The following is a 224,505-nucleotide window of genomic DNA, read 5'->3' on the forward strand; positions in this document are numbered from 1 at the left end:
TCTCGGCCTGCGCGAGGGCGGCGCGCAATTCGTGCAGCGTCTGCCCGCCCAGCGTCAGCGCCAGGCAGACCCCGTCAGGCCGCAGCGCGCGGCGGCACTGGATCAGCTGGCCCACCGGGTCATCGACCCAGTGCAGGCAGAGACCGTGAATGACGAGGTCGAGCGCGCCTTCGGTCAGGTCCAGCACTTCAGCCTCGGGGACCATCGTCGCCTCGGGAAAGCGCGGCGCCCAGACCTGCGGGAAAGGCGTGACCACCGCCACATCCGTAAACGTCCTGTTAACCATGGCCAGCCGATCCTGTGCATCGTCGGCGGCGGTTTCGTGCAGGAACAGCGCCTCGGGGCGTGCGCGGGCGCGGCGCAGGTCCAGGGCGTGCCGGTCGGTGAGACGGGGAGGCGTGGTCATATGCTGGCTCATAGGCTCTGGTCGGCGGGGATGCAAACCCTCGTGCAGCTGGTGTATCCGCCGCGCTGCCTGGGCTGCGGCGGCCTGGTCGAGACGGATTTCGGCCTCTGCGGTCCCTGCTGGCGCGAAACGCCGTTCATCTCGGGGCTGGCCTGCGACCTCTGCGGCGTGCCGCTGCCCGGCCAGTCCGACCGCGCCGAACTGTGTGACGACTGCCTGACCATCGCCCGCCCCTGGGCGCATGGCCGCGCCGCGCTGGTCTACCGCGACCGGGGCCGGCGCATGGTGCTGGCGCTGAAACACGGCGACCGGCACGACATCGCCCGCCCGGCGGCGCGCTGGATTGCGCGGGCGGCGCGTGACCTGCGGCGCGACGACCTGCTGCTGGTGCCGGTGCCGCTGCACGTCACCCGCCACCTGAAACGGCGCTACAACCAGGCCGCGCTGCTGGCCGAAGCGCTGGCCGCGGAACTGGACTGCCCCTGGTGCCCCGACGCGCTGGTGCGGCCCACGCCGACCCCACCGCTGGAAGGACACGGCCGCGAGGCGCGGTTTGCCACGCTGTCGGGGCGAATCACGCCGCGCGCGGGGCGGCGCGACCTGATCGCCGGCCGCCCGGTGCTGATCGTCGATGACGTCATGACCACGGGCGCGACGCTTGCGGCGGCAACCGAGGCCTGTCTTGACGCCGGCGCAACAGAGGTTTTCGTCTGCGTGCTGGCGCGCGCGGCCAAAGACACCTAAATCCATGGTCAACCGAAGCCATTCCGGAGGACCGAGGTGAAACCGGTCGAAATCTACACATCCCCGCTGTGCGGGTACTGCCACGCGGCCAAGCGCCTGCTGGACGGCAAGGGCGTCGACTATTCCGAGATCGACGTGATGCGCGAACCGCAGCGCCGGTCCGAGATGATGGACCGCGCGCGCGGCCGCCACACCTTGCCGCAGATCTTCATCGGCGAAACCCATGTCGGCGGCTATGACGATCTATACGCGCTGGAACGGGCGGGCAAGCTGGACGCCTTGCTGGCGGGCTGATGCGGGTCGCCCTCCTCCAGATGACCTCGTCGGACGACCCGGCCGAGAACCTCGCCACGCTGCGCGCCATGCTGGCCGAGGCCAGGGCGGCGGGCGCGGTTTTCGCGCTGTCACCGGAGGTGTGCAACTGCGTGTCGATGGACCGCGATCACCAGCATGCGGTCCTGCGCCCCGAGGCCGAAGACCCGGTGCTGGCCGGCCTGCGCGAGACGGCGCAGGCACTGGACCTCTGGGTGCTGGCGGGGTCGCTGGCGCTGAAGGCCGCGCCGCCGGAGACGCGTTTTGTCAACCGCTCGGTCCTGATCGGCCCGGACGGCGGGATTGCCGCGCGCTACGACAAGATGCACATGTTCGACGTGCAGGTGTCCGAGACCGAGACTTACCGCGAATCCACGGGCTATGCGCCCGGATCGCAGGCGGTGCTGGCGCGCACGCCGCTGGGGGCGATCGGCATGACGGTCTGCTACGATGTGCGCTTTGCCTATCTCTACCGCGCCCTGGCGCAGGCCGGGGCAGAGGTGCTGACCGTCCCGTCGGCCTTTTCGCCCGGTACCGGCCCGGCGCACTGGCAGCCGCTGTTGCAGGCCCGCGCGATCGAGACGGGCTGCTACGTGCTGGCGCCCGCGCAGACCGGCGAACACCGTGCCAGCACGGGCCGTCCGCGCCGCACCTGGGGGCATTCGATGGTGATTTCGCCCTGGGGCGAGGTGCTGCTGGATGCTGGCACCGCGCCGGGCGTCTTCTGCGTCGATCTCGACCTGGGCCAGGTAAGGGAGGCACGGCGCAAGGTGCCCGCGCTATCGCATGACCGCGCCTTCACGGGGCCCGCCGCATGAGCGACGCGCATGCGCTGGCGATCTCGCTGTTCAGCGAGCTTCTGACCGCGGACCAGCTGCTGCGCGCGCGCCTGACACGGGTGCTTCCGAACCGCATGGAGATCTCGCATTTCTCGGTGCTGAACCACCTCGCACGGGGCGGCGAAAAGACACCCGCCCAGCTGGCGCGCGCCTTTCACGTCACACGGGGCGCGATGACCAACACGCTGTCCAAGCTGGAGATCGCCGGCTACGTGCACATCCGCCCCGACTGGGACGATGCCCGCAAGAAGCTGGTTTCGATCTCGCCCGCGGGGATCGCCGCGCGCACTGCGGCGCTGGCGGCGATCACGCCGCTGATCGAGGAAATGATGGGCGACCTGGGCGAGGACCGGGTGAAAGCAGTCCTGCCCGTCCTGCGCGAGTTGCGGCTGCGGCTGGAGGGCCAGTAGGGGGCTCTGCCCCCTCGGCCTGCGGCCTCACCCCCCGTCTTCAGGCCGGTTTCAGCGCGGCGGTGACGTAGTTCACGCTCAGGTCGCGGTCCGACAGGCGCCACGACCAGCTGACCGGGTTGAAGACAAAGCCCTTGCGGTCCACCGGGTTCAGCCCGGCCTGTTGCAGCAGGCCATAGAGCTCATCGGGCGTGATGAACTTGGACCATTCATGCGTGCCCTTGGGCAGCCAGCGCATGACGTATTCCGCCCCGACGATGGCCATGGCAAAGCTTTTCGCATTGCGGTTGATCGTCGAGCAGACGTGCAGCCCGCCCGGCTTCAGCAGCTGGCGGCAGGCGGTCAGGTAGGCCAGCGGGTCGGCCACGTGTTCGACCACCTCCATGTTCAGCACCACGTCGAACTGTTCGCCCGCTTCGGCCATCGCCTCGGCGGTGGTGAAACGGTAGTCGATTTCCAGCCCGGACTGCGCGGCGTGGGTCTGCGCCACGGGGATGTTGCGCGGGGCGGCGTCCACGCCCACCACCTCGGCGCCCAGCCTTGCCATGGGTTCCGACAGCAGCCCGCCGCCGCAGCCGATGTCGAGCAGGCGCAGCCCCTCGAAGGGGCGCGACGCCGTCAGGTCACGGTCGTATTCGGCGGCGATCTGACTCGTGATATAGTCCAGGCGGCAGGGGTTCAGCATGTGCAGGGGCTTGAACTTGCCGTTCGGATCCCACCACTCGGCGGCCATGGCTTCGAACTTGGCGATCTCGGATGCATCGACGGTGATGGTCATGAACTTCCCCATGGTCTTTTGCCCTTTTGGGGCAATATAGGTAGGGCATGGACAAAATCCCGGGCCAAAAGCGCGCAGTGCAGTATCTATACCCCGCGGTTGACCCTTTCGATCAGCGCATGTTGCCGGTCGAGGGCGGCCATACCCTGTATGTCGAGCAGTGCGGCAATCCCAAGGGACAGCCGGTCATCGTGCTGCACGGCGGTCCGGGGGGCGGCTGCAGCCCGGCGATGCGGCGGTATTTCGATCCGCAGGCCTATCGCGTGGTGCTGTTCGATCAGCGTGGCTGCGGGCGGTCGCGGCCGCATGCCAGCGTCACGCACAACACCACCTGGGACCTGGTTGCCGACATCGAGCGGATCCGCGAGGCGCTGGAGATCGACGAGGCGGTGGTCTTTGGCGGCAGCTGGGGCGCGACGCTGGCGCTGGTCTACGCGATTTCCCATCCCGACCGGGTGCGCCAGCTGGTGCTGCGGGGCGTCTTCCTGATGACCCGGGCCGAGCTGAAATGGTTCTACGGCGGCGGCGCGGGGCAGTTCTGGCCGGAGCCCTGGGCGCGTTTTGCCGACATGATCCCCGAGAATGAGCGCGACGACCTGATCGCCGCCTATCACAAGCGGCTGTTCAGCGGCGATTTCGCGACCGAGACCCGCTATGCCCAGGCCTGGTCGGCCTGGGAAAACGCGTTGGCCTCGGTCTATTCGAACGGGCACGGCGGCGAGGCGCCGGGCGACTATGCCCGCGCCTTTGCCCGGCTGGAGAACCATTATTTCATCAACGACGGTTTTCTCGATGAGGACGGCTGGATCCTCAAGAACGTGCATCGCCTGGCCGACACGCCGGGCGTGATCGTGCAGGGGCGCTATGACATGATCTGCCCGCCGCGGCGGGCCTGGGAGCTGGCGCAGAACTGGCCCGGGGCGGATCTGCGCATGATCCGCAACGCCGGGCACGCCCTGTCGGAACCGGGCATCAGCGCCGAACTGGTCCGCGTGATGGACGACCTCGCTGCAACCATTGCGTGAGCCGGGGCCGTTACCGCCCAAACCTTCGCTTTACACACGGAAATCAGGCGTTAACGTGACTGAAAGCCAATAATGGATCGACAGGGATCTTGACGCCAGTTCTCAAAATCATCCTCCAGCGGCTTGCGCTGGGCCTTTTGACGTTGTTCATCGTGTCGATCGTGATCTTCACGGCGGTGAACATGCTGCCGGGGGATTTCGCCGAGGCGATCCTGGGGCAGGGCGCCACGCCCGAAGCGGTGGCGTCGATAAGGCGGGACCTCGGTCTCGATCAGCATCCGGTGACGCGCTACCTGGACTGGCTCGCCGGAGCCTTGCGCGGCGACCTGGGCAATTCCTTTGCCCAGGCCAACTTTGCCAGCTTCGTCGGCAACGACTCGGGGGTGCGGACCTCGGTGGCGCAGCAGATCGCGCCGCGCTTTGCCAACACCATGTTCCTGGCAGGGGTCACGGCGGCGATCGCGGTGCCCTTTGCGGTCACGCTGGGAGTGCTGGCGGCGCTCTACCGCAACTCGGTCTTTGACCGGGTCGCCAACGTGACGACGCTGACCTCGATCTCTTCGCCCGAATTCTTTCTCGCCTACATCCTGATCCTGTTCCTCGCGGTGCTGAACCCGGTTCTGCCCTCGCTGTCGAACATCTACGACGGCATGAGTTTCGGCGAGCGGCTGGAAAAGACGCTGTTGCCGGCACTGACCCTGACGCTGGTCGTGACGGCGCACATGATGCGGATGACGCGCGCCGCGATCATCAACCTGCTGGCCAGCCCCTACATCGAGATGGCGCGGCTGAAGGGGATCAAGCCGATGCGCGTGATCGTGCACCACGCGCTGCCCAACGCGCTGGCGCCGATCATCAACGTGATCGCGCTGAACCTGGCCTACCTGATCACCGGCGTCGTCGTGGTCGAGGTGGTCTTTGTCTACCCGGGGATCGGGCAGCTGTTCGTCGACAGCGTCAAGATCCGTGACATCCCCGTGGTGCAGGCCTGCTGCCTGATCTTTGCGGCCGCCTACATCCTGCTGAACCTGACCGCGGACATCCTGTCCATCCTGTCGAACCCGCGGCTGAGGCATCCCAAATGAACACGCTCTTGTGGATTGTCGCCGGTCTGGCCGCCTGTCTTGCCGCGGGCTGGATCCTGCGTTTCGTCGGGCAGAAGGCGACCGGGAACAAGCCGCAGTTCCGCGACATGCCGCTGGCCGTGGCCTTTGGCTACGTGCTGGGCGCGGCGGTGGTGGTGTTCGGCGTCTGGTTCTATTTCCAGCCGGCGGTGACCGAGCAGGGCATGCCGGTCGCCTCGGTGCAGTTCTTCCGCTGGGCGGTGCAGGGCATCGTCCTGAGCACGGCCGCGGCCTACGCGTTCCGCCTGCTGGGGCGGCACGCCGGAACCGCCGGCAGCCGCAAGCTGTTCCGCCAGATGCCGCTGACCGCCGCCTTTGGTCTGTTGGTGATCCTGGTCTATGCCGTCCTCGCGGTCTTTGCCCCGATCCTGGCGCCTCACGGTCAGGAACAGGTCTTTGCCCAGGCCAACGTGGTGCCGGGTGGCAACCCGGCGCTGGGCGGCAACCCGGATTTCCCGCTGGGCACCGACCAGATCGGACGCGATATCCTGTCGCGCCTGATCTACGGCGCGCAGAACACCGTGGGCATCGCCTTTGCGACCACGCTGATTGCCTTTTTCCTCGGTGGCTCGCTGGGGTTCCTGGCCGCGACGCTGCGCGGCTGGATGGACCAGGTGCTGAGCCGCGCGGTGGACGTGCTGATGGCGATCCCCTCGCTGATCTTCTCGCTGCTGCTGATCACGGTCGCCTCGGCCTGGGTGTCGGGTCTTGGCCTGACGGTGGCCATGGTGCTGATCATCGCGGTGATCGATTCGACCCGCGTGTTCCGCCTGGCGCGTGCCGTCGGCATGAACATCGTGGTGATGGACTACATCGAGGCGGCCAAGCTGCGCGGCGAGGGGCTGCCCTATCTCATCTTCCGCGAGGTCCTGCCCAACGCCACCGCGCCGCTGCTGGCGGAATTCGGGCTGCGCTTCTGTTTTGTCTTCCTCACGATCTCGGCGCTCAGCTTTCTCGGCCTCGGCATCCAGCCGCCGCTGGCGGACTGGGGCACCATGGTCAAGGACCTGTCGGCCTTCATCAACTACGCCAGCTTTGCCCCGCTGGCGGCAAGCGTGCCGCTGCTGGCCGCCGGTGCCATCGCGTTGCTGACCGTGGCGGTGAACTTCGTGGTGGACTGGATGTTGCAGCGGTCGTCGGGGCTGAAGGAGTGAGCCATGTCTGATCTGCTGGTCGAAATGCGCGACGTGCGGATCGAGGGCCGGTCCGACGAAACCTGGATGCCCATCATCAACGGCGTCGACCTGACCCTCAAGCGCGGCGAAGTGCTGGGCCTGATCGGCGAATCGGGGGCGGGCAAGTCGACGCTGGGCCTGGCCGCGATGGGGTTCTGCCGCGATGGCGTGCGGATCTCCGGCGGATCGGTCAAATTTGACGGCATCGACCTGCTGTCCGCCAGCGCCGACCAGAAGCGCCGCCTGCTGGGCAAGCGGATCGCCTACGTGGCGCAGTCCGCCGCCGCCAGTTTCAACCCGGCGCACAAGCTGATCGACCAGCACACCGAGGCGCCGGTTCAGCACGGCGTCGCGGGCAAGGCCGAGTCGGCCAAGGACGGCATGGAACTGTACCGCAAGCTGCGCCTGCCCAACCCCGAAGAGATCGGCTTCCGCTACCCGCACCAGGTTTCCGGCGGGCAGTTGCAGCGCGCGATGACGGCCATGGCCATGGCCTGCCGCCCGGACCTGATCATCTTCGACGAGCCGACCACCGCGCTGGACGTGACCACCCAGATCGAGGTGCTGGCCGCGATCCGCGAGATCGTGGACGAGTTCGACACCGCCGCGATCTACATCACCCACGATCTTGCCGTCGTCGCGCAGATGGCGGACCGGATCAAGGTGCTGCTCAAGGGCGACGAGGTCGAAGAGGCCGACACCCGCACCATGCTGACGCAGCCGAAGGAGGACTATACCAAGAGCCTCTGGGCGGTCCGCGCCTTCGAACGGCCGACCAAGCCGCCGGTGGCAACCGACTCGGTGCCGGTGATCTCGGTGCAGGGGGTGACCGCGGCCTATGGTTCGGTGGACGTGCTGCACGACGTCAGTTTCGACATCCACGAGGGGCGCACCGTTGCCGTGGTGGGTGAATCGGGGTCGGGCAAGTCGACGACGGCGCGGGTCATCACCGGGCTGCTGCCGCCGCGCATCGGCCGGGTCGAGCTGGACGGCCAGGCGTTGCCGCTGGACTACCGCAAGCGGTCCAAGGACCAGCTGCGCCAGGTGCAGATGATCTACCAGATGGCCGACACCGCGCTGAACCCGCGCAAGCGCATCGGCGAGATCATCGGTCGCCCGGTGGAGTTCTACATGGGCCTGACCGGCGCGGCCAGGCGCAAGCGGGTCGAGGAGCTGCTGGACGAGATCGAGATGCCGGCCGATCAATACTACGATCGGCTGCCGTCAGAGCTGTCCGGCGGGCAGAAGCAGCGCATCGGCATCGCTCGCGCGCTGGCGGCCGAGCCCAAGTTCATCATCTGCGACGAGGTCACGTCGGCGCTGGACCAGCTGGTCGCCGAGGGCATCCTCAAGCTGCTGGCCCGCCTCCAGGACCAGCTGAAGCTGAGCTACATGTTCATCACCCACGACCTTGCCACGGTGAAGGCCATCGCCGACGAGGTGGTCGTGATGAAGGACGGCAATGTGGTGGAACAGGGACCCAAGCGCGAGATGTTCAAGCCGCCGCACCACCCCTACACCGACCTGCTGCTGTCCTCGGTCCCGGAAATGGACCCGGATTGGCTGACGACACTCCTGCAGGAACGCGGAGTTGAAAACATAGGCGATGCCGCGGTCGGAAAAATGTCGTAAGACACCGACACAAGGAAAACGACCTGCCGGGCAAGAACGACGCGGCAGACGAACAACAAGGGAGACTGACCATGATGACACGGATTAGCAGACGCGGACTTCTCACCACCGGCGCCGCCGCCGGTGTTCTGGCCGCCAGCGGCCTGCCGCTGCGCGCCCAGGCCAAGCGCGGCGGACGGCTGCGGGCGGCGCTGTCGGGCGCCAACACCTCGGACAGCTGGGATGGCCGGACCCATTCCGACCTGTTCATGATCGCCTCTGCGCAGGGCGCGGTTTTCGACAGCCTGACCGAGGTCACCGCCGGGGGCACGCTGGTCGGCGAACTGGCGACCGACTGGGAAGCCAGCCCCGACGCCAAGGTCTGGACCTTCAACCTGCGCCAGGGCGTGACCTTCCACAACGGCAAGGCCTTCGGCGCGGATGACGTGATCGAATCGCTGCAACTGCACGTCGCGGAAGGCGCGAAATCGGCGGCCAAGCCGATCGTGTCCGCGATCACCGAAATGAAGAAGGTCACCGATCACCAGGTGCAGTTCACTCTCGAGGCCGGCAACGCCGACTTCCCCTACCTGCTGTCGGACTATCACCTGCTGATGTACCCGGCCGGCCAGATCGAGGAAGCCATCGCCAAGGGCATCGGCACCGGCCTCTTCAGCGTGGTCAGCTTCGAGCCGGGCGTGCGCATGGTCGCCAAGCGGGTGGACAGCCACTACAAGGGCGATGCCGCCGGCTACTTCGACGAGATCGAGTACATCGCGGTGAACGACAACACCGCCCGGATGAACGCCCTGCTGACCGGCCAGGTCGACGCGATCAACCGGATCGACTTCAAGACCGAGGCCCTGCTCAAGGCCAACCCGATGGTGCGCATCCAGGAAGTGACGGGCAACCAGCACTACACCTTCCCGATGCTGACCAACGTCCCGCCCTACGACAACGTCAACGTGCGCCGCGCGCTGAAATACGCGATCAACCGCCAGGAGATGGTCGACAAGATCCTGCAAGGGCACGGCATCGCGGGCAACGACACGCCGATCGGCCCCGCCAACCAGTACTACGCCGCCGACCTCGAACAGCTGACCTACGATCCCGACAAGGCCAAGTTCCACCTCAAGGAAGCGGGCATGGACTCGCTGGACATCAACCTGTCGGTATCCAACGCGGCCTTCGAGGGCGCGGTGGACGGTGCACAGCTCTACCAGGCCTCGGCCAAGGTCGCCGGCATCAACATCAACGTGGTCCAGGAGCCGGCGGACGGCTACTGGTCGAACGTCTGGCTGAAGAAACCGTTCTGCGCATCCTACTATTCCGGCCGCGCCACCGAGGACTGGATGTTCTCGATCGCCTACGAGGCCGGCGTGCCGTGGAACGACAGCCAATGGGACAGCGACGACAGCGCGCGCTTCCAGGAACTGCTGCTGACCGCCCGGGCCGAGCTGGACACCGCCAAGCGTCGCGAGATGTACACCGAGATGCAGATGATCCTGCGCGACGATGGCGGCGTCATCATCCCGATGTTCGCCAACTACGTGCAGGCGGTTTCGAACAAGGTGGTCTCGCCCGACAAGGTGGGCAACCTCTGGCAGATGGACAACGCCCGCATGGCCGAGCGGTGGTGGATGGCCTGAGCCATCCCGTCCCGGGCCTGTCCCGGGACCTCGCGAAATCGGAAACGCCCCGCACGATGTGCGGGGCGTTTGTCTTGAGCGACGGAATGAACCCCGCCCCATGCCCGTGTCAATCCGTCGTCTGCCGGCCATGGCCACCATGACACCGGCCCGCATCCCGGTCCGGCAGGGGCGGCGAACCCCTCCCTTCTTTGGTTTTCCAAATACCTCGGGGAGCGCGAGGGGCTGGCCCCTCGCCTGCGCCCGTTGTCAGAGCACGTAGCGGCTGAGATCCGTGGAGCGGGTCAACTCGCCCAGGTGTTTCTCGACGAACTCGGCATCTACCGTGACCTTGGCGCCGGCGCGGTCCGGTGCTTCAAAGCTCAACTCTTCGAACACCCGCTCCATCACCGTGTAGAGACGCCGCGCGCCGATGTTCTCGACGCTGGTGTTCACCTCGGCGGCGATCTTGGCCAGCGCGGCGATGCCGTCCTCGGTAAAGCCGACGGTGACCTCCTCGGTCGCCATCAGCGCGGTGTACTGGCGGGTCAGGGCATTGTCCGTCTCGGTCAGGATGCGGACAAAATCGTCCTCCGTCAGCGCGCGCAGGTTCACCCGGATCGGCAGGCGGCCCTGCAATTCCGGCAGCAGGTCCGACGGCTTGGCGATGTGAAAGGCGCCCGAGGCGATGAACAGGATATGGTCGGTCTTGACCGGCCCGTGCTTGGTGCTGACGGTCGTGCCTTCGATCAGCGGCAGCAGGTCGCGCTGCACGCCTTCGCGGCTGACATCGCCGCCGCGGACGTCCTGGCGGCTTGCCACCTTGTCGATCTCGTCGAGGAAGACGATGCCGTTCTGCTCGACCGCCTCCAGCGCCGCCGCCTTGACCTGCTCGTCATCCAGCAGCTTGTCGGCCTCTTCCTGGATCAGCACCTCGTAGCTTTCCGCGACGGTCAATCGCTTGCGGGTGGTGCGCTGGCCAAAGGCTTTGCCGAAGAGATCGCCGAGGTTCATCATCCCCATGCCGCCACCGGGCTGGCCGGGAATGTCCATCATCGGAAAGGGCGAGGCGGTTTCCGCCACTTCCAGCTCGATCACCGTGTCGTCCAGTTCCCCGGACTTCAGCTTGCGGCGGAACATCTCGCGCGTGGCCTCGCGGGCATCGGTCCCGGCGATGGCGGTCACGACCCGCTCCTCGGCGGCCTTGTGGGCGCGGGCCTTCACGTCCTCGCGCATCTGGTTGCGGGTGTCGAGGATCGCGGTGTCCACCAGGTCGCGGATGATCTGTTCGACATCCCGGCCGACATAGCCGACCTCGGTGAACTTGGTCGCCTCGACCTTGATGAAGGGCGCCTTGGCCAGCTTGGCCAGGCGGCGGCTGATCTCGGTCTTGCCGACGCCGGTGGGGCCGATCATCAGGATGTTCTTCGGGTAGACCTCGTCGCGCAGGTCGTCGGCCAGCTGCTTGCGCCGCCAGCGGTTGCGCAGGGCAACGGCGACGGCGCGCTTGGCGTCCGACTGGCCGATGATGTAGCGGTCAAGCTCCGAGACGATTTCGCGGGGGGTGAGGTCTGTCATGTCGGTTGATCCTGGTGCCCAAAATTCCGGGGGGAATTTTGGTAAGAATTTTCGAAAATTCTTACCCGCCGAGGGTTTCGACGGTCAGATTTCCATTGGTATAGACGCAGATGTCGGCGGCGATGGCCATGGCGCGGCGGGCGATCTCTTCGGCGCTGCGCTCGCTGTCCATCATCGCGCGCGCGGCGGCGAGGGCAAAGTTGCCGCCCGATCCGATGGCCGCCACGTCATGCTCGGGCTCCAGAACGTCGCCCGCGCCGGTGATCACGTAGAGCTCGCGCCCGTCGGTGACGATCAGCATGGCCTCCAGCTTTTGCAGGTATTTGTCGGTGCGCCAGTCCTTGGCCAGCTCGACACTGGCGCGCTGCAACTGACCCGGCGCGGCCTCCAGCTTTTTCTCCAGCCGTTCCAGAAGGGTGAAGGCGTCGGCCGTCGATCCGGCGAAACCGCACAGCACCTCTTGCCCGCCGGGGGACAGGCGGCGCACCTTGCGCGCGGTGCCCTTGATGACCGTCTGACCCAGGCTGACCTGCCCGTCACCGGCGATGACCACCTGTCCGCCCTTGCGGACGCCGATGATCGTGGTGCCGTGCCAGCCGGGAAATTCGTTGGACATGAGCGCGCTCCTTTCCGGTTGTCCCCGGATATGGACCCTGACGGCACAAACGACAAGGGCGCCCGCAGGCGCCCAAGTGCATCGCATCCCGCCAGAGGCGTCAGATCGAATCGTTGATCCAGCTCTGCAGCGCGGCCTTGGGGCGGGCGCCGGCGAGGTTGGACACGGCCTTGCCGTCCTTGAAGATGAACAGCGCCGGGATGCCGCGCACGCCCATCTGGGCCGGGGTGTTCGGGTTGCTGTCCACGTCCACCTTCACGATCTTGACCTTGCCCTTCATCTCTTCGGCGATTTCTTCGAGGGCGGGGCCGATCTGGCGGCAGGGACCGCACCATTCGGCCCAGAAGTCGACGACGACGGGAATGTCGGAATTCTTCACTTCGGCGTCGAAGGTGGCATCGGTGACGGCAACGGTGGCCATGGGATTCTCCTGAGCGTTGGGGCAGCGTGTCAGGGACAGGAACGTATGGGCGCCCCTCGACCCCGTCAAGATGCGGGTGTCAGACCGAGCGCTTGTGTCACAAGATCGTGCGACAGCGGCATGTAGTGGGCGGTTGCCGTCCAGACCAGCGCGGTGTCGATCCTGCGACCCGGGTAGACCTGTGCCAGCGCGGCGGCGTAGGCCCCCATCTGTCGCAACAGCCCCTCGGGGACCTCGTCGGGCGTGGCGGGCACCGTGCGGTTGGACTTGAAGTCGACCGCCGTCACCCTGTCGGGGGTGACGATCAGCCGGTCGATGATGCCGTGAATGCGGCCCAGCCCGGGCAGGTCGGCGGAGACGGGCACCTCGGCCAGCGCATCGGGGGCAAAGACCTGTGGCAGCGCGGTCAGCACGGTCAACGCCTCGTCGCGGATCGTCGGCAGCAGGTCGGTCACGGCGGCAAGATCCGGGTCCTGCGCAAGTTGATCCACCAGCGCACGGGCGGCTTCGGCGCGGCGCGCCTCGGGCAGGGGGGCGAGGTTTTCCAGCAGGTGATGCAGCGCGGTCCCCCGGGCGGTGGCGCGCTCGGTGGTGTCGCCCTCGGCTCCGGGAAGTGCCTTGGCGCCGCCAAGGTCCGAAGGCGTGCGGGGCTTGACCGCAGGCATCGGCTCAGGGGCGGCGCGGGTCAGCGGCTCCGGCAGGACCGGCGACGCCTGCGCAGGGCGCGCGCGGTCCTCGAAGGGCAGCGCGGACCAGTCCGCCTCGCCCAAACGCATCCCGATACCACCGCCCAGATCGCCGAAGTCGTAGGCTTCGCGCTCTGCCCCGGCCCCGGTCATCCCGCGCGCGACCTTGTCGTACCAGGCCTCGCCCGAGGATCCCAGGTCCCCCGCCGCCGTGACGATCAGCCATTTCTCGGCCCGGGTCATGGCGACGTAGAGCAGCCGGTCTTTTTCCTGCGCGGCCTTCGCCTTGGCCGCCTCCAGCGCGTCGCGCTGACGGTGCGGCTGGGCGTCGCCGGGGGCCTTCCAGACCGCGCCGGCCTCGTCGGTCAGCAGGCTGTCGCGGATCTTGGTATCCGGCGCGCCGCAGTCCGGCAGCAGCACGATGGGCGCCTCCAGCCCCTTGGCCCCGTGCACGGTCATCACCCGCAGCGTCTGCCCGGCGCTGTCGGGCGCACGCTTGATCCGCAGGTTGTCCGAGCGTGCCCATTCCAAAAAGCCGGTCAGCGAGGGCACGGCGGTCTGCTCGTAGGCCAGCGCCTGTTGCAAGAGCGCGTTCACGCCGTCCTCGGCCTCCGGTCCCAGCTGTCCGATCAGGCGGCGGCGGCCGTCGTGGCGGGTCAGGATGCGTTCGATCAGGTCGTAGGGGCGCAGGAAATCGGTCTGCCCGCGCAGGTCATCCAGCACCGCCAGCACCTGCGGATGCACCTCGCGCCGGGCGCGCAGCACCTCCCAGAGGTATTTCTTTCCGCGTCCCTGTGCGAGGGTGTAAAGCTCCTGCTCGGTCAGCCCGAACAGCGGTGAACGCAGCGCGGTCGCCAGCGACAGGTCGTCCTCGGGCGTGGCGAGAAAGTTCAGCAGCGCCACGATGTCCCGCACGGCGAGTTCGGCCATGACCTTCAGCACGTCCGCCCCGGCGATGGGCAGGCCCTCCTGTTTGCAGGCGCGGATGATCTCCTTGAACAGGCGCTGGCGTTTCTGCACCAGGATCAGGAAATCGCCGGCCTGCACGGGTCGGGCGCGGTAGGTGCCGCTGTGCCCGATCTCCTCGGGCAGCGGAGTCCGCGCTTGAATCGTCTGGCGGATGAACCGCGCGATGCGGGCGGCAAGGACAACCGTATGATGCCGCGCGCCGGGGCGGTCCACCGGTTCGTCCCAGGGGCTGTCTTCCTCGTCCTTCACCGGCTCGACCACGGGCCAGAGGTCCACGCGCCCCGGCATCCTTTCCTTGAAGGCACGGTGCTTCTGATCGACGAAACCCGACTCCTGCGCGCCGTCAAAGGTGGTGTCCACCAGCCGCAGGATCGGCTCGGCCGAGCGGAAACTGTACTCCAGCCCCATCGACACCAGCGGCGCGTCGGTCCGGGCCAGCCGCGCGGCGAAGTCCTCGCGCATCCGGTCAAACTCGGACGGGTCCGCGCCCTGGAAGGAATAGATCGACTGTTTCTTGTCCCCGACGACAAAGATCGTGCGCCGGGTGTCCGCCCGCGCGCCCTGGCCCGAGGTGAACTCCTGCGCCAGCCGGTCGATCACCTGCCATTGCACCGGCGAGGTGTCCTGCGCCTCGTCCACCAGGATATGGTCGATGCCGCCGTCCAGCCGGTACAGCACCCATTCCGCGACGCCCGCGTCGTTCAGCAGGTCACGGGCGCGGGTGATCAGGTCGTCAAAGTCCAGCCAGCCGCGCCGCTCCTTTTCGCTGTCATAGGCAGCAAGGAAGACCTCGGCAAAGGCGTGCAGGGCGATGTCGCGGCGCACCGCGTCCAGCCGGCGCTGCATCTCGACCGACTCCTCGACCCGCGCGGCCAGCTGGTCGAGCTGGTCGAAAGCGGCGGGCGCGGCTTCGCGGGATTTCTTTGTCCCCAACCGCTTGAGCACCGTGCCGGTCTTGGTCAACACCGCGTCTTGCAGCAGGCCCAGACCGGCAATGTCCGGTCCCGTGACCAGTCCCAGTTTCTCGGCCAGCGAAACGTCGGTCGTGGTGCCCTCTTTCAGCACGGGAACCAGCGCGCCGATCAGCGCCGCCTCGGACCCGAGAAAGACACGTCCCAGCAGGGCGGCCTCATCCTCGCCCGGCGACAGGCCATAGGCGGCGCGAATATCGCCCTCGCTGCGTGGCGGCAGAAAGGCGTCGCGCCGTCGGCAGACCTGCGCGGTCAGCGTCTCGGTGTCCTCGCCCGACACGTAGGGCGCGATGGCCTGCAACAGGCGCGCGTCCGGCCCTTCGGCGATGCGGTCCAGCACCTCGGCGCGCAGCAGTTCGGCGGCGCGCTCTTCCATCTCGGTGAACTGCGGGCTGACCCGCGCCTCCAGCGGGAACCGCCGCAGCAGCGAGGCGCAGAAGGAATGGATGGTCTGGATCCGCAACCCGCCCGGCGTCTCGATCGCGCGGGCGAACAGGGTGCGCGCCTCGCGCAGGAACGCGGGGTCCAGCTGCTTTTCCACGCCCAGCGCCTGCAATTCGTCGTGCAGGACCGATGCGTCTAGCATGGCCCAGCTGCCCAGCCGCCGGAACAGCCGGTTCTGCATCTCGGTCGCGGCGGCCTTGGTGTAGGTCAGGCACAGGATGTGCGAGGGGTCGACCCCGTCCAGCAGCAGCCGCGCCACCCGGTCGGTAAGAACCCGCGTCTTGCCCGATCCGGCGTTGGCCGCCAGCCAGGTGGAATGCCAGGGCGCTGCGGCGTCGACCTGCCGCTGGGTGGCCTCGTCTCTCATGTCAGCTCCTGTTTCACCGGCGGGTCGGTGACCTCCCATTCGCCGTGGCGCGACAGGTGATCATAATCGGCGGTGTCACTGTCCTTTTGCAGGGCGCGGCGGGCGCTGTAACCCGTTTCGGCCTGGGCATAGCGGGCGATCAGGCGGGTGAACTTTTCCCAGACCTCGTCGGGCGTTTCCTCGTCCAGCGGGGCGTCGACCTCGTCGGGTTTGCTGGGCTGCAAGGAGATGAAGACCGCCCGCGCCACGTGTTTCGGCGCCAGCGGGGCAAAGCCGCCGCGCAGCAGCATCGCCGCCTCCAGCAGCAACTGCTTGTCAAAGCTGGTCTGTTCCTTCTTCGACGGCGCGGCGCCGGTCTTGTAGTCGTAGAGATGCGCGTGGCCCTGCGCGTCAAGGTCGATGCGGTCGGCCTTGGCGGTCAGGATGAAACCCAGCCCGGGCAGGTCGGTCTTGCCTTTGATCTCGAAATGGTTTGCGACGGCGAGCGCCTGGCGCGCGTGTTCTGTGTCGACGAACCAGTCGCTTATGCGTGCCATGCGGGCCTGCCACAGCGCGCGGATGGTGGGGAAGGGCACGTTGCCCGCGTCGCCGATGATGTTGCGGGTGATGTCCAGCAGCGCGTCGGGCGTCAGGCGGGCGGGGTCCTCCAGCGTGGCCTTGACGAAGGTCTCCAGCACCTCGTGGGTGAGGATGCCGCGCATCAGCGCGTCCGGCGCCTGCATCAGCGGATCGAGCGGGCGCAGCCCGAGGACGTGTTTGGCGTAGATCGCGTAGGGGTCGCGGATCAGGCGCTTGATCTCGGTCACCGAGAGGCGCCTGGGCCGCACCTCGGTCGGGGGCGCGGGGGAGGGGCGCGGCGCGGGCGGCGCGGCGATCGGCGTCTCGGACACCCCTGCCAGCGCCAGCCAGCGGTCGCCGCGCGCGCGCATCTGGTCCAGCGCCTCTGGCCCCTCGCGGCCGGGCAGGCCCTGCATCAGGTTCGTCAGCCGGTTCAGCCAGCGCGAGGGCACGGTTTCCGCCTCGTCGGATTTCAGCGCGCGGGTGAACCAGACTTCGCGCGCGCCTGCGGCCTGCTGGAAGTCGTGCGCGGACAGGCCGATCCGCCGTTCCGGCAGCAACAGCCCCGCCTTGGCCCTCATCTGCCGGTTCAGCCAGGGGTCCGCGCCGGGCAGTTCCGGCCAGCTGCCTTCGTTCAGGCTGCCCAGGATCAGCAGGTCCGCATCCATCACCCGCGCCTCGAGCGTGCCCCAGATCAGGATGTCGGGATGCGGCGCGTCGCGGTCGCGGACCTCCTCGCGCGACATGAGCGCGCCCAGCAGGTCGGCAAAGTCGCGGGCGGTCATGTCGGCGCCGTGCGCTGCCTCGCGCGCCAGCCCTTGCAGCGTGCCGTTCAACTTGCGCCCGGCCGCCTCCTGCCACAGCCCGCCCGATCCGTCGGCCCCCGGACCGGCGCAGATCGCCTCGGCCAGGTGCAGCAGGTCCGCGACCCAGTCGGCCAGCGGCCGCGTCCCGGCGCGGTTTCGGTCGCAAAGATGCCCGGCCACCCACTCCGCCCAGTCGCCACGTCCGACCGTCGCGGCCCAGGCCTGTAGGGTGCCGGGCTGCGGGTAGGGCATCCCGGTCTTGCGGATGAACAGCTCCAGCTCGCGCGTGGCCAGCAGGTGCGGGCCACGGTCGGCGCCGGAATGGCACAGCGGATGCTTGAGCAGGGTCAACAGCATCTCGGCGCTGAGGGGCGTGGAGAACAGCTCGGCCACATGGCGCAGTAGGCGGCCCGGTGGCGTCAGCTGCGCGGGGGTGCCGGCGCTGTCGTCGGGCAGGATGCCCCAGCGGTCCAGCGCCGAGGTGACGCGCCGTGTCAGCATCCGGTCCGGCGTGATGACGGCGGCGCGTACCCCGTCCTCGACCGCCTGGCGCAGGCGCAGGGCGATGGCCAGCGCCTCGTCGCGCTGGGTGGGGGCCTCCAGCAGGGTGACGTCCTGCATCGCCTGCGGCAGCGGCGGGAGGCCGGGGCCTTCGGACAGCCACTGGTGCGTCACGGGCGCGGGGCGCAGCGCCAGCGACAGGGTGCGGTTGCGCGCCGGGCTGGGCGGCGACGTGTCGGTCCAGGGACGGACATCCTCCGGGCGCAGGTCCAGCGCCCGCAGCAGCCGGGTAAAGCGGAACTGCGGATGATCCTCGCCGGTCAGCGGATCGTCGAGCTGCTCCCAGACCGCCTGTGGTGTGTCGAAATCGAAGCCGGGCAGGATCACCGCCCCCTGCGGCAGCTGCGCGACGGCGGCCATGAAGGCGGCGGTCGTGCCGCGCGATCCGGTGGAGCCGGCGACGAGGATCGGATGCGCGGGCGGGGTCTGCGCCCACAGCGCCAGCCGATGCTCCAGCGCGCGGCGGGCAAAGGCCTGCGGATCGGGCGCGCTGTCCGCCTCGAAGAAGATCTGCACGATCTTGAGAAAGGCCAGCGCACGTTGCCAGTGGCCGGACTGGTCGCTGACATCCAACGTCATGATCCGTTCGGGCGGCACCGCCTCGCCCTGCATTTCCTCCAAGAGCCCGGCCAGGCTGTCGGCCAGGTCAAACAGCGCGGCGCGCGGCGCAAGCTCGGGTGCCTTGTCGAGCAGGCCGGAGACCAGCTGCGTCAGCTCCAGCCGTCGCCGCAGCGGCGGGATCGGCGCGGGCAGGGCGGCGCGGGTCAGCGGATCGGCCAGGTCGGTCACAAGGCGGATCTGCGGCAGCAGGCAGGCCGGCCCCGCGTCGAACACCGCGCGCAGTCGGCGCGCCATGCGGTCGGCGTTGACGTGGATCTCGACCCGGGCGAGCGCCTCGGGCGGGGCGTCACCCATGCGCGCACGCAGGCCCGCCACGACTTCGGCGCCGAAATCGACACCGGGCGGCAGGGCAAAGACGCGCGGTCCGGGGGTGTCAAACATCCAGCATCCTCTCGGCCAGCGCGATCCCCTCGGGGCGGCCCACGTCGCACCATTGTCCGGGGTAGGGCAGGCCGTAGAGGCGGCCCTTGTCGGCCTGCGCGTTCCACAGGCGGTTCAGCGAAAACACCGGGTCGGGGATCTGGGCCAGCCCTTCGGTCCGCAGGATCTGCGCGCCGGAGTAGACGAGGTCGCCGCCCCGGTGCAGGCGTCCTTCGGCATCGAGGCTGAAGTCGCCACCGCCCTGCCGTCCGATGGCGCGCTCCAGCGGCACGCAGAGCAGCAGCGCGTCCATCTGGTCCGGCCGCCAGGCCGCGCGCAGCAGGTCCAGCGGGTTCGGTCCCTTCCAGATCGCATCGGTATTCAGGGTGTATACAGGAACTGTGCCCAGCAACGGCAGGGCGTTGCGCAAGCCGCCGCCGGTATCCAGGATCTCGGGTTGTTCGACCGACACACGCACATCGGTGCCGTGCAGGTGCGCGACGATCTGGTCGGCGTGGTAGTGGGCGTTGACGACACGCGTGGGGATGCCTCGGGTCAGGTCGAGCGCATGGTCCAACAGCGCACGCCCCGCGACCTTGATCAAGGGTTTCGGACGGTCAATGGTCAGCGCCCCCATGCGGGTGCCAAAGCCGGCGGCAAACAGCATCACGGCGTCGGGCATGAGGCTTTCAGTCTTTCCAAGTGGTTGGCGTCAGGGGGCGGCAGGTCCGTCAGAAGGTTCCTGATCGGGGACAACGCGGGATGGGCCAGGTCGGTTTGCAGGTGACCCCAGACGCGGGGGATGAGGTCGATGTAGCGCGGTTTGCCCCGGGTCGCGGCGAGGCGGGCAAAGACGCCGAGAATGCGCAGGTTGCGCTGGGCGCCCAGCACGCAAAGCGAGGCACGGAACGGCGCCTCGGGCAGATCGGTGGCGGCAAGGTAATGGGCGATGCAGGCCTCGCGCGTGTCCGGTGACACGTCGCGCCGCGCGTCCTCCAGCAGGGACACCAGGTCATAGGCGCGGTGGCCTTGCAGAGCGTCCTGGAAATCCAGCAGCCCGGCTTGGGCCGCGCCGCTGCGGTCGGGCAGAAACAGGATGTTCTCGGCGTGGTAGTCGCGCAGCACCATGACATCGGCGGGCAGGGCGTGCGCCATTAGCAGCGGGACAAAGGCTTCGGCGACCCGGGGCAGCAGGTCGGGCGCCCGCGTGTAGTGGATGAAGGCCAGGTCGGTCATCGTGGCCAGCCGCTCGGGGCTGGCCAGCGGCAGGCCCTTGGGCGGCGGAAAGCGGTGCAGCGCGACCAGCGCGTCGGTGGCAAGCTGGTAGAGGTCCGCCTCGGTTGTTGGATCGGTGGCAAGGCGGGCGATCAGCCCGTCGCCAAGATCCTCGATCAGCAACTCACCTGGGGCCTCGGCCAGGATGCGCGGTGCGCTGAGGCCAATCCCGCACAGGTGCCGTGCGAGGCGGGCAAACAGCGCGGTGTCGCCTTCTGGGTCGATCATGTGGATCGCGGTGCCGCCGTCGCGGAACAGGCGCCAGTAGCGGCGGGCCGAGGCATCGCCGGCCAGCGGCTCAACCCGGGCGTTGTCCCAACCGGCCTGATGCAGCAGCGCGCTCACGCGGCGTGTTCCGCCAGAAGCGCGTCCCAGCGCGGCGCGATCCAGTCCAGCGTGAGGTGCCGGGCGTCTTCGTCCGCGCCATCCGCGAAATTGAGATGCAGCGCCTCCGCCGGGGTCAGGTCGGCCAGGCGGTCCGGCCATTCGACCAGGCAGATCGCCGTGTCAAAAGCCTCGGCCAGGCCCAGTTCGACACAGTCGTCCGGGCCGGCCAGGCGGTAGAGATCGGCGTGCCAGAGCTCACCCGCCCGCGTGTCGTAGACCTGGACCAGCGTGAAGGTGGGCGAGGGCACGTCCTCGGGCACGTCCATCAAGGACTGGATCAGGCTGCGGGCGAAATGGGTCTTGCCGGCGCCGATGCCGCCGGACAGCAGCAGCACGTCGCCGGGCCGCAGGCCCGAGCCGATGCGCCGGGCAAAGGCCGCGGTCGCCTCGGGCGAGGGCAGGGGCAGGACGGTGTGGCGGGCTGTCATGGGCGCGAGGATACAAGCGCCGCGCGCCGCTGCAAGCCGGTTCAGTTCACCGCGTGCTTGCGGTCCGGCAGGTCCGTTTCGGAAGCCTGCGAATCCTCGCCCAGCGTGTCGAAGAGGGCGGCCATGGCGCTGAAACGGACCATCGTCGCCCCGGCGGCGACGGGCTGGACCGTGCAACGTATCCGGCCACCGGACTTGAGGGTCAGGTCCGCCGTCCAGGTCTGCCGGTCGCGCAGGGTCAGAACGAATTCGCGCAGATCGGGCCAGATCGGGCTGGGATCGCAGGCCTGTTGCCAGTCCTTCGTCGCGTCGACGATGGTGATCTCGGCAAAGGCGCTGTCCGGATCGCAATTCCACCGCGTCCGGTAGGCGGAATTCGAGAAGGTCAGCACCCCGAGACGCGAGAAGACGGCGACCGAATCGTCGAAACAGTCCAGCACCGACTGCGTGAGTTCCAGCTCCGAGCGGAAGCGGCGGGTGAGCGAGATCTCGGCGCTGATGTCCTCGATCAGGAAGGCGACGGCGCCGTCGGGATGCGGCCGGCCGGTGATCTTGTAGGTCAGGCCGGAGGGCAGGTTCCAGGTCTCGCAGTAGCGGTCCTCGCGCGCGGCGCTGACCACGTCGTACAGCTTGTCGCGCCAGGAGGCATAGTTCTTGGGCTCCGGCATCATGCGGTTTTCCCGCATGTGGTCAAAGAAGGACAGCAGGTTGGGCTTGGCCGACAGGAAATCCACCGGCAGGTGCGTCAGGTCCACCAGCGCCGGGTTGAACAGCACCAGCTGCCGGTCGCGGTCGAACACCGCGAGGCCGATGGGCAGGTGGGCAAAGGTCTTGGTCAGCGTCTGGACAAAGTTGCGCTGCGCCATCTCGGCGTTGACCAGGCTGTCGATGCTGGTGGCGTAGTGCACCCAGCCATTGTCGACCGGACGCGAGACCACCTCGAACCACAGGTTCTTGTCGGCGCTGGTGCGCTGGCTGACGCGGGTGGTCCGCTCGCTCCGCGTGGCGGGTGGAGTGATGTCGAGCGGGGCGGCATCGGGCGCTGTTTTGCCCGACTCTGCGACCAGCCGCTCGGCGGACTCGTTGCACCAGGTCATCTTGCCCGCCGGATCGGTCTGCCAGATCGCGTCGGGGGAATGCCGCGACATCTCGACCAGCCGGTCATAGTCGCGGTTGATCCGGGCGGCGCGGAACAGGCTGGCCGCGCCATCGGGGGCGTAGCGCAACCGCAGGTGCAGGCGGCTGCCCGAGGTTTCAGCCTCCAGTTCGGCCAGCGGCACGCTGACAGAGGTCCACCGCGCAGGACCGTCGGGCAAGACCATGGGAAGATCGGGAAAGGCCGGAACCAGCGCCTCGCGCACTTCTTCCCACCCCATGCCGGTCAGCACCGTGCGGTCGAACAGTGCGCGGGCGTCCGGCGTGTGATCCACCACCTCTCCGCGTCGGAACAGCAGGACGGTGTCCGGCGTACCGGCATGCAGGCCGGCACTGCGGCGCGGCCGCGTGCTGAGAAGGACCAGGAGACCCGCAAGCACCGCTGATCCGACGCCAGCGCCGATCGCCAGAATGAGAAAGTCCTCCACTCCCCGCCTCTTCCTGATTCAGCTGCGTGATGCAGTCATTGCTACATTCATTTTAGTTAATTTGGCGTTAATCAGCGTCAGTTTGTTAAGAACCCGTTTCAGATCTCGATCAAACGGTTCTCTCCCAGCGGGGTTCCCGGCTTGACCGGCTCTGCCACGATCTTGCTGCGGGGCCAGACCACTTCGACGATGGCGCCGCGGCGTTCGGACTGGTCGATCAACGGCGTGTAGGGGTCCGCGCCGTTGGCAAAGCTCAGTTCCGCCCCGGTGCGTTCCAGCAGGGTCTTGGCGATGAACAGGCCCAGGCCCATGCCTTCGTATTCCGGGCGCGCGCGCTTTTCGCTTTCGGTGCGGCGGCGGCGCATGAAGGGGTCGCCGATGCGGCCGATCAGGTGGGCCGGAAAGCCGCGACCATCGTCGAGGATGCGGACCGAGATCACGTCGTCGGTCCACATCGCCTCGACCCAGACCTTGGTGCGGGCAAAATCGACCGCGTTCTGCACGAGGTTGCGCAGCCCGTGGATGATCTCGGGGCGGCGCAGGATCTGCGGCTGGGTGAACTCGCCGCCGGGGCCGGGGCCGTCCTCGATCAGGATCTCCTTGCCACGGTCCTGGTGCGGCTCGGCGGCCTCGCGGATCACCTCGACCAGCGGCGCCTGGCGCATGTGCAGGTCATCCTTGCCGGCGCGGCCCATGCTGCGCAGGATGTCGCGGCAGCGGTCGGCCTGTTCGCGGATCAGCAGGGCGTCTTCCTTCAGCTCGGGGAAATCGTCCAGTTCTTCGGCCAGCTCGGCCGAGGTCAGCTTGATCGTCGCCAGCGGCGTTCCCAGTTCATGCGCCGCCGCCGCCACCACGCCGCCGAGGTCGTTCAGCTTTTGCGCGCGGGCCAGCGCCATCTGCGTCGCGGCCAGCGCGTCGGACATCGAGTTCATCTCGCGCGTGATGCGGCGGGAATAGACCGAGATGAAGACCAGCGCGATGCTGATCGCCACCCATTGGCCGTAGACAAAGATGTCGGGGATGCGCAGGATGAACCCCTGTTCTGTGCGCAGCGGCAGGTGGTAATAGACCATCCCGGTCACCAGCAGAAAGGCCGTCAGCCCCAGGATGAAGGTCGACCGCAGGCTGAGCACCGCCGCCGAGACGGTCACCGGGCCCAGCACCAGCAGCGAAAACGGGTTGTGCAAGCCGCCGGTGAGGTACAGCAGGAAACACAGCTGCAAGAGGTCGAACATCACCATCAGGAAATTCTCGGTCTCGCTCAGGCGCTTGTTCTCGGGAAAGATCGAGATCGCGATGAGGTTGCCGACGATGGACACGCCGACGGCCAGGTAACACAGCCCCAGCTCCAGCTGGAGGTTGTAGAGCCGTTGCGCCAGCGTGATCGCGACCAGCTGGCCGACGATGGCGAACCAGCGCAGCACGATCATGGTGCGCAGCCGGATCCAGTTGCTGCGCTGCTCTTCGCTGATCAGTCCCAGCTCTCCCTGCGCCATCTGCGCCCTTTCGTCTCAATTGCGGCCCCGTCCCCAGAGGTTAGCTAGGAGGAAAGCATTCCTCGGAGGGAAAGTCATGCAACGTGTTGCCGCAATCGCCGGTTTCGCCGCCCTGGTCGGGCTTAGCGCGGGTGTCTGGTACATCACGCAGCGCCCGGCGTCGGATGACGCCTATGCCGCCTGCCGCACGTCCCAGATCGCCGGCGGGCAGGATCAGATCGGCGGACCCTTCACCCTCGTCAACGGTCAGGGCGAGACGGTCACCGACACGGATGTGATCACAGAGCCCAGCCTGGTCTATTTCGGCTACACCTACTGCCCGGATGTCTGCCCATTCGACGTCGCGCGCAACGCCGAGGCCATCGACCTGCTGGACGAACGCGGCATCAGCGCGACGCCGGTCTTCATCTCGATCGACCCGGACCGCGACACCCCCGAGGTGGTGGCCGATTTCGCCTCCAACCTGCACGAAAAGATGGTCGGCCTGACCGGATCGCCCGAGCAGGTCAAGGCCGCCAGCCAGGCCTATCGCACCTACTACCGCAAGCAGGACGGCGACCCGGAGTACTACCTCGTCGATCACTCGACCTTTACCTACCTCGTCCTGCCCGAGGTGGGCTTTGTCGACTTCTTCCGGCGCGAAGTCACACCCGAACAGATGGCCGATCGCGTGGCCTGCTTCATCGGGGCCTCTTGACTCGACCAGATGCGTTTGACCGCGTGTAGTTGGCCCGCTAATACTTGCCTCCACGACATCTTGTGCGTTGGGGAGGACGGCATTTGACGGATCGCGGCTTGGACGAACTCGGGGATGACCGGTCGCTGCTTTTGGTCGACGATGACGAGCCGTTCCTGAGACGCCTGGCCAAGGCGATGGAAAAGCGCGGCTTCGAGGTCGAGATGGCCGGATCGGTCGCCGCCGGGACCGCCATCGCCACCGCGCGCCCGCCGGCCTATGCCGTGGTCGACCTGCGGCTGGAGGACGGCAACGGGCTGGACGTGGTCGAGGTGCTGCGCGAAAAGCGCCCCGACAGCCGCGTGGTCGTGCTGACCGGCTACGGCGCCATCGCGACGGCGGTCGCCGCGGTCAAGATCGGCGCGACGGACTACCTGTCCAAGCCCGCCGACGCCACCGACATCACCAACGCCCTGCTGTCCAAGACCGACGAACTGCCGCCGCCGCCGGAGAACCCGATGAGCGCGGACCGCGTCCGGTGGGAGCATATCCAGCGGGTCTACGAGCTGTGTGATCGCAACGTGTCCGAGACGGCGCGCCGCCTGAACATGCACCGCCGCACCCTGCAACGCATTTTGGCCAAGCGCTCGCCGCGCTGACGTCTTTATTGTCGGAGAACCTCTGTCTGGCGGCCTGCCCCAAACGGGGCAGGGCATGGGTGGCGTTCGCCCGGTGGCATGAGAGGGACTGGAGATGTTGGGAAGGCTTGTCTTCGGCGGTGTCGGGCTGGTGATCGGGGTGATCGTCGCGACCTATGTGGACCTTGACCCGACAGAGGCCGACGCCGCTTTCCCGACGGCCGTCAACAGCCAGATCATAGATTGAGGGCCATCCGGCCCGGTCGCGGTCCGGTGTCTACATCTGCTTCAACAGCGCCGCGTGGCGGGCGGTGAACTCCTTGCGCACCTCGACCGGCGCGCGCAGGTGAATCGCCAGGTCGGCGATCATGTCCAGGTCCGGCGCGCCAAAGAAACGATCCGCCTCTTCCCGTGAAAATCCGGCGATCTGCGTCGCCTCCATCCAGGCGCTGATGCGGTCGGCCTTCTTGATCAGTTTCTTGAGCTTGGGCGGCGTGAGCGCGGGCAGGCCAAAGCGGATGTGGATCGCTGCGGACAGGCGCTTGTCCAGCTCCTCGTAGCCCGGCCCCACGGCGGCCTTCACCGGCGAGATCATGTCGCCGATCACGTATTCCGGCGCGTCGTGCAGCAGCGCGGTCAGGCACTCCCGCGCCGGGGCCTGCGGACAGAGGCGGCCAAAGATCACCTCGACCAGCAGCGAATGCTCGGCCACCGAATAGGCGTAGTCGCCCCGTGTCTGCCCGTTCCACCGCGCGACGAAGGCCAGGCCATGCGCGATGTCCTCGATCTCGATATCGACAGGCGTCGGGTCCAGCAGGTCCAGCCTGCGGCCCGAAAGCATGCGTTGCCAGGCGCGGACCTGCTTGGCCATCGTGTCCCCCGGATGTCTGCGTCCAGACCCTCACCTAGGCCGCAACGCGGCGCATGTAAATCGGCGCGCAACGGGGCACCCGCCGCCGCTGCCCCGGTCTGCCGTGGGCGCCGCGCACTCCGACGTTGCGCGTGGCACCCGCCGATGCTACCTGCACGCGGGAAACGGCCCCGCCTCCGGCGTTTTGGGCAAGGATATGCATTCGTAGGGAATCAAGATGACTCAGGACTACATCGTCAAGGACATCAAGCTGGCCGATTATGGCCGCAAGGAACTCGATATCGCCGAGACCGAGATGCCGGGCCTGATGGCGCTGCGCGCCGAATACGGCGAGGCGCAGCCGCTCAAGGGCGCGCGCATCGCCGGGTCGCTGCACATGACCATCCAGACCGCCGTGCTGATCGAGACGCTGGCGGCGCTGGGCGCCGACGTGCGCTGGGCCTCGTGCAACATCTTCTCGACCCAGGACCACGCGGCCGCGGCCATCGCCGCCGGCGGCACCCCGGTCTTTGCCGTCAAGGGCGAGACGCTGGAGGACTACTGGACCTACACCGACAAGATCTTCCAGTTCTCCGAGGGCACGGCGAACATGATCCTCGACGACGGCGGCGACGCCACGCTGTACATCCTGATGGGTGCGCGTGTCGAAGAGGGTGAAGAAGACCTGATCGCGGTGCCGACCTCGGACGAAGAGGTCTGCCTGTTCAACCAGATCCGCAAGCGGATCAAGGAAACCCCCGGCTGGTTCGTCAAGCAGCGCCATGCGATCAAGGGCGTGTCCGAAGAGACCACCACCGGCGTGCACCGTCTCTACAAGATGATGGAAAAGGGCCACCTGCCGTTCCCCGCCATCAACGTCAACGACTCGGTCACCAAGTCGAAGTTCGACAACAAGTACGGCTGCAAGGAATCGCTGGTCGACGGCATCCGCCGCGCGACGGACACCATGATGGCCGGCAAGGTCGCCGTGGTCTGCGGCTACGGCGACGTGGGCAAGGGCTCGGCCGCCTCGCTCAGCGGCGCCGGCGCGCGCGTGAAAGTGACCGAGATCGACCCGATCTGCGCGTTGCAGGCGGCGATGGACGGCTACGAGGTTGTGCGGCTCGAGGATGCGGTGGAAACCGCCGACATCTTCATCACCACCACCGGCAACAAGGACGTGATCCGCATCGAGCACATGCGCGCGATGAAGGACATGGCCATCGTCGGCAACATCGGCCACTTCGACAACGAAATCCAGGTCGCCGCGCTGAAGAACCACAAGTGGACCAACATCAAGGAACAGGTGGACATGATCGAGATGCCGAACGGCAATCGCATCATCCTGCTGTCCGAAGGCCGTCTGCTGAACCTCGGCAACGCCACCGGCCACCCGTCCTTCGTGATGTCCGCGTCCTTCACCAACCAGGTCCTGGCGCAGATCGAACTGTGGAAGAACGGCGGCCAGTACGAGAACAAGGTCTACATCCTGCCCAAGCACCTGGATGAAAAGGTCGCCCGGCTGCACCTCGACCGGATCGGCGTGCGTCTGAGCGAACTGTCGCCCGAGCAGGCGGACTATATCGGCGTCAAGTCCGAGGGTCCGTTCAAGCCCGAGCACTACCGCTACTGACCGCGTGGCGCGAATGACCATGAGGGGGACCGTCGGCCGCAAGGCTGGCGGTCCGCTTGCTTGACACCGGATCGGCACGGCCCCGGAAAAAAATTCCGCGGCGTCGATGAAACGGTTTGAGTCCGAACCGGTTTGAAGTTTGATGAGGCGGGGTGCTGCGCCCCTCTTGCCATCGTCGGAAAGGGTTCGAATGTTTACCAGACGCCAGTTGATGGCCTCGCTTGCCGCTCTTGCCATGCCGGCCATCGCGCGGCCCGCCCATGCCGCATCGGGGGACTGGGCGTCCTGGGACGCGCAGGTGACGCCGCCCGGTTTCGACCTCGGGACATCGAACCCCTGGGGTCTGCATCCGCGCCTGTTGCCGCGCCGCGTGCAGGCCAATCCCGGGCTGAAGCCGGGCGACATTCACGTCGATGCGGTTGCACGCTACCTCTACCACATCCAGGGCGACGGTACGGCCATGCGCTACGGCGTGGCCATCGGGCGCGACGGCCTCTATTCGCCGGGCATCTACAGGGTCGGGCGCAAGGCAAAGTGGCCGTCCTGGACGCCGACCGCCGCCATGATCAGCCGCGAGCCGGAGAAATACGCCGCCTGGGCGGGCGGTCAGCCGCCCGGTCCCGACAATGCCCTGGGGTCGCGGGCGCTGTACCTCTTCCAGGGCAGCCGTGACACCTACCTGCGCATCCACGGCACGCCCGCGCCGCGGTCCATCGGCACGCGGGCCAGTTCGGGCTGCGTGCGCATGGTGATGCCGCATATCAACCACCTCTACGAGGAAGTCGATACCGGCGTGACGGCCTACCTCTACCCGACCAATGGCGGCCGACTGACATCGTGACACCGCGGGTCCGGGTCCGGGGCTAAGGCTTCAGGATTGGGGCCGGGTGCAGATCGGGTTGCCGGCCGTGGTGCGCAGCGGCAGGTCCGTCGTCTCGACCGGGCCCTTGTGGGTATACCAGTAACACCCGTCATCGGACCGGACACGCGCGCTGCTCAGGTCCTGGAAAGGCGCGGCAATCTCGGCGACGGCTTCGGGCACGGGCGCGGTGGGGCCGCTGCCGCTGCTGCCGGGAACCGGTTCGCAGGCGCCGAGCGCCATCAGGATGAAGGGGCTGGCAATCAGGGCGGGACGTGGTGTCATGGGCTGGCATTCCGGTTCTTGAAACACGCGGACAGTCGCATCCCGCGGGCCGGGCTTCAAGCGCTTTGGATGCGGATGACAGACGAAGGGCCGCCTTGGGCGGTGTGCCCGCTCAGCCGGAGGGGTGGGCCGACGGGCCGCCCATCGGCTCAGGCGGTCAGTGGCGAAACGTAGCCTTCGCGCAGGACCGCCGGATCATAGGCCTTGCGGGCAAAGACCTCGCGCACCATCGGCTCGAAATGTTCCAGCGGCAGGCTGTCGTAGTCGGGATCGAAACTCGACTGGTCCCAGCGTTCGCAGAAGGCGGCGCAGCTGTCATAGCAGGGATGGTCGCGGAAACGGTCGCGCGCGTTGCGGTCCCAGCCGTAGTGGTGGCCGTAATACAGCATCTGGAAGATGCCGTGATGTTCGACCACCCAGGCCACGTCCCAGCGAACAAAGGGGCGGATCACTTCGGCGGAGAACCGGTCATGGTTCTGCGGTGCCAGCCCGTCGCCGACGTCATGCAACAGCGCGCCGACGATCCAGTCGATATCGGCGCCGTCGCGTTCCGCCCGCGTGGCCGATTGCAGCCCGTGGGTCAGCCGGGTGATCCGATACCCTTCGAGCGAAACCTCGCCCTGGCGGCGCAGCTCGTCCAGCACCCGGTCGGGCGTCAGCGACAGGTAGGGCTTTTCCAGCTCCTCGAGCAGCTGGTAATCTTCCTTCGTGCCGTCCTTCATCTGGGTAAAGCTGACTTTGCGTGTCTCGGTCATGCGGTGCCTCCCTTGCCGGCGTACAGGCCAACCTTGCCCATCGCACCCGCCGCGAGCGTGGTGGACTGGTGCGCCAGCACCTCATCGTAAAGCGCCAGGTCGTGCGGGTCAAAGAGCCGGGTCGCCCCGGCCACCGCGATCCACCCGCGCGAGGTGTCGCGGCCGCGCACCGGCATGGCGTAGTCGCGCCCAAGCTCGGACTGCTTCACCTCGGGCGTGACGTAGCGGATGGCGACACCGATGCGCCGGTCGGCGGATCGGTTCGGCCCCGAGGCATGAAAGCAGCGCCCGTGGTGGAACGACATCTGGCCGGGCTTCAACGGGCCATGGACCGCGGCGCCCTCGTCCACGCCGGCGATCTCCTGGCCGCGCGACAGCAGGTTGTCGGCGGCAAAGGTGTCCTGGTGATCGACGATGCGCCCGGCGTGGCTGCCGGGGAGGAACCGCATGCAGCCCGCCTGAACCGAGACATCGGTCAGCGCGATCCAGGCGGTCAGTTCCTCGTCGGTCTCGCCCATGCCCCAGTAGGTCAGGTCCTGGTGCCAGCTGACGACCGCGTTGCTGCCTGGCTCCTTGATGAACAGCTCGACGCTCCAGACCAGCAGATCGGGGCCAAGGATGCACGACACCGCGTCCAGCACCGCCGGGGTGCGGGCGATCTGTGCCAGCAGCGGGATCACCAGCTGCCCGTTGACGCGGAACAGCTGGCCCAGCCGGTGGCCGCCGGCGCCCTCGGCGTGGTCGCGTTCCAGCGTCTCGACCCGGGCGCGCCATTCGGCGGCCTCGTCCGGGGAAAAGGCGGTGAGCCCCGCGACAAAGCCATCGCGGGCATAGGCGGCTTTCTGGTCGTCGGTCAGCATGTCCGGCTCCGCAGGGGTGGGCGATCTGCGGACAGGCTGGGCCGCATCGGCCCCGGCGATCTGTCGCGATACCGACCGCGCGCGGTCGTTTCCGGTGCGGTTGGGGGGAAAGACGCGGTGCATTTCCCTTGCCAAAGTCGCGGGTCTGCGGCCACCATGCTCCCGCCGGACAGACCGGACAAGACAGGCGCCCGAAGGCCGGGCGCAAGACACGAGGGAGTGACCATGGGACGTCGCGACGAGTTGATCGCACAATATGCAGATGATCTGCGCAAGAAATGCGGGATGGAACCCGACATGGACCTGCTGACCAAGGTCACGATCGGCTGCGGCCCCGCGATCTACAACGCGGATTCCTCGACCGTCGCGGCCTCGCAGCCGTCCGAGATCGAGACGGTCAAGGAAAAGTTCCTGATCAAGAAGCTGGGCCTGGCCGACGGGCCGGAGCTGATGGAGGCCATCAACAAGGTCGTCGAGACCTACGGCAAGTCCGAGCGCAACAAGCACCGCGCCGTGGTCTACTACATGCTGACCAAGCATTTCGGCAAGGAAGCCGTCTACGGCTGACCTGCCTGCGACCGGATGCAAAGGCGCCTCGGGGAGCGGGGCGCCTTTTGCATTGCCGGGACGGGGCCTGGACGGGTCCGGCGGTTTTGGCTCAAATGCCTCGGGCAATTCGCTGTCCTTGCCGCGCGATGCGCGGTAATGTCATGACAGAGTGCCAGAATGGCCGAACTCCGAGATTTCGTTTCGCGTGTGGTGTGTAGGGAGCACGCGGGGTGGACGGGGGTTCTGGTCAGTGGCCGGAGCCCCCGTTTTTTATCGGGCAACGGCCGCTAGAACAGGGTCAGAACGACTCCCATCAGCGCGCAGGCCAGCGTCGCATAGCCGCCGTCGATCAGCGTCAGCCGCCAGGGCCGCATTCCGTAGAGATTGTTGATCGCCACCCAGGGCGAGATCAGGAACAGCCCGATCCCGGCCCCGGACACCAGCCCCGCACCCAAAGTCACGATCCCGGCCGCCCCGAAGATGTGCCGCATCATCCCGGCCACGATCAGCTGCATGACGAAGGTCGTGGCAAAGATCGCCGGGCTCTGGCCACCCTCCGGCTTGCCGTCGGCATCCCGGTTGATTCCGGCGGCAACCATCCACGGCTCGGCCAGCACCATGTACCACACCGCCCCGGCGGCGAATCCGACGCCCGCGGCGACGATCACGTTGATGAGTTCCAGCATGGCAGTCCTCCCCTGTCCGGCCGGCACGGCTGCTGCGCCCGGCTCTTGCTGGCGCTCAGTATAGGGGACAGTCTGCGCAGACCCCAAGCCCGCTGAACGCAGCCATTCGCCCGTTCAGGTCTCGATTCCGGCCATGTCGCAGACCAGCCGCCACTCCGCCTCGGTCACCGGCTGCACGGACAGGCGCGAATTGCGCACCAGCACCATGTTCGCCAGTTGCGGCTCGGCCTTGATCTGGTCCAGCGTGACGGGGGTCCGGGCCGGGGTCAGCGCCTTGATGTCGACGCACTCCCAGCGCGGATCGTCGGTGGTGCTGTCGGGATGCGCGGTGGCGATCACCTCGACCGTGCCGACCACCGCCTTGTCCTTTTGCGAATGGTAAAAGAACCCGCGATCACCCACCGCCATGTCGCGCATGAAGTTGCGCGCCTGGTAGTTGCGCACGCCGGTCCATTCCTCGCCCTTGTCGCCCCGGGCGACCTGGTCGTCCCACGACCATTCCGCCGGCTCGGATTTGAACAGCCAGTAGGTCATCCGATCACCCGTTTCCACGCGGTCAGCGTGACGCTGTCGAACAGCCCGGCCTTGGCGTAGGGGTCGTTTGCGGCCCAGTCTTGGGCGGCGGCAATGTCGGTCACGTCGAGGATGATCAGCGATCCCTTCATCTCGCCCGCATCGTCCAGCAGCGGACCGGCCTGTGCGACGACGCCGGTCGCCTTGATGTAGTCGAGATGCGCGTCGCGGGTGTCCTTGCGGATCTGGAGCGCGCCGGGTTTGTCGTGGGCGATCAGGGCAATCAGCATGTCATTCATCCTTGAGGGGGCGGGAAAGAAGGGTGTCCATCGCCTGCCGGACCGTCAGGCGACCCTGGGTCAGGTCGGACACGGCGGTGCAGACCGGCAGCGGCAGGTCCAGGTCGCGCGCGAGCTGCGCTGCGGCGCGGGCGGTGGCGGCGCCCTCGACCGTCACGGCGGGGTCAAAGCCTTCGCCCCGGCCCAGCGCCAGCCCGAAGCGGTAATTGCGCGACAGGTCCGAGGTGCAGGTCAGCGTCAGGTCGCCGAGGCCCGAAAGGCCCATCAGCGTCTCCGGTTTCGCGCCCAGCCGCGCGGCAAGGCGCACCATCTCGGCAAAGCCGCGGGTCATAAGCGCGGCGCGGGCGCTGTCGCCCAGCCCGGCGCCGATGCAGACACCGCAGGCGATGGCGATCACGTTCTTCAGCGCGCCGCCCAGTTCCGCGCCGGCGGTGTCGTCGCTGCGGTAGAGCCGCAGCACCGGGGTGGACAGCTGTTCCTGCAAGGCGCGCCCGGTCGCCTCATCGCCGCAGGCCAGCGTCAGCGCCGTGGGCAGGCCACGCGCGATGTCCGCGGCAAAGCTGGGGCCGGTCAGGATGGCGGGCAGGGCCGCGGGCTTGTGCCGGGCGATCAGGGCACAGGGGCCGACGGTCTCGCTCAGGTCGATGCCCTTGCAGCAGGCGACCAGCGCCTGCCCGGTCAGCGGCGCGTCGATCACGTCCAACAGGGACGAGAGCTGCTGCATCGGCACCGCCAGAAGCAGGGTGTCGTGACGGGCGGCGGTCTCCAGGTCGGCCTCCAGCGACACCGGGTCGGGCAGGGTCACGCCGGGCAGGCGCGGGCTCTGCCGTGTCTCGGCCAGCGCGGAAACATCGCGCGCCCAGAGCGTCACCGGCCCCTTGCGCCCCAGCGCCACCGCCAGCGCGGTGCCAAAGGCGCCGCCGCCCAGGACCGTGACGCTCATGCTTTGGCCCCCTTCTTGCCAGAGCCGATCAGCGGTGCCGCGTCGCGGTCCAGCGGCCAGCGCGGGCGGGCGGACAGGGTCATGTCGTGGGACACGCCCGCCGCCAGAAGCTCACCCCCGGCATAGGCGATCATCGCGGCGTTGTCGGTGCACAACTTCAGCGGCGGCGCGGTAAAGCGCAGGCCGGTCTCAACGCACAGTGTCTCCAGCGCCATACGCAGGGGCGTATTGGCCGCAACGCCGCCCGCCACGGCCAGCGCCGGGGCATCGGGGGATTCGTCGAGGTAGAGGGCAACCGCCCGCCGCGCCTTTTCCGTCAGCACGTCGCGCACCGCCGCCTGGAACCCGGCGCAAAGGTCGGCCACGTCCTGTCGGTGCAGCCCGCCCTGCGCCGCGGCCAGTTGGTCGCGCTGGCGCAACAGCGCGGTCTTGAGGCCGGAAAAGGACAGGTCACAGCCGGGGCGGTCCAGCAGCGGCCGGGGAAAACGGAAGCGGCGTTCATCGCCCTCGCGCGCCGCGGCCTCGACCGAGGGGCCGCCGGGCTGCGGCAGGCCCAGCAGGCGCGCGGTCTTGTCAAAGGCCTCTCCCGGCGCATCGTCGATGGTGCCGCCGAGGCGGGTGAAATCCTGCGGTCCGCGCACCACCAGGAACTGGCAGTGCCCGCCCGAGACCAGCAGCATCAGGTAGGGAAAAGGCAGGTCGTCGGTCAGGCGCGGTGTCAGCGCGTGCCCGGCCAGGTGGTTCACGCCCACCAGCGGCACGCGCAGGCCCGTGGCCAGCCCCTTGGCCAGCATCACGCCCGACAGCACCCCGCCGATCAGCCCCGGACCGGCGGTCACCGCCACGGCATCGACCTCGGACAACGCCACCCCGGCCGTCTCCAACGCCTCTTCGACGCAGAGGGCCAGCACCTCGGCATGGGCGCGCGCGGCGATCTCGGGGACCACCCCGCCAAAGGAATCGTGCAGCGCCGCCTGCCCGCGCACGACAGAGGCCAGCACCTCGCGCCCACGCAGCAGGGCGGCGGCGCTGTCGTCGCAGCTGCTCTCGATACCCAGGATCAGCGGCGCGGTCATCATGCGTTTCCGTTGCGTTGCATGGCGGCAGCAGGTACCACCGCAGCGCGCGCCTCACAATCCCGGAGACCGGATGCCCGACCCGCTGCCCGTGCTCCTTCTGACCCGGCCAAGGGACACCTCGGAGCGGTTCGCGCGGGTGCTGGAGGCGCGGGGCCAGCGGTTTCGCGCCGTTATTTCTCCGCTGTTCTCGATCGCGGTGCAGGGGCCTTTGCCCGATGCCTCGGCGATGCGTGGCCTGATCTTCACCTCCGCCAACGGGGTCGAGTCCTGGCGCGCGCTGGGCGGACGCACGGATCTGCCGGTCTGGTGTGTGGGCGACGCCACCGCCGCCGCCGCCCGGGCCGCCGGGATGACGGCGCAGAGCGCCGGAGGCACCGCCGACGACCTCGTCGCCTGGCTGTCGCGGTCGCGGCCGCCTGCACCGCTGTTGCACCTGCACGGCAGCAATGCGCGCGGCGCCGTCGCCGACCGGCTGACCGAGGCCGGTTTGCCCTGTACCTCGGCGGTGATCTACGACCAGCCCGCGCAGCCGCTGACCGCCGAAGCACACGCCGCGCTGGCCGGGATTGCGCCCGTCGTGGCCCCGGTGTTTTCGCCGCGCACGGGGAAATTGCTGGCAGATCAGCCGGTCAAAGCGCCTCTTCTTGTCGCGGCCATGAGTGAAGCTGTGGTCAAGGCGCTCGCATCCCTGCATAAACGGGAACTGAAAGTGGCCCTGCGGCCCGAGTCGGAGGCCATGACGGATGTCGTGTGCGATCTTCTCGACCGGGCGGCGACGGGCAAATATTGATCCGGTCCACTTGCCGGGACCGTAGAGGCTTGAGGGGGGTGTGACCACGTGGCGAAGTCGAAACAGGATAAGTCCGCAGACAAGGACACGGCCGAGGACAAGGTGCCGGAGGCCGAAACGCTGAACCCGGACACCCCGTCCGACACGCCCGAGACGGTCGCGGACGCGCCCGACACGCTGGCGGCGGAGGCTGATTCGATTGCCCCCGAGGACACGCCAGATGCGGCTGACCCCGCGGACATCCCGCCCGACAATGCGCCGGATGACGGCGCCGACGTGGCTTCGGCCGAGGCGGACGACACCCTGGGGGCCGACACGGTCCCGCCCGGAGCTTCGCCCGAGCCGGAGACCGAGCGCGCCGTATTTGCCGCCGCACCCGAGCCGCAGGTGATCCGCGAAACCGTGGTGCAGCGCAAGGGCGGCTTTGTGCCGATGCTGCTGGGCGGTGTCGTGGCCGCCGGCCTGGGCTATGTCGCAGGGGCCTATCCCGACCTGCCCTTCATGGCGCCCGCCGAGGCGGTCGAAGACCCCTTCGTGGCCGAAACCAACGCCGCGCTACTGGCTCAGGCCGAACAGATCGCGGCGCTGTCCGGGCGCGCCGACGAGACCGCCGCCGCCGTCGCCACCATCGACCTTGCGCCGATCACGGCGTCTGTGACCCAGATCCAGGGCGCGCTGGGCGAGATCGGCGCCACGGTCGATGCTCTGGACGCGTCGGTCGCCGGCCTGTCGGCGCAGTTGACCGCGCTGGATGCACGCCTGACCGAGGTCGAGAAACAGCCGCTCAAGGATGCCGTCGCGCCCGAGGCGATCGCCGCCTACGAACGCGAGATCGACGCGCTCAAGACCGACGTCGCCGCGCAGCAGGCCGCCATCGCCGCCGCGCAAAAGGCGCAGCTGGACACGCTCGAGGCGGCCCGGGCCGAGATCGAGGCCATCGCCGCCCGCGCCCGCCAGGCCGAGGCCAGCGCCAGCGATCGCGCCACGCTGGCCGCCAGCCGCGCCGCGCTGGCGGACCTGACCACGCGCGCCCGCGACGGCCGCCCCTATGCCGAGCCGCTGGCGGTGTTGACGGCGAACGGCGTCGCCGTGCCCGCCCCGCTGGCCGAGGGCGCGGCCGAGGGCCTGCCGACGACCGCGCAGCTGATCTCGACCTTTCCCGACGTTGCCCGCGGCGCCCTGACCGCCGCCCGCGCCGCTGGCGAAGGCGGGGCCGAGCCGGGGTCCGTCACCGGTTTCCTGCAGAGGCAACTGGGCGCTCGGTCGGTCACGCCGCGCGACGGCGACGATCCCGACGCGGTGCTGTCGCGCGCCGAGGCGGCGCTGCGCGGCGGCGACCTGGACACCACGCTGTCCGAGCTCGCCAGCCTGCCGGAGGCGGCACAAACCGTAATGTCCGATTGGGTGGCCCAGGCCCAGCTGCGGCGCGACGCGCTCGCCGCCGCGGCTGAACTCACCCAGGAACTGAACCAGGAATAAGGGTCCGAACCATGCTTTGGTCACTCATCAAGATCTTTGTGTTCGTCGCGCTGGTCGCGGCTCTGACCCTTGGCGCCGGCTACCTGCTCGAAAGCGAGGGTGGCGCGAAGATCACCGTCGCCGGGATGGAATACAACCTGGGGCCGCTGCAATCGGTCATCGCCGCGGTCATCATTGTGCTGCTGGTCTGGGTCTTCTTCAAGCTGTTCGGCCTGATCATCGCGACGCTGAAATTCATCAACGGCGACGACACCGCGCTCAGCCGCTACTTTGACCGCAACCGCGAACGCAAGGGCTACGAGGCGCTGTCCGAAGGCATGATGGCGCTGGCCTCCGGCGAAGGACGCCTGGCCATCGCCAAGGCGACCAAGGCCGAGAAATACCTGCACAAGCCCCAGCTGACCGACCTGATCACCGCCCAGGCGGCCGAGATGGTGGGCGACACCAAGAAGGCCGAGGAAGTCTACAAGCGCCTGCTCAAGGACGACGCCACACGTTTTGTCGGCATCCGCGGCATCATGAAGCAAAAGCTGGCCTCGGGCGACACCACCACCGCGCTGCAACTGGCCGAGCGCGCCTTTGCGATCAAGCCCAAGCACAGCGAGGTGCAGGACACGCTGCTCCAGCTTCAGGCCGAAAAGCACGACTGGGCCGGCGCGCGCAAGACGCTGGCCGCCAAGCTCAAGCACGGCACCCTGCCACGCGACGTCTACAGGCGCCGCGACGCGGTGCTGGCCTTGTCCGCCGCCACCGAGATCGACGACATCGAGGCCAGCGGCAAGGCCGCCGAGAGCGCGATCGAGGCCAACCGCGCCTCGCCCGACCTGGTGCCCGCCGCCGCCATCGCCGCCCGCGCCTTTTCCGAGCAGGGGCGCAAGCGCAACGCGATCAAGGTGCTCAAGAAGGCCTGGGAATCGCATCCGCACCCGGATCTTGCCGCGGCCTTTGCCGCCATCGAGCCGGACGAGACCCCCGAGGCCCGCGTCAACCGCTTCATCCAGCTGACCCGCATCCAGCCCGAGCACCGCGAGACGCGACTGCTGAAGGCCGAGTTGAACCTCGCGGCCGAGAACTTCCCCGAGGCGCGGCGTGCGCTGGGCGACCTTGTGGAAAAGGATCCGGATGCCCGCGTGCTGGCGATCATGGCGGCGATCGAAAAGGGCGAAGGCGCGCCGGACCGGGTGATCCGCGGCTGGCTGGCCAAGGCGCTGACCGCGCCGCGCGGCCCGCAGTGGGTCTGCGACAAGTGCAACACCATCCACGCCGAATGGCGGCCGATCTGCTCGAACTGCTCGGCCTTCGACACGCTCAGCTGGACGACACCGCCGCAGTCCGAGGTCGTTCTGCCCGCCGGGGCCAACATGCTGCCGCTGATCGTCGGCGCGCTGGAGGACAAGGCCTCCGACGCCAAGGAGGAAACCGCCGACATCATCGACATCGGTCCCAAGTCGACGTCCTCCACCGCGGCGGCCGGCGCGAGACCCGGCCGGCCCGAGCCGGAGGACGCCGAAGTCATCAACGTGGACCAACCTGCCCGGGAAGGCGCAAAATAACGCTTTTCCTCGCGCGGGCCGTTTGCTAATAGCCCGCGCACCAGTGCCGGTGTAGCTCAGCTGGTAGAGCACGTCATTCGTAATGATGGGGTCGGGGGTTCGAGTCCCTTCACCGGCACCACTTCTCCCGGAAAGCCCTTGGCGCTTCCCTCTCGGGGGCCCGACACGGCGCTGGTCTCAGCGGACATGGGCGGCCACGTGCCCTTTTTGCCCGCGCGTCGCGGCCCTCTCTCTCCGCCGCCGCCGTCTAAGACCTTAGGACAAGTGTGGCGCCACCTTGCCTTTGCTAGGATCATCTGACACGACTTCAGGCGGTTCAGGGGAGGGGAGCGTTGCCAGAGCCAGACCATCATCGGCGTTTCGCCTCCGCGCTGATCGTCGATGATCATCCGCTGTTCTGCGACGCGCTTGCCATGACGCTCAAGACCGTCGCCGGGATCGAGGAGATCGAGACCGCCAGCCTGCTGTCGGACGCGCTGGACGCGCTGGACGAAGGCGCGCACCCGGATGTCATCGTACTGGACCTCAACCTGCCCGACGTGAACGGGCTGGACGGGCTGATCCGGCTCAAGACCGCCGCCGGGGGCACGCCGGTCGTGGTCGTTTCGTCGATGGCGGACAACCGGATGGTCAGTTCGGTCATGCGGGCGGGCGCGCGCGGCTTTGTCCCCAAGCACAGCCAGCGCGGCATCTTCCGCCAGGCCTTTGACGCGCTGTCGCGCAACGAGGTGTTCCTGCCCGAGGGATTCGTCGACGTGGCCGACGCCGGCTTTCCCGGCGACACGCCGGACGACGCGGTGTCGCGGCTGTCGACGCTGACCAACCAGCAGGCGCGGATCCTGCAACTGATCTGCGAGGGCAAGCTGAACAAGCAGATCGCCTATGACCTGTCGATCGCCGAAACCACGGTCAAGGCGCATGTCACCGCCATCATGCGCAAGCTGGGCGTCCAGAGCCGGACGCAGGCCGTCCTGCTGGCCGGTGAGGCGAGCTTTTCGAACCTCTTGCCAAAACAGGCCGACCCTTCATAATCGCCCTCCAGACATAAGGGAAAATCCCGGGGAGGAGACCCGATGGACGGAAACGGCACTCCGTCCGCGGGCGGCGTCTGGGACGACGCCATACTGCGGACCGCCTGCGTCGATCTCGACGCGCCGGACCCGATCGACACGCTCGTGGATGCGCTGGGAACCGGGCCTTTCGCGCTCGTCGCGCTGTTTTGCAGCCCCACTGCGCGCTTTCCGGACCTGATCGCCCAGGCGCAGGCCCGGCTGGCCGGGGCGCAGGTGATGGCCTGCACCACCGCCGGAGAGATCGCCATGGGCGCCGGCTATTGCGAGGGCACCCTGGTGGCCGTCGCGCTGCCGTGCCTCTGCTTCGAGGCCGAGGTGCTGCTGTTCGATGATCTGGACCACTTCACCAGCGAGGATCTTGTCGAACGGACGATCCGTGTCCGCGCCGGGCTGACCGACCGCGCGCCGGACATGCCGCATGAATTCGCTTTCCTGATGGTCGACGGGCTGTCGATGCAGGAGGACAAGCTGGCCTCGTCTTTGACGGCGGGACTGGGGGCGACCCAGCTGTTCGGCGGGTCGGCCGGGGACGGGGTGCGGTTCGAACACACCTATGTCGGGCTGAACGGGCAGGTGCACGAACGCGCCGCGGTGCTGGCGCTGGTGCGCAGCCGCTGCCGGGTGCGCGTGTTCACGCTCAATCATTTCACCCCCACCGATCTGCGCATGGTGGTGACCAGTGCCGACCCCTCGCGCCGCCTCGTCCACCAGATCAACGCCGAACCGGCCGCGCGCGAACTGGGGCGCCTGCTGGGCAAGGACCCGAACCAGATCGACACCTTCACCTTTGCCGACAATCCGATGGTGGTTCGGCTGGGCGGCAGCCACCATGTCCGCGCCATCAAGCGTGTGACCGAAGACGGCGACCTGGAGTTCTTTTCCGCCATCGACGAAGGGCTGGTGCTGACCCTGGCCGAGGCCGCCCCGATCACCGAACACCTGGACGCCGAACTGTCCAAGCTGTCGGCCAACGGCGCGCCGGCGGCGATCCTTGCCTGCGACTGTGTCCTGCGGCGGATCGAGGCCGAGAAGAAACAGCAGAAACGCGGGCTGGACACGGTGCTGGCGCGGCACCGGGTGACCGGCTTTTCGACCTACGGCGAACAGATCAACGGCATGCATGTCAACCAGACCATGACCGGCGTGGCGATCTACCCCCCGGACGGTGGACCGTGCAAAGAGACATGACGCACTACCTGATCGACCCGGCCGACCCGGTCGAGCGGCAGAACGAAAAGCTGCTGCAGATCTCCGAAGCGCTGATGCGCCGCGTCGAGCAGTACACCGACCAGACCGGCGCCGCCTATGCGCAGTTCGAACGTGCCGCCATGCTCGAGGACCAGGTCCGCACCCGCACGCGGGACCTGGAATACACGCTGGACCTGCTGAACCAGTCGAACGCTGCGCTGGCCAAGGCCAAGCACGAGGCCGAGGACGCGCGCAAGAACCTGGCCAATGCCATCGAGGCGGTGCACGAGGGCTTTGCCCTGTTCGACCAGCGCGACAAACTGGTGATGTGGAACAGCCGCTTCAGCCGGCAGCTGCACGACGTGCAGAAGACCCTGACCGTCGGCCTGCCCTTCGATGTATTCGTCCAGGAGGTCAGCCGCAGCCGCTTTCTGGAACTGCCGGAACACGTCACCGCCGACCAGTGGGCGGAACAGCGGCGGCGGCGGCACAAGGACCAGCACGCGATCTTCAACGTGCGGCTGGTCTGGGACCGCTGGATCCAGGTCAGCGAACATCGCACGCCGGACGGCGGCACCGTGGTGTTGCAGACCGACGTGACCGACATCATGCGGCTGGAGCGGCAGGAGCGCGACAAGCTGCTGGACACCCAGGCGCGGATGCTGCGGGCGACGCTGGACCACCTCAACCAGGGGGTCTGCATCTTTGACCGCGATGCGCGGCTGGTCGGCTGGAACACCAAGACTGCCGAGATGCTGTCGCTGCCGGTGGCGATCCTGCGCATCGGCGTCAGCTTCAGCCGGCTGATCGAGGAACTGGAAGCACGCTTTCGCGCCGACACCATCACCGCGCAGGACCTGCGCGACCTCGCCTACCAGGAGGGCGGGCGCAAGCCGCTGCGCTTCGAGATCCACACCCGCACCGGCGTCACGCTGGACGTCTTTGCCCAGGAGATGCCCGACCGCGGCTTTGTGATCTCGTTCACCGACGTGTCGGCGGAACGGCAGGCGGCGCGGGCGTTGGCCGAGGCCAACGAACTGCTGGAACGGCGGGTGCTGGAACGCACGCTGGAACTGGAAGACGCGCTGGTCACGGCCGAGCGGGCGAATGCGTCCAAGTCGCGCTTTGTCGCGGCGGCCAGCCATGACCTGCTGCAACCGCTGTCGGCGGCCAAGCTCTACATGTCGGCGATCTCGGAAAGCGGCGACAGCGCCGAGACGGTGCAATCCGCCACCAAGGCGCTGAACGCGCTGGGCAGCGTCGAGTCGATCATCGACGCGCTGCTGGACATCTCCAAGCTGGATTCCGGGGCGGCCAGCCTCGATATCACTGCCGTTTCAATCGAACGGCTGTTCTCCGGCCTGCGCGACGAATTCGCGCCGATGGCCGCGCTCAAGGGGCTGGACCTCAAGATCCTGCCCGCCAGCGGCGCGGTGGCCAGCGACCCGGGCTTTCTGCGGCGCATCCTGCAGAACCTGATCGCCAACTCGATCCGCTATACCCAGAGCGGGCGGGTGCTGGTGGGCGTCCGGCGCCAGGGCGGATCGGTGCGTTTCGAAGTGCTGGACACCGGGCCGGGCATCGCCGAGGCCGACCAGGAGCGGATCTTTCGCGAGTTCGAGCGGCTGGACCGCCACGGCAGCGTGAGCGAGGGGCTGGGCCTGGGCCTTGCCATCGTCGAACGGGCCTGCGCGCAGCTGCATCACCCGCTGGGGGTCAGCTCGGTCGTGGGCAAGGGCACGCGCTTTTTCTTCAGCGCGCAGCGGGTGGACGGGCAGAAGCCGGTGACAACGCTGCCCAAGGCGCCGGTGTCGCGGCAGCGGTTGCTGGACAGCGGGCTGATCGTGCTGCTGGTGGAAAACGACGAGGAACTGCGCCGCGCGCTGGGCCTGCTGATCGAACGCTGGGGTGGCAGCGTGCTGGACGCCGGCAGCGTCGAGGAGGCGCAGGCGCTGCTGCACGACATCGGCATCCTGCCGGATGTGCTGCTGGCCGATTACCACCTGGGCAAGGGGCAGACCGGCGTGGACCTGGTGCGGCAGTTGCGCGCCCGCAATGCCGGGCTGCCGGCGCGGGTGATGTCGGCGGACCGCTCATCCGATCTCCAGGCGCTGTGCGAGCAGGTGCAGGTGGGCCTGATGACCAAGCCGATCGACACCGAGGCACTGGAGGTTTTTCTCTACACCGCCGCCATGCGCAGCGGGCTGCCGACGCAGTAGGCGCCCGCTATGGCAGAGCCACCGCCTGCCCCTCGGCCAGGTCGGCGCGCAGGTCGGTGACCAGCAGCCGCCCGTCGCCGCCGGGAATACGGGCAATGGTTTCCCGCGTGCCCAGGTGCAGGATCTCGACCGCGACGGCCTGCAAGGTCATCGCGGATTCGTCGACCAGGTAGACGCGGTCGTCATCGGTCAGCGCCCCGGTGGGGATCTCGTAGGTGTCGTCGCCGGTCTCCAGCAGCGCCTCGACCTCGACCGCCTCGTTCAGGAACAGGTCCGGCGCGCAGGCCGTGTCCACCGCGATGGTCGCCTTGACGAACTGGTTTTCCAGGTCGGCCTCGGTGTCGAAACGGGTGATGGTGCCGCCGCAGGTCTGGCCGTTGACGCGGGTGACCTGCACCGCGGTGCCGCGGGTGATGCCGGTGGGGCCGGTTTCGGCCAGCCGCCGGATCAGGATGAATACCTCGACCGATTTCTCCGAGGGCGCGTAGATCTGTGCCGCGCGCTCGCCTTCCTGCACGCAGTCGCCCACATTGGTGTCAAAGCCCACCAGCACCCCGTCAAAGGGCGCGGTCAGCACCAGCATCTCCAGCGACAGTTGCGCGGTCTGCACGTCCAGCTTGCCGATCTCGTGGGCGATCTCGGCGCGGCGCTTGGCGGCCTCGGCGGTGGCGATGGCCTCCTGCGCCCGATCGGCGGCAAAGCGCGCGTCCATGAAACGGCGCTCGACCCCCTCCATCGTCGTCTCGTTGATCAGGCCGCGGCCCAGCATGGTGCTGTTGCGCTCGTACTCGGCCTTGGTCAGGTCCAGTTCCTGGCGGCGGCGCGTGTCGTCGGCGGTGGCGGACTGGATCGCCAGTTCGCGTTCCAGCACCTGGGCCTCCAGTTCGGCCAGCCGCGCCTCGGCGGTGCGCAGCGCCAGCATCGTGCGCTTGTCGTCCAGCCGCACCAGCACCTGCCCGGCGCTGGCCACCCGCTCGCGCTTGGCCTCTTCCGATACCTCGATGACGCAGCCGCGCGCCTCGTAGGACAGCCCGGCGATGTTGCTGGCCTGCACGGTGCCAAAGAAGGTGTCCGAGGCCATGACCTTTTCGGCCTTCAGGCGCTGTGTCTCGACCGGGACGGCCTGCGCCAGTGCCGCGCTGACCGGCATCGCCAGCGCCAGCGCCAGCAGCGCGCCCAGGCGGCGGGTGCGCGGCCGCGTCGTGCTGAGGGTTTGCGGTGTCATGGTGGTTTCTCTTCTCCCTGTCGCGCGTCGGAAATGCGCCCGTGCCCGACATACCATAGGCCCGGATCAGTGTTTGTCTCGGGTTTCCCGCCGACTCCGCGGTGGATTTCACGGCAGCGTGACGCGCCTTGGCGGTTGTCAAAGCGGCCAATCCGGGGTGCAGTTGTGGACATGGCATCGGCGGGGACACAGGCACATGATGGATATCAAGCAGATGGAGGTGTTCGAGGCAATCATGCGGTCCGGCACCGTGTCGGCCGCCGCGCGCGAACTGGGCATGACGCAATCGGCCGTCAGCCGCATCCTCGCCCGGTTCGAGACGGAGATCGGGTATGAGCTGTTCCAGCGCACCAACGGCCGGCTGGCATCGACCAGCCGCGCCGAAGCGGTGCTGGTGCATGTGCGCGAGGTGCTGGCCTCGGTCGCCGGGCTGCGCGACATGCGGGCCGATGCGGTCACCCGGCGCGAGGACCTGCTGCGCTTTGTCACCGTGCCCAGCCTGGCCCATGCGCTGCTGCCTTCGGTCCTGAGCGCCTACCTGGAGCGGCGGCCCGGCACGCGCTACGCCTTTGACGTGCGCACCACCGAAAACGCCGTGGAGGCGACGGTGCGGCGGCAGGCGGATTTTGCCATTGTGGCGCTGCCGGTCTCGCATCCGACGCTGACGGTCACGCCGCTGTACCGCTCCACCAGCTGCTGCATCCTGCGCCGCGATCACCCGCTGGCCACGCGCGACAGGATCACCGCGCGCGACCTGCGCGACGAACGGCTGATCTTTCTTCACCGCCGCCAGCCGACCCGCAAGCTGATCGAAGAGGCCTTTGCCCGCGCCGGCGTGCTGCCCAACATCGCGATCGAGACGGCCAACGTCATCACCGCCTGCCGCTGCACCGCGCGCGGCCTGGGCATCAGCGTGGTCAACGGGCTGATGGCCAGCTACGCCAGCGACGAGGACCTGGTGATCCTGCCGTTCGAGCCGCGCATTCACCACACGCTGGCCTTTGTCGAACCCACCGGGCGCGACCGGCCCGATCACATCTGGGAGTTCCTCGACTGCCTGGCCGAGGACATCCGCGACACGGCGGCGCGGCGCGGGGTGGTGGCGGTGGACCTGCGGCAGGGGCATTCCGATCCGGAATAGGGTCAGTCCCAAGCCTAATAAGATTGTGCCGCCCCTTGCCAGCGTCGACAGTCGCAGCATCAACAGGGAGCATAATCCATGAAACAGATGTCCACCGCCCTTGCGGCGCTGGTGGCGACGGCCATTTCCGCCCAGCCCCTTGCGGCGCAGTCGCTGACCGCCGGTTTCGCCTCGGAACCCAGCTCGGTCGATCCGCTGTACCACAACCTTGGTCCCAACAACGCCACCCGCAAGCACATGTTCGAATCGCTGGTCGGCGAGGACGAGAACCTGGGCATCGTGGCCGAGCTGGCCGAAAGCTGGGAAACCTCGGACGACGGGCTGACCTGGACCTTCAAGCTGCGGCCGGGGGTCAAGTTCCACGACGGCGGCGATTTCACCGCGCGCGACGTGCTGTATACCGCCTGCCGCATTCCGAACGTGCCGAATTCGCCCTCGTCCATGGCCGGTTTCATCAAGTCGGCCGAGACGATCACCGCGCCGGACGACATGACGATCCAGATCACCACCGCCGCGCCCTACCCGCTGCTGCTGACGGATTTCGCCAGCTTCGGCATCGTCTCGGCTGCGGCCAATGGCCATGACGGTCCGGTGACCTACACCGCCGAGGGCTGCCCGGGCATCGACAGCTACCTCGATTCGAACGCCTACAACGACGGCACAGCGACGATCGGCACCGGGCCGTACAAGTTCGTCAGCTTCACCCCCGGCGAAAGCGTCAAGCTGGCGCGCTTTGACGACTACTGGGGCGACAAACCGCACTGGGAGGACATCACCATCCGCCCGATCACCAACGACGGCGCGCGTGTCGCGGCGCTGCTGGCGGGTGACGTGGACGTGATCGAAAAACCCCCGGTGCAGGATCTCGAGCGGCTGCGCGGCGATCCCAACGTCAACGTCGTGCAGGGCCCATCGAGCCGGGTGATCTACCTGCACTTCGACCACGTTGGCGAACCGTCGCCCGGGATCGACGGCACCGACGGCAAGAATCCCCTGAAGGACGTGCGCGTGCGACAGGCGATTTCGCTGGCGATCAACCGGCCGCTCATCGTCGACCGCATCATGGGCGGCCTCGCCGTGCCGGCGCGCCAGCTGGTGCCCGACTTCATGCGCGGCACCGACCCCGACATCGCGCTGGAAGAGCCGGATGTCGAAAAGGCCAAGGCGCTGCTGGCCGAGGCGGGGTATCCCGACGGCTTTACCCTGGTGATCGGCACGCCGAACGACCGCTACATCAACGACAGCAAGATCGCGCAGGCGGTGGCGCAGATGCTGACCCGCATCGGCATCAAGACGGAGGTCGACGCGATGACGGCCTCGGTCTTCTTCTCGCGGCGCAACGCCTACGAGTTCTCGGTCTACCTGGCGGGCTGGGGCGCGTCGGGGGCGGGCATGGCCTCGCCGCTGCGGGCGCTGGTCGCCTCGCAGGACAAGGACAAGGGCCTGGGTGGCACCAACCGCGGGCGCTATTCCAACCCGGACCTGGATGCGGTGATCGAAGAGGCGCTGGCCACGGTCGAGCCGGGCAAGCACGACGAACTGCTGCGCAAGGCGTCGCGGATCGTGGTCGATGACGTGGCGATCCTGCCGTTGCACTTCGAGGTGACACCCTGGGCGCTGCGGGCCGGTCTGACCATGCTGCCGCGCGCCGACCAGCACACGGTGCTGACCACGGTGCGGCCGATCGAGTGACCGGCGGCGGCGGCCGGGGGTCCCTCACCCGGCTGCCGCGTCCATGATCGACGGGGTTGGGGGCGCTGCCCCCGCCCCGGATCAAGTCCGGGGCTCCCCCGGGGGATTTTTCCAGAGAAGAAACCCGGAAAGGCCGGTTTGCCCCGATGACAGCCTATCTGATCCGCCGTCTTGGCCAGGCGCTTGTCGTCATGGCGGTCATGGCGACCATCGTGTTCTTTGGCCTCTACACCGTGGGCAACCCGGTGGACCTGCTGATCAACCCCGAGGACGACCTGGCCGCGCAGGAGGCGGCGATGGCTCGGCTGGGGCTGGACAAGCCGATCCACGTGCAGTTCGGCTATTTCCTGTCGGGGCTGGTGCAGGGCGACCTGGGCACCTCCTTTGTGCACAACCGTCCGGCGCTGGACCTGATCCTGTCGCGGCTGCCGGCAACGCTGGAGCTGGCCTTCCTGGCGATGATCCTGGCGGTGCTGCTGGGCGTGCCGCTGGGCATGATGGCGGGGCTGCGGCCCAACGCGCCGTCCAGCCGGGTGATCATGGCGGCCTCGGTCGTGGGTTTTTCGACGCCGAATTTCTGGCAGGGGCTGATGCTGATCATGCTGTTTGCCGTATTCTGGGGCGTGCTGCCCGCCGGCGGGCGTGGCGACACGGTGGACGTCTTCGGCATTCCCGTCAGTTTCCTGACCTGGGACGGGCTGAGCCACCTGATCCTGCCGGCGCTGAACCTGGCGATCTACAAGATGTCGCTGGTGATCCGGCTGGCGCGGGCGGGGACTGCCGAAGTCGCCTTGCAGGACTATGTGAAATACGCCCGCGCGCGCGGGCTGTCGCCGACCCGGGTGGTGGGGGTGCATGTGCTCAAGAACATCCTGATCCCGGTGGTGACGGTGCTGGGGCTGGAGACCGGCAACGTGATCGCCTTTGCCGTGGTGACGGAAACGGTCTTTGCCTGGCCCGGCATCGGCAAGCTCTTGATCGATTCCATCGGGCTGCTGGACCGGCCCGTGGTGGTCGCCTACCTGATGCTGACCGTCTTCCTGTTTGTCATGATCAACTTTGCCGTGGACGTGGCCTATTCGCTGCTGGATCCGCGCGTGCGGGTGAAGGGGGGTGGAAAATGAGCGTGGCCGAGGCCAGCCCCGCCGCCCGCTTTGCCGGCGATTTTCTCAAGAGCCCGGTCGCGGTGGCCGCCGCCATCGGCCTGCTGGTCATCGTGCTGTCGGCTGTTTTTGCGGGCTACGTCACGCCGCAGAACCCCTATGACCTGATGCAGATCGACATCCTGGACGGATCGCTTCCACCGGGGACCGAGGGCTTTGCCGGCAACACCTACCTGCTGGGCACCGACGAGCAGGGGCGCGACATGTTCTCGGCCATGATCTACGGGCTGCGCATCTCGCTTTTGGTGAGCTTCATCGCCGTGGGATCGGCCGTGTTGATCGGGCTGACGCTGGGCCTGCTGGCGGCCTGGCGCGGTGGCTGGATCGAGACGGTGATCATGCGGGTGGTGGACATCCAGCTGAGCTTTCCGGCGCTGCTGGTGGCGCTTCTCTTGCTGGCGGCGCTGGGCAAGGGCGTGGACAAGGTGATCCTGGCGCTGATCCTGGTGCAATGGGCCTATTTCGCGCGCACGGTGCGGGGTGCCGCGCTGGTCGAGATCCGCAAGGATTACGTGGTGGCGGCGCGCTCATTGGCCCTGCCGGGATGGCGCATCCTGTTCGGGCACCTGCTGCCCAACGTGCTGCCGCCGGTGATCGTGATCGCCACGGTGCAGGTGGCCAACGCCATCGCCATCGAGGCTTCGCTCTCGTTTCTGGGTGTCGGCGTGCCGATCACCGAACCGTCGCTGGGCCTGCTCATTGCCAACGGCTTCGATTACCTGCTGTCGGGGCGGTACTGGATCAGCTTCTACCCGGGCGTCGCCCTGCTGATCACGCTGGTCTGCATCAATGTCGTCGGCGACCACGTCCGCGACATCCTGAACCCGAGGATGCAGCGATGAGCGCGCCGGTGCTGTCGGTCAAGAACCTGGTGACCGAGTTCGAGACCCGCGCCGGGACGGTGCGGGCGGTGAACGACGTGTCGTTTGACGTCGGCCCCGGCGAGGTGCTGGGGCTGGTGGGCGAGAGCGGCTCGGGCAAGACGATCACCGGGTTTTCCATCCTGGGGCTGATCGACCCGCCGGGGGTGATCCGGTCGGGTCAGGTGCTGCTCAAGGGGCAGGACCTGCGCGGGCTGGGGCCGGAGGCGCTGCGCCGGCTGCGCGGCGACCGCATCGCCATGATCTTTCAGGACCCGATGATGACGCTGAACCCGGTGCTGCGCGTCGACACCCAGCTGATCGAGACGATCCGCGCGCACCGCGACGTGTCCAAGGCGCGTGCCCGCGAGATGGCGCGCGACGCGCTGGCGCAGGTGGGCATCCCCGCCCCGGACGAGAGGCTGCGCGCCTACCCGCACGAGATGTCGGGCGGGATGCGGCAGCGCGTGGTGATCGCCGCTGCGCTGATGCTGGAGCCCGACCTGATCATCGCCGATGAGCCGACGACGGCGCTGGACGTGACGATCCAGAGCCAGATCCTCTACGAGATGCAAAAGCTGATGGCCGAGCGCGACACCGCGCTGATCTGGATCACCCATGACCTGACGGTGGTGGCCGGTCTCGCGCAGCGGGTGGCGGTGATGTATGCTGGACGGATCGTCGAGATCGGGCCGGTGGACGCGCTGCTGGACGCCCCGGCGCATCCCTACACGCGGGGTCTGATCTCCTCGATCCCCTCGGCGACGGCGCGCGGCCAGCGGCTGAACCCGATCAAGGGCATGACGCCCAGCCTGCTGAACCTGCCCACGGGTTGCGCCTTTGCCCCCCGCTGCGCCTATGCGGATGCCGCCTGCGGCACGGTGCCCGGCATGGTGGAGACGGGCGGCGGGCGCGCGCTGCGCTGTCATCACCCGCTGGAGGGCGTGGCATGACGGCGCTCCTGTCGCTGCACGAGATCAGCCAGACCTACGTCAACAGCCCCGATTTCGCCGAGCGGATGGCCGGGCTGATCGGCGCGGGCCGCGCCGAGACCCGCGTGCACGCCGTCGACCGCGTGAGTTTCGACATCGCCCCGGGCGAGGTGCTGGGGCTGGTGGGCGAATCCGGCTGCGGGAAATCCACGCTGGGGCGCATGGTGGCCGGGGTCGAGTCGCCCAGCGGCGGGTCGCTGTCCTACCTGGGCGCGCGGCTGGAGGACATGAGCCCGGCCCAGCGCCGGGCCTGGCAGCTTCAGGTTCAGATGATCTTTCAGGATCCCTTCGCCTCGCTCAATCCGCGGATGCGGGTGGAAAAGATCGTCGGTGAGGCGCCGGTGGCGCACGGACTGATCCGCGCGTCCGAGCGGCGCGATTACGTGGCGGACCTGCTGGGCAAGGTCGGGCTGTCGCCGGACGTGATGACGCGCTATCCGCACCAGTTTTCCGGCGGGCAGCGGCAGCGGGTGGGCATCGCGCGGGCTTTGGCGCTGAAGCCGCGCCTGATCGTCTGCGACGAGGCGATCTCTGCGCTCGACGTGTCGATCCAGGCGCAGGTGCTGAACCTGTTCGAGGACCTGCGGGCCGAGTTCGGCTTTGCCTACCTCTTCATCAGCCATGACCTGGGCGCGGTGGCGCATGTGGCCGACCGGGTGGCGATCATGTACCTGGGCCGGCTGGTCGAGATCGGCACAGCGGACGAGGTGTTTTCCGACCCGCGCCACCCCTACACCCGCGTCCTGCTGGACGAGGCCCCCCGTCTGGACCGCCGCGCGCAGGACTACACCCCGATCAAGGGCGAGATCCCTTCGCCGCTGAACCCACCTTCGGGCTGCGCCTTTCACCCGCGCTGCCCGGTGGCCGCGCCCCTGTGTGCGCAGCGTTTGCCCGCGTTGAAGCCGGGACCTGAAGGACGGCTGGCTGCCTGCCTGCGCGCGACCGGGGAAGTGGCATGAGCGCGCTGCACCGCATCCTGCTGGGCGAGGTTCCGGCGGCAGAGCGCCGCGCCGAGTGGCTGGGGCTGCCTGGCTTCGGGTCTGTCGCTGATGCGTTGGCCGCGGCGCGCCCGGCGGGGCAGGCGCTGCACGCCTCGGGGCCGGGGTTTGCCATTGCCTGCGGGTCGCCCCACGCGGCGCGGATCGGGGCCGACCTGTTGCGCGCGGGTGGCAACGCGGCGGATGCGGCGGCAGGGGCGGCGCTGGCCATGATGGTGGCCGATCCGCCCAATGCCTCGCCCGCAGGACGCGCGCACATCTTGTATGCAGGTTGTGGACAAGAGGCGCGCGCCATTGACGGGGCGACTTTTGCACCTGCGACCCTGCCCGAGGGGGTGCACCACCTGCCCGATGCCCAATCGCTGCCCATTCCCGGCGCGGTGCGGGCGATCCTGCGGCTGAGCGCCGAGGCGGGCAGGCTGCCGCTGCGAGATGTTGTCGGTCCCGCGCGGGACCTTGCGCGGGAGGGGTTTGCCGTGCCGCCGGAGCTGGCGCGGATCTGGGCCTGGCGCGCGCCCGAGCTGCGCGACCCGGACGCACGGCGCTGCTACCTGCCCGGCGGCCGCGCGCCCAAGGCGGGTGAGACCTTTGCCCAGCCGGGGCTGGCCGGGTTCTTCGATCACCTGATCGAGACCGGCCATGACCCCTTTGCCGACCCGGACTATGCCGGGGCCTTTGCCGCGCGCATGGCCGACAAGGGCGCGTTCTGGACCGCCGAGGACCTGCTCTCCGCCGACCCGCCGGAGGGGGAGACGGTGACGCTGGACCGCGATGGCTGGCGGCTGACCAGCATCGGGCGGCAGGGCTGGGGCCATACGCTGCTGCGCATCGCCGGGCTGAGCGCGCAGCGCACCGGCGATCTGCTGGAGGCCGCTCTTGCGCACCTGCTGGCGATCCTGCGCGCCTTCGAGGAGCGACCCGAGCACCTGCGCTCGCTCAGCCCCTTGCCCGATCCGCTGCCCTGGGGGGACCTGGAATCGCGTCTGCGTGACCCGCTGCCCGGCCTGGCCGAGACCCCGCGCGAACTGCACGCGGCGGTGAGCCGCCTCAGTGCGTCCCATGCCGAGGACCGCGACACCACCCACCTGTCGGTGATCGACGGGGACGGGATGCGCGTGGCGCTGACGCAGTCCATCGGCCCGCATTTCGGCGCGCGGGTGGCCGACCCCGACACCGGCATCCTGATCGCCCATTCCTACCGCATGGCCGAGGCTCCCGCCCCCGGCGCGCGCGACGTCACCGAACAGTGCCCCTGCCTGCTGGACATCGGCGCGGCGCGCTACGCGCTGGGCGGCGCGGGCAGCGAGCGGATCCCGGGCGCCGTCACAGCGGTGATCTGCGGGCTGCTGGAGGGGCGGGGCCTGCGTGACGCGATCTGCGCGCCGCGCGTCAACTGGGTCGGCGACACGGTGCGCGCCCATGTCGATGCCCCACGCGGGCTGGAACAGCGGCTGGCCGCAGCAGGCGCGCCGCTCAGCTTTACCGGGCGCGGGCCGGTGGACCACCTCGGGATCGTGCAGGCGGCGGGCCGTCGCGCGGATGGCACCTGTGAGGCCGCCGCCGACCCTGCCTATTCCGGCGCGGCACTCGCCGGCTGAAACAAGGAGAACCCCATGCAGAACGCCAACCCCCTCTGGGAACTCGTCGATGCCCGCAAGGATCGCTTCATCGACCTGGCCGACCGGGTCTTTGACACGCCGGAAACGCTGTACCGCGAATACCGTTCGGTCGCCGAGCACCGGCAGGCGCTGCACGAGATGGGCTTTCGCGTCACCGAGGGACCTGCGGGCATCCCCACGGCGATCCTGGGAGAGGCGGGTGACGAAGGCCCGGTGATCGCCATCCTGGGCGAATACGACGCGCTGCCCGGCCTCAGCCAGGCGCCCGGCGTCGCCGAGCACAGGCCGCTGGAGCAGGGCGGCAACGGCCACGGCTGCGGCCACAACCTGCTGGGCGCGGCGGCCCTGCTGGCGGCGACGGCGGTCAAGGACTGGTTGGAGACGGCGGGCATCAAGGCCCGTGTGCGCTACTACGGCTGCCCCGCCGAAGAGGGCGGCGCGGCCAAGACCTACATGGTGCGCGAGGGGCTGTTCGACGACGTGACCGCCGCGATCAGCTGGCACCCGGCCACGTTTACCGCCGTGAACGAGGCGCGGTCGCTGGCGAACACGCGCATCGACTTTACCTTTCACGGCAAGGCGGCGCATGCGGCGGGTGCGCCGGAACTGGGCCGCAGCGCGCTTGACGCGGTCGAGCTGATGAACGTCGGCGTGAACTACATGCGCGAGCACATGCCCGACGATGCGCGTATACACTATGCATATCTCGATGCCGGCGGCGTCGCGCCCAACGTGGTGCAGGCCCGCGCCACGGTGCGCCAGCTGATCCGCGCGCGCCACCTGCCGGACCTCCAGGGGCTGGTGGCCCGCGTGCGCAAGATCGCCGAAGGGGCGTCGCTGATGACCGAAACGCGCGTCACCTCGCATGTCTATTCCGGCGTGTCGAACCTGCTGGGCAACCGCCCGCTGGAAGAGGCGATGCAGGCGGAACTCGAGCGGCTGGGGCCGGTCCCCTTCGACGAGGACGACCGCGCCTTTGCCCGCGAGATACAGAAGACGCTGACCCCGGAGGAGATCCGCGCCACCTTTCGCCGGATCGGCATGAAGCCGGACCCCTCGCTGGCGCTGTGCGACTTCATCGCGCCGCTGGATCGCACGCACGAGGGCGGCGATGGGTCGACCGACGTGGGCGATGTCAGCTGGGCGGTGCCGACGGTGCAGGCGCGGGTGACGACCTGCGCGGTGGGCACGCCGTTCCATACCTGGCAGACCGTGGCGCAGGGCAAGACGCCCGCCGCGCACAAGGGCATGGTCTACGCGGCCAAGGTCATGGCGGCCACGGCGCGCGCGGTCATGCAGAACCCCGCGCTGGCCGAGGCGGCGGCGCGGACCCACCGCGAGCACCTCAATGAGACGCCCTATGCCTGCCCGATCCCGCCCGAGATCACGCCGCCGGTGATGGTCGAGGACGGCTGAGGACGCCAGAGGACGGCTTTACCGCCGGCTCCGGCCGTTTATGGTGGCGTCGAGCCAGCCCCGCAGGAGATCCCGCATGACCCCGCAGACCGTGCCCGACGCCGTCTTTCACACGAGGGTGCGCAACCCCGAACTGGAAGGCGACAACCCCTTCGAATGGAAGGACGTCACCAGCAACGAGATCTTTGCCGGACGCCGCGTGGTGCTGTTTGCCCTGCCCGGCGCCTATACCCCGGCCTGTTCGGAAAGCCATCTGCCCGGGTATGAGCGCCTGCACGACGATTTCTGGGCACAGGAGGTCGACGAGGTGATCTGCCTGTCGGTCAACGATGCCTTTGTCATGTACCAGTGGGCCAAGGCGCTGGGCATCCAGAAGGTGCGGATGCTGCCCGACGGCAACGGCGAATTCACCCGCAAGATGGGGATGCTGGTGGACCGCTCCGCCACCGGCATGGGGATGCGCAGCTGGCGCTATTCGATGCTGGTCGAGGACCGGCAGATCGTGCAGCTGTTCGCCGAGCCGGGGTTTGGCGACAACCCGCCCGGCGTCCCGGTCAAGGTTTCGGGGGCCGAGACCATGCTGGACTACCTGCGCGCGGCGAAGTGACGCCTAGCGCGCGGCAATCGCCTGCGCGGCCTTGCGCACGGCGGCTTCGGTGAGGTCCAGGTCATCCTCGGTCAGGGCGAGCGAGGGGTAGAGCTTGCCCGGCGACTTGAACACGCCGTTTTCCCGCAGCGTGGCGTTCCAGAGGGCGCTGGCCTGCGGGTCGCGGTGCCGCGCGCTGCGGTAGTCGACCGGATCGGCGTCGGTGAAATACAGATCGAACAGCGTGGGGTCGCCGCAGACGCGGTACGCGATGCCGGCCTCTGTCAGCGCGGCGCTCTGCATGTCCATCAGCCGCTGGCCCAGGGCGCGCAGCCTGTCATACTGGCCGGGGCGGCGCAGCACTTCCATGGTCTTCAGCCCGGCCACGGCGGCCACCGGGTTGCCCGACAGCGTGCCCAGCTGCATCAGCCAGCGGTCGGCCCCCACCAAGGCCTTGTCGAAATGTGCCATGATCTCTGTGGATGCGCCCAGCGCGGCGAGGGGAAAGCCGCCGCCGATGATCTTGCCCAGGGTGACGATGTCCGGCACCACGCCATAGCGTTCCTGCGCGCCGCCATAGGCGAGGCGAAAGCCGGTCACGATCTCGTCGAAGATCAGCAGCACGCCGTGCCGGGTGCAGAGGTCGCGCAGGCCTTGCAGGTAGCCGGGGCGCGGCGGGATGATCCGTTGCAGCGGCTCCACGATGATGGCGGCGATGTCACCGTGTTCGGACAACAGGGAGGCGACGGCGTCGAGATCGTTGAACGGCGCGATCAGCATTTCGTCCGCCACGCCCTGCGGAATGCCGGCGCTGTCGGGGACAGGGGTCGGAAAGTTGACCTCGCGCGCGGGGGCGAGGCTCATCTGCGCCTCGGCGGACATGCCGTGGTAGCCGCCTTCGAACTTCAGGATCTTCGGCTTGCCGGTATAGGCGCGGGCAAGGCGCATCGCGTACATGTCCGCCTCGCCGCCCGAGGCGACAAAGCGCACCTGTTCGCAGCAGGGCACAGCGGCGACAATCGCCTCCGCCAGTTCGATCCCGCGCGCGTTGTTGGCGAAAAAGGTCATGCCAAGGGGCAGCTGTTCCAGCACCGCTTCCATGACCTCGGGGTGGCCGTGGCCCAGCAGCATGGGACCGGAGCCGATCAGGTAGTCGACATACTCGGTGCCGTCCTCATCCCAGACGCGCGATCCCTGGCCGCGTGCGATGACGATGCCGGGATCGAAGTTGCCAAAGCCGCCAGCGGGCAGCACGGCGCGGGCGCGGGCGATCCATTCGGCCTGGCTGTGCAGTCTGTTCATCGTCTCACTCCAGGGTCAGGTCGGGCGCGCCCAGTGCCGCGCGGTCGGGGATGATGCCCAGGCCGGGGCCTTCGGGCGGGGCGATGCGGCCGTTGCGGCGGGTCGGCGCCTCGGGCGCAAGGCGGGGGGCGACATAGCCCGACAGGTCGCAGACGTTCAGCAGGCGGGCCGGGTCGGTCGCGGCCCCCAGGTGCAGGGCGGCGGCGGTGACGATGTCCGACCCCCAGGTGCATTCGATGCACATCTGCGGGCCAAGGTGCAGGCAGAGGTCGCGCGCCCGGCGCAACGGCGACAGCCCGCCGAACTTGGACAGCTTCAACGCCAGCGCGTCCATGATGCCCAGTCGGTGCGCCTCCAGCAGGCTGGCGGTGTCATGCACCAGCTCGTCCAGCTTCATCGGCAGGCCGGTGGCGGCGCGGACACGGGCGCAATCGGCCAGCGTGGCGCAGGGCTGTTCCAGCATGATGTCCAGGTGCGCCACGGCGCGACCCACCCGTGTCGCCGCCAGGCTGGTGGCGCCGCAGTTCCAGTCGCCGTAGACCAGCGGTCCGGGGCCGACTGTTTCGCGCACCCTTGTCAGGCGCTCCACGTCCGTCTGCCAGTCGCCCGAGGCGCCCAGCTTGACCTGGAACTGGGTGATGCCCTCGGCCTGCGCCTCTCGCGCGATGCGCGCCATTTCCTCCGGGGCGACGCAGGTGATGGAGTGGTACAGCGGCATATCCGCCTGCCTGCGTCCGCCAAGAAGCGCATAAAGCGGCAGCCCCGCGACCTGCCCGCAGAGGTCCCACAGGGCAATGTCCAGCGCGGACTTCGCGTAGACATGACCGGGCAGATAGGCGTCGGCGCGGGCCATCAGCGCCTCCGGCCCCACCGGGTCCGCCCCCAGCAGGACCGGGGCCAGGTCGGCCAGTGCGGGGGCGACGCCGCGCGCGTAGGCGGGCAGGTAGTGCGGGATCGGGCAGACCTCGCCCCAGCCGGTCAGGCCGCTGTCGGTGTCCAGCGCGAGGACCACGGTTTCCACCGTGTCGCAGGTCTTGCCTTCGGCCATGTAGTAGGCGGCGTGGCTGGTCAGCGGGACGTGCCACAGGCTGAGGCGGGTGATCTTCATGCGCCATACTCTGCAATCGCGGGGCCAAGGCTGTCGAAATCGGGTGTGACGCCCAGGCCGGGCGTATCGGTGGCGTACAGGCGACCCTCCCGCGCCATGGGACCGCCAAGGCCCGTCGAACGGGTGTTGTAGTTCATCAGGTCGGTGGTGTTCTGAAGGTACTCGGCCGGTGTGGAGGCGGCGAAATGCGCGACGGCGGCCGAGGCGATCTCGCCGCCCCAACTGTCCTCGGAGACCACCGGGATGCGGTTGTCGATGAGAAAGTCGCGCACCCGTCGCGCCTTGGACAGGCCGCCGAGGTTGGAGATCTTGAGACAGCAGATCTCGGCCCCCCGGTCGGCCACGATGCGCTGCGCGGCCAACATGCCGGTCACGCATTCGTCCAGCTTCATCGGCTGTTCGGCCACCCGGCGCACCTGCTGGCACTCCTCGTAGGTGCGGCAGGGCTGTTCCAGGATGTAGTCGAGCGCCCGCGTTGCCCGCGCCACGCGGATCGCGTTGTCCACCCGCCAGCCCTGGTTGGCGTCGGCCATGGCCTTTTCGCCCGGCTCCAGCAGGGCCACCCCGGCATGGATGCGGTCGATGTCGCCAGACCAGTCGGCGCCCACCTTGATCTGGAACTGCCGGTAGCCCTGCGCGCGGTAGCCGCGCATTTCCGCCTCGGTCTCCTTGACCGGCTTTTGCGGCGCGACGCGGTACATCGGTGCGCCATCGGTCAGCTTGCCGCCCATCAGCACCCAGATAGGTTGCCCGCAGGCCTGGCCGAGGATGTCCCAGCAGGCGGCGTCAAACGGTGCCTTGGCATAGCCGTGGCCCTGCACGGTGGCGTCCATGAGACCCTCGATCCAGGCCAGCTGGCGCGGGTCCTCGCCCAGCAGGCGTGGCGCGACCAGCCGGGCCAGAGCGGCGACCCCCTCGGAATGGGCGACCATGTAATTTTCACCGCAGGGCGTGAACTCGCCGCAGCCTTGCAGCCCCGCATCGGTGTCGATCACCACGACGCTGGCCTGCGCCGTCTCGATGACGTTGCCCGCACCCCAGCGGTAGGCGCCGCCGACGTAAGGCAGGCCGGTGCGGTAGAGGCGGATGCGGGTGATTTTCATCGCGCGCCTGTCGGGGTCACGGCAGCACGACGATGTTGCCGGTGTGTCGCTTGGCGACAAAGGCGGTCTGCGCGGCGCGCAACTCTTCCAGCGGGTAGGTCGCGGCCAGCGCGGGCCTGATCTCTCCGTCTTCGATGTAGCGGATCAGGTTGGGCATCACCTCGGGGTCCGATCACGGTGGAGCCGGTGAAGGTCAGGTCGCGCAGGTAGAGCGTGCGCAGGTCCAGCTCGACCATCGGCCCGGCGATGGCGCCGGAACAGGTGTAGCGCCCGCCGCGCTCCAGCACGTCGATCAGGGTCGACCAGTAGGGGCCGCCGACCACATCGGCAACGACGGTGATCCGGTCATCGCCTAGCGCGGCCCGCAGGTTGTCCGGTGCGCGGGGCAGGACGCGGTCGGCCCCCAGAGCCGTCACATCGGCGTGCTTAGGCTCGGAGGCCAGCGCGATCACCCGCGCGCCGCGCCGCTTGGCCAGCTGCACCAGCGCGCCGCCCACCCCGCCCGAGGCGCCGGGCACCAGCACGGTGTCCGAGGTGTCGACATGCGCGCGGGTCAGCATGCCCTCGGCGGTGGAGTAGGAGCAGGAGAAGGTGGCCAGTTCGGCATCCGACAGGGGCGAGTCGATGGCCAGCGCGTTCTGCGACGGCATCGTGGTGTACTCGGCAAAGCCGCCGTCCCGCTCGGAGCCAAAGTAGCCTGCCTTGGACTTGTCCAAGGGAGCCTGCGGGTCGCGCAGCCAGTTGTCGGTGATGACGCGCTGGCCGATGCGCGCGGGGTCCACGCCGTCGCCCACGGCGACGATCTCGCCGCAGGCGTCCGCGCCCTGGATGCGCGGAAAGGCGATGGGCGCGCCGCCCCAGGCGGGGTCCTCCTGACCGACCTTGTCATAGATGCCGCCGGTGGTGGCGCTGGTGACCGTCTTGGAATACCAACCGGTGCGCGTGTTGATGTCGGTGTTGTTCAGCCCGCAGGCGAGGACGCGGACCAGCACCTCGCCCGGGGCGGGGTCGGGGCGCGGCCAGTCGGTGCGGAAGACAAGCTGGTCCATGTCGCCGTGGCCCATCGTGACCATGGCGCGCATCGTGTCGGGCAGGGTCATGGCGTTGTCTCCATCGGGGCGTCGGTCCGGGGTTTCAGGCTGTCGGGATCGTAGGCCGGCGCGCCCAGCACGCGGGCGTCGCGCGGCTGGCCCAGGATCACCACCTGGAGCGCGGTGCCGGGGGCGGCGGCACCGGGTTTCAGGTAGGCAAAGGCCAACCCCGTGCCGACCGTGTGACCGTAGACCACCGAGGAGGTGGAGCCGACCACGCGCCCATCTATCAGCACCGCCTCGCCGCCGTGGCCATCCGCGTCGCCGTCGGGGTCGATCTCGAGGTAGGCGCAGACCCAGGGCAGATCGCTGTTCTGGGTGTGGGCCTTGCCGAGGTAGTCCTTGTCGGGGCGGGCAAAGCGCGTCACGTCCGCTTCGGCCAGCGTGACCTCGTTGGTCAGCTCCGACGCGCCCTTGAAGCCCTTTTCCATCCGCAGAACGTTCATCGCAAAGCTGCCGTAGTCGGCGATGCCGTGCACCGCGCCCGCCGCCATCAGCGCCGAGTAGACGTCGACCATGGCGGCAAAGGGCATGTGCAACTCCCACCCCAGTTCCCCGGCGTAGGACAACCGCAGCGCCCAGACCTTATGCCCCGCCACGGTGATCTCCTGCGCGGACAACCAGCGGAACGCGGCATTGTCCAGCCGGGCATCGGTGACCGCCGCGAGCACGTCGCGTGCGCGCGGTCCGTTCAGCGCAAGCGCCCCCCATGTGTCCGACAGCGGAGTGATGCGGACCAAATCTCTTGCGAAGAGATTTGCAAATTCCTCTCCGAGGAATTTGGCCGCGCGCAGGTTGTCCAGCAGGCGCTGTTCGAAGAAGGCCGCGCAGACCAGGTAATACCGGTCCTCGGCCATCCGGACCACGGTGCATTCCAGCTCGATCCGGCCGCGCCGGTTCAGCATGTGGGTCAGGGTGATCGCCCCCACCCTTTGCGGCATCCGGTTCGCCGTCAGCCCGTCGAGCAAGGCATAGGCCCCCGGCCCCTCGACCAGCACCTTGGCAAAGCCGGTGACATCCATCACGCCCACCCGCTCGCGCACTGCGCGCACCTCGGCGCCGACAAGGTCATGCACTGCCGTGCGGCGAAACCCGTAGTGGTCGCGCTGCTCCACACCCTCGCGGGCAAAGAAGCGCGGCCGCTCAAAGCCGTAGACCTCTTCGTGCACCGCGCCCTTTGCCTTCAGGATCTCGTGCAGCGGCGAGGGTTTGACCGGCCGCCCGGCCAAGCGGTTCAGATGCGGAAAGGGGATCTCGTGCCGCAGGCAGTAATCCTCCTTGGCCTTCACCACCTGCCAGTCCCTGGTGGCATAGCCACCAAAGCGGCGCGGGTCGTAGTCGCGCATGTTGATGTCGGCCGCGCCGTGGACCATCCAGCGCGCCAGTTCGCGGGTCAGGCCCGGCCCCCAGCCGATGCCGATCTGCGTGCCGCAGCAGCACCAGTAGTTGGACACCCCCGGCGCCGGGCCGATCAGCGGGTTGCCGTCCGGCGGGTGGCTGATCGCGCCGTGCACCTCGCGCTGGATGCCGAGGTCGGCAAAGACTGGCATCCGCACCATCGCCTCCTCCAGCCAGGGCATCACGCGGTCATAGTCGGCGTCGAACAGCTCGTTCTCGGCCTCCCAGGGGCAGTGATCCTCCCACACGGTGTTGGGGTTGGTCTTTTCATAGATGCCGATCAGCCCGCGCTTCTGCTCCATCCGGATGTAGCCGGACACCTTGCGGTCATCGCGGATCACCGGCAGTTCGCGGTCGAGGTCCTGGAACTGCGGCACCGGTTCGGTGACAAAGTAGTGGTGCGTCATCGAGGTCATCGGCAGCTGCAGGCCGGACCATTCGCCCATCTGCCGCGCATAGGTGCCGCCAGCGTTCACCACATGCTCGCAGGTGATCGTGCCCTGCTCGGTCTCGACGATCCATGCGCCCGAGGGCGCCTGGGTGATGTTTGTCGCGCGGCAGCGGCGGAAGATTCGCACGCCTTTGGCCCGCGCCCCCGCCGCCAGCGCCATGGTGACGTTGGTCGGGTCGACATGGCCGTCATCCGGCGTGTGCAGCCCGCCCAACACGCCGTCGAGGTTGTAGAAGGGGTGCAGTTGGGCGATGCGGTCCGGGCCGACCAGCTCCATGTTGAATTTCAGCGCGCGGCCCACCGACAGGGTGTGGCGCAGCCAGTCCATCTCGTCCGGGGTATAGGCCAGCCGGAACGACCCGCAGCCGTGCCAAGTGACCGCCTGCCCGGTCTCCCGCTCCAGCCCGCCGGAATAAAGCCCGATGTTGTAGTCGACGCATTTGCCCAGGCTGAAGCTGGAGGTGGAATGGGTGATCTGCCCCGCCGCGTGCCAGGTGCTGCCCGAGGTCAGCTCGGCCTTTTCCAGCAGCACGGTCTCCGGGCCCCAGCCCTCGTGCCCCAGGTGATAGGCCATGCCGACGCCCATGACACCACCGCCGACGATGACCACGCGCGCGTGGTCGGGAAAGGCCTTGCCGGTCATGTACGTTCCTTTGCGAAGCGGGCAGGGGAGAGGATTTCTGCTCGACAGGCTAAGAGGACAGATGTACCACTGTCAATCATGAATGGCACAGATGTTTCATATGCGGTCCTGGGCCGCCTGCGGTCCGAATGGGACGCGCTGACGCCCGAGGCGCAGAAGGCGGCGCGCTACGTGCTGGAAAACCCTCAGGACGTGGGCGTCTCGACCGTGCGCGAGATTGCCGAGGCGGCGAACGTGAAGCCCAACACCTTTGTCCGCATGGCCCGCCAGGTGGGCTTTGACGGCTACGAGGATTTCCGCGCCCCCTTCCGCGAGGCGATAAGGCAAGGCGGCGTCAGCTTTCCCGACCGCGCCCGTTGGTTGCAGGACATCCGCAAATCGGGCGACCTGGGCGGGCTCTATGCCGACATGGCCGAGGCGGCGATGCGCAACCTGGAGGACACTTTTGCCGGGATCGAGGCCGATGCATTGAAGGCGGCGGCCGAGGCGGTCTGGGCCTCGCGCAAGGTCTACGTGCTGGGGGTCGGGGTGAACAGCGCCAACGCGCGCAACTTCACCTACCTCGCCTCCACCGGCATGACGGATTTCCACACGATCCCGGCGCAGGGGTCCACCGCCATCGACGACCTGGCCTGGGCCGATGGTCGCGACGTGCTGATCGCCATGACCTGCCGCCCCTACCGCACCGAGGTGGTCGAGGCGGTGCGCGTCGCGCGTGACCAGGGGCTGACCGTGATCGCCCTGTCCGACAGCCCGGCCAGCCCGATCATCCGCGCCGCACAGCACGGGTTCGTCGTGGCCGCCGACACGCCGCAGTTCTTCCCGTCCTCCGTGGCGACCATCGCCGTCCTGGAAACCCTGCTGAGTTTCGTCATCGCGGTCGCCAGCGAAGAGATCGTTGACCGCGTCGACCGCTTTCACCGCCGCCGCCACCAGTTCGGCCTCTACATGGACGATCCCGAATGACCGTGCATCCCGCTCCCGTCCGCTCACTTGCCGCGCGCTACTACACCGATCCGCAGGTCTTCGAGATCGAGAAGGCGGGTCTGTTGTCCCGGACCTGGCAGTTCGCCGGCCACGCCAGCCAGCTGGAAAACCCCGGCGACTACTTTGCCTTCGATCTCGTCGGCGAAAGCCTGTTCTGCATCAAGGGGCAGGATGGCGTCATCCGCACCTTCTACAACGTCTGCCAGCATCGCGCGCACCAGCTGGTGCAGGGGGCGGGCTCGACGCGGGTGGTGGTCTGCCCCTACCACGCCTGGACCTACGAGCTGACCGGCGCCCTGCGCGCCGGGCCGAACACCAAGGCCGTGCCGGGCTTCGACCGCAAGACGATCTGCCTGACCGAGGTGCGGACCGAGGTCTTTCTGGGCTTTGTCTTCGTCAACCTCGACCGCGATGCCGCGCCGATGGACGACTGGTTCCCCAGGGTGCGCGGCGAACTGGAGCAGTTTGTGCCGCACTGGGCCACGCTGAAGCCGCTGGAATGGGTCGAGATCCCCGAGGCCTGCAACTGGAAGGTCTCGGTCGAGAACTATTCGGAATGTTACCATTGCAGCCTGAACCACCCGACCTTTTCCACCGGCGTGATCCGTCCCGAAACCTACGACATCCAGCCCCAGGGCTACTGCCTGCGCCACACGACCGAGTGCAATGACCTCAGCCGGATGACCTACGACATCGCCAGCGGCTATCCGAACAACGACCGCTATTCGTCATGGTTCCTCTGGCCGATGTTTTCGTTCCAGGTCTACCCGGGCAACCTGCTGAACACCTACCACTGGCGGGCGGTGGATGCGGGGCGCGTGGTGGTCTGGCGCGGCTGGTATTCCGTCGATGGGCAGGACAACGAGACAGTGCGGCGCATGGCGATCCAGGACCGTGCCACCACGGTCGAGGAAGACATACGGCTGGTGGAATCGGTGCAGCGCGGGCTAGGCTCACGCGGCTACGTGCCCGGCCCGCTGGTGATCGACCCGGCTTGCGGCGTGAATTCGGAACATTCGATCCTGCATTTGCAGCGCTGGATGCGCGACGCCGTGGACGGCTGAGCGGCGGCGGTCTTGGCGAAAAGCACACGCCGTACAAGAGCCCGGCGTCGGGACATCCGGACCATAGCCCGGGGTTTCATGCCTTCGGTTGAGAAACGCTCAGGGCATGGTTCGATGGATCACCCCTTCGCCGGTGCCACAGCCCGCTGGTAGAGGTGCCATGTGGCGTGGCCCAGGATCGGCAGGGTGAAGATCAGGCCCAGGAACGCCGGCACCAGCGACACCAGCATGGTGAGTGAGATGACCGCCGCCCAGGTGATCATCACCACCGGGTTTTCCGTGACAACGCGCACCGAGGTAATCATGGCGGTCACGAAATCGACGTCCCGGTCCAGCAGCAACGGCATGGCGACGACGGTGACAGAGAACAGAACCAAGGACAGCAGCGCGCCGACGCAGGTGCCGATGGCCAGAAAGGTCCAGCCCTCCGGCGTAAAGAAGACCGTGTTCAGGAACCCGTCCAGGTCAGAAAAGGACGAATCCTTCAGGACGATCACCAGCACGGTCCGGAACTGGTAAAACCATATCCACAAGACGAACAGGGTGACAAAGGCCATCCAGCCCATCTCGCGCTTGCGTTGATTGGCCATGACGGTGAGGATTTCGGACCAGCCGAAACGCTCTCCGTGCTGCAACCGGCGGGACATTTCGTATAGCCCGGCAGCGGCGAAAGGCGCGACCAGCGGAAAGCCCAAAGCGGCCGGAAAGATCATCCAGATCGCGCCCAGCCAGACCGCGCCCCAAACAAGCAGGAGACCGAACACCGCGTAGAACAGGCCGAAAAAGCCGCTCATGACAGGGCGCGCCATGAAATCGGAGAACCCGGCCTTCAGCGACGCGGTGATATCGTCCGCAGTCACCCTGTTGACCTTGGGCGACGCCCCCTGCGGCGGCGTCAGCTTGTCCGGTGGTTTGGGCCCCGACGCCCTGGATGTCATGACACAGTCCTCCCAAGTCATGGACGCGCGCGGGACCATTTTCCAACGGAGCGAACGGTGAAACGGACATCCCTCCTGCGCCAACCAGCTTGCATCAGGTGGGGCACAAGGACAAGGCGCGAGTACGCCGGCCCAGTCCCGCAACGCCGTCATCCGATCGCTGAAAACGTTGCGCGATGAACAAAGGGCCGACAGGTGCCCCGGTGTGGCTGCCCGGTCCCCGACTTGCCGCAGCCCCGTTTCGGGCCGGTCCGGTAATCCCGGGACCAAGAGACGTCCAGCCGTCCTGGGCCCCGTCGTCAGCCGTCATGGAGGCCCTTGGCATCGTCGCAGAGCGCCTCGAAGGCGCCGATGACGATCTCCCGCAGCCATCTGTTGCCCGGGTCTGCCGTCAGGCGTGCGCTCCAGAAGAAGCGGAACGTGATCGTCGGCAGATCGACGGGTGGAGGGCGCCAGACAAGGCCGTAGGTCGTGATATCGGCGCCGAGAAAGGGTTTCAAGTTCGTCGCCAGCATGTTCGAGCCCGACAGGAGAGGGCCGATGCCCGAGAACTCCGGGATGTGCGCGCCAATGCGACGATTCAGGCCGTCGCGCTTGATGCTGTCCTCGACGGTCTGGCGGGCGGCGTCCGACAGGCCCACGACGACATGCGGCCAATCAAGCCAGGCCTTCTTGCCCCAGTTCCCGAGCGCGGGGTGGCCACGCCGCATGAAGGTGTAGCGCGTCAAGGGCGGCATGACGTGCTCTACCAACCCCTCAGGCAATTGCTTGTCCGCGCCGAGAAACCCCAGGTCGATCCGTTCGTCGGCGACCGCGGCGTAGACATGCGGGCCCAGTCCCACCCATTCGAGAGAGACCCCCGGCGCATCTTCGGAGAGGCGGGCAAACACCGCGTTGATCAGGCTGGGGATTGCCGGCACGGCGATCCGGAACGTGCGTGTGCTGGTCGCCGGGTCGAAAGTTTTCGGCGGCGCCACCACGCGCTGGATGCTGCGCAGGATCGGGCGCACCTCCTCGATCAGGGTGAGGGCAAAGGGACTCGGCTGCATCTTGCCACCGACCTTGACCATCAGCGGATCGCCCACCTGTTCGCGGAGTCGCGCCAGCGCATGACTGACTGCCGAGGGCGTCTTGCCGAGTTTCTCGGCCGCGCGGGCGACGCTGCCCTCGTCCATGAGCACCTCGAACGTGACAAGCAGATTGAGGTCGAGGCGGTGCAGCTGAATTTCACTCATGATGCATGAAATCGTTTCGCTTTGATTGTGGTGAATTCTGTTCACACTCTAACCCATCACGACAACGACGAACAGCAGCACAGGAGAAACGTCATGTCCTTGAAAGTCATCGGATCAGGTTTTGGACGGACCGGCACCATGTCGACGAAGATCGCGCTGGAACAGCTCGGCTTCGGTCCCTGTCATCACATGGTCGAGGTCATGGGGAATCCGGCCCAGCCAGCACATTGGCAGGCCCATGCGGCGGGCGAGGAGGTCGACTGGGCCGAGGTCTTTGCAGGATACCAGGCGCAGGTGGATTTCCCTGGCGCCGCGGTCTGGCACGAACTCTCGATCGCCTTTCCGGAGGCCAAGGTCATTCATACCGAGCGCCCGGTCGAGGACTGGTGGCAAAGCTACTCGGCCACGATCAACAAGTTCTGGCGGCATCGTGGGCAGATCGACCTGCCTCCGCCGATCGCCGCAATCTTCGAAACGATGGACCAGATCCTCGTGCAGGACCTGGTCGGCGGCACCGACCGCGACGCTGCCATCGCCGCCTACCGGCGCAACAACGAAAAGGTGCGCGACACGATCCCGGCAGACAGGTTGCTGGTGTTCACGCCTGCCGATGGCTGGGAGCCGCTGTGCCGGTTCCTTGGCGTGCCCGTCCCGTCGGGCAATTTCCCGCGCAGCAATGCCCGCGCGGAATTCTGGGCCCTGTTCGGGGGCGAACCGGCCACTGCCTGATCACAGGCGACATCCACGGGAATGCAACAAAGGAGCCCGAGCCATGCCGCTTCTGGCCTTTGATCACGTCAACATCCGCACTGTCCACCTGGACAGGATGGTCGCCTGGTACGAACAGGTGCTCGGGCTCAGGTCCGGCGCGCGGCCCGAATTCCCTGTGCCCGGCGCCTGGCTCTACCTGGGTGAGACCTGCGTCCTGCACCTGATCGGGGCCGATCCCCCACCGATGGTTCATTCGGACGGGGAGAGTCTTCGGATGGAGCACATCGCGTTTCGGGCCGAAGCAATGGCGCCCTTCCTCGAGCACCTCGATGGGTGCGGCGTGCCCTACAAGCTTGTTCCATTCGAGGCATTGGACATCATTCTGGTGTTTGTCCGCGATCCGGATGGCAATCGGATTCATGTGGACTTTCCTGCCTCCGGGCAAGGATCAGGGGCGACTTGGTCCGCACGGCCGTCATCCGATCCGTGAAACCGCCGCGCGATGACGGAAAAGCCGGTCTGGGGGTGTCGTCGCGCGGCATGCGCCTCCTCGGCCAGTGATGTTCCTGGGCCGACTCCATCCTTTCCCCCGCGCCGCGATCGCGCACCCACGAAAAAGGGCGCCCCGAAGGGCGCCCTCGCACTCGTCAAGGACAGGCGTCAGTTGAGGCTGGCCAGTTCCTTGGGCAGCTTGAAGGTCCAGAGGGTGCCACCCTGGTTGAGGTAGTTCACCTTGCTGGCCACTTCGCCGCCCCAGAGCGGAACCGCGCCGCCCCAGCCGGAGATGATCGAGACATACTGTTCGCCGTCCATGTCCCAGGTCACCGGCTGGCCGACGATCCCCGAACCGGTCTGGAACGACCACAGGATTTCGCCGGTCTCGTCGTCGAAGGCGATGAACTTGCCTTCCGGGGTCCCGGTGAACACCAGGCCGCCGGCGGTGGTCATAACGCCACCCCACAGCGGGGCGGTGTTCTTGTATTCCCACTTCAGCTCGCCGGTGTCGGGGTCGATCGCCTTGAGCGACCCGATGTGGTCCTCGTAGTTCGGCTTGATGGTAAAGCCGGCGCCCAGGTAGGCGGCGCCCTTCTTGTAGGTGATCGGCTCGTTCCAGATGTCCATGCCCCATTCGTTGGAGGGCACGTAGAAGTTGCCGGTCTTCTGGCTGAACGCCATCGGCATCCAGTTCTTGCCCCCCAGGAAGGACGGCGAGGCAAAGATCACCTCACCCTTCTTGCCGTCCGCGGCGGCGGTCGGGTCGCCGGGGCGGTTGGCCTCGTTGTAGATCGGGCGGCCGTTCTCATCCAGGCCGGTGGCCCAGGTGATGTCCTTGACGAAGGGCACGCCGCGCACGAACTTGCCGTCCTCGGCGTTCAGCACGTAGAAGAAACCGTTCCGGTCAGCAGTGGCAAGACGCATGTTGCCGTCGCGGTCATTGTAGGCGACCACTTCGTTCACGCCGTCATAGTCCCAGCCTTCGCGCGGGGTGGTCTGAAAGTGCCACTTGATCTCGCCGGTTGCCGGGTCGATGCCGATCCGCGAGGCGGCATAGAGGTTGTCGCCCTTGCCGGTGTTGTCCTGACCCGCGTCGCGCAGCCAGCTGTTCCAGGGCGCGGGGTTGCCGGCGCCAAAGATCAGCGTGTCGGTGCGGTCGTCGTAGGATCCGCCCAGCCAGGTCGCGCCGCCGCCGGTCTTCCACATGTCGCCCGGCCAGGTCGCGTTCAGCGTGCCGGTCATGGTGGATTCCTGACCGTTCAGGGTGCCCATGTGGCCTTCGATCACCGGGCGGGTCCAGACCATTTCGCCGTTTTCGGCGTTGCGCGCCTGCACTTCGCCGATGATGCCGAATTCACCGCCCGAGTTGCCGGTGATGACCAGCCCGTTCACGATCAGCGGTGCGGCGGTGTAGGAATAGCCGGCCTTGTAGTCGGCGATCTTGTCGCGCCAGACGACATCGCCGGTCTTGGCGTTCAGCGCCACGATGCGCGCGTCGAGCGTGCCGAAGATCACCAGGTCGCCGTACAGCGCGGCGCCACGGTTGATCACGTCGCAGCAGGGCAGGATGCCTTCGGGCAGGCGGGCGTCGTACTGCCACAGTTCATCGCCGGTCATGACGTCGATGGCATAGATCCGGGAATACGACCCGGTGATGTACATGACGCCGTCCTTGATCAGCGGCTGGGTTTCCTGTCCACGCTGCTTTTCGCCGCCAAGGCTGAAGGCCCAGACCGCCTGCAGGTACTTGACGTTGTCCTTGTTCAGGATGTCCAGCGGGCTGTAGCGCTGAAGATTGCGGCCCATGCCGTTTGTCACGATCTGCGTGGTGATGGTCTGATCGTTCGCCAGGTCGGCTTCGGTCACTTGTGCGGTGGCGGCGGTGCCTGCCAGCAGGATGCTGGCAGTCGCTGCCAGAATGAATCGGTTCATGAGATCCCTCCCTATTTCGCCCAGGCGGCGTGAGTGCACGCGCCCCTCCCGGGCGCAGCCATCAGTATTCCGGGAACACCGGTAAAGAGGTATTGCACCAAGGTCGTACGCAATGGGCATCGGGGGCAATGTCGTGCGTTTCCAGCGCGCTACCCGTCCCTTCGACCAAGGTCGTATGCCTGAGTCGGCGGGTTCGCACCCGGTCTGCGCAATGACTCGCGTTGCCGCCTTCCCGGCGCTTGCCCTGGTGCTGCCCCTCGGGGCGGCCGCGGACCCGCCCGTCGGCGATCGTGCCGCCTGTCTCCTGGACAGCGACGGCACGCGCATCCACATCGCCGACATCCGCTTTGATCCGGACGGCCGCTATGCCGTGACCATGTCCTGTCGCTGCGCCCGTTCCGCGGCATCGAGGGACCCGGATGGTACTGGGGCCTCCTGTCCTATCCCTACGCGCCGGCGCGGCAGGTCGGTGACGACGATCTGACCGCCCTGGAGCATGGCTTTCTCTTCCTGTGGAAAGGCGCCGGGGCCTGCGGCATCAACATGAGGAATGGCGCCGACGACCGCCTCACGCCCGAGGGCGACAGGCTGGTCGGCGGCTGCACGAGATGGACAAGGACATCCTGTCGGCGCCGCCGGCACCGGGTGACCCGTCCGGCGCCCGAGTTCGACCTCGAAGAGGCGGATCCGGACAGCCACTGGCTGCCCGACCCGGTCATCGAGGAGGCCCTATTTCGAGATCGCGGAATTGTCCTGCGTGGTGATGCTGGACAGGTAGGCCAGGATAAAGTCCTGAACCGTGCGGTCCTCGATGCCGACATGGCGCATCTTGGTGCCCGGCATGAAGCCGTCGTTGTCTTCCATCCATGCGCGCAGCGCGGCCGGGGTCCAGACGATGCCCGACGCCTCCAGCGCGATGGAATAGTCGTAGTCCGGATAGCTGCCGGCGGCGCGGCCGACGACGTTTTCCAGCGGCGGGCCATAGGACGGGTCCTTGGCGTCCACGGCGTGGCAGCGGCGGCACTCGGCCTCGTACAGCGCCTTGCCGGCGGATATCTTGACCTCTGCAAACGTGTCGGCATACGCCGGGCCGGCGATCAACGCGGCCGCGAGAAGGGTGGCGATCTTCATTTTGTCTCTCCCGAGGGAAGCGCGAGTCCTGTGTCCTGTGGCGCGATCCTGTCCCCGCGGGCTGCAAAATCCATCCCGTGCTTTGGTCGTACGCGCGCCCTTTGTCGCGGGTGCCGTCCCCAGGGGCTTCTTCTCTGGAAAAATACTCCCGGGGGAGTCGCCCGCAGGGCGGCGGGGGCAGCGCCCCCTCGCGCGCCATCCACCCGCTCCGCCGTTCAGAACAGCGGCGCGTATTTCCAGGTGTCGGCGTCCGGGGTGACCTCGTCGGGGTCGTAGTCCGCGCCCTGCATCCGCTGCGCGATGTCGAGACCCGCCGCGGCGGCCATGTCGACGTAGCGCCGGCCCTCGGTCTCGTCCCGCGCCACGCCGTGGCCGCGGATCAGCGCCAGGCCATAGTTGAACTGACCCACCGGGTCGCCCGCCTCGGCGGCGCGGCGGTCCCAGTCGGCAGCGGCGTCGGGGTCGTATTCGCCGCCCAGGCCGTTGTTGTCCAGCTGCCCCATCCAGGTCATCGCGGCGGTGTAGCCGCCCTTGGTGGCGCAGAGCTCGAAGATGTCACGGGCATCGCCGTGGTCACCCTTCTTGGTGAAGTAGTAGCCGGCGGCGCAGGTCGTCATGTCGGTCTGGCCGCGGCGGATGTTGTCCATCACCCGGTCCATGCCCATCTCGGGCGGGTTGAGCGCACCAAGGTCTTCGTCGGCCAGGGCCGGCAGCGCGATCAGGCCCGCAAGGGCGATGGCAGTTCGAAACATGGTGGTCCTCCCTGAGCCAAGCATAGCACGGATCGTCGCCGAACCCAGCCGCGACTCCTGTCTGCATCACGGCCGCAGCGCCGCGCCCCAGGGGTAGCGGCCGACCTTGATGGTCTTCAGCGGCTTGCGGCTGGCCACGTCGATCACCGTCACGTCTCCCGACACCCCGTTGGTGGTGAACAGCAGCGTCTTGTCGCTGTTGAAGGCCATGTGCCAGACCCGCCGTCCGACCAGGATGTACTCCAGAACCTCGTAGGTCTGCGCGTCGATCACCGCGACGTGGTTGGCGGGGCCCAAGGCGAGAAAGACGGTCTTTTCGTCGCCCGCCACCTCGAACCCCACGGGTTGGATCTTGTCCTGGTGCACACCCTTGATCTCGAAGCTGATTTTTGCCTTCTCGGCCTTGGTCTCGACGTCGAAGACCGACACCGTGCCGCCGATCTCGGCCGAGACCCAGAGCTCGGTCCCGCCATGCACGAACTCGGCGTGACGCGGGCGCGAATCGACCAGCGTGTTGGCGACCAGTTCCTGTGTCGTCGTGTCGATCCAGTGCGCCATGTTGGTCGTCTCGGAGGTGGTGATGACGTATCTGCCATCGGGCGAGACGGCCATGCCCTCGGGTTCGATGCCGACGTCGATCTGCGCCACCACGCGCCGGGTCTCGACGTCGACCACGGTGGTGATCGCGTCGTCCTCGTTAGCGATGTAGAGGTGGCGGTTGCCGGGGTGCAGGATGAACTGCTCGGGGTCCTCGCCCGAGGGCAAGTCATGCAGGATCTTGCCGGTTTCCGGGTCCATGACCTGCACCGTGTCGCTGTCCGAGGCGCAGATGTAGACCACCTTGTGATCGAGCGAAAAGGTGATGCCGCGCGGCCGTTCGCCGGTGGGGATGGTGCGGACGACCTCCAGCGTGGCAACGTCGATCACGCTGACGGTGTCGTCCTTTTCGTTGGTGACCCAGATTTCCTCGGCCTGTGCCGAGGCGCCCGGAAGGCCCAGCGTCACGAGGACGGCCAGGGCGGCAAGTGGGGTATTTTTCCAGAGAAGAAACATGGGGCGTCCTCAGTTGCCGAAGGCGGTGCAGGCGGAATCGGGCCGGTCGAGGCCAAGCGTGTCGAGCTCGTTGACCTGGTGCAGGAAGCCCTCGAGCGGGGCCTGCGCGACCAGCGCGCGTTCGGTCACCAGCGGGATCGGCTGGCGCAGCTGGCCGTTCCAGTCGCGGAACGACAGCGGGCGGCCGAGAAAGGCGGCCAGCTCGAACTCGGGGCCCAGCAGGTAGGCGCGCAGGGTGGCGGTGTCGCCCGAGTTGGTGCGGGTCACCGCCTCGCCGATGACGCGCAGGGCAGCCCAGGCGGCGTAGTCCTCGGGGCGCATGTCGCGCGCCGCGAGATCTGTGAAGCGCGATTGCAGCTGCGCCGCGCCCCACTGTTCCACGACCGGCGCCCAGGCCTGCGGCACCAGTCCCTCGGATCCGGCGACGGGGCGCGGCTGCCAGGTGTTGTAGGCGATGTAGCGGCCGAAATCGTGCAGCTCGTCGGCGATCAGCAGGATGTCGTGGTCCTTGAGGTCCTGGGTGAACAGCGGCACCTCCTGCGCGGCGTTGCGGCGCATGTCGGCGTCGAAGGCCCAGGTCTTTTCCGAGCGCAGCTTCAGCCCGAACTTGGCCAGGCTGGCGCGCAGGCTGTCGGCAAAGACCCTGTCCTGCGGGTGGGTGCCCTGGATCAGCGCCAGCTGGTCCCAGCGGCGCATCACCAGGAACTGCGCCAGCGCGTCGGTGCGCATGGCGTTGCTGGCGGCCGTGTGCAGCAGGTTGGCGCGGCAGTCGGCACTGCGCAGGCGTTCGTCGGGCGCGGTGGCGTTGAACAGCAGCGCGTCTTGCGCCTCGGGCAAGTCGGCGATGGCCAGCAGCGCGTCGGCCGGCGCGTCGATCACCACGAGGTCGGTGGCGCCCAGGGCCGCGCGCGCGGCCTCCAGCAGGTCGCCGCCCACCGGCACCTCGGTCACCTCCAGCGCGTAGCCCTGGCCCAGGAATCGGCCTGTCGTGGTGTTGTCGTTCAGGCCCAGCTGCGCCCCGGCGAGGCCCAGGTCGTCGGGCACGGGGTCGAGGTTCGACAACACGGGGGGCAGGTCCACCAGCTGGCGCAGGTAGTGGACGGTGACCGACACATCGGCCACGGCGGCACCTGCGGCCAGGCCGACAGCCAGCGTTGCGCAGGACAAAAGGCGTGATATCTCTCTCATGACGCCACACTAGGCAGGCGCGGGGGACAGGGAATTAGACCTTGGTCGAAGTTCCCCGCCGATTTGGACTTAGGTCCAATAGCCCAAGGGGCGGTTGCGCTCGTAAGAACGGGCCAACCGCTAGAGGAGGAACTGCAATGACCCGCAAGACGACCCTTTGGACCCTCGCCTTGGTGATGGCCGCCACCTCCGCGCTGTCGCACGGCGATGTCGCGCCGCAGCCCGTCAACACCGATGCCCTGCCCGACGTGGGCGAGGAGTGGCTGACCGAGAACCCCTACCGCGACCAGGGGGTCGAAGTCTGGCAGGCCGCGGTGGAGATCGGCGCCTCGGGCTACAACCAGAACTGCGCGCGCTGCCACGGGCTCGAGGTGATCTCGGGCGGGCTGGCGCCCGACCTGCGCTTTCTCGAGGCGGAGGAATATGGCGACGAATGGTTCATGGAGCGGTTCCGCCACGGCTATACCCAGAACGGCACCACCAAGATGCCGGCCTTTGGTGACCTCTTGGGCCAGAAGGCCGCCTGGGCGATCCGCACCTACGTCGAGGCGCGCCCGGATGATGCCCAGATCGCCGATGCCACGGATGACCTGAAGGTGCTGCGCGACCAGCTGGCCGCCTGGGCCGAGGATCCCTCGGCCGCCGATCCGGACGGCATGAAGGCGCAGCTGGACGAGATTGCCGCAGGGATCGAGACGCTGAGCGGCGCCCCCATCGCCGACAGCGCGCCGTTCCGCGCCTCGGCGCTGATCGACGGCACCGAGGTCGGCTATCGCCATGCCGCCGAGGCGCTGACCATCGGCCTGTCGGCCGCGCATTGATGACGACCGCGGCGCGCCGTCTGCTGACGCTTTGCCTGACGCTCGGCCTCTGGGCCGGGCTGGCGGTCGGGGTGCAGGCGCGCTGCGAGGACTGGAAACCCCAGCCCAAGCCGCAGAACGCCAGCCGCGACATCGTCGGCCAGGAGCTGGACGTGATCATCGAGCGCGGCTGGATCGAATTCGCGGTCTACGAGGATTACCCGCCCTACTCATTCGAGGAGGGCGGGCAGCCGCGTGGTGTCGACATCGAGGTCGGCCGACTGATCGCCGAGGATCTCGGAGTCGAGCCGCGGTTCAAGTTCGTCGCCGCCGGTGAAAACCTGGATGCCGACCTGCGCAATACGATCTGGCAGGGCCCGGTTGTCGGCGGGGCGGTGTCCAACGTGATGCTGCGCGTGCCCTACGACAGCAATTTCACCTGCCGGGTCGAGCAGGTGGTCTTTACCGGGCAATACGCGAAAGAGAGCATCGCCATCGCCTACCGCAAGGACGCCTACCCCGAGGACAAGCCGGTGCCGGCCTATTTCCGCTTTGACACCGTGGCGGTCGAGAACGATTCGATCGCCGATTTCTACCTCACCTCGCTGGCGGGCGGGCAGCTGAACGCCAACATACGCCGGTTTCCGACGATGCAGCAGGCCATGGCCGCGCTGGCGGCGGGCGAGGTCAAGGCCGCCATGGGCCCGCGCGCGCAGCTCGACTTTGGCCTGACGCCGGATCTGGAGGTGCACCAGCCGCCGCTGCCCGGCTTTTCGGTCGGGTCGTGGACCGTGGGGGTGGGCGTGCATTTTGCCTATCGTCCGCTGGGCTACGCGGTGGACGATGCCATTGCGGCGGCACTGGCCGACGGGCGCATCGCCGCTATTTTTGCAGACTACGGGTTGAGTTTCGCGCCGCCAGAGCGTTGAGTGTCCAATTGTGAACGGGCACCGGGCGGCGGGCGACGCCCCCGGGCCTTTTGCAATGGGATGAGGGACTCACATGCAGATGAACGACAGCCGCGAGATCGCGGCCCCGCGCGACGTGGTCTGGGCCGCGATCCTGAACCCGGAGGTGCTCAAGGCCTGCGTGCCGGGCTGCACCGAGATGAGCGGCTCGGCCGAAGAGGGCTTCGAGGCGACCGTCGTTCAGAAGGTCGGCCCGGTGAAGGCCACCTTCAAGGGCCAGGTCACCCTGACCGAGATGGACGCGCCCAACGCCGTGACCCTGACCGGCGAAGGCAAGGGCGGCGCGGCCGGCTTTGCCAAGGGCGATGCCCGCGTCCTGCTGTCGGACGGCGACTCGGGCGGCACCCTGCTGACCTACGAGGTCGAGGCCAAGGTCGGCGGCAAGCTGGCTCAACTGGGCAGCCGGATCATCGACGGCTTTGCCAAGAAGATGGCCGACCAGTTCTTTCAGAACTTCCAGGACGCGGTCGAAGGCCCCGCCGACCCCGCCGAGGCCGAGGCTGTCGCCGATGGGCCGGTCGAAGGCGGCGAGGACGCCCCCAAGAAGGGCTGGTTCAAGCGGATCCTCAAGACCTGAGCCGCCCAACCGGCCCAGGCACACCCCAAGACGGCGAGAGAACACCCATGGTAGACATCACCCTGACCGTGAACGGCCAAACCGTGATCAGATCGGTCAAGCCGAACACGCTGATGACCGATTTCCTGCGCGAGGACCTGCGCCTGACCGGCACCCATGTCGGCTGCGACACCTCGCAGTGTGGCGCGTGCAGCATCCATGTGAACGGCGCGCTGGTGAAGGCCTGCACCCTGTTCGTGGTCGAGGCCGACGGCGCCGAGGTCGCCACCATCGAAGGGCAGGCCAACGCGGATGGCTCGCTCAACGCGATCCAGCAGGCGTTCCAGGATCACCACGGGTTGCAGTGCGGGTTCTGCACGCCGGGCATGATCATGGCGACAGCCGCGCTGCTGAAAGAGACCCCCAAGCCGACCGAGGCCGAAGTGCGCCACTACCTTGAAGGCAACATCTGCCGCTGCACCGGCTACCACAACATCGTCAAGGCGATCCTCGCCGCGTCCGGGCAGGACGTCAGCGCCGTCGCGGCCGAGTGACGGCAGGAGGACAGGCACATGTATTCGTTCGAAATCCTTCGCCCCACCAGCCTTGCCGACGCGGTCGAGGCGCTGGGCCATGAAGAGGCGCAGATCCTCGGCGGCGGGCAGACCCTGATCCCGACGCTGAAACAGCGCCTCGCCAGCCCCGCCGTGCTGGTCAGCCTGACCGGCATCGCCGAGCTGAAAGGCGTCTGCCGCGAGGACAACGGCGACCTGTCGATTGGCGGCGGCACCACCCATGCCGACGTCGCGCGCGAGGCGGCGGCGATCTACCCCGCGCTGGCCGCGCTGGCCGGTGGCATCGGCGATCCGGCGGTGCGCAACCGGGGCACCATCGGCGGCAGCCTCGCCAACAACGACCCCTCCGCCTGCTACCCGGCGGCGGCTCTGGCTTCGGGCGCGACCGTGGTCACCAACACCCGGCAGATCGCGGCGGACGACTATTTCCAGGGCATGTTCGCCACCGCTCTGCACGATGGCGAGATCGTCACCATGGTCCGCTTTCCGGTGCCGCAGGTCGCGGCCTACGCCAAGTTCGACCAGCCCGCCTCGCGCTTTGCCCTCACGGCGGTCTTCGTGGCGAAATACCCAAGCGGCGTGCGCGTCGCGGTGACCGGCGCCTCCGAGGGCGGCGTGTTCCGCTGGACCGAGGCTGAGGCGGCGCTGTCAGCAGATTTCACGCCAGGGGCGCTGGCCGGCCTGTCCGTCCCGGCCGAGGGCATGATCTCGGACGTGCACGGCTCGGGCGCCTACCGCGCGCACCTGGTCGGCGTGATGACCCGCCGGGCCGTCGCCGCCGCCGGCTGACAGGCGCACCCCGTCTACGACCTTAGGCGGGGTGAATCGCCGCCCTCTCCGTGCTAGCCTCCATGCGCCGCGACACGTCTGGGAGGACCCGTCATGCTATTTCGTACCGCGCTTGCCGCCGTCGCCCTGACCGCCGCCACAGCCGCGCTGGCGCTGGACGATCCGCAGACGCCGCTGAGCGATCCGATGCAATCCGGCATGTGGGACTACCACCAGAAGAAATTGCTGGGCGATCCCGCCGACATCCGTTTCGATGACCGGGTGATCCTGCGCGCCCCCGACAGCGCCGAGGACAGCCTGAACGTCCCCGTCCTGGTCGACGCCACCGCCATCCCGGATGTGAAACGAATCGTGGTCAGCGCCGATTACGGCCCGATTCCGCACATCCTGACCTATTACCCCGAACAGGCCGCGGCAAAGCTGGCGCTGCGGTTCAAGATCGACCAGGCGACAGCGGTCCGCGCCAGCGTCGAGACGCACAGCGGCACCTGGCACGTCGGTTCGGTCTACATCGACGCGGCGGGCGGCGGCTGCACCGCGCCGTCGCATGCCTATGCCTCGGACGACTGGGAGGAAAAGCTGGGCGAGATCCACGGCCGCCTCTGGTCGGCCTCGGGGCGCGCGCGGGTGATTGTCGATCACCCGATGGACACCGGCCTCGCCGACGGCATCCCGGTCTTCATCATCCAGGACCTGGCCTTGCAGGCCGAGGACGGCACCGAACTGGCCCGCGTGGAACTGCACGAGCCGGTGAACGAGGACCCGGCCTTCACCTTCTACTTTGCCGAGGGTGCGCTGCCCGGCACGGTGCAGGTGGTCGGACGCGACAACAACGGCAACCGCATCCGCGGCCTGCTGACTGAAGGCGAAACCCACTGATGCTGACCCGCCGCGCGGCGCTGGGCCTGCTGGCCTCCCTCCCACTTGCCCCCAGGGCCTGGGCGCAGGCCCGCCTCAGCTATGACCTCGTGCCGAAACCGCTGGTCGATGGCATCTGGATGATCGAGGGCGCGACCGAGTATTTCTCAATGGAGAACGGCGGCGCCATCGTCAACGTCATCCTTATGCAGGGCGATACCGGGCTGATCCTGATCGACACCGGATCGTCGCGCCGCTACGGCGAGGCGCTGGCCACCGCCGCGCGCCACCTCGACATCCGGGGCATTTCGGCGGTGGTGAACACCCACCACCACCCGGACCATTTCTTTGGCAACCAGGTCTTTGCCGACCGGCCGATTCACGCGCTGGGCGGCACCCTGCAAGCGGTGCAAGAGCAGGGCGATGCGCTGGCCGACAACATGTACCGCCTGCTGGGCGACTGGATGCGCGGCACCGAGGTGATGCCGCCGACGCAAGTGGTCGCAGGCGGGGACCTGACGCTGGACGGCCGCGACTTCACCGCGCTGCCGCTGGGCGGGCACACCGGGGCGGACCTCGCCCTGCTCGACCGCACCGCCGGCACGCTGGTCACCGGCGACCTCGCCTTTCTCAACCGTGCGCCGACAACGCCCAACGCCGACCTGCCGCGCTGGCACGCCTCGCTGGATGCGCTGGCCGCGGAACGCCCGGCCCTGATCATTCCCGGCCACGGCCCCGCCGACCCCACCGGCGAATCGCTGCGCCAGACGCGCGACTACCTCACCTGGCTCGAGGACACGCTGCGCAACGGCGCGCGCCAGGGGCTGGACATGGTCGAGCTGATCGAAACCCCGCTGCCCGAACGTTTCGCCGCCATGGGGGCGCAGCCGCAGGAATACCGCCGGTCGGTCGCGCACCTGTTCCCCGGGATCGAACTTCAGGAACTGCCGCGCGGCAACTGACCCGGCCGTGCGCGTCTTCTCTCGCCAAGGACCTCCGGCATGACGCCCCCTCACTCCACTGCCACAGGCACCGGGTCGACCGGCGCCAAGTCACCGCCGATATCCAGCCAGCCATCCGTGCCCAGCCGGAACCAGTAGACCCGGAGATACCCCATCGCCGCGATCCGCTGCGCGGCGTTCCAGCTCATCCAGCAATCCGCCACGCAGAACACCACCAGCGGGCGCGTCCTGTCGCCGCCGGTCAACCGCTCCAGGTTGTCACCCAGGTAACGCGTCATGTCCTCCGACAGCACCCCGCGCCCGACCTCCGGCAGCCAGACGGCCCCCGGCAGGCTCAGCCGCGCCTCCGACACCAGCCAGGTGCCGTCCAACTCGTCGAACCGGGACTGCTGCGCCGCAAAGACATCCAGCGCCACCGCCCCCGCCGCCAGCAAGTCCCGCGCCTCCAGCGGCGAGACCAGCAGCGCGGGCCCCGGAATGTCGTCCGGCGTCGGCGCGCGTTGCCGGCCGATGCGATAGCCGGTCTGCGGGTCGAACAGGTCCGGCCGCCTTGCCTGATGCTCGGCATAGGGCGCGGCACCCGGCGGGGTGGCGAGCAGCATCAACAACAGGACAAGCGCACGTTTCATGGCCGCAGGATAGGCCTCCGCGCCGCGCGGCGGAAGCCGCTCTTGCCTTCCGGGACGAGACTGGGGAAAAGGGCCGCAGCCCCAGCGGCGCCCGGGCATTCCAGGAACAGGGATTGCAGACATGGCCCCCAAATTCGGCACAAGCGGCCTTCGTGGCCTTGTGGAGGACCTGACCGAAGACCTGGTCAAGGACTATGTCACCGCCTTCCTGCAAGCCTGCCCGCACGGCGGCGCGGTCCATGTCGGGCGCGACCTGCGCCCCTCATCGCCGCAGATCGCCGAATGGGTGATCGAGGCCATTCTGGACAACGGCATTGACGCGGTCGATTGCGGCGTGGTGCCGACCCCGGCGCTGGCGCTGTCCTCGCTTCAGTCCGCTTCCGCGGCGGTCATGGTCACCGGCAGCCACATCCCCGCCGACCGCAACGGGCTGAAGTTCTACGTGCCCACCGGCGAGATTTCCAAGGAGGACGAGATCCGGATCAACGTCCGGCTTGGCGCCGACACGCTGCGCGGCGCGCCCGGCGCCCGGTCGCAGGCCGACGCCCGCGCCGCCTATGTCGCCCGCTACACCGATGCCTTCGGTCCACAGGCGCTGGGCGGCCTGCGCGTCGGCGTCTACCAGCACAGTTCCGTCGCGCGCGACATCATGGTCGAGGTGGTCGAGGCGCTGGGCGCCACCGCGCTGCCCATCGCCCGCTCCGACAGCTTCATCCCCGTTGATACCGAGGCGCTGGACCCCGAGACGCAGACCCTCTTTGCCGGGTGGTTCGCCGAGCACCGGCTGGACGTGCTGATCTCCACAGACGGCGACGCCGACCGCCCGATGCTGGTGGACGACACGATGCGCGTGGTCCCGGGCGACGTGCTGGGCGCGGTCACCGCCCGGGCGCTGGACGCGCGGACCGTCTGCACGCCGGTGTCCTCCAACACCATGATCGAGGCCCAGGGCGGTTTCCCCTTCACCGCGATCCACCGCACGAAGATCGGCTCACCCTTCGTGATTGCCGCCATGGAAGAGGTCCTCAAGGCCGATCCGGTGGCGCGCGTGGTGGGCTACGAGGCCAACGGCGGCTTCCTGCTGGGGTTCGCCGCGGAGGCTCCCGCCGGTCCGCTGGCGCCCCTGATGACCCGCGATTGCCTGCTGCCGATCCTGGCGCCGCTGACGGCAGCCCGCGCGGCCGGCCAACCGCTGTCGCAATTGCTGGACGCGCTGCCGCCGCGCTTTACCGCCGCCGACCGGATCCAGGGCATCGAGACGGATTCCTCCCGGGCCTTCATCGAAAACCTGTCGTCCGATGCGACGGCCCGCGCGGGGTTCTTTGCCGACACCGGCCGCGAAGCCGCTCTGGACGAGACCGACGGCCTGCGCGTCACCTTTGAAAGCGGCGCCGTCGTTCACCTGCGCCCCTCGGGCAATGCACCCGAATTCCGCTGCTACGCCGAGGCGGAGTCGCGTGAGGTCGCGACTGCTCTGCTGACGCACTATTTACAAAAGCTGCGCGTGACGCTGTCTGCCTGAGCGACCCACCCGGACCGACCGCCGCATGAGTATTTTGACCAAGAAGAAGCACAGGTCGCGGCTTCTTCTGGTCTGGAATACTCAACTTCGACGGAAAAACGGGGTTAGCCGTTCGAAAGTCAGCGCCCCTTGGTCAGCCGGTCGATGGCGCGCAGGCCGGTCAGCAGGCGCCCTAGGTCGTCGATCGGCACCATGTTGGGCCCGTCGCTGGGCGCGTTGTCCGGATCGTCATGGGTCTCGATGAAGACGGCGGCGCATCCCACGGCGACGGCGGCGCGGGCCAGCGGCTCGACATATTTTCGCTGGCCGCCCGACGATGTCCCCTGGCCACCCGGCAACTGCACTGAATGGGTCGCGTCGAACACCACCGGGTAGCCGGTTTCAGCCATGATCGGCAGCGCGCGCATGTCCGACACCAGCATGTTGTAGCCGAAGGTCGCGCCGCGCTCGCACAGCAGGATCCGCCGGTTGCCAGTCGAGGCGATCTTGTCGGCGACGTTTGCCATGTCCCAGGGTGCCAGGAACTGCCCTTTTTTGACGTTGATCGCCGCGCCCGTCTCGCCTGCCGCCAGCAGCAAGTCGGTCTGGCGCGACAGGAAGGCGGGGATCTGCAGCACGTCCACCGCCGAGGCCACCGTCGCGCATTGCTCGGGGCCGTGCACGTCGGTCAGCACCGGCACGCCGAACTCCTGGCGGATGGTCGAGAGGACGTGCAGCCCTTCCTCCATGCCGATGCCGCGCTTGCCCGTGAGCGAGGAGCGGTTGGCCTTGTCGTAGCTGCCCTTGAAGATCCAGGCGACGCCGGCGGCCTCGGCCGCCTCGGCAATGCGGGTCGCCAGCATGCGGGCGTGGTCCAGCGATTCGATCTGGCAGGGGCCGGCGATCAGGGTGACGGGGGCGGCGTTGGAGACCGTCAGGTCGCCGATGGGAACGTCGGTCATGTGATGCCTTCCTTTTGCAGAACGGCCTCGATGCGGGCCACGTCGACGGGGTTGTTGAGTTCCCAGAACACCCGGCCCTTTGCCTCGACCGGCACGCAGGTCACCGGCACGCCGTGTTCGAGAAAGCGCAGCTGTTCCAGCCCCTCGGCCCTTTCCAGCGCGCCTTCGGGCCAGCCCATGTAGGCGCTCAGCGCCGTGGGCCGGTAGGCGTAGACGCCGACGTGGTGCCAGACCTCGGGCGGTTGCTCCAGCGAGGCCACAAAAGGCAGCACTTCCTTGGAGAAGTAGAGCGCGGTGCTGTCGGCGCGGCAAACGGCGGTGGTGCCGCCGACGCGGCCGTTCTGGCGGTCGGTGACGAGGTTGGTCAGTGTTTCGGTATCACAGCGCAGGATCGGCGTGGCCATCTGCACCTGCGGGTCCGCCATCCGGGCAATCAGCGCCTCGACGAACCAGGGCGGGGTCAGCGGTGCGTCGCCTTGCAGGTTCACCACGCAATCCGGCGCCTTCGGCAGCTGCGCTACCGCCTCGGCGCAGCGTTCGGTGCCGTTGCGCGCCTGGTCGGAAGTCATCAGAACGTCAGCGCCAAAGCCGCGCGCCGCCTCGGCGATGCGGGCGTCGTCGGTCAGGACATAGACCGCGTCCGCGCCCCGCACCGCCTGCGCCGCCTCCCAGCTGCGCTGGATCAGCGGTTTGGCCACGCCGGTGGCGCCGGTCAGCGGCACCAGCGGCTTGCCCGGGTAGCGGGTCGAGGCGTAGCGCGCGGGGATGAAGATGACGGCGCTCATGCGACACCCGCCCGCAGCGCGTCATGGATGTGCAGCAGGCCCACCAGGGTCTCACCCTCGGTCACCAGCAGCACGGTGCGTTTGGTCTTGTTCATGATGCCCAGGGCCTCGATCAGCAGGGTGTCGGGGGCGGTGACCAGCGGTCCGCGCGTGGCGACCTGGCCGGCGCTGCGGGTCATCAGCCCCTCCATGTTGCGGCGCAGATCGCCGTCGGTGATGATCCCGGCCAGCTTGCCGTCCTCGATCAGCGCGGCCACGCCGAACCCCTTGCGGCTCATCACCAGCAGGCATTCCGACATCGGCGTGTCGGGGGCCACGACGGGCAGTTCCTCGCCCCGGTGCATCACCGCCGAGACCCGCAGCAGCTGCGCGCCCAGCGTGCCGCCGGGATGGAAGGCGGCAAAGCGCGCCCGGTCGAACCCGCGGTGCTGCATCATCGCCACCGCCAGCGCGTCGCCAAGCGCCATGGCCATGGTGGTCGAGGTTGTCGGCGCCATGCCGATGGCGCAAGCCTCCGGCGCGTCGGGCATCAGCAGCACGAAGTCGGCGGCGCGCGCCAGGGTGCTGTCGGCCTTCTTGGTCATCGCGACCAGCGGGATGGAAAACCGCGCGCAATGGGCGATCATGTCGGCCAGTTCGCGCGTCTCGCCCGAGTTCGAGATCAGGATCACCGCGTCGGCGGGGGTGATCATGCCCAGGTCGCCATGGCTCGCCTCGCCCGGGTGGACGGTCTGCGCCGGGGTCCCGGTCGAGGCAAAGGTGGCGGCGATCTTGCTGGCCACGTGCCCAGACTTGCCCATGCCCGACACGATGACGCGCCCCTGCACCTGCAACAGCCGCGCCACCACGGCGTCGAAACTGGCGGGCAGTTCCTCGGCCAGCCGGTTCAGCGCGGCGCTCTCGATGGCAAGGACGCCGCGGGCGACCTCTGTGGGCGTCTGACTCATGGGGTCCACTTGGCTCTTGTCCGTGGCGGGTGCTTTAGCGGCTCTGACAGGGCTTGTCCAACCGCGCAACAGTTTGCCATCGCCGCGCGCCGCCGCGTTGACATTTTCCCGCGTCGCGGCCCAAGACAGGCACGACACAACGCCGTGAAGAGGAGTGCCAGTGTGAAAATCGCCATGATCGGGACGGGCTACGTGGGCCTGGTATCGGGGGTCTGCTTTTCGGATTTCGGGCACGAGGTGGTCTGCGTGGACAAGGACCCGCGCAAGATCGCCATGCTGGAGCGCGGCGAGGTGCCGATCTACGAGCCGGGGCTGGACACGCTGATGGCGCGCAACGTCGAGGCCGGGCGGCTGAGCTTTACCCTCGATCTGGCGGCGGCGATCGACGGCGCCGAGGCGGTGTTCATCGCCGTGGGCACGCCGACCCGGCGCGGCGACGGCCATGCCGACCTCAGCTATGTCATGGCCGCCGCCGAGGAGATCGCCCGCGCCGCGACCGGCTACATGGTGGTGGTGACCAAGTCGACCGTGCCAGTGGGCACCAACCGCGCGGTCAAGGCGGCGATCGCGGCGGCAAAGCCGGAGCTCGACTTTGACGTCGCCTCCAACCCCGAGTTCCTGCGCGAGGGCGCTGCGATCGACGATTTCATGAAGCCCGACCGCGTGGTCGTGGGCGTCGAGACCGAGCGCGCCGCCAAGGTCATGGCCGAGATCTACCGCCCGCTCTACCTGCGCGATTTCCCGATCATCAGCACCGACCTGGAATCGGCCGAGATGATCAAGTACGCCGCCAACGCATTCCTTGCGACCAAGATCACCTTCATCAACGAGATCGCAGCGCTGTGCGAAAAGACCGGCGCCGACGTCAAGCAGGTGAGCCGGGGCATGGGGCTGGACGGCCGCATCGGCAATAAGTTCCTGCACGCGGGCCCGGGCTACGGCGGGTCGTGTTTCCCCAAGGATACCAAGGCGCTGGCCCGCATCGGCCAGGATTTCGCAGCGCCTGTGTCGATCGTCGAGACCGTCATCAAGGTCAACGAGGAGGTCAAGCGGCGGATGATCGACAAGCTGGCCGACCTCTGCGGCGGCAGCTTCAACGGGCGGACGGTGGCGGTGCTGGGGGTGACCTTCAAGCCCAACACAGACGACATGCGCGACGCGCCCGCGCTGACCATCGTGCCGGCGCTGGTGGGCGGCGGGGCAGCGGTGCGCGCGGTCGACCCACAAGGCCGCCGCGAGGGTGAACAGCTGCTGCCCGGCGTGACCTGGATGGAGGACCCCTATGCCGCGGCGCAGGGCGCCGACCTGCTGGTGATCCTGACCGAGTGGAACGAGTTCCGCGCGCTGGACCTGTCGCGCCTGGCCGGGACCATGGCGCGCCCCGCGCTGGCCGACCTGCGCAACATCTACACCGCCGAAACCGCCCGCGCCGCCGGTTTTACCGCCTACGACAGCATCGGCCGCAAGGGCTACACCGAAGGCTGAGCGCCGGCAACGTGACCGCCGCGCCACAGCGGCGCGGGGTTTCTCGGCGGCGCGGGCGGCCGGTGCAGCCGCGCCTTTGCGAAAGCCGGCTTTCGCGCTAGGATTCCGGCAACGATAACAAGAAAGCAGGCAGACAGGCATGGGAACGGGCTTTCGCGGCACGTTCGTCATCTCCTGGGCACAGACACAGATCGACGGGCAGCGCGACGCGCCGCTGCCGGCGCTTCAGGTCGGGGCCAGCTGGTCCTGGGAGGGGCAGCCGGTGCGGGTCGACGGCCCGTCGACAGTGTTGTTGCTGGGGGATCCGGATGGACAGGACGACATCCGCAGCCGCGCGGCGCGGATGGTGCGGCGGCTGGTCGGGTTGCCCCCCGCCCCTGCGGCGCGCGCGGGCGAAGACGCACCCGACTCGATGCAGCGTGGCGATTTCGGCTTTGTGGTGACCGACGGGCGGCGGGGCTACAGCGTGACGGTGATCCCGGCCGGACACCGGGCGCCGCCGCTGCTGATGTTCGTCGACGAGGTGCCGCCCGCCGGCACCGATCTCTGGGTCGTGCACCACGCCCGCGCGCTGGCCGCCACTTCGGCGGGACCCGAGGCGGCCGGCAGCGTGATCTGTTTCACGCCGGGCACCCACATCCTGACGCCGACGGGCGCCATCCCGGTGGAGCAGCTGCGCGAAGGCGACCTGGTGCAGACCAAGGACAACGGCGCCCAGCCGGTCTGCTGGACCGGCAGCCGCAGGATGAGCGGCGCGCGCCTCTTCACCTCACCGGCGCTGCGCCCGATCCGCCTGCGCGCCGGCGCCTTCGGCATCGGCCACCCCGAGCGTGACCTGCTGGTGTCACCCGATCACCGGATGCTGATCAAGGGCCGCGCCGCGCAGGCGCTGTTCAACACGCCCGAGGTGCTGGTCGCAGCCCGCGACCTGATCAATGGTGACAGCGTCGTTCAGGACCTGCGCGTGCCCGAGGTGACCTACATCCACCTGCTGCTGCCGCGCCACGAGGTGCTGTTTGCCGAAGGGCTGGAGACCGAAAGCTTTCACCCCGCCAACACCGCGCTGACCTCGCTGACCGACGATGACCGCGCGCGTCTGGTGCAGGTGCTGCCGGGGGCGCTGGCCGATCCGCAGGGCTACGGCGACTACGCGCGACGCAACCTGTCGCGCTCCGAGGCGGCGATCCTGATGCACGACGCCGCCTGACGAACAGAGCGCCGCGCCGGTCTTTCCTCGGCCGATAATTATCCCGGAGAGCGCGAGGGGCTGGCCCCTCGCATCGCGCCCTCACCGCCGCCGCGTCAGTCGCGGATCTCGTCCGGACGCACGCCCCAGAGGGCGGATTTCTGCGCCCAGCCGCGGTAGCCCGCCACGCTCAGGCGGCACCAGTCCGGATCGCAGTCGCCCAGCCGCGCGATCACGCCCGCCTCCAGCCGCGCGGTCACCGGGCTGTTCAGGTCGGGCCGCTGGTAGAGGCTCAGCATATCGGTCTCGACGATCACGGTGCGCACACCCGACAGCATCGAGTAATGCACCCAGCCGCCCGCGCCGTCACGGTCGCGCACCTGCCGCCAGTGGCCGTATTCGGCGGTGATCTCCAGCGGCATTTCGCGCCGGGTGTAGACCCAGTCGATGCGGTGCGTCATCGACGGCCCGCGGCGCACGTTGCTTTCCGACGCCTTGAGCGAGACGAACCGCGGCAAGGGCAGGGTGGTCACCGATCCGCGCCGCTCTTCGGCGGCGCCGGTCGGCCCGGTCATCACGACAACGGCCATCGCCAGGGCGATCGCTTTCTTGAACATGGGTTGCGTCCTGCTCAGGTTTTTCCGGCGGGGTTCTTGTGCCCCGTCCCTTCCTGACGCAGTCTACGCCCCGAGGGCCCCGGTGGGGAAGTTTGGGAGAGGCTGCATGCCATCAAAACGTCTGAGTGTTGTCGTGACGCGACGCTTGCCAGAGGTGGTCGAGACGCGCCTGACGGAATTGTTCACCGTCCGCCTGCGTGCCGACGACACGCCGATGAGCCGGGGCGAGCTTGTCGACGCGGTCCAGGAGGCCGACGTGCTGGTGCCCACCGTGACCGACCGGATCGACGCCGGGCTGATCGGGCAGGCGGGGGAACGGCTGAAGCTGATCGCCAACTACGGCGCCGGGTTCGACCATATCGACGTGGCGACGGCGCGGTCGCGCGGGATCCTCGTCTCCAACACCCCGGGCGTGGTGACCGAGGACACCGCCGACATGGTCATGGCGCTGATGCTGGGCGTCACCCGCCGCATCCAGGAGGGGCTGGCCGTGATGCAGGACGGCAGCTGGCAGGGCTGGGCGCCGACCGCCTTCCTGGGCGCGCGGATGAGCGGCAAGCGGCTGGGTATCCTGGGCATGGGCCGGATCGGCCAGGCCGTGGCACGCCGCGCCGCCGCCTTTGGCATGCAGGTGCATTACCACAACCGCCACCGCCTGCGCCCCGAGATCGAGGACGCGTTGCAGGCCACCTACTGGGAAAGCCTCGACCAGATGGTCGCGCGGATGGACATGCTCAGCGTGAACTGCCCCTCGACCCCCAGCACCTATCACCTGCTGAACGCGCGCCGGTTGCAGCTGATGAAGCCTTCGGCGGTGATCGTGAACACCTCGCGCGGCGAAGTGATCGACGAGAACGCGCTGACCCGGATGCTCAAGGCGGGGCAGCTGGGCGGTGCGGGGCTGGACGTCTACGAACACGGCTCGCAGGCCAATCCGGACCTGCGCAACATGCCCAACGTGGTGATGCTGCCGCACATGGGATCGGCCACGGTCGAAGGCCGGGTCGAGATGGGCGAAAAGGTCATCATCAACGTCAAGACCTTTGCCGATGGCCACCGGCCGCCGGACCAGGTGCTGCCCGCGATGCTGTGATCGCGGGTCCTTGAACCCTGCGCCGCGGCGGTCCGGTTCCCGGCCGGCGCGTCTGTCCGCCCCTTGAACGCTGCGGCGCAATCAGGCGTTTGACGCTGTGACTGCCGTGGCGGCGGCAGTCCCCGTCAGAAAGAAATGCAGCCGCCCTGGACGGGTCGTTCCGCAATGCGGGCAAAAGAGGCTTGGACACTCGCCGTATGGCTGCAAGACTGTCCAGAGATTCGTGCAATAGGGAGTTGATCAGATGCGTTTCATTCCGAGTCTTGCCCTGGCCCTGGGCCTGGGTCTTGCGGGGGCATCGTTTGCCCAGCAGGCCACCGATGCCGTCGATCCGGAACAGACGGTTGTCAATGACGCCGGTTTTGCCGCGCTGTCGCCCGAGGTTGCCGACGCGCTGGCCGCCAAGGCCGCCGGAACGCCGGTCGCGGCACAGGACTGGATGGTCGTCGCGGCCAATCCGCACGCGGTGCAGGCCGGCGCCGAGGTGCTGCGCGCCGGGGGATCGGCGGCGGATGCCATGGTGGCCGTGCAGACCGTCCTTGGCCTGGTCGAGCCGCAAAGCTCGGGCATCGGCGGCGGGGCCTTCCTCGTCTGGCACGACGGCGCCAGCGGCGAGATCACCACGCTGGACGGGCGCGAGACTGCGCCGCTGGCGGCGACGCCCCGGCTGTTCCAGGACGCGGCGGGTGAGCCGCTGAAGTTCTTCGACGCGGTGGTTGGCGGCCGGTCGGTCGGCGTGCCGGGCACGCCCGCACTGATGCAGGCGGCGCACGACCGCTGGGGCAAATCCGAGTGGGCCGGGCTGTTTGACGCCGCCACGCGGCTGGCGGACGAAGGATTTGCAGTGTCGCCAAGGCTGGCCGGGCTGGTCGAGGGCGACGCCGAGCGGCTGGGCCGTCACCCGGCGACCGCCGCCTATTTCCTGCCCGGCGGTCAGCCGCTGGCAGCGGGCGACCTGCTGAAGAACCCGGATTACGCGCAGGTCATGCGGCGCATGGCGGCCGAGGGCGCCGGGGCGATCTACGAAGGGCAGATCGCGCAGGACATCGTCGACACGGTGACGGGCTTTGACGCCAATCCCGGCGTCCTGAGCCTGCGCGACCTCGCGCAGTATGAGGTCAAGGAGCGCCCGGCGGTCTGCGGCGCGTTTCGCGGCCACGAAGTTTGCGGCATGGGGCCGCCGTCCTCGGGCGCGCTGACCGTGGGGCAGATCCTGGGGATGCTGGACGCCACGGCACCCGGCGCGCCGGACGATGCGGACACATGGCGGCGGATCGGCGATGCCTCGCGGCTCGCCTTTGCGGACCGGGGCCGCTACATGGCGGACAGCGATTTTGTGCCGATGCCGACCAGGGGGCTGCTCGATCCCGCCTACCTGGCGCAGCGCGCGGCGCTGCTGGACGGCGACGACGCCCTGCCCGAGGTCGCGCCCGGCACCCCCGCCTGGGATCACGCGATGCTGCTGGCCGATGACGAGAGCCTGGAGCTGCCGTCGACCTCGCATATCTCCATCGTCGACCAGTACGGCAACGCGCTGTCGATGACGACGACCATCGAGAACGGCTTTGGCTCGCGGTTGATGACCAACGGTTTCCTGCTGAACAACGAGCTGACGGATTTCTCCTTCCGCAGCCATGCCGACGGCGTGCCCATCGCCAATGCCGTGGCGCCGGGCAAGCGGCCGCGGTCCTCGATGGCGCCGACCATCGTGCGCAAGGACGGCGCGCCGGTGCTGGTGGTCGGCTCTCCGGGCGGGTCGCGGATCATCGGCTATGTGACGCAGGCCATCGTGGCGCATCTTGACTGGGGGATGGACGTGCAGGCGGCGGTGGCCATGCCGCATGGCGTGAACCGCTTCGGCACCTTCGACCTGGAGTCCGGCACGGCGATGACCGACCTTCAGGCACCGCTGGAGGCGCTGGGCTACGAGGTCAGCGTGACCGGCCTGACCTCGGGCCTGCACGCCATCGCCATCGGTGCGGAGGGGCTGCAAGGCGGCGCCGATCCCCGCCGCGAGGGGATTGCGCTGGGCGACTGACCCGGCCTGTCACGTCAGCCCGAGCGCCGCGTCGCGGCGTCGGGCGCCGGTTTGTCGGCGTACATGCGCTGATCGGCGCAGGCCAGCAGGGTTTCGACGTCGCTGCCGTCCACGGGTGCGCTGGCCGCGCCGATGGCGGCCTCGACCCGGGGCAGCAGGATGGATGGCCCGCCGTCGACCTGCCACCAGATCGGGCGGGACAGCTGCGCCCGCAGGTGGTGCTTGCGCCGCTCCAGGGTGTCGGTCGTGGCGCCGGGCAGCCAGACGGCGAATTCGTCGCCACCCAGGCGCGCGCAGATGTCCTGATGGCGCAGGGAGTCCGACATGCGTCGTGCGATGGTCCGCAGCAGGTGGTCGCCGGCATGGTGGCCAAAGCGGTCGTTCACCGGCTTGAACCCGTTGAGGTCCATGAAGAGGACACCGACGGATGTTGCCGGATCGGACAGCAGCCGATAACCCGCCTCGCGGAAGCTGCGGGCATTCAGAAGGCCGGTCAGCTGGTCCGTCATCGCTAGGGCCGACAGCCTGCGGGCGTCCTTGCGCAGGCGGTCGCGTTCCCGTTCGGTCTGTGACAGGCGCTGGCGGGTCTGTTCCTGGGCGCGTTCGAGACTGTTCAGGCGCGCCGCGAAATAATTCGACGGGGCGGCCTTCAGCATGACCAGCGGTTCGTCCAGTCCGGGCAGCGGGTCGATCCGCCAGGCCTGGAAGGTCAGCTCATCCTCTCCGATCGACAGCCGCAAAGGCACGTTGCGCGAGGTGGTCAGCGCCTGCTTCAGGCCATGCACGGTCTGCTCTGGCGGGGTCTGAACCAGGGCCGGAAAGGTGGTGCCGAGGCTCAGCCCCGGCAGGTCGCGCGCCAGGCGGTTCGCCACGCGCACCTGCCAGTGCCGGTCCAGCACGACCATGGCGCGCGGCGCCCGCTCCAGCGAGAGCGCGAGCACGTCGAGGGCAAGGTTCTGGGTCAGTTCCTGGGGCATGGGGCCTGCGGGGAGGACGGCATCCCTGTCTTGTGTGGCGTCGCGCGCGGGTCAGCCAAAGAATTCATGCAGTTCGGACCCGGTGCTGCGGGTCAGGTGGACGGTCACGCGACAGCGCGAATGACCCAGCGACAGCGCCTCGTCGATCCGCACGCTGGCATAGCCGGTGGCCTCGGCGGCGATCCGGCCAAAGACGTTGGTCGTCATCATGCACAGCGACGGCCGCCCCTCGACCTGCTTGCCAAAGGGGCAGCGCGAGGCGGTGAACACGATCCGCTCGGGGCTGGCCTCGGTCATTTCGAAATGGCCGCCGATGCGCGCCTTGAGATCGCACAGGATCCGGCCGATCTGTTCGGGCTCATGCGGCAGGGTGCCGTCCGGCTGGCGGTATCGGTCGGCGATGCCGCGGCCCATGTCGTCGCCGACGCGGGCGATGAAGGCGCAGGTGTCCTCGACCCCCACGACCTCCTGCAATGTTCCGGACAGGGAGCCGATCAGCTCGGCAAAGAACGCGTCGGCGGTCAGTGCTGTGGGGTTGGCCTGCGGTCTGGTTTCATTCATCGGCGGCAAGACCTCGTCAGTCATTGTTGACAAAGGGTTAACCGACAAATCCTTAATTTGGGGTAAACAAATATCGCGAGGGCGAAATTCCGTCCGGCCCGGCAGGGGGGACCGGCGCCGAGTGTCCGGCGCCGGTCCCTTGTTCGTCAGTGGACGTCCTTGTAGCTGATTTCCTTGACGTCTTTGCCGGTCTTGTCGCGGCGGACCAGCAGGCGGTTCAGCGCGTTGATGTAGGCCCGGGCCGAGGCGACGACGGTGTCGGTGTCGGCCGACTGCCCGGTGGCGATGATGCCGTCCTCTTCCAGCCGGACGGAAACGGTGGCCTGCGCATCCGTGCCTTCGGTCACCGCGTTGACCTGGTAGAGTTGCAGCCGCGCCTTGTTGGGGTGCAGGTCGCGCACCGCCTTGAAGGTGGCATCGACCGGGCCGTCGCCCTGGCAGGTCGCCGCCTTTTCGACGCCGTCAATCTCCATCTCCAGCTCGGCCGTGGCCGGGCCGCCGGTGCCGCAGATCACCTTGAGGTTCACCAGCTCCAGCCGGTTCTGCGGGCCATCCGTGGTGGCCGTCACAAGCGCGAGGATGTCGTCGTCGTAGACCTCCTTCTTGCGGTCGGCGAGGTCCTTGAACCGGACAAAGATGTCCTTCAGCTGGTTGTCCCCGACCTCGACGCCGAGCTCGCGCAGCTTGGCACGCAGCGCGGCGCGGCCGGAATGCTTGCCCAGCGGCAGCGACGTGCCGGACAGGCCCACGTCCTCGGGGCGCATGATCTCGAAGGTCTCGGCGTTCTTGAGCATCCCGTCCTGGTGGATGCCCGATTCATGGGCAAAGGCGTTCTTGCCGACGATCGCCTTGTTGAACTGCACCGGGAAGCCCGACACCGTCGAGACGCGGCGTGAGATATGCATGATCTTCTTCGTGTCGATCTCGGTGTAGTAGGGCATGATGTCCCCCCGCACCTTGAGCGCCATGACCACCTCTTCGAGCGCGGTGTTGCCGGCGCGTTCGCCCAGCCCGTTGATGGTGCATTCGATCTGCCGCGCGCCACCGGCCACGGCGGCCAGCGCGTTCGCCGTCGCCATGCCCAGGTCATTGTGGCAATGGGTGGCGAACACCACCTCGTCCGCGCCCGGCACCGTTTCGATCAGGCGGCGGATCAGGTCGGCGGATTCGACCGGGGCGGTGTAGCCCACGGTATCGGGGATGTTGATCGTGGTGGCGCCCGCATTGATGGCGATCTCGACCACGCGGCAGAGGTAATCCCACTCGGTCCGGGTCGCGTCCATCGGCGACCACTGCACGTTGTCGCAGAGGTTGCGGGCGTGGGTCACGGTCTGTTCGATCCGCTCGGCCATCTCGTCCATGGTCAGATTCGGAATGGCGCGGTGCAGCGGCGAGGTGCCGATGAAGGTGTGGATGCGTGGGCGGTTGGCGTGCTTGACCGCCTCCCAGCAGCGGTCGATGTCGGGCAGCTGCGCGCGGGCAAGGCCGCAGATCACCGCGTCCTTCGACCGCTTTGCGATCTCGCTCACCGCGCGGAAATCGCCTTCGGAGGCGATGGGAAAGCCCGCCTCGATGATGTCGACGCCCATCTCGTCCAGCAGTTCGGCGATCTCGAGCTTTTCCTCGTGGGTCATGGTCGCGCCGGGGGACTGTTCGCCGTCACGGAGCGTGGTGTCGAAAATGAGGACACGGTCCTTGTCTTGGGTGGTCATCGGTCTTTCCTCAGAAATGGGGCCGGGGGGCAGGGCGGCTCCCGCGGGGACGGAGGCGGCTGGGGGACGTCCCGCAGGGGACGGACCTGTGCCGGTCAATCGGTCCGATCGCTGTCATGAGAGCTTCCTAACTCGTGCGTGAAGTGGGTCGGCGCGTCACACATCTCCTCTGAGCACGCGCGCCGAAGGGGCCACGCTCAGAGGCGAGTTAGCAGTAGAGCCGCGCCAATGGCCATCGGCGCCGGAAAAGGCGCAACAGGGGCGATATGGCGAGCGGTCATCATGGGCGGAACTATACGCCGCAAATCGCAAATGAAAACCCGTCTTTTGCAGGCAGAGCCGCGCCGACTGCGGAGGCGCGGGGGCAAGGCGGGCCGCTCCACGCTTGCCCCGTTGGCCGCATCGGGCATACTTGGACCTGAGGCAGGACAACGAGGCACGACATGAAAGCTTGGCTGGCGGTGCTCTTTGCGCTGTGCACGACCGTCGCGGCGGCGGAGGGGCGCGATGCGTCCCGCGTCTACGTCTTTGGCAATTCTCTGGTGCATCACCTGGGCGAGACGGAGGGGCACACAAACGTCCCGCACTGGCTGAACGAGATGGCCAGGGCGGATGGAAAGACGCTGGCGCTGGACGGCCAGTGGGGATTCCTGCGCAACTTTGCCGACGGGTTGCCGCCGACGGCCAACTGGTCCTTTCCCGGCGTGGCCGGGGCCTGGTCGCCCGGTCAGGGCGGCTTTCGCGATGGCCGCTTTGACGCCGTGGTCATCACGCCCGCCAACTTCATCCAGTACCAGCTGCCCGACGTGCCCTATGACGGCGGCAATCCCACCAAGGAAAGCCCGCTGGGCGCGGTGCAGCGACTGCTGGATTGGGTGAGCGCCAACAGCCCGGACTCGCGCCTGTTCATCTACGAGGGCTGGTCGGCGATGGACGGCCACGCCGCCCGCTTTCCGCCCGATGCGGCCGAGACGGTGGCCTACCACGCCTACAACGCCGGTGAGTATCACCAGTGGTACAAGGACCTGGTGAACGTGCTCGCGGTCACGCGCCCGAACGTGCCGGTGACGCTGATCCCGGTGGCGGCGACCCTGGCCGAGCTGTTCGGTCCCGGCGGGGTGCTGGAGGATGTGCCGGTCGAGGCGCTGTATGTCGACGACGCGCCGCACGGCACGCCCACGCTGTACCTGCTGGCGGCCATGGTGAGCTATGCCTACCTCTACGAGGCGCCGCCGCCCGCGGGCTTTGCCCCGCCTGTGACGCTGCACCCGGACGTGGTGGAGAAATACCCCGAGATTGCCGCCAGGATCTGGGCGACGGTTTCAGGCCAGGCCGCCGCTCCCGCCGGCACGGCCGCACCCGCAGCGGCCGCGCCCGCCCCCGCCGTGGCCGCGCCGACCCCCCTGCCAGAGCGCCAGCCCGTCGCCCTGCCGCCGCCCGGACAGCGGCCCGAAGGGTTGCCCGCGCTGGCGATCGGGCTGAACGGCATTTCCGACTGGTCGACGCAGCATCCCTTTCTGAACCTGATGAAATCCTCGCGCGGCTGGGTCGGCAACATCGGCGACACCTGGGGTGCGGTCCGCACCGAAGAGCTGCGCGCCGGTGGCCACCTCGATGAAAACGACTGGCCGCTGCGGATCCCCGAAGGCGTCGATGCGCTGGAAACCGTGATCCTGACCGAACAGCCCGCCGAGGCAACCTCGCTGCGCGGCGATTACGTCATGACATGGCAGGGCAAGGCAGAGCTGAAGCTGGTCGGGCGGGCCAGGCGCGTACGCACCGAGGAGGGGAGGCTCACCTTTTCCTACGAGCCGGGCGAGGGGCTGGTGGCGATCTCGATCACCGCCATCGACCCGGACGACCCGATCCGCGACATCGTCATCCTGCGCGCCGAGCATGTTCCGCTGTACGAGGCGGGGGCGATCTTCAACCCCGACTGGCTGGCGCGGATCGAGGATGTGCGCGCGGTGCGCTTCATGGACTGGATGGTGACCAACGGCTCTCCGGTGTCCACCTGGGACCAGCGGCCGGTGATGCAGACGGCCAGCTGGGGCGAATGGGGCGTGCCGGTCGAGGTCATGGTGCGGCTGGCCAACCTGATCGGGGCGGACCCCTGGTTCAACATGCCCCACCGCGCCGACGACGATTATGTCCGCCGCTTTGCCGAGGTGGTCAAACGCGACCTGGACCCGCGCCTGAAGGCCTATGTCGAGTTCTCCAACGAGGTCTGGAACGCCGGGTTCCCGCAGGCGGGCTGGGCGCGCGAACAAGCTACCGCCTTGTGGGGCGAGTCCGACCTGGGCTGGGCGCAGTTCTACGGGCTGCGGGCGGCGCAGGTGATGGACATCTGGACCCAAGTCTTTGGCGATGATGCGGAAAACCGGCTGGTGCGGGTGGTGGCGACGCACACCGGCTGGCCCGAGCTGGAGGCGCAGATCCTGCAGGCGCCGCTGGCCTTCCTGCGGCTGGGCAAGATGCCGGTCGAGAGTTTCGACGCCTACGCGGTGACCGGCTACTTCGGCTACGAGATGGGCAGCGAGGAGATGGCGCAGCGGCTGGACGGCTGGCTGGACGCGTCCGAGGCGGCGGCGCGGGTGGCGGGTGAGGCGGAGGGGCTACAGCGGGTGGCGCTGCGGGAATACGTCAAGGAACGGCGATTCGAGGGGGCGATCGTGCCGGTGGCGCGGGCGCTGGAGGCGGGATCGTTGCGGCAGCTAGTGGGGGAGGTCTTTCCCTATCACGCCGGGGCGGCGCGGCGGAATGGGTTGCGGCTGATCATGTACGAGGGCGGCAGTCACCTGGTCGGGCACGGCGCGCGGGTGAACGATGAACGACTGACGCAGTTCTTTGTCGAATTCAGCTATACCCCTGAAATGGCGAAACTTTATGAGGGTCTTCTGGCCGGCTGGGCGGAGGCCGGGGGCAGCCTGTTCAACGCCTTTGTCGACATCGCCCCGGCGACGATGTGGGGCAGTTGGGGGGCGCTGCGGCATGTCGACGACCAGACCGCGCGGTGGGACATGCTGATGGCCTACAACGCCACCGGGCCGAACGGGTGGGAACGCCGCGATGAGGCTGCTTTTGACAATGGAATCAGGGTGTTGGGGGATGAGGACCTGGGGCGGCTGGATGGCACCCCGCAGGAGGATTACCTGGTCGCCGGTCCGGGCGACGAGGTGATCTTTGCGCGCGGCGGGGCGGACGTGATCCACGGCGGGCCGGGACGGGACCGGGTGGTGCTGACCGGGTCGCTTCAAGACTATGAGTTCGTTGAGGAAAACGGGATCGTGTCGGCGCGTTTCGCGGGCGGCGAGGTGCGGATGAGGGCGGTGGAGGAAATCGCCTTTGAGGCCGCGCCGGACAGCGTGACGGCCATCGGCGACCTGCTGCGGTAACGCGGCGCGCGGGGCGTTTACCGGGGCGGATCGGCGCCAAGGCCCGGATTTCGTTCGGCATTCGTGCGTCCTTCGTTCCCGCTCTGATCCCGGCAGGCCGGGGCCGGCGAAGGCCGCGAATCGTACAAAAGGTACGTCTTGTACGTCTTTTATGTCGTTTTGTACAAAACCCGCCCGCCGGGCGCAAAATCGCGCCTCACGCCTGGGTGAGCTGCGGCATTGGGGCGCGGGGCGGTCAGTATTTCCGGTCCATCGGGATCAGGCCGAAGGCTTCGGTGTGAATCGTCGTCTCGTCGACTGTGGGCAGGCGCTGTTTCACCTCGGGCCGCATCGGGCCGAAATCGACCCGGTAGCTGGAGACGGTGAAGGTCTTGTCCTTCTCGGTGACGTGGAACTCGGCCCGGCAATAGAGCAGCGCCGCATTGCTGAACAAGCCGGGGTAATGATAGCCGCCCGTGGTGACGCCGAAGACGGATGTCACGCCCTTGTCGGTGAGCACCTTGAGGTGCAGCAGGTCGTCCTTGCCGTGCTGCTTGTTCAGGGCGTCGACCTCCTGGAGAAGTTCGGAATACTTGTAGCCGTCGCTGACCGAATGCTGGCGGAACCGGGTGACATAGGTGCTGGCGCAGACGCGGCGGACCACGTTGCGCGCTTCGACGTAATCGTTGCGCATGGCAAAACCGTCTTCCGGCCGCCGGGTCGTGTCGATGCCCAGCAACTGAAGTTCGCCCACGGTGTCGATGTAGGTCATCTTGTCGGCGGGGGTCTCCAGCATCACGGCGACGATTTCCGGCGGGATCGACGGCCCCTTGCTGGAAAACGCGGTGTAGGAGCTGTTGACCAGCAGGCGCGAGACCTTGAGCGCGACGTCGAACGCCGCCGCGAGGTTGCCCTGGGCGTCCTTGTCGAGGTTCGGGAACGGCGTGTGAAAGCCCAGCTGCGCGCCCGGTTCCAGTTCGCGGCTGGGATAGGGGCTGTTGGCGCCCCAGCGCTGGCCGAACATGAAGACCAGCGCGCAGGCCGAAACGCAGCTGTCGCCCGACCGCACCCGCGTGCCGAACGAATCCTCGCCGCGCACCAGCTTGAGGAACTGGAAGGCCTCGTTGAGGCTGCCGCCCGGGCTGTGCAGGCAGATGCGGTTCACGCCCTTCAGGTCACCGCTGTTGAAGAAATCGACCAGGTCGCCCTTTTCGATTGTCCCGGTGAACAGGTAGCCGCAGTCGTCGGGATCCTGCGGCCAGAGCCGTTTCCAGGTGCCCGCCTGGGCCTGCCCGGTGAGCGCAATCAGCAGACCGCAAAAAACCAGTGACACTATCCGCATGAAACCCTCCGCAGCACACACAACGGAGGCCAGACTGCCCGCGCGCCGGTCGGTGTGCAAGCCTGTGCGGGTGACTTCGGGCAGAGGGTCGTCAACGCAGGCGCGCGATCTCGGACACCAGCACCTCGGCGCCCAGGGACGAGCGGAAATGTTCGGCCACATGGGCGCGGCCCGCCTCGGACAGGCGCAAGAGCGCGTCGGAGTCGTTCACCAGCGCGCGGATGGTGCGGGTCAGCTGGCCGGGGTTCTTCGGCTCGACCAGGTAGCCGGTGGAGCCGTCGGTGATCAGCTCGGCCACGCCGCCCGCGTTGGTGCCGATGGTCGGCACGCCCATGGCCATGGCCTCCATGTAGGCGACGCCCAGCGGTTCGTGCCAGGAGGCAAGGACGAAGAGATGCGCCTCTTCGAGCTTGGCCTTGACGGCGTTGGCGTCGATCGCGCCCAGCAGTTTCACATGATCCTGGAGGCGCAGCTTTTTCAGCAAGTCCTCCAGCTCGCGCCGGTAGCCGGTGCCGCCGTCGTCATCCTCGCCGGCGATCTCCAGCCGCACGTCGACGCCCTGGTCCAGCAGCTGCCGGGTGGCGGCCATCAGGTCCTGGTGGCCCTTGACGATGTTCAGCCGGCCGCAGGAAAACAGCCGGATCGGCCGGCCATGTTCGGGCGGCTTGTAGGGGGCGGCGCGTTTCAGCGCCTCGGTGTCGACGCCCATGGGGCGGACCAGCACCCGGTCCGGCAGGGAACCGGCGAGGGTTTCCTCGATCTCGGCCAGGATCTTGCGGGTGATGACGGTGGCAAAGCTGGCGTTGCGCCACTTGATCCGCTGGCCGGGGCCGTAGTCGGACAGCGGGCCGTGCAGCGTGAGCGAGTAGGTCGGGCCGCCCATGAGATGCGCGAAACAGGCGATCAGCGCGGCGCGGCCGCAGGAATGGGCGTGGACGTGGTCCAGCCCGCGCTCTGCCGCCTCGCGCCGCAGGCGTTCGGCGGCGGCCAGCGTCAGCAGCGCGTCGCGGGTGAATCCCGGCCCCTCGCGCAGCATCCACCAGGGCAGGCCCTGCGCGGTCAGCCGCGCCCAGGCCATGGCGGCGGGCAGCGGGTCGACATGGCCGAGGTAGGTGGTGCGGGCGATGGCCTCATCCGACCAGTCGTGCGAGATCAGCCGCTTGGGCGGCTTGCGGGTGGAGAATACGTGGACCTCGTGCCCCATCGCTTCCAGGGCCTGAAGTTCGCGCCAGAAGAAAATATGTGTCTGTCCCGGGAATTGTGGGACAATGTACCCGATACGCAAGCCTTGCGTCACCTGAAAGGTCCTTGAGATGGCAGCTGCGCCGCAGAGGCGAATGGTCTTGGTATAAGCTATGCGATTCCATGGTTTGGCCACAGTTCCGGAAGAGTTTTCAGCGCCGGGGCCGGTGGATTTTTCTCATGTGTGGCCCCATGGGTACGGGTAGCGGCTTTTGCAGATGAACCCCAGCACGCAGGCGGGAGGACCGCAGGTTTCGGTCATCGTGCCGGCCAGCAACGAGGCGGCGCTGATCGGCGGCTGCCTTTCGGCGCTGCTGATGTCCGCGGGGCTGGGTGACGGTGCCGTCGAGGTGTTCGTGGTGGCCAACGGCTGCCGCGACGAGACGGCGGCGATTGCGCGGGGGTTTCAGGCCGGGTATGCGGCGCGCGGCTGGAGGCTGGAGGTGATCGAGCGGGCCGAGGGCAGCAAGCCGGGCGCGCTGAACGCCGGGGATGCCGCGGCGCGCGGCGCGGTGCGGGTCTACCTGGACGCGGACGTGACGGTGGCGCCGGCGCTGCTGGGGCAGCTGGTGCAGGCGCTGGACACCGGGGCGCCGCGCTATGCCAGCGGGCGGGTCGAGATCGCAGCGCAAAGCGCCGTCAGCCGGGCCTACGCGCGGGTCTGGCGGCGGGTGCCCTTCATGCGCAAGGTGGTGCCGGGCTGCGGGCTGTTCGCGGTCAACGCGGCGGGGCGCGCGCGCTGGGATACCTTTCCCGAGATCATCTCGGACGACATCTATGTGCGGTTGCAGTTCCGCCCCGGTGAGCGGATGGGCGTGCCGGCGTCCTACCGCTGGCCCATCGCCGAGGGCTGGGGCAACCTGGTCCGGGTGCGGCGGCGGCAGGACGCGGGGGTCGCGGAGGTCGCGGCGCGGTTTCCGGAATTGCGTCCCAACGACGACAAGCCGGCCTTTGCCCTGCGCGACAAGCTGGCGCTGGCGCTGGGCGATCCCCTGGGCTTTGCTGTCTACGCGGGGGTCGCGCTGGCGGTCCGGCTGACCCCGCGCAAGCGCCAGGACTGGAGCCGGGGCCGATGAGCACGCTGACCATGCTGCGCGGCGGGTCGCTGACCGCGCGCGTGATGCGCTCATCGTTGCTGACGGTGGGCAGCTTCGGCTTTGGCCAGATGGTGCGGCTGGCGTCCAACCTGATCCTGACGCGGCTGCTGTTCCCCGAGGCGTTCGGCCTGATGGCGCTGGTCATGGTGTTCCTGATGGGGCTGGGGCAGTTTTCCGACGTCGGCGTGACCCCGGCGATCATGCAGTCACGGCGCGGCGACGACCGCGATTTCCTCAACACCGCCTGGACGATCCAGGTGGTGCGCGGCTTTGGCCTGTGGATCGTCGCCTGCGCGCTGGCCTTTCCCATGGCCTGGGTCTACGGCCAGCCGATCCTGACGCAGATCCTGCCGGTGTCGGCGCTGACGCTGCTGATCACCGGGTTCCGGCCGACGCGGATGGTGACGGCCAACCGGCACCTGATGCTGGGCCGGGTGACGGTGCTGGACATCGGCACGCAGCTGGCCGGGGTGCTGGTGGCGATCGGGCTGGCCTGGTGGTGGGGGTCGGTCTGGGCGCTGGTGGTGTCGGGCGTGATCGGCGCGCTGATCGAGGTCTGGCTCAACTGGCGCTACCTGCCCGGCGAGCCGAACCGCCTGCGCTGGGAATCCGCCGCCGCGCACGAGCTGATCGGCTTCGGCAAATGGGTCTTTCTCGCCACCGTCTGCGGGTTTTTCTTTACCCAGGCCGACAAGATGCTGATCGGCAAGTTCATCGCGCTGGACCACTTCGGCATCTACAACATCGGCTTTTTCTGGGCCTCGTTCCCGCTGATGCTGGGCAACCTGGTCACGCACAAGATCCTGATCCCGGTCTACCGCGAGACACCGCCGACCGAGAGCCGCGCCAATTTCGTCAAGCTGCGCAAGATGCGCTTTGCCGTGTCGGCCCTGCTGATCGGCTTTGTCGGCATCTTCGCGCTGCTGGGCGACTGGCTGGTGCAGATGCTCTACGACGACCGCTATGCCGAGGCGGGCGCGGTGGCGGTGGTGCTGGCCTGCGCGCAGATCCCCATGCTGATCGTGATGACCTATGATCAGGCGGCGCTGGCGGCGGGGGATTCGCGGCGCTACTTTGTGCTGGCGCTGGTGCGCGCCGTGCTGATGGTGGGCTGCGTGATGGCCGGGCTGTCCAGCGACGGGCTGACCGGGGCGCTGACCGGGCAGGCGGCGGCCTACCTGCTGGCCTATCCGGCGGTGGTCTGGCTGGCGCGCCGCATGGGCGCCTGGGACCCGCTGCATGACATGGTGATGGCGGGGATCGGCCTGGCGCTGGCCTCTTGCGCGCTGTGGTTGAACTGGTCCTCGATTCTGACAATCGTGGAGATATAGGCGGATGCTGGCCCTTTTCCTGCCTTTCCAGCACGGTGCGGACGCGGATCGCGGCGCGGTCCGGGACAATCCCGAACAGGTCGGGGCATTGTCGCGGCCAGCCCGGCGCGATGCCGTTTCGAGCGCCCGTTTGGGACCAATTTTGGCGAAACCTCCTAAAAATTGCCGCAATTCACCGCCAAATGTGGCGGCGGGTGGCGGCGCAGACATGCGAGGTCAGGCATGACGGATGACGCAGGCCGCATTGGTGAGAACGACATCGCGATTGTCGGCATGGCGGCGCATCTGCCGGGGGCGGCGGACATCGCCGCCTATTGGCGCAACCTGCGCGACGGTGTGTCGTCGATCCGCCGGCTGAGCGAGGACGAACTGCGCGCGGCAGGCGAAGACCCCGGCCTGATGCGCCACCGCGACTACGTGCCCTTTGCCGCGCCGCTGGAGGATTTTGCCCACTTCGACGCCGAGTTCTTTGGCTTCAGCCCCAAGGAAGCGGCGATCATGGACCCGCAGCACCGGCAGTTCCTGGAATGCGCCTGGGAGGCGCTGGAAAGCGCGGGGCATGTGCCGGAATCCTTCGACGGGCAGGTCGGTGTCTTTGCCGGCTGCGGAATGGGGTCGTATTTCTACTTCAATGTCTGTTCGAACCCGGACCTGGTGGACAGCACCGGCATGTTCCTGTTGCGCCACACCGGCAACGACAAGGATTTCATGACCACGCGGCTGAGCCACGTGTTGGACCTGCACGGGCCGTCGATCAACCTGCAAACCGCGTGCAGCACCTCGCTGGTGGCGACGCATTACGCCTGCCAGGCGCTGCTGACCGGCGAATGCGACATGGCGATTGCCGGCGGCGTGACCATCGAGCTGCCGCAGGGGCGCGGCTATCTCTACAAGGAGAACGAGATCCTGTCGCCGGATGGCGCCTGCCATGCCTTTGACCATCGCGCGCAGGGCACGGTGTTCGGCTCGGGCGCGGGGGTCGTGGTGCTGCGGCGGCTGGCGGATGCGGTGGCGGACGGCGATCACATCTGGGCGGTGATCAAGGGATCGGCGGTCAACAACGACGGCGCGCAGAAGGCCGGGTATCTTGCGCCCTCGGTCGAGGGGCAGGCGGCGGCGGTGGCCGAGGCGCAGGCGGTGGCGGGGGTGACGGCCGACACGGTGGATTACGTCGAATGCCACGGCACGGGCACCTACCTGGGCGATCCCATCGAGGTGGCGGCGCTGACCGAGGCCTTTGCCGAGACGTCGGCCGCGGTAGGGCATTGCCGCATCGGGTCGGTCAAGACCAACATCGGGCATCTGGACACGGCGGCGGGGGTGGCTTCGCTGATCAAGGCGTCCCTGGCGCTGCATCACCGGCAGATGCCGCCGTCGCTGGGGTTTGAGGCGCCGAACCCGGCGATTGATTTCGAAACCTCGCCGTTCCGCGTCAATGACCGGCTGAGCGACTGGCCGCGCGCGGGGCATCCGCGCCGCGCCGGGGTGAATTCGCTGGGCGTGGGCGGGACCAACGCGCATGTGGTGCTGGAAGAGGCGCCGGAGCGCGGGGCGAGCGCGGAGTCGGACTGGCCGTTCCAGATCCTCTGTGTCTCGGGCAAGTCGAAGGCGGCGCTGGACGCCAATGCCGCGCGGCTGGCGGCGCATCTGCGGGCGCATCCCGAGCAGGACCTGGCCGACGTGGCGTACACGCTGAAGGAAGGGCGGCGCGCCTTCGAGAAGCGGCGGGTGGTGGTCGCCGGCGATCACCGCGAGGCGGCGCGTTTGCTGGACGGGGCCGAGGTGCGGCGGGTGTTCACCCATTCCGCGCTGGACCGGCCCGAGGTGGTGTTCATGTTCCCCGGCGGCGGGGCGCAATACGCCGGGATGGCGCGCGATCTGTACGAGACCGAGCCGGTCTTTGCCGAGTGGATGGACCGGGGGCTGGAGCACCTCGAGCGGATCGCGGGCGGCGCTGTTGCGGGGGGTATTTCGCCAGAGAAGAAACCCGGGGTTCGGGAGTTGTGGCTGCCGGAGCGCGGGGCGGAGGCGGCGGCGGATGCCGCGCTGCTGCGGCCGTCGTTGCAGCTGCCGCTGATCATGATCACCGAGTATGCGCTGGCGCAGCTGTGGATGAGCTGGGGTATTCAGCCTGCCGCCCTGACCGGGCATTCGATGGGTGAGAACACCGCCGCCTGCGTGGCGGGGGTGATGTCGTTCGAGGATTGCATCGGGCTGGTGCATCTGCGCGGGCGGCTGTTCGACACGGTGCCGGCGGGCGGGATGCTGTCGGTGGCTTTGCCGGCCGAGGAATTGCGGCCCTTGCTGGGGGACGCGCTGGACCTCGGCGCGGTGAACGCGCCGGGGTTGTCGGTGGCCTCGGGGCCGCAGGCGGCGTTGGACGCCTTGGAGGCGGTGTTGGCGGCGCGCGGGGTGGACTGCCGCCGCATCGGCATCGACATCGCGGCGCACAGTCGGATGCTGGAGCCGATCCTGGAGCAGTTCGGCGGCTACCTGCGGTCGATCGAGTTGAAGGCGCCGGTGTTGCCGCTGACCTCGAACCTGACCGGGACGCTGATGACGCCCGAGCAGGCGGTGGATCCGGAGTATTGGGTGGGGCATCTGCGCGGGACGGTGCTGTTTGCCGAGTGCATCGGCGCGCTGGCGCGGCCGAACCGGGTGTTCCTGGAGGTGGGGCCGGGCAAGGCGCTGGCGTCGCTTGCGCGGCAGCACGGGGAGGTGGACGGCAACCAGGTGTTGTCGTCGCTGCGCCATCCGGACGAGGAGATCGCCGACGACCGGCACATGTTCGAGGTGCTGGGGCGGCTCTGGGCGCTGGGCGTCGATTTCGACTGGGGTCAGGTGTGGGGCGAGGCGGTGCGGCACCGGGTGGTGCTGCCCTCCTATGCCTTTCAGCGCAGTCCTTATTTCATTGCGCCGGGGAAAGGCGTGGCGGAGGGCGCGTCGGCCTGGCTGATGCGCAGTGACGAGATTGCCGCCTGGGGCTGGCAGCCGGTCTGGCGGCCACGCTCGGCTCCGGTGGAGGTGGACGTGGCGGGCGGGCTGGGCGATGCCGCGCCGCAGGTCTGGCTGATGTTCATGGACGAGGCCGGGGTGGCGGCGCGCTGTGCCGCGCGGTTGCGGGCGGCCGGGCATGATGTGGTCGAGGTGCGGCCGGGCGATGCCTTTGCCCGTGTCGGCGAGGGCTATGTGCTGGCGCCGGAGCGGGGCCGCGAGGGTTATGACCTCTTGTTGCAGGACCTGGGCGCGCGGGGGATCGTGCCGTCGCGGATCGGGCATTTCTGGCTGCTGACCGAGGGCGAGGGGCATCGGCCGGGGTCGAGTTTCTTCCACCGGGTGCAGGAGCAGGGGTTTTATGCGCTGATGTTCCTGGCGCAGGCGATCGAGGCCGAGGGGCTTCCGCGGCCGATCCAGATTACGGTTGTCACCAATGGCGCGGCGCAGGTGCGGGGCGAGGGGCTGACCTGCCCGGCCAAGGCGACCGTGGCGGGCCCGGCGCGGGTGATCCCGCGCGAACTGCCGGGGGTCACCGTGGCGACGCTGGACGTGGCCTTGCCGGAGGCCGTGCAGGCGTCCTTCTGGACGAAGGGCAAGGCGGAGGCGGCGCGGGACGCGGCGCTGGAGGCGCTGGCGCTGGAGGTTCTCGAAGAGCTGCTGGCCGAGCAGGGCGACCGGGTGGCCGCGCTGCGGGGCGGGCGGCGCTATGAATGCGCGGTGAAGCCGGTGGCGCTGCCCGAGGCGCCGGAGGTGACGCCGGGCGGGGTGATCCTGATCACCGGCGGCTTTGGCGGCATCGGGCTGACGCTGGCGCAGGATTTCGCGCGGCGCGGGGCGAAACTGGCGCTGCTGGCGCGCAAGCCGCTGCCGGAGCGCGCGACCTGGGAGACCTACCTGCGCCGCCACGCGCCGCAGGACCGCATGGCGCGGCGCATCCGCGCGGTGCTGGCGCTGGAGGAGGCGGGCGCCGAGGTCATGGTGCTGGCAGCGGACGTCTGCAACCTGGGCCAGATGCAGGCGGCGCGGCGTGTCGTCGAGGACCGCTTTGGCCCCGTCACCGGCGTGATCCACGGCGCGGGCGTGATCGCCGATGCGCCGCTGCTGGCCAAGACCCCGGCCAGTGTCGAGGACGTGTTCACCCCCAAGATCCACGGCACCGAGGTACTGGGCCAGGTGTTCCCCGATGGCGTGCTGGACTGGATGGTGCTATTTGCGTCGTCCTCCACCGTGACGGCCCCGGCGGGGCAGGTGGATTACGTCGCGGCCAACGAGTTCCTCAACGCCTATGCGCGGGCGCGCACCGGCAAGACGCGCGTCGTGGCGATCAACTGGGGCATCTGGAACGAGGTCGGCATGGCCGCCGAGGCGGTGGCGCAGCGGCGGGGCGAGGTGCCCCGCGCGCCGGTTGTGCCGGTGCAGCAGGAGATGCTGGCGCAGGCCAGTTTCGACGCCCAGGGCAACCGGGTGTTCAAGGCGCGATATGACACGACCGACTGGTTCATCGACCAGCATCGGACCAAGGCGGGCGATGCGCTGCTGCCGGGGACGGGCCACCTGTCGCTGGCGGCGCAGGCGCTGGCCGGGCACGGCGAGCGCGGCGGGTTCGAGATCCGCGACCTGAGTTTCCTGCGGCCCCTGCGGGTGGCCGAGGGCGGTGCGCGGGACGTGCGCGTGCGGCTGCGGCGCAGCGACGAGGGCTATGGGTTCGACGTGCTGGCGGATGCGACACTGAACGGGCGGCATGGGTTTGCGCTGTGCGCACAGGGCGCGCTGGCGCTGCTGCCGATGGCGCGGCCCGCGCCGCTGGACCTGGCGGCGATCCGGGCGCGCTGCGGCGCGCCGGTCAGGGCCGAGGGCGGCAAGCTGACCGCCGCGCAGGAGGTGCAGCTGAGCTTTGGCCGCAGCTGGAAGGTGCTGGATGCCCGCGCGCTGGGCCGGGGCGAGGGGATCGCCGATCTGTCCCTGCCCGTCGGGGCCGACGCCCCCGACATGCCGCTGCATCCGGCGCTGATGGACATTGCGACCGGCTGGGCGATGGAGCTGATCGAGGGCTGGCAACCGACCCACCTGTGGGTGCCGGTGCGCTATGGCCGGGTGCGGGTGCATGGCCCGCTGCCCGACCGGCTGGTGTCCTGGGTGCGCAATGCCGCCGACAACCGGGCGGACCGCGAGACCGCGAGTTTCGACATCACGCTGTGCGATCCGCGCGGCAAGGTGGTGGTGGAAATCTCGGGCTTTACCATCCGCAAGCTGGACAGCGCCGACATCCTGAAGGCCGCGCCGCGCCTGACCGCCGCCGAACTGGAGCTGGACGAGGGCGGGGCGACGCAGCCCCTGTCGGCGGCCGAAGAGCGGCTGGCGCACAACCTGTCGCAGGGCATCCTGCCGTCCGAGGGGGTGGAGGCGTTTCACCGGGCGCTGGCGCTGGGCGCGACGCAGGTGGTCGTGTCGTCGCTGGACCTGGATGCGCTGACGCGGCAGGCGGCGGCGTCTGTCGTAGAGGCGGCGTCTGGGCAGAGCTTTGACCGGCCGCAGCTGGACAGCGATTTCGTGCCGCCCGAGGGCGAGATCGAGACGCGGCTGGCGGGCTTCTGGGCTGACCTGCTGGGGGTGCAGAACGTGGGCGTCTGCGACAGTTTCTTTGACCTTGGCGGGCATTCGCTGATCGCGGTGCGGCTGTTCGCCATGATCAGGAAGGCGTTCAAGGTGGATTTCCCGATCTCGGTGCTGTTCGAAGCGCCGACGATCCGCGCCTGCGCGGCGCTGATCGAGGCGGAGATCGGGCCGGTGTCCGGTGACGCGCCCGAGCGCAAGGTGCCGGAGCGGCGGTTCACCCACCTGGTGCCGATGCACGATGGCGACGGCGGGCCGCTGCGGCCGTTCTTCCTGATCGCGGGGATGTTCGGCAACGTGCTGAACCTGCGCCACCTGGCGCACCTGCTGGGCGCGGACCGGCCGTTCTATGGCTTGCAGGCGCGCGGGCTGTACGGCGGCGCCGCGCCGCACGACAGCATCGAGGAGGCGGCGCGGGACTACATCGCCGAGATGCGGCAGGTGCAGCCGCAGGGGCCCTACATGGTGGGCGGCTTTTCCGGCGGCGGGATCACCGCCTACGAGGTGGCGCGGCAGCTGGAGATCGCCGGCGAGGAGGTATCGCTGGTGGTCATGCTGGACACGCCCTTGCCGCGGCGCCGTCCACTGTCGCGCAGGGACCGGCTGATCATCCAGTGGCATCAGGCGCGCGAGAAGGGGGTTCTGTATCCCTTGCTGTGGGTCAGGAACCGCATCGCCTGGGAGTTCGCCAGGCGCCGCCAGGTCGCCGGGACGGGGACCGAGCACGCCTTTCACAACGCCGAGATCGAGGCGGCGTTCTACCGCGCCATCGCGGGCTACAGGGTGCGGCCCTGGGACGGGCGCGTGGTGCTGTACCGTCCGCCGCTGTCGGGCAAGTGGACGGTGTCGGGCGGGGCGCTGGTGAACTCGGAACGGACTTACGTGACGCATGACAACGACTGGGGCACCATGGTGCCGGGGGTCGAGGTGCACGAGGTGCCGGGCGATCATGACAGCATGGTGCTGGAGCCGAACGTGCGGGTGCTGGCGGCGCTGATGCGCGCAGCGATCGAAGAGGCGGAGGCAGCATCGGGCGGCAAGGGGCAGGTCGTGGCCTTCCCCTCGCATGCGGCGGAGTAGGGGGTATGGCGCGGATCCTGGTCGTCTCATTGAACTACCGCACGGCGGAGATGACGCTGCGGTCCGTGCGCGCGGCGCTGGCGGCGATGCAGGGGCTGGAGGCGGAACTGGTGATCGTCGACAACGCCAGCGGCGACGGGTCCTGTGAGCGGATCGTTCAGGCGGTGCGGAGCGAGGGCTGGGCGCAGGTGCGCGTGGTGCCGTCCGGGCACAACGGCGGCTTTGGCGCGGGCAACAATGTGGGCATCCGGGCGCGGATGGCGGATGGATCGGCGCCCGATTACGTCTACCTGCTGAACTCCGACGCCTTTCCCGCGCCGGACGCGATCCGGCGGCTGCACGATCATCTGGAGGCGCACCCCGAGGCCGGGTTTGCCGGCAGCTACATCCACGGCGAGGACGGCGCGGCGCACATGACGGCGTTCCGCTTTCCCTCTCTCTGGTCGGAATTCGAGGGGGCGGCGCGGTTTGGCCCGGTTTCGCGTCTGTTGCGCAACCGCAAGGTGCCGATCGGGGTGCCACAGGCGACGCGGCGGGTGGACTGGCTGGCCGGGGCGTCGATCATGATGCGGCAAGGCGTGCTGGACCGGATCGGCCTCTTTGACGAGACGTTCTTTCTGTATTTCGAGGAGACGGACCTGTGCCTGCGCGCCGCCCGCGCCGGGTATCAGACGCATTACGTGCGCGACAGCCACGTGGCGCATATCGGGTCCGTCTCGACGGGGATGAAGACCTGGGCGCGCATTCCCGGCTACTGGCTGGACAGCCGCTGGCACTATTTCAGCAAGAACCACGGGCGCGGCTACGCGGCGCTGGCCACGCTGATGCACGCGCTGGGCGGTGCCTTCTGGCGGCTGCGGATGCGGGTGCAGGGCAAGCGCCCCGCCGATCCGCCGCATTTCCTGCGTGACCTGCTGATCCATGACCTCAAGGCGCTGGTCCGGCCCCTGCCGCGACCGCGCACCACGGCCCGTGTGCGGGCCGCCCCCGAACTCGAAGCGGAGTAACCGAGATGGCATTTTCCTGCATCGTGATGGGCAACGAATCGCTGCTGGTGCACTGCGCCGAGATGGCTTTGGCACGCGGCAATCGCGTCGCCGCGGTGGTGACGGAGAACGCCGATGTCGCGCGCTGGGCCGAGGGGCGCGGTCTGCCGGTCGTGGCGCCGGGGGCGGGGCTGGCGGCGCGGCTGCCGAAGGGGGTGGACTGGCTGCTGTCCATCGCCAACCTGGCGATCCTCCCCGAGGACGTGCTGGCGCTGCCGACCAAGGGCGCGGTCAACTTTCACGATGGCCCCCTGCCGCGCCACGCCGGGCTGAATGCCCCGGTCTGGGCGCTGTTCGAAGGTGAGAGCACGCATGGCATCAGTTGGCACCTGATCGAGGGTGGGGTGGACAAGGGCGATGTGCTGGTCTCGGCTGCGTTCTACATCACGGCGCAGGACACGGCGCTGACGCTGAACACCAGGGCCTACGAGGCGGCGATGGAGTCGTTCCCTGCGCTGCTCGACCAGTTGGAAAGCGGCGTGTTGCAGCGCCAGCCGCAGGACCTGGCGCTGCGCAGCTATCACGGGCGGGTGCAGCGGCCCTCGGGCTTTGGCCTGCTGGATTTCCGCCGCCCGGCGGTGGAGCTGGAACGGCTGGTGCGGGCACTGGATTTTGGCGGCTACTGGAACCCTTTGTGCGCGGCCAAGCTGCGGGCGCGGGAGGCGCTGTGGCTGGTGGGGTCGGCGCGGCTGACCGAAAGCTTTGCCGCGCCGGGGACGGTGCTGGAGGTGGGCAAGGACCGGCTGACGGTGGCCTGCGGCGCGCATGCTCTGGTGCTGGGCGGGTTGCGGCGGATCTGCGGCGCGCCGGTGGATGTGGACGAGATCGCGCGGACGGGCGAGGTGCTGCCGCTGCTGGACGCGTCGGCGCTGGCGCATGTCGATGCCGGGATGGCCGGGGTGGCGCGGCACGAGGGCGCGATGCGCCGGAGGATGGCGGAGCTGGACCCGGTGAGCCTGTCGGGCCTGCGCGAGGGTGTCGCAGACCTGCAAAGGCGGGACGTGTCCTTGCCCGGCGATGGGGCGCAGGCCGTGGCGCGCTGGGCGCGGCAGCTGGCGGGGCGCGACGGGGTGGACCTTGCCTGGGCCGATGGCGCTTGGGCGGAGATGGCGGGGCTGATCCTGCCGTGGTCGCCGCTGCGGGTGAGCGACGTGGGCGCGGTGACGCCGCATCCCGTGGCGAGCGACCTGTTCGCCCGCGCGCCCGAGCTGGACTGGCCGCAGGTGCCGCAGATTGGGCTGGCTGTGGCGGGCGCGGGGCACATTCCCGGCACCGCGATCACCGTGATCCTCGGCGACAAGCCGGTCTTCAGCTTTGATGCCGGGCGGCTGGACCCGGCGCAGGCCGAACTGCTGGCCGCGCGGCTGGAATTTGCCGCGCAGGGGGGCGAGGGCCTGCCCGAGGCAGAGCGCGACATAGTGCTCAGCCGCTGGAACGCCACCGGGACGGAGCATGACCGCGCCCTGACCATGCAGGCGGCGTTTGAGGCGCAGGTGGCGAAAACGCCCGAGGCTGTGGCGCTGATCTTCGAGGACACCCGGCTGAGCTATGCCGAGCTGAACGCGCGCGCCAACCGGGCTGCGCATCTGCTGCGGCAGATGGGGGTCGAACGGGGGCAGGTGGTGGGCCTGTGCTGCCGCCGGTCGGTCGACCTGATGGTCGGCGCTCTGGCGATCCTCAAGGCGGGCGGGGCCTATCTGCCGATGGACCCGACTTATCCGGTGCAGCGGCTGGACCATTTTGCGCAGGACAGCGGCGCGCGGGTGATTGTCACGCAGGCGGGGGTGGAGCCGTCCCTGCCCAGGCATGACGCGCAACTGCTGGTGCTGGACGCGGAGCCGCGCCTGGACGGGATGCCAGTGGAAAACCCCGCGCCGCAAAGCGGACCCGAGGACCTCGCCTATCTCATCTACACCAGCGGATCGACCGGCAAGCCCAAGGGTGTGATGGTCGAGCATCGCAATGTATGCAATTTTTATACAGGGATGGATACGCATATCCCGCAGGAGGGCGGCGTCTGGCTGGCCGTCACGTCGCTGAGTTTCGACATCTCGGTGCTGGAGCTGTTCTGGACCACGGCGCGCGGGCTGACCGTGGTGCTGACCGGCGACGAAGACCGCGCGCTGATCTCCAAGGGGCCGATGCCGCGCGGCGGCGGCATGGAGTTTTCGCTGTACTACTGGGGCAACGATGACGGCGCGGGGCGGGACAAGTACCGCCTGCTGCTGGAGGGCGCGCAATTCGCCGACGAAAACGGCTTTGTCGCCGTCTGGACGCCGGAGCGGCATTTCCACGCCTTCGGTGGCCCCTATCCGAATCCTTCGGTCACGGGGGCGGCCGTGGCGGGCGTGACAAGGAACATCGGCGTGCGGGCCGGATCGGTCGTGGCGCCCTTGCACCACCCGGCGCGGATCGCCGAGGAATGGGCGGTGATCGACAACCTGACGAACGGGCGCGCGGGCATGGCGATCGCAAGCGGCTGGCAGCCGGACGATTTCGTGCTGCGCCCCGAGAACTCCCCGCCCGAGAACAAGCCGGCGATGCTGCGCGACATCGAGACGGTGCGCAAACTGTGGCGCGGCGAGGCGGTGGCGTTCCCGCGCAAGGACGGCTCGCTGCACGAGGTGGTGACGCAACCCCGCCCGGTGTCCAAGGAATTGCCGGTCTGGGTGACCACGGCGGGCAACCCGCAGACCTGGAAGGAGGCGGGGCAGCTGGGCTGCCACGTGCTGACGCACCTGCTGGGCCAGACGGTCGAGGAGGTGGGCGGCAAGATCAGGCTGTACCACCAGGCGCTGCGCGAGGCGGGGCACGATCCCAGGGACTTTACCGTCACGCTGATGCTGCACAGTTTCCTGTCGGACAGCCGCGAGCACGCGCGCGAGATCGCGCGGGAGCCGATGAAGGACTACCTGCGCTCGGCCGCCGGGCTGATCAAGCAATACGCCTGGGCCTTTCCGGCCTTCAAGCGGCCCGAGGGGGTGTCGAACGCCTTTGACCTGCAACTGGACGGGCTGGAGCCGGAAGAGCTGGACGCGATCCTGGACTTTGCCTTTGAGCGGTATTTCAACGACAGCGGCCTGTTCGGCACGGTCGAGGATGCGCTGGCGCGGGTCGAGGAGGTCAAGGCCATCGGCGTGACCGAGATTGCCTGCCTGATCGACTATGGCATCGACCGGCAGACCGTGATGGACGGGCTGAAGCCGCTGGCCGAGGTGGTGGCGCGTGCGGGCGGTGTGCCGGAATTGGAGGCCGACGATTTCAGCATCGCGGCGCAGATCGTGCGGCATGGGGTGACGCACCTGCAATGCACGCCGTCGATGGCGCGGATGATCGCCATGAACGAAGAGGCGCGCTATGCCCTGTCCGGTGTGCAGCATGTATACATCGGCGGCGAACCTTTGCCCGGCGCGCTGGTGGCCGAGTTTGCGCAGATCACCGGGGCCACGGTGACGAACATGTACGGGCCGACGGAGACGACGATCTGGTCGTCCTGTACGCGGGCCGAGGCGGGGGAGACGACCGTCAACATCGGCCTGCCGCTGGCCAACCAGCAGCTCTACGTGCTGGATGCGGAGGGTCAGCCGGTGGGCCTGGGCCAGGAGGGTGAGCTGTGGATCGGCGGCGAGGGCGTGACGCGCGGCTACTGGAACCGGCCGGAGCTGACGGCGGAGCGATTCGTGCCGAACCCGTTCCACGCGGGGCGGATGTACCGCACGGGCGACCTGGTGCGGCGGCGGGTCGATGGGCGGATCGACTTTGTCGGCCGGGTCGACCATCAGGTGAAACTGCGCGGTTTCCGCATCGAGCTGGGTGAGATCGAGGCGCTGTTGGCGGCGCAAGGCGGCGTGACGCAGGCGGTGGTGCTGGCGCGCGAGGATGTGCCGGGCGACGTGCGGCTGGTGGGTTATTACACCGGACGGGCGCAGGACGAGGCGGCGCTGAAGGTCGCGATGGGCCGTGACCTGCCGGGGTTCATGGTGCCGGGGCGGTTTGTCCACCTGGCGGCGTTTCCGCTGACCCCGAACCGGAAGGTGGACCGCGCCGGACTGCCCGCGCCGCAGGCCGCGGTGGCGAAACCCGCCGAGCGGCCGCAGCCCGCGCCGGTGGCTGTGAACGGCAGCGGCGAGGCCGCGCAGGTCGAGGCGGCGATTGCCGCGATCTGGCAGCGCACGCTGGGGGTGGTGCCGTCCGGGCGGGACAGTTTCTTTGACCTCGGGGGGCATTCGCTGCTGGCGGTGCAGGCGCATCGTGCGATCCGCGAGGAACTGGGCGCGGCCAAGCTGTCGATCACCGATATCTTTCGGTTCCCGGTGCTGGCGGATCTCGCGGCGCGGGTGGCGGGGCTGATCGACGGGCCGGTGAAGGTGCCGGACCAGACGGTCGAGCCGGTCCCCGCCTCCTCGCGCGCGCAGTCGCGCAGCGAGGCGATGGCGCGGCGGCGCGAGATGCGCGCCCGGCGCCGTGCCTGACCTGCCCGCCGACGTGGTGCGCGCCATGATTCGGCAGCTGACGCCGCCGCCGGGGCTGGCCTGGGCGGTGGTGGACGTGGGCGGCGCGGATGATCTGTTCCCCGAGGAAAACTTGGCGATGGCGCGGGCCGTGTCGCGGCGCCGCGCCGAATTCGCCGCCGGGCGGCGCGCGGCGCGGCAGGCCATGGCGCAGCTGGGTCTGCCTGCCGCTGCGATCCCCATGGGCGCGGACCGTGCGCCCGCCTGGCCGGGCGGCGTGGTCGGCAGCATCAGCCATGCCGGGGCGCTTGGCGTGGCCGTGGTGGCCCGCGCCGGGACGTTCCGTAGCCTGGGCGTGGACCTCGAACACGACGCCCCGCTGGACGCCGACCTGATCGCCGAGATCTGCCGCCCCGAGGAACTGGCCGCTGTGCCGCCCGAGGCGCGCGGGATGCAGGCCACGCGGCTGTTTTCCGCCAAGGAAGCCGCCTACAAGGCGCATTACCCGCTGGTCCGCCGCATCTATGGCTTTCACGGGCTGTCGGTCGACCTGGCGCAGGGGCGCGCGCGGTTCACCGATCACCCCGAGGTTGCCTCATTTCCGCCCGATTCCCGCGCCGATCTGCTGCTGTGGCAGGCCGTCGGCGGAGGCCATGTGCTGTCGCTGAGCGCCGTTCCGGCGCCTGCCTCTCTCCGCTAGGACACAAAGCTGCCACATTTGCCCGGTGCGCAGCTGTATCTTTCTGAAAATGTGGCGAAAACATGGCGCTGGTTCCCCAGGTGGAGACGCATTGTTTCCGGCATTAACCAAGCAAAGACATGGCAAAATTGGGGCACTTTCGATAGATTGTGGCATGCAGGTGGCGACATTGGGTCGAGGTGGGCCGGTCGACATCTCCGCATTGGGGGCAACTTTGCGGGAGTATCGAGATGAACCAGTTCCAGTCATTCGGTGAAGTGCTGTCCGCGCTGCGGCGGCGCCTTGTCCTGATCCTGACGGTGACCTTTCTCGGCTGCCTGCTGTCGCTCAACTACGCGCTGGGCCAGACACGGATCTACGAGGCGACGGCGGTGGTCCAGATCGAGGACGCCCAGGTGCCCGACCAGATGGCCGGGGCGCTGGCCGCCAACACCGATGCCGCGCGCCGGCTGCGGCTGATCGAACAGCGCCTGATGGCGCGGGACAACCTGCTGCGCGTCATGGACCGCTACGCGCTGTTCACGGCGGACCCGTCGATGACGCAGGGCGAACGCATCGGCCGGATGCGCGATGCGGTGCGGATCACCCCGCTGATCAACGCAGCACAGCAGTTCGCGCCCGGCGGCAACGTGCCTTCGGGGCTGCTGATCTCTGTCCAGCTGGACGACCCGCAGAAGGCGGCGGATGTGGCCAACTGGCTGATGACCTCGGTGATCGACCAGTCGCGCGACCGCAACGCCAGTCGGGCGCGCGACACCTTTGCCTTTTTCGCCGCCGAAGAGGCGCGGGTGCGGGCCGAGATCGAGGCGCTGGAAGGGCGGATCGCGGAATTCAAGCGCGCCAACGCCGATCAGCTGCCCTCGGGGCTGGCCGACCTGCGCAGCCAGCTGTCCAGCCTGCGCGACACCGATCTGGACCTGGATCAACAGCTGCTGGCACTGGAGACCGCGACCGACCGCACCCGCGACGAGGTGCGCCAGCGCCAGGCCGCCGCGCTGACCGAACAGAAGGCGCTGATCGCCACGCGCATCGGCCAGATCGAGACGCTGATTTCCGGCGCACCCGAGGTCGAGCGCGCGCTCAACGGGCTGGAGCGCGAGATGTCCAAGTTGCAGGAGCAGTACGAGGTCATCACCCGCCGCCAGGCCGAGGCCGAGCTGGGCCAGATGCTGGAGGACCGCCAGGCGACCGACCGTTTCGAGGTGCTGGAAACCGCGCTGCCGCCCGAGTACGCAATTTCGCGCAGCCGCAAGAAGCTGGCGCTGATGGGCGCTGTCGTGAGCCTGGTGGCGGGGCTGGGGTTGGCCTTTGCCGTCGAGGTGATGAACCCGGTGATCCGCAGCGCGGCGCAGATGGAGCGTGTCCTGGGGTTGCAGCCGGTGGTGGCGATCCCGGTGATCCGCACGCCGCGTGACCGCTGGACGCGGGGACTGAAGCTGGCGGCCAAGCTGACCGGGGTGCTGGCCCTGCTGGCCGCCGGGCTGCGGCTGACATGGGAGCGGTCGCCGGCGCTGGCCGAGTTTGCCGGGCGGTTCCTGCCGCGCGTGGCGCGGAGCTGACCGGGGGCCGCGCGGTCAGTAGCTGTAGCGTTCCAGCTCGGTGCCTTCGGCCTTGTTCAGCACCAGCCCGAGCAGCGGCGTGCTGTCGCCCAGCCGGCGCTCGACCTCGGCGATTTCCTTTTGCGTGGTCAGCCCGCCGCCGATCACCAGCAGCACGCCGTCGAACAGCGGGCGGAAGGCGATGACATCGTCGTAAAACAGCGCGGGCGGCAGGTCGAACAGCATCACGTCGGGCGCGAGGTGCTGTTCGATCCGTTGCAGCGTCTCCTCTGTCCGCGGGTCCTGCAACAGCTCCGAGGCATAGGCCTCGGTGGTGTCGTTCAGGGCAAAGGCGATGTTGCGGCCGGCGTTGACGGGGTTTTGGCCCATGCGGCGCAGGTGGTCCTCGGGCGCGGTCTGGCCGCGCAGCATGTCGCCGACCGAGCCGGGCCGCTCGATGCCCAGGATCTTGTGCAGGTTGGGGCGGCGCATGTCGAAGTCCATCAGCAGGGTGCGGCAGTTTTCCTGCCGCGACAGGCTGATGGCGAGGTTGGCGGCGGTGAAGGTCTTGCCGCAGTCCTTGCCGGGCGAGGTGATCGCCACGCGTTTCCAGCCGTTGTCGTGCAACCCCTGGAGCAGCCGGGTGCGCAACACGTCGAACACGGTATGGGCCGGGTCGTCGCGGTCTCCGGTGACGATGCGGTTGCGCCGCAGGTGGGCGGCGTCGACGGTGATCTCCTGTAACTGCGCCCAGGTGTCATCGACGGGGGGTGCGTCGGGTGACGGGGAGGGTGACGGCGCCACGGCGTCCTCGCCGGTCAGCCGGTAGGGGGCGGCGGTCGCGGCGGCAGCGGTTTCGGATTTGCGGGCGGCTTCGGCCTTGCGGCGTTCGTCGGCGAGGCGGGCCTCTTGTGCCTTGCGGGCGGCGTCCTCGGCCTTGCGGCGTTCCTCGGCGAGGCGGGCTTCTTGTGCCTTGCGGGCGGCGTCCTCGGCCTTGCGGCGTTCCTCGGCTTGGCGGGCTTCTTGTGCCTTGCGGGCGGCGTCCTCGGCCTTGCGGCGTTCCTCGGCGAGGCGGGCTTCTTCGGCCTTGCGGGCGGCGTCCTCGACCTTGCGACGTTCCTCTGCGAGGCGGGCTTCCTCGGCCTTGCGGGCGGCGTCCTCGGCCTTGCGGCGTTCCTCGGCGAGGCGGGCTTCTTCGGCCTTGCGCGCGGCGTCTTCCGCCTCGGTGCGGGCCTTTTCGGCGGCCTCTGCCTCGGCCTTTTGCCGGGCTTCGGCTTCGCGGCGTGCGCGGGCGGCGGCGACGCGGCGCAGGGCCTCTTCGCGGGCGATGCGTTCGAATTCGGCCTTGCGGCGGGCCTTTTCCTCGGCGCGCGCCTGCGCCTCGGCGGTGCGACGTGCGCCGGCCTCGGGGTCCGGGACAGGCGGTTCGGGTGCCGTTTCGGGGGCAATCTCGGGCAGGTTCTTGGGCACGGATTCGGGCAGGGTTTCGGGCAGGGTTTCGGGCACGGATTCGGGCGCCGGCCGGGGTTTGCCCGCGGCCGATCTGTGTTTGCGCCGGAATTTCGGGCCGTCCATCATGTTCATGCCCCTCGCTCCATGGCTGTGCGCACCGCGATGCCCCCTGTGCGGCGCCCAATGCGCCGCATCGTCCCGGAGGGATCGCCGTGCGGGTCGTTCCGTGCCGGACCGGGCGGCAATCCCCCAGGTCCGCCCCCGTCTTAAACCAGCCAAATCTGGCCAGAATAAGTCCGAAATCGCGGGATTGTTCACCCTTTGCCCGGTATGCGATGCGCACCTCAGTAGGTGAGCGGGCGCAGGCGGGTTTTCAAGTCGCCGGGCAATGGGCGGCCAGGAAGGGGGCCATGGCGGCGGCGACGGCGGCGGGGTCTTCCTCGTGCGCGAGGTGGCCGAGGCCGGTCAGCGGCAACACCCGGGCGTCGGGCATCCGGTCCGCCGCTGCGACGGCCACAGACGGGGCCACCGCGCGATCCCGGTCGCCGGTGATCAGCAGCGTCTGCGCTGTGATCCGGGGCAGGTCGCGCAACAGGTCGTCCAGCGACCAGCGCGCCATCATCTGCAACGCGCCGTTGACGTGCCGCCGGTCGGCCATCAGCCGGGCGTAGAGCGCATAGCCCTGCTCATCGAGGCATGAGCCGGTGCCCTCGACCAGCTTGCGCGCCTGCCCTGTGCCAGAGCGGCCCAGCGTGAACAGGAGCGGCGTCAACGGGTTGGCGGCCAGCATCCGCGCCAGCAGCGGGAACAGCCAGCCGGCCACACCGTCAAACGGCGTCAGCGCGGCGTTGATCCCCACCACGGCGGGCATGGGGTCCAGCCGCCCGGCCAGCCGCAGCGCCAGCGCGCCGCCGGCGGAATGGCCGATCAGGGCGGCGGGGCGCCAGCCCTGCGCGGCGATCAGCAGCGAGAGGTCCTGTGTCATGGCGTCGAGACCGGAGCGCGCGCCGCCGGGAGAGCGGGTGTAGCCGTGGCCGGGCAGGTCGACGGCGATGACGCGGTAGCGGTCCGCCAGAAGGGGGATCAGCCCGCGCCAGCTGTGCAGCGCCCCGCCCGCGCCGTGCAGCAGCACCAGGTCCGGGCCGTCACCCAGGACCTGGACGTGCCAGCGGTGCGGCGACAGCGGGATCTGACGCGAATGGCGGGCATGGGGCCAGGTCGCGGGGTCGGGCGGCCAGTCCATCGGCTCAGCCCAGCGCGCCCCGGAGCGCGTTGCCGATGCCCCTGGCGTCCGCGCGGGGCAGGGGCAGGTACTGCGCGCCCATGGTGGCAGCGAGGGTCTGCAAGGGCGCGTGCGGGCGGCGGCCCACGTCCAGCACGATGCCGGCAAAGCCCGCGCCGCGCAGCCAGCGCGCCTGCCGTTCCGCATCCGCCTGGGCGGTGGCGCGGTCGGCGCGGCCGTCCAGCGCGATGTTGGCCTTGCCATCGGTCAGCAGGGCGATGACCGGGGTCAGCCCGTGCGACAGGGCCGATTGCGCTACCTGCCCGGCGCTGAGCAGCGCGGCGGCAAGGGGCGTGCCGCCGCCGCCGGGCAGCGCGGCGAGCCGGCGTTTCGTCTGCACCAGCGAGCGGGTGGGCGGCAGCAGCAGGTCCGCCCTGTCGCCGCGAAAGGCGATCAGGGCAACGTGGTCGCGGCTGGAGTAGGCCTGCGCCAGCAGCAGTTCGACCGCGCCCTTGGCCTCGGCCAGGCGGGCCAGCGCGGCGGAACCGGAGGCATCGACGGCAAAGACCAGCAGCCGGTCCGAGCGGTCCTCATAGCGTTTGACGTGGATGTCGGAGGGCCAGATGGCGATGCGCCCGGCCTGCGCCTTGCGCAGCTTTTGCCAGGGGGCGGCGGCGCGCAGGGTGGCGACAAGGTCGATCCGCGCGCGCCCGTCCAGCCGGCCGCGCCGGGCGGGCAGGGGGCGGCCGCGCCGGTTGCCCTTGCGCCGCTGTCCGGCCCCCGATCCGGCGCCCGGGCGCCCGGCCTCCGGGGGGCGCAGGCCGGCCAGCAGGCCCGCCGGCAAGAGGGCGCGGACCGCCTCGATCAGCAGGTCCTCGGGCAGGTCGAGGCTGTCGGTGCCGGGGTCGCTGTCCTGCGGGTCGGGGGGCGGGGTGTCCGGGGTCTCTGACGGCGGCTCCTCGGGCTGCGGCATCATCGTGGCACGGTGCGGGTAGACCAGTTCGGCGGCAAGGCGGATGTCGGCAGTGGTCAGCGCGCCGGGGTCGGTGGCCAGGGCGCGCGCGGTGCGCAGCGCGAGGCGCGGGGCGCGCAGCGAGTCGATGCCGAAACGCGCGGCGAGCAGGGTCAGGGCCAGTGCGGGGTCGTCGACACGCTCGGCCTCGGTATCCATGTCGTCGGGCAAGGCGCGGGTGTCGGACAGGCAGAGGCCGGTCAGGTCGGCGTGAAAGGCGAGCCGTTCAGAAAGGCAGGCGGGCACATGTTCGTCACCTTCGGCGCCTTCGTCCAGCAGGACCAGCGGGTGCATCCGGCCCCGGTCCAGCGCCTGCGCCAGCAGGGCAGCGAGGTCGGGCGGGCAGCGTTCGGCCATGGCGAGGACATAGACCCCGGGTCGGTCCACCAGCGCCGGGGTGTCGACGCGGTGGCCGCTCTGCAAGGTGGCGGCCAGGTCCAGCCCGCCCAGCAGGGTTTCGGCGCTCATCGCCGGGTGCAGGCGGATCAGCGGCAGGCCAAGGGCGGTCAGCGCGTCAAGAAAGAGGTCGCGCACCGGGCCGGAGCGGGCGCGCAGCACCAGCCCGCCCAGCCCTGCGGCATCGCGGCCCAAGAGGCGCAGGGCCAGCGTGGCGCGCTGCCAGACCTGCGCGCCCTCGGTCATCCCAGGACCTCGGCCACCGCGCGGTCCACGCGCACGGCGGTCCCGGCCTCGTCCAGCGGGTCACGCCGCAGCCGGTGCGCCAGCGCCAGCGGCGCGACGCGGCGCAGGTGGTTGCGGCCCAGCGCCTGCGCCCCCTCGTAGGCGGCCAGGGCACGGCCCGCGCGCAGCAGCGTCAACTCGCCCCGCAGGCCATCGGCGCCCAGTGCCACGCAGAGCCGCGCGCAGTCGCGCAGGATGTCGTCCGGCGTGTCGATCGTGGCCAGTGCGGCGCGGGCGGTCAGGATGCGGCTGCGCACCTTTGCGTCGGCGGGCGCCCAGTCCGCGAGGAAGCGCTGCGGATCGGTCTCGAAGGCGTCGCGGCGGCGCACCACCTCGATCCGCTCCTCGATATCGGTGGGCGAGCGGACCTCGACCGAGAGGCCGAAGCGGTCCAGCAGTTGCGGCCGCAACTCGCCCTCTTCGGGGTTGCCCGAGCCGACGAGGACAAAGCGCGCGGCATGGCGGATCGACAGCCCGTCACGTTCGACCACGTTTTCGCCCGATTGCGCCACGTCGAGCAGCAGGTCGACGATGTGATCCTCGAGCAGGTTGACCTCGTCGATATAGAGGTAACCCCGGTTGGCCTGCGCCAGAAGTCCGGGCTGGAATGCCTTTTCGCCCTGCACCAGCGCGCGTTCGATATCCAGCGCGCCGGTCACGCGGTCCTCGGTCACGCCCAGCGGCAGGTCGACCACGGGGGTCGGGCGGGTGACGATCACCTCTGTGTCGAGTTCGGCCCAGTCGGGGCTTTCGGCCAGCGAGGGGGCGTTGACCGGGCAGCCGCGCACCGCGCGGATCGGCGGCAGGAGGGCGGCCAGCGCGCGCACGGCGGTGGATTTGCCGGTGCCTCGGTCGCCAAAGACCAGCACGCCGCCCAGCCGCGGCTCGACCGCGGTCAGGATCATCGCCGTCTTCATGCCCTGCTGGCCGACGATGGCGGAGAAGGGAAAGGCCTTGCTGGCGGGGGCGGTGTTGGCGGCTTTGTGGTCTGCCCTTGCGGGCTTGGGACAGGCCTTGTTCATGCGGACGCCCTTTCTGTCTGTCGGTCCTGCGCGGCCAGCGGGCTGGTGCCGCCCCATGTGCCGCGTTCGCCCAGGATGCGGAACCGCGCGTAGAGCTCTTCCCGGAACCAGTTTTCATCGCGCACGGCGCGGATGGCGCGGGCGTGCGGGCCGTCGGCGCGGGCGAAGGCGGCCATGCTGGCGGTGTCGGGCCAGATCGAAAAGGTGACCTGGTGCAGCAGCGGCACTTCGCCCAGTCCGATCTTGAACAGCACGTTGGGATCGTCGCCGATCACGTCCTGGATGTCGGGCACCCGGCCCCAGAAGCGCGGCAGGATGCGCGGCCGCAGGGTGGCGCGGGTCAGCGCGGCCAGCGCGCCGCGCGGCATCTCGCCCTCTGGGGCAAAGGGGGCGACGCCGGACCAGGCCCCGCGCGCCGTGACCGGGGCGAGGAACAGCGTCCAGCTTTCGACCGCGCGGGCGCGGTACAGGGCAAAGAGGCGTTCCTGCGCCAGCCGCGCCTCGGCGGTGGCGCGGTCGGGCCAGGTGCAGAGGATCGCGTAGACGTCCGGGTTCAGCCGGGGGGTAAAGCCGTGCCCGGTGCCGGAGCCGCACAGCTTCCAGAAGCCGAGGTCGCGCACGCGCGGCAGTATCAGCCGCGCCCCGCCCATCATGGCAAAGGCCCAGAGGCGGGCAACAGGCCCGCGAAACCGGAACAGACTGAGCGTCACGCATTGCACCAGGGCGACTCCCCGCAGGATGTGTCAACCTAGTCTGACATTCTGGGTGCAATGTGAAAAGGGGCTATCATACAGATTGTCAACTTTACCTGACATGTGTAGCCTCAAGCCATGATGACACGCGTCGATCCCACCCTCCCGACTCTCGCCGCGCGGATGACCGCGCCTCATGCCGTGGTGATCGGTGCAGGACTCGGCGGGCTGGCCGCGGCGATGCGCCTTGGCGCCAAGGGCTATCGCGTCACGCTGGTGGACCGGCTGGACGTGCCCGGCGGGCGCGGCTCGGCCCTGTGGAGGGACGGCCACCGATTCGACCTCGGTCCCACCATCGTCACCGTGCCGCAGGTGTTCCGCGAACTCTGGCGCGCCTGCGGGCGGGAGTTCGACGCGGAAGTTGACCTGCGCCCGATGGACCCCTTCTACGAGATCCGCTGGCCGGATGGGTCGCGCTTTGAGGCGTCGGGCGATACCGCGCGGATGCGGGCCGAGATCGCCCGCCTGTCGCCGCGCGACGTGGCGGGCTATGACGACTTCCTGCGCGACGCCGAGGCGCGCTACGAATTCGGCTTCGAGGACCTGGGGCGGCGGTCGATGCACCAGCTCTGGGAGCTGATCAAGGTGCTGCCGCGCTTTGGCCTGCTGCGGGCGGACCGGTCCGTCTATGGCCATGCGGCGCGGCGGTTCCGCGACGAACGGCTGCGCATGGCGTTTTCCTTTCACCCGCTGTTCATCGGCGGCGATCCGTTCCGCGTGACCTCGATGTACATCCTGGTCAGCCACCTGGAAAAGGCGTTCGGCGTGCATTACGCCATCGGCGGAGTCGCGGCGATCGCCGAGGCCATGGCCAAGGTGATCCAGTCGCAGGGCGGCGTGCTGCGGATGGAGACCGAGGTCGACGAGATCCTGGTCAGGGACAACCGCTGCCACGGCGTGCGGCTGACCGGCGGCGAGGTGGTCCAGGCCGACCTGGTGGTGTCGAACGCGGACGCGGGCCACACCTACACGCGCCTGCTGCGCAACACGCCCCGGCGGCGCTGGACGCCCGCGCGGCTGGACCGCACGCGCTGGTCGATGGGGCTGTTCGTCTGGTACTTCGGCACGCGGGGCACGCGCGAGATGTGGCGCGACGTGGGCCACCACACCATCCTGAACGGCCCGCGCTACAAGGGGCTGGTCGACGACATTTTCATCAAGGGCAAGCTGTCCGAGGACATGAGCCTCTATGTCCACCGCCCCTCGGTCACCGATCCGGGGGTTGCGCCGCGCGGCGGGGACACCTTCTATGCGCTGTCGCCGGTGCCGCACCTGGGCCATGACAACGGCGTCGACTGGGCGCAGGAGGGCGAACGCTACCGGCAAAAGGTGCAAAAGGTGCTGGAGGAGCGGCTGCTGCCCGGCCTTGGCGGACATCTGACCGCGTCCGAGGTGTTCACGCCGGAGACCTTCCGCGACCGGTATCTGTCGCCGCTGGGCAGCGGATTCTCGATCGAGCCGCGCATCCTGCAAAGCGCCTGGTTCCGGCCGCACAACGTCAGCGAAGAGGCCAGGGGGCTGTACCTGGTCGGTGCGGGCACACATCCCGGCGCGGGGCTGCCCGGCGTGATCTCCAGCGCCGAGGTGCTGGCGCAGCTGGTGCCCGACGCGGCGGTGGTGCGATGATCGCCGCGTCCGACATGGCGCATTGCCGCGAGGCGATCCGGCATGGCTCGCTCAGCTTTCACGCGGCGTCCAGGCTGCTGCCGGCGCGGGTGCGCGATCCGGCGCTGGTGCTGTATGCGTTTTGCCGGGTGGCGGATGACGCGGTGGACCTGACGCAGGAAAAGGCGGCGGCGGTACTGCGGCTGCGCGATCGGCTGGACCTGGTCTATGCCGGGCGGCCGCGCAACACGCCCTGCGACCGCGCCTTTGCCGCCGTGGTCGAGACCTTCGAGATGCCCCGCGCCCTGCCCGAGGCGCTGCTGGAAGGGCTCGCCTGGGATGCCGAGGGGCGGCGCTATCGCACGATGCAGGAGCTGCACGGCTACGCGGCCCGGGTGGCCAGCGCGGTGGGCGCAATGATGTGCGTGCTGATGCGGGTGCGCGATCCGCAGGCGCTGGCGCGGGCCTGCGACCTGGGCGTGGCGATGCAGCTGACCAACATCGCCCGCGACCTGGGCGAGGACGCGCGCGAAGGGCGGCTTTACCTGCCGCTGGACTGGCTGGATTCGCTCGGGATGGAGCCGGAGGCATTTCTCAGCGATCCAAAGCCGGACGCCAGTGTCACGCGCATGGTGCGCGCGCTGATCCGCGAGGCCGAGGTCTTGTATGCAAGGTCCGAGGCGGGGGTGCAGGCGCTGCCCGCCGCCGCCCGGCCCGGCATCTTTGCCGCGCGTTACATCTATGCCGCCATCGGCACGCAGTTGCGGCGGCAGGGCTACGATTCGGTCACCCGGCGGGCGCGGACCAGCCGGGGGCAAAAACTGACGCGCCTGGGCCTGGCATTGGCGCGGACCTCGGCGACGCTGGTGCTGCCGCGCTCGCCGCTCTATTACGCGGCGCCGCTGCCGGAAACCGCCTTTCTGGTGGAGGCCGCCGCCCGGCCCCGGCTCCAGGCCGACTGGTCCGACCGGCTGCTGTCGACCTTTGCGCAACTCGCCGAACGGGACAGGATGCGGCGTGCCGCCTTGATCGACCCGGCGCGGCGGTCTACGTGACCGTCATGTTCTGGCTGTATTTCGCGATCTTTCTGGCCGCCTGCGCGGCCGCGGGCATGACCGGCGGGCTGTTCCCGCCCGGCGCGTGGTATCGCACGCTGTCCAAGCCATCCTGGACGCCGCCCAACTGGCTGTTCCCGGTGGCCTGGAGCACCCTGTACCTGTGCATGGCCGGGGCGGGCGCGCGCGTTGCCATGACGCCCGAGGCCGGTCTGCCGCTGGCGCTCTGGGCCTTGCAGATCGCGCTGAACGGGCTGTGGACGCCGGTGTTCTTTGGCCTGCGGCGGATCAGGACGGGCTTTGTCGTGCTCTGCGGGCTCTGGCTGTCAGTCGCGGCGACCTGCGTGGCGCTGTGGGCGGTCGACTGGATCGCCGGCCTGCTGTTTGTGCCCTACCTGGCCTGGGTCTCGGTTGCGGGCGCGCTGAACCTGTCGGTCTGGCGGCTGAACCCCGAGATCGCGAAGAACCCTCCGCCGGTCGAGAAGTGAGGGGCGGCGGGGTGACCCCCGCCCTACGCCTGTGAATGCGCAGCGCTTTACCCCGGCCGCATGAGTCTGGCCGGGTGCGGATTGAGTATTTAGACCAAGAAGAAGCAACACGCGCGCGCAGGGTTTCTTCTTGGTCAAAATACTCGAAAAAAAAGGCCCGCCACGGGGTGCGGCGGGCCGGATTTGAGCGCTGGTGTCAGACCCGTTCGATCGCCAGCGCAATGCCCTGGCCGCCGCCGATGCACATGGTGATCAGCGCCTTGGAGCCGCCGATCCGCTCGAGCTCGTAGAGCGCCTTGACCACGAGGATCGCGCCGGTGGCGCCGACCGGGTGGCCCAGGGCGATGGCGCCGCCGTTCGGGTTGACCTTGGCCGGGTCGAGGCCGAGCCCCTTGTTCACCGCCAGGGCCTGGGCGGCAAAGGCCTCGTTCGATTCGATCACGTCGAAGTCGGAGGCGGACAGGCCGGTGCGCTTCAGCAGCGCCTCGACCGCGGGGACCGGGCCGATGCCCATGACCTCGGGGCGGACGCCGGCGAGGGCGTAGCCCAGCACCCGGGCGCGGGGTTTCAGCCCGGCCTTTTCGGCGGCACCGGCGCGCGCCAGCACCACGGCGGCCGCGCCGTCGTTGATGCCCGAGGCGTTGCCCGCGGTGACCGTTCCGTCCTTCTTGAACACGGCGCGCAGGCCGCCGAGGGCCTCCATCGTCGTCGCCTTGGGGTGTTCGTCGGTGGCGAAGTCGACCATGTCGCGTTTCACGCGGACCTGGACCGGCACGATCTGTTCGGCAAAGCGGCCTTCGGCGATGGCCTTGGCGGCGCGTTGCTGGCTTTCCAGCGCGAAGGCATCCTGTGCCTCGCGGCTGATGTCATGTTCGGCGGCGACGTTCTCGGCCGTCACGCCCATGTGGCCGGTGCCGAAGGGGCAGCTGAGCGCGCCGACCATCATGTCGAGCGTCTTGATGTCGCCCATCTTGGCGCCCCAGCGCTGATCGGTGATCGCGAAAGGCGAGCGGGACATGCCCTCGGCCCCGCCGGCCAGCGCGAAATCGGCGTCGCCCAGCATCAGCGACTGCACGGCGGAGATGACTGCCTGCGCGCCGGAGCCGCAGAGCCGGTTGACGTTCATCGCCGGCGTGGTGTCCGGGATGCCGGCCTGCATCGCCGCGACGCGGCTGAGGTACATGTCGCGCGGTTCGGTGTTGATGACGTGGCCAAAGACCACCTGGCCGATCTGTGCGCCTTCGACGCCGGCACGTTCCAGCGCGGCCTTGGCGGCGACGGTGCCGAGGTCGATCGGCGGGGTGCCTGCCAGGCTGCCGCCGAAAGTGCCGATGGCGGTGCGTGCGCCGCTCAGGATGACGATATCTTCGCTCATGGTCCCCTCCTATGGTTGCGGCGGACTATGCACGTGCAGCATCACTTTGTCAGCCGCGAAGCTGGGTTTGCAAATTGAGACCAAACGACACCCCGTTTGTGGTAAAGCCGAGTCTCATCAGGGAGGAACCAAGATGTCCGCAAGTCTGCAAGTGCTGTATCCCAACGCCGAGGGCACCCATTTCGACTATGACTATTACGTGAACACCCACCTTGCCATGGTCGGCGAGACCTGGGGCGAGCTGCTGGAGCATACCGTGGTGACCAGGGGGGTGGCCGGGGGGCCGGACACGCCGCCCGGGTTCCATGCCGTCGCGACGCTGGTGTTCCCCGATGCCGACGCGCGCCAGGAGGCGATGGGCAAGGCCGGGCCGCTGCTGGAGGACATCCCCAACTTTACCAACTGCAAGCCGCAGATGCTGATCGGCGATGTGATCGGCTGAGGCTGTGACCGCGCCGGGCGCCGGCCGTGTCAGTCGGCGCCCGGCAGGACCTCTGCCTGTGGCGTGGTTTCGTTCTTGAGCAGGCGCACCTCGCGCTGCGGGAAGGGGATCGAGATGCCGTTTTCCTTGAACGCGTCCCACAGCGCCAGGAACACGTCGCCGCGGATGTTGGTCAGGCCGCCGGTGGGGTCCTTGATCCAGAAGCGCAGCACGTAGTCCACCGATGAATCGCCAAAGCCGGTGATGTGGCAGACCGGCGGCTTGAAGCCGAGCACGCGGTCGACGCCCCGTGCGGCGGCGATGGCGATCCGGCGCACGGTGTGCGGATCGTCGTGGTAGGAGGTGCCAAAGTGGATGTCGAGCCGCACGAATTCGTTGGAATGCGACCAGTTCACCACCTGCCCGGTGATCAGGTCCTCGTTCGGGATCAGGAATTCCTTGCCGTCGCGGGTGACCACGCTGACATAGCGCGCGCCCAGCGCCTCGATCCAGCCGAAGGTGTCGCCCAGGCTGATGACGTCGCCCGGCTTGATCGACTTGTCGAGCAGGATGATGATGCCGGACACCAGGTTCGACACCACCTTTTGCAGGCCGAAGCCGAGGCCGACGCCGATGGCGCCGGACAGCACGGCGAGGCCGGTCAGGTCCACGCCGACCGATTTCAGCGCAAGGAAGAAGGCGGTGCCGAACAGCACCACCTGCAGCACCTTGACCGCCAGCACCTTCATCGAGGGGCTGATGTCCTTGTTGCGCCGGATCGAGGCCGCCGAGGCCCCCGCGGTGAGCCGCGCCAGCGCCAGCATCACCGTCATGATCACCACCGCCTTGATGATCAGCCAGAGCGACAGGCGGGTGTCGCCCATGGTCAGCGCCATCGAGTCGAGCGTGCTTTCGGTCTCGTCGGTCCAGCCGAGGATCGACAGCGTCGCCCAGGTCCAGGCGCCGTAGCGCACCACGACGCCCAGCGCCGGGTTGGCGATCAGCCGCGTGGCGAAGGCGATGAACAGCCAGGCGGCCGAGAGGTTGGCCACCACCCGCAGCAGCAGGCTGCGGTAGGTAAAGGTCATCTCGTTCATCACCAGGTAGACGACCCAGATCATCGCGACAAACAGGATCATCCGCATCCGGCGCAGCACGATCACCCCGAAGCGGAGCCGCCATTTCGGCCAGTTTTCGCGCGTGCGCAGCCATTCGGAATAGCGCGGCCGGATCACGCTGCGCAGGCCCCAGGCCAGCAGGAACAGGCCGATGATGATGCCGATCTGGTAGGTGGTCCAGGGCCGCAGCGCCGCGCGCCACAGAAGCTGGCCTTCGGCGAGCAGGAATTGCCAGATGCCGATCAGCGCCTCGGGGTCCAGCGGCAGCGTCTCCTGTGGGTCCATCGCGCCTTTCCCGGGCTTGCGTCCATCGTGACGGCCCAGTCTATTGCAATGCCGTCGCCGCGCAAGCCTCCGGGATCGTTGCGTTGCGGGGGCCGCTTGACAGCGCGGGGCGGCGGCCGCAGCGTTGCGCCATGATCCTGCCCTCTGCCATCGACGCCATCGGAAACACGCCCCTGATCGACCTGTCCCGCATCACCGCGGCGCTGGGGCTGGAGGGGCGCATCCTGGCCAAGCTGGATTACCTGCTGCCGGGGTTCTCCAAGAAGGACCGCGCCGCGCGCGCCATCGTCGAGGCGGCGCGCGCCGATGGCAGCCTGGCGCCGGGTCAGCCGGTGGTCGAACTGACCTCGGGCAACATGGGCACCGGGCTGGCGATTGTCTGCGGCATTCTGGGCCATCCCTTCATCGCGGTGATGAGCCGGGGCAACTCGGTCGAGCGGGCGCGGATGATGGTGGCGCTGGGCGCGGAGGTGGTGCTGGTGGACCAGGCGCCGGGCGGCGTGCCGGGGCAGGTGTCGGGCGCGGACCTGGCGCTGGTCGAGGCCGAGGCGCAGCGGCTGACCGCCGCACGCGGGGCCTTTCGTGCCGACCAATTCGCCCATCCGGGCAACCCGGCGGCGCATGAGACCGGGACCGGGCCGGAGATCTGGGACCAGTCGGGCGGCAGCGTCGAGGTGTTTGCCGATTTCGTCGGCTCGGGCGGGACGCTGGCCGGGGCGGCGCGGTTCCTTTCGCCCCGCGGCGTGGCCTGCTACGCGGTCGAGCCGGAAGGGGCCGAGGCGCTGGCGGGCGGCGACATGGCCCGCCCGGACCATCCGATCCAGGGCGGCGGCTATGCCATGGCGGCGCTGACCCACCTGCGGGATGTGCCCTTGGCGGGCTACCTTGCGGTCAGCGGCACGGCGGCGCGCGATCACGCGCGGCTGCTGGCGCGGCACGAAGGGCTGTTCGCGGGCTATTCGGCGGGGGCGAACCTGGCGGCGGCGGTGCAGCTGTCGCAGGGGGCGGAGCGGGGCCGGACGGTGGCCATCGTGCTGTGCGATAGCGGGCTGAAGTACCTGTCGACCGACCTCTGGCCGCCGGTCACTGCACCAGTGCGCTGAACGGCTGGAGCGTGCCCGAGGCGTCGACGCGGGCCTGCACGCTGATCGCCGCGGCGATGAGCACCACGATCAGGGCGATGTTGACCACGTTCAGCAGACTGCGCATGACACTTCCTGTTCCGTTTCCCTTGATACGCGGCGGCGGCTGCCCCCGGATCACTTTGCCCCTGCCCGGGGTTCGTCGGGACACCGGGCAGAGGCGTGCAGATGACCCCGCGAGGCCGCCGGGACAAGTGGGCGCGTCAGTTTGTCCGGCCGCGCGGCGGTCTTGCGGGAATCTGCCCGAGGCTGTATCAGCGCGGGTCATGAAACCGCACGTCGACCGGACCGACCGCGCCCGCCTGCGCGAACGTTTCCACGGCGCCACGCACACGGTGCTGGCCCGGCTATAGGCGCGCGCCCTGTTGCCGCGCCTGCCATTCCTTCGCCAAACAAACGGGAGAGGACCGATGTCCCCCAAGACCCTCTATGACAAGATCTGGGATGCCCATGTCGTCCACGAAGACGCCGACGGCACCTGCCTGCTGTATATCGACCGTCACCTGGTGCACGAGGTGACCAGCCCGCAGGCCTTTGAAGGGCTGCGCATGGCCGGCCGCGCCGTGCGCGCGCCGGACAAGACCATCGCCGTGCCGGACCACAACGTGCCCACCACGCCGGGCCGCGAGAACCCCGACCAGATGCCCGAGGAAAGCCGCATCCAGGTGGCCGCGCTGGACAAGAACGCCAAGGATTTCGGCATCCACTATTACCCGGTGTCGGACATCCGCCAGGGCATCGTGCATATCGTCGGGCCCGAGCAGGGCTGGACCCTGCCGGGCATGACGGTGGTCTGCGGTGACAGCCACACCGCGACGCACGGCGCATTCGGCGCGCTGGCGCATGGCATCGGCACCTCGGAGGTCGAGCATGTGCTGGCCACCCAGACGCTGATCCAGAAGAAGTCCAGGAACATGAAGGTCGAGATCACCGGCAAGCTGCGCCCCGGTGTGACCGCCAAGGACATCACCCTGTCCGTCATCGGCGCGACCGGCACGGCGGGCGGCACCGGCTATGTCATCGAGTATTGCGGCGAGGCGATCCGCGAGTTGTCGATGGAAGGCCGCATGACCGTCTGCAACATGGCGATCGAAGGCGGCGCGCGCGCCGGGCTGATCGCGCCGGACGAAAAGACCTATGAATACGTCAAGGGCCGCCCGCACGCGCCCAAGGGCGCCCAGTGGGAAGCCGCGCTGACCTGGTGGAAGACGCTGTTTTCCGACGCCGACGCGCATTGGGACAAGGTCGTCACGCTCAAGGGCGAGGACATCGCCCCTGTCGTGACCTGGGGCACCTCGCCCGAGGACGTGCTGCCGATCACCGGCACCGTGCCCGCGCCCGAGGACTTCAAGGGCGGCAAGGTCGAGGCGGCCCGGCGCTCGCTGGACTACATGGGCCTGACCCCGGGGCAGAAGCTGTCGGACATCGCCATCGACACCGTCTTTATCGGGTCGTGCACCAACGGCCGGATCGAGGACCTGCGCGCCGCGGCCGAGATCCTGAAGGGCCGCAAGGTCAAGGAAGGCATCCGCGCCATGGTGGTGCCGGGCTCCGGCCTGGTCCGCGCGCAGGCCGAGGAAGAGGGGCTGGCCGACATCTTCAAGGCGGCCGGGTTCGAATGGCGGCTTGCGGGTTGCTCGATGTGCCTGGCCATGAACCCCGACCAACTGTCGCCGGGCGAACGCTGCGCCGCCACGTCGAACCGCAACTTCGAGGGCCGACAGGGCCGCGGCGGGCGGACCCACCTGATGTCGCCCGCGATGGCGGCGGCGGCGGCGGTGACCGGGCGTCTGACGGATGTGCGCGAGATGATGAACGAGATGGCCTGAGGGCTGACGCGGGCGCGCGGCGGCGGTTTTCGCCGCGCGCCCATCCACGCGCCCGGCAGCGCGTGGCGGATCAGGCGACGCGTCGGATCAGTTGCTCAGCGTGCCGTCGGTGCTGCCGATGGCGGGCACGGCGATGCTGGTGGCGTTGGGCATTCCGTCGGCCTTCAGGCAGGTCGCCGAGATCATGGTGCCGCCGTCCGCCCCGTATCCCAAGGTGATGTTCGAGCAAGTGTTCTGGAAGGTGCTGGCAGCCATGTGGCCGCCGGCAAATGCAGAGGTGGCAGTCAGGGCAGGAATGGCGGATGCAAATAGGACCTGCATTTTGAATTCCCAAAAAAGCCGGTTGGCCGCCGCATTGGCGGCTCTGGCGACCGTAGGGCTTGGGAGCGATTCCCGAAAAGGTAGAGCCAATTAACGTGAAAACTCGTATTTGGTGAATTGCCTGGTGCGTTTCGCCGCCCGGTTTCGCCGAGAAATGACAGGCTCTCGCGTCCTGCTGCGGCGGTCCGGCCCCGTCAACTGCGGGGCAGGCGCTGGGGACGCCCGCTGCGCGAGGGGGCCAGGCTGCCCGACCGGCGGGAACGAAGCCGTCACAAGGGGCCGAATCGATTCGCAGCCAAACCGGTTCGTTTCACACCGGCCGGGCCGGGAAATATTGAATTAAACGGATGAATTGTTTGATATGCCGCGGGTCACAACCTTGGCGGGCGCCATTGTTTCAATCTGCGTGCCAAACCGTTTTCTCCACGCGTTTTCGGCCATATTTTCGCCGCTGTTGTTGACTGACTGCGCCCGCCCTGTAGATTTCCTTGATGTATCGTGGTCAGCGTTTTCGGTGGGGTCGTATGAAAAAGTATTTTGCCTTGGCAGCATTTTGTGGGTTTTCCCTGTTCGGCGGGGCGTCGCACGCCGCGACGCTGACCTACGATGGCACCGCCCACGGGTTTCGCACCGTTCACTTTGACGCCTCGCCCGTGACGCCCCGGTTCAACCCGGCGCTGGCCGGCGGCTTTCTGATGTCGGACTCGGCGCGCCAGTTCGTCGCCTATTGCCTGGACATCACCAAGCAGCTGCTGTCGAGTGCGGACTACGTCGAGACGGACACGCCGTGGTCCTTTAATCCCCTCGGGACATCGGTGGCCCGCGTGCAGTCGATCTTTGACGCGAACTATGCCGCCGTCGACACCGCGGCGGAAAGCGCCGCCTTGCAGATCGCCCTCTGGAACGTGATCTATGACACCGACTGGGACCTGACGGCGGGTGCCTTTCAGGCGCATTCGGACGACGCCAGCGTCAACGCCTTTGCGGCCACCTTCCTGGCGAACGCCCAAGGCTATACCGGCCCCAAGGCCTATGACCTGACCTTTTACGAGGCGACCGGCAATCCGCGCAGCCAGTCGCTGGTGACGATGTCCCCGGTCCCCGTTCCGGCGGCCGGACTGCTGTTGCTGTCGGCGCTGGGCGCCGGTGCGGCAATGGCACGGCGGCGCAAGCGGTCCTGACCGACTTTTCCAGCCAACCCCGTGCGCAATGGGCTCCGGCACCGCCCTGCGGACCCACGCGGGCCGGGTCGCCGGGGACCGGGCCCCGACCGACAGACACAGGGGTGCCGCCGACGTGCCGGTGGCGCCCGGATCGCACCCGGCGACGGAATGTTCACAGGTTGTTTCAAAAAAGCCCGTGCCGATAGGCGCCGATAGCAAATCACAATCGGGTGTGGTATTAACTATTAAGTGTATCGGCGAGTCGCCCGACTATTCAGGGCGTGCCTCCAGAGGAGGTCCGAAAGCGTCTAAATGGTACACTTGTGTAATTGGTGACCTGTTTTCAGTGAGTATTGAAACCATTTTCAGTGGGTGCTGACCATGCCTTGCAACAAGCTAAGTTTGAGCGCTCTTGCGCTCTCGGGGGTGCTTGCCACCGCGACACCCTCGAACGCTGTCACCGTCGATCTTGAACTGCTTCTCATGAACGACGTCTCGGGCAGCATCACGGCGGCCGACTTCAACTTCCAGCTCCAGGGCATCGCCGCGGCCTTCCGCGATGCCGCGGTCCTGCAGAAGATCCAGAACGGCGCCATCGGCCAGATCGCGGTTTCGGTCGCCTTCTTTGCCGACAGTATCGTCCAGTCGATCCCCTGGACCCTGATCAGCGACAGCGCCACGGCCGAAGCCTTTGCCGTTGCGGTGGAAAACGCAATCCGGCCAGCGGTGGGGAGCAGCGACAACACCTCGGTCGCCCTGCTGGCCGCTGAGGGGTTCTTTATCGGCAACGGGTACGAAGGCACGCGCAACGTCATCGACATCGTGACCGAAGGCGCGCAGGACGTGTCAGGGTGCAGTTTCAACCAGCCGGTCTGCGCGCCCTTGCAGCAGGCCCGCGACACCGTGCTGGCGGGTGAGATCGACACGATCAACGCGCTGTTGCTGGATGACCGGAACTTCTTTGGCAACGATCCCGCCGACATCATCCAGGCCGTGCCCTACGCACAGACCAACATGATCGGCGGACCGGGGGCCTTTGCCGACTTCGAGGAAGACTTCACCGGTTTCGCCGCCGCGATCAACGCCAAGCTGCTGCGCGAGATCGATCCGCCGCCGATCCCGCTGCCGGGTGCGGCCTTCCTGTTGCTGGGGGCACTGGGTGCGCTGGCCGCGGCGGGAAAACGCCGCAAGGCAGCCTGAGTCGCGCAGGACCAAGTCATGACACGCGGGCCCCGAGAGGGGCCCGTTCTTTTGCGGCACGACATTGCACATGGCGCCAAAATCGCTAAGACCTGTTAGCCGAAGGTCAGGCTTCGGCCTGCAGCGATTGCCGGAGAGGACTACGCCATGGACAAGTTTACCACCCTGACCGGGATCGCGGCGCCCATGCCGCTGGTCAACATCGACACCGACATGATCATCCCCAAGCAGTTCCTGAAGACGATCAAGCGATCGGGCCTGGGGGTGAACCTGTTCGACGAGATGCGCTATGACCGCGAGGGCAACGAGATCCCCGATTTCGTGCTGAACAAGCCGCAGTACCGCGACGCCGAGATCATCGTCGCCGGCGACAACTTTGGCTGCGGATCGTCGCGGGAACACGCGCCCTGGGCGCTGAAGGATTTCGGCATCAAGTCGGTCATCTCGACCAGCTTTGCCGACATCTTCTACAACAACTGCTTCAAGAACGGCATCCTGCCGATCGTGCTGCCGCAAGAGGCGGTCGAGGTGCTGATGAAGGACGCCGAAAAGGGGTCGAACGCGCGGATGATCGTCGACCTGGAGGCGCAGACCGTCACCAGTTCGGACGGCGAAAGCTTTGCCTTCGAGGTCGACCCGTTCAAGAAGCATTGCCTGATCAACGGGCTGGACGACATCGGCCTGTCGATGGAAAAGGCGCCCGCCATCGACGCCTACGAGGCAAAGGCCGCGCAGGCCCGTCCCTGGGTCTGATCGCGCTGCGAATGCGAAAGGCCCCTGTCCCGAAAGGGCGGGGGCCTTGTCATTTGCGCAGGCGTCAACGCCATACAGATTGACGAGAGATGAACTTCCCTGCCGGGGGCAGGCAGGCTCTTGTGTCTGAAATTCCATTATCCTCAATATATTGCGCCCTGTTCCTCAGGCGCCCAATTTATGCCCGGGAATTGATGCATTCCCGCACCACTGGCACCGCGAAAGCGCCATGAACCTGCGCCAGCCTCCGAAGGATGGTTGAGCGCTTCGCGGAAAAGGGGCAAAACTTGGGCAAGATTGAGGCACCCCGCCACAATGCGCGGGCTCGGGATGGAACAAGGGCGCGGCATCGTATCGCGGCCGTCCGGATCGAAAGGGCAGAACCGTGATCACGCGAATGGTGGCCGCCTCCGCGCGGGCGTTCCTTGTGGCTGTGCTGGTGGTGACACCGGCGCTGCTGTTGCCCGGCACGCGGATCGAAACCACCCAGGTGATCCTGCTGGCCGCCCTTGTCGGGGCCGTCCTGACCCTTGTCGAATATGTCTCGCCCTCACCCTCGCTGATCGAGTTCCGCGCCGCGCCGCCGTACAACCGCATCCGCTTTGTCTCGATCGCGGCGACGGTGCTGCTGCTGACGCTGATGTGCCGGGGCGAGAGCCTGCCCACCCCCCTGACCGAGGCGCTGACCGGCGTCGCGGCGCTGATCGGCCGCGCGCTGGATTTCCCGTTCTCGCCGGTCCACCTGGTCGTCCTGACGGCGCCCGACATGGCCGATCAGGTCCGCCCGCTGGCCGGGATGGCAAATGCGGTTTCGGTGGGCACGATTCTGATCTTCGCGCTGGCGGTCCGCTTCTTCGACTGGCCGCTCAACGCGGGGGCGTTCAATTTCTGGATCAACCTGCCGCTCTACGACCCCACCGCCGGCGGCGACATCCTGCTGCGGCTGCGGCGCGACAGCCAGGTTAACCTCGCCTTAGGATTCCTTCTGCCATTCTTGATCCCGGCGGCGCTGAGCGCGGCCTCGGTCGATGCGACGCTGGTGTCGCGGGCCGACCCGCAGACGACGATCTGGATGTTGAGCATATGGGCCTTTCTGCCGGCGAGCTTGTTCATGCGGGGGATCGCGCTGATGAGGATCGCCGTGCTGATCGAGGAAAAGCGTCGGCGCGCCTACGCGCAGGCCGACTTGCAGGCCGTCTGATCCTGCTGGCCAGCTACCTGCTGGTCGCCTTCGCCGCCTCTGCAGACCCGCTGCGAATCGCCACCTGGCACGGCGATTTCAGCCGCAAGGGGCCGGGGCTGCTGCTGGCCGATCTCGACAAGGCACCGCCCGACCTGGCGCCGATCCTGTCGGCGGGGCCCGACGTGCTGCTGCTGACGGATTTCGACTATGATGCCGGGCTCGTCGCCGTGGACAAGCTGCGCGCGTTGCTGGCGGGGCAGGGGCTGGAGTATCCGCATGTCCTGGCCGCGCGGCCCAACACCGGGATGCCCACAGGGCTGGACATCGACGGCGACGGCCGGCGCGGCGGCCCGCGCGATGCGCAGGGCTTTGGCTGGTTCTCGGGGCAGGGCGGGCTGGTGGTGCTGTCGCGCTATCCGCTGCACCTTGAGGCCGATCACAGCGCGCTGCTGTGGAAGGACGCGCCGGACAGCGCCATCGCTCCGGACGATCCGGCGCTGGCCGTGCAGCGGCTGTCGTCCGCAGCGCATTGGGCGGTGACGGTGCAGGCGCCGGATGCGCCGCTGACCCTGCTGACGCTGGCCGCCACGCCGCCGGTGTTCGACGGGCCGGAGGACCGCAACGGGCGGCGCAACCGCGACGAGGTGCTGCTGTGGGCGCATGTGCTGGACGGCGCGCTGGGCGCGGTGCCGGAGGGGCCGGTGGTGCTGCTGGGCAACCTCAACCTGGACCCCGACCGGGGCGAGGGGCTGCGCGAGGCAGCGGCGCGGGTGCTGGCGCATCCGCGATTGCAGGACCCCTTGCCGGGGGCGGCGACAGTCCAGTGGGACAGCACCGGGCCGATGCGGACCAGCTACGTCCTGCCGGACCGTGCGCTGACGGTGATCGGCGCCGGTGTCATCCCGCCCGCGCCGGAGACCGGCCGGCATGGGCTGGTCTGGGTCGACCTGCGCCCGGGCTGAGCACCGGGGCCAGGGCGACGGCAAGTGCCTTGGCCGGATCGGTGTCGACAAAGCCGGGCAGCACGGCGTCAAGGCTGGCGCGCGTCAGGCGGTGCGGCTTGGACCAGAGATAGCGCATTTCCAGCAGGGACCGCGCCACGCGCCAGAACGGCCGGGCCAGATGCAGCGGCCACCACGCCATGCGCCTTACCCGAACCTCGCACCCCAGCACCCGACCGCAGAGCGCGGCCAGTTCCGTGCCGGTCAGCGTGTAGCCGGGAAAGTTGATCTCGGCATAGGGCGGCAGGCTGTGGCGCCGTTCCGCCAGCGCGACGGCGGCGCGCGCCATGTCCGGCAGCCAGGCCCAGGCATGCGGCACCGCCGGGTCGCCGGGATAGGTCAGGATGCCCTTTTTCAGCGACGGCGCGATCTGCAGGTCGAACCAGTTGCCGGAGGCTTCGGTGTCGAGGAAATCCCCGGCCCGCAGCAGGATCACCCGCACGCCTGCATCGCGGTAGCTGCGCTCCATCGCGATGCGGATGCGGCCCAGCGGGTTGGCCGCGCGCTGCGGAATGTCGGGGCCAAAGCCCTCGGGCGCATCCGCGCCAAAGACGTAGACGTTGCCCGGGACGATCACCGTCGCCCCCGAGGCGCGCGCTGCCGCGATCACCTGCGCGGTCTGCCCCGGCACCTGCGCCGCCCAATCGGGATAGGGCGGGTTCCAGCCGTTGACGATGATGTCGGCCCCCATGGCCGCATCCGCCAGGTTGCCGCCGGCGCGGTCATGCAGCCGGACCTGCCAGCCCGCGTCGCGGAACGCCGCGGCCGCGTTGCGGCCAAAGCGGCCATGTCCGCCCAATATCAGTGCCGTGCCTGTCATGTTCATGTCCTTGCAATGTGGCATGGCCGCAGATTGTGCCATTCACAAGCTTTGCGGAATTGCCAAAAATCGCAGATCACGTATTCATGGGTGAATGGACAAGGGGATATCCAAGCTCGACTGGTCGCTGGTGCAGACCTTCCTGGCGGTGGCCGAGACCGGGTCGCTGTCCGAGGCGGCGCGGCGGCTGGCCATGTCGCAGCCCACCGCCGGGCGGCAGATCCGGCAGATCGAGGCGGCGCTGGATCTGGAACTGTTCCAGCGCCAGCCGCGCGGGCTGGCGCTGACCGAGGCGGGGGCGGCGCTGCTGCCGCATGCCCGCCGGATGGCCGAGGGCCTGTCGGCGCTGCGCCTTGCGGCCGCGGGACGCTCCGGGCGGCTGGCCGGTCCGGTGCGCATCACCGCCAGCGTCTATGTCGCCCACCACCACCTGCCGCCGATCCTGGCCCGGCTGCGCGCGGAAGAGCCGGAGATCGACATCGACCTGGTGCCCACGGACCGGCTGGAAAACCTGCTGTACCGCGAGGCCGACATCGCCGTGCGCATGTACCAAAGCGAACAGCTGGACATCGTCAGCCGCCACCTGGGCGACCTGCCGCTGGGCCTGTATGCCGCGAAAACCTACATCGCGCGGCGCGGCACACCCGCGACCCTGGACGAGTTTTTCGCGCACGACCTGGTGGGCTACGACCGGTCCGACCAGATCCTGCGCGGCATGCGCGACAAGGGGATCGCCGCGCAGCGCGAGTGGTTCGCCACCCGCACCGACCAGCAGGCGGTCTACTGGGAACTGGTCCGCGCCGGCTGTGGCATCGGCTTTGGCCAGCGCGCGGTGGGTGACGCCGACCCGCAGGTCGAGCGTGTCCTGCCGGACCTGCCGCTGCCCGACCTGCCGCTGTGGCTGGCCGCGCACGAGGCGGTGCGCCACACACCGCGCATCCGCCGGGTCTGGGACGCGCTGGCGGCGGGGCTGGCGGGGCTTGTGGCGGGTTCGCCGACCAGTGGTCGATATTGACGCTCCGGGGCGCGCGCGCTAGGGGCCTTGCGTCACCTTTAGGAGAGTCCGCCCATGACCAACCCTTCGCTTCTCATCCTGCCCGGCGACGGCATCGGCCCCGAAGTCATGGCCGAGGTCCGCAAGGTCATCGACTGGTATGGCGCCAAGCGCGGCATGGTCTTTGACGTCTCCGAGGACCTGGTGGGCGGTGCCGCCTACGACGCGCACGGCACCCCGCTGACCGACGCGACCATGGCCAGGGCGCAGGCGGTGGACGCCGTGCTGCTGGGCGCCGTGGGCGGCCCGAAATACGACAAGCTGGATTTCAGCGTGAAGCCCGAGCGCGGCCTCCTGCGCCTGCGCAAGGAGATGGACCTCTATGCCAACCTGCGCCCGGCGCAGTGCTTTGACGCGCTGGCGGACTTCTCCTCGCTCAAGACCGAGGTCGTTGCGGGTCTCGACATCATGATCATCCGCGAGCTGACCTCGGGCGTCTACTTTGGCGAGCCGCGCGGCATCATCCGCGAGGGCAACGAGCGGGTCGGCATCAACACCCAGCGCTACACCGAGTCCGAGATCGCCCGCGTGGCGCGGTCGGCCTTTGAACTGGCGCGCAAACGCGGCAACAAGGTCTGCTCGATGGAGAAGGCCAACGTGATGGAATCGGGCGTGCTGTGGCGCGACGTGGTGCAGGAAATCCACGACGCCGAGTACCCGGATGTCGAGCTGAGCCACATGTACGCCGACGCCGGCGCGATGCAGCTGACCCGCTGGCCCAAGCAGTTCGACGTGATCGTCACCGACAACCTGTTCGGCGACCTGCTGTCCGACCTCGCCGCGATGCTGACCGGCAGCCTCGGCATGCTGCCCTCGGCCAGTCTGGGCGCGCCGATGGAGAACGGCCGCCCCAAGGCGCTGTACGAGCCGGTGCACGGCTCTGCCCCGGACATCGCCGGGCAGGGCAAGGCGAACCCGATCGCCTGCATCCTGAGCTTTGCCATGGCGCTGCGCTACAGCTTTGACGCGGGCGCCGAGGCCGACCGGCTGGAGCAGGCGGTCAACGCGGTCCTGGCCGACGGGATCCGCACCGCCGATCTGCTGGGCCAGGAGGGCGTTCAGCCCGTCACGACCAGCGAGATGGGCGATGCGGTGATCGCCAAGCTGGACGCGTCGCTGTAATCCGGACAGGCGCCGGGGTGGCCTGCCCCGGCGCCGTCAGAACACCGCGTGGGCGCCGAGGTCCGCCGTGACCTCGCCCCGGATCATCCGCGCGTAGTGATCCCACAGCGTGTCGGTGCCGAATTCCGGCGTCGCCGCGGCATCGTAGCGGCCTGCATCCTCGTCCCAGTGCAACATCGATTCGGTGGCGTAATAGCGGCCGATCCGGGCCAGGTCCGCCTTGGCGGCGAGGCGCGGGCTGACGCGGCCGAGCGCGCCCAGCGTGGCGGCGATGCCGTCCATCAGCGCAAAGGGCACCTGCCGGAAACGGGCCGGACGGCCCAGCATGGCAAACAGCCGTTCGCCCTGATCGCGCGGGGTGATCGCCGGGCCGGGGCCGCCGATCGGCAGGATGCGGTTGCGCCGCGCCGGATCGTCGAGACAGCCGACGATGTAGCGCGCCAGGTCGGCGTCCGAGATCGGCTTGCACGCCGTTTGCAGGCCGTCGCCGAACAGCAGGAACGGCTTGCCCGCCTGGACCCGCGCCACCTGGCCCGACAGCGATTTGAAAAAGGCGGTGGGCCGCACGATGCTCCAGTCCAGCCCGCTGTCCCGCAGCCGCGCCTCGAAGGCGAGCTTGGCGAACTGGAACGGCAGCCGCGGCTTTTGCACGCAGATGGCGGACAGCAGCACAAAGCGGCGTGCGCCGGCCGCGCGCGCGGTGTCCAGCAGCCTGACCTGCGCATCATGGTCCACGGCCCAGGCATCGCGGGGCGTGCCGCTGCGCGAGGCGATGCAGGATATCACCGTCTCGATACGCTCTCCGGCCAGGGCGCTGCGCAGGCTGTCGGCATCGGAAAGGTTGCAGGTCAAGGGCTTGCACCCCGCGACGGGCGGCGCGGCCCCGGGGCGCAGCGGGCAGAGCACCCTGTGCCCCTCGGCCAATAGCCGCCGCGCCACGGCCTGTCCGATCGTGCCGCTTGCCCCTGCCAGTAGAACCGTCATACCGTTGCCCGCGACCGTGAGTGTCAATCAAGAGTGACACTTCGGGTCCGTCCCGTCCATCTTGCATTTCCCGCCTGCGGCCACTTGATTAGCGATAACGCGTCGCCGCTTCGACTCAGCCCCGTGGTTCCCCATGCCTCCCAATGCCCAAGGCGCCCTTCTGGCGCTTCTCTCCTTCGCCATTTACGCGCTGCACGATGTCATCGTGAAATACCTGGGCGGGTTCTACAGCCCGGTTCAGATCGTGTTCTTCAGCGGGCTGTTCGCCTTTCCGCTGGCGACCCTGATCCTGATCCGCGAATCACAGCCCGGCACCCTGCGCCCGGTGCATCCCTGGTGGATGGCGGTGCGGACCGTTTCGGCGGTCATCACCGGCTTTGCCGCCTTTTACGCGTTTTCCGTGCTGCCGCTGGCGCAGACCTACGCGATCCTGTTTGCCGCGCCGCTGCTGATCACCATCCTGGCGATTCCGCTGCTGGGCGAGGTGGTGGGGCCGCGGCGCTGGGCGGCGGTGGTCGTCGGGCTGTGCGGCGTGCTGGTGGTGCTGCGCCCCGGCGGGACCGACCTCAGCCTGGGCCATCTCGCGGCGGTCGTCGCGGCGCTGATGAGCTCGCTGGTGTCGGTGATCGCGCGCAAGATCGGACGCGAAGAGCGCAGCGTGGTCATGCTGCTGTACCCGATTCTCGCCAACTTCGTGGTGATGGGGGCGCTGTTGCCCTTTGTCTATGTGCCGATGCCGGCGGTGGACCTGGGCGCGCTGGCGCTGATGTCGGCCATGGCCTTTGTCGCGGCGACGCTGATCATCCAGGCCTACCGCGCCGGTGAGGCGGTGGTGGTCGCGCCGATGCAGTATTCGCAGATCCTCTGGGCGGTGTTCACCGGGGCGGTGTTTTTCGACGAATACCCCGATGCCTGGACCGTGGCGGGCGCGGCGATCATCATCGGCAGCGGCATGTACATCGTGCTGCGCGAGCGCGGCAAGTCGCGGAGCACCAGCCCGGTTCTGCGGTCGCGGCCCCGGTTCGAGACCGGCATCATCCCGCGCGTCCGGTTTTTCCGGGGCGACGCGCGGGACGAGGCGAAAGTCACCGGCGCCAGCAACGATTGAGCCTTGCCAAAGACCGGCGGCTGGGCTATCCCGCCCGCCACGGTCGGAGTGTAGCTCAGCCTGGTAGAGCACTGTCTTCGGGAGGCAGGGGCCGGAGGTTCGAATCCTCTCACTCCGACCAGTTTTCTCAAAATCTTGCAGCCCCGATGTGGCGTGTGCTGGTCCCATGAACGCGCGTCTCATCCGCGTTTGCGGGGGGTATTGATGATGTGGCCGCGCTGGTCCCGCGCTTTTCGGTCGACGGGCGGCGCTGTCCCGGTCTTCTTCAGAACGCCCTGAAGTGGCCGCCCGGCGCGTCCTCCGGTAGGCGCAGGTCTCTATCGCCCGGCTTGCGCGCTGGCACCTGGTCGCGGCCGCCTTGGGCATCGAGCCCGCTGGACCAATGCGACCACCACGAGGCCCTGGTGTACTCCGCCGCAGCCAGCCACGCCGCGGGTTCGTCGAAATGACCCTTTGAGGTGAAGTCGCCGGAATTCATGCGCTCGCCGGTGGCGCGCTCCAGCGCGAGGGGCGCCTGTATCAAGCGGCTGCCGGATCCTTTTTCCCGGCTGTCACCACCAGAGCGAGGGTTCGCGATGCTGCCTTGGTTTCTGGACCAGAGTGACGCCCGGGCGGGCATCGACCGCAGCGCCAGCCGTCTCTGGACGTCGAAGATCGTCTCGGGCTATTGCGCGAGACCGGGTCAGGCCCGGGTGAACGCCCGCGTGACCGATACGGCGATCTGTTTGCCGACCATAACGGCGAGCCTGCGCCGCGGAAGCTGCTTGGTCGCCGTCATTTCCGGGCCCGGTATCCGTCTTTCCTCGATCAAACGGACCTCGGACCGGCCCCGGTGGCCGCGCCCTGCAAGGGCCGAAAGAAGGCCCGGATCTCCTGCGCCAGCGCCGCAGGCTGCTCCATGGCGGCGAAATGCCCGCCGGCCGCCATCTCGGTCCAGCGGCGGATATCGGGAAACATGCGCTCTGCCGCGGCGCGGCCCGGGCGGCGGATTTCGCGCGGGAACGCGGCATGGCCCATCGGCACCCGCACCTGGGACTCGTCCGGCACCGGCCAGTCACCGTGCAGGCGTGCGTAATAGGGCCAAAACGATGACCCGATCGCCCCGGTGAACCAGTAGAGCGAGATATTGGCGAGCATCCGGTCGCGGCTGACGGCGGTGAAGGGATCACCGGCGTGGTCGGTCCAGCGGTGGAATTTCTCGCCGATCCAGGCCGCCAGGCCGGCCGGCGAGTCGGTCAGCGCAAAGGCCAGGGTCTGCGGCTTGGTGCCCTGGATGATGGCATAGGCAGTTTCCTCGCGCTCGAACTCCGACGGCTGGGGCCGGAGCGGCAGGTAATTCAGGTGCAGCCCCGTCACGCGGGAGGGGTGGCGCAGTGCCAGCGCCGATCCGGCAAAGGCGCCCCAGTCCCCGCCCTGCACACCGAACCGGTCATGTCCCAGCGCCGTCATCAGGTCGGCAAGGACATCCGCCATGTCCCCGGCGGAGAACCGTCTTTGCCCCGGCGCAAAGGACAGCCCGAAGCCCGGCAGAGAGGGGGCGATCACCGTGAAGGCATCCTCTGGATCGCCGCCGAACCGGGCGGGATCGGTCAGCATCGGCAGGATGTCGAGAAACTCGAACACCGAACCGGGCCAGCCGTGCAACAGCAGCAGGGGCCTGGGCGCCGGCCCCTTCCCTGCGGCCCTGATCGCGTGCAGGTCGATCCCGTGCAGGGGCAGCGTGACCTGCTGGAACGCGTTCAGCGCCGCCTCTTGCGCGCGCCAGTCGAAACCGTCCCGCCAATAGGCGACCAGATCGGCCAGCCAGTCCGGATCGGTGCCATAGGCCCAGTCCGGCCCGGGCGTGCGGTCGGCAAAGCGGGTGCGGGACAGACGCAAGTGCAGGTCGTCGATCTGCGCCCGGGGGATGTGCAGGGAGAATGGCGCCATCGGTCAGGCCGCCATCGCGATGCTGCGCGACAGGTCCGTGTCGCGCGGTTCGGTGTGCGTGATGTCGGCGCAATCGGCCCGCCCCGCGTCGTCGGGGGCGATACCGGCGGTCAGACTGTCAGGTGCTGTCGGACCTGTGCGTTTGGGGCGCCCGCCGAAACCTCCGATGGTGCTGCGTGCGGCGGAAACGATGGCACTGTTTCGCATGGAGTCCTCGGAGGGGTCTGCATTGGGGGAAAGGCGGGTCCGGCAGGCGGACAGGCACGATGGGCCCGCCCGCCTGCCGGTGAAAGAAGCGGCGGCAGTCCTGCCGCCGGTCCCGTCAGGTCTGGATGTAGGCCAGGTGGGTTTCGGTGTATTCGTAGACGCCGTGCTTGCCGTCGGCGCCGCCGATCCCGGACTTGCCGCGCCCGGCGTGGAAGCCCTGCATGGCCTCGAAGTTCTCGCGGTTGACGTAGGTTTCGCCAAAGCGCAGTTCGTTGCAGGCGCGCAGGGCGGTGTTGAGATCCTTCGTGTAGATCGACGAGGTCAGGCCGTAGGAGGTGTCGTTGGAGTAGGCGATGGCCTGGTCCAGGTCGTCGAAGGTCACGATCGGCAGGATCGGGCCAAAGGTCTCGTGCTTGATCACGTCCATGTCCTGGCGGACGTTCACGAGGACCGTGGGTTCGTAGTGGTTGCCCATCTCCATGTCGGCGACCTTGCCGCCCAGCACCGCTTCGGCTCCGGCTGCCACGGACCGATCGACAAAGCCCTTCATCTTGTCGACCTGCGCCTTGTTGATGACCGGACCCATGTCCAGCTCGTCGTTGCCCAGCGGATCGCCGTAGCGCGTCGCCCGCATCTCGGCGATCAGCTTGGCGGTGAATTCCTCGGCCACCTTCTTGTCGACGTAGATGCGTTCGGGCGCGTTGCAGGCGGCGCCGGTGTTCAGCACGCGCCCGGCCTTGATCGTCCGTGCCGCAAGGTCGAGATCGGCGTCGGCCGCGACGATGGCCGGCGCCTTGCCGCCCAGTTCGAGGTTGACCTTGGTGATGTTGCGCGCGGCGTCGGCCATGATCCTGGCGCCGGTTTCCACGCTGCCGGTAAAGCTCATCATCCGCACATCCTCGTGCAGCGTCAGCGCGCGGCCGGTGGTTTCGCCGCGACCGTAGACGATGTTGAAGACGCCCTTGGGCAGGTCGGTTTCGGTCACGAGGCGGGCGAAGAGGGCCGCATTGTTCGGCGTCTCCTCGGAGGGCTTGATCACGATGGTGTTGCCGGTGATCAGCGCCGGCGCCATCTTGCGGGCGATCAGGAAGAACGGGAAGTTCCACGGCAGGATGCCGGCACAGACGCCGATGGCCTGGCGGAACACGAAGATGTTCTCGCCGGGACGGTCGCTCTGGACGATCTCGCCCTCGATCCGGCGCGCCCATTCCGCCATGTAGTCGATGTAGTTGGCGGTGAAATGCGCCTCGACGGTGGCCAGCGGCAGGACCTTGCCCTGCTCCTCGGCGATGACGCGGCCGATCTCGTCGGCGTTTTCGCGGATTTTGGCCGCGATCTTGCGCAGGTGGCCGGCCCGCTCGATGGCGGGCAGTTTCTCCCAGGCGCCCTGCGCGCGCTTGGCCGCAAAGACGGCCTCGTTCACGTTGTCGACCGTGGAGTCGGTGATTTCCGAGATCACGGTGTTGCGCGCCGGGTTCAGCACCGGAATGCTCTCGGTCCCCGCGGCCGCGATGAAACGGCCGTCGATGAAGTTCTGATGCAGTGTCATGGGTTCTCCTCCAGAGAATTGGCATCGCCGAGCGCGATGCGCAGACCGTGAAAGCCACCCCGGCCGTCACGAAATTCGAAATGCCGAGTTCTGAATTCAGATTTCGGCATGAAGCGACTGGTCACGGTGCGGCTCATGAAAGCAGCGTCTCGACAGGGGCCGAAGCCGCCTCTTCGCCGACAACCTCCAGCGCGCGTTCGGCGAACCGCGCGGCCAGCGGCGCCAGCGTGGCCGCCTCGTCCGAGGCTGCGTTGCCCGCCCGCGCCCGGTCGGCGATGCCGACGAAGATCACCGCGAAGCGGAACAGCGCAAAGGCCACGTGGAACGCCCCCAGCGGCGCCGTCGGACGCGCGTGGGCATGGTATTCAGCCTCGAACTCGGCGCGGGTCGGGATACCTGCCGCCTGCCAGCCCGTGCCCATGATGCCGCCGTATTCCGCTGGTGCGGTGTGCCAGGGCATCACGCAGAAGCCGAGGTCGGCCAGGGGATGGCCAAGGGTCGAAAGCTCCCAGTCCAGCACGCCGATGACGCGCGGCTGTGTCGGGTGGAACAGCATGTTGCCCAGCCGGAAATCGCCGTGCGCGATGGAAACCGCGCCATCATCGGCGGGCATGTGCGCCGTCAGCCAGTCCAGCAGCCGGTCCAGCGCGGGAACCGCGCCGCCGGGACTGTCGCGGTACTGCCGGCCCCAGCGCGCAATCTGGCGCTGAAAGTAGTTGCCGGGCTTGCCGTAATCGGCCAGCCCCACCGCGTCGGGCCGCACCGCGTGCAGCCGCGCCAGCGTGCGCGCCATGTCGAGATAGACCGCGCGCCGGTCTTGCGGGTCCATCCCCGGCAGGGTGCAGTCGGTGAACACCCGGCCCTCCAGCCGCTCCATGAGGTAGAAGGGTGTGCCGAGGATGGCCGTGTCCTCTTCCAGCCAGAGCGCCCGGGGCACCGGCACATCGGTCTGCTCCAGCGCCCGGAGGACGCGGAATTCCCGTTCGATGGCGTGCGCCCCCGGCAGGATCGGCCCGGCCGGTTTCTCGCGCAGGACATAGCGGTGCGGCCCCCAATCCACGAACCAGGTGGGATTGGACTGGCCACCGCCGATGCGTTCGGTCCGCAGCGGGCCGCCCGGCAGCTTGCCGGTGAGCCAGGTTTCAAGCGCGGAAAGGTCCAGATCGCTCATTCCGCCGCCTCCCGTGCAGCGCTCCCGGCGGTCTGCCACGTCCAGAAGCCGCGCCCCTCGTCGCCAAGGAAGCGGTTCAGCACCATCTGGTGAACCTCGTCCGCGCCGTCGACCAGCCGCGCCTGCCGCGCGTAGCGATAGATCCATTCCAGCACCGTGTCGCAGCTGTAGCCGCGCGCGCCGTTGACCTGGATCGCGACATCGGCGGCCTTGTGCAGCAGGTTCGCCACGTGGATCTTGGCCATCGACACCTCCTTGCGGGCAAAGCTGCCCTGGTCGAGCGCCCAGGCCGCCTTCATCACCAGCAGGCGGCCGATTTCGATCCCCATCGCCAGGTCGCCCATCTTGATCTGGATGCTTTCACGGTCTGACAGCCGGATGCCGAAACCGTGCCGGTTGCGGGCGTATTCCTGCGCGATCTCGGTGCACCGCTTGGCCAGGCCCAGCCAGCGCATGCAATGGGTCAGACGCGCCGGTCCCAGCCGCATCTGTGTCACCTTGAGCCCCAGCCCCTCGCCCAGCAGGACGCGGTCGGCGGCCAGCTCCATCCCGGCGTAGACCAGTTCGCAATGGCCGCCGTGCTCCTCGGGTCCCATGATCGGAATGCGCCGGTCGATGCGCCAGCCGGGTTCGTCGCGGTGATGCAGAAAGGCCGTCAGTCCGCGCCGCGGATCGTCCGAGGTGCGCGCCAACAGGATGAAATGCGCGGCCTCTGCCGCGCCGGTGATGAACCATTTGCGGCCGCGAATGACGTAGCTGTCGCCCTGCCGCGTGGCCGTGGTCAGCATCATGCCCGGATCGGAGCCGCCGCCCGGATGCGGTTCGGTCATGGCAAAGGCCGACCGGACCTCGCCCTCAACGATGGGTTGCAACCAACGCTCTTTCTGCGCGTCGGTCGCGGCCTGTTCCAGCACCATCATGTTGCCATCGTCGGGTGCGGCAGAGTTGAACACGACCGGGCCGAAGATCGAGCGGTTCATCTCTTCGTAGCAGACCGCCATGCCGACCTTGCCCAGCCCCTGGCCGCCGGTTTCCGGCTTCAGCTGGAGGCACCAGAGGCCTTCGGTGCGGGCCTTCTGTCGCAGCGGTTCGAGCGCGTGCGACGCGATGTTGCCATGCGCGTCCCAGTTGGCGCGATCCTCTTCGACCGGCAGGATCTCATCCGCGACAAAGCGCGCGATGCGGGCGCGAAAGTCCTCGATGCGGGGCGAAAGCGTGAAATCCATGGTTCAGGCCACTTCCAGGCCCAGCGTCTCGCCCGTGCGCGCGCCGTGCCAGTCGGTCAGGGTCACGGTGACGCCAAGGCTATGACCCACGGCCTTGGAGAAGGGGCAGACCTGGTGCGCGCCCCGGGCAAGGCGCAGCGCCGCGTCGCGGTCCAGGTCGGGCAGCGCGACATGGACCTCGGCGAACAGCGCAAAGCGGCCCGGTCCGTCCGAGCGCAGGCCCGACTTGACGGTGACGGCGGGTTTGCCGATCTGCGCGGTGCTTTCGCGCGCCACCAGCAGCAGGGCAGAGGTGAAGCAGGCGGCATAGCCGGCGGCGAACAGCTGTTCGGGGTTGGTCGCCCCGCCCGGTCCGCCCAGTTCCCTGGGCATGGCGAGTTTCACGTCGAGAGCGCCATCCGCCGAGCGCACCGAGCCGTTGCGCGCTTCGTGCGTTGCGGTGCAGGAGGTTGCGTAGATGGGTGTCATGGGTCGAGCCTTTCAGGGAATGAGGATGGTGGTGCCGGTTGTCGCGCGGCTTTCCAGCGCGTCGTGCGCCTTGGCCGCGTCGTGCAGCGGGAACCGGGTGCGGACATCCGACCGCAGCGTGCCGTCCTCGAGCGCGGCGAACAGCGCCGCGCCACGGCGTTGCAGATCTGCCGGATCGGCGATGAAATGGAACAGCGTCGGCCGCGTCGCGTGCAGCGACTTCCTGGCCAGGTCGGAGAAGGTGAAGCCCGTGATCGGCCCGGACGACTGGCCGAAGTTCACAAAGCTGCCGTGCGGGCGCAGACAGTCGAGCGAGCCGCGCCAGGTCTCCGCGCCGACGCTGTCGTAGACCGCCTGCACGCCCTCGCCGCCGGTCAGGTCCGCGACCTGCGCCACGAAGTCCGCAGCGCGGTAGTCGATCACCGCGTCATAGCCGTGTGCCCGGGCCAGCGCGGCCTTGTCGGGCCCGCCCGCCGTGCCGATGGCGCGCACGCCTTTCGCCGTCAGCCATTGGCCCAGCAGGAGGCCAACGCCGCCCGCCGCCGCGTGCACCAGAACCGTGTCGCCCTTGGCAACCTTGTAGCTGTCGTGGATCAGGTAGTGCGCGGTCAGCCCCTTCAGGAGCACACCTGCGGCGACCTCGGCCGAGACGCCCTCGGGCAGCCGCAAAAGCCGGTCGGCGGCGATGACCCGGACCGAGGCATAAGCCCCCAGCGGATGGGTATAGGCCACGCGGTCGCCCACGGTCAGCCCGGTGACGCCGTCGCCCACCGCCTCGATGACGCCCGCCGCCTCCGATCCGGGGACCAGGTCGGCCGGCACGGCCCAGGGATACAGCCCGCTGCGATGGTAGATGTCGAGGAAGTTGAGCCCGATGGCCGCGTGGCGCACCAGGACCTCCCCCGCGCCTGGCCGGGGCGTCGAGATCGCCCGACGCTCCAGCACGTCAGAGCCTCCGGGCCGCGTGGCGACGATTGCGTACTCCTGCATCCCGGCCCCCTACAGCGCGCTGACCAGGTGGCCACCATCGGCCACCAGCGCCGTGCCGGTGATGAAGCTGCCCGCCTCGGACGCCAGCAGCAGCAGCGCGCCGTCGAGTTCGGACGGACGGCCCAGCCGGCGCATCGGGATGCGGCGGACCTGCGCCTTGCCGGCATCAGAGGCAAAGAACGCGCGGTTCAGGTCGGTCTCGATGTAGCCCGGGCATAGGGCGTTGACCCGGATGCCGTGGCGCGCCCATTCCAGCGCCTGCTGTTTCGTCAGCTGCACCAGCGCCGCCTTGGAGGTGGCATAGGCCGCGACCCCGGCCCCCTGCCGCAGCCCGAGGATGGAGGCGACGTTGACGATGCTGCCGCCCGCGCCCGCCGCCACCAGGCGCCGCGCGACCTCATTGGCGACGCGGCGCGCGCCGTCGAGATTGACCGCCATCAGCGCGGCCCAGTCGTCTTCGGGCTGGTCCAGCAGCAGGCCCGGCGTGGCGATCCCGGAATTGTTCACCACCAGGTCGACCGGCCCGCCAAAGGCGGCCTCGGCGCGGTCGAAGGCGGCGGCGATGGTGTCGGGCCGCGCGAGGTCGAGTGCGGCGACCTCGGCCTGCCCGCCATCCTCGCGGATGGAGTCGCGCAGCGCCTCCATCGCCCCGGTCCGGCGCGCGGCCAGCATCACCCGTGCCCCGGCACCGGCGACCACCTGGGCAAAGCGCGCGCCCAGAACGCCGGAGGCCCCGGTGACCAGCGCGCGCCGGCCGGCGAGCGAGAAACGGTCCGCGTGGGACGGCAAGGCCTGTGCCATGTCCAGCGTCATGCCAGCCCCCGGCGTTTGCGTTCGGCATCGTCCCAGACGGTCAGCGGCTGGTAGTCGGGGACAAAGCCCAGCCCCTTTTTCGCATCCGAAGATACGGCATCCTGCGAGGTGATCACGTCGACCACCGCCGGCGCGTTGGCCAGCGCCCGCGCGATGGCGTCCTTCAGGTCGGCCGGATCCTCGACCCGCTCGCCGTGCAGGCCCAGCGCGGTGGCCATGCCGGCGTAGTCGGAATGCCGCAACAGGGTGCCGACGACGCGGCCGCCGTAGTTGTCGGACTGGTCGAACCGCTCGATGTTCCAGGCGGCGTTGTTCGACACGATGATGACGGGCTTGGCGCCCTGCCGCACGGCGGTGTCGATCTCCATGGCGTTCAGGCCATAGGCGCCGTCGCCGGTGACGCAGATCACCTGCCGGTCGGGGAAGGCGAGGCTGGCCGCGTTGGCATAGGGCACGCCCACGCCCAGACAGCCGAAGGCGCCCGCGTCGAGGTAGGTCCTTGCCTCCAGCCCGACCCGCGCAAAGCTGAGGAAATCGCCGCCGTCGGCGACGGCGATGTAATCCGGTTCCGCCACGGCCTTGAGCGCGTCAAAGATCGCCATCGGGTGGATCTTGCCATCCTTGCCGGTCTGCGGCGTCTCGCGGTTGCCGCCCTGCGCGCGGGAGACATGTTTGGCGCGCGTGCCGTCGGCCCAGGTGCGATCCAGCGCGGGTGCCCCCAGCGCCGCCCCGGCCTCGGCAATGGCGTCCAGCGCCAGCGCGGGGGTGGCCAGCAGCTCGGGCGTGCCGCGCCGGTTGTCGATCAGTTCAGAGGCGGTGTCCGAAATCCGCACGAACCGCGCGTGGGGGAACACCGCCGGCGAGCCGTAGCCCAGCTGGTAGTCCAGTCGGCGGCCGACGGTGATGACCAGATCGGCCTCCTGCATCACCTGGCCGCGCATCGCGCCGACAAAGGACGGGTGATCGCCCGACACGAGGCCGCGGGCCTCCTGGGTGTCGAGATAGAGCGCGCCGGAGGCATCCAGCAGCCGGTTGAGCGCGTCCTTTGCGCCGTTGGCGCCGCGCCCGGCGACGATCACGGGGCGTTTCGCGGACCAGAGCGCCTGCGCGGCCTCGGCCACCGCGCCGGGATCGGGCGGCAGGACGCGCGGCGCCTTGGGCGTCATCCAGTCATCGAGCACCAGGTGTTCCGGGACGTGCTGGCGCAGCACGTCGGTGGGGATCTCGACGTAGACCGGCCCCGGTTCGCCGCCGTCGCCCATGGCGCGGGCCACGGCCTCGTCCAGCTCGCGGATCACCTGTTCGGCCACGCGCGCGGTGCGCGACAGCCGCGCCACCGGCTTGATGATGTCCACATGCGGGATGTCCTGGAGCGGCCCCATGTTGGCCTGCGGGCGCGAGGTGCAGCCGCCGATCACCAGCACCGGCATCCGCGCGAGCGAGGCATTGGCGATGGCGGTGACGGTGTTCGTGACGCCAGGGCCCGCCGTGACCATCGCCACGCCAAGGCCGCCGGTCAGTTCCGCGTGGGCGTGGGCCATGTGCACGGCGGCGCATTCATGGCGCACGTCGACGATGCGGATTCCCCGCTGCGCGGCGAAATCCCAGATCGGCTGGATGTGCCCGCCTTGCAGGCCAAAGATGCGGTCGATCCCGCGCGCCTCCAGAAACCGGGCGATCCATGCCGCGACGGAGAGCCCGTCGCTGTTGAGGTCCTGTGTCATTGCGCTGCTCCTGCCATCTGTGCGGTGTTGAAAGCTCCGCTCAGGAGCTTTTCCTTGAGAAGTCCGTGCTGGATCTTGCCGGTCGCGGTGCGGGGGATGTCCTCGGCGGCGACGAAGGACACGCCACGCGGGCGCTTGAATCGGGCGATCTGGTCGCCGCACCAGCCGATGACCTCGGCCTCGGAGGCCTTGGCGCCCTCGGCCAGCACCACCACGGCGTGCACTCTCTCGCCCCACTTGTCGTCGGGCAGGCCGATCACCGCCACATCACGCACCTGCGGCGCGGCGCCGATCACCGCCTCGACCTCGGTCGGGTAGATGTTTTCGCCGCCCGAGATGATCATGTTCTTCTTGCGGTCGATCAGCTTGATGAAGCCATGCGCATCCCGCAGCGCCATGTCGCCCACGGTGCAGTAATCGCCCCGGAAGGCCTCGGCCGTCTTTTCCGGCAGGTTCCAGTAGCCGTCGAAGGTGTAGGGCGTGTTGTGGAAGATCTCGCCCGGCACACCGTCGGGCACCTCGTTTCCGTCGTCGTCCAGCAGGCGGATCGGCGCGGTACCCACGCATTCCCGCCCGACCGTGCCGAGATGGGTGAACTGTTCGTCCGGATGCAGCATCGTCACCCAGCCGGCCTCGGACGAGCCGTACAGCTCGAACAGGCCGGAGTTGGGGAACATCTCCATCACGGCGCGCTTGGTGTCGGCGCGCGCCGGGGCGGAGGAGATCATCAGCTTGGTCATGCGGCCAAGGTCGCGGCTGCGCGCCTCGGAGCGGGCTTGTTCCAGCATCATGATGTAATGCGTGGGCACCAGGGAGGTGAAGGTCGCGCCGGAGCGTTCCATCACGTCCAATGCCTCGCGCGCGTCGAAGGAGGCGCGCGAATAGATCGACGTCACCCCGCCCCGGTAGCTGAACGAACAGAAGAAGTTCAGCGAGTTGGCATGGCACATCGGCATGACCAGCAGCGCGTCGTCGCGCGCGCCGATGCCCAGTTCGATCTCGGTGCCGAAGGCCAGCAGGGCCTGGCTGCGATGGCTGCGGATCACGCCCTTGGGCTTGCCCGTCGTGCCCGAGGTGTACATCAGCGCCCAGGGGTCGGTGTCCGCCACCGCGATGGCGGGTGCCGCCGACGACGCGCGCAGCAGCAGGTCCTCGTAGTCCTGCCAACCCGCCGCCTGCCCGCCAAAGATCACGTGCCGGGTCTCGGCGATGTCCAGGTCGGCGCGCACCTCTTCGATCAGGGTGTGCAGGCCGTGTTCGGACAGGATGGCAGAGGCTGAACAGTCCTTGATGATATAGCGCATCTCGATTGCGCTGAGGCGGAAGTTCAGCGGCACGGCGATCAGTCCGGCCTTGGCCGTCGCGGCGTAGATCTCGGCCCATTCGAGCCGGTTGTAGGCCAGCACGGCGACGCGGTCGCCCTTGTGCAGGCCGAGGCCCAGCAGGGCATTGCCCAGCCGCCGCGCCCGGTCGTTCCACTGGCCGAAGGTCAGGTTGCGCTCAAGGTCGCGCGCGCCAAGCTCATCGGGCCGCAGGCGGGCAAAGCCGTCCAGTATCTGGCCAAAGGTCAACAGGGATTTGGTCACGTTTGCCCCCTTTGTGAATTCCGAATTCAGTTTTGTCATTTGTTACTCCCGGGTCAGCCGTCCGAGGCTCCAGTGAGCGGCGGCCAAGGCGATCAGGGGAAAGGCGAGACAGACCGCCAGTCCCAGCGCCTGGGGCAACTGGTGATAGCCCAGAAGGGCCTGGCGCATCAGGTCGAGCTGGTAGCTGATCGGGTTGGCCCGCACGATCGCCTCGAGCCACAGCGGCAATTCCACCACCCAGCCGCCGCCGATGGCATGGATGCCGTGCTGGCGTAGCTGATCGCGCAGGGCCTGCGGGATGTCGAGAAAGCCGATGCCGCCGACGATCCCCTTGAGCGGAAAGATCGACCCGGACAGGAAATAGAGCGGCTGGATCACCCCGTTGGACAGGCTGCCAAAACCGCGCAGCCCCTTGAGCCGCGTGGCGATCACCACCCCCACCCCGGTCAGGGCAAAGCCCATGGCGAACATCACCGCCCAGGCGGCCAGAAGCCCCGGCAGGCTGAGGGGGACGCCGATGACGGGGGCGAACAGCAGCGGGATCGAGCCCTGGAGAACGGCAATTGTCGCCCCGCCCAGCAGCTTGCCCAGCGTGACCGACACCAGCCCGGCCGGCGAGACCAGCACCTGGCGCAAGAGCCCGTGCTTGCGGTCGTAGATCAGCGCAAAGGCCGATTGCATCGACGCAAAGAGCACGTTCAGCACCATGACGCCGGGCAGGATGTATTGCGAATAGGTATAGCCCTCGATCTCGCGCAGGGTCGCGCCCAGGCCAAAGCCGAGGATCACCAGCCACAGGACGGTGCGGGAGACCCCGCCGAAGATCTGCGCCCGGTCGCACAGGCAGGCAGTGACCTCGCGCCGCCACAGCGCCGCAGTCACGCGCAGGTCAGGCGCGCCCGGGAGATGTGCCACGGCGATCATGCCCGCCTCCGGATCAGCGCGGGCCGCAGAGGCTGCGCACTGTCGCGCAGCGCCTTGCCCGTCAGGTTGAAGAACACCCCGTCGAGGCTGGTGTCGGGCGACCCGGTGTAGCGGCGCTTCAGCCCCTCGGGGCTGTCGAGCGCCACCAGGCGGCCCTTGTCGATGATGCCGACGCGGTCAAAGCTCTCGGCCTCGGTCAGCACATGCGTGGTCATCAGGACGGCCATGCCACTGCTGCGCAGCGCCGCGATGCGCGCCCAGAGGTCCAGCCGCCCCTGCGGGTCGAGCCCCAGCGTCGGTTCGTCCAGCACCAGAAGGCGTGGCCGGTGCATCAGCGCGCGCGCCAGTTCCAGCCGTCGCTTCATGCCGCCGGAAAAGCCCCGGATGGCCCTGTCGGCGGCCTCGGTCAGGCCGGCGTTGTCCAGCGCGTCGGCGATCAGGGCCGGCACGTCGCGGCGCGGCAGGGCGTAGAGCGCCGCGTGCAGGCGCAAAGTGTTGCGCGGGGTCATGCCGTCGTCCAGCGCCGGGTACTGGAACAGCACCCCCAGCATCGCCCGCACCCGGCGCGTATCCTTCAGCGCGTCGAGGCCGCCAATGGTAATCCGGCCGGTATCCGGGCGCAGCGCCGTTGTCAGCATGCCCAGCGTGGTCGACTTGCCCGCGCCGTTGGGGCCGATCAGGGCCAGGGATTGGCCTTCGGCCAGCGCGAGGCTGAGGCCGGACACCACCTCGCGCCCGCCGAACCGGCGGCCGAGGGCATGCGCTTCGAGAAGGGGGGACGTGGTCATGGGAACAGCCTTTCCCGTGTTTCGGTGAACGCCAGGCTGACCGTGGCACAGGCCGTCAGATCGCCGTCCAGCAGCGCCTCGAACCCGTCTTCGATCCGCTCGGCCTGATCTGCGGCCATGACCGACATTGGCGCCTCAAGCGCATCCTCGAAATACAGCGCCGCGACGCGGAACCAGCGCGGCTGCGCATCTTCGACCTGAGCGCAGCCCTGCGCGGCCAGCTGCGCCACGGTCTCCAGCGCGCGGGGCAGGTCGCGGCCGAGGTAGAGATCGGCATTCGCCGCGCGCTCCAGCCGGCCGACCAGTGCCTGGGCGATCACCTCGGCCGCTTCGGGGTCTGCGTCCAGCGCTTGCGGACGCTGTGCCGTCGGCATCAGCGCGTCGAGACGCGCCACCAGATCGGCCAGTTCGGCGTCCTGCGGCACCGCGTCGATCCAGGGCCGAACGGTCTGGAACAGGGCGTAAGCCGCGGCGTAGGCATCGCCCTCGGTGTCATCCCCGTCGTCGCCGTCTTCGACGGCCTCCTCGTAGGCTTCGGCCACGCCAAGTTCGGACACCAGCAGCAGGGAGGCCACCGCGGCCACCAGCGGCAGGTCCTCGGTGGGAAGGGCCACCGCCTCGCCGTCGAGCACGCGCAGCGCCAGGTCCGCGACCGCGAAGGGCCGGTCATGGAACGGCATGTTGGCATAGCTTGCCAGGGCCGGCGTCATCAGCGCCGAAAGGGCAGCGCCCAGCGCAATGCGATCAGTCCACATGGCCCACCTCGATGGAATGGGCGCCGCGACCGGCGGCGATTTCGCCGGTGACGCACATGCAAGACGTGTCAATCACGCTGACGCTGTCGCTGAGTCCGTTGGCGGTGTAGACAGTGCCGCCGTCCGGGCTGACCGTCACGCCCCAGGGGCGGCGGCCCATCTTTTCCTTGATCACATGGGCGACCGCGCCCTGTTCCGTGTCCACCACGTAGACGGCGCTGGTGCCGCCGCCGGCGACATACAGCAGGCGGCCATCGGGGCTGAGGTCGACCTCGACGGGGCGCGAGTCGAGCCCCAGCGAAATGGTGTCGATCACCCGGTGCCGGGTCACGTCGATCACCGAGATCGTGCCGCCGATCTCGGCGCTGGCATAGGCGCGGGTGCTGTCAGGCGAAAACACCACGTCGCGCGGCCGGTTGCCCACCAGCATGTGGGTCACCAACTGCAACGCCTGTGCGTCGATCACGGTCACGGTATGGCTGGTCTCGCCGGTGACATAGACCCAGCGGCCATCGGGGCTGACATCCACGCCCTCCGGTTCCACGCCGGTGGGAAAGCGGCCCAGTTCCGCGCCGGTCTCGGCGTCGATGCCCACGGCCTGCGCGACGGCCTCCAGCGCGGCCCAGATCTGCGTGCCGTCCGGGCTGATGGCGATGCGCTCGGGGTTGCCGCCGGCGCGGTAGCGGCGCAGGATTTCACCCGTGGCGACGTCGATGGCGACAATGGCATCCTCGGGCTTTTCGGACTGGGGCAGGAAGTCGCTGACGGCGACGTAGACGATGCGCCCGTCCGGCGACAGCGCCATGCCGCGCGGCCGCACGTCCCCCGGGCGGCCGGAGATCGAAACCTCGGCCTGTGGCGCGGCGCCGTCTGCGATCACGGACAGGTTCGCGCCGTATTCGTTGGACACGAACAGGCGGTAACTTTCCGAAGCCGAAGCGGCGGTTCCCAGAAGGACTGCCAGCAGTGTCAGTGCCTTGCGATGCATCTGTTTTCCTCCCTAACGACCGCACCGGCCGCGCGGCGTGATGTCGCCCAGCTGGTCGAGCCGGTCCACCGGATCGGTTCCGGGCATGTAGATGGCGGGCGATTCCCCCACGAGACGCGCGCGGTCGCGCACCGAGGCCAGGTCGCGCCCGGTGCCCGCACCGGGGTTGAGCGACACAAGGAACAGCGACTGGCGCAGCTGGTGATCCCAGGGGCGGAAACTGACGCCGATCCCCTTGTGCAGGTCGAGCACCGTGTCCTTGCGCGCCAGCCAGGCCGCCATGTCGGTGCCCTTGTCCGAGCCGGAGAACTGCGCCGCGTCAAAGGCGATCTTCATCGCCTGGTAGGCGGCCCAGCCGGTCGACTCCATCGGCCTGCCCCAGCGCGCGGCGGCGCGGGCGTTCAGCTCGCGGGCGCCGTAGGCATCCAGCGCCGGCTCCCACAAGGTTGCGCGATGGCCGGCCCCGGCGACGGGCGCGGCGGCCATGGCGGCGGCATAGAAACTGCGGGTCTGGGTGGCCGCCTCGGGAAAGGCCGCGACGGGGGTATCCAGTCCCTCGGCGGCATAGCGGGCGAGGAAATCGAGCTGCGTGACCCAGTCGGTCAGCAGCAGAACCGCGTCGGGTTTTTCGTCCCGAACGGCGTCCAGCGCCCCGGCGAAATCGCGCTGTGACACCGCCACCTCGGCGACGATCCTTGCGCCCCAGTGACGTTTGCCCAGGCTTTCGCGGGCACGTTCCAGCCGGGCCACGCCTTCGGTGTCGGGACCGTGCAGCACGACCCAGCGGCGATGGCCTGCGCGCACGTACCAGCCCGCCAGCGCGTCGAGGTACATCGCGGCGCTGGCCTCGACGTGAAAGCTTTGCGCGCCACAGTCGGACCGCAGGCTGTCGCTGGTGGCGGCGATGTTGAGAAACAGCGTGCCGGTCTCCTCGGCCACCCGAGCCAGAGCGCGGGCCTCGTCCTCGGCAAAGCCGCCGATCAGGACCTGCACCCCGTTCAGCGCCACCAGCCGACGCGCGGCGCGTTCGGCGGCCGCGCCGCCCGGTGCGTTGGCGGTGAACAGCGTGACCCGGTGGCCGAAAAGCGCGCCGTTGCGGCTCATTTCCTCTTCGCCGAACACCGCGCCCTGGCGGGCGATCTCGGCGATGTCGTCGAGGTTGGCGGCCTCCTCGGGGCGGGACGGGCCGCCCAGCGGCAGCACCGCGCCGATCCGCAGGTCATGGCCGGTGGTGGCGCCGAGCGGCGACAGCAGCGCCGGGGTGGCCAATGCGGCCCCCAGCAGGGCGCGACGGGTCAGGCGGGTCATTGGCCGATCTCCTGGGTCAACAGCGGCCGCGGCAGGGGCAGCAGCGGCACGTGCGCGTCCGCCAGCACCGCCTGGACCTCGTCCCAGCGTACGGCCAGCGCGTGGTCGATCGCGTCGCGCAGCGCCTCGTCATGCGGCCGGACGCCGATGGTCAGGGCCGCGAACATCGGCAGAAAGGGAATGTCGATCTCGGGGCTGACGGGCGTGGCCACGAGATCCTCGTGCGTCAGGTCGCCGGCCATCGGCCCCCAGAGAATGGCCAGGTCGATCTCGTCGGACAAAAGCGCATCGACGATCCGCGCCTCGGTCTCGCCGGCGGTGGCGGACGCGCCGAAATGCACCAGTCTTTCGATATGGCCGCGCCGCACCAGCGCGACCGACGGCGGCGTCGTGCGGCGCGCGCCGCCGGGCACACCGATCCGCATCCCGGCCAGGGCCGGATCCTCCAGCGACGTCACCGCGCCATCGCGGCTGACGAAGACATAGGTCGTGCGGTAGTAGGCGTGGCTGGTCAGGGTGCCGTTCTGGCCGTCGATCACGCCCATGATCGCATCGCAGGCACCTTCGTGCAGAAAGCCGCGCGCCGTGCGGCTGCGATGGTCCGGCAGCCAGACAAACCGCAGGTCTGCACCAAGCTCCTCGGCGATGATCGTGGCGATGCGATTGTCGTAGCTGGTCCCGAGGCGCGACGAATAGGGAAGCCCCGAGGGATCGGCGCAGACCGCAAACTCCCACGCCGCGGCCGGCGCGGCAAGCGCGAGCGTCAGCATCGGGATGGCGAGTTTGCGGAACATGGCCGGTCTCCTCGGGGCGCAGTCGGACAGGGAGGATTGGGGGGCGAGCGCGTCAGCCGCGCCCGCCGGGGAGGATCAGAGCGCGAACACCCAGATGGTGCCGCCCTGCGGGATCTTCGTCTCAGTGCCCATGCCGGCATCGATGTAGCCCTGGAAACGGTCGCCATCGACACCCCAGCCGGTGGTCACGGCGATGTACTGCTTGCCATCGACCTCAAAGCTGGTGGGCGGCGCGATGATCCCGCCATCGACCTGGTGTTCGAAGAGCACTTCGCCCGTCTCGGCGTCGAAGGCGCGGAACATCGAGTCTCCGGTGCCGCCGACAAAGACCAGGCCGCCCTCGGTGGACAGGACCGGGCCCCAGTTGGGCGACTTGAAGTTGACCTGCCACTTCTTCTCCAGGGTGCGGATGTCCCAGGCCTGAAGCGCGCCGATATGGTCCTTGGCCGCTTCGGTCGGCGCCATTTCCAGGCCGGAGCCAAGGTACAGCACGCCCGGCTCGTATTCGACCGGGCTGCCTTCGGCGGATCCGCAGTGGTTCTCGTTCACCGAGATGAAGACGGTGGCGAGGTTGGGATTGTAGGCTTCGGCCGGCCAGTCGCGCCCGCCCCAGGCCGAGGGGCAGAAATCGGCGCGCTTGCCGGTGCCGGCGACATGCTCGGGGTCGTAGGACGGGCGGCCGTTCTCATCGAGACCGGTGAAGACGTTCTGGAACACGTAGGGCTTGCCCTCGATGAAGTCGAAGGTGCCGCCGGTGCGGTCAAGCTTGTAGATCCAGCCATTGCGCGCGAAACGCACGGCGAGATCCTTGCCGTCCAGCGTCAGCAGCGTCGGCGGCACGACCTCGTCCCAGTCCCAGCTGTCGTTCCAGTGATACTGGAAGTGGGTCTTGATCTCGCCGCTCTTCGGGTCCAGCCCGATGGTCGAGGTGGTGTAGAGGTTGTCGCCCGGGCGCATGTCGCCGATCCAGGGCGCGGCGTTGCCCACGCCCCACATGGCCAGCCCGTTCTTGACGTCGTAGTTGCCGGTGATCCAGACCGGACCACCACCGGTCTTCCAGGTGTCGCCCGGCCAGGTGTCGGACCCCGGCTCGCCCGGGGCGGGGATGGTGAAGGTCTTCCACAGGCTGTCGCCGGTGTTGGCGTCAAAGCCCTGGACGAAGCCGCGAATGCCGAATTCGCCGCCCGAGACGCCGGCCATCACCACGCCGTCGACCACAAGCGGTGCCAGCGTGCTGTAATAGCCGTTCTGCCAGTCCTCCATCGTGGCTTCCCAGAGCTTTGCGCCGGTCTTGGCGTCGACGGCCACGACCTTGGCGTCCAGCGTCGCCATGAAGAGCTTGTCTTCCCAGAGCGCCACGCCACGGTTCGTCGGGTGAACGGGGATGATCTCCGACGGCAGCTCGTGGCGGAAACGCCAGTGCTCTGCGCCGGTCGCCGCGTCGAGCGCGATGATCTGCTGATCGGGCGTGGTCATGAACATCACGCCGTTGTTCACCAGCGCCGGGGACTGGTGCGCGGGGCGCGCCGGAAGCGCCGCGAAGTCCGACAGCTTCACGTAGGGGCCGGTGGGCAGGCTCCACGCGACCTTGAGGTCGGCCACGTTGTCCCTGGTGATCTGGGACAGCGGGCTGTGCGCCTGACCGTCATAGGTGCGGCGGGTCAGCAGCCAGTTGCCGGCCTCGGGCGCCCGGAGCCGCTCGGCGGTCACCGGCGCGTAGTCGGCGATCTCGGTCGCCTGTACCGGCAGCGCAGCGGTCAGCGCCGCCAGGGACGTGGCCAGAAGCCAGGATGTGCGTTTCATTTCAGTCTCCCTCGTTTGCCCTTGGCTTGCGGCCGGTGGGCATCCACAAAAAATCCGGGTCTCCTCAGCCCGGACAGTCTCAGCGCAGCGGCGCCACGATGCTTGCGTCGACTGGGCCATAGGCATGGCCCCAGGCGTTGCGGACGTAGGTCACGATCAGCGCGATCTCGTCGTCGCTGAGGTGGTCTTCGAAGGCGGCCATGTAGCCGGGTCCGACAAGGATCACGCTGGCCACGTACTCGGCGTCCTCCAGCATGTCGTTGCCGGCCAGCGGCTTGCCGGACTTGCCCTTGGTCCCGTGGCAGAGGCGGCAATTCTTCAGGTAGAGCGCCTCACCCTGGGCGAGCACTTCGGAGGGGACCGCGGTGTCGACGGCGACCAGGGCATCCTCGGCAGCGGCGCCGCCTTGCGGCAGGCCCATCAGGGCGACGGACAAGGCGATAGCGGACGCTGAAATCAGCGCGGTCGTGCTGGGCAGCATGATGGTCCTCCAGTTCCGAACGCTGCAGTCGGAATTCTGAATTCAATATCTCGGAGTGACCACATCCTGTCAAGCAAGCATAATTGCTGGCACTTTGCATCGTAAGAACAGAATCTTACAGAAAGTGGCGGCGACGAATCACGTGTTTGAAGCCATCCAGGCGCCGATCATGGTTCGCGCCTTTTACGTTGAATCCTGAATTCAGTATTCCGATATTGCCATCCAAGAAGGGGGCATGGCCTGGAACAAGCCCGTCGCCCGCGAGATCCGCTGCGGCATGGAAATCAACATGTACGGCCCCGGCGCGGACGATGATCGTCAGTCTGGACGCGCCTTGAACTGGAACTCCCGCTGGGCGCTGCACGCCGATGTGCGCCTGCTCCGGGGCGTGCGGCGGTTGCCGGTGGTCGCCCCGTCGCTGATCGCGCGGGACGCCGAACCGACGACCAAGGCCAGAAGCCGGCGTCAGAAAGCGGACTTCGTGCCGAACAGATGATCGGCCGCGCCCGAAGCCATCGACTGAAGCAGCGCGTTCTGCGCGCCGGTCACATGCTCGGTGGCAAGCGACACCGCGCCCTCGACATCACCGGCCACCAGCGCATCGAGGATGTGCTGGTGCTGCGCCCAGACCAGCGGGCCGCGCCTTGCGTGCAGCAGAACCCCGATCATGACCCGCCTCAGGAACAGCCAGTGCGCCTCGGCGGTGGGTTGGATCAGCGGATTGCCGGACATGTCGTAGATGAAGGTATGAAAGGCCACGTCGTGGCGCACGGCCTCGGCCGCGCTGCCGGACTTCTCCGCTCCCTTGCCGACGGCAAGGATTGCATCCCCTTCCCGCCGCAGACGCGACTGGAAACCGGGATCCGACCGCGCGCGTTCCGCCACAAGCCGCGTGGCCAACTGGTCCAAAACCAGTCGGATCTGGTAGTGATGTTCCATCCCCGCCCGGTCGATCGGCGCCACAAACAGACCGCGCCCGCCGCTTTCGACCACCAGGCCGTCATTCTTGAGCAGCAGCATCGCCTGTTGAATGGGCTGGCGGGAAACGCCCAGAGTTGCAGCAAGCTCTTCCTGGACCAGGTGCGTTCCCGGTTCGAGGATGCAGTCGCAGATGCTTTCGCGCACGGAATGGTAGACCTGTTCCGTGCGGCTTGGGACGCTTGACAGTCTCTGCACGAAAACTCCGTTTCTTTGGCACTCTGAACTCGACATTCAGAGGATCAGGTAACCACTCTTGCCGAAATTGTCACCAAAGATGCGAAACACAATTCGCAATTATTGCATGTGTGGCCGTCATCGTGCGCCGCGTCGGCGCGTCCGTTTTCCGCCGTCGCCCCAAGGGCTATTGCCTGACAACCTCGGGAATCCGCCCCGCAGGCGGGGTGTTGCGGCTGCGCTGGCTGGTCACCCGCCCGTCGATGATGGTCATCCCCACGCCGGGCAGGTTGCCCAGCTGGACCGATTCCAGGATCGTCTTGCCCGGCGCGTGCTGGGCCTGGTCCATCAGGACGAAATCGGCACACATGCCGGTCTCGATCATGCCTGTATCCAGCTCTCGCTGGCGCGCGGTGTTGCCGGTGCCAAAGCAGAACGCCACCTCGGCGGGCACGTTGCCAAGGCTCGACAGCATGGCGATCATCCGCAGGATGCCCAGCGGCTGCACACCCGATCCGGCGGGGCCATCGGTGCCCAGGATCACCTGGTCCAGCTTGCCCAGTTCGCGCGTGGTGTTCAGCGTCAGGAGGGCGGCACGCTCATTGCCGTTGTGCACGATCTCCAGCCCGGCCTTGCAGCCTTCGCACAGGCAGATGATCTGGTCGTCGGGCAGGGCGGAGTGCCCGCCGTTGATATGGCCCACCACGTCCGTTCCGGTCTCCATCACCATGTCGGCGTCGATCAGGCCCGATCCGGGGATCGACGGCCCGCCGGTGTGAATCGTGCTCTGGATGCCGTACTTGCGCGCCCAGTCGACCATCTGCCGCGCGGTCTTGCCGTCCTTGACGGTGCCAAGGCCGACTTCGCCCAGGAGTTTCACCCCGGCCTTGGCCAGGTCGGCGAAATCCTCTTCGACCATCCCGTGTTCGATGACCGGCGCGCCGGCATGGACCTTGACGCCGGAGGGGCGGAAATTCTCGTACCAGCGCTGCGAGGCGATCGCCATCGCCTTCAGCCCGACGATGTCCTTTGGCCGCCCCGGCATATGCACTTCGCCGGCCGAAATCAGCGTGGTCACACCGCCGTGCAGGGTGGAATCGATCCAGTGCAACTGCTGCTGGCGCGGGGTGTAGTCGCCCACGACCGGATGCACATGGCTGTCGATCAGGCCGGGGGCCAGGGTGCAGCCGTTGGCGTCGATCAGCGTATCGGTGCCTTCGGTGTCCATGTCGGCCTCGCGTCCCCAGGCGGTGATCTTGCCGCCGACGGCGATCAGGCAATCGGCGTCAAGGATCGGGTTCTCGATCTTGCCCGACAGCATCAGGCCGATGTTGCGGATGACAAGCTTGTGGGTCGAATCAAGCGTTTGGGGGGCTGTGTCTGCCATGGGCTCTCTCCTCTGACTTGTTAGAACGCTAACAGAAACCTTGCACCGATCAAGAGGACAACATGCGCCGGCCGGTGCAAGGTCGTCGGCAGAATATTTGTTTTCATACTAACAAAATTGCGATCAGAGATTCTGACCGAAGGAGGCCACATACCCGTTACCCGGGTTCCGCAGACGGCCCCTTTGCCAACCCGGGCGGCATGTTCGCCAAGACCGTGACCGATGTGCGGCATTGCACCGACCGCTTCTTTCGCTTTCGCATCACCTGGCCGTCGTCCTTCCGCTTTCGTCGGGTGAGCCGCACATTTGATTTGACAGCCGGGCAGGTGGCGATTTCTTATTCGTGTGCAAACAAAATTGAAGCCACCCGCAGAGGTGGTCGACAACGGGGACGCTGCGATGGGTTATCTTGTTGCCGCATCATTGTCCGAGGCGCTGGAGGCGCTGGGTGAACCGGCTGCCGCCGTGATCGCGGGCGGGACGGACTGGTTTCCCGCGCAGGGGTCCAGGCTGCCAAGGGGCGATCTGGTCGATATCACGCGCGTCCCGGGGCTGCGCGGCATCGCGCGCGACACGGGCGGCTGGCGCATCGGCGGGGCGACCACCTGGACCGACGTGATCCGCGCCAACCTGCCGCCCGCCTTCGACGGGCTCAAGGCGGCCGCGCGCGAGGTGGGGTCGATCCAGATCCAGAATGCCGGCACCATCGCGGGCAACCTGTGCAACGCCTCCCCCGCGGCCGATGGCGTGCCGCCGCTGTTGACCCTGGGGGCGGTGGTGGAGCTGGCCTCGACAGGTGGAACGCGGCGGATGCCGCTGGCGGACTTCCTGATCGGCCCGCGCCAGACCGCCCGCCAGCCCGGCGAGGTGCTGACCGCGCTGGTCATCCCCGATCTGCCCGCCGCTGCGCAGGGCGCGTTCCTCAAGCTGGGCGCGCGGCACTACCTCGTGATTTCCATCGCGATGGTCGCCGCCGTTGTCACGGTCGATCGGGGCCGTGTCGCGCAGGCTGCGGTGGCGGTCGGGTCCTGTTCGGCCACGGCGCAGCGGCTGCCCGCGCTGGAGGCGGAACTGGCAGGCCGCCGCGTTGCCGACCTGCTGGCGGCGGGGTCCGGCTTTGTCACCCCCGCGCATCTGGCGCCACTGGCGCCCATCGCAGACGTGCGCGGCAGCGCGGATTACCGGATGGAGGCGGCGGCGACGCTCTGTGCCCGCGCGGTGAAGCTGGCTTTGACACGAGGGAACCAGGGTCATGAATAGGCACACGGCGCTGGGCCTGACCGCCTTTCACCTGAATGGCCGGGCCGTCGAAGTGGCGGCCGATCCCGGCGAACGCCTGTCGCACGCCCTGCGCGAAAGGCTGGGGGCCAGGGACGTCAAGGTCGGCTGCAACGCGGGCGATTGCGGCGCCTGCACGGTCCTGGTCGATGGCGCGCCGGTCTGTGCCTGCCTGATGCCGGTGCAGCAGGCGGCCGGTGCGACGGTCGAAACGCTGGCCGGGCTGGCCAGGACCGATCCGCATGGCGAACGGCTGGTCAGCAGTTTCCAGGCGCATCAGGCCGCGCAATGCGGGATCTGCACGCCGGGCATGATGGTGTCCGCCGTGGCGCTGCTGCGCATGGTCGCGGCCCCCGATGCGGCGCAGGTGCAGGACGCGCTGGGCGGGGTGCTGTGCCGCTGCACCGGCTATCGCAAGATCATCGACGCCGTGGTCGATGCCGGCGCGGGCGGTGCGCTGCCGGCCGAAGGGTCGGGCGATGTCGGCACCGCCATCCGCCGCCTGGACGGCCTGCCCAAGGTGACGGGCACCGAGGCATTCGGCGATGACGTGGCGCCGGCGGATGCACTGGTGCTGCGGGTGATCCGGTCGCCTCATGCGCATGCCGGGTTCACCCTTGGCGATCTGGATGCCTTCCGCGCGGCCCACCCCGGGATCGTCGCGGTGCTGACCGCCGCCGATGTGCCGGGGCTCAATGCCTTTGGCGTGATCCCCGGGTTCATCGACCAGCCGGTCTTTGCCGTGGATCGCGTGCTGTTTCGTGGCGATGCGGTGGCCGCCGTGGTGGGCGAGGCTCAGGCGATGGCCCGTTTCGATCCGGCCGATTTCCCCGTGACATGGCAGGTCCGTGACGCGGTGATGGAGGTCGAGGCGGCGCTGGCCGACGGGGCGCCGCAGCTGCATCCGGGCCGGGCCAACAACATCATGTGCGGCGGCAATGTGGCCTGCGGCGATGCCGAGGCCGCGCTGGGCCGCGCCGCGGTGACGGTCGAGGGCCGGTTTGACACCAGCTTTGTCGAACATGCCTATATCGAGCCCGAGGCAGGGTTTGCCACGATGGAGGGCGATCGCGTTGTCGTTCAGGCCTGCACGCAGGCCCCGGTGATGGACCAGGACGCGCTCATGCAGATCCTGGCGCTGCCGCGCGAGCGTATCCGCATCGTGCCCACCGCCGTGGGCGGCGGCTTTGGCTCCAAGATCGACCTGTCGCTGCAACCGTTCCTGGCGATTGCCGCGATGAAGACGGGCCGCGCGGTCAGGATGACCTACGAGCGGGTCGAAACCATGCAATCCACGACAAAGCGCCACCCGGCCAGCATCACCATGCGGATCGGCGCCGACCCTGACGGGCGGCTCTGCGGCATGACCTTTGACGGGGATTTCAACACCGGGGCCTATGCGTCCTGGGGGCCCACCGTTGCCAACCGGGTGCCGATCCATGCCTCCGGCCCCTACAGGGTCGCCGATTACCGCGCCACGTCGCGGGCGGTGAACACCACCTGCGTTCCCGCCGGGGCCTTTCGCGGCTTTGGCGTGCCGCAATCGGCTGTCGCGCAGGAAAGCCTGTTCGACGACCTGGCCGACACGCTGGGCATGGACCCGCTGGAATTCCGCATCCTGAACGCGCTCGACAACGGCGTGCCCACGGTCTGCGGGCAGGTCTTTGCGCAGGGCGTCGGCATCAAGCCCTGCCTCGAGGCGCTGCGCCCCGCATGGGCTGCGGCGCAGGCGGACTGCGCGGCGTTCAATGCCGCCAACAGCGCGTCCAGGCGCGGTGTCGGACTGGCGGCGGGGTGGTATGGCTGCGGCAACACCTCGATGCCCAACCCCTCCACCATCCGCGCCGGTCTGCGCGCCGATGGCGCCGTGGTGCTGCACCAGGGCGCGATGGACATCGGGCAGGGCTCCAACACGGTGATCCCGCAGATCTTTGCCCGCGCCTTCGGGGTGCCGGTGCACCAGGTGGACCTTGTCGGGGCGGACACCGACGTGACGCCGGACGCGGGCAAGACATCGGCCAGCCGCCAGACCTTTGTGACCGGCAATGCCGCGCGGCTGGCCGGCGAGGCGCTGCGCCGCGAGGTGCTGTCGCTGGTCAACGCCGGCCCCGACGCGACCATCGCCCTTGGGCCTGGCGCGATCACCGTCACCGATGGCGCGCGCGACTTCGCCTTTGACCTGGCGCGGCTGACGCCCAATGCTGCGGGCTACGTGCTCGAGGTCGTCGAAACCTACGACCCGCCGACAAAGCCGCTGGACAGCAACGGCCAGGGCGAACCCTATGCCCAGTACGGCTATGCCGCGCACCTTGTCGTGGTCGAGGTCGACCTGGCGCTGGGGCGCGTGCGCCCCTTGCGCTTTGTCGCCGCCCATGACGTGGGCCAGGCCATCAACCCGCTGCTGGTCGAAGGGCAGGTGCATGGCGGGATCGCCCAGGGCATGGGGATGGCGCTGATGGAAGAATACATTCCCCATCGCACCGAGAACCTGCATGACTACCTGATCCCCACCATCGGCGACGTGCCACCGATCGAGACGCTGATCGTCGAGGTGCCGGATGCGCACGGACCTTACGGGGCCAAGGGGCTGGGCGAGCATGTCCTGATCCCCACCGCCCCGGCGATCCTGAATGCCATCAAACGTGCCACGGGCGCGCGGATCCGCCGCCTGCCCGCCACGCCCGCGCGGGTGCGTGCCGCGCTCAAGGAGGCTGGACATGCCTGACGACAACGCCCCCAAAACCGTATCCGAAAAGATCCGCTGCGATGCCTGTCCGGTGATGTGCTACATCGCCGACGGCAAGGCCGGCGCCTGCGACCGCTACGCCAATCACGGCGGCGACCTGGTGCGACTGGATCCGCTGACGGTGATCCAGGGCGGCGCGCAGGCGGTGGCCTTTCTCGACCAGGGCGAGAACGCGCAGGACTGGGACGGCGACGTGATCCAGGGCAACCGCACGTTTGTCACCGCCGTCGGCGCGGGCACCACCTATCCCGACTACAAGCCCGCCCCCTTCATCGTCAGCCAGCAGGTCGACGGCGTCGACATGGTCACTGTCGTCACCGAGGGCATCTTCAGCTACTGCGGCGTCAAGGTGAAGATCGACACCGACCGCCACATCGGCCCCGAGCGCGCCATCGTCCGGGTCGAGGGCGAGGCGATCGGCCATGTCATGACCGCCGAATACGGCTCCAAGATGCTGTCGCTGGGCGGGGTCGAACACCTCACCGGCGGCTCCAAGAAGGAAGGCCGCATCACCTGCGATGCGCTGATGCGCCTGTGCAACCGCGCGCCTGTCGAGATGCAGATCGACGACGGCGTGAGCGTCGTCGTGCAGGCCGGGCATGCGCCGATCATCAACGGGGTGCCGGAAAAGCTGATGCGCGTCGGCTGTGGGTCGGCCACCATCGGAATGTTTGCCAAGCAGTGGCACGGCCATGTCGACGACGTGGTCGTGGTCGATGACCACATCACCGGGGTGCTCAGCGAACACGAGGCCGGCAAGGGCCTGGGCATGGAGCCTTCGGGCATCCGCATCCGGGGCAGGCGGTCCACGCCGGGGCGCTATTTCCAGGTGGCCGAGCCGGGCATCGGCTGGGGCGGCACGGATGTCGAGGATCCGCTGACCATCCTCAAACCCGCCGATCCCAAACGCGCCTGGCCCGGTCTGCGGCTGCTGATGATCTCGACCACGGGCGAACAATGGGCCTATTACGTCCTTGACGATCAGCTGGTTCCGCGACCGGCCGAGATCACGCCGCCGCTTCTGTCGACTGCCGAACGGATCGCGGAGAACTGCGAACCCTCGCTGTGTTCGGTCCTGTTCATGGGCGGCGCGGGCGGCAGCCTGCGGGCCGGTGTCACGGAAAACCCGGTGCGCCTGACCCGCTCGGTCAAGGATGCGCTGACCTACGTGTCCTGCGGCGGGGCCGAGGCCTATGTCTGGCCGGGTGGCGGCATCACGGTGATGGCCGACGTGATGGACATGCCCACCAATTCCTTTGGCTATGTGCCCACACCCGCGCTTGTCGCGCCGATCGAGTTCACGCTGCGGCTGGCAGATTACGCGGCGCTGGGCGGGCATGTGGACCACGTCCGACCGGTCGGTGATGTGCTGACGCCCGCGATCCGCAAGGTCCTGCCGAATATCAGCCAGCCCGATCCGCATGATCCGCAGAACTACCGCTGGCGGCCCGACCGGAAGGATCGGCGCTGATGGGGCCTGTTGCCGCCTTGCTGGGCGATGGCCGGTTGCATCTGCAACACGGCCCCATCGACCTGGTGATCGGCGCCGAGCAGGACGGCACCGGCCCGGTCGCGGCCGAGGAGGCGCGGCGGACCGCCTATCGCGCGGCGCGCGACCGTTTCAAGACGGTGCTGGAGGAAATCGTCGCCGAACTGCCCCTGCTGCGCCAGCCCCTGGGCGCACAACCGCAGGGCCGGATCGCCCGCCGGATGCACCGCGCTTGCATAGAGGTCGCGCAGGGCGATTTCATCACGCCGATGGCGGCGGTGGCCGGATCGGTCGCGGACGAGGTGCTGGCCGCGATGGTGGCGGCGGGGTCGCTGACCCGCGCCCATGTGAACAACGGCGGCGACATTGCCCTGTACCTTGCGCCGGGTGCCGAATACCGCGCGGCAATCGCCGGGCTGGACGGGCAACTGGCGGGGCGCATCACCCTTGGCGCCGATGACGACATCGGCGGCGTGGCCACCAGCGGGCAGGGCGGGCGCAGCCTGAGCCTTGGCATCGCCTCGTCGGTCACGGTGCTGGCGCGCAACGCCGCCACGGCCGACGCGGCCGCCACGCTGATCGCAAACGCGGTGGACCTGCCCGGCCACCCCGCGATCAGCCGCACACCCGCCCGGGACATCTTTCCCGACAGCGATCTCGGCGCGCGTCTGGTCGTCACCCATGTCGCCGCGTTGTCGCCTGCCGACATTGCCCGCGCCCTGTCAGACGGTGCCGCCCGCGCGCAAAGGTTGATCGACGCAGGCGCCATTGCCGCCGCCGCGCTGGTTCTGCAAGGTCGGGGCGTCACGGTGGGACAATTCGAAGACAGGGCCACGGCCCGAACGGAAAGGAGCCTGCAGCATGCCTGAGGTCGAGATACGCAAATTCGCCAGCGTAGTCGAAGAGATCTTCCACGAAGGCGGCCCCCGCGCCGCCGTGCCGCTGCGCCGCGCCGCGGTGATCGCGGTGATCCGCAACCCGTTTGCAGGGTCTTACGTCGAAGACATCCAGCCCTTCATGGAAGACCTCAAGCCGCTTGGCCTGACCATGGCGCACCGGCTGGTCGACCTGCTGGGCGGGGATCCTGCGGTGGTCGAAGGCTATGGCAAGGGCGCCATCGTGGGCGCCGCCGGAGAACTGGAGCATGGCGCGCTGTGGCATGCGCCGGGCGGCTATGCCATGCGCGAGGTGCTGGGCGATGCCATGGCGATCGTGCCCTCGACCAAGAAGGTGGGCGGACCGGGGACACGCCTGGACGTGCCGATCACCCATATCAACGCCTCATACGTGCGCAGCCATTTCGACTCGATGGAACTGGGCCTGAACGACGCGCCGCGCGCCGATGAAATGGCGCTGATGCTGGTGATGACCACCGGGGCGCGGGTCCACAGCCGCGCGGGCGGACTGGCCGCCGACAAGATCACGGGAAAGGACGGGCTGAGATGAGTGCCGACATTCGCAAACTGGCCGTCTGGATCGAGGAAACCCATACCGAGATGGGCAAGCCCATCAGCCCCGCCACCCGCAAGGCAGTGGCCGTGGCCGTCATCGCCAACCCCTTTGCCGGGCGCTATGCCGAAGATCTGTCCGAGCTGATCGAGATCGGCGCCGAACTGGGCGGGCTTTTGGGGCAGCGCTGCGTTGCGGCCCTGGGGATCGACCCCGCACAGGCGCAAAGCTATGGCAAGGCCGCCATGGTGGGTGAGGCGGGCGAACTGGAACATGCCGCCGCCATCCTGCATCCCAAGCTGGGCGCGCCGCTGCGCGCGGCGGTGGAAAAGGGCGCGGCGCTGGTGCCCTCGTCGAAAAAGATGGGCGGTCCCGGACAGGTTCTGGACGTGCCTCTGGGCCACAAGGACGCGGCCTACGTGCGCAGCCATTTCGACGGTGTCGAGGTGCGGCTGAACGATGCCCCGCGCGCCGGCGAGATCATGGTGGCCGTGGCGGTGACCGACAGCGGCCGCCCGCTGCCCCGGGTGGGCGGGTTGACCCATGACCAGGCGGAAGGCAAGGACGGGCTGCGCTGAGGCGCGGCCCTACAGCTTGTCCAGCAGTTCCAGCAGCCGCTCCAGCTCGCGGCGGGTCAGATTCTGCGCCGTGGCCGCCGATATCGTGGCGGCGGTCTGCACCGCCTGCTCGGCAAATGCGCGCCCCTCGGGCGTCAGGGAGATATCCAGCCGCCGCATGTCCGAGGTGCTTTTGGTGCGCTGGACATGGCCCTTGGCGCGCAGCCGGTCGACGACGCCCTTGGTGGTGGCCGCGTCCATGCCCACCAGCCGGCCCAGCTGGTTCTGCGAGATCGCGCCCTCGTCCAGCAGCTTGGCCAGAACGGCGAATTGCGTGGGCGTGACGTCGGGCATCATCCGCAGAAAGACTTCGAGGTGTTTCTGGTTTGCCAGACGCAGCTTGAAGCCGATCTGCTCTTCCAGCCGGTAGGCCAGGGTGTCGCGGTTGTCTGTATCCATCCGGCGTTTTTCCTGCGGGGTGGACCCTTTTGGCGATCGCCTTGGCGCCCACCTTTCGGGCTTCAGTCTTTCACGAAGGGCGCCTGTGGTCCATTTCCTGATTGGGCCAACAAATTGTTTGACAGCTAACAAGTTTTTGGTGCGGAATGCCACAAAGGTCAAGCCGCGCGGCGCTGGTTCATCCATCGCCCTGTCGGACCAAGCCGGATGGATCGCCCGTGCAGCGGGCGACGCAACAGGAGGGAAAGACGATGCCGTTCGTCAGAAACGCCTGGTACGTGGCCGGATGGTCGCGTGATTTCGGTGCCGAGATCCGTGCCCTGACCATCGTTGACCAGACCTTGGCGATGTTTCGGGCCGGCGACGGCACGCTTGTCGCGCTGGAGGACCGCTGCCCGCATCGTCAGCTGCCGCTGTCAAAGGGCAAGCGGATCGGCGACACGATCCAGTGCGGCTATCACGGCATGACCTTTGACCGGACCGGCGCCTGCGTCCGTGTGCCGGGGCAGGACAACCTGCCCGCCAGCGCCTATGTGGATGCCTTCCCGGTCGAGGAACGCCACGGGATCGTCTGGGTCTGGATGGGCGACCCTGACCGCGCCGATCCCGCGACCATATTCGACCTGCCCGAATTCAGCGACCCGGCCTGGCACCTGCACCATGGCGACGCGCTGCATCTGCGGGCCAATTACCTGAACGTGGCCGAAAACCTCGTGGATCCGGCGCATGTCAGCTTTGTGCATCCCACGACGCTGGGCAGTTCGGCCTCGGAAAACGTGCCGGTGCATGTCAGCACCAAGGGCAAGACGATCACCGCCTGGCGCTGGATCCGCAATGCGCCGCCGGTGGGGTTCTTTCAGAAATTCGGCGGCTTCACCGGCAATGTGGACCGCTGGCACTATTACCATCTCTACCTGCCCAGCACGGCGGTGATCGATTTCGGCAGCGCCGACGCGGCCCTGAACCTGCCCGAGGACGAGCGTCAGAAAGGCGTGCGCATCTTTGCGCTGCATTTCGTGACCCCCGTGACCGAGGACTACACCATCGACCACTGGATGCACATCCGCAACGCGGCCGTGGGCGACGATGCGGCCTCGGCGCAGATGGACGCGATGTTCCGCATCGCCTTTGCCGAGGACAAGGAGATCCTCGAGGCGATCCACATCGAGGAACAGCGCCCGCACAAGCGCAAGCCCATTCGGATAGCCATTGACAAGGGCCCGAACGTGTTCCGCAAACGGATACGCGACCTGATCGAAGCCGAGGCAACCGAAGACCTTGGAGAACCTGTAAGATCAACCTTCGTCCAGCACGACTAAGGACCCCCAACGGAGAGGATACCTCAATGCATCGCAAGACGTTTCTGACAGGGCTGGCAGGTGCTGCGGCGCTTGCCCTAACGGGGCTTCCGGCCCTGGCACAAGACACGATCAAGATCGGCGAGATCAACCATTACAAGCGCATGGCCGCCTTTGCCGAACCCTACAAGATGGGGATCGAACTGGCGCTGGACGAGGTGAATGCCGCGGGCGGCGTGCTAGGCAAGCCGCTGGAATTCATCTTCCGCGACGACCAGGGCGATCCCGGCGAGGCCATCAAGATCGCCGAGGAACTGATGACGCGCGATGGCGCGGTGATGCTGACTGGCACCATTCTCAGCAACGTCGGGCTGGCGATCTCGTCCCTGGCGGCCGAAAAGAAATACCTCTACCTCGCGTCCGAACCGCTGGCGGATTCCATCGTCTGGGCCAGCGGCAACGATTACACCTTCCGCCTGCGCACATCGACCTACATGCAGGCCGCGATGCTGGCGGAAGAGGCCGCCAAGTCCGACGCGATCCGCTATGCCACCATCGCGCCCAACTATGCCTACGGCAAGGAGGCGGTCGAGGCCTTCAAGACGGTCCTGACCCAGCTCAAGCCCGAGGTGGAGTTCGTGACCGAACAGTGGCCCGCCCTGTTCAAGATCGACGCCGGCGCCGAGGTGCAGGCGCTGGAACGCAGCAAGCCTGACGCGGTGTTCAACGTGACCTTCGGCACCGACCTTGCGAAATTCGTGCGCGAAGGCACCACGCGGGGCCTGTTCGACGGTCGCAAGGTCTACGGGATGCTGACGGGCGAGCCCGAGTACCTTGACCCCCTGGCCGATGAGGCGCCGGTGGGTTGGGTCGTCACCGGCTATCCCTGGTATGACGTGACGGACGCCTCCAACAAGGCTTTTGTCGACGCCTACCAGGCCCGCTACAACGACTATCCGCGCATCGGATCGCTGGTGGGGTACATGACCGTGCAATCCATCGCGGCCGCGCTGGAAAAGGCCGGAAGCACCGACACCGAAGCGCTGAAGATGGCCTTCAAGGGGCTGGAAGTGGATACACCCGTCGGCCCGATCACCTATCGCGCGATCGACCACCAGGCGACGATGGGCGCCTTTGTCGGCACCATCGCGATGGAGGACGGCAAGGGCCTGATGGTGGATTGGACTTACAAGAACGGTGCCGATTACCTGCCCTCCGACGAGCAAGTCATGAAGCTGCGCCCGGCCAACTGAGCCTGCGCGACATGATTGCGGGCGGCAGCCAGTCTGCCGCCCGCGTTGCGCTGTGCTGGCGGGTTTCGCCATCCAGGCCAACCCCGGCTTCGGCCTGAGCATTCTCCAAGACATCCAGGACCAATCACATGGGTTTCTTCATCGCACAGCTTCTGACGGGGCTTGCCAATGCCGGCGCGCTGTTCATGGTCGCCTCGGGCCTGTCGCTGATTTTCGGCGTCACCCGGATCGTGAATTTCGCCCATGGGTCGTTCTACATGCTGGGCGCCTATGTCGGGTATTCGCTGATGCAGGTCCTGCCGGGGTCCGTCGGGTTCTGGGGGTCGATCGTTCTGGCCGGGGTGATCGTTGGGCTGATCGGCGTGATCGTGGAAATCTGCGTGCTGCGCCCGGTCTACCGCGCGCCCGAACTGTTCCAGCTTGTCGCCACGTTCGGGGTGATCCTGGTGATCCAGGACCTGACCCTGATGACCTGGGGGGCCGAAGACGTGCTGGGACCGCGCGCGCCGGGCCTGACCGGCGTGGTGCGGATCCTGGGCGAACCGGTGCCGAAATACGATCTTGCCCTGCTCGTGATCACGCCTTTCGTGGCGCTGGGGCTGTGGTACCTGATCACCCGCACGCGCGTCGGCGTGCTGGTGCGCGCCGCCACGCAGGACCGCGAGATGGTGGGCGCGCTGGGCGTCAACCAGTCCTGGCTGTTCACCGGCGTCTTTTTCCTGGGTTGCGCGCTGGCGGGCCTGGGCGGGGCGCTGCAACTGCCCAAGGGCGGCGCGGACCTGCTGATGGATTTCAACATCCTCACGGCGGTCTTCGTGGTCGTGGTGATCGGCGGCATGGGGTCCCTGCCGGGGGCCTACCTGGCCGCCGTGCTGATCTCGGTCCTGGGCGTGTTCGGCGTGACCTACATGCCGCAAAGCACGCTGGTCTTGATGTTCGTGATCATGGTGCTGGTGCTGATGATCCGGCCCTATGGCCTGTTCGGCCGGCCCGAGGTGGCCGGCGAGCATGGCCAGGTGGGCGAGCCGGAACGCCCGATCAAACCGGCAGGTCCGCGCGGCCGGATGATCGTGGCGGCCGGCCTTGCGCTGCTGGCCCTGCTGCCGCTCTACGGATCGAACTTCGCGCTGGTCCTGGCGACGGATATCCTGATCTTCTGCCTGTTCGCCGCCAGCCTGCACTTCATCCTTGGCCTTGGCGGTCTGGTCAGCTTTGGCCACGCGGCCTTTTTCGGCGGCGGGGCCTATGTGGCGGCCCTTCTGGTGACCTATGCCGAAACGCCGATGGAACTGGCGATGCTGCTGGCGCCGCTGGGCGCGGGGTTCGCCGCGATCATCATCGGCTGGGTCTGCCTGCGGCTGACGGGCGTCTATTTCGCCATGCTGACGCTGGCCTTTTCGCAGCTGCTGTGGAGCCTCGTGTTCCAGTGGGGCGAGGTGACGCGCGGCGATGACGGGCTGGTCAACATCTGGCCCTCGGCCTGGGCCTCGGGGACCATGGTCTATTTCTACCTGACGCTGTTGATCTGCACGGGCGGCATTCTTTTCCTGCGCCACGCCGCCCATTCGCCCTTTGGCTATGCGCTGCGCGCCGCCCGCGACAGCGCGCGCCAGGCCGAGGCGACAGGCATCGACACCAGGCGCGTGCAATGGGTGGCCTTTGCGCTGGCGGGCGCGATGGCGGGCGTCGCGGGGGGGCTGTTCGTCTTTTCCAAGGGCAGCGTCTTTCCCAACGAGCTGGAGATCGCGCGCAGCTTTGATGCACTGATCGTGGTCTTTCTGGGCGGGGTCAAGACGCTGGCAGGCGGTGTCGTGGGCGGCGCCGCGCTGGAGGGGGCCAAGGACATCCTGACCCGCTTCGAATACTGGCGCCTGGCACTGGGCGTGCTGATCATCGCGGTGGTGATCGTCGCCCCCGATGGCCTGGTCGGCACCGCCCGCAAGCTGAGCGAACGCTGGGGCCTGCTGCGCGGCGCGGAGGACGGCAAATGACGGTTGTTCTGGAGGCCAAGGGCCTGTCGAAATCCTTTGGCGCGATCAAGGCCGTGTCGGAGGTGTCCTTTGCCCTGAACAAGGGCGAGCTGCTGGCGATGATCGGCCCCAATGGCGCGGGCAAGAGCACCTGTTTCAACATGCTGATGGGCCAGCTGAAACCCAGCGCCGGCACGGTCTGGCTGAACGGGCAGAACCTGGCCGGTCTCGGCCCGCGGCAGATCTGGCGCCTGGGGGTGGGGCGGACCTTTCAGATCACCGGCACCTATGCCTCGATGACGGTCGCCGAAAACGTCCAGATGGCGCTGATCTCGCACCACCACCGGGTCTTTTCTATCCTGCCCTACGCGCACCGGCTGTTCCGGGACAAGGCGCTGGAGCTGCTGGCGCTTGTCGGCATGGCCGACCAGGGCGAACGGCATTGCGCGGTGCTGGCCTACGGCGATCTCAAGCGGCTGGAACTGGCGATAGCGCTGGCGCATGAACCCAGCCTGCTGCTGATGGACGAACCTACCGCCGGCATGGCCCCGCGCGAGCGCATCGCCCTGATGCAGTTGACCGCCGACATCGTGCGCGACCAGGGCGTGAGCGTGCTGTTTACCGAACATGACATGGACGTGGTCTTTGCCCATGCCCACCGGGTCATGGTGCTGAACCGCGGCCGATTGATCGCCAACGGCACGGTCGAGGATATCCGCAACGATCCGCGCGTGCAGGAGGTCTACCTGGGTGGCGGCACCCTGATCGACGCCGGGGAGGACGCCCATGCTTGAGATCGCGGCAGTCAACAGTTTCTACGGCAAGGCCCAGGTGCTGAGCGATCTCAGCTTTGACGTCCAGCGCGGGCAGGTGGCGGCGCTGCTGGGGCGCAACGGCGCGGGCAAGTCCACGACGATGAAATCCATCATGCAGCTGATCGTGCCGCGCAGCGGTTCGATCCGCTTCATGGGCAAGGAACTGGTGGGCCTCGCCCCGCATCGGGTGGCCAAGCTGGGCCTGGGTTACGTGCCCGAGGACCGGCGCATCTTCACCGATCTCACGGTGCTGGAAAACCTCGAGGTCGGGCGCCAGCCGCCGCGCGACGGGACCGTGACCTGGACCCGCGACATGCTCTTTGACCTGTTTCCCAACCTGGCCGAGCGGCGCAACAACCGCGGCAAGGAGATGTCGGGCGGCGAGCAGCAGATGCTGACCATCGCCCGCACGCTGATGGGCAACCCCAGCTTCGTGCTGCTGGACGAACCCAGCGAAGGCATCGCCCCGGTGATCGTCGAACAGATGGCCCGCGTGATCCTGCAACTGAAATCCGAGGGGCTGACGGTGCTGCTGTCCGAACAGAACCTGCATTTCGCCCGCGCCGTGGCCGACGTGGCGGTGATCATCGAAGGCGGGGCGCAGAAATTCTACGGCACCCTGGCCAAGCTGAAAGCCCACCCCGAGATCCGCGACGCCTATCTTTCGGTGTGACAGGCGAGCCATCGGGGCGCTGGTGCGCCGCAAGACCGGTTCGGCCCCTCCCACGCCGACAAGGCTACGAGACATATCTGGCATGCCGGTCCTGCGCGCCGCCGCTGTGCCTATGGAGCGCATGCGGTGCTCCCAAGTCGGGGCTCGGACTACGTTGCAGGTGTGCCGATCCATACGCGCGACGGGACCTTTGTCGCCGCCAATCGGCGCGTGGACGGAGCGGTTCGTCTAGCCGATGACGCTCTGAGCGGGGCCCGCCGATCAAGGCGCTGCACCACGTCAGGGGCCTGAACGACCCGCCGATTGCGGCGCTCTTGGGGGCTGGTGCTGCTGGTGGCGGTCTTTGTCATCGGCACCACGCCGGCGCCGACGTGCCTGGCACGGCGCATGTCGGACGGCATCGCCGAGCGCCCCGCCAAAGCCTTCGACAATCTCCAGTCGCGCGAGGTGGTGGCGACCCAAGGCGCCTGGATCGCTGCGTGGCCCCGCCAACGGGGGCGCCCTGGCCGCGCAACAGTGTGCGGACCGGCCAGCCGGTGGCCCCAAACCCCTCCTGCGGGGACTCCGGGGTGCAGCCGGTCATGCGGTTGCGCGAGTCCGCGCGGATGGTATGCCATTTCCTCTCGTGACCCGAACCGGGCACCGGATTGCCTTCCATGTCAAAAGGGACTGCCGCGCGCAGGTGAGATGAGACCGCATGGGGGCATGACGCATGGATATTCACTTCGTTCCGGTCGCCTGCTGTATGTCGCCGCATGTGCCGAACGCGGGCCGATCCGGCAAGACCACGCGGGAGCTGGCGCGGGCCGGGTCAGACGAGGCGGCAGGAGACTGCGCCAAGCCCTTCGATCCAGCCATCGACGTCGGTGCCGGCGGGGAACCAGGCCAGGCCCGACACCGACCCGGTGATCACGATCTGGCCTTTCGCCAGCCCGCCGCAGTGGTCGCCGAGATTGTCCAGCAGCAGCGCGAGGTTCTTCAGCGCGGAGCCGCCGGGAACGGAGACCGGGCCGTCGACCACCGTGGTTTCGCCGCAGGTCAGGCGCGCGGTGGCTGTGCCGAAATCGCTGCCGTCCCAATCGTCCAGCGCCGGGCCGACGACCATCCCGTCGTTGATCTGCATGTCGGCCAGTTTCATCGCCGCGTTGTCATCCGCCCCGGTCAGCCGGGTGTCGACGATCTCGATCAACACGCAGGGTCGGAAGTGGCGCTGCGGGTTTGCCATCATGTCCGGCACGGGGTCCGTCAGCAGCTCCAGCCCGACCTCCAGTTCGATCCCCATCCGGCCGTTGACGGTCCGGGCGGCGCCGGAGCGGGCCACCTTGGCGGCGCTGATCGGGGCCATCATCGGCGCGCCCTCGGGCCGGGTGCCGACCTTGAAGCCGCCCACCGGGCCCAGCGTGGCCTGCACGCGGCGCTGGATCTCAAGCGCCTGCGCGTAGTCCGGGGCCTGGAGCGCGGCGGCATCGGCGCGGGTGCCGCTGCGGTGCGCCTCGATCAGGGCATCTGCAAAGGTCTGGGCAAGTGTCATCGGCGGTCCTTTCCGTGTCGTCGTTGCCCCTTGCGGGGGCGCGGTCCCGGCAACGGCCTGGCGCCTTGCCATCTTTGCCAAAGCCGCGCGCCTGTCCAGCGCGGCGTGCCCTCGCCCAGGCGATTTAGGGTTGCACCGTGGTCCCGCCCTGCCATCCTCGTCCCCATTCACAAGGGGGGGAGTTGAAGATGCGCCGGTTCTTTCTGATCGTCAGCCACGCGGCCTGTGTCGGGACAGGCTTTGCCCTTGGCATCTACCTCTTGCCGATCCTGACGGCCCCCGCCTCGCCCGATGCAGCGGAGTTGCAGCAGATGGCGCGGGATGCGACCTATACCGCGAGCTCTACCCGTGACCGGCGCGGCAGCGATTTCCTGCACTGGGGCGAGGGGATCGTCAGCCTGAGCGCCACCATGATCGTGCACGAGGGCAAGCTGGCCCCCGGACCCGACTACCGCATGTACCTCGTGCCCGCCTACGTCGAGCACGAGGACGAGTTCCTGCCGCTCAAGGCGTCCTCGGTCCAGGTCGGCGAGGTCAGGAGCTTTGGCGGCGCGGTGGTCAGGATCCCCGAGGGCGTGAACATCGAGGACTATACCACGGTGCTGATCTGGTGCGAGGCCTTTGGCGAGTTCATCACCTCGGCGCAGTACCGCTGAGGCGCGACCTCAGAGCGAGGCCGTGATCCCGCCGTCGACGTAGAGGATGTGCCCGTTGACAAAGCTCGACGCCTCGGACGACAGGAAGATGCAGGCACCCACCAGTTCCTCGACCTTGCCCCAGCGGCCGGCGGGGGTGCGTTTCTCCAGCCAGGCCGAAAACGCCGGGTCGTTGACCAGCGCGGCGTTCAGCGGGGTGTCGAAATAGCCCGGCGCGATGGCGTTGCATTGCAGGCCATGTTTTGCCCAGTCGGTCGCCATGCCCTTGGTCAGGTTGCCGACCGCGCCCTTGGTCGTGGTGTAGGGGGCGATGCCGGGGCGGGCCAGCGCGGTCTGCACCGAGGCGATGTTGATGATCTTGCCGCGCCCGCGCGAAATCATGTGCCGCGCGCAGGCCTGGCCGACGTGGAACACGCTGGCGACGTTGGTCTGGAGCAGCTTTTCGAACATCTCCGCCGGGAAATCCTCCAGCGGGGTGCGGTGCTGCATTCCGGCGTTGTTCACCAGGATGTCGATCGCGCCCTGCGTGGACTCAAAGCCGTCCACGGCGGCGCGCACGGCGTCATGGTCGGTGGCGTCGAACGGCAGTTCCGCCACCTCGTGCCCTTCGGCGCGCAGCGCGGCGGCGGCGTCGGCCAGCTTGGCGGTGTCGCGGCCGTTCAGCACGACCGCCGCGCCCGCCTGGGCGAGACCCCGCGCCAGCGCCAGGCCGATGCCCTGCGACGAGCCTGTGACCAGCGCGCGCCGGCCGGCGAGGGAAAAGAGCTGCATGGGGATCCTCCGACTGTCTTTTGTCCCCGATAGCGCGCTGATACGGTGCGCGATGTCAACCCGTCCGCCCCGACACGCCCACCGGGCCGCGGCGGGCCTTGCCAAGAGCGGCGCGAGGCTGTTTCTGGGGGCGGAACGAACGCGCGAAGGGCCGGACATGCCGACACAGCCGATATCATGGATCGCCGTGGACTGGGGCACGTCCAACCTGCGCGCATGGGCAATGTCCGGCGACGACCGTCCATTGCAGCGGTTCGAGTCCGATCGCGGCATGGGCCGGCTGACAAGGGCCGAGTTCGAGCCGGTGCTGCTGGAGCTGATCGGCGCGCACCTGCCCGAGAGGCCGGTCCCGGTCGTGGTCTGCGGCATGGCCGGCGCGCGGCAGGGCTGGGCCGAGGCGCCCTATGTCGCCGTGCCCTGCGCACCACCCGTCACCGGCGTGCGCGTGCCCACTGCCGATCCGCGCCTTGAGGTCACCATCCTGCCCGGCGTGCGGCAGGACCGCCCGGCCGACGTCATGCGCGGCGAAGAGACCCAGATCGGCGGCTTCCTGGCGCGGGAGTCGGGCTTTGACGGGGTGCTCTGCCTGCCCGGGACGCATACCAAGTGGGTGCACCTCAGCGCGCGCGAACTGGTGTCGTTCCGCACCTTCATGACCGGCGAGCTGTTCGCGCTGATCGGCGGCCAGTCAGTGCTGCGGCATTCGCTGGCGGGCGAGGGCTGGGACGAGGCCGCCTTTGCCGAGGCGGCGGCCGACACGCTGTCGCGCCCCGCGACGCTGGCCGGGGCGCTGTTCGGCCTGCGGGCGGACTCGCTGTTGCACGGGACCGGCCCGGCGGTCTGCCGGGCGCGGCTGTCCGGCCTGCTGATCGGCGCCGAACTGGCCGCCGCGCGGCCCTACTGGCTGGGCCAGCAGGTGGCGGTGCTGGGCGAGGGCGCGATGGCGCGCGCCTACCAGGCCGCGCTGGCCGCGCAGGGCGTCACCGCGCGCCTGTTGCCGACCGAGGACATCACGCTGGCCGGGCTGACCGCCGCCATGCGCCACATGAGGAACCACACATGACCCGAGAGATCATCGCCATCCTGCGCGGCCTGACCCCGCCCGAGGCCGAGCCGGTCGCCGAAGCCTTGCTGGAGGCCGGGATCACCCTGATCGAGGTGCCGCTGAATTCGCCGCAGCCGTTCGACAGCATCGGCCGCATGGTGCGCCATTGCGGCGCGCGCGCGGTGGTGGGCGCGGGGACGGTGCTGGACCCGGCCGACGTGGGCCGGTTGCAGCAGATCGGCGCGGGCATGGTGGTGTCGCCCGACTGCAACCCGCGCGTGATCGTGGCGGCGAAACAGGCCGGGATGCTCTCCTATCCCGGCGTCTTTACCGCGACCGAGGCCTTTACCGCGCTGCGCAACGGCGCGGACGGGCTGAAGTTCTTTCCTGCGTTCAAGCTGGGCCTCGACGGCTATGCGGCGCTCAAGGCGGTTCTGCCGTCAGAGGCCCGCACCTACGCGGTGGGCGGGGTCGGCCCCGAGGATTTCGCCGCCTGGCGCAAGGCGGGGATTACCGGCTTTGGCATCGGCTCGCAGCTGTACAAGCCAGGCCGCCCGGTGGCCGAGATCGCCGCCCGCGCGGCCGAGCTGGTCGCGGCCTGGGACATGGTCTGAGGCGCTGCAGCGCCTACATCACCCAGGTGTTCGGACCGTCCACATGAGGGAACCCGCCATGCGCCGTTGCACCTTTCCTGGCCTCCGGTCGTCCGCGCCCGCCTTCGGTCGGGTGGGCGCTACGCACGAAAGAGCCTGAGAGGCATGGCGCTGCCGCTGTCCGTCACCGGGTTGGAGGTCGCCGCGCCCAGGGGGCGGCGGCTGCTGTCCGTTGCGCGGCTGGAGGTGCCGGGCGGTGCGCTGGTGGGGGTGCGGGGGCCGTCGGGTGCGGGAAAGTCGACCTTTCTGCACGCGCTGAGCGGGCTGGTCGCGTTCCGGGGTGCGGTGCGCTGGGGCGGCACCGACCTTGGCGCGCTGTCGGCGGAGGGCCGCGCGGGGTTTCGGGCGGCGCGGATGGGCATGATCTTTCAGGACTTCCTGCTGTTCGACGAGCTTTCGCCGCTGGGCAATGCCGGGCTGGCCGCCCTGTTCGCGCCGCAGCGGGTGCGGGCCGACGTGCAGGCGCGCGCCGCCGCAAGCCTGGACCGCCTGAAGGTGCCGGAGGACCGGCGGGCGGTGGCCAGTTTTTCCGGCGGGGAACGGCAGCGGGTGGCGGTGGCCCGCGCGCTGGCCACCAACCCGTCGATCCTGCTGGCGGACGAGCCGACCGCCAGCCTTGACCGCCCCTCGGCCGACCGGCTGATCGAGGACCTGACCGCGCTGGTCCGCCAGACCGGCAAGACGCTGATCGCGGTCAGCCACGACAGCCACCTGCTGGACCGCATGGACCGCGTGCTGACCATCGAGGATGGCGTCCTGAGCGACGGAGGCACCACATGAGCGCGCTGTGGGACAGCCTGCCGGTGTTGGCGCAGGACCTGCTGGTTGCACTGGCGCTGCTGCTGCCGCTGCTGGTCATGGCGCTGGTGCTGCTGCGCGGGTTCCGGCCCTGGCCGCTGGTGGGCGCGCTGCTGTGGCGGTTCCGCTGGGCGAACCTGATGTTCGTGTTGCTGATCGCGGTGTCGACCGGCATGGGCATCGGCCTGATCGCGCAGGAGCGCGGCCTGCGTGTCGGCAGCGCGCAGGCGGCGGACAAGTTCGACCTGGTGGTGTCCGCGCCGGGGTCCGAGCTGACCATGATGCTGGCGGCGGTGTTCCTGCAACCCTCCGCCGTGCCGCTGCTGGACGGCGCCGCCTATGACCGGATCGCAAGTCATGAGCGGGTGCAGATTGCCGCGCCCATCGCCTTTGGCGACAGCTACGACGGTGCGCCGGTGGTCGGCACCATCGCCGATTTTGTGATCCACCTGTCGGACGGCCGGATCGAGGGGCGGCTGTTCCAGCGCTCGGGCGAGGCGGTGATCGGTGCGGCCATGGCGCTGGAGATCGGCGCGCGGTTCACCCCCGCCCACGGTACGGGCAGCGCGGCAGAGGACGACGCGCACGACGGGTTTCAGATCGAGGTGGTGGGCCGCATGGGACGCACCGGAACGCCCTGGGACCGGGCGATCCTGATCCCGCTCGAAACCGTCTGGGAGGTGCATGGCCTCGCCAATGGCCATCCCTTCGAGGACGGCGACCGGATCGGCCCGCCCTTTGACCCGGCGCTGTTTCCCGGCACCCCGGCGGTCATCGTCCGTGCGAATGAGCTCTGGGCCAACTACGCGCTGCGCGCCGAGTTCACCGAGGCGGGGCAAAGCATGGCGTTTTTCCCCGGCACGGTGCTGGCCGATCTCTACCGCGTCATGGGTGACGTGCGGCAGGCCATGCAGGTAATGTCGACCGTGACGCAGGGGTTGGTGGCGGCCTCGGTTCTGCTGGGGCTGTTCATCCTGTCGCGGCTGTTCCAACGGCAGCTGGCCATGCTGCGCGCGCTGGGCGCGCCGCGCCGTTTTGTCATGGCGGTGGTCTGGGGCTACGGCGTCGCGCTGCTGGCGGCGGGCACGGCGCTGGGGCTGGCGCTGGGCCTTGCCGCGGCGTCGGCGCTGTCGCGGATCGTGACCGCGCGGACCGACATCCTGGTCACCGCCACCATCACCTGGGACGAGGTCACGCTGGCGCTGGCCTTTTTGTCCTTCACCTCAATGCTGTCACTTGTCCCGGCGCTGGCCGTCCTGCTGCGCCCCATCGTGGAGAACCTGCAGAAATGAAACGACTGCTGTCCGCCCTGATCCTGTGTGCCGCGCCCGTGCTGGCGGAAGAGAGCGACCAGCGCCATGTCTTTGGCCTCGGCGGGCTGGAGATCCTGCATCCCTGGGCCAATGCCACCCGCCACGACCACGCGGCGCTGTTCATGGAGGTGCACAACGAGGGGGCGGAGGTGGTCGAGATCCTCGGCGCCCGCCTGCCGGAGGGTGCCGAGGGGCAGATTGTCGGCTTTCGCATGAAGGCGGGCGAGATGGGGTTCGATCCCCTCCCGGCGATCCCGGTGGCCCCCGGCGGGCACATCGACTTTGCCCCTGACGGGCTGGCCATCCGCTTTGACGGGCTGACCGCGCCGCTGGTCGAGGGCGGGCACTGGGACGTGATCCTGCGGACCTCGGCCGGGGACATCGCGCTGGAGGTGATGATCGAGCCGGAGGACGCCCGCGCCCACAGCCACGCCAACCACGCGCACTGACCCCGGGCGCATGGTCTGGATCTCCAGACTGGCATCGGCGAATTTCCGCCGTATTTTCCTGTCATCTGCTATTCTCATGTCCACGAACACCTGGAGATTAAGAAATGAAACGTTTGTTTGCGGGATTGATTGCGGTTCTGGCGCTTGGGTCGGCGGCGCAGGCCGGGTCGTGTGGCTATGCCAACTGCTGGGGCGCGGTCGGGATCGGGCCGCACGGCGCGGCGGGCTATTCGTTCAACTACAGCTCGGAGAACGGCGCGCTGAACCGCATGTATGCCGAATGTCCCAGCTGCAATTCGACCTACACCTTCGTGAACGCCTGCGGCGCCATCGCGCAGGCGGCGGACGGGGCCTGGGGCTCGGGCTGGGGCGATACACGGGAACTGGCCGAGTATTATGCCACCCAGACCTGCGCCCAGTACACGCGTTCGGGCGGGTGCCGCACGGCGGTCTGGGCCTGCTCGCGCTGATCCGGCGCGGGTTGTCGCGAGGTGTATGCATGCGGTATGCATGAAGCATGCCGAATGACACCGCCGCGCCGCCGAAAAAGACGCTCTGCCGGGAGGACCTGAGGGCCCGCATCCTGCGCGGTGACCTGGCGCCTGGGGCAGAGCTGGACGAAACCCGGCTGGCCGGCGACTATGGCCTGTCGCGCACGCCGCTGCGCGAGGTGTTCCGGGCGCTGGCCGGGCAGGGCTACCTGAGCCTGCAGTCAAACCGGGGCACGCGGGTGGCGGCACTGGACACAGAGGTCCTGCGCGGGTTGTTCCAGGCGGCGCCGCTGATCCTGGCCGGCACTGCGCGGCTTGCGGCGCAGAACCGCACGGCCGGGCAGATCGCGGCACTGAAATCCGTGCAACGGGCCCTGGCGCAGGCCATCGCGGCCGAGGATGCGCCGCGTGCCGCGCTGGAGGATCACGGGTTTCACACGCTGGTCGGCGAGATGGCCGGCAACGCCTACCTGGCGCAGGCGCTGGACCGGATGCTGGTCGATCTCACGCGACTGGGGCAGGGGCTGTACCGCCCCGAGACCAAGAAGGCGCGCAAGCTGCTGAAGAAGGCCCTGCAACAGCACGAGGCGCTGATTGTCGCCATCGAGTCGCAGGACCCCGAAGAGGCAGTCGCCGTGGCGCTGGCGCATTGGTCACTGTCGCAGGATGAGATCACCCGCGCGCTGACCCCCGACCCGGTACCGCACGACATCGCGCCGGTGCCGCAGGTCTGAGCGCGCCGCTCAGTCCGCGTCCTGTGCCGCGAGGTCCTGCAGGATCGGACAATCGGGCCGGTCGTCGCCGTGGCAGGCATGCACCAGCGAGGACAGTGTCGTCCGCATCCCCTGCAACTGGGCGATCTTTTCGTCGATCCGGGCCAGGTGTTCCTCGGCCACGCGCTTGACGTCGGCGCTGGCGCGGCGGTCGTCTTCGTAAAGCGCCAGCAGGACGCGGCAGTCCTCGATGGAAAAGCCCAGTGCGCGGGCGCGGGCGAGAAAGGCCAGTTTGTGCAGGTCGGTCTCGCGGAAGGCGCGATAGCCGTTGGCGTCGCGCGGCGGCCGCACCAGGCCGATTTCCTCGTAGTAGCGGATCGTCTTGGCGGGCAGGCCCGCGCGGTCGGCCACCTCTCCGATGTTCATGCGAGGGCCTCCTTCTGGGTGGCTGTGGCTTGGGCGGCGGGTTCGTCCAGCGAACCCTGCATCCCGCGCAGCCGCAGCGCGTTGGTCAGCACAAAGACCGAGGACAGCGCCATGGCCCCCGCCGCCAGCATCGGCGACAGCATCAGCCCGGTGACAGGGTAGAGCACCCCGGCGGCCACAGGGATCAGCGCCACGTTGTAGCCAAAGGCCCAGACCAGGTTTTGCCGGATGTTGCGCATCACGTTGCGGCTGACGTGCAGGGCATTGACCGCGCCCGCCACCGCGCCGGAGGACAGCACCACGTCGGCGCTTTCGATGGCGACATCGGTGCCGGTGCCGATGGCCAGGCCCACCTCGGCCTCGGCCAGGGCGGGGGCGTCGTTGATGCCGTCACCGACAAAGGCGACCGCGCCGAATTCCTCGCGCAGGTGGCGGACGGCATCGACCTTGCCTTCGGGCAGCACCTCGGCTTCGACGTGGTCGATGCCCAGTTCATCGGCGATGGCGCGGGCCACGGCACGCGAATCGCCCGAGATCATGGCCACCTGGACACCCGCCTGTTTCAGCGCCGCCACGGCGGCGCGCGCGCCCGGCTTGATCCGGTCGGCCACGGCAAAGGCGCCGGCCAGCTTCCCGTCGATGGCCACCACCACGGGGGTTTGTGCTGCGCGCTCCATCTCGGCCAGTGTGTCCGACAGCGCGGCCATGTCCAGCCCTTCACGCGCCAGAAAGCGGGCGTGCCCGACCAGCACCTTGCGCCCCTCGACCACCGCGCGCAGGCCGTTGCCGGGCACGGCCTCGACACTCTCGGCCGCAGGCACCTCACCTGCCGCCGCCTCCAGCGCGCGGGCGATCGGATGTTCGGAGCCTTGCTCGGCACTGGCGGCGATGCGTAGCACCTCATCAGCCACGAACCCAGGTGCTGCGACCGACCGCACCAAGGCGGGCTTGCCCTCGGTCAGCGTGCCGGTCTTGTCAAAGGCCATGACGCGCACGTCCTCCAGCCGTTGCAGCGCCTCGCCCTTGCGGAACAGCACGCCCAGTTCGGCGGCGCGGCCGGTGCCCACCATGATCGAGACCGGCGTCGCAAGGCCCATCGCGCAGGGGCAGGCGATGATCAGCACCGACACCCCGGCCACCAGCGCAAAGGTCAGCCCCGGCCCGAACACCAGCCAGGCCAGCACCGTCACCGCGGCAACCGCCAGCACCGCTGGCACGAACCACAACACCACCTTGTCCGCCAGCGCCTGGATCGGCAGTTTCGCGCCCTGCGCCTGTTCCACCAGCGCGACGATGCGCGCCAGCACGGTGTCGGCCCCCACGGCCTGCGCCTGAACACGCAGCGCGCCCGCGCCGTTCACCGTGCCGCCGATGACCTGCGCGCCCTCGGATTTCTCTACCGGCGCGGGTTCACCCGTCACCATGCTCTCCTCGACAAAGGAGCGGCCGGTCAGCACCACGCCATCGGTGGCGATGCGTTCACCGGGGCGTACCTGGAGGATGTCGCCCTTGCGCAGCTCGGCAAAGGCGACCTCGACGGTGCTGCCGTCGCGCTCCACGCGGGCCACCTCGGGGCGCAGGTCCAGCAGGTGGCGGATGGCCGCGCCGGTGCGGCCCTTGGCGCGCGCCTCCAGCCAGCGGCCGACGAGGATCAGCGTCACGATCACCGCTGCCGCCTCGAAATAGACGGCGCGGGCGCTGTCGGGCAACAGCGCGGGGGCAAACAGCGCGATGGTCGAATAGACCCAGGCCGCCAGCGTGCCGAGCGCCACCAGCGAGTTCATGTCCGGCGCGCCCTTGGCCAGCAGCGGCAGGCCGATGCGGAAGAACCGCCGCCCTGGCCCGATCAGCACCAGCGTCGTCAGCACGAACTGCACCGACCACCACAGGCCCTGGCCCAGCGTGGCCATGATCCAGTGATGCAGCGCCGGGACCAGGTGGCCGCCCATCTCGCCCAGGAATACCGGCAGGGTCAGCGCCCCGGCGATCAGCGCGTCACGGCGAAAGGCCGCGGCCTCGGCGGCCTGGCGTTCGCCTGCGTCCGGCGCGGCATCCCCCATCACCGGGGTCGCGGGATAGCCGGCCCCGGTGACGGTCTCGGCCAGCGCCTCGGGCGTCACGCTGCCCGACAGGATGCGCACATCGGCGCTCTGCGCGGTCAGGTTCACCCGCGCCTCCAGCACGCCGGGCACGGCGGCCAGCGCCTTTTCCACCCGGCCGACGCAGGAGGCGCAACTCATCCCTTCGATCTCCAGGCGGACACGCGATTCGGCGGCCGGATAGCCGGCGGTCTTCAGTGCCGATTGCAGCGCCTCGGCACCGACGCCGCTGTCGACCTGCGCGGTGCGAGTGGCAAGGTTGACGCTGGCCTCGGTCACGCCCTCGACAGCCTGCAAGGCACGTTGCGCCCGTCCGGCACAGCCGCCGCAGGTCATTCCGGTCACTTCGAAACGCATCTGAGTCATGAGTCTTCCCTCCTGGCCCTGCTGATATAGGGGTTCCAGTCACGGGAAGGTAAAGAGGCAATTCTGCGGCAGTTTGTGCCAGCGGCGTCCGCGTCAGTCGATCCCGGCCTCGCGCGCGATCTCGGCGCGCGACTTGCGGGCGCGCTCGGTGGCCGATTTCAGCTGTCCGCAGGCGGCCATGATGTCCTCGCCGCGCGGCGTGCGGATCGGCGAGGCATAGCCGGCCTTGTAGATGATGTCGGCGAATCGCTCGATCCGGCTCCAGTCGCTGCGCTGGTAGGGCGCGCCGGGCCATTCGTTGAACGGGATCAGGTTGATCTTGGCCGGGATGCCCTTGATCAGGTCGACCAGCCGCCGCGCATCGGCATCGCTGTCGTTCACGTCCTTCAACATCACGTATTCAAAGGTGATCCGCTCGGAGTTCGACAGCTTGGGATACTCGCGCAGCGTGTTCAGCAGCATCTCGATGTTCCAGCGCTTGTTGATCGGCACCAGCCTGTCGCGCACGTCGTCGGTGGTGGCGTGAAAGGACACCGCCAGCTGGCAGCCGATTTCCTCGGCGCAGCGGGTGATCTCCGGCACCACGCCCGAGGTGGACAGGGTGATGCGGCGGCGCGACAGGGCGATGCCCTCGCCGTCCATGGCGATCTTCATCGCGTCGCGCACGTTGTCAAAGTTGTAGAGCGGCTCGCCCATGCCCATCAGCACGATGTTGGACAAGAGGCGCGGACCATCGACGCCGGTGCCGGTGCCCGGTGCGGGCCATTCGCCCAGGTCGTCGCGCGCCAGCATGATCTGGCCGACGATCTCTCCGGACGTCAGGTTGCGCACCAGCTTCTGCGTGCCGGTGTGGCAGAACGAACAGGTCAGCGTGCAGCCCACCTGGGAGGAAATGCACAGCGTGCCGCGATCCTCCTCGGGGATGTAGACGATCTCGACCTCGTGCCCGCCGGCGATCCGCACCAGGTACTTGCGCGTGCCGTCGGCCGAGACCTGCCGCGTCACCACCTCGGGCAGCGCGATCACGAAGTGCTCGGCCAGCAGGGCGCGATAGGGTTTGGCCAGGTTGGTCATGGCGTCAAAGTCGCGCACGCCCCAGTGATAGAGCCACTGCCAGACCTGGTTGACCCGCATCTTGACCTGCTTTTCCGGCGTGCCGGCGGCCAGCAGCGCGTCGCGTAGCTGTGGCCGGGTCAGCCCGACAAGGTTGACCGGCCCCTCCGGCAGCTTGCGCGGAAGGGTCAAGAGATCCTGGGTGATGGGCGTTGTCGCGGTCATGCGAAAAGGCTCCTGTCTGGCGCGAAGCCCGCCTCATACAGGATTCGCGGCAAAAGCCAAAGGACCGAATGACATCCCGTCACGCGGCCCCCTGCTTCTTCTCTGTCCAAATACCCCAAAACGGCCGCAGGCCGTCCGATCCGCTCAGGAACAGCGCTTTTCGGCGTCCTCGATCGCGGCGGTGAAGCCCAGCAGCGAAAAGGTATCCTTGGTCTGGGTGCCACGGCTCGACACGGCGGTCAGCACGGCGTCGGCGCCGCGCTTCATCGCGTTGATCAGCTTGACGTCGTCCTGCGGTGTCGCCGGCCAGGCCCATTCGCCCTCGGTGTAGAGGTCGAATTCGGTGTCGCCGATCGCCACCTTGACGGTCGACCCCTTGGCAAAGGGATAGCCGCCGGTGAACGCCAGCTGGCCCATCACGCCCGCCTCGGGACGGTAGAAGACCATCAGCAGGATCTCGCCCCGCGTCACGGCGACCACGCGGCCGTCCTTGGTGTTCACGCTTTCCTTGTAGGTCGTCACCGCCCAGCATTCGCGCGGGCTTGCCTCTTCGAAAACCGACCAGTCCGTCATGGCGTCCACGCGCGCGGTGCTGCTATCCTGCGCGCCCGCAACAGACGCCCCGAGCACAAGCGCCAGCGCGCCCAAACCCCGACCCAGACATGACATCATTCCAGCAGCCTCCAGCTGTCTCTACCCCAAGTGCCCGACGTCCGGGGCATGTCCCGATGCCCTTGACGCCTTATGGGCTTTTTGTCTCGACGGCGGGACAATAGCCTGAAAAAACCGGGGGCGAAAAGCCCCGGTGGCAGATTATCGCTCAAGCTTTGGAGAGGGCAGGCATGACGGCAGTTCCCATGGTCGAAATCCACCGCGGTCCGGTGGTCGAAAGTGTCCATTCGGGGCATGCGGTGATCTGTGACGGTACGGGTCGGATCGTGCAGTCCTGGGGCGATCCGCAGGCCGTGGTGCTGCCGCGCAGCTCGGCCAAGATGATCCAGGCGCTGCCGCTGGTGGCCTCCGGTGCCGCGCGCGCGGCGGGGTTGGACGCCGGGCGGCTGGCGCTGGCCTGCGCCTCGCACCAGGGCGCGCCGGTACACGCCAGCATGGTGCGCACCTGGCTGGCCGAGATCGGCCGGAGCGAGGGTGATCTGTGCTGCGGGCCGCAACCCTCGCGCGACAAGGACCTGCGCCTGGCGATGATCCGCGACCGCGAGTGGCCGGGCCGCGTGCTGAACAATTGCTCGGGCAAACACACGGGATTCCTGACATTGGCGCGGCACCTCGGCGCAGGACCGGACTATGTCGACCCGGCGCACCCGGTGCAGCTGGCCTGCCGCGCGGCCTTCGAGGAGGTCACCGGCGAGGCCAGCCCGGGCTTTGGCATCGACGGCTGTTCGGCGCCCAATTTCGCCACCACGATGGCCGGCATGGCCCGCGCGATGGGGTTTTTCGCGACGGCGCAGGGCCGGTCCGACGTGCAGTCGCGCGCGGCGGCGGTGCTGGTGGCGGCGATGATCGGACACCCGTTGCTGGTGGCCGGCGAAGGGCGCGCCTGCACGCTGCTGATGCGCGCGGCGCAGGAGCCGGTGGCGCTGAAGACCGGGGCCGAGGGGTATTTCGTCGCGATCCTGCCGCAACGCGGGATGGGCATTGCGCTGAAGATCGCCGACGGGGCGACGCGGGCCGCCGAATGCGCCATCGCGGCGCTGCTGGTGCGGCTGGGGGTGCTGGATCCGGCGCATCCGGACGTGGCGCGGTTTCTCAACCCGCCGATTCGCAATTGGGACGGGCTGGTGACCGGCGAGATCCGCCCGGTGGCCGGACTGGCTGGATAGCGGGCAGGGGGCTCTGCCCCCGTCTCTCTGCGGTCGACTCCCCCGAGGGTATTTGGAAAACCAAAGAAGCAAGGGGGCGCGCTGACGGTCAGGCCGTGGCGAAGTCGGTTTTCGCGACGCCTTGCAGGTAGAGCAGGGCGGTGAGGTCGCCGTGGTTGACCCGCAGCGCGCATTGCGCCTGCACGCTGGGTTTGGCGTGCAGCGCCACGCCCATGCCGGCGCGGCCCAGCATGCCGAGGTCGTTGGCGCCATCCCCCACGGCGATCACGTCCGCTTCGGTGATGCCCTGCTGCCGGGTGATTTCCTCAAGCGCCTGCACCTTGGCCTCGCGGCCGAGGATCGGGCGGGCGACCTCGCCGGTCAGCTTTGCATTTTCGATCAGCAGGGTGTTGGCGCGGTTCTCGTCAAAGCCGAGCAGGGCCGAAACGCGCGCGGTGAAGGCGGTGAAGCCGCCGGAGACCAGGGTGCACCAGGCGCCTTCGCGCTTCATCGTGGCGATCAGTTCGGGGCCGCCGGGCATCAGGGTGATGCGTTCGGCCACGACTTGGTCGATCACCGTGTCGGGCAGGCCCTTGAGCAGGCTGACGCGTTCGATCAGCGCGCCTTCGAAGTCCAGCTCGCCGTTCATGGCGCGGGCGGTGATCTCCTTGACCCTTGCGCCGACGCCGGCGACATCGGCCAGTTCGTCGATGCATTCCTGCTGGATCATGGTGCTGTCCATGTCGGCCAGCAGCATCTTCTTGCGGCGGTTGGCCGCGGGCAGCAGGTTCAGGTCCGCCCGGTCGGCGATGGAGGCGCGGATCTCCTCGAGGTGCGCGGGGGCGGTGTCGAGCGGGAATTCCGCCGCCTCGTCCGGGGCGAGCCAGGTGACGGTGCCGCCGCCCAGCGCGTTGCGCAGGCTGTCGGCGAGCGCGGGGTCGAGGTGGCCGGGCTGGGCGATGAGCGAGGCGATGAGCATGGGCGGGCCCTCCTGTTGGCGGGGCGCTTTTGGCATGGCGTGGCGGGCTTGGCCAGTGGGGAAGGGGGCGCTGCCCCCGTCTCCCTTCGGTCGACTCCCCCGGGAGTATTTTCACAGAGAAGAAGCCCGGGGATCGGTCAGGCAAAGGCGCCCTGGCAGAACCAGCCGGGCGAGGTGTCGCCGCCGTGGGCGTAGAACAGCCAGAGCCGTTCGCCCCGGTCGGTGTCGAGGCGCCAGTAGTCGCGCGGGCCGGAGCGCCAGTCGGGATCGTCGAGCCACCATTCCGGGGCGATGCGTTCCGGGCCGGTCTGGCCGGTGGTGTGCCAGTCGCGCCCGCGCCAGCGGAAGCGGGCGGGCGGGTCGTGGCTGTCGGCGGCGGTGACCGGTTCGGGCCGCCACAGGACCAGCGGGCGCGGCGCGGGGGGCGCGGGCCAGTCATGCGCCGGTTCGGACCAGGCGGCGGCGAGGGTTTGTGCCGCTTTTTCAGGGATATGGCTGTCGGCGGGGTGGCGGCGGGTGATCGCCTCCATCCCCAGCCGCGCACCGAGGCGGCCGACCAGGTCCTCGAGCGCGGCGCCGCCTTGCAGGCGGCGGCTGCCGTGCTGCGCGGCCTCGAGATGGCCGGCGCGGGTGCGGGCGTGCCGGGGTTCGTGGTGCAGCGCCTCCAGCCGCAGCATGTCGATGCCGGGGCCGGCGTCGATGCCGGGCAGTTTCAGCCGGATCAGCGGCGTCAGGCGGTGCGGCTGATCCGTCGCCGTGGCGCTGGTGACGGTCTGCCATTGCATGAGGTGGTCGCAGCGGTGCGCCTCGATGCGCAGGGTGCGGGCGCCGCGGCCGCGTGCCTTGAGCGTCTCGCAGAGCCTGCCGGTCATGCGTGCGAGCGCCTCGGCCACGTCGTCCTCGAGCCCGATGGGATCGGGGAAGGACATGCGGATGGCAAAGCGTTCGGGCGGCGGGGTGGGCGAGACCGGCTCGGGCGCGGCGCCGGTGGCCTGGTCGAGGCGGTCGACGAGGGCGCGGCCGAAGCGGCGGGCGAGCGGGGCGCGCGGCTGGCCGAGCAGGTCGCCGATGCGGCGCAACCCGAGGCGGGCCAGCTCCTGCGCGGTCTGCGGATCGAGCCGCAGCGCCGCGACGGGCAGCGGCGAAAGCGCGGTCCAGGTCTGGCCGGGGGGCGCGATGCAGGGCTGGGCCGCCGGGCCGGCGGCGGTGCCGGGGGCCGCGCCGCCGCGTTCCCAGTGTCGCCGCTTGCCCGCCTTGGCGCGGGTGGCGGGGGCCTCCTGTTCGATCGCGTCGCCGCTGCGTCCGCCCTGCGGCGTGTCCTGCCGCGAGAACCGCGCCAGCGCCCAGGCCGCGCCCAGCGTGTCGGCGATGCCGAGCCGGACGGACAGCCCGAGATCGGCGCAGTCCTGCGTCACCTGGTCGGCCAATTTCGCTTCTCCGCCAAAGAGATGCGCGCAGCCGGTCAGGTCGATCACCAGCCCGTCGGGCAGGTCCGCCGCGACCCAGGGCGAGAATTTGCCCGCCCAGCGGTGCAGCGCGCCGAGAAAGGCGTCCTCGCGGTGCGGCTGCGCGGCGCGGGTCAGGAGACCGGCGCACATGGCGTGGGCGTCGCGCAGCGGCTGGCCGCGGTGCAGCCCGGCCTGTGCGGCGCGCAGCGACAGCGAGGCCAGCACCTGTGCCGGGCCGTCCTGCGCCACGGTGGCGAAGGGCACGTCGGCCAGGTGCGGTTCGGCCCGGATGAGCCGTTCCGCGCCGAGGCGGGGAAACCAGAGCGAGAGGATTCGGCGGGTGGGCATGAGGGTCAGCGGCAGCTTGTTCGCTTTTTGTTCTAGTTCGGACGAGGGGCGGAGTCGAGTCCGCAGGGCCCCTGTTCCTGCGGGCCGCTTCGGGGCAGGATGGGGCGGAGAGACAGGGGAGGGATGCGATGTTCACCTATGCACCGGGCGATGACGTGGGGCCGCTGGAGCCCTGGCCGCTGGACAACCCGGCCAGCGCCTACGCGATCCGCAAGGGCGATCCGCGCACCTCCGGCCGGATCGACGCGGGGGGTGCGGGGCATCCGACGCGGCACGGCATGTGGCGCTGCACGGCGGGCGCGCTGGACTGCACCGAGCAGGGCGACGAGCTGATGGTGGTGCTGGCGGGCCGGGGGCGGGTGATCGACCATGCCAGCGGGCAAGTCACGGAACTGAGGCCGGGGGTGAGCCACTTTCTGCGCGACGGCGCGCGGGTGACCTGGGAGATCGACGCCGACCTGACCAAGGTGTTCTTTGGCCACAAGCCGGGCGGCTACTGAGCGGCGTGAACGGGGCGCGCGGTGGGGTTCCGGGGCGTGCGGTCACAACGCAACACAAGATGCAGTGGGTGCGCGGGGCGCGACCCACAAGGCGCGGGCCGGGTGGGCACAGGCGGTCGCCGGGGCGAATCGTACCAAAGGTACGTTTTGACCTGTGTTTCAGGTCAAAACGTACAAGTCGCGGCGCGGGTCCTGGCGCAAAACGCCGCCGGAGCGGGAAAAGCTGATTAACGGGCGCTTTTGCCGCGGGGGAGGCGGGGCCTGCCGGGACGGTCCACGGCCCTGTCAGAGCCGCCTGCGACCGGGTCCGGGCCGGAGCGGGGGGCAGGAGGGCAGGGCGCGCCAGGGGGGACTGCATGGGATACGATTACGACCGCCTCTATCGGTCGACGCGGGAGGCGCTCGGGGCGCCGACACGGGTGTTCGTGGACTTCTTTGCCAGGCAGGCAGGAGGCCGGTTGCGGGTGCTGGATGTCGGCTGTGGCCAGGGGCGCGACGCGCTGTTCATCGGCCGCGCCGGTCACAGCGTCCTGGGCATCGACCTGGCGCCGTGCGGCATTCGCGATCTCGATGCCGCGGCCCGGGCGGAAGGTCTGGACGTCCTGGGCATCGTCGCCGACATCACCAGAGACCTGCCGGAAGAGCGCTTTGACGTCGTGCTGGCCGACCGGACGCTGCACATGCTGGGTGATGCGGTGCGCCCGGTCGTGCTGGGCAAGCTGCTGGACCAGGTTGTGCCGGGCGGGTGGTGTCTGATCGCCGACGAACCGCGCAACATCGCCGGGTTCCGGCGCGTCGCCGCCGGGCGGGGCGCGGCATGGCAGGTGGAGACGGCGCGCAAGGGCCACCTGTTCCTGCGCAGGCTGCCGTCCTGACGCCGCCGACCGGCCGGTGCCGGAGCGGAGCGCGATCAGGCGAATCCCGGCTCCTTGTTCAGCACGAGGAAGGTCATCATGCCCATGGGCGGCAGCACCCGGTTTTCGGCGGTGCTCAGTTTCGGGTGTTGCAGCACGGCGTCGATCTCGAAATCCGAATGCCAGCCGAGGATATCGGAAAAGGGGGCAAAGAACCGTTCGACCCGGGCCAGGAACCCGGTTTCGCGGGCGAAATGGTTGGTGATCACGATCTTGCCGCCGGGTTTGCAGACCCGCGCCATTTCGGCCATCACGCGTTCCGGTTCAGGGACGACGGAGAGGATGTGCATCGCGGCGACGGTGTCGAAATGGTCGTCCGGGAAATCGAGGTTGCGGGCATCCATCTGCCTCAGGTCCGTGACGTGGCGCAGCCCGAGGCGCGCGACCTTTTCCTGCGCCTTGCCCAGCATCTCTTGGCTGAAGTCGATGCCGGTGACGCGCAGGTCCGGGCGGTAGTGGCGCAGGGCAAGCCCGGTGCCGACGCCGACCTCGAGCACGGACGTGCCGCCCTGGCTGTTGATGTAGTCGACCGTGGCGCGGCGCCCGACCTTTGTGACCGCGCCAAAGCTGAAGTCGTAGACCGGCGCCCACCTGGTGTAGGAGGTCTTGATCTTTTCGGGTTCCAAGCTGTCAGCCTCCGGCCTTGTTGGACTTGCGTGTGGTGATGAAGGCCCAGATCAGGCTGCCGATGTAGGCAAAGGTCACGACGGCCAGTGTCGCCCAGAGATATGTCAGCAACGCGACAGCCATGAGCACCACCCCGAGCAGGACGTAGCCGGCGTTGCGGCGGTCGATCGAGATCTTCTTGAACGAATAGGTCGGCAGGCGGCTGATCATCATCAGGCCGATCAGGCAGATGTGTGCGGCGATGATCGCCGGCGGGGCCAGCGGCAGATCGGAGAACACGAAGGAGACCACCATGGGCAACATCACCAGCACGGCGCCTGCCGGCGAGGGCACGCCGACGAAGTAGTCGGTTCCCAGGCGTTCGGTGTCGGCCCGGCTGTCGACGTTGAAGCGCGCCAGCCGCAGGACGCAGCAGATGGTGTAGCTGAGCACCGCGATCCAGCCCGCGCCCGAGAAATCGCGCAGCGCCCAGTGGTACATGATCAGGACCGGGGCGACGCCGAAATTCAGGAAATCGGCCAGCGAGTCGAGCTCTGCGCCGATCTGCGATTCGGTCTTCATCAGCCGCGCCAGCCTGCCGTCCAGCCCGTCGAGCACGCAGGCCGCCAGGATGAGCTGCACGGCCAGTTCGAAGTTGCCTTCAAAGCCAAAGCGGATCGCCGAGAGCCCGGCGCAGATGGCCGAGACGGTCAGCAGGTTCGGCAACAGCTGAAAGACGTTGATCTGCCGTTTCCTGTCGGGCTGAGGGTTGGACATGGCTCAGTCTGTCCGTCCGGGCCGGGCGGCTTCGTGCGAGGCGAGGTCGGCCAGGACCGTTTCGCCGGCGACCATGGTCTGGCCCAGCGCAACCAGCGGCGCCACGCCGTCCGGCAGGTAGACGTCCAGCCGCGAGCCGAAGCGGATCAGGCCGAACCGTTCGCCGGTCTGCACGGCATCGCCCTGGGTGCCGAAGCAGACGATGCGCCGCGCCACCAGCCCGGCGATCTGGACCACGGCGATCTGCCGCCCGTCGGCCATGTCGATGCACAGGCTGTTGCGTTCGTTGTCGGCGCTGGCCTTGTCAAGCGAGGCGTTGAAGAACTTGCCCGGACGGTAGGCGATGGCCGAGATCCGGCCCGCCACGGGCGCGCGGTTCACGTGGCAGTTGAACACGTTCATGAAGACGCTGACACGTGTCAGGGGCAAGTCGGCCATGCCCAGTTCCGGCGGCGGCACGGCCTGTTCGATCAGCGACACGATGCCGTCGGCGGGGCTGACGATCAGCCCGTCGCGGATGGGGGTCACGCGTTTCGGATCGCGGAAGAAGTAGTAGCACCAGACGGTCAGGCCGACGCCGATCCAGCCCAGGATGGGGGTGATCATGAACAGGGCGACCGTGGCGAGCGCGAAGATGGCGACGAACCGCCGCCCTTCCGGGTGCATCGGTTTGAGGAAGGTGTCGCGCATTCTCATCGGGGGGGCCGCTTTTCCTGTAGGAATGGTCGGTTCCTAGCGCAACACCGGCAGGGACCACAACACGATATGGCGGGTGGGGGCGGCCGGGCGTCCGGCGCGGGTGGCCGTTTCGTTGCGAATTGGCGCGATTTCTGGTAGTCTGCTGGCGTGCTTTCCCGTCCACAGGAGGCCCGACATGTTCAGAAAAATTGCCCTGGCGCTGGGCCTCTTGCTTGCCGCGCCTGCCGCCATTGCCGCCCCGGTCGGGATCGACGGGTTCGATCCGGTGATCACCCTGGGGTTCAACCCGCAGCCCGAACCGCCCCCCTTTGCCTTTGTCCTGGACCAGCAGGTCAACCCGTTCGACGTGGTGGCACAGGTTTCGGGGATTTCGCCCACGCCGTTCCAGCCGGCCGGCACGCCCGGGGTTTCGCCGCAGCCGTTCCTGCTGTCGCTGGGCGTCAGCGAGGGGCTGCTTGTCCCGCCGGACCCGATCAGGCCGGTGTCGAACATGTTCGAGGTGCTGCTGCGCACCGGCGGCGAGACGCTGACGCTGTCCTTTACGCTGTTTTTCCCGGACGGGACGCCGATGCGGTCCACGGTCGCCTCGCAGAGTGCCGACCCGCTGTCGCTGGACGCGGTCTTCAACCTGGAAAACGCCGGGATCGCGGGGTCTCCTGACGCCGTGGCGGTCAGGATGCAGGTGCTGAGGAACGGCGCGCCGCTTGCGCTTGCCGCGGTGCCGCTGCCGGCGCCGGCGCTGTTGCTGCTGGCCGCGCTCGGCCTGCTGGGCCTGCTGCGGCGCAGGTCCTGAGGCGGGACTGCGCCCCGGCGCGGTGCTGCCCGACCTTGCACCGCCCCCCCGATTGTCGCAGTCTCCCGCCAAAGCATTCCACGGGAGGGACAGGACATGCGCACACGGGCCGCGGTGGCATTGGAGGCGGGCAAGCCGCTGGAAGTCATGGAAGTGAACCTCGAAGGGCCGAAGGCCGGCGAGGTCCTGGTCGAAATCAAGGCGACCGGCATCTGCCATACCGATGAATTCACCCTGTCGGGCGCCGACCCCGAGGGGCTGTTCCCGGCGATCCTGGGCCACGAGGGCGCGGGCGTCGTGCTGGAGGTCGGGCCGGGCGTGACCAGCCTGAAGCCGGGGGATCACGTGATCCCGCTGTATACCCCCGAGTGCCGGCAGTGCGAATACTGCCTCAACCCCAAGACGAACCTCTGCCAGGCGATCCGCACCACGCAGGGCAAGGGTTTGATGCCGGACGGCACCTCGCGCTTTTCCATGCTCGATGGCACGCCGATCCTGCATTACATGGGCTGTTCGACCTTTTCGAACCACACGGTGCTGCCGGAGATCGCGCTGGCCAAGATCAACCCCGAGGCACCCTTCGACAAGGTCTGTTACATCGGCTGCGGTGTCACCACCGGGATCGGTGCCGTCATCAACACCGCCAAGGTCGAGATCGGGTCGCGCGCCATCGTCTTTGGCCTGGGCGGGATCGGGCTGAACGTGTTGCAGGGGCTGCGGCTGGCGGGGGCCGACCAGATCGTCGGCGTCGACCTGAACAACGACAAGAAGGCCATGGCCGAGCATTTCGGCATGACCGATTTCGTCAACCCGTCCGAGGTGGAGGGCGACCTGGTGGCCCACCTGGTGAACCTGACCAAGGGCGGGGCGGACTACACATTCGACGCCACCGGCAACGTCAAGGTGATGCGCACCGCGCTGGAGGCCGCGCACAAGGGCTGGGGCGAGTCGATCATCATCGGCGTCGCACCTGCGGGGGCCGAGATCGCCACCCGTCCGTTCCAGCTGGTCACCGGGCGGGTGTGGAAGGGCACGGCATTCGGCGGCGCGCGCGGCCGGACCGATGTGCCCAAGATCGTCGACTGGTACATGGACGGCAAGATCGAGATCGACCCGATGATCACGCACACGCTGACGCTGGACGAGATCAACAAGGGGTTCGACCTGATGCACGCGGGCGAATCGATCCGGTCGGTCGTGGTGTACTGATCTGGGCGGTGGGGTAAAACCCCACCCTACGGGGATCGCGCTGGTGTGTGCCTGGGATCGTGACGGTGGGGTGAAACCCCACCCTACTGTTCCGAGTCTGACGCATGTTACCTTCTTCCTCTGATTTCATCGAGTGCGTTCAGGGCGCGGCGTTCTCGGGTTAGGATATCGTCAGCCGTTTTGGTCCAGACGAAAGGTTTCGGTTTTGCGTTGTGCAGCAGCAGGTAGTCGTAGATGGCGCTCTCCAGATCGTCGACGCTGGTATAGCTGCCGCGCCGGATGCGCTTCGAGGTGATCTCGGCAAAGAACCGTTCGACCAGGTTCAGCCATGACGCGCTGGTGGGTGTAAAGTGCAACTTGAAGCGCGGGTGCTTCTCCAGCCAGGCCTTGACGTCAGGCGTCTTGTGGGTGGCGTAGTTGTCGAGGATCAGGTGCACTTCGCGCTTCCCCGGCACGGCCCGGTCGATGCGGCGGAGGAACTTCAGGAACTCCTTCGCCCGGTGGCGCGGCATGCAGTCGCCTATCACCATGCCCGATTTCATGTCGAGCGCGGCGAACAGCGTGGTCGTGCCATGGCGCTTGTAGTCGTGGGTCATGGTGGCCGCGCGGCCCTTCTTGAGCGGCAGTCCCGGCTGGGTCCGATCAAGGGCCTGGATCTGGGATTTTTCGTCGACGCAGAGCACCACCGCCCGCTCTGGAGAGTCGAGGTAAAGCCCGACGATATCGGTGACCTTCTCTTCGAACATCGGATCGTTGGAGACCTTGAAGCCCTTCGTCAGGTGCGGCTTCAGACCCGCCTCGGCCCATATGCGGCCCACGCTCGACGGCGAGATGCCCATGGCCTCGGCCATGGTAGAGCGGCTCCATTGGGTGGCGTTGGGCGGGCTCTCCTGCACCGTCTTCGCGATCACCTTGAGCCGCGTTTCCCGAGGCAGCGGCGGCACCCGCGACGGCCGGGTCTTGTCGCGCTTGAGCCCGGCCACCCCTTCGTCAAGGTAGCGCTCCTGCCAGCGCCAGACGGTCGGCTTCGACGTGTTCGCGCGCCGCATGATTTCGAAGGTCCCATAGCCGTCCGCCGTCGCCAGCACGATTTCGGCCCGCCAGACCAGCTTTCGCGGTGTGTTACGATCGATGACCAGGGCTTCAAGCTGTGCACGGTCAGCGGGGCTCAGATACAGGCAGATGTCATCGCGTCTCATGACCCGACAATGGCATGCCAGACCACAGATGGGAATCTTGCGTCAGGTGGAGAACACTAGGCTTTAGAGGCGGAATCTGCTACCTTGGAGTCCCTAACTGATCTGATTACGAGGGTAAAATGCAAAGTTTCAAGGCTTTCGCCGCTTTAGGTGCCACGCTATTTCTCTTTTCAGGCAATGCATTTGCGTCACCCAAGTTGATTGCATTTACAGGCAATGATGTGCCAGCGGCATCAAAGATGTGCGCCACATTTGAGGCGCACCGTGACGACCAGCCAATTATATTGGCTCAGCAAATTTGCAGCGTGTGCTGGCAAAACTGCCGGGATAATTGCTACAACAGCACGACCTCAACTGTTCAGTATCAGACTTGTGTAAGCCAGTGCTATACCATAAGCTGTAGTAACTGCCAAAATTAAAACTGACTCGCCGACACTATTGCGAAAATTCTACAAATTCCTTGTTGAAACTGAACGGCTCGGAGTGAAAAACTTTTCTCCGCGTCGTGTCTTCAAAGTCGTGATAAAAAACGCTCAATACTGCGTCAGGATCTCGTTGAATTAGGAATTCCCAATCCTCTGGAAGCAGCGCGTCAAAGGCAATATCTCTTGGCTCATTAGGCCGGAGCAATATGAAATCGCTCACGCCAGCCACATTTACATTGCTTGATATCGTTCGTAGTTCCAAACCTGCCTGCGTTAGCGAGATCTCTCCATAGGTTCGAATTGGGACAGGTCGTTCTGATCGTGAAACGACCGATGCCCACACCGTCAGTGTCTGTTCGCCTGAGACCATCGGTTCGCTGAAGGCATTCTGCGGCAATATCAATAACTTGCTCTCATCATAGGATGAGAATGCCGCTTTCTTCCTGACCTCGATATAGCTTGTACCCTCTGAGATCGTGACTTCGATACCTTCGTCTTCTGCGATCTCGTGCTCTCTCCCATTGAATATTAACGCGGCATCTCGTCCAAGCCACGATGGAGGAAGATTGTCGAAAACGACAATACCTCTTCCATTGACTGCCTTAGAAACAGTTGTAGCGTCGAGAATAAGAGTTAACTCCGCATCAATCTCAGGTATATTATTTCGACTGCCAACGTACATGACAATTTGTAGCTTTGTAGATTCACTGTTTCGAATAAATAGCTCGTAAATACCTCCACCCGCCACGACCACTACAAGCCCGACAATTGCACCTCCGAGGCGGACGTTTATGCCATACGGCTCCCCGGCAAGTTCTCCCGTGCTTGTAAGTATCCCAAAGCATGACAAGGCTACAAAAACGCCTGAGATGATATACAAAACAAATATGACGGGGCCTTGGAAACCAAACTGAAGCACACCCGAAGCAAGTAATATAGTGAGCCCTGCGACTACTACGAGCAGCAAGGCGGATAGTGCCAAGATCAATTTGCTATGGTTCATATTTAGCCTTCCTGCAAAAGAAGGAGGGGCGTCAGTTCAGCCCCCATGTTTGGAACGCTAGGTAGATTTACCACATGCGCACCATTGGTCCTACCCAGCACGACGAGATGATACATAGAAGTTCAGTCGCACGAGTATCACGGCTTTTGGATACGGCTCGAAGAACAATGATATCAAGGCCTTGTGCCGTGAAAATGGCGTGCGCTAAACACGCCGTACGGTCTTCACACTCACACGGAAGAGCTGCGCGATCTCAGACAGCCTGCGGCCTTCCTCGTCCCTCATGCGGCGAACCTCGTCGCGCTGAGCGGCTGAGAGGGCAGGCGGACGACCTCCGACCCTACCGCGCTTCTTCGCGGCCTCCAGCCCCTCCTTGGTGCGCTCTGAGATACGCTCGCGCTCAAACTGAGCGATGGATGCGAAGACGTGGAAGATCAGACGGCCTGCGGGCGTGGTGGTGTCGATGTCCTCGGCCAGCGACCGAAACCCGCCACCGCGCTCTTTGATGGCCTCCACGATGTCGAGAAGGTCACGCAGCGAACGTGCAAGACGGTCGTACTTCGTCACAACGATCACGTCTCCTGGGCGGAGTTGATCGAGGAGCTGATCGAGCTGGGGGCGCTTCCTGGTCGAGCCGCTGATCTTGTCCGCAAAGACGCGCTCCGCGCCTGCTGCTTCCAGTGCGTCGGTCTGTGCATCGAGGAGCTGATCGTCTGTCGAGACGCGGGCATATCCGAAAATCATGGACCAATGGTGCCATAAACGTCCCAAAACTCAAAAGATTTTGTCACGGGGGTTTTGTCCCGCTCAAGCCGTTGGTTTCGCGTGGGGTACGGCATGGGGACAAAAACGACCGTTTGTGTCCCCGGGAGCCGGCCTCTTCACCAGTCCGGAGACAGGCAATTTTCCGCTTACCCGTCAGAGCCTGACGTCGCCGTCGCATAAATAGCTTTGCAGGCAAGAGCCCTGCTTAAAAGCAACAACAAGAAGGAGGCAAGACAATGGTAACGTTAGTTTATTTTGCAATGGCAGCGCTGTATATCGCACTCGCATTTCATCACATGCTGTAACTGAAAAAGCCGCTCACAGAGCGGCTTTTTTAATTTCGGGCCGCACTGCCGGGCCGTGGTGTTTCGTGCCAGGATACCGGGGCAAGGGGAAAGATGCCGTAACGCGAGGCGACGGAGGACACCGCTTTGACAGGGACGACGATCCGCAAGAACTTTTCCTGCACTCAGGAGGGCGATGCCCTGCTCACCTGGCTGAGGGTGGGCGGGGCCGAACCTGCTGGCGATGGTTCTGTTCGAGAAGTTCGGGCAGCATCAGCCCCTGAACCGTCAGGCCGAGCGCTACGCGAAGGAAGGCGTCGATCTCAGCCTCTCGACGCTGGCCGACCAGGTCGGGGCCTGCACCGCAGCCTTGGCGCCGATCCACGCCCTGATCCGCAACCATGTCCTCGATGGCAACCGCCTGCATGCTGACGACACCACGGTTCCCCTCCTGGCGAAGGGAGGGACGCAGACGGCCCGGCTCTGGACCTATGTCAGAGATGACCGGCCCTTTGGTGGCGGGGTGCCCCCAGCCGCGCTGTTCCACTTCTCGCGCGACCGCGGCATGGCCAATCCCAACCGGCATCTCGCCGGTTGGCAGGGCATTCTGCAAGCCGATGCCTATGGGGGCTACAACGACCTCTACCGGGCCGACCGCAATCCCGGGCCGGTCGAGGCTGCGCTCTGCTGGAGCCATGCCCGCCGGAAGTTCTTCGAACTCGCCGACATCAGGGAGAAGGCTCGCAAGCGGAAGCCGGCCCATGAAATCTCCCCCGTCGCGCTGGAGGCCGTGACGCGGATCGATGCGATCTTCGATGTCGAACGCGAGATCAACGGCCTAGACGCCGTCGCGCGGCTCGAAGCACGGCAGCGCCTCGTGCGGCCACTGGTCGGCAAACTTCACGACTGGATGCGCGCCGAACAGGGCACGATGTCGAGGCACAACTCCGTCGCCAAGGCGATAGCCTACATGTTCAAGGCCGATCGCTGGAACGCGTTCACGCGCTTCCTCGAAGATGGCCGGATCTGCCTGACGAACAACGCGGCCGAACGGGCCCTGCGCGGTGTCGCCCTCGGCCGGAAGTCATGGCTCTTCGCTGGCTCCGAGCGCGGCGGCGATCGCGCCGCCTTCATGTATTCGCTGATCGTCACGGCTAAGATGAACGACATCGATCCCCAGGGCTGGCTCGCCGATGTCCTCGCCCGGCTGCCGGAAATGACCGCCTCCCAGGTGCCGACCCTGCTCCCGTGGAACTGGAAGCCCTTGGAAGTCCGCCAAGCCGCCTGACTACGGCCTTCGCCGGATGCTTACCGAGATCCTGATCTTCCGGCTGGAAGAGGAAGCGACCTGGACGCTCGAGGTCGTCGATGAAGACAACACGTCCCACGTCTGGGACGAAACCTTCGCGTCCGACTTTGCTGCTCTCGTCGAAGCGCAGAAAGCGATCCGCACGCTCGGCGCCCGCGCATTCATCGCGGGGGACAAAGGGCCAACCCTCCCCTGACATGCCGTCCCTTTCCTTCTCTAACCCGTCCTCTTCGCTTCTCCCAAAAATAGTCCCATAACCTTTTTTGTGGGTCCATCCGGCGGCTTCCGAAAAACCCTCGTTTTTCGGAAGCTGTGGACCTTCTGCCCCCAACCTTCCGAAAACAGGCCTGTGAGTTTCCGAAAACTGTTTCTTGTAATATAACCTCCGAAAAGGTATGGTGTATATGAGTTTTCGGAATAAGCAGCGTGCGCTGTGACAACAAATGTTGTAATGTGTGTATGTGGGTGTATGATATATGCTGAGGAAAGGAGGTCGATCATGCCGCGATTGTCGATCGACATTACCGAGCAGCAACATCAGCAGCTCAAGATCAGCGCTGCGCTAACTGGCCAGAGCATCAAGGATTATGTGCTCAGCCGTGCGTTCCGCGCGCCGCAGGAAAACGATACGCTCAGCGAAGAGCAGGCCTTGCTTGCGCTACATGACTTCCTGGAGCAGCGACTCCAGCAGGTTCGCAGCGGTGAAACCGTCAGCGCCAGTTCTGCCGACATCAAAGCCCGCGCCCGTGCGCTTCGTTACGGAGGGGCATGAGCGTCTCTTACAGATTTACGCGCGATGCCATCGAGGATCTTCTCTCGATCTGGCTCTATGGTGATGAACGCTGGGGGGAGGATCAGGCCGACCGCTACCAGGATGAATTGCATGCCGCTTGTCAGCGCATCGCCGATGGCGAAGCCGTCACCTCGGTGGTCGAGGGCAAGCCGGACGTGCGCTACCTCCATTGTGGGCGGCATTTCATTTTCTACGTGCCGTCCAGGTCCGAGGTGGTGGTCATCGCCGTGCTGCATGAGCGCATGGACCTGCCTGCCCGTCTGGCGAAGCGCCTGAAAGGGGGAGCCTAGATGCTTGTCGGATATGCCCGCGTCTCTACCCAGGATCAGAGCCCTGCCCTGCAGCGTGATGCGCTTGCCGCTGCGGGCTGCGACAAGATCTTCGAGGAGAAAGCCTCGGGTGCGCAGCGTGATCGCCCGCAGCTCATGGCGGCACTCGACTACATGCGCCAGGGCGACACGCTGGTCGTCTGGAAGCTCGACCGCCTGGCGCGCTCGCTCAAGCAGCTGATCGAGACGGTCGAGATGCTGGAAGAAAGCGGCATCGGGTTTCGTTCGCTCACCGAGGCGATCGACACGACGACCAGCGGCGGCAAGCTGGTGTTTCACATCTTCGCAGCCCTGGCCGAGTTCGAGCGCGGCATCATACGAGAGCGCACTACGGCGGGGCTGTCCGCCGCGCGCGCCCGTGGCCGCATCGGCGGCAGGCCCCCTGCCCTCGCTGCCGCCGACCTGGCGCAGGCCAAGGCGCTGTTGGCGAATTCCGAGATTACCGTCAAACAGGTTGCGGCGCGCATGGGCGTGAGCGTCTCTACACTCTACAAGCACTTGCCCGCCGCGCGCAGCATCACCAAGGGAGAGCCCCAATGAGCATCCTTACCCTCACCCGCATTGACGAAACCGCCAATATGCGCCGCTTTTACCGGATCTCGGTGCAGCCAGGTTTGTTTGGTGATGCCGCCCTGGTGCGGGAATGGGGCCGCATCGGCAGGGCTGGCCAGATGAAGACCGACTGGTTCGAGACTGAGGCTGATGCCAAAGACGCCCGCTTTACCCTGCACATGAAAAAAGCCAAGCGGGGGTATGAGTAGGTTTGACGGGCATTACCGATCAGGTCACAACCCCTTAGGCAAGCATTTCAGTGAGTACCGTGATAGCGGATGGCAATTGTTTCCCTGACATCTGTTCCCCCTCGTTTTCAGGGGCTCGCTCCCGTCCTTGAAAGTCTGCTTGCCCAGACCGTGCCCATTGCGGAAATCCGCCTTTACATCCCGAAGACCTATCGTCGTTTTCCCGACTGGTCAGGCCCGCTTCCTGCTGTCCCTCAAGGGGTGAACGTCATCACCGTGGCTGATGATCTGGGGCCGGCATCCAAGGTTCTGCATGCTGCCCGAGATCTTTCCGGGAGGAACGTTCCGATCCTGTTTTGCGACGACGACCGTATCTATCCGCGAAACTGGGCCAGCGGCCTGCTGAAAACGCATGCGGCACGCCCTGAAGAGTGTGTCGCGGTGATCGGCCGCCATTTGTCCGATGTCTTGCCGGGAACCGTCGCCCTACGCAGCAAACACCGGGCGAAGGTCGGAAAGCAATATTTCGATCCCTGCTATCGCTATCAGCGTTTGCTTCAGCAATGGCGCGAACAGAGACTGCGCACCCAAGGCGAAAAGCCGGCGCGCCGGCTTGTTGCCCGTTCGGGATATATCGATTTGCTGCAAGGCTACGCCGGAGCCCTCATGCTCCCGCACTTCGTGGACGAGGCCTTCTTTGATATCCCCGATGACATCTGGATGGTTGATGATATCTGGCTGTCCGGCCATCTGGCGCGCCGTGGCATCCCGATCTGGCTGCCAGCGCGCCAGGAAATCTGCAAGCGCGCGTCCAACGACGGCGTGCATGCGCTGCGGGAGTGCGTGTTCGACGGAGCCGATCGAGATGGCTCCAACGTGAGAGCCATCTCGTATTTTCAGGACACCTATGGCGTCTGGCGTCAAAGGATGTCCACATAGAGGACGACATCATCGAAGTCGTCGTCGCTGCCATTCTTGCTGCCAATCGTGTTCAGATACTCCAGCACGTGCCCCGGCAGAGCACTGTTGCCCTGCGACGGGCTGCGCAGCAGGTCCTCGAACCCGATGCGCAGCGCACCCTCTCCGTCGTTCGAAACGCCGGACAGCACATGCTGCATGCCATCCGGGTTCAAGGAAGCGTCGTGCGAGAAAAAGACGTTGAGGCCGTCAAGGACCGCGCCCTGGCTCGCCAGATCGAAGCCCCCTGCCCCATCGCTCACGAACTCGAAATCATCTGCGGTGAATTCAGCCGGATCGATGCGATCAGCCCCATCCTGCACCAGGAAGAAACCGATATCGTTGTCAGGATCGCTGACCGTGATACCGATCGGTCCTGAGACGGTCTTGGCATTGGCCGCCAGGATCGTGACATTGACCAACTGTCCGGTTGGGTCGATCTCATAGTAGCCCACCGTGTTGTCGAAGCCGGCACGCGCGTTGGCTTCGAATGTCACCGACATGTCGGTGACATTGTGACCGTTCAGGAACTCAGCGTTCACGATGCCATTGATGTCGCTGCTGCTGACCGCTTGCTTGTTGCGCAGCGAGGCGAGGAAGTTTTCGAACGTCACCTGCGTGCCGGTTTCAAGGCGGGCAGCCATGAAGTCGCCGCCTGTGAAGTCCCCTTCGAGCGTGAAGGATCCGTCCGAATTCCCGTCACCATCCCCGTCGATATCCAGGATCGCTGAGCCAAGCCTAACGTTGATGGCGTCGCGCGTCAGTTGAACTCCTTCAAAGAACATCCGGTCATTGAGGCCGAAATCCCGAACCCTGTCCCCGAAGAAGTTGTTAAGCGTGTCACGCAGAGTATCGCGCCCCGCACCAAGCGTGATCGTGTCGGCACCTGGGCCGCCGGAGACTGTATCATTGCCTTCCAGCGCGTCGATCATATCATCAAAGGATGTACCGACAAGCACATCCGCATTCGCCGTTCCCTCAATCGGGCCTGATGGCGTTTGTTCGTCATCAACAATCGTAAAGGTGGTGGTCGGAAGGTTCAGGGTCGCGCTTCCGGACACACTGGCAAAAGAAATACTGAACGTTTCGTCACCTTCAAAAATTGTGTCGGCGGCGATATCAAGCGTGATGGAAGCCGTGCTTTCGCCCAAGGCAAAGGTCACTTGGCCAGACGGAAGGCCGCCGACGAAGTCAGCCGCATCGACACTGGACGTTCCGGTCGCTGCCACTGACCAGCTGATGACTTCTTCCGAGCTTAGATCACCTGACCTGTCGAGCGTGAGCGTCACCGAATTCGTGCCGCCAGAATTTCCCTCCGTGATCCTGGTGTCATCGGCAACCAGTGCCAACGAAACTGCACTGTCATCATCTTCGATTCCAACGGCGACGGTTTGCGTCGTGGAATTGTCCGCGAAGGTCACGCCTGCATCGATTGAGAGGTCGACAAAGAAGCCTTCGAACCCTTCGATTGTACCATCATCCAGAATGTCGAAAGAAATGGTCTTTTGTGTTTCGCCGGCAGCGAATATCACGCTGCCCGCTGACACGGGTGTGTAATCAGCGCCACTTGTCGCCGAGCCATCCCGAGTAGCGAAAGTCATCCCGACCGGACCGGCGGCGGCGGTGGACAGCGAAACTGTGAATTCCGCCTTGAGCGTCCCGGCAGACGACTCTGAGATCGTTACAGAGTTCTGATCGATCGTTGCTACAGGAACTTCGGAGAGGCTGGCCGTCTCGATGCGCGTATCCGAGAATTGGATGTATTCCACATTCAAGAATGTATGACCGTTTCCAACCACGACCACATTTCCAACCTTCGACACGCCACCCGCTGTGGTCTGATCGACCGCAAAGATCGCGGTATCGATACCGTCTCCACCGTCGATCACGGTTTGGCCGCCATTCACTATGAACGTGTCATCTCCGGCTTTACCTTCAATCGAATGACTTCCGGAATTGATCGTAATCGTATTGTCGAGACCGTTGGCGAAAACCGACTCCTTTTGGCCGATCAGGATGTAATCGTCCTGGTTCACAGCCAGCGCGACCGTGTCCACGGTCCCGTCATTTGTCGCTTGACGCAATTCGGTCTGGCCCGTCGTAATCTTGGTCTTGATTGTCGCTGTGGGCGTGCCATCGTTAAAGACCAGATCAAACGTGACGATATTCTCAGCGTCTATCGAAACTTCAAGCCCTTGCAGTGTGCCCTCGAACGTAAGCCCCAGCGGACTGTCCACCAGTTGGTTAGGGGCGATCGTATCGACGACGTTGCCATCCAGCTTGACGTCAATGCGATCGATTTTGGATTTGTCGAACCCCGAAACAGAGAAGGCGTCCGTCAAATCGGACGGATTGACAAGAAGAACCGCATTTCCGCTGTCGATGGTGTTGAGGCTGTTCAGGTCGGCCCCGCTTCCGATACCGAACGCGCGGACATCAACGATGGCCTGGTCGGGCCCCTCGTTCACGACTTGGAGGCTATCGCTTGCGCCACCACCGAACCCATCCGACAAGAAGTAGGCGATGTTGGTGGCTGCGGTCACGTTCTGTAGAGATTCAAACCAGTTCTCGGCAGTAATCAATGCCGGTCCGAAATTCGTTCCGCCACCAGCAACGAGGCCATTCACGGCAGCGATCGCGCCCTGTGCATCGAGATTCGCGAAGAGCCGTGCTGAACTGTCAAAATCCACGACCGCAAACTGGCTTCTGTCCGCAACACCCTGATCGATCAATGACTGTGTCAGTGCTGCATAGGCCGCTTTCGTCTCGGCAATATTGCCTCCGCTCATCGATCCCGAGGAGTCGACGATGTAGACAAAATTATAGAGGATGTTCTCTTCGGCACCGATCATGAGCGTGTATTCCACATCGCCGTCGAACATGAATGCCGGGATCTCGACGGACAAGGACCCGATAAGATCATCGTTCACATCCTTCACGTCCTGGCCGACGTTCAGAAGCTCACCGTCGCGCAGCTTTGTGGGATCATCGGGATCGGCAAGCAATGGAACGAAAAGCTGCTTGCCGTCATCGTCGACGCCGAACCCGCTATCCCCCCTGCTTTGGCCATCTTCGAACTCGAAGACGGCGAACTCGACGTTCTTGATCGCGTCCTTTCCGTTCGCCATCGTCCCGCCGGTATGGGCAATCTCGACTTCTGGATTGTCCGGGTCAGAGCCGTCAGTGATCGTGATGGTGTAATCCGCGATCTTGCCAGAAAAAAGCGCCTGGTCCACGCCATCGCCGCCGTCCAGACGGTCATCGCTTCCGGCACCCAGAAGGCTGTCGTTACCGTCCTTGCCTTGAATGAACTCCCTCCGGTAAGAGCCATCGATAAAATCATCGCCGGATCCCGTCAGGAACGAGAAAAAACCCGGATCGCTCCCGATGATGATGTTGTAGGGAAGGTTCGCCCCGTTTCCGGCCCCGAGGTTTCCATCCATGGCCGCGATAATCGCATCGTACTCGTTCTTGGTAATCAGATGGCCGCCGTTGGCACCGAGCGGAATTTGAACTCCTGTTATTGTAAGGACGCCGTGGGTATGAACTCCTACCACCGCTGCGACCTGCGTGCCAGACCCATCGTCAATAGTGGTCCAAACGCCGCTTCCACTTTGTCCAGCCTCGGTATCAATTAAGTTTGAGTAAAAGAAGCGTCCATTCGATTTTGCCGATGCAATGGTCCCGGTCGCAGAGTATCCCAAAATCGCTTCTGTAAATTTCACACCCGGTTGCTGGGGGAAATTCGTATCTTCATTCCCGGCATTTATGCTTCCTGAACCGTCAACGATTTTCCCAGGAAAGCCTCCGGTTGTGATGCTGTAGCCTTTGGCGTCATTCGGATTCATGAACACGACCATGCCAATGGCGGTGCCGGCGATGTTTCCGGCCGTCTGGATCAGCGCCATATCATGAGCATGTGAAGCACTCTGATCATAGCCATCCGGGTAAGTGACACCTGTATCGTCGAAGTTAATATCACCGGGAAAGAGTTCCGTTGTAATTCTCGGACCAAGAGAGCCAACACTTGCACCCGGAGTAATGCGGCCAGAGGCAACGTCAGAACCGGCGACAAAGACATTGTGCCCAGCCGTCAGAACGAAATTGGGTGCGAGAAGTATGCCAGAGCCATTAAGGCCATTCGGCGCTTGCCCCAAAGTGGCCGTTGGATCAGTTCGAACAGAATCGACTGATACGATTGAGCTAAAGCCTGCACCAGAAAAATTGGTGATCAGTGTGCGGTTGTCCGTACCTTGGATCGACATTCGCTCCCCTCCCCAGGATTAGTTGCAAGAAAGTGTAATTTCTGTTTCCGACAGGTTAATCTCTCTGGGATCCATCACATAGACTCTGGATCCTCGTTGTCCGGCATATGCACCTATCAAAAGCATGTCCGGCGAGAGTGCGACGCTTCGACCGGGTGATGCTTTGATGTGCCGGTTCGCCAGATCGACGAATTCAAAGCCGTCTTCTGCGTCGTTGAGCCTGAAGAGACGAATTGAATGCTCCAGTCCCCAATCCGGGTAGCTTCCATTCACGCCAGAAAAAACCACAAACATTTCGGCGGCATCAACGTCACCCTGCGCATCAAGCAACTGGGTGCGCTCGGGGTCGCAGCCGATCCATGCCATGGATTGCGAAGGCAAGACGCCACTGTCACCTGAAAGCACGCAGGCCTTTTCCGACAGGGCAACAGGGCCGTCTCTGCGCTGCAAGAGCTCTGAAAACTCTTCGGGAACAGTCAGCAACCGGCCTTGGGTCTCACCGCCCTTAATCTCGGCCAACCAGAGAGATCCAAGAACACCAATCGCTGGCGCAGCGCTTACGAGAACGTCGCCCGATACATCGACTGATTGTCCGAAATAGTCTTTGTATCCATCTGGTAAGTAGTCATGACGCCCGGTCGGACCGATAACTGTTACCGTACCGTCTGCCACAAAGCGCTCACCAATGCTCCGCCTTCCGAAGACCACCCTTTCTTGCTCGGCTGCAAGTGAGAAGCCAATGACATCTTTCGTATCGGAACGTGCGATCTCATGTATTTGTCCATAAAATTCATATCGATAAACGGCGCCGCTTTCGATAGAACCATCTTTACTGTAAGCCCCAATAAATAGCGCGTTGGCGCCTGCAGAAAGTGTGAACCCAAACCCCTTTTCGCCGAGTTCAGGAGATTTAATTACTTCTATCTCTAGATGCGGTGGCCTTTTGTCAAAGATATGGACCAAGCCAGCGCCAGGGTCTCCAATCGCAATCCAGTCGGCACCGATGGCCAAAGACTTGCCAAAAAGGTGGCTATTTTTGATAGTGCCCTCAATGCATTTGATGTTCATTTCAGGTGATCCATTTGCCGACGTTGCTGAGAGCGCGACAAAGAAAAAAACGTGAATAATCTTAAGGGGCATACCATCTATATTATTTTTGACAAGCTATCAAGGTTAAGGGTTGTAGGGTTGCGCCATGATCGCGGAATCCTCTCGGGCACGCAACCATCTTTTGATCGAACGTCTTCCCTTGGCAATTGCGACGTCAGAGATATTCATATGGAAGTAGCCGTAGGGTATCTGTCACATCCCGAGAGATAGTCGGGCGGCGTTAGGAACTCGCGCAGCGCGGCATGCAGGTCATCATGCGATACCAGGAAATTCTTTTGCGGCTCCACCCCGAAGGACTCGGCGAGCAATTTGCCGATCTCATCGCGCACCGGGATCGCCGCACGCTTCTTGGGTGTCGTTGTCGCTTGCTTGTGAAGATGGATCAGCACATCCGCGCCTCGTCCTGAAAATTCCTCTCCTCCGATCTTGCCACAAACAAAGCGCATCTCCGAGGAGAAATGTGAGCATCTGGGATGAATAAGTTCGCTTTAACTGAGTTATCTCCCGAAAATAGTCGACGGTGACGGATGAGGTTGTTCCTGAAAGCCTTTCTTCACCTGTGTCCTTCCCCTGCCTTTCGCTCCCGTTTTTGCTGCCTTTCCTGACACCGCTGCGCGGCTCGGGCTGTCCAGGGGCAAGCCCTGCGGACTCTGCTTTCGCAGGCCGGGCTTTGAGGCAGTGCCTCCAGCCGACAGCGCCGCGCCAGCGGCGTCTTTGGGGCGGCAGACGGTGCGAAGGGCGTGCCGTCCACATCCAGACAAAAGGAGGCTCACCATGAGCAACCCCACCCACAATCTTATCTACAAGGCGCGTGCCTATAGCGGCGAGGACGGTCAGACCAAACATGTCTACGGCGTGATCGGTGCCGCCTGGTCCGACGAAAGCGGCGCGATTACCCGCCTCAAGCTCGATACTGTGCCCGCCACCTGGGACGGCGTGCTGTATGTACGAGCGCGCGAGGAGGCGGCGTCATGAGCGCGGCGATCTTGCAGCAATGGAGCGTCACCCTTGAGGTGACGCTCGACCCTGCCAGCGGCGCAGCATCGTTGCGCGACTGGCTGGAGCATCATTCCGGAGCATGCTCGCCTGCCCTGCCCGATCAACTGTGCCAGTATCTTCTGGCGCAGCTGATCTCCACCAGTGACTGGGATCATGTGGCGCTGAGCTTCGAGGTCGCCCGCATTGCTCCCGCTTTGGCGGCGGCGCAGGTGCGATCATGATCCCCGCCCTGCCTTACCGCGAGCTGTCTCTGCACTGGCAGGGGCAGCCCCTTGCCCTGCGCTACACGTCCGTTTGGTTCGCCGCCGGCAACTACCGTGCCGCGCATCTGGAAATCCGTTGCGCCTCACCCCTGCCCTTCACGCAGACTGGCTATAGCAGCGATTTCCTGCGGAACCCGCCGGAGGAATTCGATCCGCTGGCATTCGTTGCGGCCTGGCTGGAGGATGCTGCGGGCGATCCCGCATGGCAGGCGCAGCAGGAGCGCGATCGCCAGGGCTGCCTGTTCTGAGGAGTTATGCCGCGTCCCGCCCTGCCCCACATGCACTGTCCACAAACATCTTCCACAGGCTGCAACCGAAGTCTCGCAGGGCGTTTGCGGAGGTTGTATCATGCAGCGATGAAATGCATCCCCTTTCCAAATTCGGCGCGCGATCAACTGGTTCGCAACTGTCGTGAAAGCAAATCGGCGGGCAAGCGGCTTGATCACCATCCGGTCGTGATGCTGTTCACACCGGATGCCGACGCCGCCTGGCTGCTCAGTGAATCCGACCCCGACAAGCAGCAGTTCTATGGCCTGTGCGACCTCGGTTTCGGTGCACCGGAAGTCGGCATCGTCTCCTTGTCAGAACTGTTGGAGATCGAAGGGCCATCGGGTCTACCGATCGAACATGATCCCGCTTTCACGGCCATCGCGCCGTTGTCGGTCTATGCCGCCGAAGCGCGCAAGGCCAAGCGGATCGTCGTCTAACCGGATAATAAAAATTATCCGGTATGTTTTATTATCCGATAAAACTGTCCACCGGGTAAGTCAGATTATTGGATTTTTTGAGAAAGCCGGTTAAACTGCTCACCAGATAAAACAACCAAACGAGCAGAACCCATGCCAGTCATCGTCATCGCGTCGCCCAAGGGCGGTGCCGGAAAATCCACCACTGCCGTGCTGCTGGGAACCGAACTTGCCCATGCCGGTGCCAATGTCACCTTCCTGGACTGTGACCCGAACGGCTCGCTGAGCCTCTGGGCTGAACGCGGCAAACTACCGCCGCGCATCCAGGTGCTCTCCGATGTGGGTGAAAGCGAGATCATCAAGAAGATCCGCACCCACGACCAAGACGGCAGCGTGGTGATCGTCGATCTGGAAGGGGTCGCCTCGCGTTTGGTCTCGCGGGCCATTTCGCAGGCTGATCTAGTCATCACGCCCATGCGCGCCACAACGCTCGATGCCACGATCGGGGTGCGGGCACTGGCGCTGATCGCCGAGGAAGAAGAGCAGCTCGGCAGGAACATTCGTCACGCCGTGGTCTTTACGATGACCCGCGCCATTCGCTCCAAGCAACATTCCGGAATCGAAAGCAGCCTGAAAGAGCAGGGGGTCGATGTCATCACCCCGCCGCTCATGGAGCGCTCAGCCTTCTCGGCTCTGTTCGAGTTTGGCGGAGATCTGCGCTCGATGCCCGCGCAAGGACGCATGGACGGGGCGCTGGAGAATGCCGGTGCCTTCGCGCAGGCCGTTTATGAGCGCCTTAGCGCCAAGGAGGCCGCAGCATGAGTGAGGGCAAGCCCGCATTCAGCGTTGATCTCGGCGGCCTGAAAAGCCGCAACAAGGATCGCACGCCCGAGGTGGTTGAAAAGATCGACCGGGCAGGGGAAGCGCTCGGCTTTGTCGATCGCAGCCCGAAGAAAAAACGAGGCCGTCCCGCCAGTCCGCGCACCGGCCAGGTTCATGCCAAGGTGCTGCCGCATGTCTCCGAGGAGATTGCCAGCGAAGCCAAGCGGCGCGGCGTTCAGCAAGGTGTCCTGATCGAGGAAGCCTGGGCGCTGTACTGCACCGATCGCGGGCTCGAAACCGAAGGCTGATTTTTATTATCCGGTAATTAAAAATACCGGATACTCATTCTTGCTTTGCGCGCTTCTTGCAGAAGCCGAGAAACGCCGCGTCGAAGTTGCGCGGTGGCTCTTTCTGGGCGCTCGCAAAGCCGCGCCACTCTTCATAGAGCATGTAGACATCAAAACCTGGCGCAGCGCGGCGGGCTTTGTCGATGAGGGCAGGGGAGGGGGTGGCCGGTATCCCGAGGGCCATCTCGATCTGTCCGCGCGAAAAGCCTGCGCGCTTGGCGTTGAACACCACATTCGCGCCATCGATCTCAATATCATAGTCGGGGATATGCCCGTCCTGCGCGATCTGCTTGAGAAAGAACTTGAACTTTTTCTCAGGGGAGTTGCTGCCGACCTTCTTTTGCAACTTGTCCAGGCCGATGCGGAACGGCCTTCCCTGATCACCGACATGCTTGCGTGCCAGCTCGTAGATGCGCCGCTCCAGCGGCCTGCGCAGGCGGAAATAATGCGGATTGATGGTCAGCACTTCCATGCCCTGCACCGCGCGAAAGGTCCAGTCCGAGATCTTGACCCGAACCCGCGTCATGCGGCCAAACGCGCTTTCCTCGCCGTCTTCGTCGCGCCGCGTGATCTCATACGCGTCGATCAGACCGAACCCGCGCGTCTGGCGATGTTCCCCCGTGGGAATATCCGTCTTGATGGTCGTGCCGCGCAGCCGGTCAAGCGCATCTTCGAAGCGCTGATAGCTCTCGCGGTTGGTGCGCCAGTTGGTGGCAACCATCACCTCATGTGCCGTCAGTTCCACCCAAGGGCTGATTTCATCACCGGCGTTCAGCTGATGCACCAGCTTGCTGATGCAGTAGAGCAGGATATCCTTGTCCATGATCGTCGCCAGGCCCTTGCCGCTTGGCACAACCATGATGCGCTTGCCGTCATGCCGATAATCCAGCTCGCGCATGTCCGGCTTGACCGACAGGGAAAAGATCGGGTGCTCCATCGACGCCATGTCGTCCTTTGGCGCGGCATCAGACACGTCCAGGATGAAGAAGTCTCGATTCGGATGGCGATCTGGTAACAGGTTTCCCATGGCCACAGTCTAGCGTTCATTCGTCGTTCTGGGAACTTGTTTCGTCGTTCTAGGAACCGGTGAGTGCGGGTTTTACTCGTCGATCTGGGAACCTGTCGCTTTTCACACACACCCGAAAATCGGCTTCGCAGATTCGCCCCTTTGGGAACCCATCTTCGCCCCTTTGGGAACCGGGTCTTCGCCCCTCTGGGAACCCATCTTCGCCCCTTTGGGAACCGGCCTCACCCGTAGCGGATTGGTTTATCTTGCAAATTCGCGTTTTCCACAGTGCGTAACTTACTAACACTCTATTTAACTTATATAACACACGGCTTTTGCGCCGGATCGACTGAAAAGTTGCCCCATTTGACGCTGCCCTGCGGGCAGCTAAACAGCGTCCGCCTGGTCGGCGGACGAGTATGCTGAGAAAAAGCATCGCCCCACGGGCGATGACCATACGCCTGCGCTCGCTACCCGCTCGCGCACGGTAAGGGCGAGCTCACGCTCACCGAAAGGAAAGGGAACGAAGACACCGCCCCTAATCTGCCCAAAGGGCAGGACGCTTTACGAATGAGGCATCGAGCCTTTGGAAAGGTGACAATGCCCGCGCGGCGGGCGCTGACGGGCAGCCCCAAATGGCGGACAGGAAGGTCACTGCCCGCCGCTTCAAGGCCCTCTCTGAGAAAAGCAGTGCTTCACGCGGCAGGCCGGAGGCCTGCCGCTGGCAAAAAATGATCGCCCTGACAAGCGGTTCACAGGCAGCTGCCAGGCTGACACCAAAAAGCGCATCTGCCCGGTTTCAGCCTGAAAAAGCGCCCCGGAAGATGACACAAAAATAGGGTTTGCAGCGGGAATCCACCTTGCCATGTTGGCCGGGCTCGACCTCACCAACACCGCGATAAACGCCCCGAACATTTGTGCGGGCGCGTCTGGATTCCGCCTGGGAGAACCCCATGACCCTGCTGCTCGGCTGGACTGACCCCCTTGAAACTCCCCAGCCTGTCGGCTTTGGCCGCCGCGCGCCAGAAGACGCGCGGCGGCGTCCCTACCGGGACCCGAACAAGGAGGGCCACTGGCTTTGCGTTGCGCCCACCGGCACCGGAAAATCCGCCTCCTTCGCCATCCCCCAGCTGCTGACCTATCCGGGCTCGATGATCGTCGTGGATGTCAAAGGCGAGCTGGCCAACACCACGGCCCGCTATCGCCGCACGCTGGGTGAGGTGCTGATCCTCGATCCCTTCGAGCAGGTCGGCGGCAGCGAAGGGGCCTTCAATCCCCTCAGCCATCTGTCTGCCGATGATCCTGGCCTGGTCGATGACGCCTACACCCTGGCCAGCCTGTTTGGCTATGGCCCCGCGCAAAGCCATTCATCCCAGAATGACCGCTTCTGGGATGAATCCGGACAGGATGTCATCGCTGCGCTGATCGTGCAGGCAGTACGCGACAAGGATCCCGCTGAGCGTACCCTCGGCGCGGTCTATGAGAAATTCCATGGCGAAGATCCGAACTACAAACTGGCGGTGATGCTCGATAACGGCAATCCCCATCCCTTCACCCTGGACAAGATCGGGGGCTACCTGGAGCTGCCAGACGTGACGCGCGGCGGCGTCAGGGCCACGGTCAACCAGCAGCTGCGCATGCTGGCAGGGCAGGGGGTGCGCAAGAGCTTTGCCAGCAACAGCATGGATCCGGACATTCTCAGCGCCGGAACGCCCTGCACCCTCTACCTGGTGCTGCCCCCTGACCGGCTCGGCTCCCATAGCGGGCTGATCCGTATCGCGCTCACGGCGCTGCTCCAGCGCCTGCTGCGCCGCCTTCATCGTCCGGCGCATCCCACCCTTCTCCTGGTCGATGAAGCCGCCCAGCTCGGGCCGATACCGGCGCTCAGCGCCGCCATTACCCTCGGGCGCGGCTTTGGCATCCGCGCCGCACTGCTGGTGCAGAGCCTCGCCCAGCTGCGCCATGCCTACGGCACTGCCCATGACACCATCATCGAGAACTGCTCGCTCATCACCATGGGGCGGCACACCGCCTTCTCCATGGCACGCCAGCTGGCCGAACAGGGCTTTGGCGATGTCTCCGCCGAAACCCTGTTCGGCCTGACGCGCGACGAGGTCATGATCCGTGCCAGCGGCGAGCCCAGCCGCAGGTTGCGCAAGCTCGACTACCGCCACGATGCGCTGTTCGCGGGCCGCTTCGATCCTAATCCGCTCTATGAGCCCCTCCGAGCGCCCACCACGCAGCTGAAACTGGCGCTCTGAACAGGGCCAGACATGGAAAGCGCATAAACCCGCGGAGAGGATCAGGCCTTTTGCCGCTTCAGAGCTTCGAGGGCACTGGCAAGTCCGCGTCCGGCTGCAATCGTATCTGCCCGTATGTAGTGGCCCTCGGCGATCCGCGTGGTCGAGTGCCCGAGGATCGGCTTGATCAGGCGCGCCGAGGTGGATGATGCGCGGGCAAGTGTTGTCGCCGCAGCATCGCGGAAGAGGTGCGGCGAGACCGGAGTGCCTAGTAGTTGTCCGGTTCGAACGGTGATCGCACGTGTGAACTGGTTGAGCCCCAAGGGGGCGCCGTGGCGCCCAAGCCAGACGGCGGTCTGATCGCCGGCTTTGCGGGCCGCGAGCACCGGACGCGCCCTCCACAAATAGTCGGCAAGGATCTCGCAGGCCGCATCCGGGACCGTCGCTTCCCAGGGCTGGCCATTCTTCGTCATCGAGCCGTCCAGACAGATCATCATCTGCCCCTCCGCAACACGCAGGGATGTGCCGAGAACTAGCTCGGACAGGGCCCGGCGCCGCATCGGCATGAGCGCCAGCAGGCAGATCATGGCGCCGTCACGGATCCGTACGGCCTGATCGGGGTGTATGATCGGCCCGGCGTTGTCCTGTACGAGGCGCGCCCCAGCCTTGAACAAGACGTCGCTGGAGAGGATGCGGCCGTTCTTGCGCGGCGCGCCGCGACGCTTTGCGTCGCGGTGCAGGGCAGACAGGATGGCCTGTTGCGCCGTCCAGCCCCTGTCCGGCGCGATCGACCGGCACAGGCGCAGAATGGCTCCGACGTACCCGAGCAGGGTTGCCGGTGCGAGCCCGTCCATGCTGGCAAGCCAGGCGCGCAACCGATCGGCGGTCGCCCGCTGGACGGGATCGAGGAGCAGCACCTCGGGCGCCGCCATCGACACCCAGTGCAGCCAGAGGCCGTACTGGCGTTGCATCGTGTCACGGGAGGGCGCCCGCCAATGGGCGAGAGGTCCCCGGTCATCGAGGAGTCCGCCTTCCGCAAAAAGCGCGGCGAAGGCCATGCGGTCAGCAACGGGCCAGTGGGTCAGCGGCAACGGTTTCCCCATCACGAGCGCTCCCGTAGGGTGTCCACGACGGCGGCAAAGGCCTGTGTCGCGCTGATCGTCTCCAGACCGGAATAAACGCTGATCGTGTGGCTGACCGAGGAGTGCCCCAGCATCTGGCGTGCGACCTCGTAGCCGCCCGGGTTGGCGTCGAGATAGATCATCACGGCAAGGTGCCGGAAGAGATGCGCGTTCATATCAATGCCGATCTCGGTGCGGACCCGCTTCTTGATACGCTCGGCAAGCGAGTTTGCCGCAGTAGGACCGGCGGTCCGTGCCGCCGGAAAGAGATAGCGGCAGTCGGGGGCGCAAAGGAGAGGTGCTCGCTCGGCAAGATGCCGGTCGATCATCGCGACCAGATGCGGGGGCAGTTCGAACTCAAGCGGGCGGTTGTTCTTCACCTCGTGGGCCGGGATCACGATGAACATCTGCCCCTTGCCCGGGCGGTGGAGGTGCCGGTCGAACTCCAGTGTCGAGAGGTTCGAGACCCGCAGCGGGCAATAGAGCAGGATGCCGATGGCGATCGCGTCCTCACGGGCACGCAGCGCTCTGGTGCGATGTTCGCCGAGGGGGCGCTCCATCATCTGCTCGGGAAGACGCAACAGGCGCCGCAGAACGCCGGTCGCCCTCAACGCCCGCAGGCGGTCCCGGTTCTTTGTCGTCATGCCGCCCGTGCCATGTACGGCGAGGCGGTCCTTGAAACGCGCGAGGGCGGTCCGCTGTGTTTCGGGCAGGCCGCGGTGTGCTGCGATCGTCAGGAGCAGCCTGGCAGTATCGCTGATCGAGGGGCCGGTCTTGCCGCCGGTCCGCTCCAGCATGCGCCGCAGACCACGTTCCACGCGCGCGGGGGCCACCAGGTCCTCCAATGATATCAGCTCTTCGACCGGTACCCCGGCCTCCACCACATGGCTTGCGAACCGCAGCAGCATGTACCGATAGGTCGCCGCAGAAGAGGCCGTGATCGGCCGGAGCGTGGCATCAAGCGCCAACAGGTCCGGCCGCATGCGCATTTCGAGATACCCGTCGATATCCGCGATGAAGCCAGGGAAATGGGCTGTCTCGCGCAACATCACCCGCCGCTCCCGGGATGGCCGCTCCAGGCGCTGGCGCGGCCACGCCGGGAGCCGGTCCACGGCCCGGTTCCATCCCATCACAGCTTCGATGTAGGTCGTCAGGGGGGCCTTGCAGATCTCATTCTGCTCGACCGCTTCCAGGTAGAGCAGGGCATGGTCACTCCGGACATGCCCAGGTGCGACACCGATCCGGTCGAGAAAGAAGATGAACCGGGGCAGGACGCTCAACAGGCTCTTGTCCTTTGAGGCGCGCACAATCTCCCAGAGATTCTGCCAGGCCGGCGAGAGATCGGAGACCTGGCGATGACGCTTCGTGACGATCCCACAGGCAACCATGGCACTGCGTGCGTTGCTGACGGTGTTCTGCCATGTCTTTTCGGTGATCCCCAAGGCGGCCGGCGCAATGCGCGCAAGCCGGGGCTGCAGCCACTGAGCATCGGCCGGAACCTGAACCGGCGTTCGATCCAGCGCCTCGGCAACCCGCGCGCCCCGACCTACTCGCACCCGCGCCGGGCTTTCAGCATGTGCTGAAGCGGGCGTCCTTGGCGTCGGCTTCACTATCGAACCAGTCGGTATTCATCTGACCGCCGCTGCCGATGCGGTCCCATTCGCGCACCAAGGCGAAGCCCCCGAACAGACCGGGCTGCACGGACAGGCGGTAGAAGCGCTGCATATTTTGCGCTGGATCGCAGCGGGTGTGCCACGACGCGGTGGACGCAAGCGGGCCATATCCCAGTCCGCGAAAGAAGTTTCGCCGCACAGCGTATCAGAGGTGTGGCATGGGCCTGCCACGCCAAGAGCTTTGAGGGCAAGCCATGCTGCTCCTTGTCTCCAGGCGCTGGTTTCGCCCGACTGTTCGCCACAAAAACGGTCGCCACGGTCCCTCGTCCCGGCCACAAATCGAGGAAGTTCGGGGATGACCCCAGCCCTTGCCGGATCGGGTACCTACTAGGTCCGCAAAGAAACGCGCTTCGACGCCCACCGGCCACCTGGACGCAAGAACAGTTCAGGTGGATCGGGGACCAGGATGACCATCTGGGTCTGGTGAAAAGCCAGAGGGGAAGCGGCTGGCCCACGAAACGGGCAGCGCGTGGATACGAACTTGTAGGTCCTTTCTCTGCAGTGCGGGGGGAAGGTACGGGGGCCGGCTATTGTCCGCTTTGAAAAAAGGCAGCTATGCTGACATATTTGTCTCGAAAGATCGGGAGGGTCTTATCATGTGTCGCAAAACCGGAGTCGTTCCTATGAAGATCAAATTCCGAGCACCATGGTTGAAAGGTCCGTACACAACGAGTTGGCATTTCCGCAAGTCGCGTAAGTCACTTGGTCTTTCTCAGGACGAACTTGCGGCTCATCTGGGATGTGGGCGCCACGCCATAAGTTACTGGGAAACACGCAAGGAAGCATTCGTCGTCAGTCATGGCATTCCGAACCGCTTGCGCAGGATTTGCGATCTGGATGTCTTTTGGGCAGCAGAGGCTGCGGAAGAGGATGCCGAAAAACCTCGGCAAACAGTCTGTGGCGCGCGGACAAGAGAGGGCGGTCAGTGTCGAACACTTTCTGTCCCAGGAAGGACACGCTGTCCAATTCATGGGGGCAAGAGCACAGGACCGAAAACATCTGCAGGCATAGGTCGCATTTCAGCAGCGCAACGGCGAAGGTGGCAGGGGAGGTGATTTGGCGTGAACATGGACGGCAACCGTGCTATCGCCTATGCC

The 224,505-nt window shown here is 67.5% G+C and carries 204 protein-coding genes, 2 tRNA genes and 4 pseudogenes (2 of these 210 cut by a window edge); 111 read left to right on the forward strand and 99 right to left on the reverse strand.

The annotated features are described in order from the left end of the window. On the reverse strand, positions 1-406 hold the beginning of the coding sequence (locus MAA8898_RS01270; protein WP_094019152.1) for a methyltransferase domain-containing protein. 413 nt of this gene lie to the left of the window's left edge; the window shows 406 of its 819 coding nt (coding positions 1-406); it begins with the start codon at positions 404-406; its stop codon lies beyond the left edge, outside the window. On the opposite strand from MAA8898_RS01270, the gene MAA8898_RS01275 reads away from it, so the two are divergent. From MAA8898_RS01275 to MAA8898_RS01290, 4 genes are read left to right on the forward strand one after another with little or no spacing between them, the layout of a single operon-like run. Further along, positions 407-1,150, forward strand: coding sequence for a ComF family protein (locus MAA8898_RS01275; RefSeq protein WP_245853206.1), 744 nt, complete (start codon positions 407-409; stop codon positions 1,148-1,150). A 36-nt stretch (positions 1,151-1,186) separates the two neighbouring features. Continuing rightward, a complete protein-coding gene (gene grxC / locus MAA8898_RS01280; protein WP_094019153.1) occupies positions 1,187-1,444 on the forward strand; it encodes a glutaredoxin 3 in 258 nt (85 codons plus the stop codon). Further along, the gene (locus MAA8898_RS01285; RefSeq protein ID WP_094019154.1) at positions 1,444-2,280 is read left to right on the forward strand and encodes a carbon-nitrogen hydrolase family protein; all 837 of its coding nucleotides are present in this window, start codon (positions 1,444-1,446) and stop codon (positions 2,278-2,280) included. Before grxC ends, MAA8898_RS01285 begins: the two co-directional genes overlap by 1 nt. After that, a complete protein-coding gene (locus MAA8898_RS01290) occupies positions 2,277-2,711 on the forward strand; it encodes a MarR family winged helix-turn-helix transcriptional regulator (protein WP_094019155.1) in 435 nt (144 codons plus the stop codon). The genes MAA8898_RS01285 and MAA8898_RS01290 overlap by 4 nt, the downstream gene beginning before the upstream one ends. Positions 2,712-2,751: 40 nt before the next feature. On the opposite strand, the gene ubiG is transcribed toward MAA8898_RS01290, so the two are convergent. Further along, entirely contained in the window at positions 2,752-3,489 is a 738-nt protein-coding gene (ubiG, locus tag MAA8898_RS01295) for a bifunctional 2-polyprenyl-6-hydroxyphenol methylase/3-demethylubiquinol 3-O-methyltransferase UbiG (protein WP_094019453.1), read from the reverse strand. A gap of 47 nt (positions 3,490-3,536) precedes the next feature. On the opposite strand from ubiG, the gene pip reads away from it, so the two are divergent. The 5 genes from pip (at position 3,537) to MAA8898_RS01320 (ending at position 10,073) form a co-directional block, all read left to right on the forward strand. Continuing rightward, entirely contained in the window at positions 3,537-4,514 is a 978-nt protein-coding gene (gene pip, locus MAA8898_RS01300; protein WP_094019156.1) for a prolyl aminopeptidase, read from the forward strand. An 89-nt stretch (positions 4,515-4,603) separates the two neighbouring features. Next, on the forward strand, positions 4,604-5,599 hold the full coding sequence (locus MAA8898_RS01305) for an ABC transporter permease (protein ID WP_094019157.1): 996 nt from the start codon (positions 4,604-4,606) through the stop codon (positions 5,597-5,599). Then, positions 5,596-6,792 carry an ABC transporter permease gene (locus MAA8898_RS01310; RefSeq protein WP_094019158.1) on the forward strand — a complete coding sequence of 399 codons (1,197 nt, stop codon included), beginning with the start codon at positions 5,596-5,598 and terminating at the stop codon, positions 6,790-6,792. Before MAA8898_RS01305 ends, MAA8898_RS01310 begins: the two co-directional genes overlap by 4 nt. Before the next feature lie 3 nt (positions 6,793-6,795). Further along, positions 6,796-8,445: an ABC transporter ATP-binding protein gene (locus tag MAA8898_RS01315; protein ID WP_094019159.1), complete on the forward strand. Its 1,650-nt coding sequence runs from the start codon at positions 6,796-6,798 to the stop codon at positions 8,443-8,445. A gap of 74 nt (positions 8,446-8,519) precedes the next feature. Continuing rightward, positions 8,520-10,073: an ABC transporter substrate-binding protein gene (locus MAA8898_RS01320; RefSeq protein WP_094019454.1), complete on the forward strand. Its 1,554-nt coding sequence runs from the start codon at positions 8,520-8,522 to the stop codon at positions 10,071-10,073. 249 nt (positions 10,074-10,322) lie between these two features. Here MAA8898_RS01320 and hslU read toward each other — a convergent pair whose 3' ends face one another. From hslU to regB, 10 genes are all read right to left on the reverse strand, one after another. Continuing rightward, the gene (hslU, locus tag MAA8898_RS01325) at positions 10,323-11,630 is read right to left on the reverse strand and encodes an ATP-dependent protease ATPase subunit HslU (protein WP_094019160.1); all 1,308 of its coding nucleotides are present in this window, start codon (positions 11,628-11,630) and stop codon (positions 10,323-10,325) included. A 61-nt stretch (positions 11,631-11,691) separates the two neighbouring features. Then, the gene (gene hslV, locus MAA8898_RS01330) at positions 11,692-12,246 is read right to left on the reverse strand and encodes an ATP-dependent protease subunit HslV (protein ID WP_094019161.1); all 555 of its coding nucleotides are present in this window, start codon (positions 12,244-12,246) and stop codon (positions 11,692-11,694) included. 100 nt (positions 12,247-12,346) lie between these two features. After that, positions 12,347-12,667 carry a thioredoxin gene (gene trxA / locus MAA8898_RS01335; RefSeq protein ID WP_094019162.1) on the reverse strand — a complete coding sequence of 107 codons (321 nt, stop codon included), beginning with the start codon at positions 12,665-12,667 and terminating at the stop codon, positions 12,347-12,349. Between the two features lie 65 nt (positions 12,668-12,732). Continuing rightward, on the reverse strand, positions 12,733-16,104 hold the full coding sequence (gene addA / locus MAA8898_RS01340; RefSeq protein WP_094019163.1) for a double-strand break repair helicase AddA: 3,372 nt from the start codon (positions 16,102-16,104) through the stop codon (positions 12,733-12,735). Next, the gene (gene addB, locus MAA8898_RS01345; protein ID WP_094019164.1) at positions 16,101-19,031 is read right to left on the reverse strand and encodes a double-strand break repair protein AddB; all 2,931 of its coding nucleotides are present in this window, start codon (positions 19,029-19,031) and stop codon (positions 16,101-16,103) included. Before addB ends, addA begins: the two co-directional genes overlap by 4 nt. Beyond that, positions 19,024-19,692 (reverse strand): nucleotidyltransferase family protein, encoded by a 669-nt coding sequence (locus tag MAA8898_RS01350; RefSeq protein ID WP_094019165.1) that lies wholly within the window; start codon positions 19,690-19,692, stop codon positions 19,024-19,026. The genes addB and MAA8898_RS01350 overlap by 8 nt, the downstream gene beginning before the upstream one ends. Beyond that, positions 19,677-20,630, reverse strand: coding sequence for an aminoglycoside phosphotransferase family protein (locus tag MAA8898_RS01355; RefSeq protein WP_094019166.1), 954 nt, complete (start codon positions 20,628-20,630; stop codon positions 19,677-19,679). Before MAA8898_RS01355 ends, MAA8898_RS01350 begins: the two co-directional genes overlap by 16 nt. After that, positions 20,627-21,100: a tRNA (adenosine(37)-N6)-threonylcarbamoyltransferase complex ATPase subunit type 1 TsaE gene (gene tsaE, locus MAA8898_RS01360; protein ID WP_094019167.1), complete on the reverse strand. Its 474-nt coding sequence runs from the start codon at positions 21,098-21,100 to the stop codon at positions 20,627-20,629. Before tsaE ends, MAA8898_RS01355 begins: the two co-directional genes overlap by 4 nt. Before the next feature lie 41 nt (positions 21,101-21,141). Further along, a complete protein-coding gene (locus MAA8898_RS01365; protein WP_245853207.1) occupies positions 21,142-22,683 on the reverse strand; it encodes a PAS-domain containing protein in 1,542 nt (513 codons plus the stop codon). A gap of 98 nt (positions 22,684-22,781) precedes the next feature. After that, positions 22,782-24,179: a sensor histidine kinase RegB gene (gene regB / locus MAA8898_RS01370; protein ID WP_094019168.1), complete on the reverse strand. Its 1,398-nt coding sequence runs from the start codon at positions 24,177-24,179 to the stop codon at positions 22,782-22,784. 76 nt (positions 24,180-24,255) lie between these two features. On the opposite strand from regB, the gene MAA8898_RS01375 reads away from it, so the two are divergent. The 3 genes from MAA8898_RS01375 to MAA8898_RS27015 all read left to right on the forward strand — a co-directional run bounded on the left by MAA8898_RS01375 (position 24,256) and on the right by MAA8898_RS27015 (position 25,740). Next, on the forward strand, positions 24,256-24,876 hold the full coding sequence (locus MAA8898_RS01375) for an SCO family protein (protein WP_094019169.1): 621 nt from the start codon (positions 24,256-24,258) through the stop codon (positions 24,874-24,876). 98 nt (positions 24,877-24,974) lie between these two features. Next, complete coding sequence (locus MAA8898_RS01380; RefSeq protein WP_370738603.1) at positions 24,975-25,514, forward strand: ActR/PrrA/RegA family redox response regulator transcription factor; 540 nt, start codon at positions 24,975-24,977, stop codon at positions 25,512-25,514. Between the two features lie 94 nt (positions 25,515-25,608). Continuing rightward, a complete protein-coding gene (locus MAA8898_RS27015) occupies positions 25,609-25,740 on the forward strand; it encodes a hypothetical protein (protein ID WP_281252782.1) in 132 nt (43 codons plus the stop codon). Positions 25,741-25,770: 30 nt separating this feature from the next. Here MAA8898_RS27015 and MAA8898_RS01385 read toward each other — a convergent pair whose 3' ends face one another. Continuing rightward, a complete protein-coding gene (locus MAA8898_RS01385) occupies positions 25,771-26,364 on the reverse strand; it encodes an HD domain-containing protein (RefSeq protein ID WP_094019171.1) in 594 nt (197 codons plus the stop codon). Between the two features lie 217 nt (positions 26,365-26,581). Between MAA8898_RS01385 and ahcY the strand changes: the two genes are divergently transcribed. Beyond that, on the forward strand, positions 26,582-27,976 hold the full coding sequence (gene ahcY, locus MAA8898_RS01390; RefSeq protein ID WP_094019172.1) for an adenosylhomocysteinase: 1,395 nt from the start codon (positions 26,582-26,584) through the stop codon (positions 27,974-27,976). 190 nt (positions 27,977-28,166) lie between these two features. After that, positions 28,167-28,817 (forward strand): L,D-transpeptidase, encoded by a 651-nt coding sequence (locus MAA8898_RS01395; RefSeq protein WP_094019173.1) that lies wholly within the window; start codon positions 28,167-28,169, stop codon positions 28,815-28,817. A gap of 30 nt (positions 28,818-28,847) precedes the next feature. On the opposite strand, the gene MAA8898_RS01400 is transcribed toward MAA8898_RS01395, so the two are convergent. The 3 genes from MAA8898_RS01400 to MAA8898_RS01410 form a co-directional block, all read right to left on the reverse strand. Next, on the reverse strand, positions 28,848-29,078 hold the full coding sequence (locus tag MAA8898_RS01400) for a hypothetical protein (RefSeq protein ID WP_245853220.1): 231 nt from the start codon (positions 29,076-29,078) through the stop codon (positions 28,848-28,850). 191 nt (positions 29,079-29,269) lie between these two features. After that, complete coding sequence (locus MAA8898_RS01405; protein WP_094019456.1) at positions 29,270-29,842, reverse strand: HD domain-containing protein; 573 nt, start codon at positions 29,840-29,842, stop codon at positions 29,270-29,272. 29 nt (positions 29,843-29,871) lie between these two features. Next, positions 29,872-30,735 carry a phytanoyl-CoA dioxygenase family protein gene (locus tag MAA8898_RS01410; RefSeq protein ID WP_094019457.1) on the reverse strand — a complete coding sequence of 288 codons (864 nt, stop codon included), beginning with the start codon at positions 30,733-30,735 and terminating at the stop codon, positions 29,872-29,874. 225 nt (positions 30,736-30,960) lie between these two features. On the opposite strand from MAA8898_RS01410, the gene MAA8898_RS01415 reads away from it, so the two are divergent. Next, positions 30,961-31,302, forward strand: a complete 342-nt coding sequence (locus MAA8898_RS01415) for a DUF2853 family protein (protein ID WP_094019458.1) — start codon at positions 30,961-30,963, stop codon at positions 31,300-31,302. A 269-nt stretch (positions 31,303-31,571) separates the two neighbouring features. Here the strand turns inward: MAA8898_RS01415 and MAA8898_RS01420 are convergent, their stop codons facing one another. From MAA8898_RS01420 to tsaD, 5 genes are all read right to left on the reverse strand, one after another. After that, positions 31,572-31,967 carry a DUF1761 domain-containing protein gene (locus MAA8898_RS01420; RefSeq protein WP_094019459.1) on the reverse strand — a complete coding sequence of 132 codons (396 nt, stop codon included), beginning with the start codon at positions 31,965-31,967 and terminating at the stop codon, positions 31,572-31,574. 117 nt (positions 31,968-32,084) lie between these two features. Continuing rightward, positions 32,085-32,504 carry an EVE domain-containing protein gene (locus MAA8898_RS01425; protein ID WP_094019175.1) on the reverse strand — a complete coding sequence of 140 codons (420 nt, stop codon included), beginning with the start codon at positions 32,502-32,504 and terminating at the stop codon, positions 32,085-32,087. Next, entirely contained in the window at positions 32,501-32,773 is a 273-nt protein-coding gene (locus MAA8898_RS01430; protein WP_094019176.1) for a YciI family protein, read from the reverse strand. Before MAA8898_RS01430 ends, MAA8898_RS01425 begins: the two co-directional genes overlap by 4 nt. 1 nt (position 32,774) lies before the next feature. After that, positions 32,775-33,725, reverse strand: a complete 951-nt coding sequence (locus MAA8898_RS01435; RefSeq protein ID WP_094019177.1) for an NAD(P)H-dependent glycerol-3-phosphate dehydrogenase — start codon at positions 33,723-33,725, stop codon at positions 32,775-32,777. Then, complete coding sequence (tsaD, locus tag MAA8898_RS01440; protein ID WP_094019460.1) at positions 33,722-34,801, reverse strand: tRNA (adenosine(37)-N6)-threonylcarbamoyltransferase complex transferase subunit TsaD; 1,080 nt, start codon at positions 34,799-34,801, stop codon at positions 33,722-33,724. The genes MAA8898_RS01435 and tsaD overlap by 4 nt, the downstream gene beginning before the upstream one ends. Before the next feature lie 73 nt (positions 34,802-34,874). On the opposite strand from tsaD, the gene MAA8898_RS01445 reads away from it, so the two are divergent. The 7 genes from MAA8898_RS01445 (at position 34,875) to MAA8898_RS01475 (ending at position 43,106) form a co-directional block, all read left to right on the forward strand. Beyond that, on the forward strand, positions 34,875-35,594 hold the full coding sequence (locus tag MAA8898_RS01445) for a uroporphyrinogen-III synthase (protein ID WP_094019178.1): 720 nt from the start codon (positions 34,875-34,877) through the stop codon (positions 35,592-35,594). 48 nt (positions 35,595-35,642) lie between these two features. Further along, positions 35,643-37,073, forward strand: a complete 1,431-nt coding sequence (locus MAA8898_RS01450; RefSeq protein ID WP_094019179.1) for a COG4223 family protein — start codon at positions 35,643-35,645, stop codon at positions 37,071-37,073. A gap of 11 nt (positions 37,074-37,084) precedes the next feature. Next, on the forward strand, positions 37,085-38,626 hold the full coding sequence (locus MAA8898_RS01455; protein WP_094019180.1) for a heme biosynthesis protein HemY: 1,542 nt from the start codon (positions 37,085-37,087) through the stop codon (positions 38,624-38,626). A 45-nt stretch (positions 38,627-38,671) separates the two neighbouring features. Beyond that, positions 38,672-38,747, forward strand: a tRNA-Thr gene (locus MAA8898_RS01460). 211 nt (positions 38,748-38,958) lie between these two features. Beyond that, positions 38,959-39,657: a response regulator gene (locus tag MAA8898_RS01465; protein ID WP_281252783.1), complete on the forward strand. Its 699-nt coding sequence runs from the start codon at positions 38,959-38,961 to the stop codon at positions 39,655-39,657. A 42-nt stretch (positions 39,658-39,699) separates the two neighbouring features. Then, on the forward strand, positions 39,700-40,887 hold the full coding sequence (locus MAA8898_RS01470) for an FIST N-terminal domain-containing protein (RefSeq protein ID WP_094019181.1): 1,188 nt from the start codon (positions 39,700-39,702) through the stop codon (positions 40,885-40,887). Further along, on the forward strand, positions 40,884-43,106 hold the full coding sequence (locus MAA8898_RS01475) for a PAS-domain containing protein (RefSeq protein WP_094019182.1): 2,223 nt from the start codon (positions 40,884-40,886) through the stop codon (positions 43,104-43,106). The genes MAA8898_RS01470 and MAA8898_RS01475 overlap by 4 nt, the downstream gene beginning before the upstream one ends. Positions 43,107-43,113: 7 nt before the next feature. On the opposite strand, the gene MAA8898_RS01480 is transcribed toward MAA8898_RS01475, so the two are convergent. Next, positions 43,114-44,331: an efflux RND transporter periplasmic adaptor subunit gene (locus tag MAA8898_RS01480; RefSeq protein ID WP_176445033.1), complete on the reverse strand. Its 1,218-nt coding sequence runs from the start codon at positions 44,329-44,331 to the stop codon at positions 43,114-43,116. 196 nt (positions 44,332-44,527) lie between these two features. Between MAA8898_RS01480 and MAA8898_RS01485 the strand changes: the two genes are divergently transcribed. From MAA8898_RS01485 to MAA8898_RS01525, 9 genes are all read left to right on the forward strand, one after another. Beyond that, a complete protein-coding gene (locus tag MAA8898_RS01485) occupies positions 44,528-45,472 on the forward strand; it encodes a LysR family transcriptional regulator (RefSeq protein WP_176445034.1) in 945 nt (314 codons plus the stop codon). 78 nt (positions 45,473-45,550) lie between these two features. After that, positions 45,551-47,164: an ABC transporter substrate-binding protein gene (locus tag MAA8898_RS01490; RefSeq protein ID WP_094019184.1), complete on the forward strand. Its 1,614-nt coding sequence runs from the start codon at positions 45,551-45,553 to the stop codon at positions 47,162-47,164. A gap of 146 nt (positions 47,165-47,310) precedes the next feature. Continuing rightward, positions 47,311-48,288, forward strand: a complete 978-nt coding sequence (locus MAA8898_RS01495) for an ABC transporter permease (RefSeq protein ID WP_094019185.1) — start codon at positions 47,311-47,313, stop codon at positions 48,286-48,288. Next, positions 48,285-49,169, forward strand: a complete 885-nt coding sequence (locus MAA8898_RS01500) for an ABC transporter permease (RefSeq protein ID WP_094019186.1) — start codon at positions 48,285-48,287, stop codon at positions 49,167-49,169. Before MAA8898_RS01495 ends, MAA8898_RS01500 begins: the two co-directional genes overlap by 4 nt. Then, the gene (locus MAA8898_RS01505; RefSeq protein ID WP_094019187.1) at positions 49,166-50,140 is read left to right on the forward strand and encodes an ABC transporter ATP-binding protein; all 975 of its coding nucleotides are present in this window, start codon (positions 49,166-49,168) and stop codon (positions 50,138-50,140) included. Before MAA8898_RS01500 ends, MAA8898_RS01505 begins: the two co-directional genes overlap by 4 nt. Next, positions 50,137-51,138: an ABC transporter ATP-binding protein gene (locus MAA8898_RS01510; RefSeq protein ID WP_094019188.1), complete on the forward strand. Its 1,002-nt coding sequence runs from the start codon at positions 50,137-50,139 to the stop codon at positions 51,136-51,138. The genes MAA8898_RS01505 and MAA8898_RS01510 overlap by 4 nt, the downstream gene beginning before the upstream one ends. Next, a complete protein-coding gene (locus MAA8898_RS01515; protein ID WP_094019189.1) occupies positions 51,135-52,775 on the forward strand; it encodes a gamma-glutamyltransferase in 1,641 nt (546 codons plus the stop codon). Before MAA8898_RS01510 ends, MAA8898_RS01515 begins: the two co-directional genes overlap by 4 nt. A 15-nt stretch (positions 52,776-52,790) precedes the next feature. After that, entirely contained in the window at positions 52,791-54,212 is a 1,422-nt protein-coding gene (locus MAA8898_RS01520; RefSeq protein WP_094019190.1) for an amidohydrolase, read from the forward strand. Positions 54,213-54,288: 76 nt separating this feature from the next. Next, positions 54,289-54,819, forward strand: a complete 531-nt coding sequence (locus tag MAA8898_RS01525; protein ID WP_094019191.1) for a peroxiredoxin — start codon at positions 54,289-54,291, stop codon at positions 54,817-54,819. 3 nt (positions 54,820-54,822) lie between these two features. Here the strand turns inward: MAA8898_RS01525 and MAA8898_RS01530 are convergent, their stop codons facing one another. The 5 genes and pseudogenes from MAA8898_RS01530 to MAA8898_RS01550 form a co-directional block, all read right to left on the reverse strand. Then, positions 54,823-56,100, reverse strand: a complete 1,278-nt coding sequence (locus MAA8898_RS01530) for an aspartate aminotransferase family protein (protein WP_094019192.1) — start codon at positions 56,098-56,100, stop codon at positions 54,823-54,825. A 4-nt stretch (positions 56,101-56,104) separates the two neighbouring features. Continuing rightward, positions 56,105-57,208, reverse strand: a complete 1,104-nt coding sequence (locus tag MAA8898_RS01535; RefSeq protein ID WP_094019193.1) for a mandelate racemase/muconate lactonizing enzyme family protein — start codon at positions 57,206-57,208, stop codon at positions 56,105-56,107. Beyond that, positions 57,205-58,311: a mandelate racemase/muconate lactonizing enzyme family protein gene (locus tag MAA8898_RS01540; RefSeq protein ID WP_094019194.1), complete on the reverse strand. Its 1,107-nt coding sequence runs from the start codon at positions 58,309-58,311 to the stop codon at positions 57,205-57,207. Before MAA8898_RS01540 ends, MAA8898_RS01535 begins: the two co-directional genes overlap by 4 nt. Before the next feature lie 16 nt (positions 58,312-58,327). After that, positions 58,328-59,393 (reverse strand): annotated as a pseudogene (locus MAA8898_RS01545) (alcohol dehydrogenase family protein). A 14-nt stretch (positions 59,394-59,407) separates the two neighbouring features. Beyond that, on the reverse strand, positions 59,408-61,894 hold the full coding sequence (locus MAA8898_RS01550; protein WP_094019195.1) for an FAD-dependent oxidoreductase: 2,487 nt from the start codon (positions 61,892-61,894) through the stop codon (positions 59,408-59,410). Between the two features lie 78 nt (positions 61,895-61,972). Here MAA8898_RS01550 and MAA8898_RS01555 point away from each other — a divergent pair, with 78 nt between their 5' ends. Both MAA8898_RS01555 and MAA8898_RS01560 read left to right on the forward strand, forming a co-directional pair. Then, positions 61,973-62,860, forward strand: a complete 888-nt coding sequence (locus MAA8898_RS01555) for a MurR/RpiR family transcriptional regulator (RefSeq protein ID WP_094019196.1) — start codon at positions 61,973-61,975, stop codon at positions 62,858-62,860. Further along, positions 62,857-63,945 carry an aromatic ring-hydroxylating oxygenase subunit alpha gene (locus tag MAA8898_RS01560; RefSeq protein ID WP_094019197.1) on the forward strand — a complete coding sequence of 363 codons (1,089 nt, stop codon included), beginning with the start codon at positions 62,857-62,859 and terminating at the stop codon, positions 63,943-63,945. The genes MAA8898_RS01555 and MAA8898_RS01560 overlap by 4 nt, the downstream gene beginning before the upstream one ends. A 119-nt stretch (positions 63,946-64,064) precedes the next feature. Here MAA8898_RS01560 and MAA8898_RS01565 read toward each other — a convergent pair whose 3' ends face one another. Both MAA8898_RS01565 and MAA8898_RS01570 read right to left on the reverse strand, forming a co-directional pair. Next, positions 64,065-64,883, reverse strand: coding sequence for a DUF2189 domain-containing protein (locus MAA8898_RS01565; RefSeq protein ID WP_094019198.1), 819 nt, complete (start codon positions 64,881-64,883; stop codon positions 64,065-64,067). A 299-nt stretch (positions 64,884-65,182) separates the two neighbouring features. Then, positions 65,183-66,163 (reverse strand): LysR family transcriptional regulator, encoded by a 981-nt coding sequence (locus tag MAA8898_RS01570; protein WP_141194764.1) that lies wholly within the window; start codon positions 66,161-66,163, stop codon positions 65,183-65,185. A gap of 48 nt (positions 66,164-66,211) precedes the next feature. On the opposite strand from MAA8898_RS01570, the gene MAA8898_RS01575 reads away from it, so the two are divergent. Beyond that, positions 66,212-66,847, forward strand: a complete 636-nt coding sequence (locus tag MAA8898_RS01575; protein WP_094019200.1) for a sulfotransferase family protein — start codon at positions 66,212-66,214, stop codon at positions 66,845-66,847. A gap of 43 nt (positions 66,848-66,890) precedes the next feature. Beyond that, positions 66,891-67,319: a VOC family protein gene (locus MAA8898_RS01580; RefSeq protein WP_176445035.1), complete on the forward strand. Its 429-nt coding sequence runs from the start codon at positions 66,891-66,893 to the stop codon at positions 67,317-67,319. 170 nt (positions 67,320-67,489) lie between these two features. On the opposite strand, the gene MAA8898_RS01585 is transcribed toward MAA8898_RS01580, so the two are convergent. The 5 genes from MAA8898_RS01585 to MAA8898_RS01610 all read right to left on the reverse strand — a co-directional run bounded on the left by MAA8898_RS01585 (position 67,490) and on the right by MAA8898_RS01610 (position 73,380). Next, positions 67,490-69,256 (reverse strand): PQQ-dependent methanol/ethanol family dehydrogenase, encoded by a 1,767-nt coding sequence (locus tag MAA8898_RS01585; RefSeq protein ID WP_094019202.1) that lies wholly within the window; start codon positions 69,254-69,256, stop codon positions 67,490-67,492. 729 nt (positions 69,257-69,985) lie between these two features. Further along, entirely contained in the window at positions 69,986-70,387 is a 402-nt protein-coding gene (locus MAA8898_RS01595; protein ID WP_094019204.1) for a c-type cytochrome, read from the reverse strand. Between the two features lie 215 nt (positions 70,388-70,602). Beyond that, complete coding sequence (locus tag MAA8898_RS01600) at positions 70,603-71,139, reverse strand: SEL1-like repeat protein (RefSeq protein ID WP_094019205.1); 537 nt, start codon at positions 71,137-71,139, stop codon at positions 70,603-70,605. A gap of 66 nt (positions 71,140-71,205) precedes the next feature. Continuing rightward, positions 71,206-72,192, reverse strand: a complete 987-nt coding sequence (locus MAA8898_RS01605; RefSeq protein ID WP_094019206.1) for a YVTN family beta-propeller repeat protein — start codon at positions 72,190-72,192, stop codon at positions 71,206-71,208. Between the two features lie 9 nt (positions 72,193-72,201). After that, a complete protein-coding gene (locus MAA8898_RS01610; protein ID WP_094019207.1) occupies positions 72,202-73,380 on the reverse strand; it encodes a lanthanide ABC transporter ABC transporter substrate-binding protein PedA1 in 1,179 nt (392 codons plus the stop codon). Positions 73,381-73,517: 137 nt separating this feature from the next. On the opposite strand from MAA8898_RS01610, the gene pedF reads away from it, so the two are divergent. The 7 genes from pedF (at position 73,518) to MAA8898_RS01645 (ending at position 78,888) form a co-directional block, all read left to right on the forward strand. Next, the gene (pedF, locus tag MAA8898_RS01615) at positions 73,518-74,201 is read left to right on the forward strand and encodes a cytochrome c-550 PedF (protein WP_094019208.1); all 684 of its coding nucleotides are present in this window, start codon (positions 73,518-73,520) and stop codon (positions 74,199-74,201) included. Next, positions 74,201-75,109, forward strand: coding sequence for a substrate-binding periplasmic protein (locus MAA8898_RS01620; protein ID WP_094019209.1), 909 nt, complete (start codon positions 74,201-74,203; stop codon positions 75,107-75,109). The genes pedF and MAA8898_RS01620 overlap by 1 nt, the downstream gene beginning before the upstream one ends. A 73-nt stretch (positions 75,110-75,182) precedes the next feature. Then, entirely contained in the window at positions 75,183-75,725 is a 543-nt protein-coding gene (locus tag MAA8898_RS01625; RefSeq protein ID WP_094019210.1) for an SRPBCC family protein, read from the forward strand. 47 nt (positions 75,726-75,772) lie between these two features. Further along, positions 75,773-76,258, forward strand: coding sequence for a (2Fe-2S)-binding protein (locus tag MAA8898_RS01630; RefSeq protein WP_094019211.1), 486 nt, complete (start codon positions 75,773-75,775; stop codon positions 76,256-76,258). An 18-nt stretch (positions 76,259-76,276) separates the two neighbouring features. After that, on the forward strand, positions 76,277-77,068 hold the full coding sequence (locus MAA8898_RS01635) for an FAD binding domain-containing protein (protein WP_094019212.1): 792 nt from the start codon (positions 76,277-76,279) through the stop codon (positions 77,066-77,068). Between the two features lie 93 nt (positions 77,069-77,161). Next, a complete protein-coding gene (locus tag MAA8898_RS01640) occupies positions 77,162-77,947 on the forward strand; it encodes a quinoprotein dehydrogenase-associated SoxYZ-like carrier (RefSeq protein ID WP_094019213.1) in 786 nt (261 codons plus the stop codon). Further along, positions 77,947-78,888 carry a quinoprotein relay system zinc metallohydrolase 1 gene (locus tag MAA8898_RS01645; protein ID WP_094019214.1) on the forward strand — a complete coding sequence of 314 codons (942 nt, stop codon included), beginning with the start codon at positions 77,947-77,949 and terminating at the stop codon, positions 78,886-78,888. Before MAA8898_RS01640 ends, MAA8898_RS01645 begins: the two co-directional genes overlap by 1 nt. A gap of 50 nt (positions 78,889-78,938) precedes the next feature. Here the strand turns inward: MAA8898_RS01645 and MAA8898_RS01650 are convergent, their stop codons facing one another. Continuing rightward, positions 78,939-79,517, reverse strand: a complete 579-nt coding sequence (locus MAA8898_RS01650; protein WP_094019215.1) for a rhodanese-like domain-containing protein — start codon at positions 79,515-79,517, stop codon at positions 78,939-78,941. A 121-nt stretch (positions 79,518-79,638) separates the two neighbouring features. Here MAA8898_RS01650 and MAA8898_RS01655 point away from each other — a divergent pair, with 121 nt between their 5' ends. Beyond that, on the forward strand, positions 79,639-81,039 hold the full coding sequence (locus MAA8898_RS01655; protein WP_094019216.1) for a phosphomannomutase: 1,401 nt from the start codon (positions 79,639-79,641) through the stop codon (positions 81,037-81,039). Positions 81,040-81,158: 119 nt separating this feature from the next. Here the strand turns inward: MAA8898_RS01655 and kdsA are convergent, their stop codons facing one another. The 3 genes from kdsA to MAA8898_RS01670 are packed head-to-tail and all read right to left on the reverse strand — an operon-like array spanning position 81,159 to position 83,712. Further along, on the reverse strand, positions 81,159-81,980 hold the full coding sequence (gene kdsA, locus MAA8898_RS01660) for a 3-deoxy-8-phosphooctulonate synthase (protein WP_094019217.1): 822 nt from the start codon (positions 81,978-81,980) through the stop codon (positions 81,159-81,161). After that, on the reverse strand, positions 81,977-82,765 hold the full coding sequence (locus MAA8898_RS01665) for a 3-deoxy-manno-octulosonate cytidylyltransferase (RefSeq protein ID WP_094019218.1): 789 nt from the start codon (positions 82,763-82,765) through the stop codon (positions 81,977-81,979). The genes kdsA and MAA8898_RS01665 overlap by 4 nt, the downstream gene beginning before the upstream one ends. Continuing rightward, a complete protein-coding gene (locus MAA8898_RS01670; protein ID WP_094019219.1) occupies positions 82,762-83,712 on the reverse strand; it encodes a KpsF/GutQ family sugar-phosphate isomerase in 951 nt (316 codons plus the stop codon). The genes MAA8898_RS01665 and MAA8898_RS01670 overlap by 4 nt, the downstream gene beginning before the upstream one ends. A gap of 162 nt (positions 83,713-83,874) precedes the next feature. Here MAA8898_RS01670 and MAA8898_RS01675 point away from each other — a divergent pair, with 162 nt between their 5' ends. After that, positions 83,875-85,197: a UDP-glucose dehydrogenase family protein gene (locus MAA8898_RS01675; RefSeq protein WP_094019220.1), complete on the forward strand. Its 1,323-nt coding sequence runs from the start codon at positions 83,875-83,877 to the stop codon at positions 85,195-85,197. Between the two features lie 139 nt (positions 85,198-85,336). Continuing rightward, the gene (locus MAA8898_RS01680) at positions 85,337-86,404 is read left to right on the forward strand and encodes a Hint domain-containing protein (protein WP_094019221.1); all 1,068 of its coding nucleotides are present in this window, start codon (positions 85,337-85,339) and stop codon (positions 86,402-86,404) included. A gap of 95 nt (positions 86,405-86,499) precedes the next feature. On the opposite strand, the gene MAA8898_RS01685 is transcribed toward MAA8898_RS01680, so the two are convergent. After that, on the reverse strand, positions 86,500-87,000 hold the full coding sequence (locus tag MAA8898_RS01685; RefSeq protein WP_094019222.1) for an SH3 domain-containing protein: 501 nt from the start codon (positions 86,998-87,000) through the stop codon (positions 86,500-86,502). A gap of 106 nt (positions 87,001-87,106) precedes the next feature. Here MAA8898_RS01685 and MAA8898_RS01690 point away from each other — a divergent pair, with 106 nt between their 5' ends. Both MAA8898_RS01690 and ggt read left to right on the forward strand, forming a co-directional pair. Further along, positions 87,107-88,093: a 2-hydroxyacid dehydrogenase gene (locus MAA8898_RS01690; RefSeq protein WP_094019223.1), complete on the forward strand. Its 987-nt coding sequence runs from the start codon at positions 87,107-87,109 to the stop codon at positions 88,091-88,093. Positions 88,094-88,337: 244 nt separating this feature from the next. Continuing rightward, positions 88,338-90,131 (forward strand): gamma-glutamyltransferase, encoded by a 1,794-nt coding sequence (ggt, locus tag MAA8898_RS01695; RefSeq protein WP_094019224.1) that lies wholly within the window; start codon positions 88,338-88,340, stop codon positions 90,129-90,131. A 14-nt stretch (positions 90,132-90,145) separates the two neighbouring features. Here the strand turns inward: ggt and MAA8898_RS01700 are convergent, their stop codons facing one another. The 3 genes from MAA8898_RS01700 to MAA8898_RS01710 all read right to left on the reverse strand — a co-directional run bounded on the left by MAA8898_RS01700 (position 90,146) and on the right by MAA8898_RS01710 (position 93,381). Then, positions 90,146-91,108 (reverse strand): GGDEF domain-containing protein, encoded by a 963-nt coding sequence (locus tag MAA8898_RS01700; RefSeq protein ID WP_094019225.1) that lies wholly within the window; start codon positions 91,106-91,108, stop codon positions 90,146-90,148. A 51-nt stretch (positions 91,109-91,159) separates the two neighbouring features. Then, on the reverse strand, positions 91,160-91,669 hold the full coding sequence (locus MAA8898_RS01705) for a methanogen output domain 1-containing protein (protein ID WP_176445036.1): 510 nt from the start codon (positions 91,667-91,669) through the stop codon (positions 91,160-91,162). 146 nt (positions 91,670-91,815) lie between these two features. Then, positions 91,816-93,381, reverse strand: coding sequence for a 2-isopropylmalate synthase (locus MAA8898_RS01710; RefSeq protein ID WP_094019227.1), 1,566 nt, complete (start codon positions 93,379-93,381; stop codon positions 91,816-91,818). 443 nt (positions 93,382-93,824) lie between these two features. Between MAA8898_RS01710 and MAA8898_RS01715 the strand changes: the two genes are divergently transcribed. Beyond that, positions 93,825-96,776 carry a type I secretion protein gene (locus tag MAA8898_RS01715; RefSeq protein WP_094019228.1) on the forward strand — a complete coding sequence of 984 codons (2,952 nt, stop codon included), beginning with the start codon at positions 93,825-93,827 and terminating at the stop codon, positions 96,774-96,776. A 235-nt stretch (positions 96,777-97,011) separates the two neighbouring features. Here the strand turns inward: MAA8898_RS01715 and MAA8898_RS01720 are convergent, their stop codons facing one another. After that, a complete protein-coding gene (locus tag MAA8898_RS01720) occupies positions 97,012-98,097 on the reverse strand; it encodes a COG3904 family protein (RefSeq protein WP_094019229.1) in 1,086 nt (361 codons plus the stop codon). Between the two features lie 91 nt (positions 98,098-98,188). Beyond that, positions 98,189-99,394: an exopolysaccharide biosynthesis GT4 family glycosyltransferase EpsE gene (gene epsE, locus MAA8898_RS01725; RefSeq protein WP_442403411.1), complete on the reverse strand. Its 1,206-nt coding sequence runs from the start codon at positions 99,392-99,394 to the stop codon at positions 98,189-98,191. Between the two features lie 163 nt (positions 99,395-99,557). On the opposite strand from epsE, the gene MAA8898_RS01730 reads away from it, so the two are divergent. The 7 genes from MAA8898_RS01730 (at position 99,558) to MAA8898_RS01760 (ending at position 116,213) form a co-directional block, all read left to right on the forward strand. Continuing rightward, positions 99,558-100,415 carry a glycosyltransferase family 2 protein gene (locus MAA8898_RS01730; RefSeq protein ID WP_094019230.1) on the forward strand — a complete coding sequence of 286 codons (858 nt, stop codon included), beginning with the start codon at positions 99,558-99,560 and terminating at the stop codon, positions 100,413-100,415. Then, positions 100,412-101,767 carry an oligosaccharide flippase family protein gene (locus MAA8898_RS01735; RefSeq protein ID WP_094019231.1) on the forward strand — a complete coding sequence of 452 codons (1,356 nt, stop codon included), beginning with the start codon at positions 100,412-100,414 and terminating at the stop codon, positions 101,765-101,767. Before MAA8898_RS01730 ends, MAA8898_RS01735 begins: the two co-directional genes overlap by 4 nt. 222 nt (positions 101,768-101,989) lie before the next feature. Further along, entirely contained in the window at positions 101,990-108,457 is a 6,468-nt protein-coding gene (locus MAA8898_RS01740; RefSeq protein ID WP_094019232.1) for a type I polyketide synthase, read from the forward strand. Between the two features lie 5 nt (positions 108,458-108,462). Then, positions 108,463-109,464, forward strand: coding sequence for a glycosyltransferase family 2 protein (locus tag MAA8898_RS01745; RefSeq protein ID WP_094019233.1), 1,002 nt, complete (start codon positions 108,463-108,465; stop codon positions 109,462-109,464). Positions 109,465-109,469: 5 nt separating this feature from the next. After that, positions 109,470-113,975, forward strand: a complete 4,506-nt coding sequence (locus MAA8898_RS01750) for a MupA/Atu3671 family FMN-dependent luciferase-like monooxygenase (protein ID WP_094019234.1) — start codon at positions 109,470-109,472, stop codon at positions 113,973-113,975. Next, positions 113,968-114,654: a 4'-phosphopantetheinyl transferase family protein gene (locus MAA8898_RS01755; RefSeq protein ID WP_245853208.1), complete on the forward strand. Its 687-nt coding sequence runs from the start codon at positions 113,968-113,970 to the stop codon at positions 114,652-114,654. The genes MAA8898_RS01750 and MAA8898_RS01755 overlap by 8 nt, the downstream gene beginning before the upstream one ends. A 230-nt stretch (positions 114,655-114,884) precedes the next feature. Next, positions 114,885-116,213 (forward strand): GumC family protein, encoded by a 1,329-nt coding sequence (locus MAA8898_RS01760; protein ID WP_094019235.1) that lies wholly within the window; start codon positions 114,885-114,887, stop codon positions 116,211-116,213. A gap of 15 nt (positions 116,214-116,228) precedes the next feature. On the opposite strand, the gene MAA8898_RS01765 is transcribed toward MAA8898_RS01760, so the two are convergent. The 5 genes from MAA8898_RS01765 to crtA form a co-directional block, all read right to left on the reverse strand. Then, positions 116,229-117,776, reverse strand: coding sequence for a CpsD/CapB family tyrosine-protein kinase (locus MAA8898_RS01765; protein WP_245853209.1), 1,548 nt, complete (start codon positions 117,774-117,776; stop codon positions 116,229-116,231). 241 nt (positions 117,777-118,017) lie between these two features. Then, positions 118,018-118,887, reverse strand: a complete 870-nt coding sequence (bchO, locus tag MAA8898_RS01770) for an alpha/beta fold hydrolase BchO (protein ID WP_094019236.1) — start codon at positions 118,885-118,887, stop codon at positions 118,018-118,020. Positions 118,888-118,891: 4 nt separating this feature from the next. Next, positions 118,892-120,520 (reverse strand): magnesium chelatase subunit D, encoded by a 1,629-nt coding sequence (locus MAA8898_RS01775; protein ID WP_094019237.1) that lies wholly within the window; start codon positions 120,518-120,520, stop codon positions 118,892-118,894. Continuing rightward, positions 120,517-121,476 (reverse strand): magnesium chelatase ATPase subunit I, encoded by a 960-nt coding sequence (gene bchI / locus MAA8898_RS01780; RefSeq protein ID WP_245853221.1) that lies wholly within the window; start codon positions 121,474-121,476, stop codon positions 120,517-120,519. Before bchI ends, MAA8898_RS01775 begins: the two co-directional genes overlap by 4 nt. Before the next feature lie 101 nt (positions 121,477-121,577). Then, positions 121,578-122,291 (reverse strand): spheroidene monooxygenase, encoded by a 714-nt coding sequence (gene crtA / locus MAA8898_RS01785; RefSeq protein ID WP_370738605.1) that lies wholly within the window; start codon positions 122,289-122,291, stop codon positions 121,578-121,580. A 120-nt stretch (positions 122,292-122,411) separates the two neighbouring features. On the opposite strand from crtA, the gene MAA8898_RS01790 reads away from it, so the two are divergent. From MAA8898_RS01790 to tspO, 3 genes are read left to right on the forward strand one after another with little or no spacing between them, the layout of a single operon-like run. Continuing rightward, positions 122,412-123,959 (forward strand): phytoene desaturase, encoded by a 1,548-nt coding sequence (locus tag MAA8898_RS01790; protein ID WP_094019240.1) that lies wholly within the window; start codon positions 122,412-122,414, stop codon positions 123,957-123,959. Further along, entirely contained in the window at positions 123,956-124,993 is a 1,038-nt protein-coding gene (crtB, locus tag MAA8898_RS01795; protein ID WP_094019241.1) for a 15-cis-phytoene synthase, read from the forward strand. Before MAA8898_RS01790 ends, crtB begins: the two co-directional genes overlap by 4 nt. A gap of 5 nt (positions 124,994-124,998) precedes the next feature. Further along, positions 124,999-125,481, forward strand: coding sequence for a tryptophan-rich sensory protein TspO (gene tspO / locus MAA8898_RS01800; RefSeq protein WP_094019242.1), 483 nt, complete (start codon positions 124,999-125,001; stop codon positions 125,479-125,481). A 196-nt stretch (positions 125,482-125,677) separates the two neighbouring features. Here tspO and MAA8898_RS01805 read toward each other — a convergent pair whose 3' ends face one another. Then, positions 125,678-126,856, reverse strand: a complete 1,179-nt coding sequence (locus tag MAA8898_RS01805) for an acetyl-CoA C-acyltransferase family protein (RefSeq protein WP_094019243.1) — start codon at positions 126,854-126,856, stop codon at positions 125,678-125,680. A 133-nt stretch (positions 126,857-126,989) separates the two neighbouring features. On the opposite strand from MAA8898_RS01805, the gene MAA8898_RS01810 reads away from it, so the two are divergent. Then, positions 126,990-127,298 carry an EthD family reductase gene (locus MAA8898_RS01810; RefSeq protein ID WP_094019244.1) on the forward strand — a complete coding sequence of 103 codons (309 nt, stop codon included), beginning with the start codon at positions 126,990-126,992 and terminating at the stop codon, positions 127,296-127,298. A 29-nt stretch (positions 127,299-127,327) separates the two neighbouring features. Here MAA8898_RS01810 and MAA8898_RS01815 read toward each other — a convergent pair whose 3' ends face one another. Beyond that, on the reverse strand, positions 127,328-128,680 hold the full coding sequence (locus MAA8898_RS01815) for a mechanosensitive ion channel family protein (protein ID WP_094019245.1): 1,353 nt from the start codon (positions 128,678-128,680) through the stop codon (positions 127,328-127,330). Positions 128,681-128,811: 131 nt separating this feature from the next. On the opposite strand from MAA8898_RS01815, the gene MAA8898_RS01820 reads away from it, so the two are divergent. Beyond that, a complete protein-coding gene (locus MAA8898_RS01820; RefSeq protein ID WP_094019246.1) occupies positions 128,812-129,783 on the forward strand; it encodes a PLP-dependent cysteine synthase family protein in 972 nt (323 codons plus the stop codon). On the opposite strand, the gene MAA8898_RS27020 is transcribed toward MAA8898_RS01820, so the two are convergent. Then, the gene (locus tag MAA8898_RS27020; protein ID WP_281252785.1) at positions 129,764-129,889 is read right to left on the reverse strand and encodes a hypothetical protein; all 126 of its coding nucleotides are present in this window, start codon (positions 129,887-129,889) and stop codon (positions 129,764-129,766) included. The genes MAA8898_RS01820 and MAA8898_RS27020 overlap by 20 nt on opposite strands. A 343-nt stretch (positions 129,890-130,232) precedes the next feature. Here MAA8898_RS27020 and leuC point away from each other — a divergent pair, with 343 nt between their 5' ends. Next, on the forward strand, positions 130,233-131,651 hold the full coding sequence (gene leuC, locus MAA8898_RS01825) for a 3-isopropylmalate dehydratase large subunit (protein ID WP_094019247.1): 1,419 nt from the start codon (positions 130,233-130,235) through the stop codon (positions 131,649-131,651). Positions 131,652-131,738: 87 nt separating this feature from the next. Here leuC and MAA8898_RS26100 read toward each other — a convergent pair whose 3' ends face one another. Then, positions 131,739-131,906, reverse strand: coding sequence for a hypothetical protein (locus tag MAA8898_RS26100; RefSeq protein WP_176445037.1), 168 nt, complete (start codon positions 131,904-131,906; stop codon positions 131,739-131,741). Positions 131,907-132,496: 590 nt separating this feature from the next. Between MAA8898_RS26100 and MAA8898_RS01830 the strand changes: the two genes are divergently transcribed. The 5 genes from MAA8898_RS01830 (at position 132,497) to MAA8898_RS01850 (ending at position 137,233) form a co-directional block, all read left to right on the forward strand. Next, on the forward strand, positions 132,497-133,153 hold the full coding sequence (locus MAA8898_RS01830) for a thioester domain-containing protein (RefSeq protein WP_094019248.1): 657 nt from the start codon (positions 132,497-132,499) through the stop codon (positions 133,151-133,153). 384 nt (positions 133,154-133,537) lie between these two features. Further along, positions 133,538-134,335: a DUF1194 domain-containing protein gene (locus tag MAA8898_RS01835; RefSeq protein ID WP_176445038.1), complete on the forward strand. Its 798-nt coding sequence runs from the start codon at positions 133,538-133,540 to the stop codon at positions 134,333-134,335. A gap of 147 nt (positions 134,336-134,482) precedes the next feature. Further along, a complete protein-coding gene (gene leuD / locus MAA8898_RS01840; RefSeq protein ID WP_094019250.1) occupies positions 134,483-135,088 on the forward strand; it encodes a 3-isopropylmalate dehydratase small subunit in 606 nt (201 codons plus the stop codon). Positions 135,089-135,473: 385 nt separating this feature from the next. After that, a complete protein-coding gene (locus MAA8898_RS01845; RefSeq protein ID WP_245853210.1) occupies positions 135,474-136,289 on the forward strand; it encodes a hypothetical protein in 816 nt (271 codons plus the stop codon). Next, positions 136,172-137,233 (forward strand): endonuclease/exonuclease/phosphatase family protein, encoded by a 1,062-nt coding sequence (locus MAA8898_RS01850; protein ID WP_176445039.1) that lies wholly within the window; start codon positions 136,172-136,174, stop codon positions 137,231-137,233. Before MAA8898_RS01845 ends, MAA8898_RS01850 begins: the two co-directional genes overlap by 118 nt. On the opposite strand, the gene MAA8898_RS01855 is transcribed toward MAA8898_RS01850, so the two are convergent. Further along, on the reverse strand, positions 137,169-138,116 hold the full coding sequence (locus MAA8898_RS01855) for a Rossmann-fold NAD(P)-binding domain-containing protein (RefSeq protein WP_245853211.1): 948 nt from the start codon (positions 138,114-138,116) through the stop codon (positions 137,169-137,171). The genes MAA8898_RS01850 and MAA8898_RS01855 overlap by 65 nt on opposite strands. A 70-nt stretch (positions 138,117-138,186) precedes the next feature. On the opposite strand from MAA8898_RS01855, the gene MAA8898_RS01860 reads away from it, so the two are divergent. Both MAA8898_RS01860 and leuB read left to right on the forward strand, forming a co-directional pair. Beyond that, positions 138,187-139,107 (forward strand): LysR family transcriptional regulator, encoded by a 921-nt coding sequence (locus tag MAA8898_RS01860; RefSeq protein ID WP_094019252.1) that lies wholly within the window; start codon positions 138,187-138,189, stop codon positions 139,105-139,107. Positions 139,108-139,161: 54 nt separating this feature from the next. Further along, the gene (gene leuB / locus MAA8898_RS01865) at positions 139,162-140,268 is read left to right on the forward strand and encodes a 3-isopropylmalate dehydrogenase (protein WP_094019253.1); all 1,107 of its coding nucleotides are present in this window, start codon (positions 139,162-139,164) and stop codon (positions 140,266-140,268) included. A gap of 36 nt (positions 140,269-140,304) precedes the next feature. On the opposite strand, the gene MAA8898_RS01870 is transcribed toward leuB, so the two are convergent. Beyond that, on the reverse strand, positions 140,305-141,252 hold the full coding sequence (locus MAA8898_RS01870; RefSeq protein ID WP_094019254.1) for an NAD(P)H-binding protein: 948 nt from the start codon (positions 141,250-141,252) through the stop codon (positions 140,305-140,307). Between the two features lie 133 nt (positions 141,253-141,385). On the opposite strand from MAA8898_RS01870, the gene MAA8898_RS01875 reads away from it, so the two are divergent. Beyond that, complete coding sequence (locus MAA8898_RS01875; RefSeq protein ID WP_094019255.1) at positions 141,386-142,360, forward strand: DMT family transporter; 975 nt, start codon at positions 141,386-141,388, stop codon at positions 142,358-142,360. A 44-nt stretch (positions 142,361-142,404) separates the two neighbouring features. Beyond that, positions 142,405-142,481, forward strand: a tRNA-Pro gene (locus tag MAA8898_RS01880). 144 nt (positions 142,482-142,625) lie between these two features. Here MAA8898_RS01880 and MAA8898_RS26105 read toward each other — a convergent pair. From MAA8898_RS26105 to MAA8898_RS01975, 20 genes are all read right to left on the reverse strand, one after another. Beyond that, positions 142,626-142,979: a hypothetical protein gene (locus tag MAA8898_RS26105; protein ID WP_176445040.1), complete on the reverse strand. Its 354-nt coding sequence runs from the start codon at positions 142,977-142,979 to the stop codon at positions 142,626-142,628. A gap of 188 nt (positions 142,980-143,167) precedes the next feature. Beyond that, entirely contained in the window at positions 143,168-144,289 is a 1,122-nt protein-coding gene (locus MAA8898_RS01890; protein ID WP_094019257.1) for an epoxide hydrolase family protein, read from the reverse strand. A 3-nt stretch (positions 144,290-144,292) separates the two neighbouring features. Beyond that, complete coding sequence (locus tag MAA8898_RS01895) at positions 144,293-144,496, reverse strand: hypothetical protein (RefSeq protein ID WP_094019258.1); 204 nt, start codon at positions 144,494-144,496, stop codon at positions 144,293-144,295. A 115-nt stretch (positions 144,497-144,611) separates the two neighbouring features. Next, positions 144,612-146,045, reverse strand: coding sequence for an aldehyde dehydrogenase (gene aldA / locus MAA8898_RS01900; RefSeq protein WP_094019259.1), 1,434 nt, complete (start codon positions 146,043-146,045; stop codon positions 144,612-144,614). Continuing rightward, positions 146,042-146,182 (reverse strand): hypothetical protein, encoded by a 141-nt coding sequence (locus MAA8898_RS26110; protein ID WP_176445041.1) that lies wholly within the window; start codon positions 146,180-146,182, stop codon positions 146,042-146,044. Before MAA8898_RS26110 ends, aldA begins: the two co-directional genes overlap by 4 nt. Then, positions 146,179-147,216, reverse strand: a complete 1,038-nt coding sequence (locus MAA8898_RS01905; protein WP_094019260.1) for a phosphotransferase family protein — start codon at positions 147,214-147,216, stop codon at positions 146,179-146,181. The genes MAA8898_RS26110 and MAA8898_RS01905 overlap by 4 nt, the downstream gene beginning before the upstream one ends. Further along, positions 147,213-148,442 (reverse strand): acyl-CoA dehydrogenase family protein, encoded by a 1,230-nt coding sequence (locus MAA8898_RS01910; RefSeq protein ID WP_094019261.1) that lies wholly within the window; start codon positions 148,440-148,442, stop codon positions 147,213-147,215. Before MAA8898_RS01910 ends, MAA8898_RS01905 begins: the two co-directional genes overlap by 4 nt. A 3-nt stretch (positions 148,443-148,445) precedes the next feature. Next, positions 148,446-148,910 carry an Ohr family peroxiredoxin gene (locus tag MAA8898_RS01915; protein ID WP_094019262.1) on the reverse strand — a complete coding sequence of 155 codons (465 nt, stop codon included), beginning with the start codon at positions 148,908-148,910 and terminating at the stop codon, positions 148,446-148,448. 12 nt (positions 148,911-148,922) lie between these two features. Then, complete coding sequence (locus MAA8898_RS01920) at positions 148,923-149,900, reverse strand: quinone oxidoreductase family protein (protein WP_094019263.1); 978 nt, start codon at positions 149,898-149,900, stop codon at positions 148,923-148,925. 9 nt (positions 149,901-149,909) lie between these two features. Beyond that, positions 149,910-150,713: an SDR family NAD(P)-dependent oxidoreductase gene (locus MAA8898_RS01925; RefSeq protein WP_245853212.1), complete on the reverse strand. Its 804-nt coding sequence runs from the start codon at positions 150,711-150,713 to the stop codon at positions 149,910-149,912. Beyond that, a complete protein-coding gene (locus tag MAA8898_RS01930) occupies positions 150,710-152,437 on the reverse strand; it encodes a 2-hydroxyacyl-CoA lyase (protein WP_094019264.1) in 1,728 nt (575 codons plus the stop codon). The genes MAA8898_RS01925 and MAA8898_RS01930 overlap by 4 nt, the downstream gene beginning before the upstream one ends. Beyond that, positions 152,434-154,023 carry a class I adenylate-forming enzyme family protein gene (locus tag MAA8898_RS01935; RefSeq protein WP_217900473.1) on the reverse strand — a complete coding sequence of 530 codons (1,590 nt, stop codon included), beginning with the start codon at positions 154,021-154,023 and terminating at the stop codon, positions 152,434-152,436. Before MAA8898_RS01935 ends, MAA8898_RS01930 begins: the two co-directional genes overlap by 4 nt. 42 nt (positions 154,024-154,065) lie before the next feature. Next, positions 154,066-154,947, reverse strand: a complete 882-nt coding sequence (locus MAA8898_RS01940) for an ABC transporter permease (protein WP_094019266.1) — start codon at positions 154,945-154,947, stop codon at positions 154,066-154,068. Beyond that, complete coding sequence (locus tag MAA8898_RS01945; RefSeq protein WP_094019267.1) at positions 154,944-155,735, reverse strand: ABC transporter ATP-binding protein; 792 nt, start codon at positions 155,733-155,735, stop codon at positions 154,944-154,946. The genes MAA8898_RS01940 and MAA8898_RS01945 overlap by 4 nt, the downstream gene beginning before the upstream one ends. Continuing rightward, on the reverse strand, positions 155,732-156,490 hold the full coding sequence (locus MAA8898_RS01950) for a hypothetical protein (RefSeq protein ID WP_141194769.1): 759 nt from the start codon (positions 156,488-156,490) through the stop codon (positions 155,732-155,734). The genes MAA8898_RS01945 and MAA8898_RS01950 overlap by 4 nt, the downstream gene beginning before the upstream one ends. Next, on the reverse strand, positions 156,480-157,478 hold the full coding sequence (locus MAA8898_RS01955) for a beta-propeller fold lactonase family protein (protein ID WP_094019269.1): 999 nt from the start codon (positions 157,476-157,478) through the stop codon (positions 156,480-156,482). Before MAA8898_RS01955 ends, MAA8898_RS01950 begins: the two co-directional genes overlap by 11 nt. A gap of 12 nt (positions 157,479-157,490) precedes the next feature. Further along, complete coding sequence (locus MAA8898_RS01960) at positions 157,491-158,786, reverse strand: ABC transporter substrate-binding protein (protein WP_094019270.1); 1,296 nt, start codon at positions 158,784-158,786, stop codon at positions 157,491-157,493. Further along, on the reverse strand, positions 158,783-159,580 hold the full coding sequence (locus MAA8898_RS01965; protein WP_094019271.1) for a type 2 periplasmic-binding domain-containing protein: 798 nt from the start codon (positions 159,578-159,580) through the stop codon (positions 158,783-158,785). Before MAA8898_RS01965 ends, MAA8898_RS01960 begins: the two co-directional genes overlap by 4 nt. 75 nt (positions 159,581-159,655) lie before the next feature. Continuing rightward, on the reverse strand, positions 159,656-161,383 hold the full coding sequence (locus MAA8898_RS01970) for a PQQ-dependent dehydrogenase, methanol/ethanol family (protein WP_094019272.1): 1,728 nt from the start codon (positions 161,381-161,383) through the stop codon (positions 159,656-159,658). Positions 161,384-161,462: 79 nt separating this feature from the next. Next, positions 161,463-161,864 (reverse strand): c-type cytochrome, encoded by a 402-nt coding sequence (locus MAA8898_RS01975; protein WP_094019273.1) that lies wholly within the window; start codon positions 161,862-161,864, stop codon positions 161,463-161,465. 235 nt (positions 161,865-162,099) lie between these two features. Here MAA8898_RS01975 and pqqA point away from each other — a divergent pair. Then, a pseudogene (pqqA, locus tag MAA8898_RS26640) lies at positions 162,100-162,186 on the forward strand (pyrroloquinoline quinone precursor peptide PqqA); the annotation flags it as partial. A gap of 143 nt (positions 162,187-162,329) precedes the next feature. Here pqqA and MAA8898_RS01985 read toward each other — a convergent pair. Both MAA8898_RS01985 and MAA8898_RS01990 read right to left on the reverse strand, forming a co-directional pair. Next, complete coding sequence (locus MAA8898_RS01985; protein ID WP_176445042.1) at positions 162,330-163,040, reverse strand: GntR family transcriptional regulator; 711 nt, start codon at positions 163,038-163,040, stop codon at positions 162,330-162,332. A 166-nt stretch (positions 163,041-163,206) separates the two neighbouring features. Next, positions 163,207-164,406 (reverse strand): amidohydrolase family protein, encoded by a 1,200-nt coding sequence (locus MAA8898_RS01990; protein WP_094019276.1) that lies wholly within the window; start codon positions 164,404-164,406, stop codon positions 163,207-163,209. A 399-nt stretch (positions 164,407-164,805) separates the two neighbouring features. Between MAA8898_RS01990 and MAA8898_RS01995 the strand changes: the two genes are divergently transcribed. From MAA8898_RS01995 to MAA8898_RS02020, 6 genes are read left to right on the forward strand one after another with little or no spacing between them, the layout of a single operon-like run. Continuing rightward, positions 164,806-165,666 (forward strand): FAD binding domain-containing protein, encoded by an 861-nt coding sequence (locus MAA8898_RS01995; protein WP_094019277.1) that lies wholly within the window; start codon positions 164,806-164,808, stop codon positions 165,664-165,666. Further along, entirely contained in the window at positions 165,659-168,409 is a 2,751-nt protein-coding gene (locus MAA8898_RS02000) for a molybdopterin-dependent oxidoreductase (RefSeq protein WP_094019278.1), read from the forward strand. The genes MAA8898_RS01995 and MAA8898_RS02000 overlap by 8 nt, the downstream gene beginning before the upstream one ends. After that, positions 168,402-169,901: a 6-hydroxynicotinate reductase gene (locus MAA8898_RS02005; RefSeq protein ID WP_094019279.1), complete on the forward strand. Its 1,500-nt coding sequence runs from the start codon at positions 168,402-168,404 to the stop codon at positions 169,899-169,901. The genes MAA8898_RS02000 and MAA8898_RS02005 overlap by 8 nt, the downstream gene beginning before the upstream one ends. After that, positions 169,901-170,788 carry a UPF0280 family protein gene (locus tag MAA8898_RS02010; protein WP_094019280.1) on the forward strand — a complete coding sequence of 296 codons (888 nt, stop codon included), beginning with the start codon at positions 169,901-169,903 and terminating at the stop codon, positions 170,786-170,788. Before MAA8898_RS02005 ends, MAA8898_RS02010 begins: the two co-directional genes overlap by 1 nt. Next, the gene (locus tag MAA8898_RS02015) at positions 170,781-171,365 is read left to right on the forward strand and encodes an amino acid synthesis family protein (protein WP_094019281.1); all 585 of its coding nucleotides are present in this window, start codon (positions 170,781-170,783) and stop codon (positions 171,363-171,365) included. Before MAA8898_RS02010 ends, MAA8898_RS02015 begins: the two co-directional genes overlap by 8 nt. After that, on the forward strand, positions 171,362-171,946 hold the full coding sequence (locus MAA8898_RS02020; RefSeq protein WP_094019282.1) for an amino acid synthesis family protein: 585 nt from the start codon (positions 171,362-171,364) through the stop codon (positions 171,944-171,946). The genes MAA8898_RS02015 and MAA8898_RS02020 overlap by 4 nt, the downstream gene beginning before the upstream one ends. Positions 171,947-171,955: 9 nt before the next feature. Here MAA8898_RS02020 and MAA8898_RS02025 read toward each other — a convergent pair whose 3' ends face one another. After that, positions 171,956-172,384, reverse strand: a complete 429-nt coding sequence (locus MAA8898_RS02025; RefSeq protein WP_094019283.1) for a MarR family transcriptional regulator — start codon at positions 172,382-172,384, stop codon at positions 171,956-171,958. Between the two features lie 251 nt (positions 172,385-172,635). On the opposite strand from MAA8898_RS02025, the gene MAA8898_RS02030 reads away from it, so the two are divergent. The 5 genes from MAA8898_RS02030 (at position 172,636) to MAA8898_RS02050 (ending at position 178,393) form a co-directional block, all read left to right on the forward strand. Then, positions 172,636-173,703, forward strand: coding sequence for an aromatic ring-hydroxylating dioxygenase subunit alpha (locus tag MAA8898_RS02030; RefSeq protein ID WP_094019284.1), 1,068 nt, complete (start codon positions 172,636-172,638; stop codon positions 173,701-173,703). A gap of 26 nt (positions 173,704-173,729) precedes the next feature. After that, the gene (locus tag MAA8898_RS02035) at positions 173,730-174,935 is read left to right on the forward strand and encodes an ABC transporter substrate-binding protein (RefSeq protein ID WP_094019285.1); all 1,206 of its coding nucleotides are present in this window, start codon (positions 173,730-173,732) and stop codon (positions 174,933-174,935) included. Positions 174,936-175,063: 128 nt separating this feature from the next. Further along, positions 175,064-176,926: an ABC transporter permease gene (locus MAA8898_RS02040; RefSeq protein WP_094019286.1), complete on the forward strand. Its 1,863-nt coding sequence runs from the start codon at positions 175,064-175,066 to the stop codon at positions 176,924-176,926. Beyond that, complete coding sequence (locus tag MAA8898_RS02045) at positions 176,923-177,699, forward strand: ABC transporter ATP-binding protein (RefSeq protein ID WP_094019287.1); 777 nt, start codon at positions 176,923-176,925, stop codon at positions 177,697-177,699. The genes MAA8898_RS02040 and MAA8898_RS02045 overlap by 4 nt, the downstream gene beginning before the upstream one ends. Further along, positions 177,692-178,393, forward strand: a complete 702-nt coding sequence (locus MAA8898_RS02050; protein ID WP_094019288.1) for an ABC transporter ATP-binding protein — start codon at positions 177,692-177,694, stop codon at positions 178,391-178,393. Before MAA8898_RS02045 ends, MAA8898_RS02050 begins: the two co-directional genes overlap by 8 nt. An 811-nt stretch (positions 178,394-179,204) precedes the next feature. On the opposite strand, the gene MAA8898_RS02055 is transcribed toward MAA8898_RS02050, so the two are convergent. Beyond that, complete coding sequence (locus MAA8898_RS02055) at positions 179,205-179,924, reverse strand: hydratase (RefSeq protein ID WP_094019289.1); 720 nt, start codon at positions 179,922-179,924, stop codon at positions 179,205-179,207. A 188-nt stretch (positions 179,925-180,112) separates the two neighbouring features. Here MAA8898_RS02055 and MAA8898_RS02060 point away from each other — a divergent pair, with 188 nt between their 5' ends. Further along, positions 180,113-180,580: a DM13 domain-containing protein gene (locus MAA8898_RS02060; protein WP_094019469.1), complete on the forward strand. Its 468-nt coding sequence runs from the start codon at positions 180,113-180,115 to the stop codon at positions 180,578-180,580. 9 nt (positions 180,581-180,589) lie between these two features. Here the strand turns inward: MAA8898_RS02060 and MAA8898_RS02065 are convergent, their stop codons facing one another. Beyond that, a complete protein-coding gene (locus tag MAA8898_RS02065; protein ID WP_217900474.1) occupies positions 180,590-181,351 on the reverse strand; it encodes an SDR family oxidoreductase in 762 nt (253 codons plus the stop codon). Between the two features lie 157 nt (positions 181,352-181,508). Here MAA8898_RS02065 and MAA8898_RS02070 point away from each other — a divergent pair, with 157 nt between their 5' ends. The 7 genes from MAA8898_RS02070 to MAA8898_RS02100 all read left to right on the forward strand — a co-directional run bounded on the left by MAA8898_RS02070 (position 181,509) and on the right by MAA8898_RS02100 (position 186,834). Then, entirely contained in the window at positions 181,509-182,414 is a 906-nt protein-coding gene (locus MAA8898_RS02070) for a 2-dehydro-3-deoxygalactonokinase (RefSeq protein ID WP_094019290.1), read from the forward strand. Then, positions 182,411-183,010 carry a 2-dehydro-3-deoxy-6-phosphogalactonate aldolase gene (locus MAA8898_RS02075; RefSeq protein WP_094019291.1) on the forward strand — a complete coding sequence of 200 codons (600 nt, stop codon included), beginning with the start codon at positions 182,411-182,413 and terminating at the stop codon, positions 183,008-183,010. Before MAA8898_RS02070 ends, MAA8898_RS02075 begins: the two co-directional genes overlap by 4 nt. Before the next feature lie 144 nt (positions 183,011-183,154). Beyond that, positions 183,155-183,829 carry an ABC transporter ATP-binding protein gene (locus tag MAA8898_RS02080; protein ID WP_094019292.1) on the forward strand — a complete coding sequence of 225 codons (675 nt, stop codon included), beginning with the start codon at positions 183,155-183,157 and terminating at the stop codon, positions 183,827-183,829. After that, positions 183,826-185,139 (forward strand): FtsX-like permease family protein, encoded by a 1,314-nt coding sequence (locus MAA8898_RS02085; RefSeq protein ID WP_094019293.1) that lies wholly within the window; start codon positions 183,826-183,828, stop codon positions 185,137-185,139. The genes MAA8898_RS02080 and MAA8898_RS02085 overlap by 4 nt, the downstream gene beginning before the upstream one ends. Next, positions 185,136-185,609 carry a copper chaperone PCu(A)C gene (locus tag MAA8898_RS02090; RefSeq protein ID WP_094019294.1) on the forward strand — a complete coding sequence of 158 codons (474 nt, stop codon included), beginning with the start codon at positions 185,136-185,138 and terminating at the stop codon, positions 185,607-185,609. The genes MAA8898_RS02085 and MAA8898_RS02090 overlap by 4 nt, the downstream gene beginning before the upstream one ends. A gap of 104 nt (positions 185,610-185,713) precedes the next feature. Further along, positions 185,714-186,079, forward strand: coding sequence for a DUF4189 domain-containing protein (locus MAA8898_RS02095; protein WP_094019295.1), 366 nt, complete (start codon positions 185,714-185,716; stop codon positions 186,077-186,079). 47 nt (positions 186,080-186,126) lie between these two features. Then, entirely contained in the window at positions 186,127-186,834 is a 708-nt protein-coding gene (locus tag MAA8898_RS02100) for a GntR family transcriptional regulator (RefSeq protein ID WP_094019296.1), read from the forward strand. Between the two features lie 9 nt (positions 186,835-186,843). Here MAA8898_RS02100 and cueR read toward each other — a convergent pair whose 3' ends face one another. The 4 genes from cueR to MAA8898_RS02120 all read right to left on the reverse strand — a co-directional run bounded on the left by cueR (position 186,844) and on the right by MAA8898_RS02120 (position 191,654). Further along, a complete protein-coding gene (gene cueR, locus MAA8898_RS02105) occupies positions 186,844-187,239 on the reverse strand; it encodes a Cu(I)-responsive transcriptional regulator (protein WP_094019297.1) in 396 nt (131 codons plus the stop codon). After that, the gene (locus tag MAA8898_RS02110) at positions 187,236-189,704 is read right to left on the reverse strand and encodes a heavy metal translocating P-type ATPase (RefSeq protein ID WP_094019298.1); all 2,469 of its coding nucleotides are present in this window, start codon (positions 189,702-189,704) and stop codon (positions 187,236-187,238) included. Before MAA8898_RS02110 ends, cueR begins: the two co-directional genes overlap by 4 nt. Positions 189,705-189,797: 93 nt before the next feature. After that, positions 189,798-190,982: a dual-specificity RNA methyltransferase RlmN gene (gene rlmN / locus MAA8898_RS02115; protein ID WP_094019299.1), complete on the reverse strand. Its 1,185-nt coding sequence runs from the start codon at positions 190,980-190,982 to the stop codon at positions 189,798-189,800. Positions 190,983-191,126: 144 nt separating this feature from the next. After that, a complete protein-coding gene (locus MAA8898_RS02120; protein WP_094019300.1) occupies positions 191,127-191,654 on the reverse strand; it encodes an invasion associated locus B family protein in 528 nt (175 codons plus the stop codon). 170 nt (positions 191,655-191,824) lie between these two features. On the opposite strand from MAA8898_RS02120, the gene MAA8898_RS02125 reads away from it, so the two are divergent. Further along, the gene (locus MAA8898_RS02125; RefSeq protein WP_245853213.1) at positions 191,825-192,820 is read left to right on the forward strand and encodes an asparaginase; all 996 of its coding nucleotides are present in this window, start codon (positions 191,825-191,827) and stop codon (positions 192,818-192,820) included. 88 nt (positions 192,821-192,908) lie between these two features. On the opposite strand, the gene serB is transcribed toward MAA8898_RS02125, so the two are convergent. Both serB and MAA8898_RS02135 read right to left on the reverse strand, forming a co-directional pair. After that, a complete protein-coding gene (serB, locus tag MAA8898_RS02130; RefSeq protein WP_094019302.1) occupies positions 192,909-193,778 on the reverse strand; it encodes a phosphoserine phosphatase SerB in 870 nt (289 codons plus the stop codon). Positions 193,779-193,915: 137 nt separating this feature from the next. Further along, a complete protein-coding gene (locus tag MAA8898_RS02135) occupies positions 193,916-195,574 on the reverse strand; it encodes a Y-family DNA polymerase (protein ID WP_094019303.1) in 1,659 nt (552 codons plus the stop codon). A 128-nt stretch (positions 195,575-195,702) separates the two neighbouring features. Here MAA8898_RS02135 and MAA8898_RS02140 point away from each other — a divergent pair, with 128 nt between their 5' ends. Continuing rightward, on the forward strand, positions 195,703-196,074 hold the full coding sequence (locus tag MAA8898_RS02140) for a cupin domain-containing protein (RefSeq protein ID WP_094019304.1): 372 nt from the start codon (positions 195,703-195,705) through the stop codon (positions 196,072-196,074). A 356-nt stretch (positions 196,075-196,430) separates the two neighbouring features. Next, positions 196,431-196,949 (forward strand): class I SAM-dependent methyltransferase, encoded by a 519-nt coding sequence (locus MAA8898_RS02145; protein WP_094019305.1) that lies wholly within the window; start codon positions 196,431-196,433, stop codon positions 196,947-196,949. A 35-nt stretch (positions 196,950-196,984) separates the two neighbouring features. Here the strand turns inward: MAA8898_RS02145 and MAA8898_RS02150 are convergent, their stop codons facing one another. The 3 genes from MAA8898_RS02150 to MAA8898_RS02160 are packed head-to-tail and all read right to left on the reverse strand — an operon-like array spanning position 196,985 to position 199,067. After that, entirely contained in the window at positions 196,985-197,614 is a 630-nt protein-coding gene (locus MAA8898_RS02150) for a class I SAM-dependent methyltransferase (protein WP_094019306.1), read from the reverse strand. A gap of 4 nt (positions 197,615-197,618) precedes the next feature. Next, positions 197,619-198,371, reverse strand: coding sequence for a CDP-diacylglycerol--serine O-phosphatidyltransferase (gene pssA / locus MAA8898_RS02155; protein WP_094019307.1), 753 nt, complete (start codon positions 198,369-198,371; stop codon positions 197,619-197,621). A gap of 3 nt (positions 198,372-198,374) precedes the next feature. Then, complete coding sequence (locus MAA8898_RS02160; protein WP_094019308.1) at positions 198,375-199,067, reverse strand: phosphatidylserine decarboxylase; 693 nt, start codon at positions 199,065-199,067, stop codon at positions 198,375-198,377. Between the two features lie 178 nt (positions 199,068-199,245). Here MAA8898_RS02160 and MAA8898_RS02165 point away from each other — a divergent pair, with 178 nt between their 5' ends. Continuing rightward, positions 199,246-199,863, forward strand: coding sequence for a hypothetical protein (locus MAA8898_RS02165; RefSeq protein WP_094019309.1), 618 nt, complete (start codon positions 199,246-199,248; stop codon positions 199,861-199,863). A 96-nt stretch (positions 199,864-199,959) separates the two neighbouring features. Next, positions 199,960-201,072 carry an S-(hydroxymethyl)glutathione dehydrogenase/class III alcohol dehydrogenase gene (locus MAA8898_RS02170; protein WP_094019310.1) on the forward strand — a complete coding sequence of 371 codons (1,113 nt, stop codon included), beginning with the start codon at positions 199,960-199,962 and terminating at the stop codon, positions 201,070-201,072. Between the two features lie 107 nt (positions 201,073-201,179). Here MAA8898_RS02170 and MAA8898_RS02175 read toward each other — a convergent pair whose 3' ends face one another. The 3 genes from MAA8898_RS02175 to MAA8898_RS02180 all read right to left on the reverse strand — a co-directional run bounded on the left by MAA8898_RS02175 (position 201,180) and on the right by MAA8898_RS02180 (position 204,443). Then, the gene (locus MAA8898_RS02175; protein WP_094019311.1) at positions 201,180-202,271 is read right to left on the reverse strand and encodes an IS630 family transposase; all 1,092 of its coding nucleotides are present in this window, start codon (positions 202,269-202,271) and stop codon (positions 201,180-201,182) included. 435 nt (positions 202,272-202,706) lie between these two features. Beyond that, complete coding sequence (locus tag MAA8898_RS25660) at positions 202,707-203,663, reverse strand: hypothetical protein (protein ID WP_141194770.1); 957 nt, start codon at positions 203,661-203,663, stop codon at positions 202,707-202,709. A gap of 240 nt (positions 203,664-203,903) precedes the next feature. Continuing rightward, on the reverse strand, positions 203,904-204,443 hold the full coding sequence (locus tag MAA8898_RS02180) for a recombinase family protein (RefSeq protein ID WP_094019312.1): 540 nt from the start codon (positions 204,441-204,443) through the stop codon (positions 203,904-203,906). 522 nt (positions 204,444-204,965) lie between these two features. On the opposite strand from MAA8898_RS02180, the pseudogene tnpC reads away from it, so the two are divergent. The 7 genes and pseudogenes from tnpC to MAA8898_RS25665 form a co-directional block, all read left to right on the forward strand. Further along, positions 204,966-206,036: pseudogene (tnpC, locus tag MAA8898_RS02185) on the forward strand (IS66 family transposase); the annotation flags it as partial. Between the two features lie 16 nt (positions 206,037-206,052). Continuing rightward, the gene (locus MAA8898_RS02190; RefSeq protein ID WP_094019313.1) at positions 206,053-206,253 is read left to right on the forward strand and encodes a hypothetical protein; all 201 of its coding nucleotides are present in this window, start codon (positions 206,053-206,055) and stop codon (positions 206,251-206,253) included. Positions 206,254-206,556: 303 nt separating this feature from the next. After that, entirely contained in the window at positions 206,557-206,829 is a 273-nt protein-coding gene (locus tag MAA8898_RS02195; RefSeq protein ID WP_094019314.1) for a type II TA system antitoxin, ParD family, read from the forward strand. After that, positions 206,826-207,140, forward strand: a complete 315-nt coding sequence (locus MAA8898_RS02200; RefSeq protein WP_094019315.1) for a type II toxin-antitoxin system RelE/ParE family toxin — start codon at positions 206,826-206,828, stop codon at positions 207,138-207,140. Before MAA8898_RS02195 ends, MAA8898_RS02200 begins: the two co-directional genes overlap by 4 nt. Next, a complete protein-coding gene (locus MAA8898_RS02205) occupies positions 207,141-207,719 on the forward strand; it encodes a recombinase family protein (RefSeq protein WP_094019316.1) in 579 nt (192 codons plus the stop codon). It begins immediately after the preceding gene. Next, positions 207,716-207,940, forward strand: a complete 225-nt coding sequence (locus tag MAA8898_RS02210) for a WGR domain-containing protein (protein ID WP_094019317.1) — start codon at positions 207,716-207,718, stop codon at positions 207,938-207,940. The genes MAA8898_RS02205 and MAA8898_RS02210 overlap by 4 nt, the downstream gene beginning before the upstream one ends. Positions 207,941-208,009: 69 nt before the next feature. Beyond that, the gene (locus MAA8898_RS25665) at positions 208,010-208,858 is read left to right on the forward strand and encodes a glycosyltransferase family A protein (protein WP_141194771.1); all 849 of its coding nucleotides are present in this window, start codon (positions 208,010-208,012) and stop codon (positions 208,856-208,858) included. Here the strand turns inward: MAA8898_RS25665 and MAA8898_RS02225 are convergent. From MAA8898_RS02225 to MAA8898_RS02230, 3 genes are all read right to left on the reverse strand, one after another. Continuing rightward, complete coding sequence (locus MAA8898_RS02225) at positions 208,840-213,141, reverse strand: Calx-beta domain-containing protein (RefSeq protein WP_094019320.1); 4,302 nt, start codon at positions 213,139-213,141, stop codon at positions 208,840-208,842. The genes MAA8898_RS25665 and MAA8898_RS02225 overlap by 19 nt on opposite strands. An 18-nt stretch (positions 213,142-213,159) precedes the next feature. Further along, the gene (locus MAA8898_RS25670) at positions 213,160-214,281 is read right to left on the reverse strand and encodes a hypothetical protein (RefSeq protein WP_141194772.1); all 1,122 of its coding nucleotides are present in this window, start codon (positions 214,279-214,281) and stop codon (positions 213,160-213,162) included. 134 nt (positions 214,282-214,415) lie between these two features. After that, positions 214,416-214,697 carry a hypothetical protein gene (locus MAA8898_RS02230; RefSeq protein ID WP_141194773.1) on the reverse strand — a complete coding sequence of 94 codons (282 nt, stop codon included), beginning with the start codon at positions 214,695-214,697 and terminating at the stop codon, positions 214,416-214,418. A 328-nt stretch (positions 214,698-215,025) separates the two neighbouring features. Between MAA8898_RS02230 and MAA8898_RS02235 the strand changes: the two genes are divergently transcribed. From MAA8898_RS02235 to MAA8898_RS02260, 6 genes are all read left to right on the forward strand, one after another. Continuing rightward, the gene (locus tag MAA8898_RS02235; RefSeq protein ID WP_094019322.1) at positions 215,026-215,226 is read left to right on the forward strand and encodes a hypothetical protein; all 201 of its coding nucleotides are present in this window, start codon (positions 215,026-215,028) and stop codon (positions 215,224-215,226) included. Then, positions 215,223-215,471, forward strand: coding sequence for a hypothetical protein (locus MAA8898_RS02240; protein WP_094019323.1), 249 nt, complete (start codon positions 215,223-215,225; stop codon positions 215,469-215,471). Before MAA8898_RS02235 ends, MAA8898_RS02240 begins: the two co-directional genes overlap by 4 nt. After that, complete coding sequence (locus MAA8898_RS02245; RefSeq protein WP_094019324.1) at positions 215,468-215,761, forward strand: hypothetical protein; 294 nt, start codon at positions 215,468-215,470, stop codon at positions 215,759-215,761. The genes MAA8898_RS02240 and MAA8898_RS02245 overlap by 4 nt, the downstream gene beginning before the upstream one ends. A gap of 108 nt (positions 215,762-215,869) precedes the next feature. Beyond that, positions 215,870-216,220 carry a DUF2958 domain-containing protein gene (locus tag MAA8898_RS02250; RefSeq protein ID WP_094019325.1) on the forward strand — a complete coding sequence of 117 codons (351 nt, stop codon included), beginning with the start codon at positions 215,870-215,872 and terminating at the stop codon, positions 216,218-216,220. Between the two features lie 132 nt (positions 216,221-216,352). After that, entirely contained in the window at positions 216,353-217,021 is a 669-nt protein-coding gene (locus MAA8898_RS02255; protein WP_094019326.1) for a ParA family protein, read from the forward strand. Further along, complete coding sequence (locus MAA8898_RS02260; protein ID WP_094019327.1) at positions 217,018-217,329, forward strand: chromosome partitioning protein ParB; 312 nt, start codon at positions 217,018-217,020, stop codon at positions 217,327-217,329. The genes MAA8898_RS02255 and MAA8898_RS02260 overlap by 4 nt, the downstream gene beginning before the upstream one ends. Before the next feature lie 34 nt (positions 217,330-217,363). On the opposite strand, the gene MAA8898_RS02265 is transcribed toward MAA8898_RS02260, so the two are convergent. Then, a complete protein-coding gene (locus MAA8898_RS02265; RefSeq protein ID WP_094019328.1) occupies positions 217,364-218,395 on the reverse strand; it encodes a replication initiator protein A in 1,032 nt (343 codons plus the stop codon). A 932-nt stretch (positions 218,396-219,327) separates the two neighbouring features. On the opposite strand from MAA8898_RS02265, the gene MAA8898_RS02270 reads away from it, so the two are divergent. After that, positions 219,328-220,635 carry a type IV secretory system conjugative DNA transfer family protein gene (locus tag MAA8898_RS02270; RefSeq protein ID WP_094019329.1) on the forward strand — a complete coding sequence of 436 codons (1,308 nt, stop codon included), beginning with the start codon at positions 219,328-219,330 and terminating at the stop codon, positions 220,633-220,635. A gap of 41 nt (positions 220,636-220,676) precedes the next feature. Here MAA8898_RS02270 and MAA8898_RS02275 read toward each other — a convergent pair whose 3' ends face one another. The 3 genes from MAA8898_RS02275 to MAA8898_RS02285 all read right to left on the reverse strand — a co-directional run bounded on the left by MAA8898_RS02275 (position 220,677) and on the right by MAA8898_RS02285 (position 223,547). Continuing rightward, complete coding sequence (locus MAA8898_RS02275) at positions 220,677-221,717, reverse strand: tyrosine-type recombinase/integrase (RefSeq protein ID WP_094019330.1); 1,041 nt, start codon at positions 221,715-221,717, stop codon at positions 220,677-220,679. Next, on the reverse strand, positions 221,717-223,177 hold the full coding sequence (locus MAA8898_RS02280; protein ID WP_094019331.1) for a site-specific integrase: 1,461 nt from the start codon (positions 223,175-223,177) through the stop codon (positions 221,717-221,719). Before MAA8898_RS02280 ends, MAA8898_RS02275 begins: the two co-directional genes overlap by 1 nt. Positions 223,178-223,304: 127 nt before the next feature. Continuing rightward, complete coding sequence (locus tag MAA8898_RS02285) at positions 223,305-223,547, reverse strand: WGR domain-containing protein (protein WP_370738608.1); 243 nt, start codon at positions 223,545-223,547, stop codon at positions 223,305-223,307. A 484-nt stretch (positions 223,548-224,031) separates the two neighbouring features. Between MAA8898_RS02285 and MAA8898_RS27245 the strand changes: the two genes are divergently transcribed. Further along, positions 224,032-224,463 (forward strand): HGGxSTG domain-containing protein, encoded by a 432-nt coding sequence (locus tag MAA8898_RS27245; RefSeq protein WP_370738609.1) that lies wholly within the window; start codon positions 224,032-224,034, stop codon positions 224,461-224,463. Between the two features lie 37 nt (positions 224,464-224,500). Further along, positions 224,501-224,505: pseudogene (locus tag MAA8898_RS26535) on the forward strand (hypothetical protein); its annotated part runs 172 nt beyond the window's last position; the annotation flags it as partial.

Source organism: Antarctobacter aquimaris, assembly GCF_900184945.1.
Taxonomy (GTDB): domain Bacteria; phylum Pseudomonadota; class Alphaproteobacteria; order Rhodobacterales; family Rhodobacteraceae; genus Maliponia; species Maliponia aquimaris.

What these genes read in the sequence shown, in the direction of transcription:
- MAA8898_RS01275 (WP_245853206.1), top strand. Translation starts at nt 407, where the DNA reads ATGCTGGCTCATAGGCTCTGGTCGGCGGGGATGCAAACCCTCGTGCAG.
- MAA8898_RS01285 (WP_094019154.1), top strand. Translation starts at nt 1,444, where the DNA reads ATGCGGGTCGCCCTCCTCCAGATGACCTCGTCGGACGACCCGGCCGAG.
- MAA8898_RS01290 (WP_094019155.1), top strand. Translation starts at nt 2,277, where the DNA reads ATGAGCGACGCGCATGCGCTGGCGATCTCGCTGTTCAGCGAGCTTCTG.
- ubiG (WP_094019453.1), bottom strand. Translation starts at nt 3,489, where the DNA reads ATGACCATCACCGTCGATGCATCCGAGATCGCCAAGTTCGAAGCCATG.
- pip (WP_094019156.1), top strand. Translation starts at nt 3,537, where the DNA reads ATGGACAAAATCCCGGGCCAAAAGCGCGCAGTGCAGTATCTATACCCC.
- MAA8898_RS01310 (WP_094019158.1), top strand. Translation starts at nt 5,596, where the DNA reads ATGAACACGCTCTTGTGGATTGTCGCCGGTCTGGCCGCCTGTCTTGCC.
- MAA8898_RS01315 (WP_094019159.1), top strand. Translation starts at nt 6,796, where the DNA reads ATGTCTGATCTGCTGGTCGAAATGCGCGACGTGCGGATCGAGGGCCGG.
- MAA8898_RS01320 (WP_094019454.1), top strand. Translation starts at nt 8,520, where the DNA reads ATGACACGGATTAGCAGACGCGGACTTCTCACCACCGGCGCCGCCGCC.
- hslU (WP_094019160.1), bottom strand. Translation starts at nt 11,630, where the DNA reads ATGACAGACCTCACCCCCCGCGAAATCGTCTCGGAGCTTGACCGCTAC.
- hslV (WP_094019161.1), bottom strand. Translation starts at nt 12,246, where the DNA reads ATGTCCAACGAATTTCCCGGCTGGCACGGCACCACGATCATCGGCGTC.
- trxA (WP_094019162.1), bottom strand. Translation starts at nt 12,667, where the DNA reads ATGGCCACCGTTGCCGTCACCGATGCCACCTTCGACGCCGAAGTGAAG.
- addA (WP_094019163.1), bottom strand. Translation starts at nt 16,104, where the DNA reads ATGAGAGACGAGGCCACCCAGCGGCAGGTCGACGCCGCAGCGCCCTGG.
- addB (WP_094019164.1), bottom strand. Translation starts at nt 19,031, where the DNA reads ATGTTTGACACCCCCGGACCGCGCGTCTTTGCCCTGCCGCCCGGTGTC.
- MAA8898_RS01350 (WP_094019165.1), bottom strand. Translation starts at nt 19,692, where the DNA reads ATGCCCGACGCCGTGATGCTGTTTGCCGCCGGCTTTGGCACCCGCATG.
- tsaE (WP_094019167.1), bottom strand. Translation starts at nt 21,100, where the DNA reads ATGACAGCCCGCCACACCGTCCTGCCCCTGCCCTCGCCCGAGGCGACC.
- regB (WP_094019168.1), bottom strand. Translation starts at nt 24,179, where the DNA reads ATGGCGCAGGGAGAGCTGGGACTGATCAGCGAAGAGCAGCGCAGCAAC.
- MAA8898_RS01375 (WP_094019169.1), top strand. Translation starts at nt 24,256, where the DNA reads ATGCAACGTGTTGCCGCAATCGCCGGTTTCGCCGCCCTGGTCGGGCTT.
- MAA8898_RS27015 (WP_281252782.1), top strand. Translation starts at nt 25,609, where the DNA reads ATGTTGGGAAGGCTTGTCTTCGGCGGTGTCGGGCTGGTGATCGGGGTG.
- MAA8898_RS01385 (WP_094019171.1), bottom strand. Translation starts at nt 26,364, where the DNA reads ATGGCCAAGCAGGTCCGCGCCTGGCAACGCATGCTTTCGGGCCGCAGG.
- ahcY (WP_094019172.1), top strand. Translation starts at nt 26,582, where the DNA reads ATGACTCAGGACTACATCGTCAAGGACATCAAGCTGGCCGATTATGGC.
- MAA8898_RS01395 (WP_094019173.1), top strand. Translation starts at nt 28,167, where the DNA reads ATGTTTACCAGACGCCAGTTGATGGCCTCGCTTGCCGCTCTTGCCATG.
- MAA8898_RS01400 (WP_245853220.1), bottom strand. Translation starts at nt 29,078, where the DNA reads ATGGCGCTCGGCGCCTGCGAACCGGTTCCCGGCAGCAGCGGCAGCGGC.
- MAA8898_RS01405 (WP_094019456.1), bottom strand. Translation starts at nt 29,842, where the DNA reads ATGAAGGACGGCACGAAGGAAGATTACCAGCTGCTCGAGGAGCTGGAA.
- MAA8898_RS01410 (WP_094019457.1), bottom strand. Translation starts at nt 30,735, where the DNA reads ATGCTGACCGACGACCAGAAAGCCGCCTATGCCCGCGATGGCTTTGTC.
- MAA8898_RS01415 (WP_094019458.1), top strand. Translation starts at nt 30,961, where the DNA reads ATGGGACGTCGCGACGAGTTGATCGCACAATATGCAGATGATCTGCGC.
- MAA8898_RS01425 (WP_094019175.1), bottom strand. Translation starts at nt 32,504, where the DNA reads ATGACCTACTGGCTGTTCAAATCCGAGCCGGCGGAATGGTCGTGGGAC.
- MAA8898_RS01430 (WP_094019176.1), bottom strand. Translation starts at nt 32,773, where the DNA reads ATGCTGATTGCCCTGATCGCCCACGACAAACCCGGCGCGCTCCAGATC.
- MAA8898_RS01435 (WP_094019177.1), bottom strand. Translation starts at nt 33,725, where the DNA reads ATGAGCGTCACGGTCCTGGGCGGCGGCGCCTTTGGCACCGCGCTGGCG.
- tsaD (WP_094019460.1), bottom strand. Translation starts at nt 34,801, where the DNA reads ATGACCGCGCCGCTGATCCTGGGTATCGAGAGCAGCTGCGACGACAGC.
- MAA8898_RS01445 (WP_094019178.1), top strand. Translation starts at nt 34,875, where the DNA reads ATGCCCGACCCGCTGCCCGTGCTCCTTCTGACCCGGCCAAGGGACACC.
- MAA8898_RS01455 (WP_094019180.1), top strand. Translation starts at nt 37,085, where the DNA reads ATGCTTTGGTCACTCATCAAGATCTTTGTGTTCGTCGCGCTGGTCGCG.
- MAA8898_RS01470 (WP_094019181.1), top strand. Translation starts at nt 39,700, where the DNA reads ATGGACGGAAACGGCACTCCGTCCGCGGGCGGCGTCTGGGACGACGCC.
- MAA8898_RS01475 (WP_094019182.1), top strand. Translation starts at nt 40,884, where the DNA reads ATGACGCACTACCTGATCGACCCGGCCGACCCGGTCGAGCGGCAGAAC.
- MAA8898_RS01480 (WP_176445033.1), bottom strand. Translation starts at nt 44,331, where the DNA reads ATGACACCGCAAACCCTCAGCACGACGCGGCCGCGCACCCGCCGCCTG.
- MAA8898_RS01485 (WP_176445034.1), top strand. Translation starts at nt 44,528, where the DNA reads ATGATGGATATCAAGCAGATGGAGGTGTTCGAGGCAATCATGCGGTCC.
- MAA8898_RS01490 (WP_094019184.1), top strand. Translation starts at nt 45,551, where the DNA reads ATGAAACAGATGTCCACCGCCCTTGCGGCGCTGGTGGCGACGGCCATT.
- MAA8898_RS01495 (WP_094019185.1), top strand. Translation starts at nt 47,311, where the DNA reads ATGACAGCCTATCTGATCCGCCGTCTTGGCCAGGCGCTTGTCGTCATG.
- MAA8898_RS01500 (WP_094019186.1), top strand. Translation starts at nt 48,285, where the DNA reads ATGAGCGTGGCCGAGGCCAGCCCCGCCGCCCGCTTTGCCGGCGATTTT.
- MAA8898_RS01505 (WP_094019187.1), top strand. Translation starts at nt 49,166, where the DNA reads ATGAGCGCGCCGGTGCTGTCGGTCAAGAACCTGGTGACCGAGTTCGAG.
- MAA8898_RS01510 (WP_094019188.1), top strand. Translation starts at nt 50,137, where the DNA reads ATGACGGCGCTCCTGTCGCTGCACGAGATCAGCCAGACCTACGTCAAC.
- MAA8898_RS01515 (WP_094019189.1), top strand. Translation starts at nt 51,135, where the DNA reads ATGAGCGCGCTGCACCGCATCCTGCTGGGCGAGGTTCCGGCGGCAGAG.
- MAA8898_RS01520 (WP_094019190.1), top strand. Translation starts at nt 52,791, where the DNA reads ATGCAGAACGCCAACCCCCTCTGGGAACTCGTCGATGCCCGCAAGGAT.
- MAA8898_RS01525 (WP_094019191.1), top strand. Translation starts at nt 54,289, where the DNA reads ATGACCCCGCAGACCGTGCCCGACGCCGTCTTTCACACGAGGGTGCGC.
- MAA8898_RS01530 (WP_094019192.1), bottom strand. Translation starts at nt 56,100, where the DNA reads ATGAACAGACTGCACAGCCAGGCCGAATGGATCGCCCGCGCCCGCGCC.
- MAA8898_RS01535 (WP_094019193.1), bottom strand. Translation starts at nt 57,208, where the DNA reads ATGAAGATCACCCGCCTCAGCCTGTGGCACGTCCCGCTGACCAGCCAC.
- MAA8898_RS01540 (WP_094019194.1), bottom strand. Translation starts at nt 58,311, where the DNA reads ATGAAAATCACCCGCATCCGCCTCTACCGCACCGGCCTGCCTTACGTC.
- MAA8898_RS01550 (WP_094019195.1), bottom strand. Translation starts at nt 61,894, where the DNA reads ATGACCGGCAAGGCCTTTCCCGACCACGCGCGCGTGGTCATCGTCGGC.
- MAA8898_RS01555 (WP_094019196.1), top strand. Translation starts at nt 61,973, where the DNA reads ATGAATGGCACAGATGTTTCATATGCGGTCCTGGGCCGCCTGCGGTCC.
- MAA8898_RS01560 (WP_094019197.1), top strand. Translation starts at nt 62,857, where the DNA reads ATGACCGTGCATCCCGCTCCCGTCCGCTCACTTGCCGCGCGCTACTAC.
- MAA8898_RS01565 (WP_094019198.1), bottom strand. Translation starts at nt 64,883, where the DNA reads ATGACATCCAGGGCGTCGGGGCCCAAACCACCGGACAAGCTGACGCCG.
- MAA8898_RS01575 (WP_094019200.1), top strand. Translation starts at nt 66,212, where the DNA reads ATGTCCTTGAAAGTCATCGGATCAGGTTTTGGACGGACCGGCACCATG.
- MAA8898_RS01580 (WP_176445035.1), top strand. Translation starts at nt 66,891, where the DNA reads ATGCCGCTTCTGGCCTTTGATCACGTCAACATCCGCACTGTCCACCTG.
- MAA8898_RS01585 (WP_094019202.1), bottom strand. Translation starts at nt 69,256, where the DNA reads ATGAACCGATTCATTCTGGCAGCGACTGCCAGCATCCTGCTGGCAGGC.
- MAA8898_RS01595 (WP_094019204.1), bottom strand. Translation starts at nt 70,387, where the DNA reads ATGAAGATCGCCACCCTTCTCGCGGCCGCGTTGATCGCCGGCCCGGCG.
- MAA8898_RS01600 (WP_094019205.1), bottom strand. Translation starts at nt 71,139, where the DNA reads ATGTTTCGAACTGCCATCGCCCTTGCGGGCCTGATCGCGCTGCCGGCC.
- MAA8898_RS01605 (WP_094019206.1), bottom strand. Translation starts at nt 72,192, where the DNA reads ATGTTTCTTCTCTGGAAAAATACCCCACTTGCCGCCCTGGCCGTCCTC.
- MAA8898_RS01610 (WP_094019207.1), bottom strand. Translation starts at nt 73,380, where the DNA reads ATGAGAGAGATATCACGCCTTTTGTCCTGCGCAACGCTGGCTGTCGGC.
- pedF (WP_094019208.1), top strand. Translation starts at nt 73,518, where the DNA reads ATGACCCGCAAGACGACCCTTTGGACCCTCGCCTTGGTGATGGCCGCC.
- MAA8898_RS01620 (WP_094019209.1), top strand. Translation starts at nt 74,201, where the DNA reads ATGACGACCGCGGCGCGCCGTCTGCTGACGCTTTGCCTGACGCTCGGC.
- MAA8898_RS01625 (WP_094019210.1), top strand. Translation starts at nt 75,183, where the DNA reads ATGCAGATGAACGACAGCCGCGAGATCGCGGCCCCGCGCGACGTGGTC.
- MAA8898_RS01630 (WP_094019211.1), top strand. Translation starts at nt 75,773, where the DNA reads ATGGTAGACATCACCCTGACCGTGAACGGCCAAACCGTGATCAGATCG.
- MAA8898_RS01635 (WP_094019212.1), top strand. Translation starts at nt 76,277, where the DNA reads ATGTATTCGTTCGAAATCCTTCGCCCCACCAGCCTTGCCGACGCGGTC.
- MAA8898_RS01640 (WP_094019213.1), top strand. Translation starts at nt 77,162, where the DNA reads ATGCTATTTCGTACCGCGCTTGCCGCCGTCGCCCTGACCGCCGCCACA.
- MAA8898_RS01645 (WP_094019214.1), top strand. Translation starts at nt 77,947, where the DNA reads ATGCTGACCCGCCGCGCGGCGCTGGGCCTGCTGGCCTCCCTCCCACTT.
- MAA8898_RS01650 (WP_094019215.1), bottom strand. Translation starts at nt 79,517, where the DNA reads ATGAAACGTGCGCTTGTCCTGTTGTTGATGCTGCTCGCCACCCCGCCG.
- MAA8898_RS01655 (WP_094019216.1), top strand. Translation starts at nt 79,639, where the DNA reads ATGGCCCCCAAATTCGGCACAAGCGGCCTTCGTGGCCTTGTGGAGGAC.
- kdsA (WP_094019217.1), bottom strand. Translation starts at nt 81,980, where the DNA reads ATGACCGACGTTCCCATCGGCGACCTGACGGTCTCCAACGCCGCCCCC.
- MAA8898_RS01665 (WP_094019218.1), bottom strand. Translation starts at nt 82,765, where the DNA reads ATGAGCGCCGTCATCTTCATCCCCGCGCGCTACGCCTCGACCCGCTAC.
- MAA8898_RS01670 (WP_094019219.1), bottom strand. Translation starts at nt 83,712, where the DNA reads ATGAGTCAGACGCCCACAGAGGTCGCCCGCGGCGTCCTTGCCATCGAG.
- MAA8898_RS01680 (WP_094019221.1), top strand. Translation starts at nt 85,337, where the DNA reads ATGGGAACGGGCTTTCGCGGCACGTTCGTCATCTCCTGGGCACAGACA.
- MAA8898_RS01685 (WP_094019222.1), bottom strand. Translation starts at nt 87,000, where the DNA reads ATGTTCAAGAAAGCGATCGCCCTGGCGATGGCCGTTGTCGTGATGACC.
- MAA8898_RS01690 (WP_094019223.1), top strand. Translation starts at nt 87,107, where the DNA reads ATGCCATCAAAACGTCTGAGTGTTGTCGTGACGCGACGCTTGCCAGAG.
- ggt (WP_094019224.1), top strand. Translation starts at nt 88,338, where the DNA reads ATGCGTTTCATTCCGAGTCTTGCCCTGGCCCTGGGCCTGGGTCTTGCG.
- MAA8898_RS01700 (WP_094019225.1), bottom strand. Translation starts at nt 91,108, where the DNA reads ATGCCCCAGGAACTGACCCAGAACCTTGCCCTCGACGTGCTCGCGCTC.
- MAA8898_RS01705 (WP_176445036.1), bottom strand. Translation starts at nt 91,669, where the DNA reads ATGAATGAAACCAGACCGCAGGCCAACCCCACAGCACTGACCGCCGAC.
- MAA8898_RS01710 (WP_094019227.1), bottom strand. Translation starts at nt 93,381, where the DNA reads ATGACCACCCAAGACAAGGACCGTGTCCTCATTTTCGACACCACGCTC.
- MAA8898_RS01715 (WP_094019228.1), top strand. Translation starts at nt 93,825, where the DNA reads ATGAAAGCTTGGCTGGCGGTGCTCTTTGCGCTGTGCACGACCGTCGCG.
- MAA8898_RS01720 (WP_094019229.1), bottom strand. Translation starts at nt 98,097, where the DNA reads ATGCGGATAGTGTCACTGGTTTTTTGCGGTCTGCTGATTGCGCTCACC.
- MAA8898_RS01730 (WP_094019230.1), top strand. Translation starts at nt 99,558, where the DNA reads ATGAACCCCAGCACGCAGGCGGGAGGACCGCAGGTTTCGGTCATCGTG.
- MAA8898_RS01735 (WP_094019231.1), top strand. Translation starts at nt 100,412, where the DNA reads ATGAGCACGCTGACCATGCTGCGCGGCGGGTCGCTGACCGCGCGCGTG.
- MAA8898_RS01740 (WP_094019232.1), top strand. Translation starts at nt 101,990, where the DNA reads ATGACGGATGACGCAGGCCGCATTGGTGAGAACGACATCGCGATTGTC.
- MAA8898_RS01745 (WP_094019233.1), top strand. Translation starts at nt 108,463, where the DNA reads ATGGCGCGGATCCTGGTCGTCTCATTGAACTACCGCACGGCGGAGATG.
- MAA8898_RS01750 (WP_094019234.1), top strand. Translation starts at nt 109,470, where the DNA reads ATGGCATTTTCCTGCATCGTGATGGGCAACGAATCGCTGCTGGTGCAC.
- MAA8898_RS01760 (WP_094019235.1), top strand. Translation starts at nt 114,885, where the DNA reads ATGAACCAGTTCCAGTCATTCGGTGAAGTGCTGTCCGCGCTGCGGCGG.
- MAA8898_RS01765 (WP_245853209.1), bottom strand. Translation starts at nt 117,776, where the DNA reads ATGAACATGATGGACGGCCCGAAATTCCGGCGCAAACACAGATCGGCC.
- bchO (WP_094019236.1), bottom strand. Translation starts at nt 118,887, where the DNA reads ATGGACTGGCCGCCCGACCCCGCGACCTGGCCCCATGCCCGCCATTCG.
- MAA8898_RS01775 (WP_094019237.1), bottom strand. Translation starts at nt 120,520, where the DNA reads ATGACCGAGGGCGCGCAGGTCTGGCAGCGCGCCACGCTGGCCCTGCGC.
- bchI (WP_245853221.1), bottom strand. Translation starts at nt 121,476, where the DNA reads ATGAAGACGGCGATGATCCTGACCGCGGTCGAGCCGCGGCTGGGCGGC.
- MAA8898_RS01790 (WP_094019240.1), top strand. Translation starts at nt 122,412, where the DNA reads ATGATGACACGCGTCGATCCCACCCTCCCGACTCTCGCCGCGCGGATG.
- crtB (WP_094019241.1), top strand. Translation starts at nt 123,956, where the DNA reads ATGATCGCCGCGTCCGACATGGCGCATTGCCGCGAGGCGATCCGGCAT.
- tspO (WP_094019242.1), top strand. Translation starts at nt 124,999, where the DNA reads ATGTTCTGGCTGTATTTCGCGATCTTTCTGGCCGCCTGCGCGGCCGCG.
- MAA8898_RS01805 (WP_094019243.1), bottom strand. Translation starts at nt 126,856, where the DNA reads ATGAGCGAAGATATCGTCATCCTGAGCGGCGCACGCACCGCCATCGGC.
- MAA8898_RS01810 (WP_094019244.1), top strand. Translation starts at nt 126,990, where the DNA reads ATGTCCGCAAGTCTGCAAGTGCTGTATCCCAACGCCGAGGGCACCCAT.
- MAA8898_RS01815 (WP_094019245.1), bottom strand. Translation starts at nt 128,680, where the DNA reads ATGGACCCACAGGAGACGCTGCCGCTGGACCCCGAGGCGCTGATCGGC.
- MAA8898_RS01820 (WP_094019246.1), top strand. Translation starts at nt 128,812, where the DNA reads ATGATCCTGCCCTCTGCCATCGACGCCATCGGAAACACGCCCCTGATC.
- MAA8898_RS27020 (WP_281252785.1), bottom strand. Translation starts at nt 129,889, where the DNA reads ATGCGCAGTCTGCTGAACGTGGTCAACATCGCCCTGATCGTGGTGCTC.
- leuC (WP_094019247.1), top strand. Translation starts at nt 130,233, where the DNA reads ATGTCCCCCAAGACCCTCTATGACAAGATCTGGGATGCCCATGTCGTC.
- MAA8898_RS26100 (WP_176445037.1), bottom strand. Translation starts at nt 131,906, where the DNA reads ATGGCTGCCAGCACCTTCCAGAACACTTGCTCGAACATCACCTTGGGA.
- MAA8898_RS01830 (WP_094019248.1), top strand. Translation starts at nt 132,497, where the DNA reads ATGAAAAAGTATTTTGCCTTGGCAGCATTTTGTGGGTTTTCCCTGTTC.
- leuD (WP_094019250.1), top strand. Translation starts at nt 134,483, where the DNA reads ATGGACAAGTTTACCACCCTGACCGGGATCGCGGCGCCCATGCCGCTG.
- MAA8898_RS01850 (WP_176445039.1), top strand. Translation starts at nt 136,172, where the DNA reads ATGGGCCTTTCTGCCGGCGAGCTTGTTCATGCGGGGGATCGCGCTGAT.
- MAA8898_RS01855 (WP_245853211.1), bottom strand. Translation starts at nt 138,116, where the DNA reads ATGCCACATTGCAAGGACATGAACATGACAGGCACGGCACTGATATTG.
- MAA8898_RS01860 (WP_094019252.1), top strand. Translation starts at nt 138,187, where the DNA reads ATGGACAAGGGGATATCCAAGCTCGACTGGTCGCTGGTGCAGACCTTC.
- leuB (WP_094019253.1), top strand. Translation starts at nt 139,162, where the DNA reads ATGACCAACCCTTCGCTTCTCATCCTGCCCGGCGACGGCATCGGCCCC.
- MAA8898_RS01870 (WP_094019254.1), bottom strand. Translation starts at nt 141,252, where the DNA reads ATGACGGTTCTACTGGCAGGGGCAAGCGGCACGATCGGACAGGCCGTG.
- MAA8898_RS01875 (WP_094019255.1), top strand. Translation starts at nt 141,386, where the DNA reads ATGCCTCCCAATGCCCAAGGCGCCCTTCTGGCGCTTCTCTCCTTCGCC.
- MAA8898_RS26105 (WP_176445040.1), bottom strand. Translation starts at nt 142,979, where the DNA reads ATGCCCGCCCGGGCGTCACTCTGGTCCAGAAACCAAGGCAGCATCGCG.
- MAA8898_RS01890 (WP_094019257.1), bottom strand. Translation starts at nt 144,289, where the DNA reads ATGGCGCCATTCTCCCTGCACATCCCCCGGGCGCAGATCGACGACCTG.
- MAA8898_RS01895 (WP_094019258.1), bottom strand. Translation starts at nt 144,496, where the DNA reads ATGCGAAACAGTGCCATCGTTTCCGCCGCACGCAGCACCATCGGAGGT.
- aldA (WP_094019259.1), bottom strand. Translation starts at nt 146,045, where the DNA reads ATGACACTGCATCAGAACTTCATCGACGGCCGTTTCATCGCGGCCGCG.
- MAA8898_RS26110 (WP_176445041.1), bottom strand. Translation starts at nt 146,182, where the DNA reads ATGAGCCGCACCGTGACCAGTCGCTTCATGCCGAAATCTGAATTCAGA.
- MAA8898_RS01905 (WP_094019260.1), bottom strand. Translation starts at nt 147,216, where the DNA reads ATGAGCGATCTGGACCTTTCCGCGCTTGAAACCTGGCTCACCGGCAAG.
- MAA8898_RS01910 (WP_094019261.1), bottom strand. Translation starts at nt 148,442, where the DNA reads ATGGATTTCACGCTTTCGCCCCGCATCGAGGACTTTCGCGCCCGCATC.
- MAA8898_RS01915 (WP_094019262.1), bottom strand. Translation starts at nt 148,910, where the DNA reads ATGACACCCATCTACGCAACCTCCTGCACCGCAACGCACGAAGCGCGC.
- MAA8898_RS01920 (WP_094019263.1), bottom strand. Translation starts at nt 149,900, where the DNA reads ATGCAGGAGTACGCAATCGTCGCCACGCGGCCCGGAGGCTCTGACGTG.
- MAA8898_RS01925 (WP_245853212.1), bottom strand. Translation starts at nt 150,713, where the DNA reads ATGACGCTGGACATGGCACAGGCCTTGCCGTCCCACGCGGACCGTTTC.
- MAA8898_RS01930 (WP_094019264.1), bottom strand. Translation starts at nt 152,437, where the DNA reads ATGACACAGGACCTCAACAGCGACGGGCTCTCCGTCGCGGCATGGATC.
- MAA8898_RS01940 (WP_094019266.1), bottom strand. Translation starts at nt 154,947, where the DNA reads ATGATCGCCGTGGCACATCTCCCGGGCGCGCCTGACCTGCGCGTGACT.
- MAA8898_RS01945 (WP_094019267.1), bottom strand. Translation starts at nt 155,735, where the DNA reads ATGACCACGTCCCCCCTTCTCGAAGCGCATGCCCTCGGCCGCCGGTTC.
- MAA8898_RS01950 (WP_141194769.1), bottom strand. Translation starts at nt 156,490, where the DNA reads ATGTGGACTGATCGCATTGCGCTGGGCGCTGCCCTTTCGGCGCTGATG.
- MAA8898_RS01955 (WP_094019269.1), bottom strand. Translation starts at nt 157,478, where the DNA reads ATGCATCGCAAGGCACTGACACTGCTGGCAGTCCTTCTGGGAACCGCC.
- MAA8898_RS01960 (WP_094019270.1), bottom strand. Translation starts at nt 158,786, where the DNA reads ATGACCCGCCTGACCCGTCGCGCCCTGCTGGGGGCCGCATTGGCCACC.
- MAA8898_RS01965 (WP_094019271.1), bottom strand. Translation starts at nt 159,580, where the DNA reads ATGTTCCGCAAACTCGCCATCCCGATGCTGACGCTCGCGCTTGCCGCG.
- MAA8898_RS01970 (WP_094019272.1), bottom strand. Translation starts at nt 161,383, where the DNA reads ATGAAACGCACATCCTGGCTTCTGGCCACGTCCCTGGCGGCGCTGACC.
- MAA8898_RS01975 (WP_094019273.1), bottom strand. Translation starts at nt 161,864, where the DNA reads ATGCTGCCCAGCACGACCGCGCTGATTTCAGCGTCCGCTATCGCCTTG.
- MAA8898_RS01990 (WP_094019276.1), bottom strand. Translation starts at nt 164,406, where the DNA reads ATGGCAGACACAGCCCCCCAAACGCTTGATTCGACCCACAAGCTTGTC.
- MAA8898_RS01995 (WP_094019277.1), top strand. Translation starts at nt 164,806, where the DNA reads ATGGGTTATCTTGTTGCCGCATCATTGTCCGAGGCGCTGGAGGCGCTG.
- MAA8898_RS02000 (WP_094019278.1), top strand. Translation starts at nt 165,659, where the DNA reads ATGAATAGGCACACGGCGCTGGGCCTGACCGCCTTTCACCTGAATGGC.
- MAA8898_RS02005 (WP_094019279.1), top strand. Translation starts at nt 168,402, where the DNA reads ATGCCTGACGACAACGCCCCCAAAACCGTATCCGAAAAGATCCGCTGC.
- MAA8898_RS02010 (WP_094019280.1), top strand. Translation starts at nt 169,901, where the DNA reads ATGGGGCCTGTTGCCGCCTTGCTGGGCGATGGCCGGTTGCATCTGCAA.
- MAA8898_RS02015 (WP_094019281.1), top strand. Translation starts at nt 170,781, where the DNA reads ATGCCTGAGGTCGAGATACGCAAATTCGCCAGCGTAGTCGAAGAGATC.
- MAA8898_RS02020 (WP_094019282.1), top strand. Translation starts at nt 171,362, where the DNA reads ATGAGTGCCGACATTCGCAAACTGGCCGTCTGGATCGAGGAAACCCAT.
- MAA8898_RS02025 (WP_094019283.1), bottom strand. Translation starts at nt 172,384, where the DNA reads ATGGATACAGACAACCGCGACACCCTGGCCTACCGGCTGGAAGAGCAG.
- MAA8898_RS02030 (WP_094019284.1), top strand. Translation starts at nt 172,636, where the DNA reads ATGCCGTTCGTCAGAAACGCCTGGTACGTGGCCGGATGGTCGCGTGAT.
- MAA8898_RS02035 (WP_094019285.1), top strand. Translation starts at nt 173,730, where the DNA reads ATGCATCGCAAGACGTTTCTGACAGGGCTGGCAGGTGCTGCGGCGCTT.
- MAA8898_RS02040 (WP_094019286.1), top strand. Translation starts at nt 175,064, where the DNA reads ATGGGTTTCTTCATCGCACAGCTTCTGACGGGGCTTGCCAATGCCGGC.
- MAA8898_RS02045 (WP_094019287.1), top strand. Translation starts at nt 176,923, where the DNA reads ATGACGGTTGTTCTGGAGGCCAAGGGCCTGTCGAAATCCTTTGGCGCG.
- MAA8898_RS02050 (WP_094019288.1), top strand. Translation starts at nt 177,692, where the DNA reads ATGCTTGAGATCGCGGCAGTCAACAGTTTCTACGGCAAGGCCCAGGTG.
- MAA8898_RS02055 (WP_094019289.1), bottom strand. Translation starts at nt 179,924, where the DNA reads ATGACACTTGCCCAGACCTTTGCAGATGCCCTGATCGAGGCGCACCGC.
- MAA8898_RS02060 (WP_094019469.1), top strand. Translation starts at nt 180,113, where the DNA reads ATGCGCCGGTTCTTTCTGATCGTCAGCCACGCGGCCTGTGTCGGGACA.
- MAA8898_RS02065 (WP_217900474.1), bottom strand. Translation starts at nt 181,351, where the DNA reads ATGCAGCTCTTTTCCCTCGCCGGCCGGCGCGCGCTGGTCACAGGCTCG.
- MAA8898_RS02070 (WP_094019290.1), top strand. Translation starts at nt 181,509, where the DNA reads ATGCCGACACAGCCGATATCATGGATCGCCGTGGACTGGGGCACGTCC.
- MAA8898_RS02075 (WP_094019291.1), top strand. Translation starts at nt 182,411, where the DNA reads ATGACCCGAGAGATCATCGCCATCCTGCGCGGCCTGACCCCGCCCGAG.
- MAA8898_RS02080 (WP_094019292.1), top strand. Translation starts at nt 183,155, where the DNA reads ATGGCGCTGCCGCTGTCCGTCACCGGGTTGGAGGTCGCCGCGCCCAGG.
- MAA8898_RS02085 (WP_094019293.1), top strand. Translation starts at nt 183,826, where the DNA reads ATGAGCGCGCTGTGGGACAGCCTGCCGGTGTTGGCGCAGGACCTGCTG.
- MAA8898_RS02090 (WP_094019294.1), top strand. Translation starts at nt 185,136, where the DNA reads ATGAAACGACTGCTGTCCGCCCTGATCCTGTGTGCCGCGCCCGTGCTG.
- MAA8898_RS02095 (WP_094019295.1), top strand. Translation starts at nt 185,714, where the DNA reads ATGAAACGTTTGTTTGCGGGATTGATTGCGGTTCTGGCGCTTGGGTCG.
- MAA8898_RS02100 (WP_094019296.1), top strand. Translation starts at nt 186,127, where the DNA reads ATGCCGAATGACACCGCCGCGCCGCCGAAAAAGACGCTCTGCCGGGAG.
- cueR (WP_094019297.1), bottom strand. Translation starts at nt 187,239, where the DNA reads ATGAACATCGGAGAGGTGGCCGACCGCGCGGGCCTGCCCGCCAAGACG.
- MAA8898_RS02110 (WP_094019298.1), bottom strand. Translation starts at nt 189,704, where the DNA reads ATGACTCAGATGCGTTTCGAAGTGACCGGAATGACCTGCGGCGGCTGT.
- rlmN (WP_094019299.1), bottom strand. Translation starts at nt 190,982, where the DNA reads ATGACCGCGACAACGCCCATCACCCAGGATCTCTTGACCCTTCCGCGC.
- MAA8898_RS02120 (WP_094019300.1), bottom strand. Translation starts at nt 191,654, where the DNA reads ATGATGTCATGTCTGGGTCGGGGTTTGGGCGCGCTGGCGCTTGTGCTC.
- MAA8898_RS02125 (WP_245853213.1), top strand. Translation starts at nt 191,825, where the DNA reads ATGACGGCAGTTCCCATGGTCGAAATCCACCGCGGTCCGGTGGTCGAA.
- serB (WP_094019302.1), bottom strand. Translation starts at nt 193,778, where the DNA reads ATGCTCATCGCCTCGCTCATCGCCCAGCCCGGCCACCTCGACCCCGCG.
- MAA8898_RS02135 (WP_094019303.1), bottom strand. Translation starts at nt 195,574, where the DNA reads ATGCCCACCCGCCGAATCCTCTCGCTCTGGTTTCCCCGCCTCGGCGCG.
- MAA8898_RS02140 (WP_094019304.1), top strand. Translation starts at nt 195,703, where the DNA reads ATGTTCACCTATGCACCGGGCGATGACGTGGGGCCGCTGGAGCCCTGG.
- MAA8898_RS02145 (WP_094019305.1), top strand. Translation starts at nt 196,431, where the DNA reads ATGGGATACGATTACGACCGCCTCTATCGGTCGACGCGGGAGGCGCTC.
- pssA (WP_094019307.1), bottom strand. Translation starts at nt 198,371, where the DNA reads ATGTCCAACCCTCAGCCCGACAGGAAACGGCAGATCAACGTCTTTCAG.
- MAA8898_RS02160 (WP_094019308.1), bottom strand. Translation starts at nt 199,067, where the DNA reads ATGAGAATGCGCGACACCTTCCTCAAACCGATGCACCCGGAAGGGCGG.
- MAA8898_RS02165 (WP_094019309.1), top strand. Translation starts at nt 199,246, where the DNA reads ATGTTCAGAAAAATTGCCCTGGCGCTGGGCCTCTTGCTTGCCGCGCCT.
- MAA8898_RS02170 (WP_094019310.1), top strand. Translation starts at nt 199,960, where the DNA reads ATGCGCACACGGGCCGCGGTGGCATTGGAGGCGGGCAAGCCGCTGGAA.
- MAA8898_RS02175 (WP_094019311.1), bottom strand. Translation starts at nt 202,271, where the DNA reads ATGAGACGCGATGACATCTGCCTGTATCTGAGCCCCGCTGACCGTGCA.
- MAA8898_RS02180 (WP_094019312.1), bottom strand. Translation starts at nt 204,443, where the DNA reads ATGATTTTCGGATATGCCCGCGTCTCGACAGACGATCAGCTCCTCGAT.
- MAA8898_RS02190 (WP_094019313.1), top strand. Translation starts at nt 206,053, where the DNA reads ATGCTTACCGAGATCCTGATCTTCCGGCTGGAAGAGGAAGCGACCTGG.
- MAA8898_RS02195 (WP_094019314.1), top strand. Translation starts at nt 206,557, where the DNA reads ATGCCGCGATTGTCGATCGACATTACCGAGCAGCAACATCAGCAGCTC.
- MAA8898_RS02200 (WP_094019315.1), top strand. Translation starts at nt 206,826, where the DNA reads ATGAGCGTCTCTTACAGATTTACGCGCGATGCCATCGAGGATCTTCTC.
- MAA8898_RS02205 (WP_094019316.1), top strand. Translation starts at nt 207,141, where the DNA reads ATGCTTGTCGGATATGCCCGCGTCTCTACCCAGGATCAGAGCCCTGCC.
- MAA8898_RS02210 (WP_094019317.1), top strand. Translation starts at nt 207,716, where the DNA reads ATGAGCATCCTTACCCTCACCCGCATTGACGAAACCGCCAATATGCGC.
- MAA8898_RS25665 (WP_141194771.1), top strand. Translation starts at nt 208,010, where the DNA reads ATGGCAATTGTTTCCCTGACATCTGTTCCCCCTCGTTTTCAGGGGCTC.
- MAA8898_RS02225 (WP_094019320.1), bottom strand. Translation starts at nt 213,141, where the DNA reads ATGTCGATCCAAGGTACGGACAACCGCACACTGATCACCAATTTTTCT.
- MAA8898_RS25670 (WP_141194772.1), bottom strand. Translation starts at nt 214,281, where the DNA reads ATGCCCCTTAAGATTATTCACGTTTTTTTCTTTGTCGCGCTCTCAGCA.
- MAA8898_RS02230 (WP_141194773.1), bottom strand. Translation starts at nt 214,697, where the DNA reads ATGCGCTTTGTTTGTGGCAAGATCGGAGGAGAGGAATTTTCAGGACGA.
- MAA8898_RS02235 (WP_094019322.1), top strand. Translation starts at nt 215,026, where the DNA reads ATGAGCAACCCCACCCACAATCTTATCTACAAGGCGCGTGCCTATAGC.
- MAA8898_RS02240 (WP_094019323.1), top strand. Translation starts at nt 215,223, where the DNA reads ATGAGCGCGGCGATCTTGCAGCAATGGAGCGTCACCCTTGAGGTGACG.
- MAA8898_RS02245 (WP_094019324.1), top strand. Translation starts at nt 215,468, where the DNA reads ATGATCCCCGCCCTGCCTTACCGCGAGCTGTCTCTGCACTGGCAGGGG.
- MAA8898_RS02250 (WP_094019325.1), top strand. Translation starts at nt 215,870, where the DNA reads ATGAAATGCATCCCCTTTCCAAATTCGGCGCGCGATCAACTGGTTCGC.
- MAA8898_RS02255 (WP_094019326.1), top strand. Translation starts at nt 216,353, where the DNA reads ATGCCAGTCATCGTCATCGCGTCGCCCAAGGGCGGTGCCGGAAAATCC.
- MAA8898_RS02260 (WP_094019327.1), top strand. Translation starts at nt 217,018, where the DNA reads ATGAGTGAGGGCAAGCCCGCATTCAGCGTTGATCTCGGCGGCCTGAAA.
- MAA8898_RS02265 (WP_094019328.1), bottom strand. Translation starts at nt 218,395, where the DNA reads ATGGGAAACCTGTTACCAGATCGCCATCCGAATCGAGACTTCTTCATC.
- MAA8898_RS02270 (WP_094019329.1), top strand. Translation starts at nt 219,328, where the DNA reads ATGACCCTGCTGCTCGGCTGGACTGACCCCCTTGAAACTCCCCAGCCT.
- MAA8898_RS02275 (WP_094019330.1), bottom strand. Translation starts at nt 221,717, where the DNA reads ATGGGGAAACCGTTGCCGCTGACCCACTGGCCCGTTGCTGACCGCATG.
- MAA8898_RS27245 (WP_370738609.1), top strand. Translation starts at nt 224,032, where the DNA reads ATGAAGATCAAATTCCGAGCACCATGGTTGAAAGGTCCGTACACAACG.